At 46.7% G+C, this 230,686-nt stretch carries 214 protein-coding genes, 21 tRNA genes, 1 other RNA gene and 2 riboswitches (2 of these 238 only partly in view); of the genes, 91 read left to right on the forward strand and 145 right to left on the reverse strand.

The genetic code is table 11. From position 1 onward, the window contains the following. The 15 genes from LY387_RS11995 to lafA all read right to left on the reverse strand — a co-directional run. Nucleotides 1-767 carry the 5' portion of a carbohydrate ABC transporter permease gene (locus LY387_RS11995; RefSeq protein ID WP_234494292.1) on the reverse strand. It extends 91 nt beyond the left edge of the window, so the window shows 767 of its 858 coding nt (coding positions 1-767); its start codon is at nucleotides 765-767; its stop codon lies beyond the left edge, outside the window. Further along, the gene (locus LY387_RS12000; RefSeq protein WP_234494293.1) at nucleotides 764-1,693 is read right to left on the reverse strand and encodes a carbohydrate ABC transporter permease; all 930 of its coding nucleotides are present in this window, start codon (nucleotides 1,691-1,693) and stop codon (nucleotides 764-766) included. The genes LY387_RS11995 and LY387_RS12000 overlap by 4 nt, the downstream gene beginning before the upstream one ends. A gap of 118 nt (nucleotides 1,694-1,811) precedes the next feature. After that, nucleotides 1,812-3,065 carry an ABC transporter substrate-binding protein gene (locus LY387_RS12005; protein WP_234494294.1) on the reverse strand — a complete coding sequence of 418 codons (1,254 nt, stop codon included), beginning with the start codon at nucleotides 3,063-3,065 and terminating at the stop codon, nucleotides 1,812-1,814. Between the two features lie 139 nt (nucleotides 3,066-3,204). Further along, a complete protein-coding gene (locus tag LY387_RS12010) occupies nucleotides 3,205-4,659 on the reverse strand; it encodes an ATP-binding protein (RefSeq protein WP_234494295.1) in 1,455 nt (484 codons plus the stop codon). 3 nt (nucleotides 4,660-4,662) lie between these two features. After that, nucleotides 4,663-5,391, reverse strand: coding sequence for a response regulator (locus tag LY387_RS12015; protein ID WP_234494296.1), 729 nt, complete (start codon nucleotides 5,389-5,391; stop codon nucleotides 4,663-4,665). A 148-nt stretch (nucleotides 5,392-5,539) separates the two neighbouring features. Continuing rightward, nucleotides 5,540-7,012 (reverse strand): protein adenylyltransferase SelO, encoded by a 1,473-nt coding sequence (locus LY387_RS12020; protein WP_234494297.1) that lies wholly within the window; start codon nucleotides 7,010-7,012, stop codon nucleotides 5,540-5,542. Nucleotides 7,013-7,708: 696 nt separating this feature from the next. Further along, nucleotides 7,709-8,677 (reverse strand): OmpA family protein, encoded by a 969-nt coding sequence (locus LY387_RS12025; protein WP_234494298.1) that lies wholly within the window; start codon nucleotides 8,675-8,677, stop codon nucleotides 7,709-7,711. A 68-nt stretch (nucleotides 8,678-8,745) separates the two neighbouring features. Beyond that, nucleotides 8,746-9,612, reverse strand: a complete 867-nt coding sequence (gene motA / locus LY387_RS12030; RefSeq protein WP_234494299.1) for a flagellar motor stator protein MotA — start codon at nucleotides 9,610-9,612, stop codon at nucleotides 8,746-8,748. Further along, the gene (locus LY387_RS12035) at nucleotides 9,600-10,307 is read right to left on the reverse strand and encodes a sigma-70 family RNA polymerase sigma factor (protein ID WP_234494300.1); all 708 of its coding nucleotides are present in this window, start codon (nucleotides 10,305-10,307) and stop codon (nucleotides 9,600-9,602) included. Before LY387_RS12035 ends, motA begins: the two co-directional genes overlap by 13 nt. Nucleotides 10,308-10,315: 8 nt before the next feature. Continuing rightward, entirely contained in the window at nucleotides 10,316-10,750 is a 435-nt protein-coding gene (locus LY387_RS12040) for a flagellar basal body-associated FliL family protein (RefSeq protein WP_234494301.1), read from the reverse strand. Nucleotides 10,751-10,752: 2 nt separating this feature from the next. Continuing rightward, nucleotides 10,753-12,183 carry a flagellar hook-length control protein FliK gene (locus tag LY387_RS12045; RefSeq protein ID WP_234494302.1) on the reverse strand — a complete coding sequence of 477 codons (1,431 nt, stop codon included), beginning with the start codon at nucleotides 12,181-12,183 and terminating at the stop codon, nucleotides 10,753-10,755. Next, on the reverse strand, nucleotides 12,180-12,482 hold the full coding sequence (locus tag LY387_RS12050; protein WP_234494303.1) for a hypothetical protein: 303 nt from the start codon (nucleotides 12,480-12,482) through the stop codon (nucleotides 12,180-12,182). Before LY387_RS12050 ends, LY387_RS12045 begins: the two co-directional genes overlap by 4 nt. Next, nucleotides 12,466-12,870, reverse strand: a complete 405-nt coding sequence (locus LY387_RS12055; RefSeq protein WP_234494304.1) for a flagellar protein FliS — start codon at nucleotides 12,868-12,870, stop codon at nucleotides 12,466-12,468. The genes LY387_RS12050 and LY387_RS12055 overlap by 17 nt, the downstream gene beginning before the upstream one ends. 11 nt (nucleotides 12,871-12,881) lie before the next feature. Beyond that, entirely contained in the window at nucleotides 12,882-14,201 is a 1,320-nt protein-coding gene (gene fliD / locus LY387_RS12060; protein ID WP_234494305.1) for a flagellar filament capping protein FliD, read from the reverse strand. A gap of 61 nt (nucleotides 14,202-14,262) precedes the next feature. Continuing rightward, nucleotides 14,263-15,153: a lateral flagellin LafA gene (gene lafA, locus LY387_RS12065; RefSeq protein WP_234494306.1), complete on the reverse strand. Its 891-nt coding sequence runs from the start codon at nucleotides 15,151-15,153 to the stop codon at nucleotides 14,263-14,265. Between the two features lie 173 nt (nucleotides 15,154-15,326). On the opposite strand from lafA, the gene LY387_RS12070 reads away from it, so the two are divergent. Continuing rightward, nucleotides 15,327-17,408: a flagellar biosynthesis protein FlhA gene (locus tag LY387_RS12070; protein ID WP_234494307.1), complete on the forward strand. Its 2,082-nt coding sequence runs from the start codon at nucleotides 15,327-15,329 to the stop codon at nucleotides 17,406-17,408. A 19-nt stretch (nucleotides 17,409-17,427) separates the two neighbouring features. On the opposite strand, the gene flgA is transcribed toward LY387_RS12070, so the two are convergent. From flgA to flgB, 19 genes are all read right to left on the reverse strand, one after another. Further along, a complete protein-coding gene (gene flgA / locus LY387_RS12075; protein WP_234494308.1) occupies nucleotides 17,428-18,090 on the reverse strand; it encodes a flagellar basal body P-ring formation chaperone FlgA in 663 nt (220 codons plus the stop codon). A gap of 79 nt (nucleotides 18,091-18,169) precedes the next feature. Then, nucleotides 18,170-18,589, reverse strand: a complete 420-nt coding sequence (locus tag LY387_RS12080) for a hypothetical protein (protein ID WP_234494309.1) — start codon at nucleotides 18,587-18,589, stop codon at nucleotides 18,170-18,172. Next, on the reverse strand, nucleotides 18,579-18,866 hold the full coding sequence (flgM, locus tag LY387_RS12085) for a flagellar biosynthesis anti-sigma factor FlgM (protein ID WP_128649159.1): 288 nt from the start codon (nucleotides 18,864-18,866) through the stop codon (nucleotides 18,579-18,581). The genes LY387_RS12080 and flgM overlap by 11 nt, the downstream gene beginning before the upstream one ends. 60 nt (nucleotides 18,867-18,926) lie before the next feature. Beyond that, entirely contained in the window at nucleotides 18,927-19,934 is a 1,008-nt protein-coding gene (locus LY387_RS12090) for a hypothetical protein (RefSeq protein WP_234494310.1), read from the reverse strand. Nucleotides 19,935-19,982: 48 nt separating this feature from the next. Next, a complete protein-coding gene (locus LY387_RS12095) occupies nucleotides 19,983-20,987 on the reverse strand; it encodes a FliG C-terminal domain-containing protein (protein WP_234494311.1) in 1,005 nt (334 codons plus the stop codon). 22 nt (nucleotides 20,988-21,009) lie between these two features. After that, complete coding sequence (fliF, locus tag LY387_RS12100; RefSeq protein ID WP_234494312.1) at nucleotides 21,010-22,683, reverse strand: flagellar basal-body MS-ring/collar protein FliF; 1,674 nt, start codon at nucleotides 22,681-22,683, stop codon at nucleotides 21,010-21,012. Between the two features lie 14 nt (nucleotides 22,684-22,697). Continuing rightward, entirely contained in the window at nucleotides 22,698-23,075 is a 378-nt protein-coding gene (fliE, locus tag LY387_RS12105) for a flagellar hook-basal body complex protein FliE (RefSeq protein ID WP_234494313.1), read from the reverse strand. A gap of 26 nt (nucleotides 23,076-23,101) precedes the next feature. Then, complete coding sequence (locus LY387_RS12110; protein WP_234494314.1) at nucleotides 23,102-23,956, reverse strand: OmpA family protein; 855 nt, start codon at nucleotides 23,954-23,956, stop codon at nucleotides 23,102-23,104. An 8-nt stretch (nucleotides 23,957-23,964) separates the two neighbouring features. Beyond that, nucleotides 23,965-24,846, reverse strand: coding sequence for a flagellar hook-associated protein FlgL (gene flgL, locus LY387_RS12115; RefSeq protein ID WP_234494315.1), 882 nt, complete (start codon nucleotides 24,844-24,846; stop codon nucleotides 23,965-23,967). A 12-nt stretch (nucleotides 24,847-24,858) separates the two neighbouring features. Beyond that, the gene (gene flgK / locus LY387_RS12120; RefSeq protein WP_234494316.1) at nucleotides 24,859-26,250 is read right to left on the reverse strand and encodes a flagellar hook-associated protein FlgK; all 1,392 of its coding nucleotides are present in this window, start codon (nucleotides 26,248-26,250) and stop codon (nucleotides 24,859-24,861) included. Beyond that, a complete protein-coding gene (locus tag LY387_RS12125) occupies nucleotides 26,250-26,858 on the reverse strand; it encodes a rod-binding protein (RefSeq protein ID WP_234494317.1) in 609 nt (202 codons plus the stop codon). Before LY387_RS12125 ends, flgK begins: the two co-directional genes overlap by 1 nt. After that, nucleotides 26,855-28,003: a flagellar basal body P-ring protein FlgI gene (locus tag LY387_RS12130; protein WP_419153409.1), complete on the reverse strand. Its 1,149-nt coding sequence runs from the start codon at nucleotides 28,001-28,003 to the stop codon at nucleotides 26,855-26,857. Before LY387_RS12130 ends, LY387_RS12125 begins: the two co-directional genes overlap by 4 nt. After that, nucleotides 28,003-28,665: a flagellar basal body L-ring protein FlgH gene (gene flgH, locus LY387_RS12135; protein WP_234496110.1), complete on the reverse strand. Its 663-nt coding sequence runs from the start codon at nucleotides 28,663-28,665 to the stop codon at nucleotides 28,003-28,005. Before flgH ends, LY387_RS12130 begins: the two co-directional genes overlap by 1 nt. Before the next feature lie 115 nt (nucleotides 28,666-28,780). Then, on the reverse strand, nucleotides 28,781-29,566 hold the full coding sequence (gene flgG / locus LY387_RS12140; RefSeq protein WP_128649155.1) for a flagellar basal-body rod protein FlgG: 786 nt from the start codon (nucleotides 29,564-29,566) through the stop codon (nucleotides 28,781-28,783). Between the two features lie 11 nt (nucleotides 29,567-29,577). Then, a complete protein-coding gene (locus tag LY387_RS12145) occupies nucleotides 29,578-30,312 on the reverse strand; it encodes a flagellar hook-basal body complex protein (protein ID WP_234494318.1) in 735 nt (244 codons plus the stop codon). 4 nt (nucleotides 30,313-30,316) lie between these two features. After that, complete coding sequence (gene flgE / locus LY387_RS12150; RefSeq protein ID WP_234494319.1) at nucleotides 30,317-31,564, reverse strand: flagellar hook protein FlgE; 1,248 nt, start codon at nucleotides 31,562-31,564, stop codon at nucleotides 30,317-30,319. Nucleotides 31,565-31,729: 165 nt separating this feature from the next. After that, the gene (locus LY387_RS12155; protein ID WP_234494320.1) at nucleotides 31,730-32,395 is read right to left on the reverse strand and encodes a flagellar hook capping FlgD N-terminal domain-containing protein; all 666 of its coding nucleotides are present in this window, start codon (nucleotides 32,393-32,395) and stop codon (nucleotides 31,730-31,732) included. A 62-nt stretch (nucleotides 32,396-32,457) separates the two neighbouring features. After that, nucleotides 32,458-32,904: a flagellar basal body rod protein FlgC gene (gene flgC, locus LY387_RS12160; RefSeq protein WP_128649153.1), complete on the reverse strand. Its 447-nt coding sequence runs from the start codon at nucleotides 32,902-32,904 to the stop codon at nucleotides 32,458-32,460. 39 nt (nucleotides 32,905-32,943) lie between these two features. Beyond that, entirely contained in the window at nucleotides 32,944-33,291 is a 348-nt protein-coding gene (gene flgB / locus LY387_RS12165; protein ID WP_234494321.1) for a flagellar basal body rod protein FlgB, read from the reverse strand. Nucleotides 33,292-33,414: 123 nt separating this feature from the next. Here flgB and LY387_RS12170 point away from each other — a divergent pair, with 123 nt between their 5' ends. From LY387_RS12170 to flhB, 6 genes are read left to right on the forward strand one after another with little or no spacing between them, the layout of a single operon-like run. Then, complete coding sequence (locus LY387_RS12170; RefSeq protein WP_234494322.1) at nucleotides 33,415-34,182, forward strand: FliM/FliN family flagellar motor C-terminal domain-containing protein; 768 nt, start codon at nucleotides 33,415-33,417, stop codon at nucleotides 34,180-34,182. Then, nucleotides 34,175-34,567 (forward strand): FliM/FliN family flagellar motor switch protein, encoded by a 393-nt coding sequence (locus LY387_RS12175; RefSeq protein ID WP_128649150.1) that lies wholly within the window; start codon nucleotides 34,175-34,177, stop codon nucleotides 34,565-34,567. The genes LY387_RS12170 and LY387_RS12175 overlap by 8 nt, the downstream gene beginning before the upstream one ends. Before the next feature lie 8 nt (nucleotides 34,568-34,575). Continuing rightward, on the forward strand, nucleotides 34,576-35,331 hold the full coding sequence (gene fliP, locus LY387_RS12180; protein WP_234494323.1) for a flagellar type III secretion system pore protein FliP: 756 nt from the start codon (nucleotides 34,576-34,578) through the stop codon (nucleotides 35,329-35,331). Next, entirely contained in the window at nucleotides 35,328-35,597 is a 270-nt protein-coding gene (gene fliQ, locus LY387_RS12185; protein WP_234494324.1) for a flagellar biosynthesis protein FliQ, read from the forward strand. Before fliP ends, fliQ begins: the two co-directional genes overlap by 4 nt. Before the next feature lie 4 nt (nucleotides 35,598-35,601). Further along, the gene (gene fliR / locus LY387_RS12190) at nucleotides 35,602-36,384 is read left to right on the forward strand and encodes a flagellar biosynthetic protein FliR (protein ID WP_234494325.1); all 783 of its coding nucleotides are present in this window, start codon (nucleotides 35,602-35,604) and stop codon (nucleotides 36,382-36,384) included. Next, nucleotides 36,374-37,522, forward strand: a complete 1,149-nt coding sequence (gene flhB / locus LY387_RS12195) for a flagellar biosynthesis protein FlhB (RefSeq protein ID WP_234494326.1) — start codon at nucleotides 36,374-36,376, stop codon at nucleotides 37,520-37,522. The genes fliR and flhB overlap by 11 nt, the downstream gene beginning before the upstream one ends. Here flhB and fdhF read toward each other — a convergent pair. Next, nucleotides 37,503-41,618, reverse strand: coding sequence for a formate dehydrogenase subunit alpha (gene fdhF / locus LY387_RS12200; RefSeq protein WP_234494327.1), 4,116 nt, complete (start codon nucleotides 41,616-41,618; stop codon nucleotides 37,503-37,505). The two genes, flhB and fdhF, sit on opposite strands and share 20 nt — an antisense overlap. 461 nt (nucleotides 41,619-42,079) lie before the next feature. Between fdhF and LY387_RS12205 the strand changes: the two genes are divergently transcribed. Then, the gene (locus LY387_RS12205; protein WP_234494328.1) at nucleotides 42,080-42,493 is read left to right on the forward strand and encodes a hypothetical protein; all 414 of its coding nucleotides are present in this window, start codon (nucleotides 42,080-42,082) and stop codon (nucleotides 42,491-42,493) included. A 295-nt stretch (nucleotides 42,494-42,788) separates the two neighbouring features. Here the strand turns inward: LY387_RS12205 and LY387_RS12210 are convergent. After that, nucleotides 42,789-42,865: transfer RNA gene (locus tag LY387_RS12210), tRNA-Pro, on the reverse strand. A gap of 257 nt (nucleotides 42,866-43,122) precedes the next feature. Between LY387_RS12210 and LY387_RS12215 the strand changes: the two genes are divergently transcribed. The 3 genes from LY387_RS12215 to rluF all read left to right on the forward strand — a co-directional run bounded on the left by LY387_RS12215 (nucleotide 43,123) and on the right by rluF (nucleotide 45,155). Then, nucleotides 43,123-43,263, forward strand: coding sequence for a DUF3149 domain-containing protein (locus LY387_RS12215; protein ID WP_042473952.1), 141 nt, complete (start codon nucleotides 43,123-43,125; stop codon nucleotides 43,261-43,263). Between the two features lie 141 nt (nucleotides 43,264-43,404). Next, the gene (gene smrA / locus LY387_RS12220) at nucleotides 43,405-43,986 is read left to right on the forward strand and encodes a DNA endonuclease SmrA (protein WP_042473948.1); all 582 of its coding nucleotides are present in this window, start codon (nucleotides 43,405-43,407) and stop codon (nucleotides 43,984-43,986) included. A 71-nt stretch (nucleotides 43,987-44,057) separates the two neighbouring features. Then, nucleotides 44,058-45,155: a 23S rRNA pseudouridine(2604) synthase RluF gene (gene rluF, locus LY387_RS12225; RefSeq protein WP_326491995.1), complete on the forward strand. Its 1,098-nt coding sequence runs from the start codon at nucleotides 44,058-44,060 to the stop codon at nucleotides 45,153-45,155. An 18-nt stretch (nucleotides 45,156-45,173) separates the two neighbouring features. Here the strand turns inward: rluF and ybaK are convergent, their stop codons facing one another. From ybaK to hemA, 8 genes are all read right to left on the reverse strand, one after another. Beyond that, complete coding sequence (gene ybaK, locus LY387_RS12230; RefSeq protein ID WP_042473943.1) at nucleotides 45,174-45,650, reverse strand: Cys-tRNA(Pro) deacylase; 477 nt, start codon at nucleotides 45,648-45,650, stop codon at nucleotides 45,174-45,176. A gap of 106 nt (nucleotides 45,651-45,756) precedes the next feature. Further along, complete coding sequence (ushA, locus tag LY387_RS12235) at nucleotides 45,757-47,421, reverse strand: bifunctional UDP-sugar hydrolase/5'-nucleotidase UshA (RefSeq protein ID WP_128650559.1); 1,665 nt, start codon at nucleotides 47,419-47,421, stop codon at nucleotides 45,757-45,759. A 373-nt stretch (nucleotides 47,422-47,794) separates the two neighbouring features. Continuing rightward, nucleotides 47,795-48,646 (reverse strand): 3-deoxy-8-phosphooctulonate synthase, encoded by an 852-nt coding sequence (gene kdsA, locus LY387_RS12240; protein WP_234494329.1) that lies wholly within the window; start codon nucleotides 48,644-48,646, stop codon nucleotides 47,795-47,797. A gap of 17 nt (nucleotides 48,647-48,663) precedes the next feature. Continuing rightward, nucleotides 48,664-49,473, reverse strand: coding sequence for a SirB1 family protein (locus LY387_RS12245; RefSeq protein ID WP_234494330.1), 810 nt, complete (start codon nucleotides 49,471-49,473; stop codon nucleotides 48,664-48,666). Between the two features lie 3 nt (nucleotides 49,474-49,476). Beyond that, entirely contained in the window at nucleotides 49,477-49,860 is a 384-nt protein-coding gene (locus tag LY387_RS12250) for a SirB2 family protein (protein ID WP_234494331.1), read from the reverse strand. A 30-nt stretch (nucleotides 49,861-49,890) separates the two neighbouring features. Next, nucleotides 49,891-50,745, reverse strand: a complete 855-nt coding sequence (prmC, locus tag LY387_RS12255; protein ID WP_234494332.1) for a peptide chain release factor N(5)-glutamine methyltransferase — start codon at nucleotides 50,743-50,745, stop codon at nucleotides 49,891-49,893. Between the two features lie 3 nt (nucleotides 50,746-50,748). Then, nucleotides 50,749-51,837 (reverse strand): peptide chain release factor 1, encoded by a 1,089-nt coding sequence (gene prfA, locus LY387_RS12260; RefSeq protein ID WP_234494333.1) that lies wholly within the window; start codon nucleotides 51,835-51,837, stop codon nucleotides 50,749-50,751. Nucleotides 51,838-51,863: 26 nt separating this feature from the next. After that, complete coding sequence (gene hemA / locus LY387_RS12265; protein WP_234494334.1) at nucleotides 51,864-53,123, reverse strand: glutamyl-tRNA reductase; 1,260 nt, start codon at nucleotides 53,121-53,123, stop codon at nucleotides 51,864-51,866. 172 nt (nucleotides 53,124-53,295) lie between these two features. On the opposite strand from hemA, the gene lolB reads away from it, so the two are divergent. The 25 genes from lolB to LY387_RS12390 all read left to right on the forward strand — a co-directional run bounded on the left by lolB (nucleotide 53,296) and on the right by LY387_RS12390 (nucleotide 61,848). After that, nucleotides 53,296-53,916, forward strand: coding sequence for a lipoprotein insertase outer membrane protein LolB (lolB, locus tag LY387_RS12270; protein ID WP_042473935.1), 621 nt, complete (start codon nucleotides 53,296-53,298; stop codon nucleotides 53,914-53,916). Between the two features lie 11 nt (nucleotides 53,917-53,927). Continuing rightward, complete coding sequence (ispE, locus tag LY387_RS12275; RefSeq protein WP_234496111.1) at nucleotides 53,928-54,800, forward strand: 4-(cytidine 5'-diphospho)-2-C-methyl-D-erythritol kinase; 873 nt, start codon at nucleotides 53,928-53,930, stop codon at nucleotides 54,798-54,800. A 27-nt stretch (nucleotides 54,801-54,827) separates the two neighbouring features. After that, nucleotides 54,828-55,778, forward strand: a complete 951-nt coding sequence (locus tag LY387_RS12280) for a ribose-phosphate pyrophosphokinase (protein WP_042473932.1) — start codon at nucleotides 54,828-54,830, stop codon at nucleotides 55,776-55,778. Nucleotides 55,779-55,898: 120 nt separating this feature from the next. Beyond that, the gene (gene pth / locus LY387_RS12285; protein WP_234494335.1) at nucleotides 55,899-56,489 is read left to right on the forward strand and encodes an aminoacyl-tRNA hydrolase; all 591 of its coding nucleotides are present in this window, start codon (nucleotides 55,899-55,901) and stop codon (nucleotides 56,487-56,489) included. 11 nt (nucleotides 56,490-56,500) lie between these two features. Further along, on the forward strand, nucleotides 56,501-57,592 hold the full coding sequence (ychF, locus tag LY387_RS12290; RefSeq protein ID WP_042473930.1) for a redox-regulated ATPase YchF: 1,092 nt from the start codon (nucleotides 56,501-56,503) through the stop codon (nucleotides 57,590-57,592). A 293-nt stretch (nucleotides 57,593-57,885) separates the two neighbouring features. Then, nucleotides 57,886-57,962: transfer RNA gene (locus LY387_RS12295), tRNA-Met, on the forward strand. Nucleotides 57,963-58,000: 38 nt separating this feature from the next. Further along, a tRNA-Leu gene (locus LY387_RS12300) sits at nucleotides 58,001-58,085 on the forward strand. 33 nt (nucleotides 58,086-58,118) lie between these two features. Beyond that, nucleotides 58,119-58,193: transfer RNA gene (locus LY387_RS12305), tRNA-Gln, on the forward strand. 79 nt (nucleotides 58,194-58,272) lie between these two features. Beyond that, a tRNA-Met gene (locus LY387_RS12310) sits at nucleotides 58,273-58,349 on the forward strand. 83 nt (nucleotides 58,350-58,432) lie between these two features. After that, a tRNA-Leu gene (locus LY387_RS12315) sits at nucleotides 58,433-58,517 on the forward strand. A gap of 36 nt (nucleotides 58,518-58,553) precedes the next feature. After that, nucleotides 58,554-58,628 (forward strand) — tRNA-Gln (locus tag LY387_RS12320). Between the two features lie 83 nt (nucleotides 58,629-58,711). Then, nucleotides 58,712-58,796: transfer RNA gene (locus LY387_RS12325), tRNA-Leu, on the forward strand. Nucleotides 58,797-58,832: 36 nt separating this feature from the next. Beyond that, nucleotides 58,833-58,907 (forward strand) — tRNA-Gln (locus tag LY387_RS12330). Between the two features lie 83 nt (nucleotides 58,908-58,990). Then, nucleotides 58,991-59,075, forward strand: a tRNA-Leu gene (locus LY387_RS12335). Between the two features lie 36 nt (nucleotides 59,076-59,111). Next, a tRNA-Gln gene (locus tag LY387_RS12340) sits at nucleotides 59,112-59,186 on the forward strand. A gap of 163 nt (nucleotides 59,187-59,349) precedes the next feature. Beyond that, nucleotides 59,350-59,434, forward strand: a tRNA-Leu gene (locus tag LY387_RS12345). A gap of 38 nt (nucleotides 59,435-59,472) precedes the next feature. Next, nucleotides 59,473-59,549, forward strand: a tRNA-Met gene (locus LY387_RS12350). An 84-nt stretch (nucleotides 59,550-59,633) separates the two neighbouring features. Next, nucleotides 59,634-59,718, forward strand: a tRNA-Leu gene (locus tag LY387_RS12355). Nucleotides 59,719-59,754: 36 nt separating this feature from the next. Then, a tRNA-Gln gene (locus LY387_RS12360) sits at nucleotides 59,755-59,829 on the forward strand. A gap of 85 nt (nucleotides 59,830-59,914) precedes the next feature. Then, a tRNA-Leu gene (locus LY387_RS12365) sits at nucleotides 59,915-59,999 on the forward strand. A 36-nt stretch (nucleotides 60,000-60,035) separates the two neighbouring features. Next, nucleotides 60,036-60,110: transfer RNA gene (locus tag LY387_RS12370), tRNA-Gln, on the forward strand. A 162-nt stretch (nucleotides 60,111-60,272) separates the two neighbouring features. Beyond that, nucleotides 60,273-60,357 (forward strand) — tRNA-Leu (locus tag LY387_RS12375). 38 nt (nucleotides 60,358-60,395) lie between these two features. Next, nucleotides 60,396-60,472, forward strand: a tRNA-Met gene (locus tag LY387_RS12380). Between the two features lie 79 nt (nucleotides 60,473-60,551). Then, nucleotides 60,552-60,636 (forward strand) — tRNA-Leu (locus LY387_RS12385). Between the two features lie 189 nt (nucleotides 60,637-60,825). Then, a complete protein-coding gene (locus LY387_RS12390; RefSeq protein WP_234494336.1) occupies nucleotides 60,826-61,848 on the forward strand; it encodes a lactonase family protein in 1,023 nt (340 codons plus the stop codon). 6 nt (nucleotides 61,849-61,854) lie between these two features. Here the strand turns inward: LY387_RS12390 and LY387_RS12395 are convergent, their stop codons facing one another. Further along, nucleotides 61,855-63,009, reverse strand: coding sequence for a 2-octaprenyl-3-methyl-6-methoxy-1,4-benzoquinol hydroxylase (locus LY387_RS12395; protein WP_234494337.1), 1,155 nt, complete (start codon nucleotides 63,007-63,009; stop codon nucleotides 61,855-61,857). Between the two features lie 265 nt (nucleotides 63,010-63,274). On the opposite strand from LY387_RS12395, the gene miaB reads away from it, so the two are divergent. The 9 genes from miaB to crr all read left to right on the forward strand — a co-directional run bounded on the left by miaB (nucleotide 63,275) and on the right by crr (nucleotide 73,054). Then, the gene (gene miaB, locus LY387_RS12400; protein ID WP_128647824.1) at nucleotides 63,275-64,699 is read left to right on the forward strand and encodes a tRNA (N6-isopentenyl adenosine(37)-C2)-methylthiotransferase MiaB; all 1,425 of its coding nucleotides are present in this window, start codon (nucleotides 63,275-63,277) and stop codon (nucleotides 64,697-64,699) included. Nucleotides 64,700-64,815: 116 nt separating this feature from the next. Beyond that, entirely contained in the window at nucleotides 64,816-65,910 is a 1,095-nt protein-coding gene (locus LY387_RS12405; RefSeq protein ID WP_128647825.1) for a PhoH family protein, read from the forward strand. Then, nucleotides 65,910-66,374: an rRNA maturation RNase YbeY gene (ybeY, locus tag LY387_RS12410; protein ID WP_234494338.1), complete on the forward strand. Its 465-nt coding sequence runs from the start codon at nucleotides 65,910-65,912 to the stop codon at nucleotides 66,372-66,374. Before LY387_RS12405 ends, ybeY begins: the two co-directional genes overlap by 1 nt. 97 nt (nucleotides 66,375-66,471) lie before the next feature. Continuing rightward, entirely contained in the window at nucleotides 66,472-67,368 is an 897-nt protein-coding gene (gene corC, locus LY387_RS12415; protein ID WP_042476534.1) for a CNNM family magnesium/cobalt transport protein CorC, read from the forward strand. 47 nt (nucleotides 67,369-67,415) lie between these two features. Next, on the forward strand, nucleotides 67,416-68,921 hold the full coding sequence (gene lnt / locus LY387_RS12420; protein WP_234494339.1) for an apolipoprotein N-acyltransferase: 1,506 nt from the start codon (nucleotides 67,416-67,418) through the stop codon (nucleotides 68,919-68,921). Nucleotides 68,922-69,114: 193 nt separating this feature from the next. Then, nucleotides 69,115-70,083: a cysteine synthase A gene (gene cysK / locus LY387_RS12425; protein ID WP_042476530.1), complete on the forward strand. Its 969-nt coding sequence runs from the start codon at nucleotides 69,115-69,117 to the stop codon at nucleotides 70,081-70,083. Between the two features lie 298 nt (nucleotides 70,084-70,381). Beyond that, nucleotides 70,382-70,639, forward strand: a complete 258-nt coding sequence (locus tag LY387_RS12430) for an HPr family phosphocarrier protein (RefSeq protein WP_042476528.1) — start codon at nucleotides 70,382-70,384, stop codon at nucleotides 70,637-70,639. A 136-nt stretch (nucleotides 70,640-70,775) separates the two neighbouring features. Beyond that, complete coding sequence (ptsI, locus tag LY387_RS12435; RefSeq protein WP_042476525.1) at nucleotides 70,776-72,503, forward strand: phosphoenolpyruvate-protein phosphotransferase PtsI; 1,728 nt, start codon at nucleotides 70,776-70,778, stop codon at nucleotides 72,501-72,503. A gap of 41 nt (nucleotides 72,504-72,544) precedes the next feature. Continuing rightward, nucleotides 72,545-73,054 (forward strand): PTS glucose transporter subunit IIA, encoded by a 510-nt coding sequence (gene crr / locus LY387_RS12440; protein WP_042476521.1) that lies wholly within the window; start codon nucleotides 72,545-72,547, stop codon nucleotides 73,052-73,054. A 247-nt stretch (nucleotides 73,055-73,301) separates the two neighbouring features. Here crr and yfcE read toward each other — a convergent pair whose 3' ends face one another. The 5 genes from yfcE to LY387_RS12465 form a co-directional block, all read right to left on the reverse strand. Then, on the reverse strand, nucleotides 73,302-73,847 hold the full coding sequence (gene yfcE, locus LY387_RS12445; RefSeq protein WP_234494340.1) for a phosphodiesterase: 546 nt from the start codon (nucleotides 73,845-73,847) through the stop codon (nucleotides 73,302-73,304). 62 nt (nucleotides 73,848-73,909) lie between these two features. Beyond that, the gene (locus tag LY387_RS12450; protein WP_234494341.1) at nucleotides 73,910-74,314 is read right to left on the reverse strand and encodes a CBS domain-containing protein; all 405 of its coding nucleotides are present in this window, start codon (nucleotides 74,312-74,314) and stop codon (nucleotides 73,910-73,912) included. Then, nucleotides 74,311-74,661 carry a P-II family nitrogen regulator gene (locus LY387_RS12455; RefSeq protein ID WP_128647826.1) on the reverse strand — a complete coding sequence of 117 codons (351 nt, stop codon included), beginning with the start codon at nucleotides 74,659-74,661 and terminating at the stop codon, nucleotides 74,311-74,313. Before LY387_RS12455 ends, LY387_RS12450 begins: the two co-directional genes overlap by 4 nt. Continuing rightward, nucleotides 74,651-75,493, reverse strand: a complete 843-nt coding sequence (locus LY387_RS12460; RefSeq protein WP_234494342.1) for a DUF1538 domain-containing protein — start codon at nucleotides 75,491-75,493, stop codon at nucleotides 74,651-74,653. The genes LY387_RS12455 and LY387_RS12460 overlap by 11 nt, the downstream gene beginning before the upstream one ends. Next, the gene (locus LY387_RS12465) at nucleotides 75,490-76,224 is read right to left on the reverse strand and encodes a DUF1538 domain-containing protein (RefSeq protein ID WP_234494343.1); all 735 of its coding nucleotides are present in this window, start codon (nucleotides 76,222-76,224) and stop codon (nucleotides 75,490-75,492) included. Before LY387_RS12465 ends, LY387_RS12460 begins: the two co-directional genes overlap by 4 nt. Before the next feature lie 274 nt (nucleotides 76,225-76,498). On the opposite strand from LY387_RS12465, the gene LY387_RS12470 reads away from it, so the two are divergent. From LY387_RS12470 to LY387_RS12490, 5 genes are all read left to right on the forward strand, one after another. Further along, nucleotides 76,499-77,413 carry a TIGR01777 family oxidoreductase gene (locus LY387_RS12470; protein WP_042476510.1) on the forward strand — a complete coding sequence of 305 codons (915 nt, stop codon included), beginning with the start codon at nucleotides 76,499-76,501 and terminating at the stop codon, nucleotides 77,411-77,413. A 65-nt stretch (nucleotides 77,414-77,478) separates the two neighbouring features. Further along, the gene (locus LY387_RS12475) at nucleotides 77,479-78,306 is read left to right on the forward strand and encodes an SDR family oxidoreductase (protein ID WP_234494344.1); all 828 of its coding nucleotides are present in this window, start codon (nucleotides 77,479-77,481) and stop codon (nucleotides 78,304-78,306) included. 369 nt (nucleotides 78,307-78,675) lie between these two features. Next, nucleotides 78,676-79,530: a co-chaperone YbbN gene (locus tag LY387_RS12480; RefSeq protein ID WP_234494345.1), complete on the forward strand. Its 855-nt coding sequence runs from the start codon at nucleotides 78,676-78,678 to the stop codon at nucleotides 79,528-79,530. Nucleotides 79,531-79,734: 204 nt separating this feature from the next. Further along, the gene (locus LY387_RS12485; RefSeq protein WP_234494346.1) at nucleotides 79,735-80,670 is read left to right on the forward strand and encodes an SPFH domain-containing protein; all 936 of its coding nucleotides are present in this window, start codon (nucleotides 79,735-79,737) and stop codon (nucleotides 80,668-80,670) included. Continuing rightward, nucleotides 80,667-81,119 carry an NfeD family protein gene (locus LY387_RS12490; RefSeq protein WP_197058802.1) on the forward strand — a complete coding sequence of 151 codons (453 nt, stop codon included), beginning with the start codon at nucleotides 80,667-80,669 and terminating at the stop codon, nucleotides 81,117-81,119. The genes LY387_RS12485 and LY387_RS12490 overlap by 4 nt, the downstream gene beginning before the upstream one ends. Before the next feature lie 33 nt (nucleotides 81,120-81,152). Here the strand turns inward: LY387_RS12490 and LY387_RS12495 are convergent, their stop codons facing one another. The 5 genes from LY387_RS12495 to LY387_RS12515 all read right to left on the reverse strand — a co-directional run bounded on the left by LY387_RS12495 (nucleotide 81,153) and on the right by LY387_RS12515 (nucleotide 85,103). Further along, the gene (locus LY387_RS12495) at nucleotides 81,153-81,473 is read right to left on the reverse strand and encodes a hypothetical protein (RefSeq protein ID WP_234494347.1); all 321 of its coding nucleotides are present in this window, start codon (nucleotides 81,471-81,473) and stop codon (nucleotides 81,153-81,155) included. A 74-nt stretch (nucleotides 81,474-81,547) separates the two neighbouring features. After that, nucleotides 81,548-82,744: a DEAD/DEAH box helicase gene (locus tag LY387_RS12500; protein WP_234494348.1), complete on the reverse strand. Its 1,197-nt coding sequence runs from the start codon at nucleotides 82,742-82,744 to the stop codon at nucleotides 81,548-81,550. A 79-nt stretch (nucleotides 82,745-82,823) separates the two neighbouring features. Continuing rightward, nucleotides 82,824-83,705 carry a hypothetical protein gene (locus LY387_RS12505; protein WP_234494349.1) on the reverse strand — a complete coding sequence of 294 codons (882 nt, stop codon included), beginning with the start codon at nucleotides 83,703-83,705 and terminating at the stop codon, nucleotides 82,824-82,826. Next, a complete protein-coding gene (locus LY387_RS12510) occupies nucleotides 83,695-84,318 on the reverse strand; it encodes a DUF1007 family protein (RefSeq protein WP_234494350.1) in 624 nt (207 codons plus the stop codon). Before LY387_RS12510 ends, LY387_RS12505 begins: the two co-directional genes overlap by 11 nt. A 401-nt stretch (nucleotides 84,319-84,719) precedes the next feature. Continuing rightward, entirely contained in the window at nucleotides 84,720-85,103 is a 384-nt protein-coding gene (locus LY387_RS12515) for a hypothetical protein (RefSeq protein ID WP_234494351.1), read from the reverse strand. A 426-nt stretch (nucleotides 85,104-85,529) separates the two neighbouring features. Here LY387_RS12515 and LY387_RS12520 point away from each other — a divergent pair, with 426 nt between their 5' ends. Beyond that, nucleotides 85,530-85,883: a hypothetical protein gene (locus tag LY387_RS12520; RefSeq protein ID WP_234494352.1), complete on the forward strand. Its 354-nt coding sequence runs from the start codon at nucleotides 85,530-85,532 to the stop codon at nucleotides 85,881-85,883. A 730-nt stretch (nucleotides 85,884-86,613) separates the two neighbouring features. On the opposite strand, the gene LY387_RS12525 is transcribed toward LY387_RS12520, so the two are convergent. Continuing rightward, nucleotides 86,614-87,054 (reverse strand): hypothetical protein, encoded by a 441-nt coding sequence (locus tag LY387_RS12525; protein ID WP_234494353.1) that lies wholly within the window; start codon nucleotides 87,052-87,054, stop codon nucleotides 86,614-86,616. A 620-nt stretch (nucleotides 87,055-87,674) separates the two neighbouring features. Beyond that, a tRNA-Arg gene (locus LY387_RS12530) sits at nucleotides 87,675-87,751 on the reverse strand. 205 nt (nucleotides 87,752-87,956) lie between these two features. Between LY387_RS12530 and folD the strand changes: the two genes are divergently transcribed. Together folD and LY387_RS12540 are read left to right on the forward strand one after the other, a co-directional pair. Next, nucleotides 87,957-88,820 carry a bifunctional methylenetetrahydrofolate dehydrogenase/methenyltetrahydrofolate cyclohydrolase FolD gene (folD, locus tag LY387_RS12535; RefSeq protein ID WP_234494354.1) on the forward strand — a complete coding sequence of 288 codons (864 nt, stop codon included), beginning with the start codon at nucleotides 87,957-87,959 and terminating at the stop codon, nucleotides 88,818-88,820. A gap of 221 nt (nucleotides 88,821-89,041) precedes the next feature. Continuing rightward, nucleotides 89,042-89,293: an HPr family phosphocarrier protein gene (locus LY387_RS12540; protein ID WP_234494355.1), complete on the forward strand. Its 252-nt coding sequence runs from the start codon at nucleotides 89,042-89,044 to the stop codon at nucleotides 89,291-89,293. A gap of 80 nt (nucleotides 89,294-89,373) precedes the next feature. Here the strand turns inward: LY387_RS12540 and LY387_RS12545 are convergent, their stop codons facing one another. Then, nucleotides 89,374-90,351, reverse strand: a complete 978-nt coding sequence (locus LY387_RS12545) for a lytic murein transglycosylase (RefSeq protein ID WP_234494356.1) — start codon at nucleotides 90,349-90,351, stop codon at nucleotides 89,374-89,376. A 24-nt stretch (nucleotides 90,352-90,375) separates the two neighbouring features. Next, a complete protein-coding gene (locus LY387_RS12550; protein ID WP_042476452.1) occupies nucleotides 90,376-90,651 on the reverse strand; it encodes a YcgL domain-containing protein in 276 nt (91 codons plus the stop codon). 216 nt (nucleotides 90,652-90,867) lie between these two features. Here LY387_RS12550 and minC point away from each other — a divergent pair, with 216 nt between their 5' ends. Genes minC through minE form a run of 3 tightly spaced genes read left to right on the forward strand, consistent with a single transcriptional unit; the run spans nucleotide 90,868 to nucleotide 92,630 of the window. Continuing rightward, nucleotides 90,868-91,530 (forward strand): septum site-determining protein MinC, encoded by a 663-nt coding sequence (gene minC / locus LY387_RS12555; RefSeq protein ID WP_234494357.1) that lies wholly within the window; start codon nucleotides 90,868-90,870, stop codon nucleotides 91,528-91,530. Between the two features lie 20 nt (nucleotides 91,531-91,550). Then, the gene (gene minD, locus LY387_RS12560) at nucleotides 91,551-92,363 is read left to right on the forward strand and encodes a septum site-determining protein MinD (RefSeq protein ID WP_042476445.1); all 813 of its coding nucleotides are present in this window, start codon (nucleotides 91,551-91,553) and stop codon (nucleotides 92,361-92,363) included. 3 nt (nucleotides 92,364-92,366) lie between these two features. Continuing rightward, nucleotides 92,367-92,630, forward strand: a complete 264-nt coding sequence (minE, locus tag LY387_RS12565) for a cell division topological specificity factor MinE (RefSeq protein ID WP_042476441.1) — start codon at nucleotides 92,367-92,369, stop codon at nucleotides 92,628-92,630. 46 nt (nucleotides 92,631-92,676) lie between these two features. Here the strand turns inward: minE and rnd are convergent, their stop codons facing one another. The 7 genes from rnd to LY387_RS12600 form a co-directional block, all read right to left on the reverse strand. Continuing rightward, a complete protein-coding gene (gene rnd / locus LY387_RS12570) occupies nucleotides 92,677-93,798 on the reverse strand; it encodes a ribonuclease D (RefSeq protein ID WP_234494358.1) in 1,122 nt (373 codons plus the stop codon). A 72-nt stretch (nucleotides 93,799-93,870) separates the two neighbouring features. Then, complete coding sequence (fadD, locus tag LY387_RS12575) at nucleotides 93,871-95,571, reverse strand: long-chain-fatty-acid--CoA ligase FadD (RefSeq protein WP_234494359.1); 1,701 nt, start codon at nucleotides 95,569-95,571, stop codon at nucleotides 93,871-93,873. Nucleotides 95,572-95,737: 166 nt separating this feature from the next. Then, a complete protein-coding gene (locus LY387_RS12580) occupies nucleotides 95,738-96,604 on the reverse strand; it encodes an alpha/beta fold hydrolase (protein WP_234494360.1) in 867 nt (288 codons plus the stop codon). Between the two features lie 2 nt (nucleotides 96,605-96,606). Beyond that, a complete protein-coding gene (locus LY387_RS12585; protein ID WP_042476439.1) occupies nucleotides 96,607-97,161 on the reverse strand; it encodes a Slp family lipoprotein in 555 nt (184 codons plus the stop codon). 55 nt (nucleotides 97,162-97,216) lie between these two features. Next, nucleotides 97,217-97,534: a hypothetical protein gene (locus LY387_RS12590; RefSeq protein ID WP_042476436.1), complete on the reverse strand. Its 318-nt coding sequence runs from the start codon at nucleotides 97,532-97,534 to the stop codon at nucleotides 97,217-97,219. Nucleotides 97,535-97,575: 41 nt separating this feature from the next. Next, nucleotides 97,576-98,277, reverse strand: a complete 702-nt coding sequence (tsaB, locus tag LY387_RS12595; RefSeq protein WP_234494361.1) for a tRNA (adenosine(37)-N6)-threonylcarbamoyltransferase complex dimerization subunit type 1 TsaB — start codon at nucleotides 98,275-98,277, stop codon at nucleotides 97,576-97,578. Next, nucleotides 98,278-100,236, reverse strand: a complete 1,959-nt coding sequence (locus LY387_RS12600) for an ATP-dependent DNA helicase (RefSeq protein WP_234494362.1) — start codon at nucleotides 100,234-100,236, stop codon at nucleotides 98,278-98,280. Nucleotides 100,237-100,576: 340 nt separating this feature from the next. Between LY387_RS12600 and purU the strand changes: the two genes are divergently transcribed. Next, entirely contained in the window at nucleotides 100,577-101,410 is an 834-nt protein-coding gene (gene purU / locus LY387_RS12605; RefSeq protein ID WP_234494363.1) for a formyltetrahydrofolate deformylase, read from the forward strand. A gap of 80 nt (nucleotides 101,411-101,490) precedes the next feature. Here purU and LY387_RS12610 read toward each other — a convergent pair whose 3' ends face one another. Both LY387_RS12610 and LY387_RS12615 read right to left on the reverse strand, forming a co-directional pair. Further along, on the reverse strand, nucleotides 101,491-102,312 hold the full coding sequence (locus tag LY387_RS12610; protein ID WP_234494364.1) for a hypothetical protein: 822 nt from the start codon (nucleotides 102,310-102,312) through the stop codon (nucleotides 101,491-101,493). Between the two features lie 146 nt (nucleotides 102,313-102,458). Beyond that, a complete protein-coding gene (locus LY387_RS12615) occupies nucleotides 102,459-103,055 on the reverse strand; it encodes a VOC family protein (RefSeq protein WP_042476566.1) in 597 nt (198 codons plus the stop codon). 175 nt (nucleotides 103,056-103,230) lie between these two features. On the opposite strand from LY387_RS12615, the gene argS reads away from it, so the two are divergent. Beyond that, nucleotides 103,231-104,964 (forward strand): arginine--tRNA ligase, encoded by a 1,734-nt coding sequence (argS, locus tag LY387_RS12620; RefSeq protein WP_234494365.1) that lies wholly within the window; start codon nucleotides 103,231-103,233, stop codon nucleotides 104,962-104,964. An 87-nt stretch (nucleotides 104,965-105,051) separates the two neighbouring features. Further along, the gene (locus LY387_RS12625; RefSeq protein ID WP_234494366.1) at nucleotides 105,052-105,480 is read left to right on the forward strand and encodes an HIT domain-containing protein; all 429 of its coding nucleotides are present in this window, start codon (nucleotides 105,052-105,054) and stop codon (nucleotides 105,478-105,480) included. Nucleotides 105,481-105,542: 62 nt separating this feature from the next. On the opposite strand, the gene LY387_RS12630 is transcribed toward LY387_RS12625, so the two are convergent. The 3 genes from LY387_RS12630 to LY387_RS12640 are packed head-to-tail and all read right to left on the reverse strand — an operon-like array spanning nucleotide 105,543 to nucleotide 108,267. After that, a complete protein-coding gene (locus LY387_RS12630) occupies nucleotides 105,543-105,773 on the reverse strand; it encodes a FeoC-like transcriptional regulator (protein ID WP_234494367.1) in 231 nt (76 codons plus the stop codon). Then, a complete protein-coding gene (gene feoB / locus LY387_RS12635; protein WP_234494368.1) occupies nucleotides 105,770-108,040 on the reverse strand; it encodes a Fe(2+) transporter permease subunit FeoB in 2,271 nt (756 codons plus the stop codon). Before feoB ends, LY387_RS12630 begins: the two co-directional genes overlap by 4 nt. After that, nucleotides 108,040-108,267 (reverse strand): FeoA family protein, encoded by a 228-nt coding sequence (locus tag LY387_RS12640; RefSeq protein WP_128647839.1) that lies wholly within the window; start codon nucleotides 108,265-108,267, stop codon nucleotides 108,040-108,042. Before LY387_RS12640 ends, feoB begins: the two co-directional genes overlap by 1 nt. A 557-nt stretch (nucleotides 108,268-108,824) precedes the next feature. Between LY387_RS12640 and LY387_RS12645 the strand changes: the two genes are divergently transcribed. The 3 genes from LY387_RS12645 to LY387_RS12655 are packed head-to-tail and all read left to right on the forward strand — an operon-like array spanning nucleotide 108,825 to nucleotide 111,195. Beyond that, nucleotides 108,825-109,571 carry a 5-oxoprolinase subunit PxpA gene (locus tag LY387_RS12645; protein ID WP_419153448.1) on the forward strand — a complete coding sequence of 249 codons (747 nt, stop codon included), beginning with the start codon at nucleotides 108,825-108,827 and terminating at the stop codon, nucleotides 109,569-109,571. Then, on the forward strand, nucleotides 109,568-110,263 hold the full coding sequence (gene pxpB, locus LY387_RS12650; RefSeq protein ID WP_234494370.1) for a 5-oxoprolinase subunit PxpB: 696 nt from the start codon (nucleotides 109,568-109,570) through the stop codon (nucleotides 110,261-110,263). The genes LY387_RS12645 and pxpB overlap by 4 nt, the downstream gene beginning before the upstream one ends. Then, nucleotides 110,251-111,195, forward strand: a complete 945-nt coding sequence (locus LY387_RS12655; RefSeq protein ID WP_234494371.1) for a biotin-dependent carboxyltransferase family protein — start codon at nucleotides 110,251-110,253, stop codon at nucleotides 111,193-111,195. The genes pxpB and LY387_RS12655 overlap by 13 nt, the downstream gene beginning before the upstream one ends. A 16-nt stretch (nucleotides 111,196-111,211) precedes the next feature. Here the strand turns inward: LY387_RS12655 and LY387_RS12660 are convergent, their stop codons facing one another. Both LY387_RS12660 and znuA read right to left on the reverse strand, forming a co-directional pair. Continuing rightward, the gene (locus tag LY387_RS12660) at nucleotides 111,212-114,670 is read right to left on the reverse strand and encodes a helix-turn-helix domain-containing protein (protein ID WP_234494372.1); all 3,459 of its coding nucleotides are present in this window, start codon (nucleotides 114,668-114,670) and stop codon (nucleotides 111,212-111,214) included. Nucleotides 114,671-114,848: 178 nt separating this feature from the next. After that, entirely contained in the window at nucleotides 114,849-115,733 is an 885-nt protein-coding gene (gene znuA / locus LY387_RS12665) for a zinc ABC transporter substrate-binding protein ZnuA (RefSeq protein WP_234494373.1), read from the reverse strand. A gap of 80 nt (nucleotides 115,734-115,813) precedes the next feature. Between znuA and znuC the strand changes: the two genes are divergently transcribed. Together znuC and znuB are read left to right on the forward strand one after the other, a co-directional pair. Continuing rightward, a complete protein-coding gene (znuC, locus tag LY387_RS12670; RefSeq protein WP_234494374.1) occupies nucleotides 115,814-116,602 on the forward strand; it encodes a zinc ABC transporter ATP-binding protein ZnuC in 789 nt (262 codons plus the stop codon). Then, nucleotides 116,595-117,380 (forward strand): zinc ABC transporter permease subunit ZnuB, encoded by a 786-nt coding sequence (gene znuB / locus LY387_RS12675; RefSeq protein WP_234494375.1) that lies wholly within the window; start codon nucleotides 116,595-116,597, stop codon nucleotides 117,378-117,380. Before znuC ends, znuB begins: the two co-directional genes overlap by 8 nt. Before the next feature lie 96 nt (nucleotides 117,381-117,476). On the opposite strand, the gene sucD is transcribed toward znuB, so the two are convergent. The 8 genes from sucD to sdhC all read right to left on the reverse strand — a co-directional run bounded on the left by sucD (nucleotide 117,477) and on the right by sdhC (nucleotide 127,068). Further along, nucleotides 117,477-118,349 carry a succinate--CoA ligase subunit alpha gene (gene sucD / locus LY387_RS12680; RefSeq protein ID WP_234494376.1) on the reverse strand — a complete coding sequence of 291 codons (873 nt, stop codon included), beginning with the start codon at nucleotides 118,347-118,349 and terminating at the stop codon, nucleotides 117,477-117,479. Further along, on the reverse strand, nucleotides 118,349-119,515 hold the full coding sequence (sucC, locus tag LY387_RS12685) for an ADP-forming succinate--CoA ligase subunit beta (protein ID WP_042476405.1): 1,167 nt from the start codon (nucleotides 119,513-119,515) through the stop codon (nucleotides 118,349-118,351). The genes sucD and sucC overlap by 1 nt, the downstream gene beginning before the upstream one ends. A 185-nt stretch (nucleotides 119,516-119,700) precedes the next feature. Next, complete coding sequence (gene odhB / locus LY387_RS12690) at nucleotides 119,701-120,906, reverse strand: 2-oxoglutarate dehydrogenase complex dihydrolipoyllysine-residue succinyltransferase (protein WP_234494377.1); 1,206 nt, start codon at nucleotides 120,904-120,906, stop codon at nucleotides 119,701-119,703. Between the two features lie 28 nt (nucleotides 120,907-120,934). Beyond that, on the reverse strand, nucleotides 120,935-123,742 hold the full coding sequence (sucA, locus tag LY387_RS12695; RefSeq protein WP_234494378.1) for a 2-oxoglutarate dehydrogenase E1 component: 2,808 nt from the start codon (nucleotides 123,740-123,742) through the stop codon (nucleotides 120,935-120,937). Between the two features lie 99 nt (nucleotides 123,743-123,841). Next, nucleotides 123,842-124,552 (reverse strand): succinate dehydrogenase iron-sulfur subunit, encoded by a 711-nt coding sequence (locus LY387_RS12700; RefSeq protein WP_042476400.1) that lies wholly within the window; start codon nucleotides 124,550-124,552, stop codon nucleotides 123,842-123,844. Between the two features lie 15 nt (nucleotides 124,553-124,567). Then, on the reverse strand, nucleotides 124,568-126,334 hold the full coding sequence (sdhA, locus tag LY387_RS12705) for a succinate dehydrogenase flavoprotein subunit (RefSeq protein ID WP_234494379.1): 1,767 nt from the start codon (nucleotides 126,332-126,334) through the stop codon (nucleotides 124,568-124,570). Continuing rightward, nucleotides 126,335-126,682 carry a succinate dehydrogenase, hydrophobic membrane anchor protein gene (sdhD, locus tag LY387_RS12710; protein WP_042476398.1) on the reverse strand — a complete coding sequence of 116 codons (348 nt, stop codon included), beginning with the start codon at nucleotides 126,680-126,682 and terminating at the stop codon, nucleotides 126,335-126,337. It abuts the gene before it with no gap. Next, nucleotides 126,676-127,068 carry a succinate dehydrogenase cytochrome b556 subunit gene (gene sdhC, locus LY387_RS12715; RefSeq protein WP_042476396.1) on the reverse strand — a complete coding sequence of 131 codons (393 nt, stop codon included), beginning with the start codon at nucleotides 127,066-127,068 and terminating at the stop codon, nucleotides 126,676-126,678. The genes sdhD and sdhC overlap by 7 nt, the downstream gene beginning before the upstream one ends. A 394-nt stretch (nucleotides 127,069-127,462) precedes the next feature. On the opposite strand from sdhC, the gene LY387_RS12720 reads away from it, so the two are divergent. Beyond that, nucleotides 127,463-128,752 carry a citrate synthase gene (locus tag LY387_RS12720; RefSeq protein ID WP_042476393.1) on the forward strand — a complete coding sequence of 430 codons (1,290 nt, stop codon included), beginning with the start codon at nucleotides 127,463-127,465 and terminating at the stop codon, nucleotides 128,750-128,752. A 63-nt stretch (nucleotides 128,753-128,815) separates the two neighbouring features. Here LY387_RS12720 and LY387_RS12725 read toward each other — a convergent pair whose 3' ends face one another. Further along, nucleotides 128,816-129,574, reverse strand: a complete 759-nt coding sequence (locus LY387_RS12725; RefSeq protein WP_234494380.1) for a Nif3-like dinuclear metal center hexameric protein — start codon at nucleotides 129,572-129,574, stop codon at nucleotides 128,816-128,818. Between the two features lie 84 nt (nucleotides 129,575-129,658). Here LY387_RS12725 and LY387_RS12730 point away from each other — a divergent pair, with 84 nt between their 5' ends. Then, nucleotides 129,659-130,429 carry a DUF1853 family protein gene (locus LY387_RS12730; RefSeq protein WP_234494381.1) on the forward strand — a complete coding sequence of 257 codons (771 nt, stop codon included), beginning with the start codon at nucleotides 129,659-129,661 and terminating at the stop codon, nucleotides 130,427-130,429. 14 nt (nucleotides 130,430-130,443) lie between these two features. Here LY387_RS12730 and LY387_RS12735 read toward each other — a convergent pair whose 3' ends face one another. From LY387_RS12735 to rpsB, 21 genes are all read right to left on the reverse strand, one after another. After that, nucleotides 130,444-131,292: an endonuclease/exonuclease/phosphatase family protein gene (locus LY387_RS12735; protein ID WP_234494382.1), complete on the reverse strand. Its 849-nt coding sequence runs from the start codon at nucleotides 131,290-131,292 to the stop codon at nucleotides 130,444-130,446. A gap of 65 nt (nucleotides 131,293-131,357) precedes the next feature. Further along, on the reverse strand, nucleotides 131,358-131,696 hold the full coding sequence (glnB, locus tag LY387_RS12740; RefSeq protein WP_042476388.1) for a nitrogen regulatory protein P-II: 339 nt from the start codon (nucleotides 131,694-131,696) through the stop codon (nucleotides 131,358-131,360). Between the two features lie 168 nt (nucleotides 131,697-131,864). Continuing rightward, complete coding sequence (locus LY387_RS12745; protein WP_234494383.1) at nucleotides 131,865-132,176, reverse strand: c-type cytochrome; 312 nt, start codon at nucleotides 132,174-132,176, stop codon at nucleotides 131,865-131,867. Nucleotides 132,177-132,296: 120 nt separating this feature from the next. Then, nucleotides 132,297-133,616: a tRNA lysidine(34) synthetase TilS gene (gene tilS / locus LY387_RS12750; RefSeq protein WP_234494384.1), complete on the reverse strand. Its 1,320-nt coding sequence runs from the start codon at nucleotides 133,614-133,616 to the stop codon at nucleotides 132,297-132,299. Between the two features lie 82 nt (nucleotides 133,617-133,698). Then, nucleotides 133,699-134,658, reverse strand: coding sequence for an acetyl-CoA carboxylase carboxyl transferase subunit alpha (gene accA / locus LY387_RS12755; RefSeq protein ID WP_234494385.1), 960 nt, complete (start codon nucleotides 134,656-134,658; stop codon nucleotides 133,699-133,701). 49 nt (nucleotides 134,659-134,707) lie between these two features. After that, on the reverse strand, nucleotides 134,708-138,187 hold the full coding sequence (gene dnaE / locus LY387_RS12760; protein ID WP_234494386.1) for a DNA polymerase III subunit alpha: 3,480 nt from the start codon (nucleotides 138,185-138,187) through the stop codon (nucleotides 134,708-134,710). Nucleotides 138,188-138,267: 80 nt separating this feature from the next. Continuing rightward, nucleotides 138,268-138,894 (reverse strand): ribonuclease HII, encoded by a 627-nt coding sequence (gene rnhB / locus LY387_RS12765; protein ID WP_128647850.1) that lies wholly within the window; start codon nucleotides 138,892-138,894, stop codon nucleotides 138,268-138,270. Next, on the reverse strand, nucleotides 138,891-140,033 hold the full coding sequence (gene lpxB, locus LY387_RS12770; RefSeq protein WP_234494387.1) for a lipid-A-disaccharide synthase: 1,143 nt from the start codon (nucleotides 140,031-140,033) through the stop codon (nucleotides 138,891-138,893). The genes rnhB and lpxB overlap by 4 nt, the downstream gene beginning before the upstream one ends. Nucleotides 140,034-140,129: 96 nt before the next feature. After that, nucleotides 140,130-140,918, reverse strand: coding sequence for an acyl-ACP--UDP-N-acetylglucosamine O-acyltransferase (lpxA, locus tag LY387_RS12775; protein ID WP_128647851.1), 789 nt, complete (start codon nucleotides 140,916-140,918; stop codon nucleotides 140,130-140,132). Between the two features lies 1 nt (nucleotide 140,919). Then, nucleotides 140,920-141,351, reverse strand: a complete 432-nt coding sequence (gene fabZ / locus LY387_RS12780) for a 3-hydroxyacyl-ACP dehydratase FabZ (protein WP_394153572.1) — start codon at nucleotides 141,349-141,351, stop codon at nucleotides 140,920-140,922. 178 nt (nucleotides 141,352-141,529) lie between these two features. After that, nucleotides 141,530-142,561, reverse strand: coding sequence for a UDP-3-O-(3-hydroxymyristoyl)glucosamine N-acyltransferase (lpxD, locus tag LY387_RS12785; protein ID WP_234494388.1), 1,032 nt, complete (start codon nucleotides 142,559-142,561; stop codon nucleotides 141,530-141,532). 22 nt (nucleotides 142,562-142,583) lie between these two features. Beyond that, nucleotides 142,584-143,084 carry an OmpH family outer membrane protein gene (locus tag LY387_RS12790; protein ID WP_128647935.1) on the reverse strand — a complete coding sequence of 167 codons (501 nt, stop codon included), beginning with the start codon at nucleotides 143,082-143,084 and terminating at the stop codon, nucleotides 142,584-142,586. Nucleotides 143,085-143,155: 71 nt separating this feature from the next. Further along, nucleotides 143,156-145,594, reverse strand: a complete 2,439-nt coding sequence (bamA, locus tag LY387_RS12795) for an outer membrane protein assembly factor BamA (RefSeq protein ID WP_234494389.1) — start codon at nucleotides 145,592-145,594, stop codon at nucleotides 143,156-143,158. Nucleotides 145,595-145,641: 47 nt separating this feature from the next. After that, nucleotides 145,642-147,000: a sigma E protease regulator RseP gene (gene rseP / locus LY387_RS12800; protein ID WP_234494390.1), complete on the reverse strand. Its 1,359-nt coding sequence runs from the start codon at nucleotides 146,998-147,000 to the stop codon at nucleotides 145,642-145,644. A 39-nt stretch (nucleotides 147,001-147,039) separates the two neighbouring features. Then, complete coding sequence (gene ispC / locus LY387_RS12805; protein WP_234494391.1) at nucleotides 147,040-148,239, reverse strand: 1-deoxy-D-xylulose-5-phosphate reductoisomerase; 1,200 nt, start codon at nucleotides 148,237-148,239, stop codon at nucleotides 147,040-147,042. Nucleotides 148,240-148,298: 59 nt separating this feature from the next. Beyond that, complete coding sequence (locus LY387_RS12810) at nucleotides 148,299-149,141, reverse strand: phosphatidate cytidylyltransferase (protein WP_234494392.1); 843 nt, start codon at nucleotides 149,139-149,141, stop codon at nucleotides 148,299-148,301. A 12-nt stretch (nucleotides 149,142-149,153) separates the two neighbouring features. Further along, nucleotides 149,154-149,909: an isoprenyl transferase gene (locus tag LY387_RS12815; RefSeq protein ID WP_042476358.1), complete on the reverse strand. Its 756-nt coding sequence runs from the start codon at nucleotides 149,907-149,909 to the stop codon at nucleotides 149,154-149,156. Nucleotides 149,910-150,003: 94 nt separating this feature from the next. Next, nucleotides 150,004-150,561 carry a ribosome recycling factor gene (frr, locus tag LY387_RS12820; protein ID WP_042476355.1) on the reverse strand — a complete coding sequence of 186 codons (558 nt, stop codon included), beginning with the start codon at nucleotides 150,559-150,561 and terminating at the stop codon, nucleotides 150,004-150,006. Nucleotides 150,562-150,644: 83 nt separating this feature from the next. Further along, nucleotides 150,645-151,376 (reverse strand): UMP kinase, encoded by a 732-nt coding sequence (gene pyrH, locus LY387_RS12825; RefSeq protein ID WP_234494393.1) that lies wholly within the window; start codon nucleotides 151,374-151,376, stop codon nucleotides 150,645-150,647. Between the two features lie 153 nt (nucleotides 151,377-151,529). Then, nucleotides 151,530-152,372 carry a translation elongation factor Ts gene (gene tsf / locus LY387_RS12830; RefSeq protein WP_128647854.1) on the reverse strand — a complete coding sequence of 281 codons (843 nt, stop codon included), beginning with the start codon at nucleotides 152,370-152,372 and terminating at the stop codon, nucleotides 151,530-151,532. 128 nt (nucleotides 152,373-152,500) lie between these two features. Continuing rightward, nucleotides 152,501-153,232 (reverse strand): 30S ribosomal protein S2, encoded by a 732-nt coding sequence (rpsB, locus tag LY387_RS12835; RefSeq protein WP_006072474.1) that lies wholly within the window; start codon nucleotides 153,230-153,232, stop codon nucleotides 152,501-152,503. A gap of 385 nt (nucleotides 153,233-153,617) precedes the next feature. Between rpsB and map the strand changes: the two genes are divergently transcribed. The 3 genes from map to LY387_RS12850 all read left to right on the forward strand — a co-directional run bounded on the left by map (nucleotide 153,618) and on the right by LY387_RS12850 (nucleotide 157,800). Further along, nucleotides 153,618-154,496 carry a type I methionyl aminopeptidase gene (map, locus tag LY387_RS12840; protein WP_128647855.1) on the forward strand — a complete coding sequence of 293 codons (879 nt, stop codon included), beginning with the start codon at nucleotides 153,618-153,620 and terminating at the stop codon, nucleotides 154,494-154,496. A gap of 115 nt (nucleotides 154,497-154,611) precedes the next feature. Continuing rightward, nucleotides 154,612-157,236 (forward strand): bifunctional uridylyltransferase/uridylyl-removing protein GlnD, encoded by a 2,625-nt coding sequence (gene glnD, locus LY387_RS12845; protein WP_234494394.1) that lies wholly within the window; start codon nucleotides 154,612-154,614, stop codon nucleotides 157,234-157,236. Nucleotides 157,237-157,416: 180 nt separating this feature from the next. Next, nucleotides 157,417-157,800, forward strand: a complete 384-nt coding sequence (locus tag LY387_RS12850) for a DUF3461 family protein (protein WP_234494395.1) — start codon at nucleotides 157,417-157,419, stop codon at nucleotides 157,798-157,800. A gap of 87 nt (nucleotides 157,801-157,887) precedes the next feature. On the opposite strand, the gene LY387_RS12855 is transcribed toward LY387_RS12850, so the two are convergent. Continuing rightward, nucleotides 157,888-159,474 (reverse strand): AbgT family transporter, encoded by a 1,587-nt coding sequence (locus tag LY387_RS12855; protein ID WP_234494396.1) that lies wholly within the window; start codon nucleotides 159,472-159,474, stop codon nucleotides 157,888-157,890. 368 nt (nucleotides 159,475-159,842) lie between these two features. Here LY387_RS12855 and tsaA point away from each other — a divergent pair, with 368 nt between their 5' ends. The 4 genes from tsaA (at nucleotide 159,843) to LY387_RS12875 (ending at nucleotide 164,595) form a co-directional block, all read left to right on the forward strand. Then, complete coding sequence (gene tsaA / locus LY387_RS12860; RefSeq protein WP_234494397.1) at nucleotides 159,843-160,541, forward strand: tRNA (N6-threonylcarbamoyladenosine(37)-N6)-methyltransferase TrmO; 699 nt, start codon at nucleotides 159,843-159,845, stop codon at nucleotides 160,539-160,541. Between the two features lie 148 nt (nucleotides 160,542-160,689). Continuing rightward, nucleotides 160,690-162,405, forward strand: coding sequence for a proline--tRNA ligase (locus LY387_RS12865; RefSeq protein ID WP_234494398.1), 1,716 nt, complete (start codon nucleotides 160,690-160,692; stop codon nucleotides 162,403-162,405). 292 nt (nucleotides 162,406-162,697) lie between these two features. Beyond that, complete coding sequence (locus tag LY387_RS12870; protein WP_234494399.1) at nucleotides 162,698-163,753, forward strand: glycosyltransferase family 9 protein; 1,056 nt, start codon at nucleotides 162,698-162,700, stop codon at nucleotides 163,751-163,753. Between the two features lie 161 nt (nucleotides 163,754-163,914). Continuing rightward, a complete protein-coding gene (locus LY387_RS12875; protein WP_234494400.1) occupies nucleotides 163,915-164,595 on the forward strand; it encodes a tellurite resistance TerB family protein in 681 nt (226 codons plus the stop codon). Between the two features lie 61 nt (nucleotides 164,596-164,656). On the opposite strand, the gene LY387_RS12880 is transcribed toward LY387_RS12875, so the two are convergent. Together LY387_RS12880 and purL are read right to left on the reverse strand one after the other, a co-directional pair. Then, nucleotides 164,657-164,914, reverse strand: coding sequence for a DUF3622 domain-containing protein (locus tag LY387_RS12880; RefSeq protein WP_234494401.1), 258 nt, complete (start codon nucleotides 164,912-164,914; stop codon nucleotides 164,657-164,659). A gap of 194 nt (nucleotides 164,915-165,108) precedes the next feature. Beyond that, nucleotides 165,109-169,008, reverse strand: a complete 3,900-nt coding sequence (gene purL, locus LY387_RS12885; RefSeq protein WP_234494402.1) for a phosphoribosylformylglycinamidine synthase — start codon at nucleotides 169,006-169,008, stop codon at nucleotides 165,109-165,111. 296 nt (nucleotides 169,009-169,304) lie between these two features. On the opposite strand from purL, the gene mltF reads away from it, so the two are divergent. Then, nucleotides 169,305-170,879: a membrane-bound lytic murein transglycosylase MltF gene (gene mltF / locus LY387_RS12890; protein WP_234494403.1), complete on the forward strand. Its 1,575-nt coding sequence runs from the start codon at nucleotides 169,305-169,307 to the stop codon at nucleotides 170,877-170,879. 305 nt (nucleotides 170,880-171,184) lie between these two features. Continuing rightward, nucleotides 171,185-171,322: a hypothetical protein gene (locus tag LY387_RS12895; RefSeq protein WP_197058801.1), complete on the forward strand. Its 138-nt coding sequence runs from the start codon at nucleotides 171,185-171,187 to the stop codon at nucleotides 171,320-171,322. 164 nt (nucleotides 171,323-171,486) lie between these two features. Here LY387_RS12895 and tadA read toward each other — a convergent pair whose 3' ends face one another. Then, a complete protein-coding gene (gene tadA / locus LY387_RS12900) occupies nucleotides 171,487-172,029 on the reverse strand; it encodes a tRNA adenosine(34) deaminase TadA (RefSeq protein ID WP_234494404.1) in 543 nt (180 codons plus the stop codon). Then, the gene (locus LY387_RS12905) at nucleotides 172,019-172,906 is read right to left on the reverse strand and encodes a LysR family transcriptional regulator (RefSeq protein ID WP_234494405.1); all 888 of its coding nucleotides are present in this window, start codon (nucleotides 172,904-172,906) and stop codon (nucleotides 172,019-172,021) included. The genes tadA and LY387_RS12905 overlap by 11 nt, the downstream gene beginning before the upstream one ends. 182 nt (nucleotides 172,907-173,088) lie before the next feature. Here LY387_RS12905 and LY387_RS12910 point away from each other — a divergent pair, with 182 nt between their 5' ends. Together LY387_RS12910 and fghA are read left to right on the forward strand one after the other, a co-directional pair. Further along, nucleotides 173,089-174,213, forward strand: coding sequence for an S-(hydroxymethyl)glutathione dehydrogenase/class III alcohol dehydrogenase (locus LY387_RS12910; RefSeq protein WP_128647859.1), 1,125 nt, complete (start codon nucleotides 173,089-173,091; stop codon nucleotides 174,211-174,213). A 53-nt stretch (nucleotides 174,214-174,266) separates the two neighbouring features. Next, nucleotides 174,267-175,112 (forward strand): S-formylglutathione hydrolase, encoded by an 846-nt coding sequence (gene fghA / locus LY387_RS12915; RefSeq protein ID WP_234494406.1) that lies wholly within the window; start codon nucleotides 174,267-174,269, stop codon nucleotides 175,110-175,112. A gap of 94 nt (nucleotides 175,113-175,206) precedes the next feature. On the opposite strand, the gene LY387_RS12920 is transcribed toward fghA, so the two are convergent. The 5 genes from LY387_RS12920 to LY387_RS12940 form a co-directional block, all read right to left on the reverse strand. Further along, nucleotides 175,207-176,766 carry an AbgT family transporter gene (locus tag LY387_RS12920; protein WP_234494407.1) on the reverse strand — a complete coding sequence of 520 codons (1,560 nt, stop codon included), beginning with the start codon at nucleotides 176,764-176,766 and terminating at the stop codon, nucleotides 175,207-175,209. 412 nt (nucleotides 176,767-177,178) lie between these two features. Continuing rightward, nucleotides 177,179-177,589: a type IV pilus modification PilV family protein gene (locus LY387_RS12925; protein ID WP_234494408.1), complete on the reverse strand. Its 411-nt coding sequence runs from the start codon at nucleotides 177,587-177,589 to the stop codon at nucleotides 177,179-177,181. Then, nucleotides 177,579-178,826, reverse strand: a complete 1,248-nt coding sequence (locus LY387_RS12930) for a hypothetical protein (RefSeq protein ID WP_234494409.1) — start codon at nucleotides 178,824-178,826, stop codon at nucleotides 177,579-177,581. The genes LY387_RS12925 and LY387_RS12930 overlap by 11 nt, the downstream gene beginning before the upstream one ends. Continuing rightward, nucleotides 178,823-179,464, reverse strand: coding sequence for a PilW family protein (locus LY387_RS12935; RefSeq protein WP_234494410.1), 642 nt, complete (start codon nucleotides 179,462-179,464; stop codon nucleotides 178,823-178,825). Before LY387_RS12935 ends, LY387_RS12930 begins: the two co-directional genes overlap by 4 nt. Then, the gene (locus LY387_RS12940) at nucleotides 179,433-179,945 is read right to left on the reverse strand and encodes a GspH/FimT family pseudopilin (protein WP_234494411.1); all 513 of its coding nucleotides are present in this window, start codon (nucleotides 179,943-179,945) and stop codon (nucleotides 179,433-179,435) included. The genes LY387_RS12935 and LY387_RS12940 overlap by 32 nt, the downstream gene beginning before the upstream one ends. 114 nt (nucleotides 179,946-180,059) lie before the next feature. On the opposite strand from LY387_RS12940, the gene LY387_RS12945 reads away from it, so the two are divergent. Then, nucleotides 180,060-180,476 (forward strand): type IV pilin protein, encoded by a 417-nt coding sequence (locus tag LY387_RS12945; RefSeq protein WP_234494412.1) that lies wholly within the window; start codon nucleotides 180,060-180,062, stop codon nucleotides 180,474-180,476. 96 nt (nucleotides 180,477-180,572) lie between these two features. On the opposite strand, the gene dnaJ is transcribed toward LY387_RS12945, so the two are convergent. The 4 genes from dnaJ to grpE all read right to left on the reverse strand — a co-directional run bounded on the left by dnaJ (nucleotide 180,573) and on the right by grpE (nucleotide 186,381). After that, on the reverse strand, nucleotides 180,573-181,715 hold the full coding sequence (gene dnaJ, locus LY387_RS12950; protein WP_234494413.1) for a molecular chaperone DnaJ: 1,143 nt from the start codon (nucleotides 181,713-181,715) through the stop codon (nucleotides 180,573-180,575). A 305-nt stretch (nucleotides 181,716-182,020) separates the two neighbouring features. Continuing rightward, nucleotides 182,021-183,934 (reverse strand): molecular chaperone DnaK, encoded by a 1,914-nt coding sequence (gene dnaK / locus LY387_RS12955; protein ID WP_103881154.1) that lies wholly within the window; start codon nucleotides 183,932-183,934, stop codon nucleotides 182,021-182,023. Nucleotides 183,935-184,218: 284 nt separating this feature from the next. Next, entirely contained in the window at nucleotides 184,219-185,499 is a 1,281-nt protein-coding gene (locus LY387_RS12960) for a dicarboxylate/amino acid:cation symporter (RefSeq protein WP_234494414.1), read from the reverse strand. Between the two features lie 273 nt (nucleotides 185,500-185,772). Beyond that, entirely contained in the window at nucleotides 185,773-186,381 is a 609-nt protein-coding gene (gene grpE, locus LY387_RS12965) for a nucleotide exchange factor GrpE (RefSeq protein WP_042476307.1), read from the reverse strand. Nucleotides 186,382-186,536: 155 nt separating this feature from the next. Here grpE and nadK point away from each other — a divergent pair, with 155 nt between their 5' ends. The 3 genes from nadK to bamE all read left to right on the forward strand — a co-directional run bounded on the left by nadK (nucleotide 186,537) and on the right by bamE (nucleotide 189,804). Beyond that, nucleotides 186,537-187,421: an NAD(+) kinase gene (nadK, locus tag LY387_RS12970; RefSeq protein WP_042476304.1), complete on the forward strand. Its 885-nt coding sequence runs from the start codon at nucleotides 186,537-186,539 to the stop codon at nucleotides 187,419-187,421. Between the two features lie 188 nt (nucleotides 187,422-187,609). Beyond that, on the forward strand, nucleotides 187,610-189,274 hold the full coding sequence (gene recN, locus LY387_RS12975) for a DNA repair protein RecN (protein WP_234494415.1): 1,665 nt from the start codon (nucleotides 187,610-187,612) through the stop codon (nucleotides 189,272-189,274). A gap of 170 nt (nucleotides 189,275-189,444) precedes the next feature. Beyond that, entirely contained in the window at nucleotides 189,445-189,804 is a 360-nt protein-coding gene (bamE, locus tag LY387_RS12980) for an outer membrane protein assembly factor BamE (protein WP_234494416.1), read from the forward strand. Nucleotides 189,805-189,868: 64 nt separating this feature from the next. Here bamE and LY387_RS12985 read toward each other — a convergent pair whose 3' ends face one another. After that, the gene (locus LY387_RS12985; RefSeq protein WP_234494417.1) at nucleotides 189,869-190,234 is read right to left on the reverse strand and encodes an RnfH family protein; all 366 of its coding nucleotides are present in this window, start codon (nucleotides 190,232-190,234) and stop codon (nucleotides 189,869-189,871) included. After that, nucleotides 190,224-190,664: an SRPBCC family protein gene (locus LY387_RS12990; protein WP_042476294.1), complete on the reverse strand. Its 441-nt coding sequence runs from the start codon at nucleotides 190,662-190,664 to the stop codon at nucleotides 190,224-190,226. Before LY387_RS12990 ends, LY387_RS12985 begins: the two co-directional genes overlap by 11 nt. Before the next feature lie 175 nt (nucleotides 190,665-190,839). On the opposite strand from LY387_RS12990, the gene smpB reads away from it, so the two are divergent. Then, a complete protein-coding gene (gene smpB, locus LY387_RS12995) occupies nucleotides 190,840-191,325 on the forward strand; it encodes an SsrA-binding protein SmpB (protein WP_234494418.1) in 486 nt (161 codons plus the stop codon). A gap of 68 nt (nucleotides 191,326-191,393) precedes the next feature. Then, nucleotides 191,394-191,760: a transfer-messenger RNA gene (ssrA, locus tag LY387_RS13000) on the forward strand. 159 nt (nucleotides 191,761-191,919) lie between these two features. Here the strand turns inward: ssrA and LY387_RS13005 are convergent. From LY387_RS13005 to LY387_RS13035, 7 genes are all read right to left on the reverse strand, one after another. Beyond that, on the reverse strand, nucleotides 191,920-192,510 hold the full coding sequence (locus tag LY387_RS13005; protein WP_234494419.1) for a hypothetical protein: 591 nt from the start codon (nucleotides 192,508-192,510) through the stop codon (nucleotides 191,920-191,922). A 1-nt stretch (nucleotide 192,511) separates the two neighbouring features. Continuing rightward, entirely contained in the window at nucleotides 192,512-193,765 is a 1,254-nt protein-coding gene (locus LY387_RS13010; protein ID WP_234494420.1) for a molybdopterin-dependent oxidoreductase, read from the reverse strand. Nucleotides 193,766-193,798: 33 nt separating this feature from the next. Further along, entirely contained in the window at nucleotides 193,799-195,265 is a 1,467-nt protein-coding gene (locus LY387_RS13015) for a c-type cytochrome (protein WP_234494421.1), read from the reverse strand. Then, nucleotides 195,265-195,882 (reverse strand): cbb3-type cytochrome c oxidase subunit II, encoded by a 618-nt coding sequence (locus tag LY387_RS13020; protein ID WP_128647894.1) that lies wholly within the window; start codon nucleotides 195,880-195,882, stop codon nucleotides 195,265-195,267. The genes LY387_RS13015 and LY387_RS13020 overlap by 1 nt, the downstream gene beginning before the upstream one ends. A 4-nt stretch (nucleotides 195,883-195,886) precedes the next feature. Then, a complete protein-coding gene (locus LY387_RS13025; RefSeq protein WP_234494422.1) occupies nucleotides 195,887-197,284 on the reverse strand; it encodes a cbb3-type cytochrome c oxidase subunit I in 1,398 nt (465 codons plus the stop codon). A 751-nt stretch (nucleotides 197,285-198,035) separates the two neighbouring features. Continuing rightward, complete coding sequence (locus tag LY387_RS13030; protein ID WP_234494423.1) at nucleotides 198,036-199,109, reverse strand: threonine aldolase family protein; 1,074 nt, start codon at nucleotides 199,107-199,109, stop codon at nucleotides 198,036-198,038. Nucleotides 199,110-199,163: 54 nt separating this feature from the next. Continuing rightward, on the reverse strand, nucleotides 199,164-199,673 hold the full coding sequence (locus LY387_RS13035) for a GNAT family N-acetyltransferase (protein ID WP_042476282.1): 510 nt from the start codon (nucleotides 199,671-199,673) through the stop codon (nucleotides 199,164-199,166). 253 nt (nucleotides 199,674-199,926) lie between these two features. Then, nucleotides 199,927-200,071, forward strand: a riboswitch (FMN riboswitch). A 216-nt stretch (nucleotides 200,072-200,287) separates the two neighbouring features. Here LY387_RS13035 and ribB point away from each other — a divergent pair. Next, nucleotides 200,288-200,950 carry a 3,4-dihydroxy-2-butanone-4-phosphate synthase gene (ribB, locus tag LY387_RS13040; protein WP_234494424.1) on the forward strand — a complete coding sequence of 221 codons (663 nt, stop codon included), beginning with the start codon at nucleotides 200,288-200,290 and terminating at the stop codon, nucleotides 200,948-200,950. Between the two features lie 157 nt (nucleotides 200,951-201,107). On the opposite strand, the gene LY387_RS13045 is transcribed toward ribB, so the two are convergent. Then, on the reverse strand, nucleotides 201,108-203,630 hold the full coding sequence (locus tag LY387_RS13045) for a glycosyl hydrolase family 18 protein (RefSeq protein WP_234494425.1): 2,523 nt from the start codon (nucleotides 203,628-203,630) through the stop codon (nucleotides 201,108-201,110). Nucleotides 203,631-204,038: 408 nt separating this feature from the next. Continuing rightward, nucleotides 204,039-204,140, forward strand: a riboswitch (TPP riboswitch). 66 nt (nucleotides 204,141-204,206) lie between these two features. On the opposite strand from LY387_RS13045, the gene thiD reads away from it, so the two are divergent. From thiD to LY387_RS13075, 6 genes are all read left to right on the forward strand, one after another. Continuing rightward, the gene (gene thiD, locus LY387_RS13050) at nucleotides 204,207-205,034 is read left to right on the forward strand and encodes a bifunctional hydroxymethylpyrimidine kinase/phosphomethylpyrimidine kinase (RefSeq protein ID WP_234496113.1); all 828 of its coding nucleotides are present in this window, start codon (nucleotides 204,207-204,209) and stop codon (nucleotides 205,032-205,034) included. Nucleotides 205,035-205,039: 5 nt separating this feature from the next. Beyond that, the gene (locus tag LY387_RS13055; RefSeq protein WP_234494426.1) at nucleotides 205,040-205,834 is read left to right on the forward strand and encodes an ABC transporter ATP-binding protein; all 795 of its coding nucleotides are present in this window, start codon (nucleotides 205,040-205,042) and stop codon (nucleotides 205,832-205,834) included. Continuing rightward, entirely contained in the window at nucleotides 205,818-206,615 is a 798-nt protein-coding gene (locus tag LY387_RS13060) for an ABC transporter permease (RefSeq protein WP_234494427.1), read from the forward strand. Before LY387_RS13055 ends, LY387_RS13060 begins: the two co-directional genes overlap by 17 nt. Before the next feature lie 17 nt (nucleotides 206,616-206,632). Further along, entirely contained in the window at nucleotides 206,633-207,580 is a 948-nt protein-coding gene (locus tag LY387_RS13065; RefSeq protein ID WP_128647901.1) for an ABC transporter substrate-binding protein, read from the forward strand. Nucleotides 207,581-207,588: 8 nt separating this feature from the next. Further along, entirely contained in the window at nucleotides 207,589-208,251 is a 663-nt protein-coding gene (gene tenA / locus LY387_RS13070; protein ID WP_234494428.1) for a thiaminase II, read from the forward strand. Between the two features lie 330 nt (nucleotides 208,252-208,581). Continuing rightward, a complete protein-coding gene (locus LY387_RS13075) occupies nucleotides 208,582-210,129 on the forward strand; it encodes an alanine/glycine:cation symporter family protein (protein WP_234494429.1) in 1,548 nt (515 codons plus the stop codon). A gap of 137 nt (nucleotides 210,130-210,266) precedes the next feature. Here LY387_RS13075 and LY387_RS13080 read toward each other — a convergent pair whose 3' ends face one another. The 3 genes from LY387_RS13080 to guaB all read right to left on the reverse strand — a co-directional run bounded on the left by LY387_RS13080 (nucleotide 210,267) and on the right by guaB (nucleotide 214,240). After that, a complete protein-coding gene (locus tag LY387_RS13080; RefSeq protein WP_128647903.1) occupies nucleotides 210,267-210,860 on the reverse strand; it encodes an acetate uptake transporter in 594 nt (197 codons plus the stop codon). Nucleotides 210,861-211,069: 209 nt separating this feature from the next. Beyond that, nucleotides 211,070-212,623 (reverse strand): glutamine-hydrolyzing GMP synthase, encoded by a 1,554-nt coding sequence (guaA, locus tag LY387_RS13085; RefSeq protein ID WP_234494430.1) that lies wholly within the window; start codon nucleotides 212,621-212,623, stop codon nucleotides 211,070-211,072. A gap of 153 nt (nucleotides 212,624-212,776) precedes the next feature. Then, nucleotides 212,777-214,240 (reverse strand): IMP dehydrogenase, encoded by a 1,464-nt coding sequence (guaB, locus tag LY387_RS13090; protein WP_234496115.1) that lies wholly within the window; start codon nucleotides 214,238-214,240, stop codon nucleotides 212,777-212,779. A gap of 207 nt (nucleotides 214,241-214,447) precedes the next feature. Between guaB and xseA the strand changes: the two genes are divergently transcribed. After that, nucleotides 214,448-215,824 (forward strand): exodeoxyribonuclease VII large subunit, encoded by a 1,377-nt coding sequence (gene xseA / locus LY387_RS13095; protein WP_326491996.1) that lies wholly within the window; start codon nucleotides 214,448-214,450, stop codon nucleotides 215,822-215,824. Nucleotides 215,825-215,845: 21 nt separating this feature from the next. Here xseA and LY387_RS13100 read toward each other — a convergent pair whose 3' ends face one another. From LY387_RS13100 to hscA, 15 genes are all read right to left on the reverse strand, one after another. Then, on the reverse strand, nucleotides 215,846-216,076 hold the full coding sequence (locus LY387_RS13100; RefSeq protein WP_081936109.1) for a zinc ribbon domain-containing protein: 231 nt from the start codon (nucleotides 216,074-216,076) through the stop codon (nucleotides 215,846-215,848). A 35-nt stretch (nucleotides 216,077-216,111) separates the two neighbouring features. Next, nucleotides 216,112-217,176: a sensor domain-containing diguanylate cyclase gene (locus LY387_RS13105; protein WP_234494432.1), complete on the reverse strand. Its 1,065-nt coding sequence runs from the start codon at nucleotides 217,174-217,176 to the stop codon at nucleotides 216,112-216,114. Nucleotides 217,177-217,535: 359 nt separating this feature from the next. Beyond that, entirely contained in the window at nucleotides 217,536-218,399 is an 864-nt protein-coding gene (locus tag LY387_RS13110; protein ID WP_234494433.1) for an alanyl-tRNA editing protein, read from the reverse strand. A gap of 77 nt (nucleotides 218,400-218,476) precedes the next feature. After that, on the reverse strand, nucleotides 218,477-219,964 hold the full coding sequence (gene der, locus LY387_RS13115) for a ribosome biogenesis GTPase Der (RefSeq protein ID WP_234494434.1): 1,488 nt from the start codon (nucleotides 219,962-219,964) through the stop codon (nucleotides 218,477-218,479). Nucleotides 219,965-220,138: 174 nt separating this feature from the next. Next, a complete protein-coding gene (bamB, locus tag LY387_RS13120) occupies nucleotides 220,139-221,296 on the reverse strand; it encodes an outer membrane protein assembly factor BamB (RefSeq protein ID WP_234494435.1) in 1,158 nt (385 codons plus the stop codon). Between the two features lie 12 nt (nucleotides 221,297-221,308). Next, on the reverse strand, nucleotides 221,309-221,923 hold the full coding sequence (locus tag LY387_RS13125; RefSeq protein WP_234494436.1) for a YfgM family protein: 615 nt from the start codon (nucleotides 221,921-221,923) through the stop codon (nucleotides 221,309-221,311). Nucleotides 221,924-222,001: 78 nt separating this feature from the next. Next, nucleotides 222,002-223,270 (reverse strand): histidine--tRNA ligase, encoded by a 1,269-nt coding sequence (gene hisS / locus LY387_RS13130; protein ID WP_234494437.1) that lies wholly within the window; start codon nucleotides 223,268-223,270, stop codon nucleotides 222,002-222,004. 26 nt (nucleotides 223,271-223,296) lie between these two features. Then, complete coding sequence (ispG, locus tag LY387_RS13135; protein WP_234494438.1) at nucleotides 223,297-224,421, reverse strand: flavodoxin-dependent (E)-4-hydroxy-3-methylbut-2-enyl-diphosphate synthase; 1,125 nt, start codon at nucleotides 224,419-224,421, stop codon at nucleotides 223,297-223,299. 8 nt (nucleotides 224,422-224,429) lie between these two features. Continuing rightward, nucleotides 224,430-225,383: a cytoskeleton protein RodZ gene (rodZ, locus tag LY387_RS13140; RefSeq protein ID WP_234494439.1), complete on the reverse strand. Its 954-nt coding sequence runs from the start codon at nucleotides 225,381-225,383 to the stop codon at nucleotides 224,430-224,432. 540 nt (nucleotides 225,384-225,923) lie between these two features. Further along, entirely contained in the window at nucleotides 225,924-227,051 is a 1,128-nt protein-coding gene (locus tag LY387_RS13145) for a bifunctional tRNA (adenosine(37)-C2)-methyltransferase TrmG/ribosomal RNA large subunit methyltransferase RlmN (protein WP_234494440.1), read from the reverse strand. 189 nt (nucleotides 227,052-227,240) lie between these two features. After that, nucleotides 227,241-227,666 (reverse strand): nucleoside-diphosphate kinase, encoded by a 426-nt coding sequence (gene ndk / locus LY387_RS13150; RefSeq protein WP_042476257.1) that lies wholly within the window; start codon nucleotides 227,664-227,666, stop codon nucleotides 227,241-227,243. 52 nt (nucleotides 227,667-227,718) lie between these two features. After that, a complete protein-coding gene (gene pepB, locus LY387_RS13155; protein WP_234494441.1) occupies nucleotides 227,719-229,014 on the reverse strand; it encodes an aminopeptidase PepB in 1,296 nt (431 codons plus the stop codon). A 203-nt stretch (nucleotides 229,015-229,217) separates the two neighbouring features. Then, nucleotides 229,218-229,418 carry a Fe-S cluster assembly protein IscX gene (iscX, locus tag LY387_RS13160; RefSeq protein WP_042476251.1) on the reverse strand — a complete coding sequence of 67 codons (201 nt, stop codon included), beginning with the start codon at nucleotides 229,416-229,418 and terminating at the stop codon, nucleotides 229,218-229,220. A gap of 15 nt (nucleotides 229,419-229,433) precedes the next feature. Then, entirely contained in the window at nucleotides 229,434-229,772 is a 339-nt protein-coding gene (gene fdx, locus LY387_RS13165; RefSeq protein ID WP_006072576.1) for an ISC system 2Fe-2S type ferredoxin, read from the reverse strand. Nucleotides 229,773-229,790: 18 nt separating this feature from the next. Further along, on the reverse strand, nucleotides 229,791-230,686 hold the 3' end of the coding sequence (gene hscA, locus LY387_RS13170) for a Fe-S protein assembly chaperone HscA (protein ID WP_234494442.1). It continues 955 nt past the right edge of the window; 896 of the gene's 1,851 nt are visible here — the last part of the coding sequence; the start codon falls outside the window, past its right edge; the stop codon is at nucleotides 229,791-229,793.

The following is a 230,686-nucleotide window of genomic DNA, read 5'->3' on the forward strand; positions in this document are numbered from 1 at the left end:
GCCGCCGCCATGTCAACGTTGTACTCTTTAACACCAGTACTCGTGTTGACCAAGTTGTTGAGCGCTACCGTTATCGGCTGCGTCTCAGAGCCTGAATAGACGACCCCGAATAAGAAGTCATTCCAAATTGAGGTGAACTGCCAAATCACTGTCACCATGATGATAGGTGTTGAGAGAGGCAGCAGAATTTTAAAGAAGATGGTGAAAAAGCCTGCACCATCCAATTTGGCTGCTTTGACGAGTTCATCTGGCACCGCAATGTAGAAGTTACGGAAGAACAGAGTTGTAAACGCCATACCATAGATAACGTGTACCGCCACCAAACCTGCGGTCGTGTTTGCGAGACCAAGCTTGCCTAGTAGTGCCGCCATCGGTAGCAGGATTACTTGGAATGGAATAAAGCACCCGAACAACAGCAAGCTGAAAAACAAATCAGAGCCTCGAAACTTCCACTTGGTGATCACATAACCGTTGAAGGCACCCAACAAGGTTGAAATGGCCACCGCAGGGATAACCATCTGGAATGAGTTCCAAAAGTAACTCTTTACCCCTTCACATTTCACTCCAGTACACGCACTGCTCCAAGCTTTGCTCCATGCATCAAACACCCAATCAGTCGGTAGTGACATCAAGTTACCCGCTTTAATGTCAGGCAGTGTTTTGAATGAGGTGATGACCATGACAAACAGCGGCATTAGGTATACCAAGCAGAAGAAGGTCAGCGCCGAGTAGATAAAGAGTCTAGAGAGATTCATCGACGTATTCATGATTTCTTCTCCCTAAGCTCTGAATACAAGTACGGAACCAAAATTGCCAATATCCCTGCCAGCATCATCATCGCACTGGCCGCACCTAGCCCGATCTGCCCACGAGTAAATGAGTGAGCGTACATAAATAGAGCTGGTAAGTCCGAAGAGTACCCGGGGCCACCTGCTGTCATTGCTGTCACCAAATCAAAACTCTTGATGGCGATATGCGAAGTTATAATGACTGCACTAAAGAACACAGGGCGAAGACAAGGCAAAATGATTTTCCAATAGATGGTTGGCAAGCTTGCCCCATCAATTTGCGCCGCCTTAATGATCGACGAATCAATGCCGCGAAGACCTGCTAAGAACATCGCCATCACAAAGCCTGATGACTGCCACACTGCGGCTATCACGAGCGTATAGACCGCCATATCGGAGTTCACCAGCCAGTCAAACTTAAAGTTTTCGAATCCCCAGTCCTGCATCAGCTTTTCGATGCCCAGACCTGGGTTTAGGATCCATTTCCATGCCGTACCTGTCACGATGAAAGAGAGCGCCATAGGATAAAGATAAATCGTACGTATCGCGCCCTCTTGGCGGATATTCTGATCGAGCAATATTGCCAGCCCTACACCAAGGACAATCGCAATAAGCATAAACAGCACCCCGAAGATGCCGAGGTTAGTGATTGAGGTGATCCATCGGTCGTTGTCCATCAACTTCTCATATTGAGCAAAGCCGACAAAATTAAACGACGGAAGAAAACGCGAGTTGGTCATTGAGACCGCCGCGGTCCAAAAAATAAACCCGTAGATACACACTACAGTGACGAGCATGGTCGGTGCCATGACAATCTTAGGTAGCCAATGTTGAAGGCGATCTACTAAGCTGAGTTTTGGCGCGGACTGCTTATTTGAGTCTTGTGCATTCAAAGCCTGCTCCATAACCTTTCCTTACTAATAACTGCTTTCGGAATTGAGCAAGCGTTAAGGGTGCAAGGCACCGCTCTCTCCCTTTTACAGGGAGAGAGTCAGCTATAACGCTTGATTTAGGAGGAAGTGACTAGATAGCCGCTTTGACAGCTTTCGCCAGTTTCTGTGCCGCTTCTTTTGGATCCGCGTTTGGATCATTAAAGAAGTTAGTGACCACGTCATAGATAGCGCCTTGCGCATAACTAGTGGTCGACATGCCGTGCGCCATACTTGGCACTAGGTCGCCCGTTTTCGCTGTCGCTTTGAAGCTCGCCATTGAGTCCAGTGCACATTGGTCAAACGCGCTCATGTCCATATCGGTACGAACTGGGATTGAGCCCTTGTTGAGGTTGAATACTTCTTGGAACTTCTTATCCAAGATGGTTGCTGCCAGTGCTTTTTGCGCAGCGACGTTAGTTTCATCTTTGATTTCAAAGAAAGCGAAGCTATCTACGTTGTGTGTGAACTGTCCATCTGTACCAGGCGCTGGTGCACAGATATAGTCTTTACCCGGAACCTTACCTGCTGCGGTAAATTCACCTTTGGCCCAGTCACCCATGATTTGCATCGCCGCTTCACCATTGATAACCATAGAAGTGGCAACGTTCCAGTCACGACCTGGCGAGTTCGCATCAATGTAGTCATGGACTTTTTGGAACTTGGTGAACACTTCTACCATCTTATCACCAGATAGCGTGTCCATATCTAGGTCAACAAACGCTTTGCGATAGTCATCTGAACCAAGTACATCGAGAGCAATCGCTTCAAATACGGTTGCGTCTTGCCATGGCTGACCACCGTGAGCGAGAGGGATAAAACCTGCTGCTTTGATTTTTTCTGCTGCAGCGAAGAAATCATCCAAAGTCTTTGGCACTTCTACGCCCGCTTTTTTCAATACTTCTGGGTTCGCCCAAAGCCAGTTAACACGGTGTACGTTGACGGGTACCGCAACATACTCACCATTAAACTTCATGACGTCTGTGACCATGCTAGGGACACTAGCATCCCATCCACCTGACTGTGCAACGTCATCTAGGTTAGTCAAAAAGCCAAGTCCGCCCCATTCTTGAATGTCGTGACCTTTAATTTGAGCCGCTGAAGGTGGGTTACCTGATACAGCGCGCGTCTTAAGTACTGTCATCGCACTTTCACCGCCACCGCCTGCTACCGCAAAGTCTTTCCATGAGTGACCTTGCTCTTCTAGCATCGCTTTCAGTTCTTGTACGGATTTCGCCTCACCACCAGAGGTCCACCAGTGAAGGACTTCCACTTCACCTGCACTAGACAGTGAAGGTAGTGTGGCTGCAGCGAGGGATAGAGTCAGTAGGGTTTTATTCATTTTCATTGTTATCTTCCATGTATTGGATTAGACAAAAGGCCATTCTTGCCCCTGTTCGATACACAGTGTAGAAAAAACCAGCAACACTCACTGCAACAAACTGTTAACGCAAGGTAACGGGGGTGTTACATTGTGAAATCTATCACTAAGCCTCTAAATTAGGCGGAATATAGATCTTCACTTCCAAACCACCTTGCTCGGCATTTTGTAGCACAAGGTCTCCGCCCAGGCCGTGCAAGATACTGCGGCAGATCCCTAAGCCTAAACCATGGCCATCTTTATCATTTGCAAGGCGAGTATAAGGCTCAAAAACCGCTTCCAATTGAGATTCTGGAATGCCGTTACCTTTGTCTAGAATTGTGACAATGATCCATGTCGAGTTCTCTTCGATGGATACAAACGCATGCTTGCCATACTTGACGGCATTATCGATAAGGTTGGTCAGCACACGTTTAATGGCCAATGGTTTAAGCACCACAGGCTCCATCGGTAACGCCGTAAAGCTCACTTGCGTGTGCACTTGATTGTAAGTTTCAGAGAGGTTTCGAATCATCTCATTGAGGTCAACAAAGTCGTTGTTTTCATGCAAATCCGTATCTCGAACACACTGCAACGCACCTTTAACCATCATTTCTAGATCATCGAGATCTTGGTTGAACTTGTCACGTTTCGCATCATCGTCAAGCAGCTCAGCGCGTAGCCGTAATCGAGTAATAGGTGTTTTTAAGTCGTGAGAGATGGAAGAAAATAAATGCTCTCTATCAGACACATACTTTCGAATCCGGGTTTGCATGCGATTAAATGCTCGCGTCGCGGTGACGAGCTCTGTCGCCCCCTCCTCTTTGAGTGGAGACTGGTCAATGTCCATGCTCATCTCATTCGCGGCTTTAGCAAGCCGCCTTAAAGGCTTAACCTGAGCACGAACCAGCAAGAAAGTTAACACCAACAATAGCGAGGTAAAGATCACCAAAAAGACCAATTGGTCCTGAGAGAAAATACGGTCATCTAGCTGCATGTAAGGCGACGGTAATAGCGCCGCCACGTAAATCCATTCTCCCTCTTTGAGCTTGAGCTGGACCACGAGAATCGGTGGGTCAAGAGGCCCTAGGGTCAACGTATGGTGAGCCCATGATCTTGGCAAGTCATTGAGAAAGATATCGTTCTTAAGTAGTCTTAAGTTTTCAGCCTTCGAGAAATCGACCTTCACCGCTTCAATCGTTGGCAACTTCTCTTTTAAAACCCGAGTGACAGATTGCATCGACGCTAGCTTGAGCGGCGTGTCAGGAATCGGGTCGACAATCAGCTCTTCACTGTTGAAGGAGACGAAGAAGCGCGTTCCCCCCATATTGCGAATTTGGTCTAAAACGATATGTCGGTACTTAATCGGCAACCTTTGAAAAAAGGTCACCGTGGAGGCAAACATGGTTGCCATACTGGCTGAGGTATCACGAATACCAGAGAGTTCATCCTGCTTGGTTTTCTGATACCAAATTGCAGTAAGAACACCCTGAGAGCAAAAAACCGCCAGTAAAGTCAGTAGTAGCGTGCGGGCTACCAAGGAGTTCGGGCTCAAACGCTTGAACCAGCGCGTTCTAGACATGAATTATTGACCGTATTCGACCGGCACAGAAAGAATGTAGCCGTTACCACGCATGGTTTTAATGTAGTGAGGATACGTTTTACTGGTGCCCAGTCTGTTGCGAATTCGACTCAACTGAACATCGATTCCTCGCTCATAAGGCAGCGCTTCGCGACCTCGAGTGGCAAATGAAATCGTATCCCTATCAAGAATTTCATTCGGACGCGACAAAAACAGCATCAACAGCGCAAAGTCACTTCCAGACAAGTCATGACTGCGTCCATTAACCTTATTCGTCATACGGTGTGCAATCGTATCTAAATGCCAGTCGCCAAAATCGATGGTGCGAGGTGGCGTATCATCGTGTTTATCTTCATGGATATGCGCACGGCGCAATAGTGCCTTAATGCGAGCCATTAACTGTCTTGGGCTGAATGGCTTAGCGATATAGTCATCGGCCCCTATCTCTAGGCCAATGATTTGATCGGTTTCATCAGACACCGCAGTCAACATGATAATAGGTACTTGAGAATCTCGCCTAACACGCTGACAAAGGGTAAACCCATCGTCACCTGGCAACATCACATCAAGCAGAATAAGATCTGGGTATCCCCTAGCTTTGATGAATAGCTCCATCTCCACGCCATCTTCGGCACCCGACACTTCAAAGCCTGCCTTAGTTAAGTACTCTTCGAGCAATAGGCGGATTTCTTCGTCATCATCAACCACTAGAATGTGCGTCTTAGCCTGCATTATGTTCCCTTAAGTCTGCACTGCGATCCCTACAGTGTAAGGGTTTTGACGGGGAGTTATTATTGATTCGTTTATAAATTTTGCTACTTAGCTCTGCGTGAGGTCACAAAAATGACATGGAAATGACCAAATGAGCATTTGTCACCCACTAGGACGAGCAACTGATTGCCATCTTTTTGCCCCAGTCGGGTGGTAACTTGGCGAGATAGTCGTATTCTGGCTGTTCATCAAAAGGGGCTTTGAGCACATCAGAGAGCGTATGGACCAACGAAAAATCCCCTTGCTCTGCAAGTTCAATAGCTTGTTGCGCCAAATAATTTCTCAGTATGTACTTAGGGTTCACCTCGCGCATTTTTTCGCAGCGCTCAGACGTGGACAGTTTCTCTTTTTCGCAGCGCTGCAAATACTGGTTCAGCCACATCACCGCTTTATTTCGGTCAACGAGCTTTCGATCATCGAATAAGTCAACAAGCGAAGACGTGCCATCAGAATCGAGACAAGACAGTACTCTGAAGAAACGGGTATAGTCGACTTTGGCCGTTTCCATCAAATCGAAACTCTCACTAAAAAAAGCACCATCTTCAGGCTGTTTAGTGAACAAGCCAAACTTAGCGCGCATCTGAGCACTGTATTGGCTCTGAAGTCGCGGAGTAAATTTCTCAAGGCTTGAGTCCAAGTCGACACGTTCGATAAGGGGTGTTAACGCCTGCGCTAGCGCGGTCAAATTCCAAAGCGCAATCGAGGGCTGATTATTAAACGCATAACGCCCTTGGTAATCGGAATGATTGCAGATATACCCCGGCTCATAATCGTCCAAAAAGCCAAACGGTCCATAATCAAACGTCTGACCGAGAATCGACATGTTGTCGGTATTCATCACACCATGAGCAAACCCTTTAGTCTGCCAATGCGCAATCATGTCAGCGGTAAGCTGCACGATGTTTTCAAACATGGTTAGATAAGGTTTTTTGGAGTTTTCACAGTCAGGGAAATGCCACTCGATGACCCTATCTGCCAACTGTTTGAGCTGGTCATACTGCTCGGTATAAAAGAAATGCTCAAAATGCCCGAACCTAACGTGTGACTCTGCAAGGCGCAATAACAAGGCCCCCTGCTCAACTCTCTCTCGATACACAGGAGTATCGCTCACCATCATGCCCAGTGCACGTGTTGTCGGTACGCCCAGTCCTGCCATCGCTTCGCTGCAAAGGTACTCGCGGATCGTCGAACGCAGCACTGCACGCCCATCTCCCATGCGAGAGTATGGTGTTTGTCCTGCTCCCTTTAGGTGAAGATCGAACACAACACCTTCCAACGACACCAACTCACCCAGAAGTAGCCCCCGACCATCACCCAAATCCGGATTGTAGATACCAAACTGGTGCCCTGCGTATTTCATCGCTAACGGCTTAAACGCGTCATGAGAGACAGTGCCAGAGAGCGCATCAAGTAAATATACAGATTCAGGTGCGCCATGACTGAATCCAAACTGTTCAGCCAACGGTTGATTCCAGCTCACCCATCTCAGATTGTCTAGTGGTGTTGGCGCCACGAACTGATAAAAGCCAGCAGGTAACGTCGCATAGCGGTGAGTGATGGTGATTTGATCGAGCAGCGGCATATCAGTCTCATTACGTGAGCACAAAGACAGTTGATATGAGTATAGAGGTTAGGAAAATTTAAAAAAGAAACGAAAAGTGTGGGTATTGCGAAAGATTTTGAAATTTAGGACTTTGAGGTTTTGCCTAGAGGAACGCCCATTTGCGAAGATTGTTAATTGCAAAAAATGCATTGAATCGAAGCGTTTGGGCTGTCCCCTAAGAAGTACTGTTATTAGAGCATCGCTAGAACTGCGATCACTGTACCTAGAGAGAAAAGGCAAGTGCGACTAATAACGCCAAGGTTGGTAGGTTGAATCATTTCTTGATGCATAGGCAATATCTCCTTTTTATTACACTACGATTACAATGTAGGACGAAATGGGTGTTTTTACAACACATATCGCACTATTCTTTGAAATTGAGCCAAGTTTTTTCACCAAAAGACGGTCAAAACGACGATAACGGAACCTAAGAAGGTTGCAAAGCATATGGGTAGCACTAAGTGCTTGTCGCGAGAGAGGGTTAAGAAACCGGGCGGTTGATGAACGACAAAAGTGACCATAAGCAGATTGTAAACAGCTATGAGGATGCCAATCATAAAAACATCAAAATATACCAAACTCGTGACCAAATAGACGTAGAACCCTATTAATAGATAATCAACGACTATCAACCAAGCAAGGCATTTACGCATATTGGCAGCAGGGAAAGCGAGTTCAGTCATATCGTTTCATCACCTCGAACGGAGTTGTTGGCTGATTTCGAGCGGCCTCTTGTATCGCTTTTTGTTTGGATTTATCTACTAGACTCGTAAGCTCACGCTCATCTAAAGGCGGCTTAGCTTCATCCAAACTAAAGGCAGTCAGGTCCTTGTACACCTCGTTGAGCTGACGGAGTGTCTCTGCCGTCAGGATATACAACTCGATGCGCCTATTTATACCTGAATCAGGGTTCTCTAGATCAATCGGTGCGGTATCGCTCATACCTGAGACCTGAAAGATATGTCTCTCATGCAAGCCTCCTTTATCTAGGTAGTAACGTGCACTATTGGCTCGATTACTAGATAGTTCCCAGTTGGTCGTGCGTCCTCCTTTAAAACGACTGGCGTCGGTATGACCTGTGATGATCATCTTATTCTCAATATTGGCAAGCAGACGCGCCAAACTTAGCAATAGGTCTTGATAAAAGGGGGTCACTTTCGCGCCGCCACGATAGAACATAGGCCCCTTCTCAGAGTCTGCGATAACCAACTTAAGTCCTTGAGGGGTAATTAAAACGGCTACGCTGCCTAACGCATCTATGCCAGCAAGCTCTTGTTTCACGCGCTCTGCTAACACTTCGAGCTCTTGTTGACTGTTGAACTCGCCGGATAATACTGATGTGTCGTTGATTCGATGTAACTCGGCGTCGTAGTGCGAGGTGGCGACCGAAGGAAGAGGCAATGGATTGACAGAGTTACCCCCCGTTTGCGTGGTGCCGTGATGCTGAATCGGGTCATTGCCGTAAGCAAAGTAATTAAGCAGTTTTTCCTGATCTTCGACATCTACTACCTGCAAAATCCACAACACCAAAAACAGGCACATCAAAGATATCATTAGGTCCGCCATGGCAACTTTCCAACCACCATGCTGCAATGGATCGCGCTTCTTGCGGCCTTTTCTGGCAAAAACGACGGGTTGTTCCATAACGACTCCCCCTCTCTTGAATCGATAGGCGCGCTGCTAGATAAGTTAATTGAGACAGTATGTGCGCATTAGGACGGCTGCGAGCGTAGTACTTCTACTGCCTTCTCCAGTTCGACAAACGAAGGTTTATAGCGAGTCTCTATGTTCTTTCGTCCGGCGTTGGCACACATGTGTGCAGACTGCCCTTGAGAATACGCCGACAAGATAGATTTAACACAGTGCAAGGGAGCCACTTGGTTCTCTGACACATCTTTGATGCTACTCGACATAGGTCCCAACACGCAGTAACAACCAAATACTCCTGTAAATGTACCCACCAGTGCTGCTGCTATATTCTTACCAATCTCGGAGATCTCACCATCTAGCCCCTGCATTGTTAAGATGATCCCCATGACCGCTGCAAGAATGCCGAGCCCAGGCATTGCTTCTGCCGTGGCATGTAATTTCTCCGATGGTTTGGTGTACTCATCTTCCAAGTGTTCTATCTCTTCTTCTAAAAAAGCCTCGAGCAAGTGGTGAGACTGCTTACCGGTAATGACCTGCCTAAACGAGTCAATAATGAAGTTGGTAGTCAGACTATCTTGAGTGACTCGGCGGTACTTGGTAAAGATCTTACTCGAGTCAGGGTTCTCTACATGGACATCCAACGCCTTGATATTTTGTACTCGCGCCGTATTAATCAGCTCGAACATTAAAGAGAGCAGCTCTTGGTAATAATCTTTGTTATAAGGCGTCGCACGAAACGCCAGCCCTAGTTGCTGTGTCATTAGCTTTAAGGTACCTGATGTTGTTGACATCAATAGGCTTGCGAACGCGGCACCAAAGATAATGATGATTTCAGACCATTTGAAAATAAACTCGAACTTGCCACCAAGGAAAATAAAGCCACCAAAAATGACACTGAGCACCACTGCGACTCCAATCAGCTTTTGCATGCGTCACTCTCCTTCATTCTGCTCTTCAGAATGTCTAATCCCCGGTGCTTTAATCGGTGGATCTTGGTTTCATTCACGTCGAGCACCATGGCAACCTCTTTGGTGTTGAGGCTTTTCACATAGACTAAGTAGAGAATACGTTTCTCCATCTCAGGAAGCGTCTCGAGCACCTCTTTGACCTCTTCAAATAACAGCTGCCTATCGGTTTGCGGTACGGAAGTCACCACATTCTCTAGCTCGATATCGTCAAACACATCCACCAAGCTCATCGCTTTTTGAAAGTCGCTGTCTTCAATCCCCAAAAAGTGACAGATTTCTACCGTCGTCGGCTCTCTATTTAACTGCTGAACCAACTTCTGCTGAGCATACTTAATGCGATTCACCAATTGACGCTTATCTCTCTCCATATAGTCGCGGCGCCTTAACTCATCCACTAACTCACCACGAATCCGTACCGCGACGGCGCGACGAAAGTCATCGTTGGCTACGTGGTCAAACTTACGTAACTCAATCACCAAGGTCATCATCGCGGTCTGGCGCAGGTCCTCAAATGTCCCTTCATCGACAGCGTAGCGGTATTGGTACAGCAGCCCGTTAATCAGCTTGATGTTTTTTTGCAATACCAGCTTTTCAAGCTCTTGGATGCTAGCTTGCTCCTGGGTCTGGGTATGCTGATATTTCGGTTGCAATAACATAGCGCCCCCTACTGGAATACCGCTTTGGTGACAAGTACATCACCCACTTGCAGAGAAGCAATGTCAGATAGTTCGGCTTTGAGATCATCTTGAATCACATAGATGAACTCTTTGTTGTGAAAGTACGACTGCTCCTTAACACTGAACATTTTGATGATGCGGTTTTTAATTCGGCTTCTCTGCTCAGTCAGATAGTTTTTATTGCTACTTGGCGTATACAAAGAGACATCTAGCAGCAATAAACTCTGACGGTTACCGAGGTTAATAGGTACCAAGACGTTATCGACCTGAACCTCAACATGACTGACTGGATCTGGCTCTGCCTCACTCGGTGAGAACCAGCTGGTCAAGGTTTCGGGAGTGATTACCTCATTCTGATAAAGTAAAAAAGCACTTAAACACAGAGTGATAGTGATGAGAAACGTGGCGATGACTTTCATCATAATTACACCCTCACTATGTACGCTGTGTATTCAGGGATGGCAACTTCCGTCTGCTCTTCGTTCTCTTCGGCCTCTATAAGTTGAGTTGGATGAGAGTGTTGCTTTGAATATTGGGCGTGTTTTTGCTCAGATAAGGTGATATTCACTTCACTCAATGCACTGTTCTGGGCGACAAGTTCATGGCGTAGCCGCTCTGAGGTTGCGATTAACGCTTCGCGAGTCGTAAGTGAGGTCGCAGACATCTGTAATGACAACTTATCCCCCTCGATACGAAGCACCATTTCCACTCGACCAAGCTCAGGGGGATCAAAGCGTATTCTCGCCACTTTATTATTCATATCCAACTGTAGCTGCACTTTATCCTTTAGCACCTGGTGAATTTGACGCTGCGTATCCGGCGATAACAATAGCTCTGCCTTGGAGATGTAGAGAGACTGCGATGATACACCTGACATTTTAACGTCAGCGTGCGTGAGCGGCTCTATAGAAGGCAATGTTGAGCTCGAAGTTTGGATATAGCTCGCCATAGTCGTCCCAATTAACGGTTTGAAAGACTCGCTTAACTTAAGGATATTGGGAGTTGCACTGACCATAGAGCTGACATAAAAGAACTCTAACTTGTTTTCCGATGTAGATAAGTTCAACTCTTTATCGGATGAAAAACGCCTTAACAAGTCTGACGACACCGTCATTTGATTTGATAGCGAATCCAAAAAGTAGCTTTGGCTGCTCGCGTGGCGTTCTTGGTTTGATGCAGCGTATGACACATGGTTGTTCAAACCTGCCTCTAACACGGTTCGAATACCCTGAGCAAGCTGGCTTAGGCGCGCTTTTTCTTCTAATGGAGGAACTGAATTTAATGGACCATTGTTCTCACTAGAAATAGGAATTAGCACAGGTTGGTAAGCCGCGTAAAAACCTTTATCTACATTGCTTTTAGAGGCATCGACCATCGTATCGAGTTCACTCGCTACATCGACACTGCCTTTCGAAAGCTCAGGGCTTGATGTAACGCCAAGTAGCCTCTCATGACTCACTTCTTCCAGCTGTTCGCTAAATAACGGGGCTTGCGAAGAGAACGCCTCACCGGGTAGTGCACGCGCGGCAATTGTCATAGTCTGATGAACTTCTGCCTCCAGTTCACCAACAAGCGACTCTCGATTGACTTCCCCCCCAACGCTGTTCATTGACAGCGCACCAGACTCGCTCTTGTGTGAATAACCCACCTGCTCAAGGGCTTTGTAAAGTGTCTGAAATGACTCTGCTAATGGTGTCATTTGTGTTGCACCAATCTCTTTCGTTTGATGCCAAAAAGAAGAATTGGAGCCAACTAAACTAACATCTCGATGAGGGTTCGACACCGAGCTTTCCACAGCACCTAACAAGGCAAACGCCATATGGTGTTTTGCTGTATGGGGTTGCAGTTCCATCATGACTCCTTAGCTCGGACTTGTGTCTGAGCATACGCTTTGTCACGCATTTTCAAGCTGAGGTTGTGGTCTATTTGTTGCTTGAGCACACCCTGTTCTTGGCTTACCAATGACATGCATTTCAGGTGTGCTTTTTTCACCTGTAATACTGCCTCTCTGTATTGCTCACTTTGCTGGTCGATGGCGTTGAGTATGCGTTGCAGCATCCGATTCCATTTCGCAATGGATTCGAAGTCTTTTGATTGACACGCAAGCTCCAGCTTTTTAGCCAGATTGATTATCTGGCTAGCTTTGGGCTTCATGAAGCCACTCCATCGCGCCCTCCCACCCCTCTTTGAGATCGATCACCACCTTAATAAGTGGATCTATCAACTCGGGTTGCATCTCTTTCGACGCTTCAAACACGGTGGCAATGCCATGTTCATGCAGGGCATGAATGTTCTGAATCAGCTCCTCGCCACTGGAAAGATCCAAGGAGGTATCCAGACCAACCAATATGTCGATACACTTTTGCGAGGATTTTGCTTTGAGCTCCATATCCTTTTGTTCAATCGCGTATTTCACACTTTCTAGCTCTTGAATTAGCCTTTCATGCAACATACAAATTAACTCAAAGCTGGTTGAGACAGAGGCATTGGCACTTACCTGAACAGTGCTATAGTTGGCTTGTTGATGATTGTTTAACAACATAAAAAAGTTCCTTAAACAGTAAACAACGCAGATACCGCACTAAGCTCTGAATCAAGAGCATTCAGTTGCGTAAACTGTGACAAATAGCGGTTGTAATAGGTTTGATAGCGTGTTTCTAACGAATCTAAAGCGTCGTTGACCCGAGACTTTTCACTCTCGAGAGTCTCCAAGCGACGATTAAGTGTTCCACTGGAAGAATCTAGATAGATGTCCAAACGTGCCTCAATACTGGAGAAAAGGCCTTGTTCTCCGGCTAGTATTTGCTCGACATCAAAGGTTGAACTCACCTCTTCGAACGTCGAACGATCCAGTGTTAATTTGCCACTACGATCGATTTCAATCCCAAGCTCATACAAGCGTGCCCCTTCGTATTCTGCGCGGATTAAACTACCCAACTGCAAATCAATAGATCGAATTGTACTATCCGAAGCCAATATCCCTCTCGACTCTTCTTCATTCCCAGTTTGAGTTAACTTAGCAATGTCGGTGAGAGCTTCGTTGTATTCGGATATAAACGCTTGGATGGCGTCGATTGTAGCGCTAACATCTTCGTCAACAGTTACATTAGTGGCTTGGTCACTCTCTTGATTGACCTTTTTTAGCGTAATATCTACACCCTGAACGATATCCTCAAAGGTGTTGGTATTGTTCGTTAGCTCCAGGCCATCTTTTCCACCAATCGCTATAATTGCGTCCTGGCCAACCTGAAGCGGATTGTCACTGGCGTTTTGAAACTCAGACTCCAGACCAGAGTCAACGCTTGCAGTGAGGGTAAACTGATTGTCTGCACCGTCTTCTTTGGCACTAAACAGCACCTGCATCGCACCTTGAGATTTCACCAACACGGCTTGGATTGAGTCGTCGAACTGGTCATTGAAATAACTGACAAACTCACTGTAGGTAACATCACCACTCATATCTTGATCCGCGTCGGCTATGTTGATAGTGGTGTCACCACCAAGACCTACCGTTAGCGTGCCACCACTTGCCATCACATCACTGGGCGAACTCCCTGAAGCACTGATGGAGAGCTGATGGGCATCCGCAAGCTGCTTAACATAAATATCAAGATCAAATGAATCTGGGTTGTCATCCGTGGAAACCTGTACGTATTCATCACTTGAAGCTGTGGTCGAAAACTGCATAACTGAAGCACCCGGTTTGGTAAATTCGTAAGCAGCTTCCTCCAGATTTCTTAGTGCTGTTTTGACTTGATTGATAGCTGAGGTTTGTGACGTAATAGATGACAGCTTTTGCGTGTATCGAGTCTGGAATGGCTGGATATCATAGGTCGCAAAATTAGTAGCCAATTGGGCCGCATCGACATTCATAACATCATCCTCGCTATAGTTGCGAAGAGGTACAACTCAACCCTCCCCAATTTTGTTTAGGTTAACCCAGCAGACTCATCGCAAGCTGTGGTACCATTTTCGATGCACTAAGCATTGACGCCCCTGATTGCATTAGCATTTGTTGTTTGCTCATATTGCCCGACTCTGAAGCGAAATCAGTGTCCATAATTCGCCCTTTAGAAGCATCCACATTTTCAGTCATATTACCGAGGTTGGTAATGGTGTGTTCTAGTCGATTGATGGTGGCACCAAATGTAGAGCGAATTTCACCTAGGTTACCGACAAATCCATTGTCCGTTGCCGTAGCTGGATCGCCAGTCAATGCATCCATAGCAACGAGTGCGTTAGCTTGTGTTGTCAAATCACCAATACCTAGAGCTCCAGAAGTACCTACAAAAGTCTGAATGTCGGCCAGAGCAGTTGAAGAGCCGCCAACTGTTGTATCGAATGTCAATGTTTCTGCTGAAGTGCTACCTATCTGGAAATCGATAGTGGCATCAAAAGCCCCTGTACCACTCATCAAATTGTTACCACCGTAGTTAGTGTTCGCCAAAATATTGGCTAGCTCTTCACCTAACTGCTGATACTCTGAATCCAATGCCGCTAAATCTGCTGCAGTATTCGTACCGTTAGCCGCTTGAGTCGCTAGGTCGTTCATACGATAAGCGATATTAGTCATCTCATCGAAGGCACCCTCTGCCGTTTGCAGCATCGAAATAGCATCTTGTGAGTTACGCATTGCTACATTCATACCACGAGACTGCGCTTCCAAACGGTTAGCAATTTGCAAACCCGCCGCATCATCTGCCGCTGAATTGATACGAAAGCCTGTGGAGAGTCTTTCCATAGACTTAGTGAGCGCATTATTAGTCGATTGCAAAGTATTTTGCGTGACCAAGCTTGCGTAGTTAGTGTGTACTGATATAGCCATCTGATGATCCCCATCTGTGTTTGCTGTTCACTAACTGCTAACGACAGTGGTTGAATTCCATTTCACTTTTTTCTCAAAAAAATCTCATCAATTGAATAAAGCAAGTATCAAATATGAGAAAACAATGAAAATAGCCTAGTATCTTAATGTCCAATCTCCAATAAAAGGCGGCTATGGGTACTCTATTTAGTTCAATCGCATCAAGGCTGACAATTCCTGTCGTGCTACTGATGATTTTGGCTATGGTCATTTTGCCGCTGCCGCCGATCCTGCTGGATGCGTTTTTCACCTTTAATATCATGCTGGCTATTGTTGTACTTCTCGTCAGCAGCACCGTGTCACGAGTATTGGACTTTTCTATCTTCCCTTCGTTATTGCTTATCGCGACCCTATTAAGGCTGACACTTAACGTGGCATCGACTCGCATTGTGTTATTAGAAGGGCACAATGGCGGCGATGCCGCGGGTAAGGTAATACAGTCTTTTGGTGAGGTCGTTATCGGTGGTAGCTATGTGGTCGGTATGGTGGTATTTGTTATCCTAATGATCATCAACTTTGTGGTGATCACTAAAGGTGGCGAGCGAATCTCAGAGGTCTCCGCCCGATTCACACTTGATGCCCTGCCTGGCAAACAGATGGCTATTGATGCTGACCTGAATGCAGGTGCCATTGATCAAGCAGAAGCAAAACAGCGCCGCGAAAGTGTCGGCAATGAAGCGGAGTTCTACGGCTCGATGGATGGTGCGAGTAAGTTTGTCCGAGGCGATGCCATCGCCGGTTTACTTATCTTGTTCATCAACCTTATCGGTGGTGTCTTGATCGGTATTTTCGAACACGATTTAACGGCTGAGGACGCCTTTAAAACTTATGCCCTATTGACTATCGGAGATGGCCTAGTCGCACAAATCCCTTCGCTACTGCTGGCAACGTCCGCAGCCATTATCGTGACCCGAATCAGCGATGCTGATAACGATATGGCACAAACAGCGAAGAAGCAGTTACTCGCTTCACCGCAAAACCTCTACATGGCGAGTGGTGTGATGTTTGTGATTGGTAGCGTCCCCAACATGCCACATCTTGCCTTCTATACTTTTGCAGTCCTGCTTGCGTTTGTTGGCTGGAGTCAATCAAGATACCGAGCTACTCCTGAAGCAGTCAAAGACTCTGATATGGATGCTCTGCCTACCCCCAATAAAGAGCAAGTGATTGATTGGAGCATCATCCCAAATGTCGATGTTATCGCTCTCTCGTTAGGGTTTAAGTTGGTTCCTTTGGTGAATCAGAAGAAAGGGGGCAGCCTAATTAAAAGTATCCGTGGTAGTCGTAAAACACTCAGCGAACAGATAGGGTTCGTTATTCCAGAGGTTGTGATTAGCGACAACTTATCACTCAAGCCTTCAGAATATGCCATCAGTATCGATGGTGATGAGATTGAACGTGGCGAGGTCTATGTCGATAAGTCCATGGCCGTAGGGGCACATATTGATCATCCAGAGCTCGATGGTATTGTGGGCGTTGACCCCGCGTACCGCTTACCAGCACTTTGGATACACAATGACGATAAAACCAAGGCAATTAACTTAGGATTTCAAGTCATCGGCGTCCATGATGTGATAGCGACTCACGTAAGCAAAGTGTGCAGCGAGCACCTTGATGATATTTTTAATTATGATGATGTAAAAACCCTCAATCAACGCCTAGCTAGTCAGCACCCTGAACTGGCGGAGACCTTGGCGGGTGTCATCACCCCTAATCTGCAAATGCAAACCATCAGGCAGCTATTGGCCCAGCAAGTACCCATCATCAATGTACGCACCATTGCAAACACCATCATCGAAAGCATTGACACGGTCAAAGATCCGATACTGCTCTCTTCTAACATTCGAGTTGCGCTTAAACGAACCATCATCAACCTGATATCGCCCCACAACAAAACTCTGCAAGCGTTTATCATTCATCCCAGTCTTGAGGGTGAGCTCAAATCGGCAATCTCAGTTGCTCAACAAAACGATCCTACGATTCCCCTAGATTCCATTCCGCTAGAGGCCACGATTTTGCAGAAGTTTCAAAATCGTATGCCAACCATGGTGCAAACCATGCAAAGTCAAAACCTGCCACCTGTATTGGTCGTCCCTCCAACAACAAGACCCATGCTCGCCAAACTCGCGAAAGCCTTTGCCAAGGAACTGATAGTGTTGAGCTATAACGAAATTCCCAATGACTATGGATTAAATGTGCTCGGTGAGATTGAATAGAGGAGCGAGGTTGTTGGTACTAGAATACCCGCACTAGGTTTTTCTCTACAACTTGACCGCGTAACTGTCGACCCGAATGGGCGTTTTTTATTGCGATGGTATCGCCGACCTGACCATCCTCGAGGGCGACGCCTTGGGTCTCTAAGCTGAAGGTTTTTGAGTGGTAAATCAAGCTCACTGGGAGCCCTTTCTCGACGTCATAATCAAGATAGAATCGCTGAGCGTTCAGTGTATCTCCCGTCTTGAGTGAACGTTTCAATTTACTGCCAACAACCTCCTCAACTCGGTAATACAGCCTGGAGTCTTTGGTCAACGTTACCTCAGAAAGAACGATATCTTCAGCCTGAAGTCGATGCCCTTTCTTCAGTGTTTTTGACGCCGTTGCTGCTTGGACACTAAGCTTTGATGTTGCCATTGCCGATGCCTTCCAACCTAGAGTAGGACATCGAACGAACCATTTTTGCGTGCCTAGGGAAATGGCTCGCTTAGTCTCAATAACAGGTTCGATAGGGCAAACTTGAACATGACTGAGCGCCTTAGAAAAACGCAGTTTTATCTGGATGGACGCCGAATCAGGGTATCGGCGTTTGATGGCTTGCTCAATGGTCGAAGTCAGACGCGATGCAATACTTTGTGCAGCCGTTTCATTCTCCGCCACCGATTGAATCGCGAATGTTGGCACTGCAACGCTCAATGAAGCCGCTACTGAGGCAAATGAAAGCCTCAGTAAGCATCTTGATAGAGTCGACAATTCTATAAGGTTACACATTGATCTTAAGCTGCTGCGCTCCCATCGCTTCTTCCATAGCATCGTGTTGCATCACCATAAGGCGTCCCTGTCTTGCCAGTTTGTGTTTGCAGAGGTGAACAGAACGCTCAATCTTACTGTCGATCTCCGTGACTCTCTTTAACGCCTCGCCATTCAAGCGACGTTGCACTACCTTGGCATATTGACGTTCCGTACAACCTAAGTGTTTTGCTAGTGAGAAACGCTTAGTGTCCGCTTCCGCCATCTGGTAGCTGAGCGACAAGATGGCATCATTAAGCGTTTCTAAGGAGTGGTATTCCCCTTTTAAGATCGCTAGCCTGATTTCATCTAAGCGCTCTGACAGCAGTTGAGACAACCGAAAGATCACTTGGCCATAATGCAGATAGCCAACAATTACTTTTCTATTTTCCATGGTCTAGCCTCGCAATTACTCTTGCCAACTCATCCATATCAAATACCAGCTCTCCTGAGGCAATCTGAGCCTTAATTTGCTCCACCTTGGCGGCATCAATATCATCCATGCCATCAAACAAGGTCTTGCCACTTTCTAATAATGACACCTCATGCTGGGATAAATTGACCTGCTTAACCCGTGTTTTATGCTCAGGCTCCGTTTTCTTCTGTTGCAGGGCATCAACCTGAGTATTGGGAACAATATATTTAATATTGTCGACCTTGATGTTGCTCATAAGCCATACCTAGCTGTTTTGATCTCTATAAGGCTATAACGACAACAAATTGATCCCATTTCAGTTTTTTCTCAATAGCTTGATGACGTTGTCACGACTTGGCCCCTGAAAGCTGTTGTGAATGGATTGCAAAGACGTTTTAGGGCTGGCACTAACCTGCTCTTTAAAGCTCCCTACCTCTCTCAACTCTGGGTGAGAGCAGAACGCAATCAGTTGATTCGCTTTTTCTTTTTTAATCTTTAGCACCTTGGATAAGGCCAAATACATCTTGTTTACTCGCTCTAATACGCGCTCTATCTGGGCGACAGCGCCCTTCTCATTGACTGCTAGCTGAGTGATATGCTCCAGTACAGGTTGTATCGGCAGGGCATTCACGGCGATAGGCGCCCCCTCCGCATAACGTCCACCTTGTCCCGACACGTAAACTTGGCCATCCCATTGACGCCACTGAGCATCAGGAATACCAATCACCAACTCCTGCTGCTCGTTGAGCCTGAGCTGTAACTGAGCAAAGGCAAACATCATCTTAAACTGCTCAAGTAGCACCTCTCTGTCTTCCGTCCGCTCAAATGCTAGCGCAACCAGCCGGTTATTTATGTACAAAGAGACCACCTCATCCCTATAACGCTCTCGATTCATATCGAGCCCTGGAATGGTAAATTCCACCAGCACACTGTCAGTCTGAACAGGTGCAAAAGTCGAATCCAACACATAACGACCAAACAACTGTTTCTTACTCCAGAACATGACTGTCTTTTTGATAACATCAATCTGGTTCGCTTGGGATGGCGTGTACTGAGGCAGCTCAGCCAGTCTGCGCAATTTGAGCAGCTCACTGGCACAAGTACGCAGCACCTCACCAGCCAGAATCAGCTGGCTGTACCCCTTGTGAGATTCAGAAACTTCTGCAATGAGCTTTGGTCTTTCATGCAAATTCAGTTGCAGCATTTGTGGGTTAAGCGTTGTATGGGGGCTCGGCCTATGCTGCAGTTTTTCTGGTTTACGAATACGGCTTGCGGTTGCCGAGCTCACCCCGCTTTTACGCAGTCCTATGCTTGTTAACTTCATCGCCTCTCCTTGGCACTCGGGTGTGCTTCACCTTTCTGCGAATCCCACCTAGGTCAGTCTTGGTTCGTTAGCAAAGTTGAGCTTGATCTGCCCTTCGGCTTGCAGCTCTTTTACAATATCAATAATCTCTTTGCGAGCTTGCTCAACCTGACTCACTGGCACAGCACCAATGCGAACCAAGTTCTCTTTCAGTTCAGTCGATACACGCTGTGGCATGGAATTAATAATGTAGAGTCTGCACTCTTTGTTGGTACCTTTAAGCGCATACGCCCAGCACTCTAAACTCACTCGTTCGTTGATGACATTGATGGTCTCTAAGTCTTGATTAAATAGGGTAAAGAAATCGAACATGGCTTCTTCCACCATCTCCGCGGTTTGTTTATCCCTATCGTGCAAGTATTCGAATAGATGATTCTTGTTGCCGGAGTAGCGATTGATAAGATTGGCCACCACCTTCGAGCCCTGCAAGCTTGAAGAACCACCACTGTGATAATTGATTTTGCAACGGTCAATTAAGTCCTTTAAGGTTTCCATGAGACCCGAAGTCAGAACCTGGGTTTTAGAGATCTGTAAAATCAATTCATGGCACTCTTTCTCTTCGTATTCGTCCATGACTCGACCACTGTATTCCAACGGCAAATGGGCGATCAGCAAGGCTTGCAGATTGATATGCTCTTTTCTGAGGTCATTGACCAAGAGGTCTGGTGGGATCCATGCCAGTTTTTCCGCATGGGAGCGGATCTCGTCGCCATAAATTTCTGAGACAAGGTCACGTGCCAAATTACCATTGAGGGTCTTTTCGAGCACATTAGTAATGTACTTTCGCGTCCCCCCTAAGATGCCAGAGTGACGCCTAAAATCATCAAAGAAACCGCTTAAGGATATCATGGCATCGGCCGCTTTAATGTCTTGCATCTTACTCATCGCATGGGTGATTTGCTTGATTTCTTCATGCGTGAAGCCTTTTAGGACTTCCGCTCCTATATCTTCCCCCATGCTTAGTACCAACATGGCAACGCCATCGACGGATTGATAGGTTTGTTTGTCATCCATGATTACTCCCCCGCTATTTAGACTATGCCTGTATCCATGTTCTCAGGATTTCTGCCACTCGATTTGGGTCTTCTTTGGCAATGAGTTTTAAGTGCTGTATTTGCACTTCTAATGGACTGTCCGCCGAAGGCAGGTTGTCATCGAGTGCTTTTATCCCTGTCGCGTCAATGCCGAGCGCTTCGAGTTTCGACTCCATAGCGGCTTGAGCATCACGCTCCTCTTTAGTGATGAGGTTGTCGTAGTCCATGCTTTCCGCTTCGCTCTCTTCTCGCTCAGCTGATTTTGTGAGGTATTGGGCGAGTGGTTTAAGTACAACCATGATCATTAGGCCACTGAGCATAACGCCCAGTAGGTACTTGAGCGGCTGCATGATGTTCATGTTCTCGAACCAAGGAACCTGTACTTGTTCTGGAATCGCAGCGACGACAAACGGGAAGTGGGTGATATGGATATTGTCGCCACGCTGTGCTTCAAAACCAATAGCAGATCGCACAACATTCTCGATATTTTCAAGCTCTTCTGGTGTCCACGTTTGGTTCGGGTTGGCTAAGTCATTAACCACAACGGATACGGAAAGCTTGTTCAATACCCCTTGTTGGTGTTGCACATGTCTAATCTTCCCGCTGACCGCATAATCGCGGGAGGTTTCACTTCGATTCACTGTTGAGTTGGGGTCAGGTTGTTCTTCGGCATCAGTCACTGGCGGCGTGTTGCTCAAGGCACCAGGAATACCCAGCGCCATAGAAGATTCATTGACGTCGCTGAGTAAGGTTTCCTTGCGCACCACAGGGTCTGCGTAAATCTCTTCCGTTTCCTCTATTTTGGAGAAGTCTATATCGCTCGCAATCTGTACCCTGAAATTACTAACACCGAGAATGGGCGTAAGCATATCGGTCGCTTGAGCCACTAAGGTGCGCTCGACATTGCGTTTGTAGTCACTTTGCTTGCCTGAAGTCACCGTGATGTCTCCGACCGTGGCATCGTTCGACAATAGACGACCGTGCTGATCTACGACGCGCACATGTTCCGACTTCAATCCGATGACTGCGCCCGATACCAGGTTAATGACCGACTCGACTTGCGAGGGCTTTAAGTCCATGCCATTGATGATATGCACGATGACCGATGCCCTTGGCTGTTCAGCTTCTTCTCGCATGAACAAGCTTTCTTTGGGAATAGCCAAGTGCACCCTTGCCAGACTGACCGCACTCATGGTGGTAATACTTCGTGCAAGCTCGCCTTCTAGCGCATGCCTATACCTTGCGTTCTCCATAAACTGGCTCTCACCGAGCCCTTTGCTACTGTCTAGAGAATCAAAACCACTGGGCAGTTGCTCCTTTAAGCCCTTGGAAGCCAATATCATTCGTATCTTGGCAACGTCTCTCTCTGGTACCAGGATTTGTCCGTCATCTTGGCTTAGCTGATAACGTATCGTCTCTTCATCCAACATCTGCAAAATCTGACTGGAGTCGTAATTAGACGATTTGCTGTATAACGGACGATAACGCTCAGCTGATGTCCAAAGCATAATCACTATGATAGCGGCAGTGATGGTCGCAAAAATCGTGATGATGATGACGTTGCGCTGCGAGCTTTGCCAAAATCCGGCAAACCACCCTGATGCTTGACCCAGCTTCTCTTTCGCCGCCCCTAAGTTATCGGATAGCGCGGGTTTGTTCTCCACCTCAGTCGCCATATGCTTTCCCTAGCCTAAATTGGCATCTTGATGATGCTTTCAAAATTCGACACCATCTTGTTACGCACTTGCATCAGTGCATTGAACGACAAACTCGCCTTCTGAGACGCTATCGTGGCACCTAATAGATCATCGCTTTGCCCAAGCTCGACTGCGGTGATCTTCTCCGACGCATGAGCTTGGTAATCGTTGACGGTATCAATCACACCTTTTAGCGCCTTACCAAACTGCAAACTGTTCTCGGCAACCGAACTCTCCGCCACTTTACCGACCGACTGATAAGCATTCGTTTCAACGGATTTAACAGACAGCGGATTGCTCGCTATCGATTGTGCGGATGCCATTTTGTCCAACATCTCCTGCTGAAGCTGAATGACGCTGATCTTGTCCATTCTTTTGTCCTTGTTTTTATTGTTTTCTACTTCCTAACCAGTCGAATTTCGACACGCCGATTCTTGTTTCTTCCCTCAGGGGTAGTGTTGTCATACTTGGGATACCGGTCGCCATGACCGCGAATTTCTATCATGGATTTTGACACCCCATTTTCTACAAACCACTCAGCGACATCTGACCCCCTCTGTTTGGAGATCTGCAAATTGGCAACAGAGTCACCTGAGTTATCGGTATAACCATCTATCAGCACTCGGACTATCTTTTGGTCACGCTTAATTAACGTACTGATGTCATTAATGATTTGCTTTTGTGTTGAGGTAAGCTCAGTCGAGCCTCTGGCAAATAAAAGCTCGACTTGTCTGGCATGCTGAAAGTTCACAGGTGGGAGCTGATAGCGGCACTCATTAAACTCTGTGAACGCTTGATTGAAGTGCGTTGTCGGGAAATAGACATCAAAATCCATCGCGTTAATGTTAAACCACGCTCCTCCAGCCATGTCAGCAAGCAGCAAATCAGCGCCATCTTTAGTGACGAGCTTAGTGCCACTACGAGAAATATTCTCGATGGTTGTGGTGGAATAGGATTTAGAGATCCCCCAAACCGGCTCTGTGGTATTGAAGGACGTCGATTTTGGTAACGAACGAACGCCACGCTTTTCGACGCCTAACTCCAGCGGCTCGGACGCCACTAGCGAAAACTGAACCCGGAATCCTGTGTGCGGATCTTTAGCGGCTAAGATGCAGCGATCCACCTTAGCTTCAAACTGCCATTTCACCGCGTCAAAGGGAACAATGTATTTTTGACCAAGCGCCCCTATGGGTAGCAATGAAGCCATCATTACTATTTTTCGCAACACCTTGCCTGCAAACACAGTTCTCATCCGTTCACCTAAATCAAGTCAAAAAGCGAAATGCCAGCAACTCGAGCGAAGGTTTTCTGAGTCGCTTCTAAGGCAATCATGCTTTGATTGAGCTCTGTTGATGCTTCGGCATAATCGAGCTCTTCAAGACTGGTGGTGACCGTCTCAGCAAAGAACACCATATCGATACTGGTCTCTTTTTGCCTATCCAAAGAGTTGTACTGACTACCTATATCGGTCAGTGACTCTAGTATCGTTTGGTGGGCCTGTTGGTTACTCTCCAAGGCATTACCGAGAGCGGCTTCGAAGCCCACGGTAGGTGCTTCAAGCTCCGCGATCGCACTATCTAAGGAAGAAAAAATCACGCTACTACCAATGACATCGGTGATCGTCAGGTTGTTATTCACATACTGGTCATCGCCTACTTTGGTCTGGCGATAGTCATTGTTGCCCGTAAACGCATAAGTGGTTGCATCAATTGCGGCTGTAAAAATATCGGTGCCAGAAAACAAATAGCTTCCCTCGTTTTTTTGATTCAATGTGGTAAGCATTTCTTCTTTAAGGGATTTAAGCTCAAGTACAATACCTGCACGACTTTCTGTGTCGAGTGCGCCATTTTTGCCTTGCAGCAGCAGCTCGTTGATCTGCTGAGAAAGCTCTTCAAGCGTATTAATGTTGGTCTCGTAACGAGTGAGTTGAGACTGAACATTTTCAATGTTTCGCTGGTACTGCTGATTGTCAGAAATGTTCTTCTTGAGCCCTTCCAAACGAACCGCCGCAATAGGATCATCAGACAGATGATTGAGCTTCTTACCGGTCGACATTTGCTCAAACACGCGATTGAGTCGAATGTTGTTGTCCATCAACGCTCGCTGCATGATGGCATTAAACTGTGAGTCGGTGACACGCATCGTCTTCTCTCCTTAGAATGCTTGCAGTAAGGTCTGGAACATTTGATTGGCGGTGCTTATGACCTTCATGTTGGCCTCATAAGCATTGAGATAAAGCATCATATTCGCTGCTTCTTCGTCTGAATTCACCGCACTCACACTATCGCGAATGACTTGGGCATCCTCTAAGCTGATTTGAGCCGCCGTCGATTCACTTTCCGCTTGGCGTGTGAAGATACCGATATCGCCTAGCAATCCAGAGTAAGCGCTATAAAGTGTCTTCCCCGTTACTGAGCCACTCGTGAGTGCCTTTTGCGAGAGCATGGAGAGTTCGGTTAATTTACCTCCATCACCGACTTGCCCTGTGCTGGAAAACGCCAAACGCTCTGGCGTGAGTGTGCTGTTAATGGCGATAGATGAGGCTTCACTGCCCGGAGTTACCACAAATAGATCGCTATTAGGGCTTAATAATTGAGTGCCGTCTAACGCGTATCCACCACTTAGCACACTATTGACCTCTAAGCTCAAGGCGCCCGCCATGTCATTTAGAAGGGTCTTAATAGGTTCATACTGCTGAGTTTTGAGTGCTTCAATCGCACCAAGCTCACCACCCAGAGACGCATCTACTGGGGTTACCATGGTTTGAAATTGGATGTTTAAGTCCGTGCTGTAAGGATCGCTATTGGTAATGTTGCGCTCTAGCCTTGCTGAATAGCCATTGATTACCAAAGGTTGACCATTCGGTGTGGATACCTCCACACCACCAGAGTCTAAGTAGATAACTTGAATATCCACCGATTTGGCAAGCTCATTAAGGTGTTTATCCATGGAATCTTGTAGACCCGAGATGCTTTTGCCTAGCAGCGCATCCGCTTGAAGTTGAGTATTGAGCTTGGCGATGCTTTCAAGCTGACTATTAACGCTAGCAACAACAGCACCATAGCGCTCGCTTTGTGCAGCTTCTTGCTGGTTAAGCTGCCCATAAACCGAGTTGAATTGCTGAGCCAAAGCGTCAGCGTTGGTGAGCACTTGTTGGCGAAATGCCAAACTTTCTGGGGATACGCTCGCCTCATCGATAGCCGCAAAGAAATTATTGAGCCCTGAGGTCAAGCTAAGCCCCTCTGCCCCCAGCATATTCTCTAAGTTAGATAACCCCTCGAAATAGGTTTGCGAATATTGAGCAAGCTCCGTCGATTCGCGCAGTCGATTGACACTTGATTGCTCCGCAATACGAATCACACTACCAACTTCTACACCTGCGCCAAGATTCACGCCATTGATAAAATTACCCGAGGAAGTCGCGGTGAAATTGACCACCTGCCGGCTGTAACCTGGCGTGTTAACGTTAGCCGTATTTTGCGCCGTGGTATTTAAAGCGACTCGGTTGGCTAAGACACCCGATAATCCGATATTGACCATTCCCATTAGCGCTGTCCTCTAAGTTGTTTAGTGCTCTGCAAAGCCTCAATAGCGTCAATATTTGAATGACGAAGTGTTGGGGTCACGTTATGTGAGCCTGTCATCGGAACGCGAGATGCCAGCTGCTGATAGATCATTTCTGCCAGACCAAAGTGAGATTGCTGACTTAAGCTTTGTGCTAACTGAGCATCGAGCATGCCTTGAAACAAACTCGACGATTTTGTGGAGAGTGGATTGTTTTCGTCACTCAAGGCTTCCGTGGCTGCACGCATGCGCTTTAGCATAGATTGAATAAACAAGGCTTCGAACTGCTCAGCGGCAGCCAACAAACCTTGTTGACTGTTGTCATATTTGAGTTTTGAAAGTGAATTCTGGTCGAGATAGAAGTGGCTTGAGGGGCCCATATCTGCTTTGATATGGCTATCAATGTCAGAGCTCGCCGTATGCGATTGTCGCTCAACGCGATTGACCACGTCCGTGAACGCCGGCGGGGTCGAGCTATTCGACCTTTCCTCTACTGGTAGCAGCAATACTGATGCTTTTATCTCACCTGTGGTAAACCCGTCGAGTACGGAGTCTTTGGCAATAATTGCCAGAGCATTGGAGTCAATCATATCACCACCAGCTCCCCGTTAATCGCCCCTACTTCATCGAGGGCTTGTAGGATCTGCATTAAGGCCTCTGGTGTTGCGCCTATATTATTAATGGCATCGACTATCTCTTGTAAATTGGTGCCAGGCGGCCAAACCATGGTCGTGCCGTCATCTTCATCTACGCTGATCTGAGTGTTCTGCACGACCGCCGTTTCACCCGCCGTATTGAAAGCGCCACCCGGTTGAGATACCGACTGTGACTCAAGCACAGTCACCGTGATACCACCTTGGCTTACCGCCGCTTCAGTGACCGTTACTCGTTGGCTTATGACGACCGTACCTGTGCGAGAGTTAAACACCACTTTGGGCATTTTTCGCCCTTCTTCTATCTCGAGCTCCTGAATCATAGCGACAAACATTACGCGGTCTTCACTATCGATAGGTGCTGAAATCTCAACTTGTCCTTTATTAAGAGCCTTCGCTACCTGTCCACCAAAAGTGAGGTTAATGGCTTTGGAAATATTCAGCGCTGTCTCATAGTTAGGGTGTCTTAGCTGCAGTCGAATCGTTGGATCACGGTCCACGCCAGTCGAGATAGCACGCTCCAATGTGGCGCCGTTGGGTATTCGGCCTACGGTAGGCGTATTGCGTGTCACGCTAGTGCCATTCTCACCCGTGGCATTAAATCCCCCGACGACCAAACTGCCTTGCGCTACCGCGTAGACCTCACCATCAATACCTCTTAGTGGGGTTAGCAGCAAGGTACCGCCTCGTAAACTTTTGGCATCTCCTAGCGATGACACCGTCACGGTGACGTTTTGCCCTGGCCCCATGTGCGGCTCTATCGCCGCGGTCACACTGACCGCCGCGACATTCTTCAATTTAGGGTTGGTGGAGTCATCGAGCTGTACTCCGAACTGCTTAATCATGTTCACGACAGATTGCTGAGTAAATTTGACTTGGGACTTGTCGCCCGACCCATCTAAACCCACTACTAGTCCATAGCCAATGAGCTGGTTCTGCCTATCACCATATACGTCTGCGACCTCGGCAATCGGACGCGCAGCCAGGGTTTCAAACGTCATCAGTATCAGGACCAACGCCAACAAACCGCGCAATCCACGGCGCGCAATCACCAATAAATTTTGCTTTTCTTGTGTATTCATTAGAACGGCATCCATGGTGAGTTAAAGAATTGGGTTAACCAACCCGCCGTGTTGCTGTCTGCGAAAGTACCGCGGCCAGCGTAGGTAATGCGAGCATCGGCAATACGCTGCGAAGAGAGGGTATTGTCCGCTTGAATATCATCGACCCTCACATTACCTGTAAGCCGAATGTACTCATCCCCTTGATTGAGTTTGAGCCATTTCTCGCCGCGAACTCGCAGCACACCATTAGGTAACACATCGTAGACGGTCACCGTGATGGAACCCGTAAGTCGGTTACCTTGAGTTGATGCTGCTGCACCGTCGAAGTCACGCGATGCCTCAAGTGATGCCGCGCCCTCTGGGTAGGTGGTAGCCCCTAACGTTGGTGCCGCAACCGCTACGCTCGAATCTTTACCAAATTGTGTCGATGCACTTTTATCAGACTCAGTTTTTTCATCGAGGACGACGGTTAAGATATCTCCGACTCGATAGGCACGACGATCTTGAAACAGAGTCATCGCAGTTTTTCCGGTATAGAGGCTTCCTTTGCTCACTCTCGTCACTTGATAATCGAGTTCCGGTGGTGCGTACGCTTCATCATCCGGAGATGGCGGTATGAACTCTTCTTGCCTGCCTGCGCAGCCAGAGAGGTTGATGACCAATAACGCAACCACAGCCATAAAGTAGATCGCTCCAATGGCATGTCGTTTCTCTATTGCGCCCGTCTTTTTCGACGTTTGTGGTTCCGGCTTAGCCATACGTTCCTCGCATCAGGTCACCTAATCGCGTTTCTACTTAGGACTGCTGCGCAATGTATTGCAGCATTTCATCCGCCGCGCTGACCATTTTGGCACTCATTTCATAAGCACGTTGAGTGGCGATCATATCCACCATTTCTTCCACCACTTGAACATTAGACCCCTCAAGTGCGCCTTGCTTGAGCTGCCCTGAGCCTTCTGTTCCAGCCACTAACTCAACCGCCTCGCCTGACCCCTCCGTTTCTGCAAACAAGTTGCCGCCTTGAGCAGCAAGACCTGCTGGATTCATAAACTTCACTATGGTGATCTGCCCTAACGCCTCTGGGTTCACTTGCCCTGGAATGGTGGCCGTTGCAACCCCATCGGCGGTAATACTGACTAAGGTTGCTTCTGGCGGGATGACAATTTCGGGGATCAGCGGGTAGCCTTGAGTGTTAACCAGCTGTCCATCGGAGTTGGTATGAAACTGACCATTTCGGGTATAGAGCAGCTCACCATCAGAATTCTCTATCTGAAAAAAACCGTCGCCCAAGATAGCGATATCGAATTGCTGATTGGTGTTTTGAACATTGCCTTGCGTGAAGACTTTTTCTGTCCCGACAACCCTAACGCCATTCCCTAACTGAATACCTGTGGGGTGCTCATTGAGCTCGGTCGTTTCGGTACCCGCTTGTTTGTCGACACTGTAAAACAGGTCTTCAAAGACGACTCGGTCACGTTTAAAACCAACGGTGTTAATGTTGGCGAGATTGTTGGAAATGGCCGTCATCTTCGCATCTTGTGCAGCCATCCCTGTTTTCGATATCCATAATGCACTGTGCATTAGAGCCTTCCTTAAGCTTTAAGAAGCTTGTTCCCTATTTGTGCGATTTCATCGGCAGATGCCATCACTTCAATTTGCATCTCGTACTGACGAGTAAGCGACATAATGCTGACCAGTTCCTCAAGGCTGGACACATTACTGGCCTCCAAATAGCCCGACCGGACCTGAACGGTAAAATCCTCCCCAAGCTCATCACCAGCTTTTGGAACAAAGTGACCACTGGCATGCATCGTCATCTGCTCATAGTCTGGCTTCACAAGCTTTAGAGCCCCGACTTCAAGCGAAGCCTCGCCGCCAATTGGGGTCACGGACACTAAGCCATTGCTGCTTATAGAGACAAACTCAAAATCTGGGAGCACCATTGGACCTTCTGTCGACATCACGCGGCGCCCTCCTAAAAAGAGCTGACCATCACCGTCAAGACGAAAGTTACCTGCACGGCTATAGAGCTCTTCAGGTTCATTTTCCAAGCCTTCTAAGGTGAAAAAGCCGTCACCATTAATAGAGACATCAAGTGGTCTGTCGGTACGAATGTCTTCACCCTGACGAAAGTTATTCACTGCCGAGTTGGTGCGAGACGTGACCGACGTCAAAAAGCCAGAGCCTTCAAGGCGCATTGGAGAGGAGTGCTCCATCAAAGCCTTAAAACCTATGGTATCGGCATGGGATAGATTATTGGCACGTACGTGCTGAGCGAGCATGGTTCGCTCAGCACCTTTCGCGGCGCTGAATAATATGGGGTTCATTGTTCTACACCACGTTAAATAGCGCTTGAGTCAATTGATCTGAGGTTGAGATCGATTTGGTATTCGCCTGGTAATTTCGCTGCGCGGTCATTAACGCCACCAACTCGGAGGTTAAGTCAACGTTTGAACCTTCTAGCGCGCCCGAGGTCAAGTCACCAAATACGCCACTCCCAGCAGTACCCAGCACAGGCGTGCCGGAGCTGAAACTTTGCAGCCAAGCAGTATCACTGGTTTTAATCAAATTCTGAGGAGAGGCGAAGTTAGCAAGCACAACCTGACCCTGAAGCTGTGATTGGCCATTGGTATAGGTCGCGTAGATCTTGCCATCGTTTTCCATTCGAACGCTGGCATAGTCGCCGGAGGTATAGCCATTAGGGCTATTCTTTGACACAACAAAATCACTGCCGTATTGAGTAATGCTCGCTAGGTCCACATTAATGTCAAGATTGCTGGCAACTGGCGCTAGAGTCACTGGGATGTTGTAGTTGCCATCCACCGTTAGCGTATTGCTCGCTGCACCTAAATCAAGCGTACCATCATTGCCAAACACCACGGTTTCAACGTCCGATGCGTCCGCGGTGCCACTGCCATCCAAATCAGCTTGAACACCATCAACATAGACGTATAAGTTCCACTCATTGGTGTTAGCAGTCTTCACAAAATATTGGCTTACGGTGTGTGGATTACCTAGTGAATCAAAAACGGGCGTGGTATAGGAGTGGTTGTAGCTATTTGAATCCGTTGGGTCGAACGTCGCACTGGTAGGTACATTTTCTCGTGCATCTAAGTTAGCAACAAAGTCGATGCTGTCCGTTGCCTTGGCTTGTAATGACGCGGTACTGATTTGCACCGTACCCACAGAGCCTAACATCAGGTTGTTGTTCCCATCGACCGAATAACCTTTAAGGGCTGCGCCATTGTTAGCAATGATCTGCCCGTCCGCGTTCATATTAAAAATACCAGAACGGGTATAAAGGGTTTGGCCTTTGTTGTCTTCGAGCACAAAGAAGCCATTGCCACTCAATGCCATATCGAGCGATCGCCCTGTCCCCGTGACCGTGCCGCTTTTCTCAAAGTTCTGAGACACGCCAACAACCTCAACACCGCCCGCTTCGCTTCCGCTATAAACAGAAGCAAATTCGGTCCGTGACTCTTTAAAGCCCGATGTCGAAACATTGGCGATGTTGTTTGAAATGGTATTGAGCTCTGAGTTGGAGGCATTTAGCCCGCTCAATGCAATACTAAAACTCATAATGTCATCCTCTTCATTCCTAAAGAGGCTATCTCCTGGCTCTATGTCCTATTGGAGAACGACAGCCGTCATCTTACTTACCACGGCGCCAAACAAAAAAGAGCGCCAAAATTCAGTTCAAAATAGTAAAAGCGAAAATTAAACCTTTCTGATTAGCTCAAGCAGTTACTGCGAAAAAGCCGCCACGTCATAAAAAGCAACACGCCCAATCCCTTCAACCTCTAAATGGCTAGTCCCATCCATGGCAGGTGTCGTCACCTTCGCTACCGTACCGTGCTGAAAGATGGTCGGGGAATAGCTTTGTCCACTATCTAGGCTTACTCGCATTTGATAGTGACCGTTTAGTCCATGCTGCTGCGCATCAATAGTGAAATTCACTTGCCCAGCAGATTTAGGACCCAGCGGTATCTGTGTCACGTTGCCCGCGCTATCTAAGAGCTCAATCGTGACTGTATTTGAAGGAGCGAGCAGTTCGATATAGCCTTGATTAACACTAGATGGTGTCATCTGAAGCTGATCGCTTCGAACCGTCACACTTTTGTCTACCAAACCAGCGGTACTCAGTACCTGTAAGTTATCGAGCATCGCCGTATTTGACTGCATCAATTGCACCAGATTTTCGGTACTCTCTACCTGAGAAAACTGCGCGAGCTGAGAGACATACTCAGTGCCATCCGTTGGATTCAGTGGATCTTGATTCTCTATCTGAGCCACCATCAAAGTTATGAACTCGTTTTTTAACGCTTCACCACTATTTGGATTGGTCTGAGGCGCCGCAGTCGAGGCTGACTCAATGGTATTGACCTGCGCTGCACCTGATATCGTTGCCATCGTCTTGATTATCCTTTAAAGATGTCCAGTTTGACTCATCGAGCTACAGTAGCCTTACTTAGTTACGACTGATTGCGCCACAAACCAAGCAATGACTGCTGCATGGATTTGGCATTGCCAAGCACTTCCACACTGGCTTCAAAGCTTCGAGTCGCCGACATCATATCTGCCATCTCATTCACCACGTTTATCCCTGAGTAGTAGACGTAGCCTTCGTCATTTGAAAGCGGGTTATCAGGTTCGAATCGCTCTTCCGTCACAGAAGAAACCTCTACCACATCAGCAATACGGATCGGAACAATGCCTTGATGAGCCCCCAGATTTTGAGACAGCTTGGAGTCAAACTGATTGTAGATTGACGAGAAGATCGGCTTGAGTGGTTTGTAAACTTTGGCAGGATCGCCAGACACTGAATCCGCGTTCGCCAGATTGCTGGAGATGGTATTAAGCCTGACGGTTTGAGCAGTCATCGCTGACCCTGCCGTCTCGTAAATTCCGAAGAAAGACATAGTATCCCTACTTAGTTAGCCAACTTCCTAACGTTGTTTTTATTGCCCTTTAATGGCGGACTTTAAGCCGTTAATCTTTGACTGCAAAAAAGCGAGACTCTGGTGGTAGTCCATCACATTCTTAGCAAATCTCGCTTGCTCTGCTTCCAACTCCACCGTGTTGCCGTCGCGCGTTCTTTGTACAGGTATCCGATACAGCATTTGGCTATCGACTTGCCATGTTTTACTGGTACCGATACCCGTCAAAACGGCATTAAACGACACATCAACCGACTTGTAGTTTGGCGTATCCACATTAGCGATGTTTGAGCTTAGTACGCTCGCTCTGTCTAATCTGAACTGCACCATTTGTGGGTGCACGCCCAACGCTTGGTCTAAGTCAATCATGCCTCTTGCCCTCGCAGCGCAAAGTCATATTAATTTGAAATGGAAACCCTATAACCTATAGTTAATGTAAATTATCGTGTCAAATTTGAGAACACGCTCAAAAACAACAAAGGAATACTTGACATGGAGAAAATTCTATTAACTGAATTTGGTAATCCAAATGTCAAAATGCGGAAGTTTTTACTTAAGCACACCAGCCATTTTTCCAATGAAGTGATTGATTTATTCAAGTTTAATTTTGCTGGTAGACACACTAAGGTCACTTTTTCGCAAGCGAGCGATTATCCGGAGAATTCCGTCAAGTCTGTGCTGAACATCGAAGAGTTCGGTAATATTTTTTTCTACATTGAGCCACAAAATCTGGATGTGTTACTCCACCGGCACCTGAGCAGCGACACGCCAGAAGAACCAAAACATCTAGCGAGTTCTGCCTCAGAATTAACTCAGACTCATCTGCGCCTTTTTCAGAAATTTTCAATGGCACTGGCCAATACGATGACGGCAGATGCTAAGCACTATCTTATTGATAATACTGATCACGAACCCTCTAACGTTGGCGTTCGTATCACGTTCCAGTTTGATCACAAAGAGCTATCGATTGTTATCCTCATTGACGATCGTTATGTGAAAAAACTGCGTGAGATGCTGGGCAACAATGAGACATTTGATCGAGATGAGATTCTCAATACCCTGCGGTATCAACCCGTCGAGATGGGCTGCGTCTTGCTGCACGGTCAATGCACACTGCATGAACTTTCCAAACTGGTGCCCGGTGACGTACTCCCTCTGACATTGTGCAAAAACCTCACCGTCAAAGTGAACGGGCATCCTACTTTTTTTGGCAAACTGCAAACGATTGATTCAGAACTGGGAGTAAAGATCGATGGCTGATGATAAACCAACACGAGACATTGATGTCTCCATCGAAGATATGAACCTGCAAGATGAACTGCCTGATCTTGACGATCTCGACTTGGACCTCAACGATCTTGACGATGACGGGATCCACTCTGATCACGCCACCGCTCCGGCAAGCAGTGTCAACCTGCTTAAGAGCATTCCTGTCGACATCACCGTCGAGGTTGCTCGCAAAACGTTGATCTTAGACGAACTCCTTAATCTGAAATCCGGTAGCGTTGTGATGTTGGAAAAACATGAGGGGGACCCAGTGGATATCAAGATAAATGGGACCTCATTTGGTACCGGAGAAATCGTCTCTAAAAATGGGCAGTACGGGGTAAGACTGCTGAGTATCATCAAGAAACCCAACCAATAAGTGCTGCTATGTCACGGACGACACTCGGACAAACCCTGCTGCTTTTCGCCCTGCTTTGTATTTCACCGCAGGTCGCATTGGCTGAGGGATTGACGATCCTCACTGAAACTCAGGGGGAGCAAGGCACAGAGTACAGTGTCAAACTGCAGATCCTGATATTAATGACGCTGCTTAGCTTTGTTCCTGCGTTTGTCATCATGTGTACCAGTTTCACTCGTATTGTCATCGTGTTGGCGATCCTTCGCCAAGCATTGGGGCTACAACAAACGCCCCCCAATCAAGTATTGGTTGGCATTGCGCTTATTTTCACGCTGCTGATCATGCGTCCTGTTTGGAGCAAAATTTACGATGACGCCTACCTACCTTACAGCACAGGAGAGGCGACATTAGCACAGTCACTCAAAGCCGCTGAAGGTCCGCTACGCCGATACATGCTCGATCAAACACAGCGAAAAGCACTCGAGCAAGTTACAAAGATCGCAGGTGAAACTCAGATGGTGGATGAAGATGACATCCCGTTTCTTATCCTGCTTCCTGCCTACCTGCTGAGTGAGCTAAAGGTCGCATTTCAAATTGGCTTTATGCTGTTTTTACCCTTCTTGGTCATCGATTTAGTGGTCGCATCTGTATTGATGTCGATGGGGATGATGATGCTGTCACCGCTCATTGTCTCACTACCGTTTAAGCTGCTGGTTTTTGTCATCGTTGATGGGTGGGGGCTACTCATGGGAAGCCTTGCCAATAGCTTTTGGGTGAGCACATGAGCCCAGAACAAGCGGTGACACTCGTTGGTCACGCCATTAGCGTCATCTTATTGATGGTGTCTGTCCTTATCCTGCCAAGCCTAGTCGTAGGTTTGGTAGTCGCTATTTTCCAAGCCGTCACCCAGGTAAACGAACAAACACTGAGTTTCTTGCCACGCTTGCTGGTCACTCTGCTCACTATTATTCTGGCTGGGCATTGGTTGCTACAAGAAATCACAGATTTGTTTCTGTTCGTATTCAGTGCCATTCCCGCCGAAGTAGGTTGATATCATGACCATCACCTTTACGGAACTTACTCAGTGGCTGGGGTTGATTTGGTGGCCATTCGTGCGGCTTACTGGGCTATTTTTAATCGCGCCATTTTTTGGCGATAAAGCGATACCCATGCGCGTTAAGATTTTATTTGCGTTCGTGTTTTCACTGTTACTTGCTCCCATGATCAATACGGTCCCTCCGTTTAATCCATTTTCTATCGATGCCATCATTTTCACTCTCTACCAACTGGTATTTGGCTTCCTCATCGGTTTCTCGGTGATGATTTTCTTCACGATTTTTTCTATTGCTGGTCAAGCTATTTCCATGCAGATGGGACTTGCGATGGCCATCATGAATGACCCAGCGAATGGCGTCAGCATCGCCATTATCGGTCGCATCATGTTTATAACCGCTATGCTGCTGTTCCTGTCTATTGATGGTCACTTAATTGTCTTACTGCAACTTAAACAGAGTTTCACCCATTGGCCTTTGGATTCACTGTTTCCGTTTAGCAGTATCGACTATGTGTTGAAGATGGTCTCGTGGATGTTTGCTACTGGTCTGCTTGTCGCCATGCCCGCCATTGTGGTGATGTTACTAAGCAATATTACCTTTGGTTTAATGAACAAGGCCGCACCCGCTTTGAATGTGTTTGCGCTGGGTTTCCCAATGACCATGCTGCTCGGGCTGTTTGCCATGATGGCATCTTTGACCGGGATTGGTGATCACTACTTCGAGCTCGCGTTGGAGTTGAATCGCCATCTCAATTATATATTGAGGCTTCCAAATGGCGGATAACCAGGACAGTGGCGATAAGAGTGAACTGCCCAGTCAACACAAACTGACCAAAGCAAAACGAGAAGGACAGATCCCTAGAGCCAAGGATTTTGTGTCAGCCGTTACGCTAACTGCGGTGGTGAGTTACTACGTGCTAAGCATCGACTCCCTTGCCGAGACCTTTATTGAGTTGTTCTTGATTTGCTATGAGTTTGACGCATCAGTGGTGGGTAAATTTGATGTCATCGTCGAGTTGGTAGGCAAAGCCTTATTTGCCATGATCATGCTGTTTTTTCCGCTGTTCATCTATCAAGTCATCGCCGCTATCATAAGCTCTACTATGCTCGGTGGTTGGGTGTACAGCCCGACCCTACTAGCGCCAAAGCTGGAAAAAATCAGTCCGATTAAAGGGTTTAAACGGATTTTCTCTACCCAGTCTTTGGTGGAACTTGCCAAGAATACCGTTAAAGTCACCCTGTTTTTTGCCGTTCTTTATTGGGTAATTGATCGATACATAGCGGTAATTACTGGTCTGGTTAGCTCACCCTTCGATACGGTAATTACGACCATCACCACAATCACGGTGGAGTATCTAGGTTATCTTCTGCTACTGATTCTGGTCTTTGGCCTTGTTGACTTCCCTTATCAGCGCTACGAGTTTACCAAGCAGATGAAGATGACTAAGCAAGAGGTCAAAGATGAACACAAGGAACAAGAAGGTCGCCCTGAGGTAAAAGCTCGTGTTCGGCAAATCCAAACTCAGAACGCGAAACGAGGGGCAAATGAAAGAGTACCCAAAGCAAGCGTGGTACTGACCAACCCAACTCATTACTCTGTCGCACTCGTCTATGACCTGACCCAAGCTGAAGCCCCGTTTGTGGTTGCTAAAGGCAAAGATGACGTGGCCACTTACATCAGGGAGCTTGCCGCAAAGCATCAGGTCGAAGTGGTTCAAAGCCCAGAGCTGACCCGTGCTATCTATCACACGACACAAATAGACCAAATGGTGCCCAATCAGCTTTTTGTCGCGGTGGCGCACATCCTCACCTATGTCAATCAGCTAAAAGAGTGGCGCAAAGGAAAAAGAGGCAAGCCAAATAGCTTGCCTCCGTTCGATATCCCTAAAGCGTGGACCGAATTTAAAGAACCGCCTGAGTGACCTTCTCAAGCCGCACTGCAGATACTTTAAACTCTGGGATCTTCGCGTGCGGGTCAGTTGCAGTATTGGTCAGCTTATTCGCTGCCGATTCAGCAAAGTGGAACGGCACAAACACAACGCCCTGCTGCATCCGTTTGGTAACAAAGGCAGGCGCGGAAATCTCACCACGTCGCGACACCAACTTCACATCCTGACCATTGGTCACTCCGAGCGCTTCAGCATCCTCGACGCTGATCATAATGCGTGGTCCAGCAAGGTTATCCAGCCCTTTGGTTTTGCGCGTCATAGTTCCTGTATGGAACTGCTCGAGTAATCGACCCGTGGTAAGAATCATTGGGAACTCGTCATCGGGAAGCTCAGCCGCATATTCAAATGGAATTGGAGCCATCGCCCCTTTACCGCGGATAAACTGGTCCTTATGCATAATGCGAGTACCGAAAGGCTTCACATCGTTACATGGCCACTGCAAACCGTTTTTACCAATCGACTGCCAGCGAATACCGCTGTATTGCGGCGTAACATCGGCGATTTCCTCAGTGATTTCTTGCACCGTTTGGTACTGCCAGTCGCCACCCATTGCATTGGCAATAGACTGAATAATACGCCAGTCCTCTTTTGCTTCACCCGGCGCTTGCACCGCTGGAACCAAGCGTTGTACGCGCCTTTCAGTATTGGTGAAATGCCCTGCTTTTTCCGCAAACGAGTAGGACGGCAATACCACGTCCGCAAGCTCAGCCGTTTCGGTTAAGAAGATGTCCTGAACCAAGAGGAAGTCTAGGGATTTCAATCCATGAACGGCGTGCGCCTGATCTGGGTCACTGAGTACTGGGTTCTCACCCATCACGTAAAGCGCTTTGATATCACCGTCGCAAGCGCCATCGATGATTTCAGTCAGTGTCTTACCACGCTCTTTAGGCAGAGTGTCTGAATTCCAAGCTTTGGCAAACTTTGCCTGCACGTCTGGATTGGTCACCTTTTGATAGCCAGGGTAATCGGTCGGCAAGGCACCCATATCGCAAGAGCCCTGAACATTGGATTGACCGCGAAGCGGATTAATACCGCCGCCTTCAACGCCCACGTTACCACACAGCATTTGCAGGTTGGCAATCGAGCGCACATTATCATGCCCAGTAGTGTGCTGAGTGATCCCCATTGAGTAATAGACTGATGTCACCTTCGAGGTGCCAATCAACTCGGCGAGGCGCTCAATATCAAACTCAGCAACGCCAGTGACAAGTGCTGCATTGCGTGGGCTGTAGGCATCTTTACGTATCTCTTTAACGAACTCATCGTAGCCTTCGGTGCGCTCGTTAATGTACTGTCTATCGTGCCAGCCATTTTTATCAATCACATGCATGATGGCATTGAGTAGCATGACATCTGTACCAGGGCGATGGCGCACATAGAGCTCGGCATGATCAGCCATATCAATACGTTTTGGATCGGCAACAATCAGGCGCGCGCCCTTCGTCACCGCCTGCTTAATATGTGAAGCGATAATTGGGTGCGCAGCGCTGGTGTCTGAGCCGATAATAAAGATAACGTCAGAATGCGCGATGCTCGGAATATCATTGGTCATTGCGCCGCTACCAAAGGAGGCTTCTAGACCAGTCACCGTTGATGAGTGACAAAGCCTCGCACAATGGTCGATATTGTTGGTACCAATCTCTCTTCTAAATAGCTTTTGGAATGCGTAGTTATCTTCATTCGTCGTTTTCGCTGAAGAGAAGCCAGCAAGACTGTCACTTCCATACATAGACTTAATTTTGTTTAGCTTATCGGCGACATAGCTAACAGTTTCATCCCATGAGGCAGGCACTAACTCACCCGACTTACGGATAAGAGGCGTGGTCAGCCTCTCTTCGCTGTGTATAAAGTCAAAACCGAAGCGTCCTTTCACGCAAAGCATACCTTGGTTGACGGGTGAGGTTTTATCTCCCTTCACGTAGCGGATTTTGTTGTTGGCAGCATCAACATAGAGCTCAACTCGACAACCTACTCCGCAGTAAGTACAGATAGTTTTCACCGGCGTCAGCATTTCTACGCGACTATGTGACTTATCGCGCTTATCGGCAAGCGCCCCAGTTGGGCACACCTGAACACACGCGCCACACTGCACACAGTTACTGTCCCCCATAGTCGCTCCATCTGGGAACGATGGGCGGTGCGAAGATTCAGAGAAGTTGAGAATGCCATGCACCGACTCGGTTTGACAGGCATGAACACACGAGCCACAGCTAATACAGCGGTTAGCGTCGAAGACAATGAACTCACTGGATTTATCGACTGGGAACATCTTGCGTTCTTCAGTATTAATCTCTCGGTAATCGACCTGATATTCAGTAGCATAATCTCGAAGATCGCACTGAGTGTTGGCTTGGCAACCACACTCTAGACAGCGCGCAGCTTCGGCAATAGCATCCGAATCTGTCATCCCAAGCTCAACTTCTTTGTAGCTGGTCTGACAAAGCTCTACATCAAGATGATCCGCTTTTGCTCGTGATTTCGCACGCTCTTGTAAGTATTCAGTTTGACGAACCTCAGTAAGACGCTCTGCCTTGCGGCTATTGAACGGCGCTGGCTCAGGTTTAAAGTGCCCTTCGAGAATATAGCGCTCAATAGCATCCGCCGCTTTCTTGCCGTCGGCAATCGCTTCAATGGCCGTAGCAGGACCACGTCTAAAATCACCAATACTGTAGACGTTGTAGCCATGGTGCATGGAGTCGTTGTCAGCAGACGCTGTACCCCAATCAGTCAGTGGCAGCGATTGTCTTGCAGATTTTAGAAACTCAGTATCAGGCTTTTGTGATAGCGCTGAGATTACCGTATCAAACTCAATGGTCTCGGTTTCGCCGGTTGATACCGGACGACGACGGCCTGAGCTATCAGGCTCACCTAGAGCCATGATCTCCAACTCAATAGAGTGAACACGACCTGTCGTATCTGCATGGTTAACTTTAGGGTTAGTTAGGAATTTAAACTTGACGCCTTCTAGCTCAGCAGCTTCAATCTCATGCAGTTCGGCTGGCATCTCGTTGCGAGTACGACGATAGATGATAGTCGTGTCGGCCCCTTCACGAACCGCAGTTCGCGCGCAGTCGATCGCCGTATTGCCGCCGCCAATGATGGCGACTTTTTTACCAATGCTAAAGTGCCTCTCGGTCATATGATCTTTGAGAAAATCAACACCCAGAATACACCCTTCCAGATCGGAGCCGGGATATGGCATGTTCACCGCTTTGGTCGCGCCCACAGCCAAACATACCGCTTCATAATTCTCAGTCAATTCATCGAGAGAAACGTCTTGGCCAAGAAGCGTATTGGTATGAATACGCATCCCGCCGCGACACATAAGTTCAATTTCTTTATCGAGAATGTCTTTTGGTAAGCGGTACTCAGGAATGCCATAGCGCAACCAACCACCAGCTTGTGGCATTGATTCAAAGACATCGACGGCAAAGCCTTGGTAACTCAGATAGTAACCGCAAGCCAGACCACCGGGACCCGCACCGACAATCGCTACGCGGTGCCCGTTGTACGGCAGTTTTGGTGGTTCAAACTGCTCAGCCAGTGACAAATCAATATCTGCTGCATGACGTTTAAGCTGGCGAATCGCTAGAGGCTCATCCACTAAGCTGCGTCGACACTCATGCTCACAAAACGCAGGACAAACACGACCAATAGAGATTGGCATCGGCAGCGTATCTTTAATCACTTTGACGGCTTGATGATGATCAGCCTGAGCGATGTGGTGTAAGTAGGTTTGAATATCAACGTTAGCAGGGCAAGCCACTTTACATGGCGCTTCACAGTCAGCATTGTGGTCAGCAAAGATCTTATTGAGGGCTTCTCGCCGCAGATTATTAAGTTGAGCAGACTCGGTCACTATCGTCATCCCATCTTGGATCTGAGTCTCACAGGCTTTGACCACGCCTTCACCAACGACTTCAACGACGCACATGTCGCAAGACTGCTTCTCAGCATGCTTACTGATTGAGCAGAGCGATGGGACCTCAACTTTAATATCTTTGGCCACATCAAGGATGCTTTTGCGTTCTCTTAGAAGATACGTTTGACCATTGATAATTACATTCATAGAGCTATCTCTTTTTAGACAGATGACACATAACCCACTGATCTTACGCGTTGATTTGACATGGCATTTGACCATGTATGAATGGGCACCTATTAATCATACAAATAACAATTAATCATACAAATAGACCAAAGTCTATGACTTTAAATAGGAACCTATACGGCAAGTACGACGAGCCATCAGCAAGTAGCTGCATGTGTGACTCGTGTCACAGTGGTAGAACAAATCTAAATTGAGAAATTTTGGCGCTCTCAGGGGGTCCCCCGATTGGGAGATTTACAAATAGGAGCAAAACTGACCTCAGTATAACCACACTCATACAAAGGTCAAATAAACCCACTAAATGTGTGACAATAGAACATCAGAGTGTCTTTATCGATGGCGTAAAATGGTAAATGGTGCCGCTCCACAATTGATACCTTAGCCCTGTCAGCAAGAACAACTCCAAGAGGAATCAATTTATGAAAATGCTTAAAGATATCGCTATCAGCTCTGTTATCACGACTATCGTAATGTTGCTACTCAACGCTTCTTGGGATTGGGTTTTCATCGCGAGTTTGGAAGTGGCGGTACTCGCCTCGGTTGTCCTTGCGAGTATGCTAAAAGGGGCTATCTCACTAGAGAAAGTGATGGCATCGCACTTTCTAACCCATAAAACATTACCAAAACTGAAACGAGGTGTTTCGTCATACATTATTTTGGTGGGCTCTAAGTTTGTCGCAATGGCTGTTATTGCCCTTCTGTTTGGTCAGCATGTTGCATTTACTGGTGCGTTTGGTGGTGTGGTTGCCTTCTTCGCAATTATCTTTGCGGTGCTGGGTGTGGAAGGTGTTATTGGTAAGGTAATGGCACGCCGTGAGGTTGTTGTAGCTTAAGCTTTTAGCGTCACATCGCCTATTTTTAGTTATCGCCGTGCAGTGGGCTTTTATACAAACCGGACATCTGTACAAACCGGGCACATCGTTTACAAGATTACTTTTCGCCAAAACGCAAAAAGCCTCGCTGAATAGCGAGGCTTTTCTAAAAGTGGTCGGTGAAGAGGGATTTGATTGGTTCGACACTCGACGACTGGGCTTCCAGCCCCCGACCCGCATGCGCATTCTTAATATCTCATTTTTTCAGATAGTTAAATGCAAAAAACCTCGCTGATTAGCGAGGTTTTTTTGAAAGTGGTCGGTGAAGAGGGATTCGAACCCCCGACCCTCTGGTCCCAAACCAGATGCGCTACCAAGCTGCGCTATTCACCGAGATTGCTGAGTGGCTTATTGCCCGTCAACGGATGCGTATATTACTGATAATTCTCAGGCGCGCAAGGCTTTTGTGGCATCTTTTTTCCAAAACAGCTCTGTTTGCTCATCAACTAGCCAGAAGCACGAAAAATGTGACCGTATACACACACTCACATACAGGTTATTAACACTCCGAGTACAATTGATCCAGATCAGTGTTCACTTTTAAACCAACCGTTAACGTAACCCTGTCATCACTACTTTTTGGAGGAAACATGGATTTTTGGCTTGATCTCCTATTTGGTAATGCAGTAGGCCTCTCTTCAATGATCGTTATCTTTGGAGCGTTTGGTTTAATGCTGTTTTACGGTGCTTTCTTCATTTATAAGGTAATGAATGACAAATCTCCTCACTAGAATCGCTTAGCTTCTATTTTTTGAATAGAAAACTGCTATGCACCGGAGTGGATCGCCTGTTCACTCCGGTTTTTTATTGCTCTCACTTTTTGCTCGACTTCGTATATACTCCAAATAAATTGGCTTATTCGAGATGCAGTTATGTCTCAAGACGATGATCTAGACCTATTTCAACAAATGATGGGCGATGTAAAGCCTATTCAAAACGACACCGTCGAATTAAAAAAGTCCCACCAAGTATCTGACTCGCAACTGGCAAAACGTCAGGCTGCGCTGTGGCTCTCTGAACAAGACCCTGAATACCTCTCTATCGATTTCGCCCCTATGGTGAAACCCGATGACATCATAGAGTTCAAACGTGACGGCGTTCAGGAAGGGGTTTACCGGAAACTTCGACTTGGTAAATATCCTCTACAGGCAAAACTCGACTTACACCGCCGCACTCTCAAAGAAGCGCGTGATGAGGTCATTAAATTCTTGCAACAATGCATGCGAATGGACATTCGAACTGTCATCATAGTCCATGGCCGTGGTGAACGTTCTAATCCGCCTGCCTTGATGAAAAGTTACTTGGCTAACTGGCTGACTCAGATTAAGGATGTACAGTGTGTTCACAGTGCTCAACGCTTCCATGGCGGTAGTGGCGCTGTCTATGTCATGCTTAGAAAGAGCCAAGAGAAGAAGCTTGAAAACCGCGAACGTCATCAAAAACGCATGAGTTAAGTGACTTAACGCCAAGTTGGGTATAAAATACGCGACCTTTAAATCAGACCAACATAGAGTGATTACTTCGCATGTCGAACTCTGCTGACGGAAAACGTCTCAACAAATACATCAGTGAAACGGGCTTTTGCTCGCGTCGTGAAGCGGATAGGCTCATTGAGCAACAACGCGTGACGATTAACGGCAAGGTGCCAGAAATGGGCACTAAGGTTATGCCGAGTGATAATGTTGAGATTGATGGCAAGCCAGTTCGCAGTAAAGAGAAACCAATCTATATCGCTCTGAATAAGCCGACAGGCATCACGTGTACGACAGAACGTGACGTCCCTGGAAACATCGTTGACTTCGTCGGCCACCACAAGCGTATCTTTCCTATCGGTCGCCTGGACAAGCCATCTGATGGTCTTATTTTCTTGACCAATGACGGCGATATCGTCAATAAGATCCTGCGCGCTGGTAATAACCACGAGAAAGAGTACGTGGTTCGTGTCGACAAGCCAATCACCAAGGACTTCATCAAGAAAATGGGCGCGGGTGTCGCTATCTTAGATACGGTTACTCTACCGTGTAAGGTCGAGCAAGAGACCAAGTTCTCATTTCGTATTACGCTAACGCAGGGGCTTAACCGTCAGATCCGTCGTATGTGTGAAGCTTTGGGTTATGACGTCCTTAAGCTGCGCCGTGTGCGTATCATGAATATCTCAATCGATGGGATCCCGAACGGAAAATGGCGCTACCTCTCTGATGAAGAAGTTGCCGAGATCCTGCGTATGTGTGAAGGCTCCGTCAGCACTGAAGAAGCCTCTCGTAAAGATGCAAAAGGTCGCCACATCACTAAGGCAACTGATGCAAAACTGCATGATGCGCGCCGCGAGGCCAAACGTGACAAAGAGCGTGAAGGTAAGCGCGACAAGATGAAGACCTATTCTGGTCATGGCGCGGATGAGTACCGTCGTGGTCCGAGCAAACGTCGCCACTCAGACTCTGAGAATGGCCGTAACGAAAGCAGTCGTGGTGGCAAGCCTAGTCAGCGTAAGCCAAACCAATCAGGTAATAAGTCTCGCCCTTCAAAGCCAAACAACAAGCGACCAGTGAACCCTAAAGCGGGACAGTCTGATTCGGGGCAACGTAAGCCGCGTGTCGGTGGAACCCTATCTCTGAAAAAGTAAGCGGCATAATAACCGCTGTTAGGCCTCACAGAGATTAACAAACTTAGCTCGAGTTAGCGCTGCCAAATCGGATGGTGCTAACTCAATCTCCAATCCCCTTTTGCCCGCACTCACACACATGGTATCGCGGTCTTGTGCCGTGCTATGAATAAACGTTGGCAGTGCTTTTTTCTGCCCTAGTGGACTAATGCCTCCAAGCACGTACCCTGTCGTCTTCTGAGCAATGTCTTTGTCTGCCATGTCTGCTTTTTTGCCACCAGCCGCCTTGGCTGCAAGTTTCAGATTCAGTTTTTCTTCAACAGGTATGACGGCAACCGCTAGATTTTTGGGCTCACCGTTAATGGCGAACAGCAGCGTTTTGAAGACACTTTCTGGATCTTGCCCTAACGCCTCGACCGCTTCCAGTCCATAGCTTTCATGGCGTGGGTCATGATCATATTGATGCACGGTGTGGGTGATTTTCTTCTTCTTTGCCAGATTGATTGCTGGTGTCATTGCCTACTCCAAAATGCACGACGTGGCGAGTCTATGCTTACTCGCAAAACAAAAAAACGGTGCCAATTGGCACCGCTCTATTTATTGAATAAAAACCCGTTAATGTCTAGTTCTTATAGACAATTTCGCCTTTAGGCTGGTACTTATTCACATCGATCGGGCTATTTGCTTCTAGGTAGTCTTTCAATACTTCAGCATCGACGAAGCCCGTGTTTACGTGGCCAGGGTGACCTGTTAGTTTCGGATAGCCGTCACCACCCGCTGCGTTAAAGCTCGGTACCGTGAAGCGGTAAGTGGCTTTGGGGTCAAGAGCTTTGCCGTTGATAACCACGTCAGATACTTGGTCCTTATCGACAGTCATTGAAATACCGGCGAACTGCGCATAGGCACCAGAATCAACAGGTTTGGTTGCGACAACATTGAGATAATCAAGAACTTCTGCACCTGTCATGTCAGTGTAAGTAATGATGTTGCCAAATGGCTGAACAATCAGCACATCTTTGTACGTCACATCGCCTTCTGCGATTGAGTCACGTACACCGCCTGAGTTCATCACCGCAAAATCGGCTTTAGCACGCTCCATGTGAGCAGTACCAATTAGACGACCTAGATTGGTTTGGCTAAAGCGAACCACATTACGGTCGCCTTCCAGCTTGCCATTGGTTTCACCAATCTTAGCACCGAGTTGCTCCTGACCTTTCTCTTGGAACGGAGTCAAGAAGGCCAGCAGTTCTGCATCTTGCTTGATCTCATCTTCAACAAGAACACGCTGTTTCTTACCGTCAACTTTTACTTTCTTCTTCAGGTTCACTGGAATAAGGTCATAGCTCACCATATTCAGCTCGCCATTTTTGAACTCATAGTCGGCACGACCGACATATTTGCCCCACTCGTACGCTTGAACAATCCAAGTACCATTTTGGATATCTGGTTTACACTCGTCGCTTGGCTTGAAGTTCTTCTTCACGACGTTTGGACCTTCCATACATACAGGCTCTTGAGAGTGACCACCAACGATCATATCGAGGTCGCCTTCGTTCAAGTAGCGAGCAAGCGCAACGTCACCCGGTGCGTTCACACCACGCTGACCGTTCTCGTAGTGACCCATGTGAGTTACCGCGAAAATAAGATCGGGTTTTTCTGTTTCTTTAAGCTCGGCAATCAGTTTTTTAGCTTCTACTTTCGGGTCGCGGAACTCAATACCACCGATGTACTCAGGGTTGCCGATTTTTGCCGTGTCTTCAGTCGTTAGACCGATAACCGCAATCTTAATGCCTTGCTTATCAAACATGTGGTAAGCATCGAACAAACGCTCACCGGTTTTCTTGTCATAGATATTGGCAGACAGCATTGGGAAGTTTGCCCACTCTTTCTGCTTAAACAGGACTTCCAGCGGGTTATCGAACTCATGGTTACCCAATGCCATTGCATCGTAACCAATCATGCTCATGCCTTTAAAGTCCGGTTCTGCATCCTGAAGGTCAGACTCAGGAACACCCGTATTGATATCACCACCTGACAGCAGTAATACACTGCCACCTTCCGCTTCTACATCAGCACGAATCTGGTCAATCAGCGTTTTACGCGCTGCCATACCATACTCGCCGTATTTGTTTTGCCAGAAGCGACCGTGATGGTCATTGGTATGAAGAATCGTTAGCTTATAAGTCTCATCAGCATTCCATTCTTGCTCTGGTTGAGTTGCGCATCCTGCTAATGACGCGATGATAGCCGCGCTTAGCACGGACTTAAACATAAGGCTTTTTTTCATTGTCATACCTTTAATTTTTTGGGAACCACTGCCTTGAGCATATTGGGTTTGCTCATATTTTGCCGATCTGTTGTGTTGTAAGACTAAGAAAAACATCGACAAAATTTGCGTTAGTTTAAAGTAAGCGTTTAAACATAACATTACGATTTCACTTTTATGTAATCTATATCACAAGTTGATATACATCAGCTGGCATTATTATCAGTAATGTAATTAAGCGCTATGAAACTGTAATAGATAGCAGAGGAATAGTGGTAGGTATTCAGTGGCTGGAGGGTGTTTTTTCTGCGAAGAAACGATTGCTCAACACAAATAGTGAACATAAAAAAGCCAGCTAAATTCAAGCTGGCTTTTGACTAGGTAACGTTAGAACCTATTTAATATCGATGTGCTCAAAGCCTTTAATCAGGTCATCGAGTGCCTTCATCTGCGCTAGGAATGGTTCTAGTTTATCCAATGGTAATGCAGAAGGGCCGTCACATAGTGCTTTATCTGGATTTGGGTGAGCCTCAATAAACAGACCTGCAATGCCAGTCGCCAAACCCGCTTTAGCAAGTTCTACAGTCTGCTCACGGCGACCGCCAGAAGCCGCACCAGAAGGATCACGCATCTGAAGCGAGTGAGTCACATCAAAGATGATTGGGCTGCCATTTGATGCTTTTTTCATTACACCGAAACCAAGCATATCAACGACTAGGTTATCGTAGCCATGGCATGAGCCACGCTCACAAAGAATAATGTTGTCGTTACCACATTCTGCAAACTTATCAACGATGTTGCCAACTTGACCTGGGCTCATGAACTGAGGCTTCTTAACGTTAATAACCGCACCCGTTTTTGCCATCGCTTCAACAAGATCAGTCTGACGAGCTAGGAACGCTGGTAGCTGAATAACATCAACTACATCCGCCACTGGCTGTGCTTGCGCTTCGGTATGAACATCAGTAATGATTTTCACGCCAAACGTATCTTTTAGCTCTTGGAAGATTTTCATACCTTCTTCCAAGCCTGGGCCTCGGTAAGAATGAACTGAGCTACGGTTCGCCTTATCGAAAGACGCTTTGAAAACGTAAGGAATGCCAAGTTTCTCAGTAACCTTCACATAGTGCTCACAGATCTGCATCGCAAGATCGCGTGATTCCAATACGTTCATACCCGCGAACAGCGTAAAAGGCTTGTCGTTCGCGACTGGGATATCACCCACGTGTACAGTTTTCATTTCCATGTTGTTATTCTCTGAGTTTAGTGAAGAGTCACAGGGGTGCGGCTGATAGCTGACACCTGCGTTTTCAATAATTCGATAGCTGGGTCATCGGGACATTGATCGATGAAGTACTGAAAATCGCTCGCCGCTATTTGATGGCAATCCAGCTGTTGGTAAATATAGCCACGATCGCGGATTTCATAAGGATCGTCTGGAACAAAGGTTAATGCAAGATCAGTACAACGCAGCGCGAGCGTATACTTTTCTTCACGCAATAGCGCGCTCTTAAGCAGCGCCAACCAGCGACCAATTACCGTTGGGTTATCGACCGTTTCTAGGTGTTTAGCCTCTAGCTTTGCCAAAGGACCTTCATGGCCAATTAGCCAAGCTTGCAGGCGCTTTTTACTGACGTATTCACCATCATAAGGATTGATGTATACCGGCGCTTCATTTGGCCAACAAACCTTGACTAAAAATTGCGTTGGGAACGTCACCGCTTCCAGCGGCAAGCCAAGCTTGTGACCAAGGTAGAGCAAGATAGAACCTAGGCTAACAGGTACACCCTTTCGACGCTCAAGCACCTTATCAATGAAGGCGTTATCCGACGAGAAGTACTCGTCGTGGTCACCTTTAAATTGCCATTCGGTGTAAAACAATCTTAGTAGCGAGTCGAGTCGCTGCTTATCATTTCTTTCATGGAACAGCTGTTGCTCAGCTTCTTCTGCAAGCCTAGCCAATTCTAGTTCGGCCCAATGCTGATCCGTTTCTGGATCCACTGCTTTGTTTAAGATCAGTGCACCTTCTGCTAACTCAATCGCATCAAAATCTTCATCAAACAGTTCAATCATGGTTTACCCCATAAGGAATGGCGTTTTCAGCATGGCAATCTTCGCAGCCATCATCAGCCATCCCAGCGCGCCAAAGAAGGCACACGTTCTTAATAATTTGTTCTTTGCTAGCTTTATAGTGAAAAAGGCCAAGGCAAAGTAAGCCAGTATGCAGGTCACCTTTTCCGTCATCCACGGTGCTGCATCCGTGAAAGGAACAAACCCTGTGTATGCAATCAAGCCAAAGCCTGACAACAACAAAAGAGAGTCATTAATGTGTGGGAAACGCTTTAGAAATGGCAGGTTCACTTTTGGTGAATTTGCCATGAGCAACCCGTATCGCACAGTTAACAAGGCGACAGAAATCGCTATCGTCAAAAGGTGAAAATGCTTTAATCCTTCATACATGTTGGCGTCTCTCTTACTTTCTTTTCGTTATTATTGGTGCCACTTTCCAAGTGTCACTCTATCATTGCTTGCGTAGTCTTTCTCTGTGATGACCTCAGTAAAGCCGTTCGTTTCTAGTATGTTTCTAACCGCCTCACCTTGTTCAAACCCGTGTTCGAACAACAACCAGCCACCATCAAGCAAGTAACTGGGTGCTTGTGCACTTATGGTTTCTATATCGGCCAAGCCGTTATTTTCTGCAACCAAAGCTGACGATGGTTCAAAACGAACATCCCCTTGAGAAAGATGGGGGTCATTTTCGTCAATATAAGGGGGGTTAGAGACAATAATGGCGAACTTGTGAGCTGCATCAATCGGCTCAAACCAGCTTCCTTGGGAAAAACTTGCATTGGAAATATCAAGCTTCTTAGCATTACCTGTCGCCAACTCCACCGCATGCTCTTGGTAATCAACACCTTTTACGCGGCGTTTTGGCAGTTCGGAAGCTAACGCCAACGCGATTGCACCGGTTCCCGTCCCTAAATCCAATAAGTCTCCGTCAATCTGCATCGCTTTATCCAATGCCAATTCAACAAGGCGTTCGGTATCAGGTCTTGGAATCAATGTGCTTGGAGCAACGTTAAGTGATAGGGACCAGAACTCTCGCTCCCCTAGGATATAGGCAATGGGCTCGCCTTTGGTTCTTCGAGACAACAGCTCTTCGAACGCAATTTGCTCTGACTCGGTCAGCGGTTTCTCTGGCCACGTCATGAGATAGCTGCGAGGCTTACCCAACGCGTGGCAAAGCAGCACTGCGGCATCAAGGCTTGGTGATTCGCTACTGGTCTCAGAAAGAACAAGCGATGCTCGTTTGAGCACCGCTTCTATCGACATATCTAACGACATGAATTAGTTGTTCTCTGCAAGCGCTGCGAGCTGATCAGCTTGGTGCTCTTGAAGTACTGGGTCGATAAGGCTTGCCAAATCACCTTCCATCACTTCGTTCAAGCGGTAGAGCGTTAAGTTGATACGGTGGTCCGATACGCGGCCTTGCGGGTAGTTGTAAGTACGAATACGGTCACTACGGTCACCAGAACCTAGTAGGTTACGACGAGCATCCGAAACTTCAGCTGCGCGGCGTGCTTCTTCTGCTTGCACAATACGTGCTGCTAGCACAGCCATCGCTTTCGCTTTGTTCTTATGCTGTGAACGCTCATCCTGACACTCAACCACAGTACCTGTTGGCAAGTGAGTAATACGAATTGCAGAATCCGTGGTGTTAACGTGCTGACCACCCGCGCCAGATGCACGGAAGGTATCGATCTTAAGATCTGCGGCTTTGATTTCTGGTAGGTCGGCTTCTGGGATCTCAGGCATGACAGCAACAGTACATGCTGACGTATGTACACGGCCTTGAGACTCAGTTTCTGGGACACGCTGTACGCGGTGACCACCGGATTCGAACTTCATTGTACCGTAGACAGAATCACCCGATACTTTTGCGATCATCTCTTTGTAACCGCCTTGCTCAGACTCGTTGCAGCTCATTACCTCAACGCGCCAGCCTTTCTTCTCAGCAAATTTAGAGTACATACGGAAAAGGTTGCCCGCGAAGATACCCGCTTCGTCGCCACCCGCGCCAGCACGGATTTCTAGGAAACAGTTGCGCTCATCGTTTGGATCTTTTGGTAGCAGAAGAATTTGTAGCTCATCCGCCAGGTTTTCGATCGACGCTTTCGCTTCTTTGATCTCTTCTTGAGCCATTTCGCGCATCTCAGCATCGTCTTCTTTTGCCATCTCTTCCGCAGCTTCAAGATCGTCTTGCGCTTGCTGGTAGGCTTGGAAACACTTCGTCACTTCTTCAAGCTGAGAGTACTCTTTAGAAAGAGCGCGGAACTTGTCTTGGTCACCGATGACACCAGGGTCACCAAGTAGATGTTGAACTTCTTCGTAGCGTTCAACCAGAGTTTCCAATTTTACTAAAATGGAGGCTTTCATAATTGCGTCTTTTCTCGGGGTGAGGCTTATTTCGTTTGGTCTAAACCCAAACTCTGTCTGATAACCGTGAGTTTCGCAGGATCACCCTGCTCTGCGGCATCTTGCAGCGCTTTGGTCGGCGCATGAATAAGCTTGTTTGTTAATTTATTACTGAGCTCTAGCAGCACTTTCTCTGGGTCTCCCCCTGCGGCTAGCGCTTGTAAGCTTTTAGATAGTATATCTTGTCTGGTGTCATTCGCCTGTTTGCGATACTGCCGAATGCTATCAACGGCCTGCAGAGAACGCATCCAAGACATAAACTGCGCGCTCTCTTCACTTACGATGGCTTCCGCTTGAATCGCTTCTACTTTTCTCTGTTCAATATTGCTATCAACAATAGACTGTAAATCATCAACAGTATAAAGGTAGGCATCGTTGAGTTCGCCAACTTGCGATTCAATATCGCGCGGCACGGCAATGTCGATAAGAAGCATAGGTTGATAGCGACGCTTCTTAATCGCAGTTTCAACCATACCCTTACCAATAATCGGTAATGGACTCGCCGTAGAGCTGATCACAATGTCGGCTTTTGGCAACACTTCCGGAATATCATTAAGTGCAATCACCTCAGCACCAAACTGAGAAGCCAACACTTCAGCTCGCTCTTTGGTACGGTTGGCAACGATCATCTTCTTGCACCCTTGCCCTTCTAAGTGCTTAGCTACCAGTTCAATTGTCTCGCCTGCGCCCACAAGCAGAACCGTGGACTCAGCTAACGACTCAAAAATCTGTCTCGCAAGTGTGGTAGCGGCATAGGCAACAGAAACCGCACTGCCACCAATTTCCGTTTCGGTACGTACTCGCTTAGCTACAGAGAACGTCTTTTGAAACAGCTTCTCTATGCCACCTTCTACCGACTGGTGATCACGAGCATCACTGTACGCCTGCTTTACCTGCCCTAAGATTTGCGGCTCGCCCAATACTAGCGAGTCAAGACCACAGGAGACGCGCATCAAGTGCTTGATAGCGGCCTGCTCTTCATAGACATAGAGTGATGGTTTGAGCTCTTCAGCAGGTACGTCATGAAAACGAACTAACCAATCGATCAGTTGCGACTTATTGGTATCACCAGTGTCACAATAGATTTCGGTACGGTTACAGGTCGAGAGAATCACTGAACCATTGACTTTGGTATTGTCTCTCAGCTCATTCAGTGCTCGGTCAAGTTTTTCAGGTGGAAACGCCACCTTCTCTCTCAGATCCACTGACGCTGTATTGTGGTTAATACCAATAGCAAGCAATGACATGTAACGCGAATTCTCTGATACGGATTTGACAAATAGGGCAGAATTTTACTTGATGGCAACGTTTATTGAAAGTCTCTGGCCAATATGTTTTCCTGAGTTTGTGGGATTAATGCTATAGTCTTTCAATATTTTATTGAATTTGCACCATAATCCATCACGTAAGTAGTTTTCTATGACCAGACTTTATCGTCGCTTCTTTTATACGTTCACAGCACTATTTTTGATTGGTTGTAGCACTTTGCCACCTGAGCCTCAAAGTGTGGAATGGCAAGCTCACCGCCAGCAACTTGAATCACTGACTCAATATACCGCCAATGGCAAGCTCGGTTATATTTCTCCTGAACAGCGCCAAACGCTCAATTTCCATTGGACGTATTCCGCCAATTTAACCCAAGTGCGCTTAACCACTTTTTTAGGTCAGACGGTGTTTAACCTAACCTCAACACCCAACGGTGCGTTTATCGAAACCTATGATGACCAGAAACTCTCCGGTCAAGACGCCAATCTACTGATCTATCAGCTGACTGGGCTCAATATCCCTATCGAGCAACTCGCAGGTTGGCTCATCGGCCTTCCGACAAATGCGGACACTTATCAGCTAAATGACCTTAATACAGTGGCAAGCCTCTCCAAAGAACTCAACCAGAAGACTTGGGCGCTTAATTACACTGAATATCGAGCATTCAATGTCGAAGACACCGAGCGCACACTGCCAATGCCAACTCGAATGCAATTGGTGCAAGACGACACTAAGCTAAACCTCGTTGTATCTAAATGGACCATCAAACAGTGACCGAACGCAACATGATCACCGAAACCACCACGTGGCCAAGCCCAGCCAAGCTTAACCTATTTCTATACATAACAGGCAGACAGCCTAATGGTTACCACGAACTGCAAACCTTGTTTCAGTTTATTGACCTATGTGACTCATTAGAGATCACGGCTAACAAAAGCGGTGAGATCACCTTGTCTCCCGACATTGAAGGTGTCGCAACGCAAGATAACTTAATCTGGAAGGCCGCTACCGCCCTTCAAGCCAAGGCAGAGTGCTCTTTTGGTGCGCACATTAAGCTGGATAAAATACTGCCAATGGGAGGAGGTATCGGCGGTGGATCCTCTAATGCCGCTACGGTGCTTGTCGCGCTCAACTTTTTATGGCAAACCGGCTTAAATAGCGACGACCTCGCTGAAATAGGTCTTGCGCTTGGCGCGGATGTGCCTGTGTTTGTGCGTGGATTCGCCGCATTTGCAGAAGGTGTTGGTGAGAAGCTATCTCATGCCGATCCAGTTGAGAATTGGTATCTGGTCGTGAAACCAAAAGTCAGCATCGCAACTGTCGATATCTTTACTCACCCCGATCTTACAAGAAATACGCCAAAGCGAGAGCTAGCAACGCTTTTAGAGAGCCCTCACGTAAACGATTGCGAAAAAATTGTACGAATGCTCTATCCAGAGGTTGATAACCAACTTTCTTGGCTGCTACAATACGCGCCGTCAAGATTGACGGGGACAGGATCTTGCGTGTTTTCCGAGTTTAATAGCAAAGAAAATGCCGAGAAAGTCCTTGAAATGCTTCCTGACACCGTCTCCGCTTTTGTGGCGAAAGGGTGCAACCGCTCTCCTTTGTTAGAGACCCTGGCTAACTATGAATTAGCCCATTTACAATCTGTTTAAACTGGACGCAACCCTGAGGTTTCCACCGTGCCTGATATGAAGCTATTTGCTGGTAACGCAACACCTGAACTAGCCCAACGTATTGCTGACCGTCTATACATCTCTCTAGGAGATGCTACTGTTGACCGTTTCTCTGACGGCGAAGTCGCTGTTCAAATCAACGAAAACGTTCGTGGTAGTGATGTATTCATCATTCAGTCAACTTGTGCGCCAACTAACGACAACCTAATGGAGTTAGTGGTAATGATTGATGCAATGCGCCGCGCTTCAGCAGGCCGTATTACTGCTGTTATTCCTTACTTTGGTTATGCTCGTCAAGACCGTCGCGTACGTTCTGCACGTGTGCCAATCACTGCAAAAGTTGTTGCAGACTTCCTTTCAAACGTTGGCGTTGACCGCGTTCTTACTATCGACCTACACGCAGAGCAGATTCAAGGCTTCTTCGATGTACCTGTAGATAACATCTTCGGTACTCCAGTGCTTCTTGAAGACATGGCTGAGCGTGGTCTTGAAGATCCAGTTGTTGTTTCTCCTGACCTTGGTGGTGTTGTTCGTGCTCGTGCTACTGCTAAAGCACTAGGCGATATCGATATCGCAATCGTCGACAAGCGTCGTCCACGTGCTAACGTATCTGAAGTGATGAACCTAATCGGTGATGTTGAAGGTCGCGACTGTGTGATCGTTGATGACATGATCGATACTGGTGGCACACTATGTAAAGCTGCAGAAGCGCTTAAAGAGCGCGGTGCTAAGCGTGTATTCGCTTACGCAACTCACGCAGTATTCTCTGGTAACGCAGCGAAGAACATCAAGAACTCTGTTCTCGACCAAGTTATCGTGACTGACTCTATCACGCTATCTAAAGAGATGGCTGCGACTGGTAAAGTTACTCAGCTAACTCTATCTAGCATGCTTGCTGAAGCTATTCGTCGCATCAGCAACGAAGAGTCTATCTCTGCGATGTTTACTTCAAAGTAATCCTCGTCTAGAAATGAAAAAACCACTTCCTATCGAAGTGGTTTTTTTGTATTCACATTTTTTGTGCCAATTTAGTGTGCTATCATACCGCGCTTTTGAGATTCAAGAGAGATCTTAACGTTGACTCAGCAGATAAAATTGCTTGTAGGCCTTGCCAACCCTGGACCTGAATACGCTCGCACGCGTCACAATGCCGGTGCTTGGGTGGTAGAGGAACTCGCTCGTATCCACAATGTCACTTTGAAAAACGAACCAAAGTTCTTCGGTCTCACAGGACGAATTCTGGTGAATGGCAGTGACTTAAGACTGTTAATCCCGACCACATTTATGAACCTATCTGGCAAGGCTATCGCTGCATTAGCGAAGTTTTATCAGATCAAACCTGAAGAGATCATGGTCGCTCACGATGAGCTAGACTTACCTCCAGGCGTTGCCAAGTTCAAAAAAGCGGGCGGTCACGGCGGTCATAATGGTTTAAAAGACACCATTAGCAAGCTGGGCAACAATAAAGAATTTTATCGTCTAAGGATTGGCATTGGCCACCCTGGACACAAAGACAAAGTAGCAGGTTATGTACTCGGTAAAGCACCAGCAAAAGAGCAAGAATGCCTTGATGCTGTTGTCGATGAATCCGTACGCAGTCTCGACATCTTACTCAAAGATGGCCTGACAAAAGCACAAAATCGCTTACACACCTTCAAAGCTGAATAAGGTTTACAATCATGGGTTTTAAATGTGGCATCGTTGGTCTACCAAACGTAGGTAAGTCAACTCTGTTTAACGCACTGACTAAAGCTGGTATCGAAGCAGCAAACTTCCCGTTCTGTACTATCGAACCAAACACAGGCGTAGTACCTGTGCCAGATCTACGCCTAGACGCGCTGGCGAAAATTGTTAATCCACAAAAGATCCTTCCAACAACTATGGAATTTGTGGACATCGCTGGTCTTGTTGCTGGTGCTTCTAAAGGTGAAGGTCTAGGTAACAAGTTCCTAGCTAACATCCGTGAAACTGACGCTATCGGTCACGTAGTTCGCTGTTTTGAGAACGAAAACATCGTTCACGTTGCGGGTAAAGTATCGCCAATCGAAGATATCGAAGTGATCAACCTAGAGCTAGCGCTTGCTGACCTAGATTCTTGTGAGCGCGCAATTCAGCGCAACGCTAAGAAAGCAAAAGGCGGCGACAAAGACGCTAAGTTCGAGCTAACAGTACTTGAAAAACTACTGCCGGTTCTTACTGAAGGTGGCATGGCACGTACTGTTGATCTTGCGAAAGAAGAGCTAGCAGCTGTTGGTTACCTAAACTTCCTGACTCTTAAACCAACCATGTACATCGCAAACGTGAATGAAGATGGTTTTGAAAACAACCCTTACCTTGATGCAGTACGTGAGTACGCAGAGAAAGAAAACAACGTGGTTGTTGCGGTTTGTGCATCTATCGAATCTGAGCTTTCTGAGCTAGACGACGAAGATCGCGAAGAGTTCCTAGCAGACATGGGCATTGAAGAGCCAGGCCTTAACCGAGTGATCCGCTCTGGTTATGAGCTTCTAACGCTACAAACCTACTTCACTGCTGGCGTTAAAGAAGTGCGTGCATGGACTATCCCTGTTGGTGCAACTGCGCCGCAAGCGGCAGGTAAGATCCACACTGACTTCGAAAAAGGCTTCATCCGCGCAGAAGTCGTTGGTTATGACGACTTCATCCAGTACAACGGCGAGTCTGGTGCAAAAGATGCAGGTAAATGGCGTCTAGAAGGGAAAGAATACATCGTTAAAGATGGTGATGTAGTTCACTTCCGCTTCAACGTATAATTACGACGCACTCGTTATTGTTTAAAAAGCCAGCAACTGCTGGCTTTTGTTGTTTTACAAGGTCTATCAACTCACAACAGGCCCCTAATGCAAAGCAAATAGACCCTCGGGAAATCGGCAATTATCTAGCAGATTTAGATCATAAACAGAGCGGTTTGATTAAAAAAAGCTCGAACGGCACTTTTTCGCTAATTTCTTCGCAAAATAAGTTGACGCATCAGATTCAACTCCGCATAATGCGCCCCGTTCTCAGCGATAAGGCAACTTTCAAAGAGAATCAACAATATGGAAATGGCTACGTAGCTCAGCTGGTTAGAGCACATCACTCATAATGATGGGGTCACAGGTTCGAATCCCGTCGTAGCCACCATTTCCTAAATGCTCTTTTTAGAGTCTTTAGGAAATAATGCGGAAGTGGCGGAATTGGTAGACGCACCAGATTTAGGTTCTGGCGCCGCAAGGTGTGAGAGTTCAAGTCTCTCCTTCCGCACCATTATTGTTGAACAACGTTTTCGTTGTTATCTGCAGGGCTATCGCCAAGCGGTAAGGCAGCGGCTTTTGATGCCGCCATTCCCTGGTTCGAATCCAGGTAGCCCTGCCACTTTTAAAGTGGCAAGTTTTTTGAAAAAAACCTTGGCACATGAGACGAGTTTGTATTATATTCTCTCGCTCTCAAGAGTGGCTACGTAGCTCAGCTGGTTAGAGCACATCACTCATAATGATGGGGTCACAGGTTCGAATCCCGTCGTAGCCACCATTTATTACAACTTGCAGGCTCGCCTTCAAGTACAACGTTAAGATTGAGTTTTACCAATTACTCTCTTAACTATAAGTTTTGTTGCGGAAGTGGCGGAATTGGTAGACGCACCAGATTTAGGTTCTGGCGCCGCAAGGTGTGAGAGTTCAAGTCTCTCCTTCCGCACCATCTTTTAGATAATAACGTTTACTCGTTGTTTTCTGCAGGGCTATCGCCAAGCGGTAAGGCAGCGGCTTTTGATGCCGCCATTCCCTGGTTCGAATCCAGGTAGCCCTGCCACTATTTAAGTGGCTCTGACATTGTTCAGGTTACAACGTTAAGATCGAGTTTTACCAATTACTCTCTTAACCATAAGTTTTGTTGCGGAAGTGGCGGAATTGGTAGACGCACCAGATTTAGGTTCTGGCGCCGCAAGGTGTGAGAGTTCAAGTCTCTCCTTCCGCACCATCTTTTAGATAATAACGTTTACTCGTTGTTTTCTGCAGGGCTATCGCCAAGCGGTAAGGCAGCGGCTTTTGATGCCGCCATTCCCTGGTTCGAATCCAGGTAGCCCTGCCACTATTTAAGTGGCTCTGACTTTGTTCAGGTTACAACGTTAAGATTGAGTTTTACCAATTACTCTCTTAACTACAAGTTTTGTTGCGGAAGTGGCGGAATTGGTAGACGCACCAGATTTAGGTTCTGGCGCCGCAAGGTGTGAGAGTTCAAGTCTCTCCTTCCGCACCATCTTTTAGATAATAACGTTTACTCGTTGTTTTCTGCAGGGCTATCGCCAAGCGGTAAGGCAGCGGCTTTTGATGCCGCCATTCCCTGGTTCGAATCCAGGTAGCCCTGCCACTATTTAAAGTGGCGCGATAGAGAAGCGGCTTTTGATGCCCCATCTATTGTCCCTGGTTCGGCTCTAGTTAGCCCACCACTATTCAAGTGGCTCTGATTCAAAATCAGGTTACAACGTTAAGATTGAGTTTTACCAATTACTCTCTTAACTACAAGTTTTGTTGCGGAAGTGGCGGAATTGGTAGACGCACCAGATTTAGGTTCTGGCGCCGCAAGGTGTGAGAGTTCAAGTCTCTCCTTCCGCACCATCTTTCTTTTGAAAGAATAAATGGCGAAAGCCTCGAGTGGCTACGTAGCTCAGCTGGTTAGAGCACATCACTCATAATGATGGGGTCACAGGTTCGAATCCCGTCGTAGCCACCATTTACTACAACTTGTGGGCACGCCTTCAAGTACAACGTTAAGATTGAGTTTTACCAATTACTCTCTTAACTACAAAGTTTTGTTGCGGAAGTGGCGGAATTGGTAGACGCACCAGATTTAGGTTCTGGCGCCGCAAGGTGTGAGAGTTCAAGTCTCTCCTTCCGCACCATTATTTAGATAATAACGTTTACTCGTTGTTTTCTGCAGGGCTATCGCCAAGCGGTAAGGCAGCGGCTTTTGATGCCGCCATTCCCTGGTTCGAATCCAGGTAGCCCTGCCACTATTCAAGTGGCTCTGATTCAAAATCAGGTTACAACGTTAAGATTGAGTTTTACCAACTACTCTCTTAACTACAAAGTTTTGTTGCGGAAGTGGCGGAATTGGTAGACGCACCAGATTTAGGTTCTGGCGCCGCAAGGTGTGAGAGTTCAAGTCTCTCCTTCCGCACCATTATTTAGATAATAACGTTTACTCGTTGTTTTCTGCAGGGCTATCGCCAAGCGGTAAGGCAGCGGCTTTTGATGCCGCCATTCCCTGGTTCGAATCCAGGTAGCCCTGCCACTATTTAAAGTGGCGCGATAGAGAAGCGGCTTTTGATGCCCCATCTATTGTCCCTGGTTCGGTTCTAGTTAGCCCACCACTATTTAAGTGGCTCTGACATTGCTCAGGTTACAACGTTAAGATTGAGTTTTACCAATTACTCTCTTAACTATAAGTTTTGTTGCGGAAGTGGCGGAATTGGTAGACGCACCAGATTTAGGTTCTGGCGCCGCAAGGTGTGAGAGTTCAAGTCTCTCCTTCCGCACCATCTTTCTTTTGAAAGAATAAATGGCGAAAGCCTCGAGTGGCTACGTAGCTCAGCTGGTTAGAGCACATCACTCATAATGATGGGGTCACAGGTTCGAATCCCGTCGTAGCCACCATTTATTTTGTAAGTTATACTTACGACACAACGTTGAGATTGAGTTTTACCAATTACTCTCTTAACTATAAAGATTTGTTGCGGAAGTGGCGGAATTGGTAGACGCACCAGATTTAGGTTCTGGCGCCGCAAGGTGTGAGAGTTCAAGTCTCTCCTTCCGCACCATTACAAGAAAGGCTCGTCATTTGACGAGCCTTTTTTCTTGCCAATTGTTCACTCTTTTTCTATCGCGAGCCGTCTAGTCCCTGTATAGTCATATGTTTCGCAACACTCCTCACAGATTTCTCTCCTGATACTACCTTTATTGCACAACCCCAGAGATGCTTAGCAAACCTGTTACTCTTGGGAATCAAAGTGAAATCTTTACCTTTCAATATCCTCGTTGGTCAATACTCAGATCCTCACCATTTGGGCTTTTGTGCCTTAACACTGACGTCAGATGGTCAACTGGCCCAGCAGACTAAGCTTACGAATATTTGTGATGCCTCTTATCTCGTAAAAACCGATTCTGGTATTTATGTTGTCTCTGAACAATATCAGCAAGATGGTGCCGCGCTTTACTTCGTTAGCCACCAGGGAGCTATTCTTCAACGGATCGCGCTCGAGGGAGATGCTCCCTGTCACATTGCAATATCAAAAGACCTAAACTTGATTGCCGTTGCCCATTACGGTACAGGTAATTTCGAACTGTTCCGACTCACATCAAACGGCATGATTGAGGACAGAATCTCCATTATCACCAATAAAGGCCACGGTCCGCACCCTGATAGACAGTTAGCTCCTCACGGGCACCAAGTCGCGTTTATACCAAACTGCTCTGTGTTCATGACGGTGGACCTTGGTATCGACATGCTCACGTTTTATGAGCAGCACAATGAGGAACTTGAGGAGCTGCAACGACTAGAGTTGCCACCAGGTTCGGGACCAAGGCATACCGCCTTTAGCTGCGATGGTAGAATTGGATTTGTCCTATGTGAACTCGATGAATCATTAGTAGTGATTCGACGAAATAGGGATAAGCGATGGGAGGTAATTGCAAACCAAGCAGGCTTTCCAGAGCACAAATGTCATGAGGCAGCCGCAGCGATAAAACTCTCTGCCGATCAGCGCTACCTTTACCTTACAAGTCGAGGAGCGTCGATAATTTCTTGGTTTGACGTCACCGAACCAACGAACCCTTCCTACCAAGGTCACGTTAGCTCTGGTGGCGATTTCCCGCGAGATCTCTCACTTTCTTCCGATGGTAAGTGGCTGATTACTGCTAATCAGCACTCTCATAGTGTGGGACTGTTTAGTTTGAATCACGAAACAGGCCAGCCAACACTTGTATCAAGAATAGATAATATCGCTGCGCCTGCATGTATTGTGGTGGACTGATTCTCGCTACTTAAGACCAATCGCGTACTTCAGCACCTGTTGTTTTATCGGGCCAGAGTGCTCTGCAATCTTGAGCAGAGCATTTCGAACAAACGCAACGGGGGGGAGAGTGTTGCTAAAGCCTTTGTAAAAAACATCCATCCCTGTTTGCATCAACAAGTTATCAGGGCGACGCAATCGCTCGTAACGAACCAGCGCTTCATCATTGACGCCCTTTGACTCAAAACACTCAAGCAGTGTCTCGACATCTTTAAAGCCAAGATTCACTCCCTGCCCAGCAAGCGGGTTAATCGTATGTGCCGCATCACCGACAATCACACAACCCTGTTTGTGGTAATGCTGTGCATGGCGACGAGTCAGTGGGAATGAGCCATGCTGTAGCACCTTTATAGACCCTAGCTCTTTAGGGAAATGCGTGATTATTTCTTGCTCTAATTGAGCTGGGGTCATGGCTTTTAGCTGCCTAATGCGCTTGGGAGAATCATACCAAACTAACGACCCCTGATTGCCACACAACGGCAGAAACGATCGAGGTCCTGAAGTGGTAAACCATTGCCAGGTGATATCTTGCTGCGGCAGCTCCGTCTCGACATTAATCAACATGCACTCTTGACGGTAATCCCACGCAGTAATTCCGATTCCCGCCGCACTACGAACTCGTGAATTCGCACCGTCAGCACCCACCACTAAGCCTGCATTAAGAACGCGTCCGGACTCCAACGTAATGGTGGAATTGTTTGGGCTAAGTTCTAAACTCTCAACGCCATCGCCTTCAATGACTTTGAGGTTATCGAAGCGCTCGAATTGTGCCCAAAGCCCTAGCTGTATGAGACGATTCTCTACAATGTAGCCAAGCTGAGGCAGAGCAAGCTCCTTGGCATTGAATCGAATACGACAGGTATCCGCTTCCCACGTTTCTAGCCGCGCATACGGACATACGCGCATCGCATGTATCGCCTGCCAGGCATCTAAGGACTCTAATAAGTCGACTGAGCGGTGAGAAATAGCTGAGACACGCAAATCCATTGGTTGACTGGAATCAAACGTCTTGGGTGTAAACTTCTCTATCATAGCGACGGAGCGCCCCTGCTTAGCAAGACCAAGAGCCAACGCTGCGCCGACCATGCCACCGCCTACTACTGCTATTTCAAACTGTTCCATCGTCTTATTACTGTCTTAAAATCAATATGTTCTCATTGTACGTAGCCATATACGAAAGCGCGAGTATTTTCCCGACCAAATCCCTGCTTTTGTGAGGGCTAATATCGCCTCGCAACAATTGAAATATAAGCTCTCAAAGAGTTTTTCCCCTACCCCTAGTCAGGCGGTTTTTAAAGCAGTACAATACGCCGCTTACCGCCGAGATGGTGGCTATAATTTGAACAATAGTTCAGCATAAGATTTACATAACTGACGAGCGATAGTGATGAGTAAGAAACTGCTAATTAAAACCTGGGGCTGCCAGATGAACGAATACGATTCATCAAAAATGGCCGATCTGCTTAATGCTGCAAATGGCTATGAGCTAACTGAAGAGCCAGAGGAAGCAGACGTACTACTATTGAACACTTGTTCGATCCGTGAAAAAGCGCAAGAAAAAGTGTTCCACCAACTTGGTCGTTGGAAAACGCTTAAAGACAAAAAAGAAGGCGTTGTGATCGGTGTTGGTGGCTGCGTAGCGACTCAAGAAGGTGACCATATCCGCGAACGTGCACCGTTCGTTGACGTTATTTTTGGTCCACAGACTTTGCACCGTCTGCCTGAGATGATCAAGCAATCTCAAAGCGACGAAGCACCAGTAATGGATATTTCGTTCCCAGAGATCGAGAAATTCGACCGCCTGCCTGAGCCTCGTGCTGAAGGTGCGACTGCTTTCGTTTCTATTATGGAAGGCTGCTCAAAATACTGTACTTACTGCGTAGTACCATATACTCGCGGTGAAGAAGTTAGCCGTCCAATGGATGACGTTCTATTCGAAATTGCCCAGCTTGCCGAGCAAGGCGTTCGTGAAGTAAACCTGCTAGGTCAAAACGTAAACGCATACCGTGGTCCAATGCACGATGGCGACATCTGCTCATTCGCAGAGCTGCTTCGTCTCGTTGCTTCTATCGATGGTATCGATCGTATTCGATTCACAACGAGCCACCCGCTAGAATTTACTGACGACATCATTGCGGTATACGAAGACACGCCAGAGCTTGTTAGCTTCCTGCATCTTCCTGTACAGAGTGGTTCAGACCGCATCCTAACGATGATGAAACGTCCACACACAGCAATCGAATACAAATCAATTATTCGCAAGCTGCGTAAAGCACGTCCTGATATTCAAATCAGCTCGGACTTTATCGTTGGCTTCCCTGGTGAGACAGACAAAGACTTCCAAGACACTATGAAGCTTATCAAAGATGTCGATTTCGATATGAGCTTCAGCTTCATCTTCTCACCACGTCCAGGTACGCCAGCGGCAGATTACCCATGTGATCTTCCAGAGCAAACCAAAAAAGACCGCTTGTACGAGCTACAGCAAACTGTTAACACACAAGCGATGCGCTACTCTCGTCTAATGCTAGACACTGAGCAACGCGTTCTTGTTGAGGGACCATCTAAGAAGAACCTAATGGAGCTTCGTGCGCGTACTGAAAACAACCGCGTAGTAAACTTCGAAGGTGGCGCTGAGCTGATCGGCCAGTTTGTTGACGTGAAAATTACCGATGTATTTGCGAACTCTCTACGTGGTGAGATCGTAAGAACAGAAAAAGACATGGATCTTCGCACCGTGATTTCTCCGACTCAAATGATGGCGAAAACCAAACGCGAAGATGAGTTAGGTGTGGCCACCTTTACGCCTTAACGCCTATACCCACCCCGCGCCAATGTGCTATTTTGGAGTGAAGTGGGAACAAATGTGGAGTCCGGTCCCAATCGGGCTCCAATCATCGCCCTTTAAGGGCAAAATGCGAGGCAACATTGAGTAATCAAATCGTAACTCTAGAAATCAATCTAGAACCTTCAGACAACCGCCGTCTGTCCAGCTTGTGCGGTCCTTTCGATGACAACATCAAACACTTAGAGCGCCGTTTAGGTGTCGAAATCAACCACAGAAGTAACTACTTCACGATTGTGGGTAAGCCACATACCAGTGCCGCTGCACTCGACATCATTAAGTCTCTGTACGTAGATACTGCGCCGGTTCGTGGTCAGATCCCAGATATCGAGCCTGAACAAATTCATCTAGCCGTAAAAGAATCTGGCGTCCTTGAGCAAAATACCGACTCTGAAATTGCTCACGGTAAAGAAGTCTTCGTGAAAACGAAAAAAGGCATCATCAAGCCACGTACGCCCAACCAAGCCCAATACCTAGTCAACATGGTGACTCATGATATTAGCTTCGGTATCGGTCCTGCGGGTACAGGTAAGACTTATCTAGCGGTAGCAGCTGCAGTTGACGCACTAGAGCGTCAAGAGATCCGTCGAATCCTGCTGACTCGCCCAGCAGTAGAAGCTGGTGAGAAACTGGGGTTCCTGCCGGGCGACTTAAGCCAAAAAGTCGACCCATATCTGCGCCCTCTTTATGATGCGCTGTTTGAAATGCTTGGTTTTGAGCGCGTTGAGAAGCTGATTGAGCGCAACGTGATTGAAGTCGCGCCACTGGCTTACATGCGCGGTCGTACTCTTAACGACGCGTTTATTATTCTTGATGAGAGCCAAAACACCACGGTTGAACAGATGAAGATGTTCTTGACCCGTATTGGTTTTAACTCTCGCGCAGTAATTACTGGTGACGTGACCCAGATTGACTTGCCGCGTGGCGCAAAATCTGGCCTTCGCCATGCGATCGAAGTGCTTAACGAAGTGGATGAAATCAGCTTCAATTTCTTCCAGTCTGACGATGTAGTACGCCACCCTGTGGTTGCGCGTATCGTTAACGCGTATGAGAAGTGGGAAGCCGCTGATGCCAAAGCGCGTAAAGAGATTGAACGCAAGCGTCGTGAAGAGCGTGAAGCTGCGCAAGCTCTACTAGACAAAGCGGCTAGCACAACGTCACCTGCGGAAAGTAAATAATGAGCATCGAACTTGATCTCCAACTCGCTGTCGAATCGGAACAAGGCCTGCCAAGTGCTGAAGACTTTCAGCGCTGGCTAGACAAAACCATTATTCCGTTTCAGAAGGAAGCAGAGCTCACCATTCGCATTGTTGACGAGCAGGAAAGTCACCAACTCAATCATGAGTACCGTGGTAAAGATAAGCCTACAAATGTACTGTCTTTTCCATTCGAGGCCCCTCCGGGCATCGAGATGAGTCTGCTTGGCGACATGATTATTTGCCGCCAAGTGGTCGAAAAAGAGGCGATTGAGCAATCTAAGCCTCTGACAGCACACTGGGCACATATGGTTGTACATGGCAGTCTTCATCTGCTAGGTTATGATCATATTGAGGATGAAGAAGCCGAAGAAATGGAAGCTTTGGAAACCGAAATTATGCAAGAAATGGGCTTTGAAGACCCGTATCTCGCTGAAAAGGAGTAGCGGTAAAGCGTTTCTATCGGTACTTGCGATAAAACGTTAATCTACCTCTACGCATGTGCGCTATCACACATCTGATAGCATTCTGAATTGAGAAGTCATGAACGAAGAGTCTTCTCCCTCTCAGCCAGAGGGAAAAAGTAAAAAATCTGAAGGTCCGAGTAGGAAGTCCTTCTTAGAGCGCCTAGGTCAAATTTTTCAAGGTGAGCCAAAAGATCGCCAAGAGCTTGTGGATGTTATCCGCGACTCTGAAGAAAACGACCTAATTGACCACGACACCCGAGACATGCTCGAAGGCGTCATGGAAATTTCTGAAATGCGTGTACGTGACATTATGTTGCCACGTTCGCAAATGGTCACTATCGAGCGTTCCGACGACCTCGATAAGCTGATTGCTTTGATGACAGATGCTCAGCATTCACGTTATCCAGTTATCAGTGAAGACAAAGACCATGTAGAAGGCATCCTCTTAGCTAAGGACCTCCTCCGTTACTTGGGCTCTGACAGCGCCCCATTTGATATTGAAGAAGTGATCCGCCCTGCCGTTGTGGTTCCAGAAAGTAAGCGTGTAGACCGCCTACTGAAAGAGTTCCGGGAAGAGCGCTATCACATGGCCATCGTCGTTGACGAATTCGGCGGAGTATCCGGTCTTGTGACCATCGAAGATATTCTTGAAGAAATCGTTGGTGAAATCGAAGATGAATTCGATGACGACGATGAGCTAGATATCAGAAAACTGAGTAAGCACACGTTCGCTGTGAAAGCGCTCACCACTATCGAAGAGTTCAATGATACCTTTGGCTCTAACTTTAGTGATGAGGAAGTGGATACCGTTGGTGGCTTAGTCATGACTGCATTTGGTCACTTGCCGACTCGTGGTGAAGTGGTCGAAATCGAAAACTATAACTTTAAGGTGACTGCGGCGGATAATCGTCGTGTGGTTCAGGTCCAAGTAACTATCCCTGACCAAGAAACAGCCTCAAGTGTTGAAGAGTAATCTCGAATACCAAGCTTGAGCTCACCGAATAAGTGAGAAAAACATAAATGAAGAAAAGTCTTCGACTACTGCGGCCCATTGGGGCCGCTTTTGTTGGCGCAAGCACTACCCTCGCCTTCGCACCATATCAACTATGGCCCCTCGCCATTTTAAGTCCATTCCTGCTTATGATGCTCATCCGTGGAAGAAGCGCAAAAAGCGCTCTCTGGACCGGCTATGCATGGGGATTGGGACAATTTGCAACAGGCATCAGTTGGGTTCATGTCAGTATCGACACCTTCGGTGGCATGCCAAAAATAGCTAGCCTATTTCTAATGGCGCTACTCGTTGGTTACCTGTCTATCTACTCGGCTCTTTTCGCATGGTCTCTTAATCGCTTCTTCCCAAGTGACAGTAAGACACGCTATTTCATTGCCGCGCCGGCACTATGGTTGATTTTCGATTGGGCGCGCGGCTGGGTAATGACTGGCTTCCCTTGGTTATGGCTTGGCTACAGCCAAATCGACTCCCCGCTCGCAAGCTTCGCACCGATCGGTGGTGTCGAGCTAATCACCGCCTTATTGATCGTCATGGCAGGAAGCCTAACGTTTCTCACGGTCACCAAGCAATGGCAGCTCATTATCATTCCTATGGTGGTGTTTGCGACCGGATTCGGTCTCAGAAACTATGAATGGGTCGTACCTGATGAATCTAGAACCAAAACAGTGGCTCTGATTCAAGGGAATGTCGACCAAGCACTAAAATGGTTACCAAGTCATCGCTGGCCGACCATTATGAAGTACACCGATCTCAGCAGAGAAAACTGGGATGCCGACATTATCATTTGGCCTGAAGCGGCAATCCCTGCGATGGAGTTCGAGTTGCCATCATTTTTGAGCAACCTAGACTCCGCCGCGAAGATGAACGACTCTGCGATCATCACTGGGGTTATCAATAAAACGGAAACTGACCAGTACTACAACAGTATTCTTGTCGTTGGTCAGACGCCATATGGTGATTATGAAATGGATCTGGATGAGCGCTACCACAAGCATCATCTGCTACCGTTTGGTGAGTTTGTGCCTTTTGGCGACATTCTTCGACCAATCGCACCTTTCTTTAACCTGCCTATGTCATCCTTTAGCCGTGGCGCTTATGTACAGCCTAATATTGTCGCCAATGGAATGCATATGGTGGCGGCTTTATGCTATGAGATCATCTTTGGTGAACAAGTTAGACAGAACGTGACTTCTGAAACCGACTATCTGTTAACACTGTCAAACGACGCATGGTTTGGTCGCTCGATAGGACCGCTACAGCATATGGAGATTGCTCGAATGCGTGCTCTTGAGCTTGGCCTGCCTCTGATTCGTTCAACAAACAATGGCGTCACTGCAGTAACGGACCACAAAGGTACGATCACCGCAGAGATCCCTCAATTCGAAACGGCAGTACTTCGTACAGACGTTACACCTACTGACGGCACTACCTGGTATCGCGAAGTAGGCACTTGGCCTCTGTATATCTGGGTAACCTTCTGTTTAGCTTTTGGTTTCATAAGACGCAAAGCGTAAGTTAATACCCGACCACCAGTCACTCAAGCGACTGGTGGTCGGGTCGTTTTCATCCCTTCCCATGTAACGTCTGCTCACTGCTGATGAACTTTCTTCCATAATATATAACTATTTGGTTCTTTTCCCTTGCCAAACAAAATCATATTCTTAACGGGTAATCAATAACCACGATGGTTGAATGAAGGAACATAAAATGAGCAAGATTTACGAAGATAATTCACTGACAATTGGTAACACCCCTCTAGTTCGTCTTAACAAAGTAAGTAACGGCAACGTGCTTGCAAAAGTTGAAGCACGTAACCCAAGCTTCAGTGTTAAGTGCCGTATCGGTGCAAACATGATCTGGGAAGCAGAGAAAGACGGTCGTCTAAAGCCAGGAGTCGAGCTAGTTGAGCCAACCAGTGGTAACACAGGTATTGCTCTTGCTTTCGTTGCAGCTGCTCGTGGTTACAAGCTAACGCTAACCATGCCAGAGTCTATGAGTCTTGAGCGTCGTAAACTTCTAAAAGCGCTAGGTGCAAACCTTGAGCTAACAGAAGCAGCGAAAGGTATGAAAGGGGCTATCGCTAAGGCAGAAGAGATTGTTGCTTCTAACCCTGAAAAGTTCCTACTGCTTCAACAATTCAACAACCCTGCTAACCCTGCTATCCACGAAAAAACAACAGGTCCAGAGATCTGGGATGCTACTGATGGTGAAGTAGACGTATTCGTAGCCGGTGTTGGTACAGGTGGTACTATCACAGGTACTAGTCGCTACATTAAAGGCGAGAAAGGTAAAGCTATCGTTTCTGTTGCTGTTGAGCCTGCAGAATCGCCAGTTATCACACAAGCACTTGCTGGTGAAGAAATCCAACCGGCACCGCACAAAATCCAGGGTATCGGCGCAGGCTTTATCCCAGAAAACTTGGATCTTGAGCTTCTAGATCGTGTTGAACAGGTGACTTCAGAAGAAGCGATCGAAATGGCACGTCGCCTAATGGAAGAAGAAGGTATCCTTGCTGGGATCTCATCTGGCGCAGCGGTTGTAGCAGCCAATAGACTAGCAGAACTACCTGAATTTAAAGGAAAAACAATCGTAACTGTACTACCAAGTTCAGGTGAGCGTTACCTAAGTTCAGCATTGTTCGCAGGCATATTTACTGACAAAGAGATTCAGCAGTAATATGTAGCTAAATCAATTTTTACACGAAAAAAGCCCCTTTAAGGGGCTTTTTTGTTGAATCTCTGTCAGCCTTTGGTAATATCAGGACAGTTTTATTTTAAGCCAAAAAATAAATAGGCTAAATACTGAATGACGTAGTACATGCATACAGCGAAGACTGCAATCATGTCCTACAATTCTAGTCCGACACAATTCTTAACGGTTACGACCTTCGCACTATAGCGGGGCATAACATTTAGCGATAAGGTTTGTTTGGTCTAGGAACTAAACAGAAAATAAATCAATTGGGGTATAAAAAATGTACGAGAAGCAAGTAGAAATCACAGCAGAAAACGGCCTTCACACTCGTCCGGCTGCACAGTTCGTTAAAGAAGCTAAAGCATTTGACGCTGACATCACTGTGACTACTAACGGCAAAAGCGCTAGCGCGAAAAGCCTGTTCAAACTACAAACTCTAGGTCTAGTTAAAGGCACTACTATCACAATCGCTGCTGAAGGCCCACAAGCTCAACAAGCAGTTGACCACCTAGTAGCTCTAATCCCTGAGCTTCACTAATAGTCCAGTTCTCCTTAAAGCCATTTTGTGAAAACAGAATGGCTTTATTGGAAATAGCTCAGGCTATCAGCTACACATTATAAGTAGCTAAAAACTATCCAATCTTTAATACACTAGACCATATAAAGGTAAAGCTATGATTTCAGGCATCCTAGCATCTCCTGGTATTGCTATTGGTAAAGCACTACTACTTCAAGAAGACGAGATTGTTCTAAACACGTCGACCATTTCAGACGACCAAGTTGAAGCGGAAGTTGCGCGTTTCTTCGACGCACGCAACAAGTCTGCACAACAGCTAGAAGTTGTTAAGCAAAAAGCGCTTGAGACTTTTGGTGAAGAGAAAGAGGCTATCTTCGAAGGCCACATCATGCTTCTTGAAGATGAAGAGCTAGAAGAAGAAATCCTAGCACTCATCAAGAAAGACAAACTATCTGCAGACAACGCGATTCACACAGTAATTGAAGAGCAAGCGACTGCACTAGAATCTCTAGATGATGAATACCTTAAAGAGCGTGCAACTGATATCCGTGATATCGGTACTCGTTTCGTTAAGAACGCACTAGGCATCAACATCGTTTCACTAGGTGACATCGATGAAGAGGTTATCCTAGTTGCTTACGACCTAACGCCATCTGAAACTGCGCAAATCAACCTTGATTACGTACTAGGTTTCGCATGTGATATCGGCGGTCGTACTTCGCACACTTCTATCATGGCGCGTTCACTAGAACTTCCTGCTATTGTTGGTACTAACGACATCACTAAGAAAGTGAACAACGGCGACATGTTGGTTCTTGATGCAATGAACAACAAGATCATTGTTAACCCAACTCAAGCTGAGATTGATGAAGCTAAAGCGGTACGTGAAGCGTTCCTTGCTGAAAAAGCAGAACTAGCAAAACTTAAAGACCTACCAGCAGAAACTCTAGACGGCCACCGTGTAGAAGTTTGCGGTAACATCGGTACAGTGAAAGACTGTGATGGCATCAACCGTAACGGCGGTGAAGGTGTTGGTCTGTATCGTACAGAATTCCTATTCATGGACCGCACTGCTCTTCCTACTGAAGAAGAACAGTACCAAGCTTACAAAGAAGTTGCGGAAGCAATGAATGGTCACGCGGTAATTATCCGTACTATGGATATCGGTGGTGATAAAGACCTACCATACCTAGACCTACCTCAAGAAATGAACCCGTTCCTAGGCTGGCGTGCAGTACGTATCAGCTTGGACCGTCGTGAAATTCTTCGTGACCAGCTACGTGGTATCCTACGTGCATCAGCACACGGTAAGCTACGTATCATGTTCCCAATGATCATCTCTGTTGAAGAGATTCGTGAGCTGAAAGCTGCAATCGAAGAGTACAAAGCAGAACTTCGTGCTGAAGGTCTAGCATTTGACGAAAATATCGAAATCGGTGTAATGGTTGAAACGCCTGCTGCGGCAGCGATTGCCCATCACCTAGCTAAAGAAGTTTCGTTCTTTAGTATTGGTACTAACGACTTAACTCAGTATACTCTAGCTGTAGACCGTGGTAATGAGCTGATTTCTCACCTATACAACCCACTATCACCTGCTGTTCTTACAGTAATCAAGCAAGTGATTGATGCTTCTCACAAAGAAGGCAAGTGGACTGGTATGTGTGGTGAGCTTGCTGGTGACGAACGTGCGACTCTACTTCTACTAGGTATGGGCCTAGACGAGTTTAGTATGAGCGGTATTTCGATTCCTAAGGTTAAGAAAGTTATCCGTAACGCTAACTTCGCAGAAGTAAAAGCAATGGCTGATGAAGCGCTAGAAATGGCGACTGCTGCAGAAATTGAGGCACACGTCGAAAAATTTATCGCAGAAAAGACAAACAGCTAATATAATTGACTGGATTAAAATCAAACCTTTAGGAGCACGACATGGGTCTGTTTGACAAACTGAAGAAGCTAGTATCTGACGACAGCGCTGACACTGGTGCAATTGAAATCATCGCACCTCTTTCTGGTGAAATTGTAAACATCGAAGATGTGCCAGATGTAGTATTCGCTGAGAAAATCGTTGGTGACGGTATTGCAATCAAGCCAGCTGGCGACAAGATGGTAGCTCCTGTAAACGGTACTATCGGTAAGATCTTCGAAACGAACCACGCGTTCTCAATCGAATCTGACGACGGCATCGAGCTATTTGTTCACTTCGGTATCGACACAGTTGAACTGAAAGGCGAAGGCTTCAAGCGTATCGCTGAAGAAGGTCAAACTGTTAAAGCTGGCGACACTATCATTGAATTCGATCTAGCTCTTCTAGAAGAGAAAGCGAAATCAACGCTAACGCCTGTAGTTATCTCTAACATGGACGAAATCAAAGAGCTTAACAAGCTTGCTGGTGCCGTGACTGTTGGCGAAACACCTGTACTACGCGTAACTAAGTAATTAGTTAACTCGAAGTAGAAAAAACGCAGCTTATCCGCTGCGTTTTTTTATGCCTGTCATTTGGCTTTCAATCGTCAAAAAATAAGTCCGTCGTCATCTTCACGCACGTGAAGATCTTTTACAGCGCGTAGCTAGCAATCCAATAGAGACTATGTCGCGTAAATGTAATTCACCATGCGCTATGTGAGATCCCCTTTTTCAAGGGGATGACTCGTTACTTGGAAATGGTTTGAGACAAAGAAGAGAGTTACAACTCGATAGACGCTAGCACTTCACCATCAAAGGTTTGAACACTGAGTCTATTATCCTCTAATAGACCAAAGCTCGCGGCGAACTCATTACGAGGGAAGGTAATAGAGCCTGGATTGAAAATGATCTGCTCTCCTTGCCATTCAGCAACTGGAATATGCGTATGACCGTGGGCAATCACATCTCCTTTTTTTAACGCAGGTCGTTTATCACTGTTGTACAAGTGGCCGTGGGTTAGGAACAAACGTTGACCCGTTGGCAACATGACCCAGGCGTAGTCGCTCATCATCGGAAACTCAAGCAGCATTTGATCCACTTCACTGTCGCAGTTGCCACGTACTGCAATGATATCTTGCTTGTATGCATTGAGAAGCTCGGCCACTTTAGGCGGGTTGTAGCTACTCGGCACAGGATTTCTTGGTCCGTGGTTTAGTACATCACCCAAAATTACAAGATGATCAGCACCTGAGCGACGGTATTGCTCCAGCACTTGCTCGGTGGCTTCTTGGCTGCCATGTAAGTCCGATGCAAAGAACAGTTTCATTGATATATCTCCAACACTTTCTATGTGGCTATTGTATCGAACTTAGTGGCCAAGGTGCAGGGCTAATCTAAACCAAGCATACCGTTCACTACGATGTTATTGTAACTAACCATACCAATGACCCGTCCATCTTCTATGACGGGGGCCCGACTTATTCCAAAGCGTTCAAATAGCCTTGCGCAGTACTTAACATTCATATCGGGGTCCACACACAATGCTGGTTTGGTCATAATTTCATAGATATTAGTACGCTGAGGAGAGCGGTTACGAGCCAACACTTTTTTGGCGATGTCATTCATCAAGACAATGCCAAACTCATCATCGTCATTGCGCTTTTCAACCACCAGCGCCTTAACTCTATGTTCTTTCGCAAGCACGATACCATCGTGTACGGTCTTTACTCCGTCCACCATGACGTACGTATTAGCCATTACATCGCGTACGCTAACTTTTTGTTGCTGACTCATAGTTCGTCCTCCACGACTTTGGTCAATGTCTCTACTTGATGAGCGACACCCACTGCATCCTCTATGTCTATCTGCACCGCTATCCCCTGCCCTGAGGTTTGATCAAATTCCCCAACTTGGCTAATAGTCTCCAAGATATGGCGAGATAGATGCTCTTCAACAACAAACAGCACCACATCCTTTTGCACCTCTAAAGTGAGCCCGAAAAAGGTTTGCTTCTTGTTAAGGCCTTCACCTCTCGCATTGTTGATCACTGTTGCACCGGTTGCACCGGCCTCTCGGGCGGCGTCCAATACCTTTTCCGTCTTGCTATCTTCTACAAACGCAAGGATCAGTTTAAAGCGCATTTTTCTTCTCCTTAGAGGGGATTGAGTGTTTGGCTGTTTGTTCCTCGTTGGAGTTCTGACTTACAGAGGAACGCGCCGTTAAATACTGAGTGAGCTGGGCATAGGCCATCACTGAAATGATTGGAAACAAGCTGGCAAATGCAATAAGCCCAAAACCGTCTATCATGGGATTTCTACCCGGTACAGTCGAGGCAAGACCAAGGCCCAAAGCAGTCACCAAGGGCACAGTCACGGTTGAGGTCGTCACGCCGCCCGAGTCGTAAGCGAGCGGTACAATAAACTTGGGAGCATAATAGGTTTGAATCACGACCAGTATGTAGCCTGCAATGATGTAGTAATGGATTGGATCACCGACTACGATACGATAGCTGCCAAGTGAGATACCGACAGCGACACCTAACGCAACCGCGATTCTAAGACCATTTACCGAGATTGCTCCCGCAGACACCTGGTTGGCTTTTATCGCTACTGCCAGCAGCGATGGCTCGGCGATGGTGGTACTAAAACCAATACAAAACGCAAAGAGATATACCCAGTAGTAATCGATCCACTCAAGCGAGTCCCCTACCGTCACTCTCACTTGGTTCAAAAAATCAGGAGCGGTAAGCTGCATCGCCATCGTCTCCCCGAGCGGAAACAGTGCTAGCTCTAATCCGACGAGAAATAAACTCAAGCCCACAATCACATAGCCAAACCCAATCATCACCTTGAGCGGATTAGCGATAGGCTTTTTATGGATGGCAAACTGAAATCCAAAGATAATCACCATAATTGGCGTGACGTCTCTTATGGTCATCAACAATGTATAAAAAAACTCCCACACAAAGCTCATACCATCACCATCCCATAGATCATCACGAACATCATAGGAAGCAAGGAAGCGAAGGCGATTAAGCCAAATCCATCGAGCATGGGGTTTCGACCTTTAATGGTGCTCGCAAGCCCGACACCAAGCGCCGTGACCAAAGGAACGGTAATGGTTGATGTTGTCACCCCACCAGAGTCATACGCCACGCCGATAATGTACTCCGGTGCAAACCCTGTCAGGATAACCACCCCAATATAGCCACCTATGATGAGCCTATGAATAGGCCACCCTTTTAGAATGCGCAGAACACCAAGAACGATGGCCAAGCCAACGGACACTGCGACCGATAAGCGCAAACCATCAGCATAGCTTTGCATTGATTCTTCGGTCATCGCGATGATCCCGCCCTCTGCAGCCACTTCAGCTGCCTCTGCAGAGACAGCGGTCAAAGCCGGCTCTGCGATAGTGGTGCCGAAGCCTAAACAGAAGGAAAACACCATCAACCAAAACACACTGCCCTTACGAGCAAAAGATTGCGCCATGGTTTCGCCGATAGGAAATAGCCCCATTTCCAGACCGAACACGAAAAACGTTAATCCGAGCACGACTAGGAGCAAACCAAACAAGATAGAGAGGACGTTAGGGAGAGGCTCTTGAAGCACGACAAGCTGGAAAAACAAAACGACTAGGACGATGGGCATAAGGTCCTTAAAACTATTTATCATAGCGCCAAGGAGTGATTTCAGACCTTGCATGGTGCACCTCCTTTATCCAGCTTTCACTAATATAATCATGGCAAAGATAAGTGTAAGAAAATGTGACACAAGTGACACTGTCGATGCTCACCTTTACCAAGTCACGTTTTTGTGAACCAAACCCGCTGTGCTACATATATAACTGGGCCAAATAGGCCAAAATACGCAGGATAGATCAGTTAGTTAATTCCCTGATTCGTTGCTATATTTAAACCCAAATGCCCGAGATGAGGCGTGCCGTGTGTAGCCGTTCGCTACCGGAAGAGGAGAGACAATGAAGCTGTTATTAACCGGCGGGACCGGCTTTATCGGAAGAGAGTTACTCAAGCATCTCACCACCCATAGTGTGACTCTGCTTACCCGCGACATTGCCTCAGCCAAACGTACGCTAAACCACACTGACCTTGGCAACATTGACTACATAGAATCTCTCGACATCTATAACGACCTCAACGAGTTTGATGCTGTTATCAACTTGGCAGGTGAGCCTATCGCCGATAAACGCTGGAGTGCAGAGCAAAAGAAGCGAATTTGCGATAGCCGTTGGAAGGTTACTGAGAAGATCGTTGAGTTAATCCACGCTAGCACGAAACCCCCATCCACCTTCATCAGTGGGTCTGCGGTTGGGTACTATGGTGACCAACAAGACCACCCATTTGATGAAAGCTTAAAAGTACATCAAGACAACTTTGCTCATACCGTTTGTGACCGATGGGAAGAAATAGCGATGCGCGCGCAGTCTGATCAAACTCGCGTCTGTATCTTAAGAACCGGAGTGGTACTGGGGGATGGCGGCGGAGCGCTGGCAAAAATGATGTTGCCATATAAGCTAGGCGTTGGCGGCCCCATTGGCGATGGTTCTCAGTATATGCCCTGGATCCACCTTCTCGATATGGTACGGGGTATAGTGTTCTTGTTAGAAACTGATCATGCCGTAGGTCCTTATAATCTCTGTGCTCCACATGCGGTGTCTAACGCCACATTCAGTAAAACCCTTGCTAGTACACTCGGCAGACCCCATTTTCTCATGACCCCAAAATGGGCATTGAAACTGGCCATGGGTGAATCTTCTTGCTTGTTATTTGATAGCGTACGAGCCAAACCCAAAAAGTTAACGGAGATGGGCTTTAACTTCTCCTTTCCTCACATTGATACTGCATTAAAAAACATCGTCAGTAACGCACGGTAATGCTTGCTACTCCCTATGAACTGTCGGTAAGGTAGATAGAAATAAATCATAGGGTTAGCTTAGTAATGGCAAAGTCAGTTCTTATCACAGGGTGCTCAAGTGGCATCGGTTATGTCGCCGCGCACGCGCTGAAAAAGCAAGGATATCAAGTCATCGCCTCTTGTCGAAAAGATGCCGATGTCGCACGCCTTCAGAAAGAAGGTTTAACCTGTATCCAGCTTGATCTTGCCGATCCTAAAAGTATTAAACTTGCTGTACAGAAAACCCTCGCACTCACAGAAGGAAAGCTTTACGGTCTTTTCAACAATGGTGCATATGGACAGCCAGGCGCACTAGAAGACCTACCTACCGAGGCACTTCGAGCTCAATTTGAAGCCAATGTGTTCGGATGGCATGAACTCACCAAGCAAATACTACCTATTATGCGAGCTCAGGGTGAAGGGCGTATCATCCAGAATAGTTCGGTATTAGGCTTTGCCGCCATGAAATATCGAGGCGCATACAACGCTTCAAAGTTTGCTCTCGAAGGCTGGACCGATACGCTTCGACTCGAGTTGTATCAAACTGGGATCCATATCTCTTTGATTGAACCCGGCCCTATCGAGACACAATTTAGAGCCAATGCAAAGCGCGCCTTTCTTGAATGGATTAATGTCGAAACAAGCGCTCATCGGGCACAGTACGAGCAGCAACTCAGCCGTTTATCGGCAGATGCATCTGGCAATCAATTCGTGCTGCCGCCAGAGTCTTGTATTCCACCATTGCTGCATGCACTTGAGTCAAACACACCAAAGCTTCGTTATCGTGTGACCACGCCAACAAAAGTATTTGCCGTACTAAAACGGATCCTTCCAAGCAAGTGGTTAGATCCTATTCTGCGAAAAGCCGCATAAAAAATGATCATTTGTAATTTTAGTGTCACAAACAAACATTATATTGTTCACCGTGGTTAAACCACATAGCGCATCAAAGCCCTACTTTACTTGATGCCCGCAATAAATGACTCACAGCATTCACGTGGATTACAACGAAAATGACGCTAAATCAGCTTAACTGGTTAGCTGTGGGGGTTACACTAGCTTACTTCGTAATGTTCTAGACACCTTTGCTTGCTACCGTTCTGGAATCCATTAACGCCGCGTTCTCGGACGCGGCGTTTTGGCATCTAAAATCCCCGTTTCTCACCGCATAACCTTGAATTTTCTGTCATTGATACCAATCTTGAAAGGATAACGATAGAAATCACCAACAAGGAACACGCAATGCAACCTGCGACCATTGTGGACTTAAACGAACAGAACTTTCGCCAAGTATTAGAAGGCTCAATGACCGCTCCCGTGCTCATCCATTTCTGGGCACCAATGAGTGAAGAAAGCGCTCAGCTTATCCCATCGCTTAAAGCGCTCACCGAGCAATACGCAGGCGCTTTTACCCTAGCACTACTTAACTGTGAAGAGCAGCAAGCCATTGCCGGTCAGTTTGGTGTACAAGCGCTACCAACGATCGCTCTGTTTGTGAACGGCCAACCTGTTGATGGCCTTGGTGGTCCTCAGCCAATTGAGGCCGTAAAGGCAATGCTCGCTAAACACCTTCCGAGTGAGGATGAGTTAAATGCACGAAAAGCACTGGAGTTATCTCAGCAAGGTGAATACGAAGCTGCGATTAACCTTCTTGGCAGCTTATCTGATGAATACAAGCAAAAAGGTGAAATCAAATTAGCCCTTGCTCAGTGTTTACTGGAAACCAATCAATTTGATCTAGCGGAAGCGGTACTGAACACCATTCCAATGGAGTACAAAGATAATTTCTATAAGAGTTTGATAGCCAAACTTGAACTCCATAAACAAGCAGCAGACAGCCCAGAGATCCAATCTCTTGAAGCGGCTCTAAAAGCCACCCCTGAAGACCTTAAGATCGTTGCTGAGCTCGCCTTACAGTATCACCAAGTGAACCGTGACGAAGAAGCGCTTGAGCTTATGTGGACACCACTGAGCCGCGACCTAAACGCCCTTGACGGCGATCTTAAAAAGTCATTTATGGATATCTTATCGGCTTTAGGTCAGGGCAACCCAATTGCTGCAAAATACCGCCGTCAGTTGTATTCACTACTCTACTAGCCGCTCACTATTTCATCATTAATAGAAGGGACCTTTGGGTCCCTTTTATCATATTGGCATGACCAACAATGGTTAGCCTTGCGTATAAACTGCTGATACATTTGATAATTATCAATCGCAAAAATACACTTCATTACACATAAATGTCTCAACTAAACTGTATACTATTGAGAAGAAGTACATTTTTAATACAGGGAAATTGTCATGGCTATTGATGCAATGATCACCATTGGCGGGTTTATACTCGTTGCCGTTGTCTTTATCGTCGCAGGTGTAAAAACCGTTCCGCAAGGTAACAACTGGACCGTAGAACGATTTGGGCGCTACACCCATACCCTCAAACCAGGCTTAAACCTCATCATCCCCTTCATCGACAGTGTGGGTAACAAAGTCAACATGATGGAGCGAGTACTGGACATTCCACCGCAAGAAGTCATCTCACGGGACAATGCGAATGTCGTGATTGACGCCGTCTGTTTCGTCCAAGTTGTCGATGCTGCAAAAGCGGCTTATGAAGTCAACGACCTAGAGCATGCGATCCGCAATCTAACCCTAACCAACATGCGTACCGTGCTTGGCTCTATGGAGCTCGATGAAATGCTCAGCCAACGCGATTCAATCAATACAAAACTGCTATCCATCGTCGATGAAGCAACTAACCCTTGGGGTGTGAAGGTAACCCGCATTGAAATCCGCGACGTTCAGCCACCAGCAGACCTAACAGCAGCGATGAATGCGCAGATGAAAGCCGAGCGTAACAAACGTGCTGAGATCCTTGAAGCTGAAGGGGTTCGTCAAGCAGAGATCCTTCGCGCTGAAGGTCAGAAACAAGCGGAGATCCTCAAGGCAGAAGGTGACAAGCAGGCTGCTATACTTCAAGCAGAGGCTCGCGAACGTGCCGCCGAGGCCGAGGCAAGGGCAACGGAAATGGTATCGAATGCGATTGCACAGGGTGACATGCAGGCGGTCAACTACTTCGTCGCTCAAGGCTATACCGATGCTCTGAAATCTATCGGGCAAGCTGAAAATGGCAAGATCATTATGCTACCACTAGAGGCGACGGGGCTAATGGGATCCATTGCTGGCGTTGCCGAAATGTTTAATCAGTCCAAGGCAAGCAACAAAGAGGATAAAGCGTGATTGAATTACTCAGCCAAGTTAACTACTGGCACTGGTTAGCACTAGGATTACTTCTGCTTTGCGGTGAACTGCTTGGCACGGCTGGGTATATGTTGTGGCTTGGTATCTCCGCGATGCTGGTCGGTATCGTGTTGGCGTTTGTTCCTATCAGCTGGCAGCTACAATGGGTGAGCTTTGGTGTATTCTCTCTCGCACTCACCTGGCTCTGGTGGCGTAAGCAGCACAAGGTCGATAAACGCTCCGATCAACAGCGAGACCTTAACCAAAAAGACAAACAGCTTCTCGGTCAAACGACCATTTTAGAAGAAGATATCAACCGCGGAAAATGCCGTATCAAACTTGGCGACACCTCGTGGTCAGCATACAGTGACCAGCCTTTGCCCTCGGGCACTATGGTCAAAGTGATAGATGTTGATGGCATCACGCTACTCATTGAGAAAGTCGACTAACCGCTTTTTAGAGCTCCTAGTATCTGGGAGCTCTTACTCTATAAGCGTGTAGGAATACGTTTTACCTTTGGCTTTGAGACTACTCAAAGTTTGTCCCACACAACTATTTTTCGTGCTTTTGCTCGCTGCAGACACCAACCCTTTTCTATCCAGTTTAACAAACTGCTTCCCATCGCTACTTCGATAATAGACACTTTTATTCTCATTCTGATATTCGACAGAAAGGGTTAAAGCACCCGGGCGATATGGCTGACCGACCTCGCAAACTATGATGTCAGGAAAGCCTTCAAACACGTCAGCAAAACTGAATTGTGATGCGCTACAAAGAGCGAATATGGTGAGAAATCGTCGCACATATCCTCCGCTGTTTACTTGGAATAACAATAACCTAGTAAACAGCGGTGAAAAGTCTTCTCTTTTGGAAGGAATTAATCTTGTTTTGGCTCGCGCTTGTGCTTCGGCACATAGTTCAGAATAGAGATAGGTACCGGTTTTCTCGGGATGAAACCCTCAATCTCAACGCGCTCCAGAAGGTGTCCTAGTCGACTTTCAATCATACATAGATTCTTGAAGTTATCTTTAGACACCAGAGACACCGCTTCACCTGCAGCATCAGCGCGACCGGTACGGCCGATTCGATGCACATACTCATCGGCAGGGTACGGGAGATCATAGTTGATAACGACAGGCAGGTTCTCAATATCAATACCGCGAGCGGCAACACCCGTTGCGACTAGATATTGGATCTCACCTGCTTTAAACGACTCAATCAGTTGCTGACGGACCTTTTGATTACGCCCACTGTGGAAAGCTTCCGCTGCAATGCCGCGTTTCTCTAGTTGGCTAACAAGTTTGGCCGCACCGTGTTTGGTCTCGATAAAAATCAACGCCTGCTTCCAATCGTTAGTTTGCAACATGTGGCTAAGTAACGATGACTTCATATCTTTATCGACGGTCACGATCCACTGCTTGATGTTGCTTTTCGAGGCACTATGTTTGGTAATCGAGATCTCTTCCGGATCGCGAATCGCCGATCTCGCTAACTCCCTAACTGGATTCGAAAGCGTGGCAGAGAACAAAAGGTTCTGTGCATCTTCTGGTACACGAGCGATGATTTTGTTGATGGCATCGATAAAGCCCATATCAAGCATCTTATCGGCTTCATCCAGCACTAAAACTTGCAGCTCATCAAAATGAATAGCGCGCTGACCATAAAGGTCAATCAAACGACCCGGCGTGGCCACAACAATATCCACACCATCAATCAGAGCTTGCTTCTGCGGCGCGTAATCAACACCACCAAACATGGCCATCGACTTAAGTGATAAATGTTGTGCGTAAGCCTCAATGCTTTGATTAACCTGCAGTGCGAGTTCACGGGTTGGAGTGAGGATAATCGCACGCGCGCGTTTTTTACGCTGCGTTTCACCTTGGCTCAGCATTTCAAGAATCGGCAAAACAAAGCTTGCGGTTTTACCCGTGCCAGTTTGCGCCGCCGCAATCAGGTTTTCACCTTTTAGGACAATCGGGATCGCTTTCGTTTGAATCGTGGTTGGCTTTTGGTAGCCAAGCGATGCTACTGCATCAAGAATAGGTTGGCTTAAGCCGAGTTTAGAAAAAGACATCACGAGTTCTCTTTATCAAGATGAAGACCCGCGCATTCTATAGAGCTTGAGATTGATGCACAATGTTATTGACGTTTAATCACAATATCGGCGAGACCTGAAGGTGACCCGTGGTCCAAAATACCCACCCTACCAGTAAATAAAACGTCGCCAGCAAAACTCGTTTGCTTGCATCGCGCCAGAAACAGCGCTGTGGCGCTTGTGTCGATGCAGAAAAGCGCTCAGAGGAGTAATCCAGCACTTTGCGACTGGTAAAGACCACGACGACTAAAGCGAGAAAGCTTCCCAAAAAACTGCAAACAACAAGAGCTGCGGCCAAGCTCCAGTTAAACCAAAGCAACGTAAATAGCGCGATAAGCGACGTGCTCGTGCATGGTCTAAGTCCATACAAGAAGAGCCCTACTAGTGACGACTGTTCGCTAGGCGTACTGGTGGTCTCCTTCGCATTAGAGCGAAGCCACTGCTTTATCAATGCCACGATGAGCAATACGAGTAAGTACCCACCAAATAACTTCATGGCAACGCCAACCCATTGATTGATTGAAGATACGTAGCCGAGTGACTGCCGATAGCCTAACGATAATACTTGGTTCGCGGCAATTACGACGCCTGCAGTGACCACACCTTGCATCACATTAAGTAGCAAGCAAGTACCGACAATCTTTGGCTTGCTGATCGACTCTGCTGATACAAGAAAAACTACTGCGCTTTTACCATGTCCTGGACCAAGGGAATGAACAAAACCGTACACAAAAGTAAACAAACACGTCAGTACTAGAGCCGTTCTGTCGCCTGTATCAATAAGATCGAAATAGTCAGATAAGCCTGAAAGCAACGTTCTTTGCGTAGTGACTAAGTACTGCCTGATAACATTCAGCTCGTTCACGACGCTGACCACCACAATCAATAACAGTGCGGCACCAACAAAAAAAAACCAGCGTTGCTTTGCGCTATGATCCACAGGATAGACTCACTCTTTGGCTAAAGTGACTGCCGAGATCATCATCACCAACATCATCGACACCAAGCGACATCGCATAATCAATGATGTCTTGAGAAGGGGTTGGCGTGATTAACTCGTACTGACAGTGTGGATTGAGGGTTTCCCCTAAAGAAATAGTCGATCTATTTTGCCAAGAAATATCGATGTAATAAGTGTTATCAAACACTTGGATATCCAACTCTTCCTTGGTCAAATCTACGTTTCTCGATAACGGCAGGGTAAAGTTCAGCACCATTCGCCGCCCTTGCCTGCTCAGTGAATACACTTCGGGAAGTCTAAATTTCAGTGGTGCGTTATTCGTATACAGGTAGGTAAAGTAGTGAGTGTTCAATAGATTCCGCATCAATCTTAACGCTTCCTTATGAGCACTCTCCTCATTATCAAAAACCGAGAAATCCCCATCAAGCGCATACGCACTTGAGAATGGGTCAAAGGTCCATGTCATCGTCAAACTCTCTACTTCAGTGCCGTCACCGTTTACCTTCAATTCATTGCCGATCCATGAATGAGGGTGTGCGTGAGAGAAGGCAGAGAAAAGCACAAGGAGCAGTAAAGAAAAATAACGCCGCATAGAATGAATCTCTTGAAATTAGAGCAGTGCTGTCTTGTAAGCACTAGGATAATAACAATAATCGTTATGTTATATCATTTCAAAAGTAACAGTAAAACATTGATATTGTCAGAAGATGCTAATCAGTTCTTAAGGCAATTGGATGCAGACAAAATACGAAGACTAAACGACAAATACGCGATAGTGACTTTGTTTTAAACTAGTGATGAGGTCGACTTGAGAAAGCCTGATAGAAAAAAGAGGGAGAAAATGGCACACCCGATTCGAACCTACGCCCCCCCTTAGAAGCGAGTATCGATAGGAACCATACAGTTCATGCGTTTAATAGCTTGTCACTTCACGAGTGAGACGTGATTGTAAGACAGTACTACTGTAGCTGTGAAGAGTGTCCCACTCGAAAGCTAACTAAAGTTTGCCTTACAGCGTTTATAGTTCTCTTGACCTGTACCGATCCACATAACCTCACCATTCTCTTTGTATTTTAAGAACTTATATTGAAATGTTTTGTATCTAGGGTCATATGACCAAAAGTACATATCACCGTTGTCAGCAATGTTGTATTCCATTGTTATAACGCCGTTCTCGTCTTCCGTCATTGGCTTGATGACTTCTAGCTCAAAGGTACTGCCATAACTTACCATTTTATCATCCGTATAAATGAAACTATGAATCTCCGTTGGGTCCCAATACTCATCAAGCTGACAACTAATCTGAGCTGTAGTGTAAGTTTTCGCTAACGTCACGCTTGGTAGTAATAGGCAGAAGATAGTTAAGTGTTTTTTCATAAGAGTTACCTAAAATTATTAATGTCTGATTGAACTTATATGTACTTTGAATCGCTTTAGCAATGCTAGTCGATAAGGTCTACTTTACACATAAGTACGACTGCCCAAGCCCCAGATGCTTTGTGTTATTATATACTCAGTATGTACCAGAAAACTGAAACCCACATGATAAAACCTACCTTGTTAGCACTGCTCTCATTATCAGTAGCTGCATGTGCAAACACTTCTCATGTCATCGACCAAGAACCAACGAGTTACATAGTTGGAAGGAAAATAATCTCGATTTATAACCCTATTCCAGATGGAAAATACGCACAGTTTTACGACTGGGGAAGAGAGTATGCACGGATGTATTCTCAGCTTGGACGGTGCTCAAATAAAAATGTTCTTCAAGGGAAGTTTATTGAACGTATCAAGATTTCATCTATGGCTGTAGGTAAGGACCAATACAATCAAATAATGTGGGCAATGCGTGACCAAGCAAATCAATTGGCACAACATGCAAATCAGCTCAATTCCGAACTGCTGCATGAATATTACAGCGAACTAAGTACGCAAGAATGTAGTTTGTTGGAGAACACAGCCGACTACATGGTGTTCGATTCTCTGGACTACGCTCTCAAATGGAGACAGAGCATCGGAGACGATGTAACTCTTGAAAAGTGGAAGGTTTACCCCGTATTCGCCAATCAACTAGGCAATGTCTCATTTGATGACAGAGGATACGTAGTTCGAGACACTTTCGGTAACATCCGATTTACTAACAATCTGTCAGACTAAGTCACTACAACATCGCCTCAAAACAGTATAAAAAAATATCGGCATCCTCTTTTGATGCCGATAACCAAAATTAAACAAGCTCCCCTGAGAGCTTCCGCTGCACAGCCTTTTCTCATATTCCAAACACTCTCGCCAAACTAAAAGACTGCCAATGGCACACTGTTTGGGTTGGCTCATGTATCTACTAATTCGTCGCAGAACTCCAGTTAACAAGACTCGAAGGCCACAGAAGCAGTTAAATCTATGCTACCTATAAGGATGAAAAGTGAAATATATAAAAGTGTTGTGTGAAATCTTGCTGATGGTGAGTCTATTGCTACTATGCTAAAAAAACATCGCTACAATCCACAATAGAGGCGCTAAGGCAAGCTCCTCCGTTTAAAAGCTAGCATGTTAGTTTCAATCATTCTGATATATAAGGCAAGATAGTATCTCGACACCTCTCCTTCAGGCATTCAAGCTCATTTTGTAATCTTCGTTTATACTCCCTCCGCATCAACAACTTGTAATTGAAGTACACAGATTCTGTTGAGTAACTCGAGTTTACTCATGAAACCTCACAGGTTGAATCGAACGTAATCATAAATTTTTTTCTGTGTTTGAAGTATTTCTAAGTCATATCCACCAGTTCGACCACTAATAGAATTCAGTTGGTCTATCATCTTGAACTGAGTTCCGAGATGGGCGAATAGCAAAACAGCAATTAGTGCCAATAGTTTGTTCGTCATGATTACAATGTCTTCATACAGCTAAGGTCACTCATCATGTACTTTGCAGCATCCTCTTTGTTGAGGTTATACACCTCCATATATGCAGGGAGCCAATTGGCAGCAGTGTCCGCAGAGTTCTCAATATAATTCTCTGGCACACCATTTATGGTCTGGTTGATAGACACTGCAATTAAATGTCCTTTCTTGTAAAACTCATCTCCTTGAATACCATGAAGAACCATACACATCATTGATACGCCATTAGTGAAGTTAACCTTGTCTTGGTCTAACTCCTCGCCCCTGCGCTTCTGCTCAGCAAATAAATCTATATATTCTCCGTACTGCTTGACCTGTTCTACTACATCAGCAGCCGTCATTTCTTTGCCGTTTTGTACACCATCTTGAGCCATGACTGGCAGGTTCACAGCCATAACTAATAAGCCAATATTAAAAATTTTCATGTTTAATCTCTCTGAATACTCCTCACTGTTTATGAGAAAGACATTGATTGATAGAGTCCTGGCAGATTTCAGTCTCCGATGAAAACAAACCATACAATAAAAGCAACATAATCGATTATCGCTTTTGTAGGCCGCGATCCATCCAAACAATGAAGAAGCCTAGGGAGCGTTCTGGAGTAACATCCAATGATGGGTATAGAGAGGAAAGATTAAGACAATGTACAAGCACTTACTCATAGTAACTTCACGCCAAAGTTGATAAAAATCATGTGGTTACTATTAACTCTTCATGCTAACGCAGTTCCTCCAACTGAACCTGATTTATCTTTCTTCTGTCGCTTGTGGAAATATTTGAGTTCATGTTGTGGAGGAATTATTTGCTTACTCACACAAAATCATTTCAACTATGTGCTTTGGGCAATATTTAAGTATACAGAGTTAACTTGTGAATTATAGAGCTTCTGGAATGGAGTATTTTCTATCAGTTTAGGGATAGGGAGTAGTACGACGTGGGTATCAAAATTCAAATACCTGTCCACTCAAGGGGGTGAAAAGGGACAGTGACGCTAAAAAGCAAAAGTCCCGATAACTCATTGAATTATCGGGACTTTCTAAATAAATGGCACGCCCTGTAGGATTCGAACCTACGACCACATCCTTAGAAGGGACGTGCTCTATCCAGCTGAGCTAAGGGCGCGCTATAGGGAAAGGATTATACGAGTTAGGAGAGGTAAATCAATGGCTTTATTGCCTAGAGCGGTTTAAACGCCCAAAAAAAAGTCAACATATCAGCAAAAGACGAAAAACCCACCGATGCAAACGTTTGCGTTGTAGCTTTTGAAATAGTTTTCTGGGACAATGCACACAAAAATAACAGTCAATTAACTTTCTCAAGGAAAATTATGTCTGCTCAAAACATTGATGGGAAACTCATTTCTCAAACTGTACGCTCAGAAGTTGCCGCTCGTGTTAAAGCGAGAACGGATGCAGGACTTCGAGCGCCGGGGTTAGCGGTTGTATTAGTGGGTGAAGACCCAGCCTCGCAAGTTTATGTGGGTAGCAAACGCCGTGCGTGTGAAGAAGTTGGTTTTGTGTCTAAGTCGTACGACTTGCCTGCTAGCGCAACAGAAGAACAGCTTCTGAGCCTTGTTGACGAACTGAATAATGACCCTGAAGTCGATGGCATCTTGGTACAGCTACCATTGCCTGCAGGTATCGACACGACGCATGTACTAGAGCGCATCATTCCAGAAAAAGATGTCGATGGCTTCCACCCCTATAATGTGGGTCGATTAGCACAGCGCATTCCTAAGTTACGCTCGTGCACGCCAAAAGGCATTATCACTCTCCTTGATCGTTACAACATTCAACTTCGTGGTAAACACGCTGTGATTGTGGGTGCATCGAACATTGTGGGTCGCCCTATGACACTAGAACTATTGCTAGCAGGCTGCACTACGACGACATGCCACCGATTCACTAAAGACCTCGAAAGCCATGTACGCCAAGCTGACGTGGTCGTGGTTGCAGTTGGTAAGCCAAACTTTGTTCCTGGCCACTGGATCAAGAAAGGCGCTGTTGTGGTCGATGTAGGTATCAACCGTTTGGAAAATGGCACCTTGGTTGGCGACGTTGAGTACGATGTAGCAAAAGAAAACGCGAGCTTCATTACTCCAGTTCCTGGCGGTGTTGGCCCAATGACGGTAGCGAGTCTGATTGAGAATACTATGATTGCTTGTGAGCAATTTCATACCGCTAAAAAGTAATCTTAATGAGTGAGGGAGTTCGCTCCCTTACTATCCCTCCGCCCCTTGTCGCACACTCTTTCCTCTTTACAATCATACAGATAACGTTAACCCCCTCTCATTTTGTACTGATACTTTCTTACCTATTAGCAACTTTACTTCTTCGTCACAGATTTCAAACCGCATGTTCGGTACAAACAACCTCAGAAGAGAATCAATCGAATAACGAGGAGATGTACCCCATGTATAAGAAAAACGCATTGATCACAGCAGAGAGCGGCTTACACACAAGGCCGGCAGCGCAGTTCGTTAAAGAAGCAAAAAAATACTCAGAAGATATCGAGATCGTGTCTAAGGGTAAGACGGCTACGGCTAAGAATTTGTTCAAGTTGCAGACATTGCAGCTAGTGAAAGGCACTGAAGTGACGGTTCAGTCATCCAACAGGCAAGCCGTTGATGAACTGGCAAGCTTCTTAGAGAAAGTGACCGGCTAGCAGATAGTAAAACTAAGCGCCCATGCACGCGGCCTGAGTGCATGGGCGCTTTTTCATTTTATGTACAATGAGAGAGAGCGTTAATCCATCGCGATTCGGTCAGCAAGGTGGCTGACAGCCAAAGCGAAGTAATACGAACGATTCCACTTCATCAACACGTTATAGTTGTTATACACCAAATAAACTCGACCATTCTCGTCATCAGGCATAATAAGCCAAGCTTTAATGTCTTCATCAAGCTGAGGCAAGGGGCGACCGTCGTATCGTGTCACACCGAGCTTGCTCCACTCTTGCAAGAACTTGCCTTTTTCAGGGTCGCGCCCCTGAAGCTCAGGAGAAAACCCTTTAGGAACTTTGACTTGTCGTCCCCAAGTGTATTGATCATCCCAGCCAGATTTCGCTAAGTAGTTAGCGGTTGACGCGAAGACATCGGCTTCACTGTCCCAGATGTCTTTCTTGCCATCGCCATTACCATCAGCAGCAAAGTTCAGGAACGAACTCGGCATGAACTGGCTTTGCCCCATTGCGCCAGCCCAAGACCCTTTCATGTCTTTAGGTGCAATATGACCTTGTTCTAGAATGGTCAGCGCAGCTAGAGCCTCACTGCGGAAGAAGGCTTCTCTTCGTCCTTCATACGCCATGGTTGATAACGCATCAATGACTCGATAGTTACCAGTAAAGCGACCAAAGTTACTTTCAACGCCCCACAATGCGACGATAAAGCGCGGCTGGACGCCATATTCGTCACCAATGCGTTTCAGCTCAGCGTAATGTTTGTTGTGAAGCTCTTTCGCTTGCTTCACTTTCCAATCCGGCACCGCTCTTGGTATGTACTCATCCAAAGTCAGTCTTTTCTCAGGCTGGTTACGGTCGGCTTTCACCGCTCTGGGCTTATATTCCACACCAGCAAAGGCCTCTGTTAAGATTTGCTCAGAGATTCCTTGCTCTCGAGCCTCTTGCTTGAGACCCGCGACATATTCCTCGAAGGATTCCTTTTGTTGCGCGACTGCGCTTGTGGCTAGGCTTGCCCCTAGCATCAGTGACAATATCTTTTTCACCGTGCCCTCCCCTGAGCAGTCGGATTATTTCTGTTGAGCTTTCTGCTCTTTGTATTTATCCAGTAAGTTTTCTGGCGGTGGTGGTAATTGTAAGAAAAAGCCCTCTTCGTTAATCGACGTTTTGACCTTCTCAACATCGACCAACGCCAGCGTACGGCCAGCAAGGTTAACCACCATGACAAACTGAGGTCTGCCAAACATGTCCATCAACGCTTCTGGTACTGGAGTAAAGTCGTCTTTCTTTGCGATGTACAGGTATGCCCCGTCTTTTTTAGTGCTTTTATAGATTGAACAAAGCATGGTTGTATCTCTTATCGTTACGTATCTTCTCAAGTAGAAGAAATAATTCGGTTAGTTTATGGAAAATTGAGAGTTAATTATCCATTTGAGAGCAAGATAGCTTGCTGTATCTAATGTTGAAATATAACATGATTATTCCCAAGTAACCTCTAGATACGTTTACATTGGCATAACCTAATCAATAGCAATGTCATTGGCACAAGGATTTGATCATCAATGTCTCAATCCCCAGATCTGAAAGGCAGTAGCTTCACCTTATCGGTGTTGCATCTTTCTGACAACGATGTTTCCAAAGCAGTTCAATTTTTACAACAAAAAGTCTCTCAAGCCCCGACATTTTTCGCCTCGGCACCCGTGGTGATCAATGTTAGTCAGGTAGATGGCGATATTAACTTTATCGACCTAAAACTGGGCGTAGAAGAGATAGGTATGATTCCTGTTGGCGTTACCGGCTGCCAAGATAAGCGCCTGCAAAACCTCGCGTCAGAAGCAGGGTTTGCGGTCATGACGGCAAGTAAAGCACCTTCTCAAGCCCCCGCTAAAATGGAACCAACCAAAATTGTCCGCAACCCAGTTCGATCTGGGCAACAAATCTATGCTAAAAACAGTGACCTTGTCATATTAAGCCATGTGAGTGCGGGCGCCGAAGTTATCGCCGATGGCACCATTCATATCCATGGCACATTACGAGGCAGAGCAATCGCAGGAGCAAGTGGCTCACGCGATGCAAAAATTCTCTGCAGCGACTTACAAGCTGAACTAGTCTCCATAGCAGGAAACTACTGGCTCAGCGATCAGATTGAACGTGAATACTGGGGTAAAAAGGTGCTATTCGGTATGACCGATGACCAACTCGATTTCGAGATCCTCACGATTTAGAATTTAAAGGAAAACAATTAATGGCACGCATTATTGTGGTAACGTCGGGTAAAGGCGGCGTAGGTAAGACGACCTCGAGCGCGGCAATCGCGTCAGGACTGGCACTAAAAGGCAAGAAAACGGCCGTTATCGACTTCGATATCGGTCTTCGTAACCTAGACCTTATCATGGGTTGTGAACGTCGCGTGGTTTACGATTTTGTCAATGTTATCAATGGCGAAGCAACGCTAAATCAAGCACTTATCAAAGATAAGCGTACTGATAATCTGTTCATCCTACCTGCCTCACAAACTCGTGATAAAGATGCGCTGACCAAAGACGGTGTACGTCGTGTATTGGACGATCTCGATGAAATGGGTTTTGACTTCGTAATCTGTGATTCACCTGCAGGTATTGAGCAAGGTGCATTGATGGCGCTGTACTTCGCGGACGAAGCGATTGTAACCACCAACCCAGAAGTCTCCTCGGTTCGCGACTCAGACCGCATTCTTGGCATCCTAGACTCGAAGTCTCGCCGCGCTGAAGAAGGCAAAGAGCCGGTTAAACAGCACCTATTGTTAACTCGTTACAACCCTGCACGAGTAACACAAGGCGAAATGCTGTCTGTCGAAGACGTGGAAGAGATCCTACACATTTCACTGCTTGGTGTTATTCCAGAAAGCCAAGCGGTACTCAATGCCTCTAACAAAGGTGTGCCAGTCATTTTTGATGATGAGTCTGATGCAGGTATGGCGTACTCAGACACCGTTGATCGTCTACTCGGTGAGCAAGTCGACTTCCGCTTCTTAACAGAGCAGAAGAAAGGTATCTTCAAACGTCTATTCGGGGGGTAAGCTATGTCTCTACTTGAGTTTTTCCGCCCACAGAAGAAGACCTCAGCAAACCTAGCAAAAGAACGTTTGCAAATCATCGTTGCAGAGAGACGCAGTGAAGGCTCGCCTTCTCCGTCTTACTTACCGCAGTTAAAGGAAGATATCCTTAAGGTGATCGCGAAATATGTCGATGTTGATCCGTCTATGGTGGATTTGTCATTCGAACATAAAGACGATGACATTTCGGTTCTTGAGCTCAACGTGCAGCTTCCAGAAGACGAAAAGTAATGCAAAAAAGGCTCGCAATCGCGAGCCTTTCTTCTTTTAGCTGAGTCTATACATCCATAACCTGGTCTAGCTGACGACCAAACAGCTCAAGACGCCACCCTTGCATCACATCTGGAAGCTTGGCTGGATCGCGCTGATGCTTCCAAACCCAAGAAAGGTATTGGTTAAGCTGCTTTTTGGACGCTAAAAACTCTGTCGCTAATCCGCTGTGCTGAGCCGCCTTCTTCACTTCGTCTTTCAGCTTTTTAAACACTTGCTTGTAGCTTGGGAAATCCATCAAGCGTTCAATTTTCTCTGGATAATCTTCTTCTGGCGTTTGCTGCGCACGCTTGACGATAGCGGCAATACGTTCACCATGACGACGAATAGCTCTAGGGTCGATGCCCTCTTGCTCCATCTGTTTTGGCTTTTTCAGGCCATGACGTGCTACCGTCCATAGCTCTTGTTCTTTGATAATGAAGTTCAAAGCTAAGTCACGTTTAAGTGCTTCATTGAAGCGCCATGTCGCCAGCGGTTTCAGTACAGCGAGCTGCTTTCGCTTGAGCTGCCACGCGCCTTTGATATCTAGATAGGCTTTCTCAGGGTTCGGAGTTTTGCCGCGCTTTTGCATCAGCAAATCAGACTCTTGCTGAGCCGCTTCCCACCACTCTTTGGCTTCCACTTTAGCAAATAGCTTAAAGTACAGTGGCCACAGGTAGTACACGTCCGCCGCAGCGTAATCGAGCTGCTTGTCAGTCAGTGGACGGGCTACCCAATCGGCACGCGATTCACTCTTATCAAGCTCAACATCAAGATACTCTTGAACAAGAGTAGCAAAGCCCGTTGATAAACCGTGACCAAGAAATGCGGCCATGATCTGCGTATCCACCATTGGGTAAGGCATGCAATCAAAGCTGTTCGCGAACACCTCAAGGTCTTCGCCGCAAGCGTGCAGAACCTTTAATACTGACGTGTCCTTCAAGAGCTCGATGAAAGGGGTGAAATCACTGATAGTAAGTGGGTCAATAAGTGACAACTGTTCGCCGTCATAAAGCTGAATCAATCCAAGCTTTGGGTAGTAAGTACGAATGCGCACAAACTCAGTGTCCAACATCACGACATCGGATTCTCGAGCCTTGCTGCATACCGACTCTAGCTCGGCAAACTCTGTTACTATTTGGAATTCCACTCAATCTCTCTTTATAAAAAATGCCAGCTTTGCGGGCTGGCATTTTAGCACTGATTGTAATCAAACGTTAACTTAAACTGTCTTCTCTGAGGTTTTCATCAGTTTTGCATCGTTTTCTTCGCGCAACACGCGACGTAGAATCTTACCAACGTTGGTTTTTGGCAGATCTTCTCTAAATTCAACGCGTTTCGGGATCTTATAGCCCGTCAAGTGTTGACGACAATGCTCGATGACCTCTTCTTTCGTCAGAGAGTTGTCTTTCTTAACGATGAAAATCTTAACGATCTCACCCGAGGCTTCGTTCGCCTCACCAATCGCTGCGACCTCGAGTACCTTGTCATTCAAGGCAACAACGTCTTCAATTTCATTTGGATAAACGTTGAAGCCCGACACCAAAATCATATCTTTCTTGCGGTCGACGATATGCAAAAATCCTTCGTCGTCGAACTCAACAATATCACCTGTTGATAGCCAACCCTCTTGATTGATCACCTCTTTGGTCGCTTCCGCACGCTGCCAATAGCCTTGCATCACCTGAGGGCCACGAACCTGGAGTTCGCCTTTACCATCGCCCTCAACTGGATTGCCTTCTTCATCAACAATACGTACTTCTGTAGAAGGAACAGGAAGACCAATTGACCCGTTATATTCAACTAAATCATGTGGATAAGCGGCAACGAGAGGCGAGCACTCCGTTAGACCATAACCTTCTAAAAGCAAACAGCCAGTGGTTTTCTTCCACTGCTCAGCAACGGCACGTTGAACCGCCATACCACCGCCCACTGCCAGCCTTAGTCCACGGAAATCCAACTCATGGAAATCTTCATTGTTAAGCAAAGCATTAAACAGGGTGTTTACCCCGGTTATCGCAGTGAATGGGTATTTTTGTAGCTCTTTCACAAAGCCTGGAATGTCACGTGGGTTGGTAATCAGTAGGTTTTGACCACCCATTTCAATGAACAGCAGACAGTTCACTGTAAGTGCAAATACGTGATAGAGCGGCAGTGCCGTTACTACAAACTCACGTCCTTCATACAATACTGGCGCATACATGCCCTTCGCCTGCATCACGTTGGCAATCATATTGCGATGAGTCAGGATCGCGCCTTTAGCGACACCTGTCGTACCACCGGTATATTGCAAAAACGCAATATCATCACCCGTCATAAAGGGCTTGACGTATTGTAGGCGGCGACCTTTATGGAGTGCCTTCTTAAAAGAAATCGCGCCTGGTAAGTCGTACTTAGGCACCATGCCCTTTACGTACTTCACAACGAAATCAACAATCGTCCCTTTCGCTGTTGGCAGCATTTGTCCTAGGCTGGTCAGCACCACGTGCTTGATCGGCGTCTTATCTACAACCTGCTCTAGAGTGTTAGCAAAGTTAGACACGATAACGATAGCTTTCGCATCGGCATCATTCAGCTGATGCTCTAGTTCACGAGGGGTATAAAGTGGGTTTACGTTGACCGCAATAAGGCCGGCTCTAAGCACACCAAATAGCGCAATTGGGTATTGCAGCAAGTTTGGCATCATGATCGCAACGCGATCGCCTTTTTGCAACTTGAGTTCATTTTGCAGGTACGCCGCAAACGCTCGGCTACGCTCTTCCAACTTACGGAACGTCATGACTGAGCCCATGTTCACAAACGCAGGTTGGTCTGCAAATTTATGAACCGACTGTTCGAACATCTCAACTAGAGAAGGGTACTGATCCGGATTGATGTGCTCAGGCACGTCACTTGGGTATCGAGAAAGCCAAGGTTTATCCACAATTCTACTCCTTGCGTGTAAGGTCACTCTTCCGTTTCATAGCCGTAGGCAGATTTCAGTGTTGTTTTAAAATATTGTTAACACTTTATGGGACTATGAATGTTTTATTATTCCTGCTATTACAACACAGCAGACCAGTTAGCGCACGAAAGACTCAAACACTTGTTTAATTTTTGTTAACTAGTCCAAGTATTAGTTCAAATACACTTTCTGGCGACTCAAGATGACAATGATGGTCACCCGCTACCCACTCAATTTGTGCTTTGGGCAACATCGCTAAACGCTCTTTATGTTGAAGATAGGCATAACCGCGCTCGCCCAAAATCACCAAGTGAGGTGTTTGAATAGCATCGACGATCGCCAGGGCATTCTGCTCCGCCATTCGATAGACAGACTCGCATTTGAGCTTGCTGTCATGACGCCAATACCATTTACCCTGCTCACAACGAAGATCGCGCTCTACGATCGGCAACACGGCAGACTCAGAAAGTTTTGTTGCTCTGATCCGCATGTTAATCGCGTCTTGTTTCGAAGGAATAGCTTTAGCGGTTTTACCACGCCAGCGCTCGCGGCTTTCAATGCCTTTTCTTAAGCGTTCAGCACTTAGCTGAGGTGATTCAGATAAAGGGATATGCGCTTCGATTTGAACTAAACCTGAGACTTTTTCAGGAAAGGCAGCACTATAGCAACTTGCGATCAATGCACCAAGTGAATGCCCCACTAGAAACACATCGACTGCGTGAAGTTTAATCAATATGCGGTGAAGATCATCAATATAGTCGTGAAAGTTATAGAAATGATGCGGACTCTTGTGGGAAGAGTGTCCATGCCCAGGTAAGTCTATGGCGACAACACGCCAATCGGGCGATTGTTTCTCAATCAGCGCAAGTAAAGCATGAAAACTGGCCGCATTGTCCATCCAACCATGAATAAAAACGACCGTCTTGGCGGTCGTTTTTCTGGCTTCGCGTTCAAGGTAGGCTATCGTCCTGTCGTCTATCTTGAGCGATTTTTCTTTAAAGGTGGAATCCAATCCTATTTAACCTCTTTGATCACTCGACCAGTGCTTGGTCCGCTGTGATAATAGAAACCATCGCAATAGTAGCCCCAGCATGACCCATAGCTGCCAAAGTCGCGATTAATGATTAAGCGTTCTTCAACTCGCCACAGGTAATTACCATAGGCATTAATAACCGGGAAGTCACCTTCATATTCGCCAATGCGCCCGCGCTCCATACCATCTTTGTAACCGCCAAAGGTGACTAAACGCCCTTGCGCGTAGGTGATAGGGTCAACAAACCCGTCTACATAGGCAATGAAGCGTCCATTTGGCTCTTCACTAATATCTGGCTTGCCATACTTGTCAATAGGTAGGTTAACAACTTCGATGCGAGTTCTATCGGCGAGATTTTTTACCGTGTCTATCACTCCACCCAAACGCACCTCGGTCTTGTCATTGGTATCAAGGACACCTTGATAAGTAGCAACCACATTCTCGTTGTTGGTCGCTAAGGTGTCAGGAAGGCTGCCACAGGCACTCAAAATGGCACTTAACGCCACAATACTACTGAGTTTCAGGAGTGTTTTCATAAATGGGGATACCTTAATTAAAGCAAGTTACAGTTAAAGCAAATAACTCTTATTATCATATATAGATATCGACACCAAGCAACTGTTCGAGTTCCTCTCTTTTGGCTCGATTCATAACATTCATATACTCTTCCAGAGCCTTTTTCGATCGACCCTCCGGGAGATCATACTGAACCTGAGCCTTTGCCATGTCAGCATCGGATAAATGCTTTACTGAATGCGCGACCGCTTGCGCCACTTTCGTGACCTGCGTCGATTGGCTGGTTGACTGCGAAGATTGAGATGTAGACGCTTTTGACACTGCCTTTTTTGCATTGGCTTTCTGTGTCTTGCGCTGATTGGGTATGGAAGGTAAGCCGTTAATCGAGACCATAATCAAGTTGGGCTAGTGCTGTGGACTAGCCCTCTCCTTCGTTACTCTCTGCCTGGCAGCTTTTTCCATGCAACAGTATCACGCAAATAAACTGGGCTAGCTTCTTCAGCTGGGACTGTGTTGCCCTTTGCTAACTCGAACTGAGCGAGATAAGCAATATCCTGTGCCTCTGGGTAGAGAACCTCTGAAGCTTGAGTGGTGATCGCCAGTGTTGATAGTGGTTCTGAGTATGCATCCCAACCTGTACCAGCGGTTGTCCATGTATGCTCGTCTGCCACGATATTTTCGACAAGAACACTCGGCGGAATGACTTGCTCTTGATCGACCTCTTGCCAATCTCCTGACTCTAGACGCTCAAAACGACCCCAATACACTTCGTTCATACGTGCATCGATAGCACTCGCTACGTTAGTTGCTTGGGCGATACGATAGGCCCCTTGCGCCATCGCTTTTAATGTCGAAATGCCGATCATCGGCAGATCTGCACCAAAACCCAAACCTTGCGCGATACCAATACAAATACGCACACCAGTAAAGCTACCTGGACCACGTGCAAACGCAAGCGCATCAAGATCAGTCAAGGTTAGATCTGCCTCTTTCAGCAGTTCATCTACCATTGGCAGTACTTTCTTAGTGTGGTCGCGCGGCGCGAGTTCACTGCGTGAGTATGTCTTGTCGCCAACTAGAAGCGCTACTGAGCAGTTTTCTGTTGCGGTATCGATAGCTAAGATTTTGTAAGTCATTTATTTCTCAATTTGTTCTTCTGCTGCACTCGGTGCTTCGCCTTGTGCTAAAAACGTTTTAATCACACCCAAGTCTCGAGTACGGGGAATCGGCGGGAGACTGGATAAGAAGGTCGCTCCATAGTCTCTGGTCACTAATCGGTTATCGCAAATAATCAGTGCGCCACGATCTTTTTGATCGCGTATCAAACGTCCAACGCCCTGCTTGAGCGTAATCACCGCATCGGGGATCTGAACCTGCTGAAATGGGTCTCCCCCTTGCAGTTTACAATCCTCGATCCGTGCTTTAAGTAACGGATCATCCGGTGCGGTAAACGGTAATTTGTCGATGATAACACAGCTCAAGGTGTCACCTCTAACATCTATTCCTTCCCAGAACGCCCCTGTTGCCACCAGCAAGGCGTTCCCAAGCTCCATAAACTCAGCCAGGGTTTTCTGCTTACTGGTTTCCCCCTGCAATAATACTGGCAGTGATAGTGTCTCTCGGAACTTCTCCCCAAGCTCCCGCATCATGCTGTGCGACGTGCACAAAAAGAAACAGCGCCCTTGGTTTTGCTCAATAACAGGGGTAAGCATTCTCACCAGCTTATCAGCCAGACCATTACTGTTTGGCTCTGGCAAGTAACGAGGCACACAGAGCCTTGCTTGGCTTGGATAATCAAACGGACTTGGTAATGAAAACTGCTGTTTGGGCACCAAGCCCAATCGAGAGGTGAAGTGACCAAAATCATCCGATACAGCGAGTGTGGCGGAGGTAAATATCCAAGCGCCCCCTTTCATCTCAACCTGCTCATGAAACTTATCGGCCACCGTTAAAGGGGTGATATGCAAACTGAAATGGCGCGGTGATGTGTCATACCAGTAGGAGTAGCCGGTAATCGTCACATCACAGACTCGCTCGATTCTGCCCTTTACGAGGTTCGCGCGCTCAAATGCAGTATCGAGAAGTTGACTACGGCCAAGGGCAAGCTTGAGTACATCAATCACGAAGTCCAAAGCATCTGTGAGTCTTTCCATCTCACGCTTAATACTTGGCGAAGCGATTGCATCTCGCCAGTTACCGCGAAAACCGGTATCACCAAGCACAATTCTCATATCCATCGCTGCTTGAGAGAGACGTTCCCCTGCTTTTTGCAGTTGACGCATATCTCTCGCTTCAGTGCGATAGCCTATCTCAATGTCCTTACACAGATCTTGGATCTGTCGGCTAGAAACTGATTGTCCAAAGTACTGACTAGCAATATCAGGGATCTGGTGAGCTTCATCGAAGATAAACACGTCAGCTTCTGGTATCAGTTCACCAAAGCCAGTCTCTTTGATCGCCAAGTCCGCCATAAACAAGTGATGGTTCACGACCACAACATCAGAATCAAGCGCTCGCCTTCTTGCCTTGAGTACAAAGCAATCCTCGTAACTCGGACACTCTTTGCCTAGGCAATTGTCATTGGTTGAGGTAATGGTCGGAATGATTGGGCTGTCTTCAGCAATGGCATCGCACTCACCTAAATCGCCTGACTTGGTCTCCGAAGACCAGGTTCGCACTTTAACCAGTTGGGAAAGCAGATCAGTTTGCGTTTCAGTAGTGTGGCTTTCGACCATTTGTCGACTCAGCCTATCCAAACACAAATAGTTAGAACGACCTTTCAGCAGTGACACTTTTCCATGAAAGCCCAAAGCTTCAACCATCAAAGGCAGATCTCGGTGGAACAGCTGCTCCTGCAGGTTTTTCGAGCCGGTACTGATGATCGTCTTTTTTCCACTCAGTAACGCAGGAACGAGATAAGCAAATGTCTTACCCGTACCTGTGCCCGCCTCGACAACCAGCTGCGTTTGATGCTCAATAGCTTCATCAACGGCATTCGCCATATCCAGCTGCGGTTGGCGTGGTTGAAACCCCGGTATGACCTGCCCTAGCGCACCATCAGAGGCAAACGCTTTGGTGATTGTTCGTGAACCCATTTGGTACCACTGCTAATAAAGAATGGGGGTAGTATACCCAAACCAACAGCAGTTAAAAAACCGATTTGATAGGGGTTAGGGCTGCTAGATTACATCGAAATCTGGCTTGCTAGAGCCTTTGTCACTAGCGCGGCAGACTTCTTTTGTTGAAACCTTGCTCAGAATAGATTAATAATGTCGGTTATATTGCGTACAACCTTAATAACACGCAGCAAAGATTAAATCCTCGAGTGAGCAAACCTCCAATGCCTTTCATTGAGTTGCATAATCACTGACACACCAAATAAATAGTTTGAGTGACCACGAGGTATGAATGACATTTTCACGGAAGCAGTAAATCATGGAAAAGAAGACCTTATTGACGCATTGCAACGATGCGCCAGGTTTGATCTCAAAGATCACTAACATCTGTTACAAACACCAGCTAAACATTATTCACAACAACGAATTTGTGGATAACACCAGCGGTCATTTCTTTATGCGTACCGAGCTTGAAGGTTACTTCAATGACGAGACCTTCTTAGCAGACCTAGACCACGCCCTTCCTGAAGGCACTAAACGCAGACTGGTAGATTCATCTCGTAAACGCATCGTGATCTTAGTGACCAAAGAAGCACATTGTCTTGGTGATATCCTGATGAAAAACTTCGATGGCAGCCTAGACGTCGAGATCGCGGCAGTTATCGGCAACTACGACATCCTCCAGGGATTAACAGAGAAGTTTGATATTCCGTATCACTGTGTGTCTCACGAAGGTCTTAGCCGCGAAGAGCACGAAGCAAAAATGTTGGAAGCCATTGACCAATACGAAGCAGACTACCTAGTGTTAGCTAAGTACATGCGCGTACTGACGCCGACTTTCGTTGAGAAGTACCATCACAAGATCATTAACATCCACCACAGTTTCTTGCCTGCCTTTATCGGCGCGAAACCTTATCAGCAAGCGTATGATCGCGGCGTTAAGATCATTGGTGCGACCGCTCACTTTGTTACCAACGACTTGGATGAAGGTCCGATCATTAAGCAAGACGTTATTCCTGTCGACCACAACTTCAGCGCTGCTGATATGGCACAAGCAGGTCGTGACGTAGAGAAGAATGTCCTATCTAAGGCGCTCAATAAAGTGGTTAACGATCACGTATTCGTCTACGGAAACAAAACAGTAATCTTGTAAATACCTATCTGATTTCATTAGATTAAAAAGCCCTTCTCATCTTGGCATGAAGGGCTTTTTCTCTTTCATAGCGTCGACATTTACTGGTAGGTATCACCTTTCGAGTAATCGACCTGATAGCCTAAGTCATCGAGCATCCCCAATGTCACCGGACCTATCAGGTTGCCATTTGCCATCAACTCTGCACTCATGTCTGGCACTGGGCGACCATTCTTATCGTAGCGTTTTTTGTCTTCACTCCACTTAGAGTCGTAAAGATGCCCACCGTCATCACTGATTGGCAGCTCACGATAGTCCACTTTGTATTGCTCATTAAAACGTTTTACCGCTTGACTATCGCGCACCATGAACACCTTACCGAGCTGCCCATCATGACGTGTGTAATCCATCGAATACGCACCGATGCCAAACACATGCCCCATTTCATGCAGAATATTGGCATTGAACTCCACCTGATCAAAGCCAGGTTCGTAGGTGTGACTGCCAATAAATACCGAGCCTTCGGTTGGGATTAAACGCCAATTAACGTCAATTTCAGCCTCTGGCCCCGCCATACCGTTGGCGTTATCCATAGGCACCACGTAGAAGTCAATATCAAGGCTGTGCTGATCGACCCCATCCACAGCAAGAATGACCTCTAGCCAGCGTTTTGATGCGGACAAATAGGGCTGAATGCGTGAATCGGTCCATTTGGCTTGCTGGCCGTCGTGAAGTGTTAGTTGATTACAGAAGTTGAGGTTAAGAGTGAGATGATCGTTGGTAACACTGCGAGATGCTTTGACATCACATTGAGGGTTATCGAAGTCAAATTCTTTGGCATGAAGAGCCACTGGCAAGCAAGACAACATCGCCGCAATACCAATAAGCCTTGTACTATCACCAACCACCTTGTTTAGATTCACGCGTCGTTTCCTTACAATCTGAATACATTCTTCAATTGTAGCTTGCCGACGCGCGTTCATTGGTATGAAGGTGTCTTTACCCTGTTTAACTGTTAACCACGCAAGTAACCTTTTTCACTAGGATGTCAGATTAAGAGCGGAGTCACTTATTCGTGTTCTGAAGCGACGATGTTTTTCAAACTGTGAGGGTGGAGCTTGATGCAGATGTTATTGAATTTAAACGCGACCGTTGGGTTAGCCAGACGCTCACCTTCTCCTTTCGGGCTCGATAACTTCACCTTCACCCCTTGTTGTTTCGCTTGCTCAAGCTGACGCTCAAGGTTCGGAAACAGCTTATAGAGATCTTGCAAAAAAGCCTCAGCGGTCAGCGCATTTGATGGCACCACAAATTCAACATGTTCCCAATCCTCTACTGGGTGTGTTTTACCAATCGCAGGGTAAGGCAATTCTAGACATTCAATCGACCATCCATGACTTTGAACAGCGTTATCGAACTCAAGCACGATAATTGGACGACCGTTGATCTGCGCCTCGGAGATCACTTTCCCATATTCTAACCATGCTTGATGCGCCGCTTTTGCTAGCTCAGCATCGTTAATACGCAAAGCAATATGATCCGCCTGATAAGCAGATAAATCGATAGCTAACAGGCTGCATAAAGCCTGAATATTATCCAGAAAATCATCGATTTTATTCAACATTGCAGAAGGCACTAGGCCTTTTTCTATCAGGGTTTGTTGCATTTATTCGTGCTCACTTTGATCATCAAACGCCAAATAGTAGCAGGATTGAGCTAGAATCAGAAAAAATACAAACTTTCCCCCTAGGTCAGCGGCGTTAAAGTTGCTATTATGTGCGCCAATTTACTAGATTAAATCCAATTCCAAGAATTGAAGCCAAGTTTTGAAGGAAATGCGTGTGAATATCCAAGCACTGATCAACGACAAAGTATCTCAGGCTCTAGAAGCCGCTGGCGCACCTGCAGGCAGTCCTGCGGCTGTTCGCCAATCTGCAAAGCCACAGTTTGGTGACTACCAAGCAAACGGTGTAATGGGCGTTGCTAAGAAGTTGGGTACTAATCCACGAGAATTCGCGCAAAAAGTTCTGGATGTTTTGGACCTAGATGGAATTGCAAGCAAAACAGAAATTGCTGGTCCTGGCTTTATCAACATCTTCCTAAGTGAAGAGTTCCTAGCGCAGCAAGCAGACGAGGCTCTGGCTGACTCTCGCCTAGGTGTGGCTTCTCAAGAGCAGCAAACGATCGTTGCTGACTACTCAGCACCAAACGTTGCTAAAGAAATGCACGTTGGTCACCTGCGCTCAACCATCATCGGTGATGCGGTTGTTCGCACGCTAGAGTTTTTGGGTCACAAAGTGATTCGTGCAAACCATATCGGCGACTGGGGTACTCAGTTCGGTATGCTTATCGCAAACCTAGAGCGCGTACAACAAGAGTCTGGCGAAGTCTCTATGGAACTTTCTGACCTTGAAGCGTTTTACCGTGAGTCTAAAAAACTGTATGACGAAGATGCAGAATTTGCCGAGCGCGCACGTGGCTATGTTGTAAAACTTCAAGGTGGCGATGAGTTCTGTGGCGAGATGTGGAAGAAACTGGTTGACGTCACTATGATTCAAAACCAGCGTAACTACGACCGTCTAAACGTATCACTGACTCGCGATGACGTAATGGGCGAAAGCATGTACAACGACATGCTGCCAGGCATTGTTCAAGATCTAAAAGAAAAAGGTCTAGCAGTAGAAGATGACGGCGCGCAAGTTGTATTCCTTGATGAGTACAAGAACAAAGATGGTGAGCCAATGGGCGTTATCATCCAGAAGCGTGACGGCGGCTTCCTTTACACCACTACTGATATCGCTTGTGCTAAGTACCGCTACGAGCAGCTAGGCGCAGATCGCGTACTTTACTTCATCGACTCACGTCAGCATCAGCACCTACAGCAAGCGTGGACAATTGTTCGTAAAGCTGGCTACGTACCAGAGTCAACAACGCTTGAGCACCACGCATTCGGTATGATGCTAGGTAAAGATGGCCGTCCATTTAAGACACGTGCTGGCGGCACGGTACGTCTCGCAGACCTTCTAGATGAAGCGGTTGAGCGTGCAAACACGCTTATCGAGTCTAAGAACCCTGAACTTGCAAGCGAAGAGAAAGCAAACATCGCGAACACAGTTGCAATGGCAGCGGTTAAGTACGCAGACCTTTCTAAGCACCGTACTACTGACTACGTGTTTGACTGGGACAACATGCTTGCATTTGAAGGCAACACAGCACCATACATGCAGTATGCGTATACACGTGTAGCGTCTGTATTTGCTAAAGCTGGTGTGTCGATGGATGAGCTTACTGGCGACATCAAGATCACTGACGAAAAAGAGAAAGCACTGGTTGCTAAGCTTCTACAATTTGAAGAAGCGGTTGAGTCAGTGGCTCGTGAAGGTCAGCCTCACATCATGTGTAGCTACCTATTCGAACTAGCAGGTCAATTCTCTAGCTTCTACGAAGCGTGCCCAATCCTAGTTGCCGAAGACGAAGCGGTGAAGCAAAGCCGTCTACGTCTTGCAGCCCTAACTGCTAAGACTATCAAACAAGGTCTTGAGCTACTGGGTATCGAGACACTAGAAAGAATGTAATTTATTGAATTACCATTCATAATAGAAGGCGAGATGCGAAAGCACCTCGCCTTTTTTGTCCCTTTTACTTCGACATGAGCGCCTACCATGAGCTTTGAACTGCACCCACAACTTACAAAAGACACTAGCCTACTTGGTGAATTTCCATTGAGTATGGCGCTACTACACAGAGACGACTCGGTTCCTTGGGTTATCTTGGTGCCTAAGAAAGTAGACTTAACTGAGCTGCATCACCTGCCAATGTCGGAACAGCAGCAGTTTCTAATCGAGTCTGAGGTTGTAAACCGTGCTCTAGAGGCCCTATTTACCCCGGATAAGCTCAATTTTGGCGCACTGGGTAATATGGTGCCGCAGCTTCACGTTCATCATATTGCGCGCTTTAAGAATGATATCGCTTGGCCTGGACCACTGTGGGGAAGCACCAAGGGTGAGTATCGCAGTGATGAAGACCAACAAAGCTTGGTTCAACGTATTCAGTCGCAGCTCGCGGAAAGTGAGCTTTTTATAAGCGCGTGATTGACTAATAGCTGGCTGTTCAAGAAAAGAAAAGCTCCGACAAAATCGGAGCTTTTTAGTGACTACATTTTAACACTCAGTGATAAAGCATTGGCTTGATTCACATGATATCGCACGCGCATCACCTGGCCTTTCTTATCACAATCTTCCGTCCTTGAAAGCTTTCCTTTTCGAATCCAGACCGCAAGCATGGCATCAACTCCGTCTTCGCTGAGCGAGAACTGCTTTGCTAGCTCTTGTCGGTTTACGGCTGGGTTCGCTTCAATATACGCTTTCAAATCAGATAGAATCATGCCGTTTGCATCTCCATTTGTGCCTGCTTTTTGCCTTGGTTCTTAAGCAGTTTCCACACCAATGCGCCCGCTGCCAAGATTGCAACGATCCACACAGCACTCGTCATCGGGTGAAGAGCGAAGTGAGTGACTTGGTAGTACAGCGTTGCACCACCGTAGGCAAGTCCCATGGTCCATACTGCAATAAAGCGCGCGTACTTCTGTCCAAACTCTTTCACGTAAGCGCCCATAGCCGCAACACATGGAGTGTAGAGCAAGATGAAGATCAAGTAAGCAAACGCTGCGTTACTGGTCACGAAGTAGCCTTTAAGGTTACCAAAGATCGAGCTATCTACCTCTTGGTCTTCTGCTACTGCCGAAGAATCAGACAGATCACCGACATCGACACCCAGTGGGTCTGAGTAGCTGAGATCCGCCAGGTTCGCAGGAATCGACTCAACAGCCTCTTGAAGGCTACCCAGTAGATCATATTCGCCCTCTTCACCCTCACTAGAGGTGTAAAGGCTGTTTAGCGTACCGACGACTGCTTCTTTGGCAAAGATACCCGTGATAATACCCACTGTCGCCGGCCAGTTGTCTTGTTGAACACCCATAGGAGCAAAAACAGGAGTGACGACTTGTGCTGCTTTTGACAGTACTGAGTTCTCGCTATCTTGGTTACCAAAACTGCCATCTGTACCCACTGAGTTTAGGAAGCTAAGAATGGTCACAACCACAACGATGGTTTTACCGGCACCGAGTACAAAGCGCTTTAGCTTCTGCCAGGTCTTAATCATCACATTCTGGAAAGTTGGTAGCTCATAGTCAGGCATTTCCATCACTAGGCTATCGCTCGAGCCCGGGTAAATCGTGTGCTTTAACACCAAACCAGTAAAGACGGCTGCAACAATACCTAAAAGGTAAAGAGCAAATACTACGTTCTGACCACTTTCTGGGAAGAATGCAGCTGCAAACAGAGCGTATACAGGCAGTCTCGCGCCACATGACATAAATGGAGCCATAGAAGCGGCGAGTTTACGCTCACGCTCTTGATCCAATGTGCGTGTCGCCATAATCGAAGGCACGTTACAACCAAAGCCAAGCACAAGAGGCACAAACGCTTTGCCTGGCAGACCAATTTTCTGCATGACTTTATCAAGTACAAACGCCGCTCGTGACATATAACCAGAGCTCTCTAGCACCGCCAAGAACAGATAAAGCGCGGCAATCACTGGAATAAAGGTCGCCACGGTTTGGATACCACCGCCGACACCATCAGCAATCAGAGTAACAAGCCAAACTGGAAGGTGGTCATCAAGAAGGTAGTGTCCGCCATCAACAAGAAGTGCGCCAACACCGATATCAAAGAAGTCGATGAAAGCACTGCCAATGTTAATGGAGAACATAAACATGAGATACATGACCACGAAGAAGAAAGGCACACCAACCCATTTATTTAGGATGAAGCCATCTACTTTTTCGGTAAAGCTTCGGCTCAGTTTACCCTCGCTGCGGCGAAGCTTTTTGCACTGCTCATGCAAGAAGGTGTACTTGGTATCTGCCACTTGAAGGTCAATGTCGATCTCTGCTTGGTTTGATGCCAGCTCGATCTCATCTCTCTGCTCTGAGGTGAGTGAGTTCAGCACCATAACATCATTTTCTAGCGCTCGAATCGCCAAAGCGCGAGAGCTCACTGACTCACCAGCAAAGGTCGGCTCAACTTTTGCGATCGCCTGTTCCATGTCAGAGCCGTAGTTAATCGCAAGTGCATCGAGAGTAAGACCTTGCACAACCGTTTTATGCAAACGCTCTTTCAGGGCTCTTACCTGATCTTTGTCAGTCGCAGAAAGCGTGAGCACTGGGCAGCCAAGTGCTTTTTCTAAGCCAGCGACATCCAGCTTGATACGTTCGCGCTTTAACGCATCCATTTTGTTAAGCACAACGACCATCGGACGACCCAGCTCACGAAGCTGCAGCGTCATGTAGAGACTGCGCTCAAGGCTTGTCGCGTCGACAACATTGATAATAAGGTCTGCTGGATGAGTCAGTACCGCGCGAGAAGCAATAGACTCATCAATACTGTTGCCATCATTTCCGCTATCCAGTGCATAGATACCAGGTAGGTCCGTTAATTGAAATTGGTCACCGGCATGGCTGTACTGACCCGTTTTCTTCTCCACTGTTACGCCAGCCCAGTTACCGACTTGCTGCTTAGCACCTGTTAGGCCATTGAATAGCGTTGTTTTACCACTATTAGGATTACCAACAGTAAGGATGGTGTAGTTCATCACAATGACTCCACTTCTATTGATTGAGCAATATTGTTGCGAACTGCTAGTGACACACCACGCACTTCGATCTGCAATGGGTCGCCCATAGGAGCACGACGAATCACTTTTACTTCTGTGTTTGGTAACAACCCCATTACCATCAATTTTTTACGGACGTCACTCGATAGCCCAGTTAGCGCAGTAATCTTGCCACTGCTTCCGATGTTCAAATCAGCAAGTTTCATTCAATTCACCCAAACTATGATTGGTAATGAGAAATATTAACATTAACAGTCATTTTATAGTTGCAAGCTTATTTTGCGCATTGCGCTACGTCAATTTAGGCCGGATTGCAAACGTATTATTTGTCAAAATATGTCCGTCAATTACGTCAAAATGTCATCTAAAAAACTTTTATCGTGACAAAACAATGACACCCACAAAAACTAAATTTAAATAAAAGTTCATATTTTCAACATCTTAACTGGACCCAATAAAACTGTCGCAATCTTCATGGTAACTTGCCGTTATTTTTATAAGGAAATTAAGTCGAGTTATTTATAGTTAATACCAACAGAGCAACCTGCTCCTGTTAATCGAAATTCCAGAGGTGATGTGGGCGACCACATCACTCCGGCAGCAAGCGAAGGTGTCATTGACACCCGCGGTATGGTCCCCCGGCTATGCCGCGATTTTTTTTGTCTGCTATCTAATACCTCACAAACCTACCGTCCACGAATTGTAAAAACACAAACACCACTTCATAATTTAACTATCTCTGATAAAAGGAAATTATCCTATGATGAAGTTAAATGGGGACGTTGGTGAAAGCTTTGGTCAATGGAATATGGGATGTGACAGCGAACTGATCCCACTTCTCGATATGGCAAACATCGCTTGTGGCTTTCATGCATCCGACCCCGACCACATGTCGCAAACCGTTCAACTTTGCAAAGCACATGACGTCACCATAGGAGCACATCCGGGTTATCCAGATTTACAAGGATTTGGCAGGCGCAGTCTTGCCATGGCTGGTGAGTCCATTACTCACTCTATCCTGTATCAGGTAGGTGCGTTACAAGCAGTTACAAAGCATCATCAAACCTGCGTCGAGTACATAAAACCTCATGGCGCGCTTTACAACGATATGATGGCATCTGCTTCTGTATTTGATGCTGTGTTGCAGGCCGCTCATACGCTAGAGTTGCCTTTGATGATATTGGACACCGCAGAAGCTAACACTTATCGCTCTCTTGCTGATGAGCAAGGGGTTGCTTTGATTATGGAGGCATTTGCCGATCGTCGGTATCTGAGCTCTGGTCGCCTTGCGCCTCGTCAGCTCGACAACGCCGTCCTTCACCAGCCTGACGAAATATTGTCACAAGCTGATGCTTTTCTGTCACAGCGCCCAATCACCACCATAGAAGGTGAGTCATTACTTCTAGCGCCAGATACACTTTGCGTCCACGGTGATAACCAAGCGTCTATAAAAGTAGCAAGTCAGTTAAAACAGCGTATCGCTCAGACTGAAGCTAAGGCTAGATCATGAAGACGCCGTCTATAGAGCAAGTGAGTGAATCGGCACTGCTGTTAACCTTTGCTAGCCGTATAGATACGTCCCTTCCTACGAAAATTGCCAGTATCGCCAATCAGCTAGAGCAAGCGTTTTCAGGCTCAATTACCAACTGCACCCCCTCCTACACAACGCTACTTATTGAGTTTCATCCGATTCGCTGCTCTGCCAACCAGATCATTCAGTTCGTAGAGGGTATTTCTGCCAAAGATGAGATTGATGAGGACACGTTAGGTGGGCCTATTATGTTGCCCACCTATTATGGTGAAGAAGTTGCTCCAGACTTGCTCGCACTAGAAGCCTGGCTGTCGTTGTCTCGAGAAGACATAGTCATGTACCACACCAGTACGATTTACTCAGTGTGTGCGATTGGTTTTGCCCCTGGCTTTGCATTTCTAGCAGAGCTACCCGAGCAAATACGTGCACCTAGACACGTCACACCTCGCTCGTTTGTGCCAAAAGGCAGTGTCGGTATCGCAAACAACCAAACCGCCGTCTACCCCAACGACACTCCGGGAGGATGGCAAATTATTGGCAATTGTCCTTTACCCCTGTTTAATCAAGCTTCACCAGATCAATCACTTCTAAAAGTCGGTGACCGAGTGCAATTCCATGCTATTAGTAAACAGAAGTTTTTGTCACTAGGAGGGCGCTTATGGGACGCCTAATTGTCATCAATGATAATCATCATATAACGACTCAAGACTTAGGCCGATTTGGAGCCAGTAAATACGGACTCACTCAAGGTGGCGCCGCAGACCTTCATGCTCACTGTTGGGGACAAAAACTACTGGGTAACACCATGTCTAGCACCAGCCTCGAAATACTATTGGGGCGTGCCAAATTCCGAGCCGAGGGCGATATGACCCTTGTTCTCACTGGCGCAGATTGCAACGCCGAGATACTGACAGGGAGCACAGATAGTAGAAGAGTGGTCAATTGGCATCCATTTGGCCTCAGAGATGGACAAGAGTTGCATTTATCGATCCCGAGAACAGGTTGCCGAACCTATATCTCTGCGAGCGGCGGATTCGATGTCGCAACCTTCATGGGAAGCACATCGACCGTCGAGCGCGATGGGGTCGGTGGTATCAAAGCAGGTTTGCCATTAGCTAATGGAGATTCGCTAAAGTCAGTCGACAGCGATTCATCCATTCCTTCCGATAACATGCCCAGAACGGCAATGCCCAATTACGAAGGCGTACGCACACTTCGTATTATCCCTAGCTTTCAATATCACCAATTGGATAGGTATCTTCTACAAAGAGTTCTGCAGCAACCTTACAGTGTCAGTCCGAACAGCAACAGAATGGGCGTTAGACTACAAGCAAGACTTGAGTCTGAGCCAGTAAATACTGACTCACTCATTTCCGAAGGTATTGTCTGTGGTGCTGTACAAATCCCGCCCGACGGCAATCCTATTGTCATGTTAAGCGACCATCAAACGCTTGGCGGGTATCCAAAACTTGGTGTGGTCGCATTTCGCGACCTTTCCGTTGCGGCTCAATTAAGACCCGGAGATGCTGTACGTTTACGCCTTACTAACCTCCCATTGGAGAGGCTGAAGCAGCGCGCATTTTATCGCTACTTTAATTTGTAACAAGGTCACTCAATACCTAGCTCTCGGTCACGTCCATCATGGCAAACTTAGATGGTGGAAGACCAAAGTAGACCTTAAAGCGCTGCGAGAAATACGACGGGTCGTTGAAGCCACACGCGAACGCAACGTCAGACACCTTCTCTCCCTGCAAGAGCATCTCACAGGCTTTTTCCATACGAACATCCGTTAAATAATCGGTAAAGGTACTGTTAAACTGCGATTTAAAGCGGCGCTGGAAGCTCCTTTCTGACAAGAATAAAGCTTTAGATACAGACGCCGTGCTAAAGTCCGGGTCATTAAACTGCTCCGATACTAGCCGAGTAACTTGGCGCTTCCACTGCTCATGCTTGTCGACTTTTATTTCAACAGGCGGCTTCGAAGCCTCCACTCCGAGTATCGGTTTTCCAACAGTGCGCTCTGCGATATCGCCAGAACCACTGTCTTGCTTGTCTTCTGGAGAGAGCATCCAGCGAAGTGTTAAACGATTCGTGCTTCCTCTTTCGACCGGCTTTAACTCCCCACCTGAGCGATGAATATGAGCAGGGAGGCTCGAAGGGCTAAAATCGAGCTGACTCTCTTTTCCGTCAAACGATTGAGTGGAGGCCTGTTCGTTGTAGTTAGGCAAAGGTAAACCATTGTCTTCGAAAATAACATTGAGTTTGGTTAGTTCATCATCAACCGTCACCTTAAGCACCTGACCTCGAACCATTCTTCGAAGTGCATTAGCGATGACAGAGTTGAAAATGATGTCGAGATTACACGTATCGAGAACTACACGCTCACAGCTCGCTTTGACCACGAGTTCGACTTTTATGCCATAACTATCCAGCTCTTTTTTCCACGCATCGACGGTAAACTTGAGGATACTGACCACAGAGCAAACAACAGGGGATGTACTCTCCTCATCAAAAATAGCCTTGATGTTGTCGAGCCCATCATAATCTGGCGTTCTACTCTTTGACCAATTAGGGATCTGCTCAAGCTTAAACTGAGCGCTATGTTGGGCCGCTTGCTCCACCAACTCTTGCAGCAATAGTTGTCGGATTTTAAAAGCCTTACGCAACTGCTGATTATTACCAACCAACACTCGACTCTGGTGCTGAAGCTGCTCAGTTTTTAAGGCGACTTGTGTCTTCAACGAACGGTTCATAAACCGGATCCGTCTTGAGCGCCAATAGATAATGCCAGCAATAAGCAGTATGGATGCTAGCCCTAGGACTGAATAGAACATGCCCGTCATATACCAAGGAGTACGTACTAAATAACTGAAGCGTATAGGAAGACTCTGCTCTTGCGCACCTAGTACGGCCACTTCAAGGGAGTGGATACCTGGCGTTGGCTTATCAATGTTTAGTTGGAAGCCTTGCATCGTTTGCCAATCGGTATCAGGTGTTCGGTATACCAAACTTTGGCCTTGATTAGACGGCCACAAGCTCAATTGCAATGCAATGCTATCGCCATAATCAACGTCGTGGACCGCCTCTTGAATGTCACCCAAGCTGATGGGTTCGTTATTCACCGATACTTGCGAGACTAAAACCTTAGGGGTTGGCGCAGGGTTATCTAGCAGTTTGTTGGGAGAAAACTCTACGATGCCATATCGTGAACCTAAAACGACGCGATCACTGTATGAGCTATAAGCACAGCTACCGTTAATAAATTCATTACTTATCACACCATAAGGCGCACTTAGGTGTCTGACTATCTGCCCATTATCATTGTATGCGGTGAGTCCCGCAGAGCTAATAAGCCAAAACGCATTATCACTTCGAGTAATACAAACAGGTCTAGTGCTATCCTGAAAAAGCTCCAGTCGAGAAAATAACTGATGCTCAGTATCATAGCGAAACGCACCATAGCTGCTAGCAGCCCAGATACTATTGTCATGCGCAACCATTTCGGTGACGCTTCCAAATGGCTCACTTTCACCAATATAACGACTTCGACCTTGCTCAATGATATAGAGCCCGTGATCCGTGCCAATGAGGGCCCTATCCTTCCCAAGTGCATTTATCTCGGTCACCTTTGCGGGTAAGTGACCACTCACAACCCATTCTTGCCCATAGTCTTTTGCAGAGCGGGTTTCGATGTCGATACTGAAAAGATGAAGACCGTCACTGACCCACAATACGTGACCACTCCCTAAAGCAACATGTTCGACCTGAGCCGGGAGGTTTTCTACGGTTTGATTCATTGCTGTAATTTGGTAAGCCCCAAGCTCTACATGCATGAGCCCTCGGTCTGTGGCTAACCAAAGCTCTTGCTCGCGCTGTGCAAGTGAGGTCACTGCGCCCCAAAATACCATCGCTGACTCACCCTGCTCATCAACGGAGTAGAGCGCACTTCCGGTAATGACCCAATATCCTCCAAGCGGATTATCCATCACCTCCAGCTTTGGCTCTAAGCGATTCAGGTTTTCATCAATCGTTACCGAGCTACGTTTAAAAAGCGAACCATATTCAGAAAAATAACGGACACCGTTATTCGTCGCGATCCACATACCGAGTTCACCGTCCGCGACAAGGGCATAGATCTTCTCACCAGCAAGACCAAATTCATCGTGAGGGTTAAATTTGACCCGTTTAATTTCCTGAGACGCTTTGTCAAGAAGGTACAGTCCCTGCTCCGTCCCTACCCAGAAATGTGTCGCGGAGCTCTCAAGTGCAAGTACATGTTGACCTAATGGAAAGAACTGTCGTTCGCCAGTGTTATCTAAAGGCAAAGTCTCAACACCGGAGTGGTAGCCTATGACAAGCGTATTCGACTGGGGCTCGACAAGTAACCGAGAGACTTGTCCACGATGTGTTTTACCCACATAGCTCAAACTATCGTTTTGCCAACGATAGAGCCCAACATTGGTGCCTATGTACCAACCATCTGAAGTGTCTATCGCTGCGGTCACCGAAACGCCAACACCACCATAAAAGCGCTCAAACGCCTTGATCTCAATGGATTCAAATCGAGAGCTTGAATTAATACCAAGATAGAGGTGTTGGTCGGTCGCAAACCAAATGTGCTCACCACCATTTCCAAGCGATTGAATATGCTCAGTCAGCTTAGTGGTATACACCTTCTCGACGTTACCAAACGGCTTTTTAGAAAAAAGCTTGTTTGCCTTTGCATACCAAAACTGCCCCTCAAAAAAAGTGACGTCATTGTATTCGAACGCGAGATTCTCTAACTCAATAAACCGAGTACCATCATAGAAGCGCACACGATTATGGACATCAATGGACCAAAGCCCTCCCTCTAAACCAGAAAACAACTGTTTAGCAGCTAGGAACTGCCCATTGGTTTGTAATGACAAAGGATAAAAAACAGGAGGAAGCTCTTTCGCTTTTAGGCTTAATGGACATAGCAAAAGCAAAGCGGTGAACAAACAAGTAAATATCGAGCGAGCAGACACCGTTTGACTACCCGCTCTTTTATGCGAGGTAGTAGGCGAGCTAAGTGTTTGCAGCAAGGATAGAGTCAAAGCCAAACCAGTTAATTTGCGACGATAATTATCGTAAATCTACTGGATTTGGCTTTGTTAGGAAAGGAAAAGCGTGACTTCAGTCGCCTAAATGGCTAAATGATCACAGGTAAAACTTAATTAAACGCCCATTTTGTGGAACGGCACTCACATTATGTGCAATGTCATTTGTCGGCTTTTACTGACTTAGACACCCTGCATAGCTATCTGCAACTGCCTTTAAGAAGGTGAAGTAGCTGCCTTTTTTAACCTCAATATCAGTACCTAACGGGTCGAGCTGACCAATATGCGTGCCCGTTCCGCGTGTCACTGACTCAACAACCGCAGGGGTAAATTGAGGCTCAGAGAACACACATTTTACATTCTGCTCGCGCAGCGTTGTCTTAATTGAGATCAGTGTCTTAGCTCCCGGCTTACGCTCGGGGCTAACGGTAAAGTGTCCGAGGTTGTTGAGCTTAAAGAATTCCTCGTAGTATCCGTACGCATCATGGAAAACGTAGTAGCCTTCACTACGAACCGGCTCAAGTTGTGCCTTCACTTCATCAATCGTTTTATCTAGACTAGCTTCAAACTCCGCCAACTTTTGTTGGTAAGCTTCGGTATTATCAGCGTCAAGCTCTTGAAGCTTGGTCGAGATTGCACGCGCAACCTGTCGGCTCTGCTCAGGGCCTAACCATACATGAGGATCATAGCTACCGTGATGATGACCTTCATGCCCATGGTCATGCTCATCTTCGCCAAATTCACGCAGCGATAGCCCGTCAATCGCTTCAATTTTTACCGTATTAGGCTGCCCTTCCAGAGACTTTGATAAGAAGCTCTCAAGATCGTTACCAAACCAAACCACAAGTTCACTGCTACGTAATTTCTTCACGTCAGAAGGTTTGAGTGCATAATCATGAGGAGAGGCGTTGGCATTCAATATTGAAGATGTAGATTGTCCATCGAGGATAAGCTCCTGAGAAATCATCTCAAATGGTTTAATACTGTTTAGCACTTCAAAAGCTTGCGATTTAAGCGGAAGCAGTGTAGTAAGTGCCACAATTGGAATGTAACGATGCATAGGGCTTCAAAATCCTTCTAGCTAGTAATGGCTCGAAATGTTACATTATAACACGTATCAATTGCAAATGAGTTCTATTTATGTCCGAACTGATTAAACTGGACCGCGTTAGTGTTGAGTTCAGCAAGAGAAAGGTTCTAGATAATATTAGCCTAACGATAAATCGTGGTGAAATTCTCACTCTAATAGGTCCTAATGGTGCCGGAAAGTCTACGCTGGTAAAGGTCATACTGGGTCTTCAAAATCGCTACAAGGGCCATATTACGCGCGATAAAAAACTCAAGATTGGTTATGTTCCTCAGAAGCTCAAACTCAATGATTCACTTCCGCTTAATGTGGAGCGCTTTCTGGCATTAGCCGGTAAGTACAGCGTTCAAGAAAGGCTCGACGCGCTAAAACTTGTCGGAGCCGAGCACCTAATTAAGAACAACATGCATCAGCTCTCTGGTGGTGAGAACCAGCGCGTATTGCTCGCACGTGCGCTCTTGCAACGACCTGACATATTGGTTCTTGATGAGCCTGCGCAAGGTGTTGATGTACAGGGTCAGATCGACCTCTACGAACTCATCGATTCGATACGTCATCGATTTAATTGTGCTGTGTTTATGGTGTCGCACGACCTACATCTGGTGATGGCAAAGTCCGATAACGTTATCTGCCTGCACCACCATATTTGTTGCCAAGGCGCGCCACAAACGGTTAGGCAGCACCCTTCTTACATTGCATTGTTTGGTAGCGCTACGCAAGAAACACTGGCCTTCTATCAACATCAGCACCTACATCACCACCACGACCTTTCAGGTGAACCAGTGCAAGGTGACGCCACACAATGTTCACACCATGATCACGGACACGCCCATCATGATTGAGTTTTTACTTCCTTCGATTATTGCCGGTATTGGCATTGCTTTGATTGCTGGTCCACTTGGATCCTTTGTGGTTTGGCGCAGAATGGCTTACTTTGGTGATACGCTTGCCCACGCCTCGCTAATGGGCTTAGCGCTCGGCTTTCTGTTCAACATTAACCTCTACCTCGCGCTCGTCATTTGCTGCATGGCGCTCGCTATCGTTTTGGTGACGCTGCAAAAGCAAAAACTGGTTGCGACAGATACTCTGCTTGGGATACTCGCACATAGTGCGCTCTCGCTCGGTTTGGTTGCCGTAAGCTTTTTGGATAATGTTCGCGTCGATTTGATGAGCTACCTGTTTGGTGACCTGCTTGCTGTCTCGCCGACCGATCTTTTCTACATTTATGCTGGAGTCGCGGTGATTGGCTTGTTGCTGTTCATTTTTTGGCGGCCACTTCTGTCAACGACTGTGAATGAAGATCTCGCTGCCGTTGAAGGCGTCAACGTCGATTTAATGCGCTTAATCATTATGTTAATGGTGGGTCTGGTTATCGCTATCGGAATGAAGTTTGTTGGCGCACTGATTATGACATCACTACTCATCATTCCCGCAGCCACCGCTCGCAAGTTTACTGTGACACCAGAGCAGATGGCCGTTACCGCATCTGTTATTGGTATCATCTCTGTTTTTTGTGGCCTTAGCCTCTCTTGGTTCTACGATACGCCTGCAGGACCATCAGTGGTGATCAGTGCAGCAGGTTTTTTCTTACTGGCTCAGCTCGCGCCCTCAAGAGCCTAACGTTCGACGGATTCTTAGGTTTACACGTAGTTTAGATACCAGAAACAAAAAAGCTCTAGCGAATCGCTAGAGCTTTGTATTTTCAACAAGTAGGCATTACCAACCGGTGATCTCGCGAAGACCTTTACCGATGTCAGCAAGGCTCTTAACCGTCTTAACACCCGCAGCTTCTAGTGCTGCAAACTTGTCTTCTGCGGTACCTTTACCACCAGAGATAATCGCACCAGCGTGACCCATACGCTTACCTGGAGGCGCTGTAACACCTGCAATGTAAGACACAACAGGCTTAGTGACGTTCTCTTTGATAAATGCTGCCGCTTCTTCTTCCGCTGTACCGCCGATCTCACCAATCATAACGATCGCTTCAGTTTCAGGATCTTGTTCGAACAGCTTCAGGATATCGATGAAGTTTGAACCTGGGATTGGGTCACCACCGATACCAACACATGTAGACTGACCAAAGCCTTCATCAGTTGTCTGCTTAACCGCTTCGTACGTAAGAGTGCCTGAACGAGATACGATACCCACTTTACCTTTCTTGTGGATATGACCTGGCATGATACCGATTTTACACTCATCAGGAGTGATAACGCCTGGGCAGTTTGGACCAATCATCACAACGCCCGCTTCATCTAGACGTACTTTAACGTCAAGTAGATCCAGCGTTGGAATGCCTTCAGTGATGGTTACGATCAGCTTAATACCAGCGTCAATCGCTTCAAGAATCGCATCTTTACAGAACGGTGCTGGTACGTAGATAACTGATGCCGTCGCACCTGTCTCTTCAACCGCTTCGCGCACTGTGTTAAATACAGGAAGACCTAGATGAGTTTGACCACCTTTGCCTGGAGAAACACCGCCTACCATTTGTGTGCCGTAAGCAATAGCTTGCTCTGAGTGGAACGTACCTTGACCACCAGTGAAGCCTTGGCAGATAACTTTTGTATCTTTATTAATTAGTACAGACATTATTTGCCCTCCGCTGCAGCAACTACTTTTTCCGCTGCTTCTGTTAGCGAGCTTGCAGCAATGATATTCAGACCACTTTCCGCGAGTTTTTGTGAGCCTAGAGGCGCATTGTTACCCTCTAGACGAACCACTACTGGTACTTCAACACCAACCTCTTCAACTGCACCAATGATGCCATCCGCGATAAGGTCACAACGTACGATACCACCGAAGATGTTAACCAGAACTGCTTTCACGTTGCTGTCAGATAGGATGATCTTAAACGCTTCTGTTACACGTTCTTTTGTCGCGCCACCACCTACATCAAGGAAGTTAGCTGGCTGACCGCCGTGCAGGTTTACGATGTCCATGGTACCCATTGCAAGACCCGCACCGTTAACCATACAGCCGATGTTGCCATCAAGTGCTACGTAGTTAAGCTCCCATTGAGCCGCGTGTGCTTCACGCTCATCTTCTTGCGAAGGATCGTGCATTTCACGAAGCTTAGGCTGACGGTAAAGTGCATTTGAATCGATGTTGATCTTGCCATCAAGACATAGAAGGTTGCCTTCGCCAGTGATAACCAGTGGGTTGATTTCTAGCAATGCAAGGTCGTATTGAGCAAACATGTTGCCCAGACCCATGAAGATTTTTACGAACTGCTTGATTTGGTCGCCTTCAAGACCAAGCTTGAACGCAAGCTCACGACCTTGGTAAGCCTGTGGACCCACTAATGGATCAATCGCAGCTTTATGAATAAGCTCTGGCGTTTCTTCCGCCACTTTTTCAATCTCAACGCCACCTTCAGTTGATGCCATAAACACGATACGACGTGTAGCACGGTCAACAACGGCACCAAGATAAAGCTCATTGGCGATGTTAGACGCTTCTTCAACTAGGATCTTAGTCACTGGTTGACCATTTGCGTCTGTTTGATAAGTCACTAGGTTCTTACCAAGCCACTTCTGAGCGAATTCTTTAACACCATCTTTGGTGTCATGAAGTTCCACGCCGCCCGCTTTACCGCGGCCACCAGCGTGAACCTGACATTTAACTACTTTCTTTTCAGTACTGATACGACCAGCAGCTTCGAATGCTTCTTGTGGGGTGTCACATGCGTAGCCTTCTGGTACAGGCAATCCGAATTCTGCAAACAGCTGTTTGGCTTGATATTCATGCAAATTCATTGTGCGATTCCATTTGTTATATCCCTGAGGGATTTTATATTTCCATATACCGATTATCGGTAATACGTCTGTAGGAGTACTCGTTAGAGCCGCCTCTTCGGGGCTTACTAAGGAGCTAGACGTTGAGCTAGTCTAGCTCCATTTATTTTGGACGTCTATACATCCAAAATAAAAACAACACTTAACTATACATCCAGTAGCAAGCGTGCTGGATCTTCCAGTAGTTCCTTGATAGTCACCAAGAAGCCTACTGACTCACGGCCATCGATTAAACGGTGGTCATAAGAAAGCGCTAAATACATCATCGGCAGGATCTCTACCTTGCCATCAACAGCCATCGGACGGTCTTGAATCTTGTGCATACCCAAGATTGCCGCTTGTGGTGGGTTGATGATAGGCGTAGACATTAGTGAGCCAAACACACCGCCGTTAGTGATGGTGAAGTTACCACCCGTCAACTCTTCAACCGTTAGTTTGCCGTCACGACCTTTGATCGCTAGCTCTTTAATACCTTTTTCGATATCAGCAAAGCCTAGTGAATCACAGTCTTTTAGTACTGGTGTCACAAGACCACGTGGCGTTGAAACTGCCATGCTGATGTCAAAGTAGTTGTGATAAACAATGTCATCACCGTCGATAGATGCGTTCACTTCTGGGTAGCGTTTTAGCGCTTCCGTTACGGCCTTCACGTAGAAAGACATGAAGCCTAGACGAGTGCCGTGGCGCTCTTCAAACTGGTCTTTGTACTGCTTACGAAGATCCATAATTGGCTTCATGTTCACTTCGTTAAACGTAGTCAGCATCGCAGTGCTGTTCTTCGCTTCAAGCAGACGCTCCGCTACACGTTTACGTAGGCGAGTCATAGGTACACGTTTTTGGCTACGAGCCAATACAGGTGCTACCGCTGCCTCAGTTTCAGCTTTTGGTGCGTTCTTCGCTGCAGCCAAGTGTGCCTCGATGTCTTCACGCGTAATACGACCGCCAACACCAGTGCCTTTTACATCCTCAGCTCTGAGGTCGTTCTCAGCAAGAAGACGACGAACGGCTGGGCTAAGAGCGTCATTAGACTCTTCCGTCAGCGCCGCTTTGTGACGCTTGTCTGGAGAAGCTTCTGTTGATTCAGTGGTATCTGTGGTTGGTTCACCAGCGACTGCACCAGGCTTAAGCTTGGCAATCAGCTGCTTAGATAGAACCGTTGCACCTTCTTCTTCAATAATCTCTTCAAGAACACCTTCTTCAGGTGCAGGGACTTCAAGAACCACTTTATCGGTTTCGATATCAACGATAACTTCATCACGCGCTACCGCTTCGCCTGGTTTCTTGTGCCAAGTCGCGACTGTCGCGTCTGCAACTGATTCAGGTAAGTCTGGAACCAGAATTTCAATTGTCATATCTGTTTCTTCCTTTTTCTTCTAGTTCTTAATCTAGGGTCAACGCGTCAGAAATTAACGCTTTCTGTTGTTTCAAGTGTACCGACATATAACCAACCGCCGGAGATGCTGATGCTGGACGACCAGCGTATTTCAAGTCAGCGCCTGCAGGGATAGCTGCACGGAAATTGTGTTGACTTGAATACCAAGCACCTTGGTTTTGAGGCTCTTCCTGACACCAAACGAAATCTTGAGCATTGGTGTATTCAGCAATCTTGGCTTTTACATCATCCAGTGGGAATGGATATAGCTGTTCAATACGAACAATCGCCACATCTTCTTGCTCGTTGCTACGACGTTGCTCTAGCAAGTCGAAATAGACTTTACCGGAGCAGAATACAACGCGCTTGACGTTTTCTGGCTTAAGCTCATCGACTTCACCGATCGCAGGTTCAAACGTACCCTCTGCCAAATCTTCAATGCTAGACGTACACAATGGGTGTCTTAGCAGTGACTTAGGTGACATGACGATAAGCGGACGACGCATTGGACGAACGACCTGACGGCGAATCATGTGGTAAACCTGAGCTGGCGTTGATGGAATCACCACCTGCATGTTTTGTTCAGCACATAATTGAAGGTAACGTTCCAGACGAGCCGAAGAGTGCTCAGGGCCTTGACCTTCATAACCGTGCGGCAACAGCATCGTCAGACCGCACAGACGACCCCATTTTTGCTCACCAGACGAAATAAATTGGTCGATTACAACTTGAGCACCGTTGGCGAAATCACCAAACTGTGCTTCCCAAATCGTGAGACCACTTGGCTCTGCTGTTGCATAGCCATACTCAAATGCCAGTACCGCTTCTTCCGATAGAACCGAGTCAAATACCTGGAATGGACCCTGTTTATCGTGAAGGTTAGCAAGTGGAATGTAGGTACTTGCATCTTCTTGGTTGTGCAGCACTGAGTGGCGGTGGAAGAACGTACCACGACCAGAGTCCTGACCTGAAATACGGATGCGCTTACCATCATCGAGCAGCGTTGCATACGCCAACGTCTCTGCCATACCCCAGTCGATCATCTTCTCGCCACTCATCATGGCAGCACGATCGTTGTAGAGTTTGTTGACTCGACTTTGGAGCTTATGACTATCTGGATATTGACCAAGCTTCTGACCAAGCGCAACTAGGCGCTCAGTACCGACCTGACCACCCCACTCTTCGTCCCAATCTCGACCAAGATACGGAGACCAGTCAACAGAGTGAAGAGCCATTGGGCGCCACTCTTTACAAACCACTTCACCACGATCCAGCGCGTCACGGTATTCATTGATCATCTGCGTTGCAGTTTCAATGTCACTCTCTTCACGCTCGATCAGGACATCCGCATACAGCTTACGCGGTGTTGGGTGCTTTTTGATCTTCTGGTACATCAGTGGCTGAGTAGCGTTCGGCTCATCAGCTTCGTTGTGACCATGACGACGGTAACAAACCAGGTCAATAACCACGTCTTTCGCGAACTCGTTGCGGAAATCTAAGGCAATCTGAGTAACAAATGCCACCGCTTCTGGATCATCTGCGTTAACGTGGAAAATCGGCGCCTGAACCATTTTCGCGATATCGGTACAGTACATCGTTGAACGAGTATCGCGCGGATTAGAGGTCGTAAAGCCAACTTGGTTATTCACTACGATGCGAATAGTACCGCCAACTTTAAAGCCACGTGCTTGCGACATGTTAAAGGTTTCTTGTACGACACCTTGACCCGCAATCGCAGAGTCGCCGTGAATCGTAATAGGCAGAACCATACCGCCATCTTTATCGCCTAAGCGATCTTGACGAGCACGAACTGAACCAATAACAACCGGGTTAACGATTTCAAGGTGAGATGGGTTGAATGCTAATGCTAAATGCACATCTCCACCTGGCGTCGCGAAGTCAGCAGAGAAACCTTGGTGGTACTTAACATCACCTGTACCCCATGTTTCGTCGTGCTTACCAGCGAACTCATCGAAAAGGTCTTGAGGTTTTTTACCCAAGACGTTAACCAACATGTTCAAACGACCACGGTGCGCCATACCAATGACCACTTCACGCATGCCTTGGCTACCAGCATGTCGAATCAGTTCTTTTGTCATTGGGATTAGAGCATCACCACCCTCTAGCGAGAAACGTTTAGCACCTGGGAATTTAGCACCAAGATAGCGCTCTAGACCTTCAGCGGCGGTAAGTTCTGCTAAGAAAGTGTGTTTATGTTCGGAATCAAAGGAGGGCTGACCAACGACCGACTCTAGACGTTGCTGAATCCAACGTTTTTGAGCAGTGTTCGTCATGTGCATATATTCTGCACCGATAGAGCCACAGTAGGTTTTTTGCAGCGCCTTGTGAAGATCACGTAACGTCATGCTTTCTTGCCCGATAGCAAAAGAGCCTACATTGAACGTTTCGTCTAAGTCATCTTCGGTGAGTGAATGGAACGCAGGCTCCAATTCATCAACGGTTGGGCGTTTCCATAAACCAAGTGGGTCCAGATTAGCAGCTTGATGCCCGCGGAAGCGGTAAGCATTGATAAGCTGTAGAACCTTTACTTGTTTTGCATCGACCTCGGGGTCACTTACTTGAGCACTTGAATGCTTTGTTTCTTGAGCGAGTCGTCGGAAGTAATCACGGACACGTGAGTGCGGTTGTTCAACCACATCAGGCTGCACAGGCAACCCATCAAATACACGTTTCCACTCCTCACTTACCTGTTCGGGATCACTTAGATACAGTTCGTAGAGGTCTTCTACGTACGTTGCATTGGCGCCTGCCAAGTGTGAAGACTCGAGCCATGCCTTCATCACACTATTGTGCATATTTTCCCTTAACCAGTAGTTTTCACGTATGCATCGGTCTACGCCGAGCTATAAGAAGCCGACTCTCCAGGGCGTCGAGTCGGCAATTTTTATTTTTTATTACACCGAACGATTAACAAGCATTGACTTGATATGACCAATCGCTTTCGTCGGGTTAAGTCCCTTAGGACATACACTGACACAGTTCATAATGCCGTGACAACGGAAAACGCTAAATGCATCATCAAGATTTGATAAGCGTTCATCTGTTGCCGTATCACGACTGTCAATCAGCCAGCGATACGCCGCGAGAAGACCTGCAGGTCCAATAAACTTGTCTGGATTCCACCAGAACGATGGGCAAGAAGTCGTACAACACGCACACATGATGCACTCATAGAGACCATCAAGGTGTGCTCGTTCTTCTGGCATTTGCAGGTTTTCACGCGATGGTGGCACATTCCCATCTGAAATGAGAAATGGCTTAACTTTCGCGTAGTTATCATAAAACTGAGTCATGTCTACAATCAAGTCTCGAACGACCGGAAGTCCCGGTAACGGACGAATGACTATCTTGCCACCCTCAAGCGCTGATAATGGTGTGATACAAGCAAGGCCGTTTTTACCATTCATGTTCAGACCGTCGGAGCCACAAACCCCCTCACGGCATGAACGACGAAAAGCGATCGTTGGGTCTTGCTCTTTCAGCAAAATCAGAGCATCAAGTACCATCATGTCCGACCCTTCATCCACCTCTAGGGTGTAGTCTTTCATGTATGGCTTGTTATCTACATCCGGATTGTAACGGTAAAGAGAGAAATTAAGTTTCATAGTCGTGTCCTCCCTTTAGTACGTACGTGCTTTCGGCGGGAAAGCTTCACGGTGAACAGGCGTCATGTTGACATCACGCTTCGACATCTGCTCAGTTTCAGGGTTATAGATAGAGTGACATAGCCACTGCTCATCATCACGCTCTGGGAAGTCAAAGCGAGCATGAGCGCCGCGACTCTCGGTACGATAGTTTGCTGCTACCGCCGTAGAGAAAGCTGTCTCCATCAGGTTATCAAGCTCTAGACACTCAACACGCTGGGTGTTGAATTCTTTCGACTTGTCAGCAAGGTGTGCTTCTTTCAGACGCTCGCGAATCACTTTCAGCTCTTCTAGACCCGTTGCCATCGCATCGCCTTCGCGGAATACCGAGAAGCTGTTTTGCATACAAGTTTGTAGGTCCTTACGGATTTGAGCTGGGTCTTCGCCTGATGCACTGTTTTCCCAACGCATAGTACGAGCAAGCGATGCTTCGATGTCCGACTCTGTTGCAGGGCGTGCCTCTGTTTGTGCTGCCAATGTCTCACCAAGGTGTAGACCTGTTGCGCGACCAAATACCACAAGGTCAAGTAGCGAGTTACCACCCAAGCGGTTAGCGCCGTGAACCGATACTGATGCAATTTCGCCGCAAGCGAATAGACCTTGAACCTCAAGATCGTTCCCTGATGCGTCTTGCTTAATCGCTTGACCAGAAACTTGAGTCGGTACGCCACCCATCATGTAGTGACAAGTTGGAATAACTGGAATTGGTTCTTTCACCGGATCGACGTGTGCGAATGTACGAGATAGCTCACAGATACCTGGCAAACGAGACTCAAGTACATCTTTACCTAGGTGGTCCATCTTCAGTTTAATGTGCGGACCCCAAGGACCATCACAGCCGCGACCTTCACGAATTTCGATCATCATTGAACGAGCTACAACGTCTCGACCAGCCAGGTCTTTCGCGTTCGGTGCATAACGCTCCATGAAGCGCTCACCATCTTTATTTAGAAGGTAACCACCCTCACCACGACAGCCTTCTGTTACCAGTACGCCTGCGCCAGCGATACCCGTTGGGTGGAACTGCCACATTTCCATGTCTTGCATTGGAACGCCTGCACGCAGTGCCATACCAACACCATCACCTGTATTGATGTGTGCGTTGGTTGTTGAAGCATAGATACGACCTGCACCACCCGTTGCAAGGATGGTCGCTTTCGATTTGAAGTAACAAATCTCGCCGGTTTCCATACACAGAGCAGTACAACCTAACACCGCACCATCTTGGTTCTTAACAAGATCCAGTGCATACCATTCTGAGAAGATAGTGGTCTTGTGTTTGATGTTTTGCTGATAAAGCGTATGAAGCAGAGCGTGACCAGTACGGTCAGCGGCAGCTGCGGTACGCGCCGCTTGCTCACCACCAAACTCTTTTGATTGACCACCAAATGGACGCTGGTAAATCGAACCATTATCAAAACGAGAGAAAGGAAGACCCATTTTCTCTAGTTCGATAACCGACTTAGGACCATTTTTACACATGTACTCGATAGCGTTTTGGTCACCGATATAATCCGAACCTTTAACAGTGTCATACATATGCCACTGCCAATCGTCTTTATGAGAGTTACCAAGCGCTACTGTGATACCGCCTTGGGCAGATACAGTGTGCGAACGAGTAGGAAAAACCTTAGATAGCAAAGCACAAGAAAGACCTTGCTCTGAAATTTGTAGTGCAGCGCGCATGCCTGCACCACCAGCGCCGATTACTACGGCATCAAACTCACGAACTGGAATAGACACTTACGCACCCCACAGAATAAAGAAACCAGAGAAGAAATAACCAAGCAGTACCGCAACAAACGTCAGTTGCAGTGCGCCACGCAGAAGCGTGTGCTTGATATAGTCTGTAAGAACTTGCCATAGACCGATCCAGGCATGAATTAGCACTGAGGCTAACGCAAGCATGGTGAACACCTTAGTGAAAGTGCCACCGAAGAAGTTGGTCCAAGATACGTAGGAAATATCCCCTGCAAACGCGCAGAAGCTCACGAGATAAATTGTGTACAAGGTCATAATGATGGCGGTGGCACGAATTAATAGAAAATCGTGTACGCCGTTACGACCAAAAGTTGAAACGTTGCTTACCATACCAATACTCCAGCCAGCAGTGACAGAACACCTGTCACGATGAAGGCAACCTTGGCACTCTTCGCGCCCGATTCGAGCTCTTCAAAGTAACCTAGGTCCATAATCAAGTGGCGAACACCACCCACGATGTGATACGCAAGTGCTGTCAAAATGCCCCAAAGGATAAATTTGACGAAGAAACCGTCGACAATGTCGGCTGCCTCCGCAAACCCAATCGGGGATGAGAGTGACTTGGCTAGTAACCAAAGGAGAATACCGATCGACACAAACGTAATCACACCTGACACACGGTGCAGGATGGAAGCGATTGCGGTGATCGGAAAGCGGATTGTCTGTAAATCTAAATTAACAGGTCTGGACTTTCTTTCTTTCACGGGCTTGCTCACTCAGCTCCATTGAGCATTTATTGTTATGAATAATTTTTGGTCTCTAAGCCTCAAAAGTTAACATAAAGTTAACAATAATTTCGTGTTACAAGGGAGATAATTGTAACGATAATGTTAACAGACGAGAATTCAAATCGACCTCACTTCGGTTTGCATCCTCGAGTTTACAAGGTTTTGACCAACAATTTCACCGAAACTATACGGTTGGCAACATTCTAATACAATTGGTGTAACAAAATATGCTACACAGAACAGATTTTTAACCATTTTTCTATAAAAAATCATAACAAGTGCACACAAAACCGTATAAAAATTGACTTTGCCCCAGAAGCGAAGTAAAAAATTGGCACACAAACATCCTGGACGGATTAAATAATAAACAAAGGAGATTGTTATGGCAGATAAGAAAGCGACCCTTCATATTGAAGGTCAAGCGCCAATCGAGCTGCCGATTATGGAAGGTTCTATCGGACCAGAAGTAGTCGATGTTCGTAAACTTGGAGCCAATGGTTACTTTACATTTGACCCGGGTTTTCTTGCCACTGCATCCTGTGAATCTCAAATCACTTATATCGACGGCGGTAAAGGTGTCCTGTTACACCGTGGTTTCCCTATCGATCAGTTAGCTAATAATGCAGACTACCTAGAGGTTTGCTACATTCTTCTCGTTGGTGAAGCCCCTACACGCGAAGAATACGAAAGCTTTAAACAAATCGTGACCCGTCACACCATGGTTCATGAGCAAATTGCGAGTTTCTTCCACGGTTTCCGTCGCGACGCTCACCCAATGGCAGTAATGTGTGGTGTGGTTGGTGCTCTTGCCGCCTTCTACCACGATTCTCTCGATATCAACAACGACTCACACCGTGAAATCGCAGCTTACCGCTTGATTTCTAAGATGCCTACGCTTGCAGCAATGTGTTACAAGTATTCTATCGGTCAACCATTCATCTACCCACGTAACGACCTAACGTACGCGGAAAACTTCCTACACATGATGTTCGCTAACCCATGTGAAGAGTATGAAGTTAACCCAATCGTTGCACGTGCAATGGATAAAATCTTTACGCTGCACGCAGACCACGAGCAAAATGCGTCTACGTCGACTGTACGTCTTGCTGGTTCGTCAGGTGCGAACCCATTCGCATGTATTGCGGCTGGTATTGCATCTCTATGGGGTCCTGCTCACGGCGGCGCTAACGAAGCGTGTCTTCGTATGCTTGAGGAGATTGGCTCTGTAGATAAGATCCCTGAGTACATCGAGCGCGCGAAAGACAAAGATGACCCATTCCGACTAATGGGCTTCGGTCACCGTGTTTACAAAAACTACGACCCACGTGCGACGGTTATGCGTGAAGCATGTCACGACGTACTTAAAGAGCTTAACATTCAAGATCCTCTATTGGATGTTGCAATGGAGCTTGAGCGTATTGCTCTGTCTGACGAGTACTTCGTTGAGAAGAAACTGTATCCAAACGTAGATTTCTACTCAGGTATCATTCTTAAAGCGATTGGTATCCCAGTATCTATGTTCACAGTAATCTTTGCGATGTCTCGCACGGTAGGTTGGATTGCTCACTGGAATGAAATGCACAGCGATCCAGGCAACCGTATCGGTCGTCCACGTCAGCTTTACACAGGTGAAGCTATGCGTGACTTTAAACCGCTACACGAACGCGAATAACGATAAACACAACATCAAAAGCAAAAGAGCAGCCTAGGCTGCTCTTTTTTTGTTTGCTCGTCGTTAAACCGGATTATCGATATCCTTAAATTCAACGTCGAGTCCATGCTCTTTAGCCAACCATTCACCCAACGCCTGAATGCCATAGCGCTCAGTTGCATGATGTCCTGCAGCGAAATAGTGAATACTGAGTTCGCGTGCTATGTAGGTCGTGCGCTCAGAGACCTCTCCCGAAATAAACGCATCCAAGCCTTTTGACGCAGCGAGCTCAATGTAATCTTGACCACCACCTGTACACCAACCAACGGTTTCAATCAGCTTATCCGCCATATCTGGAGCGATATGCAAAGGTTCACGATTCAACGTCTTTGCAATCTTTGCGGCAAAGTCAGTCCCCGTCATTGGCGTCGCCAGTTTGCCGAACATAGCCACAGATTGTGGGTGCCCTTCAAGACCATCAATGACTTCAATATCAAGCAGCTCGGCTAATCTTGCGTTATTACCAAGCTCTGGGTGGATATCAAGCGGGAGGTGGTAACCAAACAAGTTCACGTCGTTCTTGATCAGAGTGCGAATTCGCTTACCTTTCATCCCACGAATCGGCTCAGGTTCACCTTTCCAGAAATAACCATGATGTACTAACACAGCATCCGCTTCTACGCTCACGGCATAATCGATAAGCGCTTGAGAGGCCGTTACACCAGTGATCACTTTTTTGATTTCACTCGCACCTTCAACTTGAAGTCCGTTAGGGCTGTAATCTTTAATTAATTGCGGCGATAGTTTTTCATTGAGGATAGCTTCAAGCTTTAAGTTATTCATGGCACTTCCTGAGCAAATTCTTGATTTCCGTGGTTATAGCAATTTACTCTAGCAATGTCGAAAGGAAAACGTAAAGAATACGCCATGCAATCAATTAGGGACTTCATCACTTGGATAAGCGAGAGCCAAAGCCTCATCACAGGGCACGAAAACGTGGCAGAGCGTTTCCCAAAGTCATCGAATATTTCACGCACTCAGGACGACTCTGAGTACCAAGGTAACCCTAGGCTCGGTTTTCTTTATCAGGAACTGTGCCGACGCTTGTTCGAGCAGAGCAAGCAACACAGTGTGTTTGCGGAAGAGATACAACTGCAGCAAGATGGGCGAACCTTAGGCGCTATCGACTTCCTTATTGAGAAAAGAGGTGAGCCAAGGCTTGAACACTGGGAAGTCGCAATTAAGTTCTATTTGCTCAAAGACGGCCTTTGGTATGGACCTAACGCCAAAGATAGGCTGGATAAAAAGCTAAGCCGCATGCTCGACCACCAACTTAAGATGTCGGATACCCCAGCGTTCAAATCGCAGTACCCTGACCTAATGATTCCATCTCAACATCTACTGATGCAAGGTCGACTCTATATCAACCCATTTGAGCAAGAGGACGTGCCAACAGAGTGCGTGGGACTGCGCATCAATCCAAAGCGGATCACTGGTTACTGGTGTTACCAATCTCAGTTTCACCGCATTAATGAACCTGTGTACAGATTGGAGAAACCACTTTGGGCGACTGGAAAACGTCAACGCGGTGACAGCGATCCTGTATCGGCTCTCCCAAAGCACTTTATTCACTGCCAAGCCGAGAGTGGTCAATTCTGGTTTATCATCCCTGATGATTGGCCGCAAAGCAGTATGTAAAAAGTTGATATCGTCTACTGAGACAAAACAAACTCAGCCAGCATTGGATTATGATCCGACGCGTCACTTTCAGGTGTACTCGTTGCCTCTAAGGTCATGCCTCGATAGAAGATGTGATCGAGTGGCAGTCCGGTAACAAAGCGTTTTCGATGATCAGGGGTAAACTTGACCTCATTGATTTGATAATTACGAAGGACATTTTTTAGTACTTCCATTCGTGATTCGCTCCAACTGTTGAAGTCACCTGCGATGAGTAAGGGGCCGGAGTGAGATTCGAGCACTTGCTTAAACGAGTCCAGTTGTTGCTTATACTCTTGCGTCCCTAAGGTAAAGTTCACCGAATGCAGGTTAAGCGCTATCAAAGTCTGTCCATTAGAGAGCTTATATTCTGCATAGAGGCCAGATTTGGGGAGTTGCAGCCAAGGCTCAACTTGAAGGTTTGCACAGGCGACTTTTGGCATGGCACGGCTCAAGTTCAAAACCCCGCTTGAAACATCAAATGCCTTAAATGCGCTGACCTGATTACTTCCCCACTCTGAGCGCTGTAGCCAATCGAGGAACTGATCATCAAGACTTGCCTCTTGAAGTAACACCAACTGCCTGTCTTGAGAGCGCTCTGTAAGCTCTGAGAGAAGGTTATCTCTGTTTTGCTTATAGACATTCCACACCAGCACATTAAGTCGCCCTGCGTCATCAAGCGCCTCTGGCGTAGGATTGTGATAACACTTTAATTCGGTATCAACCTGCGTGCCGCGAACGGTGGTGATTTCTGGCGTATCTGAAACGGTAAACACCGCTTGAAACCCACCAACCGCCATACCAAGCGCAGCCAATGCACCGACTAAAAGCCACTTTAACTTCATTGCTCACCCTAAAAGTAAAAAAGGAGTAGTTGCCTACTCCTTTTAATGTTAGTGCTAAACGCGTTTTAGATCGCGTCTTCGTCTTCTTCGCCCGTGCGGATACGAACAACACGCTCGATATCAGTGATGAAGATTTTGCCATCTCCAATCTTGCCTGTTTGAGCCGTTTCAATGATGGTCTCAACACACTGGTCAGCCACATCACCCGCAACAACAATCTCGAGTTTCACTTTTGGTAAGAAATCGACCATGTACTCAGCGCCTCGATAAAGCTCAGTGTGGCCTTTCTGGCGACCAAAACCTTTCACTTCAGAAACGGTCATACCTGTAATGCCCACTTCAGCCAGTGCTTCGCGCACATCATCAAGTTTGAATGGTTTGATAATCGCTTCGATCTTTTTCATGTTCTTCCCTTACATCAATTTTGTTAGCGACATTATCTGGTAGGTCGCATCAACAATCAACGAAAACAAAAAGCCCGAAGCGTAGCTTCGAGCTTTGTGTCAAACATTCTTGCAACCGACTGAGTCGTTGCGTTATTTCTAGCTTACGTTCGGAACGATAAGTGGTCGTTACTTCAAGCTAGCGTAGTATGCGGCTAGGTTAGCAATGTCCTCATCACTAAGCATAGATGCTTGAGCTTGCATGACTGCTGCCAAACCACCATTGCGCTCTTTGTTTTTATACGCCTTGATGGACGTCACTAGGTACTGCTCATTTTGTCCTTTAAGGTTTGGGTAACCAGGGATAACCGCAATCCCATCAGCACCATGACACGCTGCGCAAACCGCTGCTTTCGCTTTACCCGCGGCAATGTCACCTGCCATTGCTGGTCCACTCAGTAACCCCACTACTGCGATTGCTCCAATCATCAATTTTTTCATTGCTTTACCTTGTACTTTTTATCAATGTTAGTCAGAAAGCAGTGCATCCATCACACAAATTGAACAGTTCTAACCGCTTCCTGCGTTTTATTATCTTTACGATTGTGACATGAAAAAGGGTCATTTGTCCCAGACAAGTTCACAATCTGAGCCGTAAAAATCCTTATCTACAAACAGGTTACCGACGGCAACCACAATGCCGTTCATCATCAGGATTGGCGTGCGGCGACGTTGCCAACTTGGCACCTGATATTCTTGAAACAGCTTCTTTAACTTGCGAGAGCCAGAGCGTCCATGGGGATGGGCGCTCAGTCCTTCAGGGTTGAACGTAACGCTCAAAGCCCCAGTGAGTTTAGCGTATTCTAGCGTCATAGTGTTGTCGCCTGAACGACCTCTTTTTAAACTTAAGATCCCTAAATAATCTGGTAAAGCTAACGGCTCCTCCAATGTCAGGGCATGTGTCCAACTCGTCACATCAGCTTGCTTCGCGATCCAATAAAGGTAGCCACGAAATCGGCGGACTACTCCGCCGGACAGTTCTATCTGAGGGTTTGCATCTACCCTAGCTAACGCGACTTCCTGCCAAAGTTTTTGTAATTGAACTTCACTAGGCAAAACTGTCACTTGAGATTCTAACCACATACGCAATAGCTGGTCGCGTTTTAGCTCTGAAAAGTGATTTAACGCCTCTACCTTGATACCCATAAACCTATCAAGGCTGGCCTCTAGCTCCGGCTTTAGCAGTTCAACTAGTAAGCGCTCTTGCTTAGCGCATAGCCTTGCACTGCGATTCACCGCTTTGGAAAAGCTAGGCCAACGAGTACTGAGCAAGGGCATGACCTCATGTCGCAAAAAATTTCGATCGAAGCGGGTATCTTGATTACTTTCATCCTCAAGCCATTGCAGTGCTTGATCATTGGCAAATTGTTCAATGTCTTGACGTTGCGCATTGAGGAGAGGACGAACAAGACTACCCTTACCGAAAGGCATACAGACCGCCATTGATGATAGTCCCTTAGGTCCGCTGCCACGCTTAACGGCAAGCAGGAAAGTTTCGGCTTGATCATCCAAATGCTGACCGGTGATCAGAACGTCATCATGCGTCATATGTTGATTGATAGCCTGATAGCGGGCATGACGCGCCTGCTGCTCGATGCTATCACCACTATTAAGGTTCAGCTGTACATGCTCTGCAACAAATTCAACCTTTTCTTCATCCGCCCATTGCTTGCATAACGCTAGCCAATGGTCAGCTTTGTCGCTCAGGCCATGATGAACGTGAACTGCGACAATCGAAGTGGATGGGTTGCATGTGCGATACTCAACGGCCAGTCTCAGCAGTACTCGGGAGTCAACGCCGCCACTAAATCCGACAACAATGCGCCCTCTATCGGGAAGATAGCGGAGCATGGATTCGGTGAACTGTTGACGTAGCGACATTGGTATTTCCTAAATAGCGTAGAGACTCAAAATATAAAAAAGGCGAGCATAATGCTCGCCTTATTATATAAATCAATTTCGTTTAGCAGTAGCCATAACTCATCAAACGTTGATAACGACGCTCAAGAAGGTTCTCTTCTTCTAGCTGATCAAGCTCTTCTAGCTGACGAAGCAGGGTTGCTTTCATGTTTTCAGCCATTTGGATCGCGTCTCGGTGTGCGCCACCAAGCGGCTCTTCGATGATCTCGTCAATAAGCTCAAGCTCTTTAAGACGCGGGGCAATCAGACCCATAGCCTCTGCTGCTTGTGGTGCTTTATCCGAATCACGCCACAAGATAGACGCACAGCCTTCGGGAGAAATTACTGAGTACGTTGAGTACTGAAGCATGTTCACGTAGTCGCCCACACCGATAGCCAGTGCACCACCAGAACCGCCTTCACCGACAACGTTACAGATAACTGGCACCTTCAACCCTGCCATCACCTTAAGGTTCATCGCGATAGCTTCAGATTGACCACGCTCCTCAGCGCCAACACCTGGATATGCACCCGCCGTGTCAATAAAAGTAATGATTGGCATGTTGAAACGTTCCGCCATGCGCATCAGACGAAGCGCTTTGCGGTAGCCTTCTGGCTTAGGCATGCCGAAGTTACGTTTTACTTTTTCTTTGGTTTCACGGCCCTTTTGGTGACCAATGATCATCACTGGACGTCCTTCTAGGCGAGCCATACCACCCACGATCGCTTTGTCGTCTGCAAAAGCGCGATCACCAGCAAGCTCATCGAATTCCGTAAATACGTGCTCAATGTAGTCCAACGTATATGGACGTTGTGGGTGACGAGCGAGCTGTGCTACTTGCCACGCACCAAGATCACTAAAGATTTTTTTCTTAAGCTCTAAGCTTTTCTTCTCTAGTTGTTCAATTTCTTTATCTAAGTCAATTGCGCTGTCACCACCGTGACGAGATACATCACGTAGTGCTTCAATTTTTGCTTCTAGTTCGGCAATTGGCTTTTCAAATTCAAGAAAGTTCAAGCTCATCTATGAATCCTTTTCGATTCTGCATCGGGACTAAAGTCCCAATGCTATATTAGTTAAATTCGAGTTCTACCTGGTCTTTACCAAGTAACTGCTGTAATTCTTCTAGCAGCGTATCATTTGGTGTAACACGCCATTCTGTACCCAGCGTTAGTTTTGCTCGTGCATCCGAACGCTGATAGTAAATATTAACCGGTACAGTCCCCGCTTTATGAGGGGTAAGTATTTCCATAAAGCGCTGATAAAAGCGCTCATCAATTTGTTGCTCTAACAAAGAGATGGATAATCCTCGCGTAAATTTCTCGCGAGCGCTACCAAGATCTAAAACTTCGCGGGCAGACATTTTAAGTCCACCATTGAAGTCATCAAAGCTGACCTGTCCAGAAACGACCACTATTTTATCTTTTTCTAACAATTCAGCATATTTATCTAGTGCATCTGAGAACAACATCACTTCCATACGACCACTTCGGTCGTCCAAAGTCATAATTCCGATGCGTGTACCACGTTTCGTCGTCATCACACGAGCAGCGATCACCAGACCTGCAACCGTCAGCGATTGATCACGACGTGTTGGCGTGGCGTCTTTTAATCGACAACTTGTATACTTGGTTAGTTCCTTGAGGTAGGCGTTAATTGGGTGCCCGGTCAAATAAAGACCCAACGTCTCCCTTTCGCCCTCCAGCCAAACCTTTTCTGGCCAAGCAGGAACCTGAGTATATTTGTTCTCGACTTCTTCTGGAGCATCGGTCAAGACGCCAAACATATCGCCCTGTCCAAAAGCTTCAGCTTGGTGATGTTGACTCGCCGCCTTCACGGCATCATTTAGTGATGCCATTAATGCGGCTCGGTGTGGCCCCAGTTTATCAAGCGCCCCCGCCATAATGAGTTTTTCAATCACTCGCTTGTTCACTTTTTTAAGGTCAATGCGAGCGCAGAAATCAAATAAGTCACGGAAATAGCCATCTTTGTTTCTGGCTTCGATAATGGCATCAATTGGGCCTTCACCAACCCCTTTGATCGCTCCGATTCCGTAAACTATCGCCCCTTCATCATTGACATTAAATCGAAACAAGCCAGCGTTGATGTCTGGTGGCAATACCTTGAGCTTCATGCGGAAGCACTCATCAACAAGACCAACGACTTTTTCGGTGTTATCCATATCCGCGGTCATTACCGCTGCCATAAACTCAGCTGGATAGTGTTTCTTCAGCCATAGCGTTTGATAAGAAACCAAAGCATAAGCTGCCGAGTGCGATTTGTTAAAGCCGTAACCTGCAAACTTCTCTACCAAGTCAAAGATCTTCATCGCCAGTTCGCCGTCGACGCCATTTTTAATGGCCCCTTCTTCGAACACGGCACGCTGCTTGGCCATCTCTTCAGGCTTTTTCTTACCCATCGCACGACGCAGCATGTCTGCACCGCCTAGCGTATAACCAGCTAGGATCTGCGCGATCTGCATTACCTGCTCTTGATAAAGGATGATGCCATAGGTTGGCTCAAGCGTCTCTTTTAGCGACTCATGCTGCCAGGTTTCATCCGGATAGGAGACCGCCTCTCGTCCGTGTTTACGGTCGATAAAGTTATCTACCATGCCCGATTGAAGCGGGCCCGGACGGAACAGAGCTACCAGTGCGATAATATCTTCAAAACAGTCCGGCTGAAGGCGTTTGATAAGCTCCTTCATACCTCGAGATTCCAGCTGGAATACCGCGGTGGTTTCTGAATTTTGTAGCAATTGGAAAGACGGCTGGTCGTCGAGTGGAATGGACTCGATACGAACCGGCTCTTTACCTTCTCTCTCTAAACGTGGGTTGATAAGCCCCAGCGCCCAATCGATGATGGTTAACGTTCTCAGGCCCAGAAAGTCAAACTTAACCAGACCTGCGGTTTCCACATCGTTTTTATCAAACTGTGTAACTGGGAAATGGCCCTCGGAATCTGCGTAGATCGGCGCAAAATCCGTGATTGTGGTTGGTGAGATTACAACACCACCCGCGTGCTTACCGGCGTTACGTGTACAACCCTCTAGGATTCGACACATGTCGATAAGGTCGCGAACTTCTTCATCGTTGTCATACAACTGCGGTAGAGCGGGCTCAACATCAAACGCCTTTTGCAGCGTCATACCAGGATCACCCGGGATAAGCTTCGAGATACGATCGACAAAGCCAAACGGGTGACCAAGTACGCGCCCTACATCTCGAATAACCGCCTTAGCAGCCATGGTACCGAATGTGATGATCTGAGATACCGCATCACGACCATACATTTCTGCCACGTGATCAATAACTTGATCACGTTTATCCATACAGAAGTCGACATCGAAATCGGGCATGGAAACACGCTCAGGGTTCAAGAAGCGCTCGAATAGCAGATCGTATTCTAGAGGATCAAGGTCGGTGATTTTCAGCGCATACGCAACCAAAGAGCCGGCACCCGAACCACGACCAGGACCTACAGGGATCGCATTATCTTTCGACCACTGGATGAACTCCATTACGATCAAGAAATAGCCAGGAAAGCCCATTTGGTTAATTACGTCGAGCTCTACTTGTAAGCGCTCATCATATTCCGGTCGGCGCTCAAGACGGACCTGCTCATCAGGGAATAGGAACTCTAAACGCTCTTCTAGACCTTCTCGAGACTTCATCACCAAGAAGTCTGTCTCTTCCATACCCTCTGTTGGGAAAGCAGGTAGGAAGTACTCTCCAAGCCTTACCGTGACATTACATCGCTTGGCTATCTCGACAGAGTTTTGCAGTGCTTCTGGAATATCGGCGAATAACTCGCACATCTCTTCTTCGCTACGTAAATACTGTTGGTCACTGTAGCGTTTAGGACGACGTGGATCATCGAGGGTATATCCATCGTGAATCGCGACTCGGATCTCGTGAGCGTCGAACAGTTCTTTATCGACAAACACAACCTCGTTAGTTGCCACAACAGGTAGCTCTAGCTCTTCGGCTAACTCAATCGCAAAATGCAGGTAACTTTCTTCGTCTGAACGTCCCGTACGGATTAACTCGAGGTAGTAGCGATCTGGAAAGTGGGTCTGATAGAAAGCCGCACACTGCTTGGCAAGCGCTTGGTTGCCTTTGAGTAGGGCTTTACCAACCTCACCTTCTTTGGCACCCGACAAAACAATCAATCCCTCTGAAAGCTCTGCAAGCCACGCCTTGTCAATCACAGGTTGATGCTGTACGTGTCCTCGAAGATAGGCTTTTGAGATCAGCAGCGTTAGGTTGTTGTAGCCCTTGTTATCCGCAGCAAGCACAGTAATACGAGTCAGCTCTTCGCCAAACTCGTCTGACTGCATGGAAAAGTCGGCCCCAATCAGTGGCTTAATACCCGCGGAATGAGCATTGCCATAAAACTTTACGAGACCACAAAGGTTAGTGAAGTCGGTCAATGCCATAGCTGGCATACCCATCTCCGCGACCTTCTTCACTAATGGTGGTACTTTGGAAAGCCCATCCACCATAGAGAAGTCACTGTGAACACGTAAGTGTATAAACTTGGGGTCTGACATAATGAATCCTAAATCGTCACGACATTCTAATGGCTATATCTAAAGCCACTAGCCTTTCAATAGCGTTAATCTTAATACTGTTAGTCTTCTAAACCTAAGGCGCGTTTTACTGGCTTAAAGCTTTTTCGATGCTGAGCAATAACGCCATGCTGCTCAATCGCTTCAAAGTGCGCCTTGGTCGGGTATCCTTTGTGCTTAGCAAATCCAAATTCCGGATGCTCTTTATCGAGCTCTTCCATTTCTTGGTCACGCACCACCTTGGCGATGATAGAGGCAGCACTGATTTCCGCGACGCGAAGATCGCCTTTCACCACAGCCTGTGCGTCCATCGGAAGCGCCGGCGTTCGGTTGCCATCGATAAGCACGAGATCTGGTGTAGCACTCAGCCCAGCGACCGCTCGCTGCATCGCAACCATGGTAGCTTGAAGGATATTAAGCTGATCAATTTCTTCCGGTGAACAGCGACCCACAGACCAAGCTAACGCTTTCTCTTTTATCTCTGGATAGAGCGCGAGACGTTTTTTCTCTGACAGCTTCTTAGAGTCGTTGAGACCTTCTATCGGATTGTTAGGGTCAAGTATAACGGCAGCAGTGACTACGTCACCCACCAAGGGACCACGTCCTACTTCATCCACACCAGCTACTGCAAGGTAACCTTGAGGATATTCAAAAGGAGGTAACTCTACTGGTGTTTTCTTTTTGGTCATAATCTATCAATCAATTTAAGTACGGCGTCGGCGGCCTGTTTATCCGCATCTTTGCGGATCCAATGATGCATTTCGGTGAACTTCTCAATCATATCGCGATTGTCGCCACTCAGCAGTCGCGTCAGCTCAGCGTGCAGGTTCTCAGGTGTGCAGGCTTCGAGTAGGAACTCTTTGACTATCTCGTCGTCCGCCAAAATATTAGGTAAAGAGACATACTTAGTCTTAACCAGACGCTTTGCCAAAAATGCGGTGATGGCATTCATCTTGTAACCAACAACCATAGGTCTCTTGAGTAACATGCACTCTAATGCCACCGTACCAGAAGCCAGCAACACTGCATCGGATGCCGTAATCACATTACGGGCCGTGTCTTGAACAATATGAAAATCTAGCTCTGGGGCATATTGCTGCCAGGCATCAATGAACTGCTGCTTACGTTTATCGTTTACGGCTGCAACGACAAAACCGAGTGTCGGATCATCCTTGCTGAGCTTTAGGCAGGTCTCGATAAATGGTTGCGAGAGCATTTTGAGCTCATTACCACGACTACCCGGTAGCACAGCGAGCCATTTTCTATCTTTATCAAGTCCCAGCAGCTCTTGAGCTGCCCCTTTATCAGACTCTAAAGGAATCGCATCGGCAAGGGTGTGACCAACAAACTCACACGGTACGTTGAACTTGTCATAAAACGCTTTTTCAAACGGCAAAAATGCTAACACTAAGTTCGTCGCTTCAGCGATGCCATGGATGCGTTTTTGCCGCCAAGCCCACACAGAAGGGCTGACGTAATGTACTGTTTTAGTGCCTGCTTTTTTCAGGTCCAACTCAAGTCTTAAGTTGAAATCTGGGGCATCAATCCCGACAAATACATCGACCGGATTTTCAGTAAAGTACTTCACCAATTCAGCTTTAACATGCAGAAGCCTTCTTAGCCTACCTAAAACTTCCACAAGCCCCATCACGGCAAGCTCTTCCATATCGAATAGAGACTCGCAGCCCTGGGCAATCATCTTTGGTCCGCCAATACCGACAAACTCAGCATCTGGGTAGCGCACTTTGAGAGCCTTGATAAAGCCCTCGCCAAGCGTATCACCAGAAAGTTCGCCTGCGACGATGCCGATGCGTAATGGTCGTTCCATTGATAGTCCCTATTTGCGATAAGTTTATGGTTTTCTTAAAACAGAAAAAGACCGCCAGTCCGACTGGCGATCTTTTAAGCTTGCTGAGATGCTGAGCTAGCGAATAATGCCACGCTCTGACGTTTCCAAGATCTCTATGAAGCGTCCAACAGAGGCCCATTCTTGTGCCATCTCTTCCAGTACCGGCTTCACTTCGGCTAGGGTCTTACCCGAGCGATAAATCTCTTTGTAAGCTTTCTGCAATGCACGAAGCTCTGGCTTCTCAAAGCCATTACGCTTTAGGCCAACAAGGTTTAGGCCAAACGGCGTAGCGTGGTTACCTTGTGCTAAAACATAAGGTGGCACATCTTGGACGACAGCAGAACAACCGCCGACATAGGCGTATGCACCTACCGTGCAGAATGGGTGAATCGCTGATAGAGCCATCACGCCAGCGTAGTCGCCAACGGTAACATGCCCACCAAGGATTGCATTATTGCCAATATGAGTGTGATTACCAACGATCACATCATGAGCGATGTGCGCGTTGACACACAGTAGGTTGTCGTTACCAACAACAGTCTGTGTTTTGTCCTGTGTAGTGCCACGATGGATCTGTACACTCTCACGGATCACGTTGCGGTCACCCACAATCACACGTGTATCTTCACCGCCATACTTCTTATCTTGGTTTTCTTCACCGATAATCGCTTGCGGGAACACTCGGTTGTCATTGCCAATCGTCGTGTTACCTTTAATCACGACATGCGACATAATTTCATTGTTTTCACCGATGGTGACGTCACCCGCAATGTAGGTAAATGGTCCTACCGTGGTGTTCGCACCAATAGTGACGTTACCTTCGATAACGGCACTTGGGTGTATCTTTGCAGACTCATGAATCATATTAAAACTCTCTACGAGCACATTTCAGTTCAGCAGAACAAACAATCTCACCATCAACTTTCGCCACACCGTTAAAGGCAGCAATACCGCGGCGCTCTTTCACGAACTCCACTTCGATAATGAGTTGATCACCAGGCACTACTGGCTTACGGAATTTCGCTTTGTCGACACTTGCAAAGTAGTAAAGCTCATTGTCTTTTGGTGCACCAAAAGATTTAAACGCTAAAAGGCCGGTTGCTTGCGCCATCGCTTCTAGGATTAATACACCAGGGAAGACCGGCAGCTGTGGAAAGTGACCTGTGAATTGTGGTTCGTTCACCGAAACATTCTTGATAGCGGTCAGATACTTTTCTTCTTGATAATCGGTCACACGATCGATAAGCAGAAACGGATAGCGATGTGGCAGAAGTTCCTGAATCTCAGTGATGTTCATTGTTTTAGTATCGGTGCTCAAAGTAAAAATCCTATATCAATTCTTTTCTAGTCTAGGGGCATTATATACCCAAATACCCCACAGTGTCAGTTAGGGAGCCAAGCTCGACCTGAACCAAGTTCACGCACATAAAAAGACTCGCCTAAAGCGAGCCTTTTTTTGTTTAAGCGACTGAGGGTTAGTCCTCTTGTTGCTCGAGCAGTTTCTCGACTGCTTTTAGGCGCTTATTCATCTCATCAATGCGATGAACACGAGTTGCGGTCTTACGCCACTCTTTATTGGTTTGAAGCGGTATACCTGACGAGTAGATACCTTTCTCTGGTAAGCTGCGCATAACCATGCCCATTCCCGTCACGATAACACCATCGGCGATTTCAATGTGGCCGTTAAGAACACTTGCTCCACCGATTTGGCAGTATTTACCAATCTTCGTACTACCAGCAACGATAGTACCACCAGCCATCGCTGTGCCATATCCGATGTGCACGTTGTGTGCAATCTGCATCTGGTTATCGATGATGACATTGTCTTCGATAATCGTATCGTCGAGTGCACCACGGTCGATAGTTGTACAGGCACCAATTTCTACTCGATTGCCAATTCTTACTGTACCAAGCTGAGGGATCTTAACCCACTCACCTTTTTCATTGGCATAACCGAAGCCGTCAGAGCCAATCACTGTGCTTGATTGAACAAGGCAGTCAGTACCCATCACAACATCATGGTAGATGGCAACGTTCGCCCAAAGCTTAGTGTTCGCACCAAGCTTTGCGCCTTTACCGATAAAGCAGCCTGCACCAATAACAACGTTGTCGCCTAGCTCAGCGCCGGCTTCAATAACAGCGTTAGCACCGATAGAGACATTACTACCTAATTTTGCTTCCGGTGATACTACAGCGCTCGCTGCAATGCCTGCTGAAGCCGGACTAGGCGTACTATCTAATGCCTGAGCAACTTTCGCGTAAGCCACATAAGGGTCCGCAACCACTAAAGCATTCGTTTTACAGTGCTCTAATTCCGTTGCCTTCACCATTACTGCTGAAGCTTTACACTCTCCAAGGTGCTTTGCGTACTTAACGTTGGTTAAGAACGTAATTTCACCTTCACCTGCGCGATCCATTGGGGCAACAGTGTGAATCGAGACATTCCCATCACCGTGTAGTTCACCACTAGTGATCTCAGCAAGCTGTGCTAACGTCAATGCTGTCATGTTATTCCTACTAGCTAACTAATTACTTAAGAGTGTCGATAACTTTGCTTGAGATGTTGAACTCTTCTTTCGCATAACCCACCGCTTGAATGTCGATGATCATGTCGTAGCCTTCTTTCTCAGCCACTTTCTCAACAGCTTGTTGGATAGTTTGGAAAAGCTTTTGCTTCTCTTCTGCTTCACGACGCTGGCTCTCTTTCTCTAGAGCTTGACCCTTGATCTTGTATTTGCTGTCTAGCTGACCAATTTCAATACGTAGTTTCTCTACTTCTTCAGTGCCTAGTAGCTCGCCATCGCGCTGAAGTTTTTCCATTTTCTTAGTCGCTTCTGCTTGGATAGCTTGAAGCTCTGCCGCTTTGTCTTTGAACTCGTTTTGCAGTTTCTGAAGCGTAGCTTCACGTTGTGGAAGCGCTTGGAAAACTTGTAGCGTGTTCACGTAGCCAATTTTCTGAGCCGCTTCTGCTGCTGTTGCAAACATTGAAGAGGTAAGGATAACTAGGCCAAGACCAGCCGCTTTCATCATATTTTTCAAGGTCGATTCCTCTGTTTAAAAATCTTGTATTTACTTAAGCTGTGGGGCAATGCCCCACAGAATTAGAATGTGTTACCAATCGTGAAGGTAAAGGCTTCTGTTTTATCGCCTTCAAACTTCTTAACCGGCGTCGCTAATGAGAAGACCAATGGCCCCATTGGCGACATCCATTGGACTGCCACACCTACCGATGCACGGTAGTTAGATGGGTCCGAATAGTCGTAGTAATATTGTTTACCCGGCATGTTTGGATCTGGGGATACATAAGTAAACTCGGTATCCCATAGGCTTGCCGCATCAAAGAACACACTGGTTCGAATTTGATTTCGGAACTCATCCGATGCAAATGGTGTTGGAACAATTAGCTCCACACTCGCTAGTGCTACCGCGTTACCACCCACCGATTGTTCTGTCGCTGAGTAACACGGGTTGTTACCGCCGACGTTACCACAGCCACCGCCGTTTGGATCGTTATAAACCGCTTTCGGACCTACCGAGTTCTGACGGAAGCCTCGAAGTGTTGAGAAACCACCGACATAGAAGTTCTCGTAGAACGGCAACAGGTTGTCATTACCATTGGTTTGACCATAACCGTTACCGTAGCCTAAACGACCCTTCAACAATAACGTAAAGTTGTGGCTTTGTGTAATCGGAAAGTACTGCCTAATGTCGTATTGTGTCTTAAAGTATTGAACATCCGAACCAGGTACTGTCACTTTTCCGTAAAGTTTTTGATGGTTGCCCGCTGTAGGGAAACGACCACGGTTTAGATTATTACGAGTCCATGCTGCTGTCAGGTGGAAATCATCGGTAATCAAGTTACCTTCTGCATCTCGGTTCTTCTCCTGAGCTTGCAGGAATTTTTCAATCTGAACGTATTCTTTGATGTTACCTAGACGGCTGTGGGTATAGCCACCACCGAACTCAAGATAGTTAAGTTCGTCGACCGGGAAACCCCACGTCAACGTACCGCCGTAGCTTTGATCGGTATAGTCGATGATGCCCGCTTTAGACGCTTCGAACTCGTTGTAGAAGATCTGCCCACCCAAACTGACACCGTCTAGGTTCCAGTAAGGGTCACGATAATCTAGGGTAATGTTCTTTTGGTATTTGTTGGTCATAGCACTGATACCAACGCGGTCACCGGAACCTGCGAAGTTATCTTGCTGAAGACCGACCTGGAAGCTGATACCCGATTCGGTACCATAGCCGACACCAAAGTTAACACTGCCCGAGTTGGCTTCTTTTACGTCATAGACCAAATCCACTTGGTCATCAGAACCAGGAACGCGAACGGTTTGTACATCTACGGTCTCAAAGAAACCCAGTCGGTTCAGACGGTTTTTACCCGTTTCGATAGACTTAGAGTTCAGCCAGCTCGATTCCATCTGACGCATTTCTCGACGTAGAACTTCATCTTTTGTCGAGTTGTTACCTGTAAAGCGGATATCACGCACATAAATACGATTTCCCGCTTCCACATTAATAACTAGCGATACTTCATTGGTTTCGTCGTTGAACTCTGGGATCGTTCTTACCTGAGGATACGCATAGCCGGACTCACCCAGCACTCGTTTAATGTTCTCTTCCAGCGCGGTTACGCTAGAGCCATTATAGGTATCGCCGGCAGCAAACGGCACCATGCCTTCAAACTCGGCTTGCTTACCAATCAACTGACCTCGGAAATTCACGTCTTTGACTGTGTAAGCTTCACCCTCGTCGATACCTAGGGTGATGTACACACCTTTTTTATCTGGAGAAATAGAAACCTGTGTCGTGTCGACCTTAAATTTCAGATAACCACGGTCTAGGTAGAATGACTTCAAGGCTTCAATATCACCGGCCAGGACCTGTTTCTGGTACTTGTCATCGGCCAAGAAGTTCCACCAAGCGACATCCACATTGAGGTTGAAGCGAGACAGTAGTTCTTCGTCAGCAAAGACGGTGTTGCCAATAAAGTTAATCTGCTTAATTTTCGCAGACACGCCTTCTGTAAAGACAAACTTTAAGTCAGCACGGTTACGTGGAAGTGGTGTAACAACGGCCTGTACTTTTGCGTTGTATTTACCCACACTGTAGTAAAAATCCTCTAGACCTTTTTCAATGTTACTCAAGGTCGTTCTATCAAGTGCTTCACCTACCACGACGCCTGACGCATCAAGGTTTTGTTGCAGTTGTTCTTCCTTGATAGCCTTGTTGCCCGAGAATGAAATGCTTGCAATGGTTGGGCGCTCTTTCACTCGAACGACTAACGCATCGTTATCTCGAAGGACTTTAATGTCTTCAAAGTTGCCAGACTGGTACAGAGCGTTGATGATTTCGGAAATATCTTTACCGTCAACGGTATCACCAATACGTACAGGCATCTTCAATAGCGCCGCACCCAGTGCAACCCTTTGCAATCCCTCTATACGAATGTCCTGTACAACAAAATCCTCAGCCCCATTCGCCGACACACTTGTCGCCAGTAGAGATGCGAATAAAATATGCTTAATCGCCATACCTGCTCTAATTATTCCTTGCTAATACTGCTGCCTGAATTCTGATATCAAAGGCGTGTAAAATCATTAAAAATTGCTATCAGCATTAATGAGAAGATGATGGCACCTCCCACTCGATAGCCCATTTCTTGTACTTTTTCTGGGACTGGTCGTCTAATCACTGCCTCTACAGCGAAGAACATCAAATGACCGCCATCTAACATTGGTAACGGTACTAAGTTGATTATCCCTAGGTTGACACTAATCAGCGCCAAGAAACCTAAGAAGTAGACCAAACCATAATCTGCCGTCGTTCCCGCACCTTTCGCGATCGAGATCGGTCCACTCAGATTATTCAGCCCCACATCGCCAACAATCAGCTTTTTAAGCATTGTCATTGTCAGCTCAATAATTTGTCCTGTTTTTACGATGGCCTTACCCACCGCTTCTACCGGTCCATATTGAAGATCAAATCGATAATCCGCTGGCCATTCGCCTAGTTCTGGAGCAATGCCTGCAAACCCTATATTGCTTCCATCAGCCAACTCGCGAGAGCCAGGGACTAGGGTGATTGAAACACTCTCCCCCGCTCGATTAACCGTCATTGGTAGTGGGGTATTTGCACTGCCTTGAATCGCTTCGACAACCTGGTTCCAACTTTCAACAGCGACACCGTCAATCTGAGTGATGGTATCGCCTACGAGAAGACCAGCCTGTGCACCTGCACCATCCGCACTGACGTTAACCAGCGTCATCTTTATCTCAGGAGAGAAAGGAACAAAACCAAGCGTCCCCATAGCAGACTCTGTTTCTGGATTAAAGTTCCACGTTTGAAGATCAAGTGTTAACTTTTTGTCCATTCCTATTTGGCTTTCTGATGACACTGTGATCGTCATCTGACTATCACCAATATGAGAAACCAAACCGAGGTTTACCGACTCCCAGTCTAGAGTTTGTTTGCCATCAACAGAGAGAATCTGCATACCTGGCTCTAAACCCGCTTGAGCGGCTATTGAGCTTGGAGTCACCTCTCCCACCACAGGCTTAACCGCAGGTACACCGATAAGAAATACCAACCAGTATGCGAATACGGCAAAAAAGAAGTTGAATGCTGGACCCGCTCCTACAATAGCGGTTCTTTTCCATAGAGGCTTTTTATCGAAAGCATACTTGTGATCTACCTCAGAGACTTCATCGACTCGACTGTCGAGCATCTTGACATAGCCGCCTAGGGGGATCATTGAAATACTGTATTCGGTGCCGTCTTTACCGACTTTAGACCAGATTGACTTACCAAAACCAATCGAGAACTTTTCAACGTAGACGCCACAACGTCGAGCAACCCAAAAGTGCCCAAATTCATGAACGGCGACAAGAATGCCTAATGCGACAATAAAGGACGCCAGATTCCACAAAATATCAGTCATAGCTATATCTCAAAAAGAGGTCTGTTAAAAAGTCTTGTATTAATACGAACGCACTATTTCTTGCGCATAACTTCGAGCCATTCTATCTACCTCAAGAATAGTTTCCAAGTTATCCAATTGCTTAAATTCGTTTGATGCGCATACTTTCGACATAACACGCTCATTTACTGAGCTTATCTCGGTAAATCGAATTTTTTCCGATAAGAACGCTTCTACCGCAATCTCATTGGCCGCATTAATCGCCGTGGTGGCATGTTGCCCTTCAAAACACGCTTCCATCGCCAATGCTAGACAAGGATAACGAGAGTAGTCTGGTTCAAGGAACGTCAGCTCACCCACTTTAGTGAAATCAAGTGGTGCAACGCCTGCCGGAATACGGTCTGGATAGGACATGGAATACGCAATCGGTGTCGCCATATCAGGCTGCCCCATCTGCGCCAGCACTGAGCCGTCGTTGTACTGCACCATTGAGTGAATGACCGATTGCGGATGGATGATCACCTTTAGTTGGTCTTTCGAGGTGTTAAAAAGCCAACGAGCTTCGATAAACTCTAGCCCTTTGTTCATCATGGTCGCAGAATCTACTGAGATCTTTGGCCCCATCGACCAGTTAGGGTGTGCAATCGCCTGAGCTGGCGTTTTACTCGCTAATTCTGCAATATCGGTATATCGGAAAGGACCGCCAGAACCCGTCAGTAAGATATGATTAATACCAGAGTCAGCTAAGTGGCAATGCCCAAGGTTAGTTTGAATATCGGTAGGCAAACACTGAAAGATAGCATTGTGTTCGCTATCGACGGGTAGCAAAGAAGCATTGTGTTCACGCACGGCATCAATGAACAATTGGCCTGACATCACCAAGGCTTCTTTGTTCGCCAACAGAACTCGTTTACCTGCCTTAACAGCTGCCAAGGTAGGAAGCAATCCAGCCGCACCCACGATAGCAGCCATGACCATATCAACGTCATTGGCGCTTGATACGTCACACATAGCTTGTGGACCTGAAAGCACTTGAGTTTTCGAACCCGATACAAGCAGCGCTTTGAGTCTCTTGGCGTCAGCCTCGTCATTCAGAACTGCAAACTGTGGTTGCCACGCCGCGCATAGCTCAGCCATTTTAGTGACATTTTTGCCACCAACGAGCGCGTAAATATTGAAAGCAGAAGGGTTTTCCGAAACGACTTTTAAAGTGCTAGCCCCGATAGAGCCAGTTGCACCTAAAATGGTGAGATTTTGCATGCTAAAACAACCACTTTTAAACCAAAGAGAGAGTGACAACTCACTCTCTCTTTAGCAGATTAAAACACGAGATATAGGAGGGCAAATACAGGGAAAGCTGCTGTTAAGCTATCAACGCGATCAAGCACCCCTCCATGACCGGGTATGATGTTGCTGCTGTCTTTAATCTTTGAGACACGCTTAAACATACTTTCTACCAAATCGCCTAAAACAGAAATTACTACTGTTGCTAACGTAATGATAGCCATCGCAGCGAAACTGGTAAACTGAATGTCAAAGATAACGGATGCACCCCAAGCCACGATAAGCGCAGCGGCTATGCCACCCAATAACCCTTCAATCGTTTTATTAGGGCTGACATTAGGCGCCATTTTGCGTTTACCAAAGCTTTTACCTGCGAAGTAAGCGCCGCTATCTGCAGCCCAAACAATCAAACAGACGAACAAAACGAGTTTAGAGCCGTAGTAAGCATCAATGTGGTAGTGCTGCCCGCGGAGAATCACGATGCTCCATAAAAACGGTACCAATGTCAGAATGCCAAAGGCATGTCTCAACAAATTGGAGCCATCCCAGAGAGATGAAGATCTAGGATAAGTCATGGCTAGAGCACTAGCTATAATCCACCAACCAAACCCAACCCCCAATATAGCGATATGTAAGGGTGCGACTGTGTTTAAAGAGATAACATCAAAAGGGACGACAAGAAGTGACAGTGCTACAGCAGCACCAGTTGGTACCATTCCCAAGATACGCGATTGATTTTGAGTGAACTGCGCCCACTCCCATACACCAACCATAGTAATCGCTGAGACGAGACCTATGAACCACAACAGTGGTAAAGAAAAGATCCCCCAAACCACCAGCGGCGCTAGGATTAGGGCGGTAATAATTCGTTGTTTCAAATTAAATCGTCCTTAATTGGCTTCCATTAACGCTTTGACTTGTTCTCCGGTACATCCGAAGCGTCGCTCTCGGTTAATAAACCAGGTAATCGCTTTAACGAGAGTATCTTCGTTAAATTCCGGCCAGTACTCATCCATAAAGTACATTTCCGCGTAAGCCATTTGCCAAAGCATAAAGTTACTAATTCGGCACTCACCACTGGTACGGATCAAGAGATCAACGTCAGGTAGGTCCGACATAGTGACATGTTGGCTGATCATGTCTTCTGTAATATCAGAAGCATTGAGCTCACCCGTCTCAACTAGCTTAGCCAGTTGTTTGGTGGCCTGTAGGATATCCCACTTTCCGCCATAGTTTGCTGCTACGTTGACCACAGTACCGGTATTGTTAGCCGTTAATGCTTCCGCTTCGGCAATTTTGCGCTGCAATCGCTCATTAAAGCGAGTTTTGTCGCCAATGATACGTAGTCTTAAATTATTCTTGTGGAGTTTTTTAATTTCACTTGATAAAACCGTAATAAACAGCTCCATCAATAAGCCAACTTCGTCTTCAGGACGGCGCCAGTTCTCGCTGCTGAATGCAAACAAGGTGACCGCTTTTATATTAAGCTTTGCCGCTGCTGAAATCGTCTTACGAACCGCTGAAACCCCTTTTTTGTGCCCGAATACGCGCGGCTTGCCTTTGGACTTTGCCCAACGGCCATTACCATCCATGATGATCGCGATATGTTTTGGAAGGGCGTCGTTGAAGGTGTCTGAGTTCTGCATAAAAGAATGTAGTTATAATTGGGACGGACAGAGTAGCATAAAAAAACGCTGTGCTGTCAGCACAGCGTCTTAACAAGAGTCAATCGATGAAAAATTAGACTTCCATCAACTCTTTTTCTTTCGCTGCTAGTAGCTCATCTACGTTCTTAACAGCAGCGTCAGTGATTTTCTGAATTTCGTCTTGTGCTTTACGATCTTCGTCTTCAGAAATCTCTTTGTCTTTTAGTAGCGCTTTAAGCTCACCGTTTGCGTCACGACGGATGTTACGGATAGCAACACGACCACCTTCCGCTTCACCACGAACGATCTTAACTAGGTCTTTACGACGCTCTTCTGTTAGTGGTGGAAGTGGTACACGGATAACCGTACCTGCAGACATAGGGTTTAGACCTAGGTCAGACATCATGATCGCTTTTTCAACTTTAGGAGCAAGCTCTTTGTCGAATACAGTGATCGCTAGTGTACGTGCATCTTCAGCGATAACGTTAGCAACCTGGTTAAGAGGCGTTGGCGCACCGTAGTACTCAACAGAAAGACCTTGAAGAAGGCTTGGATGTGCACGACCGGTACGGATCTTAGTTAGGTTGTTTTTTAGTGCTTCAACACTTTTTGCCATGCGCTCTTGAGCGTCTTGTTGGATTTCGTTAATCACAATATCACCTTAAATAATAGTAACCTGAAAGCCAGTCTGCTTTCAGGCTATGTCCTTCGATAATTCTGGTTAAGAGTGTACTCTTATTCTGCGTCGCTGATAAGCGTGCCTTCTGCTTCACCCATCACAACTCGGCGAAGTGCACCTGGCTTGTTCATGTTGAATACACGAATTGGCATCTTGTGATCACGTGCCAATGTGAATGCAGCCAAGTCCATTACTTTCAGTTCTTTTTCCAAAACTGAGTTGTACGTGAGCTTATCACATAATACTGCGTCTGGGTTAGCTACTGGATCGGCAGTAAATACGCCATCTACCTTGGTGGCTTTAAGAACTACATCAGCTTCGATTTCGATACCACGAAGACACGCAGCAGAGTCTGTCGTGAAGAATGGGTTACCAGTACCTGCAGAGAAGATAACTACGCGACCTTGACGAAGTTCGCGAATCGCATCAGCCCAGTTGTAATCGTCACATACACCTTTCAGTGGGATAGCTGACATGACACGAGCATTTACATAAGCGCGGTGCAGAGCATCACGCATTGCTAGACCATTCATTACAGTCGCAAGCATACCCATGTGGTCACCAACAACACGGTTCATGCCAGCTTCAGCAAGGCCCGCACCACGGAATAGGTTACCACCACCAATTACAACACCAACTTGAACACCCAGTTCTACTAGCTCTTTTACTTCTTGAGCCATACGATCCAAGATTTTAGGGTCGATACCAAAGCCTTCTTCGCCTTGTAGAGCCTCGCCACTAAGTTTTAACAGAATACGTTGATAAGCAGGTTTTGGGTTCGTTGTCATGGAGTATACCTTCCAAAGAGTTATCGATTAACGGTCATGGGTTGAGACTAGCATAGGAATCCCAACTCATGACGATTAAAAAATAACGGCTAGCCTAGTCGTAAAAAGACCGCAGCCTAGGCCACGGTCTCTTCATTAACAAATCGTCAAGGATTAACCTTTCTGAGCTGCTGCTACTTCATCAGCGAAGCTCATTTCTTCGCCTTTGTCGATGCCTTCACCAACTTCTAGACGAACGAATGTCGCTACAGATGCGCCACGCTCTTTCAGGATTTCACCAACAGATTTCTTAGGTTCCATTACGAATGGTTGACCTGTTAGAGAGATTTCGCCAGTGAATTTCTTCATGCGGCCAATAACCATCTTCTCTGCGATTTCAGCTGGTTTGCCTTCGTTCATAGCGATTTCAACTTGAACAGCTTTCTCTTTCTCAACTACGTCTGCAGGTACGTCTTCTGGGTTAACGAACTCTGGACGAGAAGCAGCAACGTGCATAGCAACGTGCTTAAGAGTTTCTGCGTCGCCTTCACCAGCAACAACAACACCGATCTTCTCACCGTGACGGTAAGCAGCGATTGCAGCACCTTCAACGTACTGTACGCGACGGATGTTGATGTTCTCACCGATTTTAGCAACAAGAGCAACACGCTCTTCTTCGAACTTAGCAACTAGCTCTTCAGCAGTTGCTTTAGTTGCTAGTGCGTCAACAGCAACTTTCTCTGCGAATGCAGTGAAGTTAGCATCTTTAGCAACGAAGTCAGTTTGGCAGTTAACTTCAAGAAGAGCAGCAACGCCGTTTTCTTCTTTGATGATGATCGCGCCTTCAGCAGCGATGTTACCAGCTTTCTTAGCAGCTTTAGCAGCGCCAGACTTACGCATGTTTTCGATAGCAACTTCGATGTCGCCGTTAGTTTCAACAAGCGCTTTCTTACATTCCATCATGCCTGCGCCAGTACGGTCGCGCAGTTCTTTAACTAGAGCAGCAGTAACAGCCATTCTCTATTCCTCGATTGATTCTAATTAGGGTAAAAATCAGGGGCACGTATGCGGCCCCTGATCTAACTATAACTCAGTTTATATGAAGACTCTGTGTCTACCAAAACTAAGTGTGGCTAAAGCCGCAATTATTCAGCTTCTTCTACGAAACCGTCTTTGTCAGCTACAGCAGCAACATCTTTGTTACGACCTTCTTTAACCGCGTCTGCAGCAGCGTTTAGGTAAAGCTGTACTGCACGGATTGCGTCGTCGTTACCTGGGATAACGTAGTCAACGCCGTCTGGGTTAGAGTTAGTATCAACAACAGCAAATACTGGGATACCTAGGTTGTTTGCTTCTTTAACAGCGATGTGCTCGTGATCAGCGTCGATTACGAATAGAGCGTCTGGTAGGCCGCCCATGTTCTTGATACCACCAAGAGACTTCTCTAGCTTCTCCATTTCGCGAGTGCGCATTAGAGCTTCTTTCTTAGTTAGTTTCTCGAAAGTACCGTCTTGAGCTTGTGCTTCGAAATCTTTTAGACGCTTGATAGACTGACGAACAGTTTTGTAGTTCGTTAGCATACCGCCCAACCAACGGTTGTTCACGTAGAACTGGTCAGCGTTGATTGCAGCTTCTTTAACAGCTTCAGATGCAGCGCGCTTAGTACCAACGAAAAGAACTTTACCTTTCTTCTCACCGATTTTAGCTAGCTCAGCTAGTGCATCGTTGAACATTGGTACAGTTTTTTCTAGGTTGATGATGTGTACGCGGTTACGAGCACCAAAGATGAATGGCTTCATTTTTGGGTTCCAGTAACGAGTCTGGTGACCGAAGTGAACACCAGCTTTAAGCATATCGCGCATTGATACAGTTGCCATTTTAAATTCCTCTATGGGGTTAGGCCTCCACATTTCCCATGGTTCCGACTTGGTATGAATGATTACTCAAGCACCCCGGAACATGTGACGAAATGTGTGTGGATTTAAATTAAAGTATGTTGATGCACAACCTAACTCGCCGCCCTTTCTAAAAAGAGTGAAGAGACTAAGTCCTGTCATCGGCGCGCTTTATACCATATTTAAGGGGTCGATTTCCAGAAAAATCGCAAGAAATGTACAAAGTGACAGCGATTCAATAGGTGAACTCTTAGCAAACCCAAACTACACTGAGTAACGTATCAACAGGGAAGTGAGAGTTATTCTTGTTGCGCTTAATCTCGCCACTGATAGAATAACGCGTCAATTTAAAATACAGAGAACACAGATGTCTATCAAAATCAAAACTGAAGCTGAAATCGAAAGAATGCGAATCGCAGGTAAGCTTGCAGCAGAGCTTTTAGAAATGATCGAACCTCATGTAAAAGAAGGGGTCACGACTGAGGAGCTAGATAGAATTTGTGCTGAGTATACTCGTGAGAAAGGTGCGTACTCTGCGCCGCTTGATTACCACGGTTACCCTAAATCAATCTGTACTTCTATCAACCATATCGTTTGTCACGGCATCCCAGCTGAAAAAGACGAAATGGGCACAACGGGCAAACTTAAGCCTGCAGTACTCAAAAATGGCGACATCGTGAACGTGGACGTGACAGTTATCATTCCTAATGATGAAAATGCGTCTTTAGATACTCGCCCAGAAGGCTACCACGGTGACACATCTAAAATGTTCCTGGTTGGTGACGTGTCTCCTGCAGACAAGCGATTGGTTATGGTGGCTCAAGAAGCGCTGTACCTTGGTATGAAGACTGTTAAGCCAGGCTCAACCGTTGGCGCTATCGGTACTGAAATCGAGAAGTTCATCAAAGCCAACAACAAAAAGAACCCACGTAACAAGTTCTCTATTGTTAAAGATTTCTGTGGTCACGGCATTGGCTCTGAGTTTCATGAAGAGCCGCAAGTGGTTCACTACAAAAACAACGACCGCCGCGTTCTAAAAGAAGGCATGGTGTTCACTATCGAACCTATGATCAACGCGGGTAAGTTCGGCTGCAGCATCGATGCGGAGGATGACTGGACGGTTTATACAGGCGATGGCAAAAATTCCGCTCAGTGGGAGCACACCATTGTCGTTACTAAGACAGGTTGTGAGGTACTCACACTGCGCAGCGACGAGACCATTCCTCGTCATATGAACAACCTATAATCCCCTCTCTGAACGTTTCTAAAAATATCCCCAACTCCTGGGGATATTTTTTTATCCGTCCTATTTTGGTATAACCCTTGTTAGTGACTTTTTTTTGCTTGCACGGATTGCACACATGACTTTTCAAAGCCCAACAACGCTTAATGATGATCAGTTGACCATTCAAGAGTTGAAAACACAGCTCGAGGCGTTCTCGAACCATCAAAAGCACGAATTTTTAAATCACCACCCCATCACCGATTTGGTTCTTGGTCGTTCTGATTACATCGATCAGCTACTTCGTCGACTCTGGTCTGCATCAGAGCTCTCTAATCAAACCTATCTATCGTTGGTAGCGGTGGGTGGATATGGCCGTGGCGAGCTTCACCCTCTGTCTGATATCGACATCTTAGTGGTATCGCGTAAAAAAATACCCGCCGCACTCGAGAGCACCATTAGTGAGTTTATTACCTTGTTATGGGATCTTAGATTGGAAGTCGGTCATGCCGTTCGAACCGTCGATGAATGTATTGAGATCGGCAAATCAGATTTAACCGTCGCTACCAACTTGCAAGAAGCGCGACTTCTTTGCGGTAGCGAAGATACCTTCTCACAGCTAAAAGCCCAAATTGACTCAGATAGCTTTTGGCCTTCAGAGACGTTTTACAGTGCGAAGATTGAAGAGCAGCGCGCACGTCACGCCAAGTATCATGACACCACTTACAACCTTGAGCCAGACATCAAGTCGACGCCAGGCGGATTGCGTGACATTCACACGCTGAGCTGGGTAGCACGCAGTCACTTTGGTGCAACTTCCTTGTATGAAATGAGTCGTTTCGGTTTCCTTACCGATGCCGAATATCGTGAGCTGGTCGAATGTCAGAATTTTCTATGGCGAGTCCGTTTCGCACTGCACATCGAACTAAGACGATACGACAATCGACTCATGTTCGCTCATCAAGCACAAGTTGCTGAAAACTTGGGTTTTGTTGGTGAAGGAAATGTCGCTGTCGAGACCATGATGAAAGAGTTTTATCGCACCTTACGACGTGTCGCTGAGCTCAACAAGATGCTGTTAAAACTATTCGACCAGGCCATCATCAATAAAGGTCAGATCCAACAAGCAGAAATCATCAATGAGGACTTTCAACGTCGCGGCAAACTTATCGAGGCAAGAAAGCCAGCCCTGTTTCAGGCTCGTCCAGAAACCATTCTCGATATGTTTATTCATATTGCTAACGACTCAAGCATTGAAGGTGTCAGCCCTGCGACGCTGAGGCAGCTACGCACAGCAAGGCGCAGATTGAATAAGTTCTTGCACACCATCCCAGAAGCTAGAGAAAAGTTCATGGATTTGGTCCGTCATCCAAATGCCCTTCATAGAGCATTTCGTTTGATGCACAAACTCGGCGTACTCGCCGCCTACTTGCCACAGTGGAGCCAAATCGTTGGTCAGATGCAATTCGACCTATTCCATGTTTATACGGTTGATGAGCACAGCGTGCGCCTTCTCAACCATATTCACACCTATAGCCTAGAGGAAAGCTACAGCAAGCACCCTATTTGCTGTGAGGTGTACCCTCGAATGCAGAAGAAGGAGCTGCTGATCTTAGCCGCTATCTTCCATGATATCGGTAAAGGGCGTGGTGGCGACCACTCGGAAATCGGAGCGACTGAAGCTTACGATTTCTGTATGGAACATGGCTTATCAAAACCAGAAGCGAAACTGGTCTCATGGTTAGTGCAAAACCACCTGCTCATGTCGGTGACAGCTCAGCGCCGCGATATCTATGACCCAGATGTCATTATTGAGTTTGCTAAAAAGGTTCGTGATGAAGAGTACCTCGAGTACCTTGTCTGTCTCACCGTCGCCGATATCTGTGCAACCAACCCTGAGCTTTGGAACAGTTGGAAACGTACGCTACTAGCGGAACTATTCTATTCAACTCAGCGAGTCCTGCGACGAGGTCTCGAGAACCCTGTTGACGTGCGTGACCGTATTCGTCACAACCAACAGCTTGCCTCAGCCCTGCTTCGTAAACAGGGGTTTGTTGCGCGTGAAATCGAAGTACTGTGGCAGCGCTTTAAAGCCGATTATTTCCTGCGCCACACCCACAAGCAGATAGCATGGCATAGTGAACATATCCTCAATCTTGACGATCCTACCAAGCCACTGGTACTCATGAGTAAAAATGCCACTCGTGGTGGCACAGAAGTGTTCGTCTATAGCAAGGACCAACCCGCCCTCTTTGCAACTGTGGTCGCTGAGCTGGATAGACGAAACTTTAACGTTCATGATGCACAGATCATGACCAGCAAAGATGGTTATGTGCTGGATACCTTTATGGTGCTGGATCAGCATGGTGATGCGATAGATGCAAGTCGTCACCCTGCCGTTATCAAGCACTTAGTCCACGTCCTACAAGACGGAAGACCAACCAAGATTAAGACAAGGCGAGCGCCACGTAACCTCAAGCACTTTAACGTCAAGACTCAAGTTGATTTCTTGCCAACCAAGAGCAAAAAACGCACCCTCATGGAACTCGTCGCCCTTGACGCGCCTGGTCTACTAGCGAAAGTGGGTGCAACGTTCGCTCAACTGAACCTTAGTATTCATGCTGCTAAAATCACCACGATTGGTGAACGAGCGGAAGATTTGTTTATCTTAACGGGTGAAAACGGTGGCCGTTTAACGGAAGACGAACAAGCAGTGTTGAAGCAAAAACTGCAGGAGAGTATTTCAGAGCAAATCACTAGCTAGCCATCAATATACAGTGGATAAATTCAGGTTATTTACCACCTCTAGCTAGTTACCATAAAGGAGATCGCCATTTAGGCGATCTCCTCCACAATTATCCCTAAACTGTCCTCAAATCAGCTATCTACCCCTTTCATTGCCTGCTACAGTTGTAAAAGAAACACACAACCAAAGAGGTCATCTATGTACCCAAACCTCACAGGGTTAGGCATCCAAGATCCTAAACAAATCGAGCGTTATTCCCTACGCCAAGAAGCGCATAAGGATGTGTTGAAAATCTACTTTCGTAAGCAAAAAGGTGAGCTGTTTGCGAAAAGTGTCAAGTTCAAATATCCAAGGCAAGTTAAAAGCGTTCGCACCAATAGCAGTAGCCAAAACTACAAAGAAGTCACTGAGATTAACCGTAACCTTACCCTAGTCATAGATGAACTAAACCGTCTGACCAAACCTATCGAAGCGACGGAAGTCGACGTCAAACAGAAGATTCTTTCCGATCTACGTCATCTAGAGAAAGTCGTGTCGAGTAAGATTGCTGAAATTGAAGCAGACTTAGAAAAACTCAAATAGCATCCATTCCAAACTCAAACAAAAATGCTCCCATTTGGGAGCATTTTTCATATCGATAATTGAGATAAAATCTTAAGCGTACTGGCGTTATGGAACGTAGTACGTCGCAGCACCTGGGCCTACTGGAAGACCAAACAGGAATACCCATACGTAGAACAGAATACTCCAACCTACGATGAAGCAAATTGAGTAAGGCAGCATGGTCGCGATCAGCGTACCAATGCCTAGGTTCTTCATGTAACGAGTCGCTACCGCAAGAATAAGGCCGAAGTAGCTCATCATTGGTGTGATGATGTTCGTGGTTGAGTCACCGATACGGTAAGCCGCCTGAATGGTCTCAGGAGCGTAACCCACTAGCATCAGCATAGGTACGAAGATAGGTGCGGTTACCGCCCACTGTGCCGATGCCGAGCCAATCATCAGGTTGATGAAGCCACACATTAGGATAAATGCGAAGAACAGTGCAGGGCCTGTTAGACCGATAGTCTGTAGGAAGTCTGCTCCTGCGACTGCGAATACTTGACCGAAGTTAGTCCACTTAAAGAAGGCAACAAATTGAGCTGCGAAGAACACCAGCACAATGTACATGCCCATCGAAGACATAGACTTCGACATGGCATCAATCACATCGCGGTCATTCTTCATTGAGCCTGTTACTTTACCGTAAACAAAGCCAGGGATTGCGAAGAATACAAAGATGAAGGCTACGATACTCTTAAGGAATGGAGAGCCCGCAACTTGACCATCAGCGGTACGCAGAACGCCGTTCTCTGGAACAACTGTTGATGCGATAATTGCGCTCACTAGTAGAACCGCAATGCCCGCCATTTTCAGGCCTTTCTTCTCAACCGCAGTCAGAGAGCCCATGCTGTCGTTAGACAGGTCTTCAGCCGCTTCTTCGTCATTGTATTTGCCAAGTTTTGGCTCAACGATTTTCTCGGTAACGAATGCACCGGTGATCGCAATGAAGAACGTAGAGATGAACATGAAGTACCAGTTTGACTCTGGGCCTACTGTGTACGTTGGGTCGATCATTTGCGCCGCTGTTTCAGTGATACCTGAAAGCAGTGGGTCAACCGTACCGATAAGTAGGTTTGCAGAGTAACCACCAGATACACCAGCAAACGCAGCAGCAAGACCTGCTAGAGGGTGACGTCCTAAAGAGTGGAACAGCATCGCTGCCAACGGAATAAGTACGACGTAACCAAGCTCTGAAGCTGTGTTAGAAATGATACCAGCGAATACGACTGTCACTGTTACCATGCGCTTAGACGCGCCCATAACCAGACCACGCATCGCCGCTGAAAGCATACCTGAGTGCTCAGCGATCGCGACACCAAGCATGGCAACCAATACCGTGCCAAGCGGTGCAAAACCAGTAAAGTTTGTCACTAGGTTGGTAACAATTAACTGCAAGCCTTCAGCATTAAGAAGACTCACTACTTCGATCATACCGTTCGCGGCACGGCCGGCTGCACCTTCAGGGCGAGGATCAGCAACAGCAACATCGAAGTATCCAGCGATGCCAGACATGACAAGAATAGCTAGACAGAAAATCGCAAATAATGTGATTGGGTGGGGTAATAGGTTCCCCAAGTACTCAACACCGTCAAGAAAACGGGTAAATAGAGGCTTTTTTGGCTTGTTGTGTTTCAATGTGGCAGATGAACTCATCTGTCCCCTCCTTTTTTATATTGTCCTAGCTGTTAACAAAGTCTTGTAATGCAGATGACACTCATCGGTCTTAGTTCTGACAACTTTGTAAAAAGCAGGCGCAGGGTACGTGAGCCAGCTCAATAATAAAAGCCCAAAATGTTGCCAATTGTAAATATTGCACAATTTTCACCCATTATGTTAGCAACTATACAATGACTTATATTGATCTAAATATAAAATAACCTATAACATTCTTGTGACATATTCATCTTTTTTACCAGTTCACAACCAATTAGGGCTAAAAAAACCTCAATCGATCATCAATTGAAAAAAATCATCGCTTCTGAAATGATGAATATTGAATAATGTGAACTAGGACTCAGTAAATGAGCTACTCTCTGCACCCGATTGGCACCATTCACTCTCCCTACAAAGAGAAGTTTGCCGTACCAAGACAGCCCAGATTAGTGCCAAGTGCCACCGCTTCCATCGCCTTACAGGGCGATATAAATTGCTTAGAGGCGATTAGGGGCCTTGAACAGTTTTCGCATCTATGGCTTTTATTTTTGTTTGACCAAAATCTCGAGGCAGGCTGGAAACCAACGGTCAGACCGCCGCGTCTCGGCGGCAACGAACGCATCGGTGTACTAGCAAGTCGCGCGACCTTTCGCCCTAATGGAATCGGAATGTCTGCAGTTGAGTTTCGAGGGGTAAGACAGAAAGGTCAGCAGGTGTTTATTGATGTCGGCAGTGTCGATTTGGTCGATGGCACCCCTATTATTGATATCAAACCTTACATCCCCTACTCCGATTCCGTCACCGATGCAAAAGGGGGATACGCGGAATCTGAGCCAGAAGCGACTGAGGTGATATTCTCAGACTTTGCGCTCGAGGCTTTATCACAAACGTCAGAGGGTCAACACAAGCAGCAAATCATCCGTGAGGTGCTGGCGCAAGACCCAAGGCCGGCCTATAAAAAAGACAAGCTTGATGACAAAGAGTATGGCGTGAGATTGTTTGACTGGAACGTAAAGTTCAAAGCACTGAGCGATCATATTGTCGTCACCGCGATTGAAGCCCTCTGAACACTGAATCCTGAGTGTTTATCGATGAAAATCATTTGGTAGAAAGTCATTTGGTAGAAAGCCATTTGGCTGATATCATAAGCGGCTTAACTCAATTTGGGCATCTCTGCCCGAATTTACTATCAACATGATGAACGGATACCCATAAATGCGTACCAGTAACTATCTTCTTTCTACTCTGAAGGAGACACCAAACGACGCAGAAGTTGTAAGTCACCAGCTCATGCTGCGTGCAGGTATGATTCGTAAGCTAGCTTCAGGTCTATACACTTGGCTACCTACGGGTCTACGTGTTCTGCGTAAAGTCGAAAACATCGTTCGCCAAGAGATCGATAATGCAGGTGCAGTTGAGACTTTGATGCCCGTAGTGCAGCCGTTTGAACTATGGGAAGAGACCGGCCGATCTGAAAAGATGGGTGATGAGCTTCTTCGCTTCACTGACCGTCATGAGCGTCCGTTTGTACTTAGCCCAACAGCAGAAGAAGTGATCACTAGCCTTGTTCGTAACGAAGTTAACTCGTACAAACAGCTACCACTGAACCTGTACCAAATCCAAACTAAATTCCGTGATGAGCGCCGCCCACGCTTTGGTGTTATGCGTGCACGTGAATTCTCTATGATGGATGCGTACAGCTTCGACATCGACAAAGAAGGCTTAGAGAAGTCTTACGAAGCGATGCACGATGCCTACTGCAAAGCGTTTGATCGCATGGGTCTAGATTACCGTCCAGTGCTCGCTGATACTGGCGCTATCGGTGGTAACGGCTCACACGAGTTCCACGTATTGGCAGAAAGCGGTGAAGACCTTATCGCCTTCTCTTCTAAGTCTGACTACGCTGCAAACATCGAAAAAGCAGAAGCATTAGCACCTACTGCAGAGCTTGCCGCTCCAACTCAAGAGATGACAATGGTTGATACGCCAAATGCGAAAACCATTGCGGAGCTTGTTGAGCAGTTCGATCTACCAATCGAGAAAACAGTTAAGACGCTATTTGTTAAGGCATCTGATGAAATCGAAGCGCCACTTGTTGGCCTTATCATCCGTGGTGACCACGAGCTTAACGAAATCAAAGCCGAGAAAATTGCTGAAGTTGCCTCTCCTCTCGAGATGGCAACAGAAGAAGAAATTCGCGCAGCGATTGGTGCAGGCCCTGGTTCACTAGGCCCTGTTGGTCTTGAGCTACCGTTTATTGTTGACCGCTCGGTTGCAGTAATGAGCGATTTTGGCGCTGGCGCTAACATTGATGACAAGCACTACTTTGGCATCAACTGGGGTCGTGACGTTGAACTGGGTAAAGTAGAAGACCTACGCAACGTTGTTGAAGGCGATCCAAGTCCATGTGGCCAAGGTACTATCCTGCTTAAGCGTGGTATCGAAGTGGGTCACATCTTCCAACTTGGTAAGAACTACTCAGAGAAGATGAACTGTGGCGTGCTTGGTCCTGACGGTAAGAACGTTATCCTAGAGATGGGTTGTTACGGTATCGGTGTCTCTCGTGTGGTAGCAGCCGCTATCGAACAGAACAACGACAAATACGGCATCATCTGGCCAGACGCTATCGCTCCATTCCAAGTTGCGATCGTACCTATGAACATGCACAAGTCTGAGCGCGTTAAAGAAGCAGCAGAGAAGCTATACGCAGAACTGACTGCAGCGGGTATCGAAGTGCTATTTGACGATCGTAAAGAGCGTCCAGGTGTGATGTTCTCTGATATGGAACTTGTTGGTGTTCCTCATACTGTGGTTATTGGTGACCGCAGCATGGACGAAGGTAACTTCGAATACAAGAACCGTCGTACTGGTGATAAAACGCCAGTGGCTATCGATGACATCGTCGCGCATGTTAAGGCTCAATTGGCTTAGTGCTAACACCTTTTAGTTCGCTAGTTTAAGAGGCCGCTTTGCGGCCTCTTTCTTTTCCTACAGTAACTCTATGTACCGTTTCCCCTTCCTCATCCATCTCACTTATAACCGTTAAATTCACTCGTGCATTTACGCAAAATCCATCCGCGCTCTCAAAAACCTAAAAATACACTTAATTACACCTATATACATAAGCCATACAACAGCATGAAAAATGCTGACAAAACCACTCATAAGCGATATTCTTTCTGCAATTTTATTGTCAATTTTCTCATATCAGACCTATTTCAGAATGAAAGCTTTAAAAACTCGCTTAAGACAGTTCGATCATTGGCGTCGTGGCTGGATGTCAAACCTCGAGCCAACGCTTTATCGATTGATCAACAATAACCGCCTAAGCCAAAACGCCTTAGTCGAAAAGCCGGATGTGAAATCGATTCTGATTGTTCGCAACAATAAGCGCATCGGTAACATGTACTTCCTGATACCATTTGTGCGTCAAATACGTGCCCAGTATCCAGATGCAAAGCTCACTCTGATGCTGAATCAACCTTGGCAAGGCGAGGTTTTTGCCAATATGGGCGTTGATGAGATTGTCTATTCTCACTTCTCATTCAAAGAAATCGTCAGCTGTTTAAAGTCGGTATTCACATTGAGAAAAAACGACTACGACCTAATTGTTGCGCCTTATCGCTCAACGGGTGATGCAGTTCTTGTTTCTGTGTTGGCAAGTAAAAACAAAGTCGCCGAGCACCACCTTGGAAGTGATGTTGCCTTTACTCATACCTTCCAAAAAGACGATGACCTTCACCATACCGCGCTGACAAGCTTGTACCTCATCAAGGCTCTTGGTAATACGCTTATCTTGCCAGTTTCTCATCAGATTGAGCTTAGCCAAGAAGAAATTACAGCAGGGCAAGACGCAATGGCGGGGCTGTATTCCGGTGAAGATCGAGTTTGTGCGTTTTTCCGTGGCGCCCGCGGAGCCAAGCAGCTCTCTAATGCCGAATGGACAGACATTCTAATTAAGTTTGAGCAAGAATCGGAACGCCCAATTAAATGGGTAGAGATCCTTAGTCCAGATATCACATCGCCTCTGAAACCAGACTATGCCACTTACTCAAATAAAAACATGCGTATCTTGGCTAGTTTTCTGAAAAATACTGATGGCTTTATTTGCTGTGATACCGGTCCTTTGCACTTAGCCGACGCAGCAGATGTGAAATGCTACGGTCTGTATAATAAGACCGATCCTCGCACATTCGGTGTCATTGGTGCTCAGAGTGTCAACATCACTGATTTCAACACGCCAAGCAAAGGACATAATGAATTGGTTGAGGCTCTATAAGGGACTCGCATGAGTATCTTTTAAGACTCTCTTGGTCAATCCAATCTGAATAGCACCTAATAAAGGTGCTATTCGCCCCACGCTTCTTCATATTCTGTTCATCTTCACTCTCTTACTATGACTCTATACCCGAGTAGCCCTATAGGTCCGAGGAGAAAGAAATGAACTTAAAATCCTTACTGAATCAAGCCCTTAGTTCCGATATAGTCAGTCAAGCCACGCAGAAAGCGAGCCAATCATCGTCAAGTATCGGTCAGACATTAGGTGACAAGAAAACACTTGGTGCTTTCGGTGCTGGCGCCGTGGGTGGTGGATTGCTTGGTATGCTGATGGGCTCTAAGAAAACCAAAAAGATGGGTAAAACTGCCCTTGGCGTCGGTGGTGCTGCCGCCCTTGGCGCACTCGCATACAAGCTGTATAACGACTACAACAAAGATAGCAACCAACCCTCAGGCTCCGATCCAGCGTTATCGTCGCCAGCAAACTTTTCTCAATCTAGTCAACATGATGAATCCGTGCTCAAAGCCATGATTGCAGCGGCTAAAGCCGATGGTCATATTGATGAACAAGAAATGGCCAAGATTGAACAAGCATTAACACAAATTGATGCCGATAGTTCTGTTCAGCAATTGATTCAAGCTGAGATAGCTAAGCCACTTGAACCGGCAGAAATTGCTCGACTTGCGGTATCACCAGAGCACGCAACGGAAATCTATTTAGCAAGCCTGTTAGTCGCCGATGAGCAGAATTTTATGGAAAAGGCGTACTTGAAAGAGTTGGCCACCCAGCTTGGGTTAGAGGATGGGTTGGTCGAGCAACTAAACGCTCAGGTAGGTCGGTAGTATTGAATCGATAATGCGTTCCTAGGGTTTGCCCTAGGAACCACCATCAGAGCGAACGAGATTACTCTTCGTTTTCTGCTGCCGCCGCTGCTGCTTTCGCTGCGCGTGCTTCCGCTTTACGCTCATTGCGCTTTGCTTGGTTTTCGATAAAACCAGCGAGCTCTTTCTCCGCCCACGCTTGAGCCAATTCTTGGCTCTCAAAGCCCATCTCACGCTTAGACACAACCGTGCGACGAGAAGTCACTTGACGAATGATCTCTGCAGACCAACCGTTACGCTTTTCCGTTAGACGGATAGTAAATTTTTTATTTTCAGACATTTATGTATTTCCTAAAGACTTTGTTAAGGGATATTCCAGCAATGTAATACTGACCATCCCTAAGCCAGCGCGGTATTAGAACACAAATCGAGCGCTGACGCTCAGAGTTTTTATAAGAAAAAGTCCCCAGTGTTTCCACTGAGGACTTCATTAACTATTGGGTTGTAACCTTTGAGGCAGTTGCCTTAGCTTGATTACTTACCAACGTTCACGCGAGCGTTGCGGAACATGCGCATCCAAGCACTGTCTTCACCCCAAGACTCTGGCGCCCAAGAATTAGCAACCGTACGGAATACACGCTCTGGGTGCGGCATCATGATAGTCACACGACCGTCACGAGTCGTTAGACCTGTGATTGCGTTTGGTGAACCGTTCGGGTTGTTTGGATATTGCTGCGTTGGGTTACCGTGGTTATCAACGTAACGCACTGCTACCGTACCTGAAGCTTCAATCGCATTTAGGTGGTCAGTGTCGCGAACCTCTACGCGGCCTTCGCCGTGAGAAACTGCGATTGGCATACGTGAACCTTCCATGCCATCGAAGAAGATAGAGTCAGACTTCTGAACTTCTACTAGGCTAAAGCGAGCTTCAAAACGCTCAGATTCGTTACGAACGAAGCGTGGCCACAGGTCTGCACCTGGGATCAGCTCTTTTAGGTTCGATAGCATCTGACATCCGTTACACACACCTAGTGAGAAGGTGTCTTCACGGTGGAAGAAGTTCTGGAACTGGTCACGTGCTTGGTCGTTGAACAGGATAGACTTCGCCCAACCTTCACCCGCACCTAGAACGTCACCGTAAGAGAAGCCACCACAAGCCACAAGACCTTGGTACTCTTCTAGAACCGCTTGCCCCGTCAGGATGTCGCTCATGTGGATGTCTGTTGCTTCAAAGCCAGCACGGTCAAACGCCGCTGCCATTTCAACGTGAGAGTTAACACCCTGCTCACGAAGAATTGCCATCTTAGGCTTAGCGCCCGTCGCGATGTATGGCGCTGCAACGTCTTCTTTAACGTCGAAGCTCAGTTTCACGTTTAGACCAGGGTCAGAGTTGTCTTTCTTCGCTTCGTGCTCTTGGTCTGCACACGCAGAGTTGTCACGTAGAGACTGCATCTTGTGTGTAGTTTCAGCCCAGATAGTACGTAGCTCTGTACGAGAGCGCTCAATCACAACCGCATCACCAGAAGTGATAACGAAGTCATCAGACGCTTCAACGCTGCCGATTACGTGAGAGCATGCTTCTAGGCCGTTCGCCGCTAGAACCGCTTTCACTGCTTCTAGGTCGTCATTCTTAACCTGAACAACCGCACCTAGTTCTTCGTTAAATAGTGCCGCTAATGCATCTTCGCCTAGGCTGGCAATATCTGCTTTCACACCACAGTGACCCGCGAATGCCATCTCAGCAAGCGTAACGAATAGACCACCATCACCTTTATCGTGGTAAGCCACTAGCTTGTCATCACGAACAAGGGTTTGCATCGCATCGAAGAAACCTTTTAGCTGCTCTGCGTTATCGACGTCTGCTGGCTTATCACCAAGCTGCTTGTAAACCTGTGCCAATGCCGTTGCGCCTAGACGGTTTTTACCGTTACCAAGATCAACAAGAACAAGAGACGATTCACCTTTGTCAGTGCGAAGCTGCGGCGTGACCGTCTTACGAACATCTTCCACACGACCAAACGCAGTGATAACCAGTGAAAGTGGCGACGTGACTTCTTTGTCTTCACCGTTCTCGTTCCACTTGGTCTTCATCGACATTGAGTCTTTACCTACTGGAATCGTTAGGCCCAGTGCTGGACATAGCTCTTCACCTACCGCTTTCACCGCTTCGTAAAGACCTGCGTCTTCACCTGGGTGACCCGCTGGAGACATCCAGTTAGCTGACAGCTTGATACGCTTGATATCGCCGATGTCTGTCGCTGCAATGTTAGTTAGAGACTCACCTACCGCTAGACGAGCAGACGCGCCAAAGTCTAGTAGAGCAACTGGTGTGCGCTCACCCATAGACATCGCTTCACCGTGGTAAGTATCGTAGCTCGCTGCTGTTACTGCGCAGTTTGCTACCGGCACCTGCCAAGGACCCACCATCTGGTCACGAGCAACAAGGCCTGTCACCGTGCGGTCACCGATGGTGATTAGGAAAGTTTTCTCTGCAACTGTTGGTAGACGAAGAACGCGGTCAACCGCATCGTTCATTTCAATGCCTTCACGAGAGATCGCAGGGCTGTCTACTTTCAGTGTTTTCGCATCACGGTGCATCTTCGGCGTTTTGCCAAGAAGGATGTCCATCGGCATGTCGATTGGCGTGTTGTCGAAGTGTGAATCTTCAAGTTTCAGTTCACGCTCTTCTGTTGCCACACCCACTACTGCGTAAGGTGCGCGCTCACGCTTACAGATAGCATCGAATGCTTCCATGTTCTCTGGCGCTACCGCCATTACATAGCGTTCTTGAGATTCGTTACACCAGATCTCAAGTGGGCTCATGCCTGGCTCATCGTTTGGTACGTCACGAAGCTGGAAGATACCACCGCGCTCACCATCATCAACAAGCTCAGGAAGTGCGTTTGAGATACCGCCCGCGCCCACATCGTGGATAAATGCGATTGGGTTGTCTTCACCTAGCTGCCAGCAGCGGTCGATCACTTCTTGACAGCGACGTTCCATCTCTGGGTTTTCACGCTGTACTGACGCAAAGTCTAGGTCTTCAGCAGACTGACCAGATGCCATAGAAGACGCTGCACCGCCACCAAGACCGATGTTCATTGCAGGACCACCAAGTACAATTAGGCTTGCACCTACAGGGATCTCTTTCTTCTGAACGTGCTCATCACGGATGTTACCCATACCACCAGCAATCATGATCGGCTTGTGGTAACCACGCACTTCTTCACCTGCGTGTGATGTAACTTTCTCTTCGTAAGTACGGAAGTAACCCAGTAGGTTTGGACGACCAAATTCGTTGTTAAATGCCGCGCCACCTAGTGGACCTTCTAGCATGATATCTAGGGCGTTAACGATACGGCCTGGCTTACCAAAGTCGGTTTCCCAAGGCTGTTCGAAGCCAGGAATGCGAAGGTTAGACGTTGTGAAACCAACAAGACCTGCTTTTGGCTTACCGCCAATACCTGTTGCGCCTTCGTCACGGATTTCACCGCCACTACCTGTCGATGCACCCGGCCATGGAGAAATCGCTGTTGGGTGGTTGTGTGTTTCCACCTTCATTAGGATGTGCGCTTTCTCGTGGTTGTAGCCGTATTGACGTGTTTTTGGATCTGGGAAGAAACGACCCACTTCAGAGCCTTCCATAACCGCTGCATTATCTTTGTATGCAGACAGGACGTGGTCTGGTGTCGTTTCAAATGTGTTTTTGATCATCTTGAATAGCGACTTGTCTTGCTTAACGCCGTCGATAGTCCAATCTGCGTTGAAGATCTTGTGACGACAGTGCTCAGAGTTCGCCTGTGCAAACATCATCAATTCGATGTCTGTTGGGTTGCGCTCTAGCTTAGTCACAAAGCTTTCAACTAGGTAATCAATTTCATCTTCTGCAAGTGCAAGACCAAGCGTCACGTTCGCTTCTTCTAGTGCTTTGCGACCGCCTGTTAGTAGATCAACATCGGCAACTGGTGCTGGCTCTGCGACTTGGAACAGCGCTGCCGCTGATTCGAAGTCAGAGAAAACCACTTCCATCATGCGATCGTGGATCACTGCTTTAAGCTCAACAAGTTGAAGCTCAGTCAGTTCGCTTGATGTCTCTACATAGTAAGCAGTACCGCGCTCTAGACGAGTCACTTTGTCTAGGCCACAGTTGTTCGCAATATCCGTAGATTTAGAGGACCATGGCGAGATGGTGCCAGGGCGAGGTGTCACTAGTAGCAGTGTGCCTGTTGGCTCGTGCTCTTCGATAGTTGGACCGTAAGTCAGCAACTTCTCTAATTTTTCAACTTCAGACTCATCCAGGTCTGCCGTTAGGTCGGCAAAGTGGGCAAACTCAGCGTAAATACCTGTTACTGGTAGGTTTAGTTCACGACAAAGCTCTAGTAGCTTGTTAACACGAAACTCAGAAAGAGCTGGGGAACCACGCAAAATTCTCATGTGCTTAGGTCTCTTATGCAGTTGATTTAGGTGAAATTCTTATAAATTCAATCAGTTAATAGTAAAAACTGAACTTATAACGATTTCTCCTACCTTGATGCGGCGGTATTATAGAGGATTTTTTTTTGTGACGTAAGCGTTGGCGCAAACGTTTTCGTCATTTTTTTTTGTTTTGCCGAAATACGCTAGAGATCGATGATAAAGTGACCACTCTCGGGTGTTTCTGCTATCTCGCTTTGCCAAGGACCTCAGCTTTGGTATAAAGACAGCACTAACGTTGTGAGATCTATGAATTAATGCAAAGTCTTTCTGCTGCTCGCTGGCCTAATCGTCGCTGGTTAAAATTGCTATCTGTGTGCCTTTTCTCAATCGGGTTGGCTGGCTGCCAAATCGATTCTGATCCTAAAAGTGAACTCGAAAACATCAAAGAACGCGGTGTACTTCGCGTAGGTACACTCAATAATCAGCTCTCTTACTATATTGGTCCTGATGGCCCTACTGGCCTCGATTATGAATTAGCCAGACAGTTTGCAGACGCATTGGGCGTTCGTTTAGAGATGAAACCTGCTTATCGTCAAGCAAGCCTATTCCCTGCTCTGCAAAAGGGTGAGATCGATATTATTGCGGCTGGACTTAGTCAGTCTCCAGAGCGTATTCAAGGCTTTCGCGCTGGGCCCGCTTACTACTATGTCAGTCAACAGGTCGTCTATAAGAAAGGTCAGTGGCGTCCGCGTAACCTTGAGCAACTCCTCAACAACCAGCAAGAGTTAATCGATCAAGCTGATGGCGAAGAAGTGTTTGCGATTGTCAAAGACTCACACTTTGAAAAGACCATGGCAACGGTGACCGAAGAACATCCAGAGATCCGCTATTACATCGACGCGAATGCTGACGTCAACGACCTGCTGAAACAAGTCTCCGAGGGCAAACTGAAATTCACCATGGCGGACTCTGTTGAGCTTTCTCTGTCACAGCGCATCTATCCCGACCTGGCCCTCGCCTTTGAGATGACTGAAGATCAGCCAATCTCTTGGTACATGCGTAAATCAGAAGATGAAAGCCTGTATGCCTTGCTTATTGAGTTCTTTGGGCAACTTAAACAGACAGGGGATCTAGCAAACCTAGAAGAAAAGTATCTAGGTCATATCGGCGTATTTGATTATGTGGATACCCGCGCCTTTATCCGAGCGCTCGATAGTAAGCTACCTAAATGGTCACCACTATTTAAAAAGTACTCCAAAGAGTTTGACTGGCGTTTGATTGCCGCTTTGGCGTACCAAGAGTCACATTGGAATCCAGTGGCAAAATCACCAACCGGTGTACGCGGGATGATGATGCTGACATTACCGACTGCCAAAAGCGTTAACGTGACCAATCGACTCGACCCTGAACAGTCTGTGCGTGGTGGTGTGGAATACCTACGCCGAATTGTTGATCGCGTGCCTGACTCAATCAGTGAGCACGAAAAAATCTGGTTTGCCCTCGCTTCCTACAATGTTGGTTTCGGCCACATGATGGATGCAAGACGCCTGACAAAACGCCAAGGTGGCGACCCAGATGCGTGGGCGGATGTGAAAGATCGTTTACCGCTGCTGCGCCAAAAGAAGTTTTACAGTCAGACTCGCTATGGCTACGCGCGAGGCGATGAAGCCCGCAACTACGTGGAAAACATTCGTCGTTACTATCAAAGCATCATTGGTCATGTCGATAAACAGCTCGCTGCGCAAGCTGAGGAAGAGCTCAGTACCGAAGACTTGATCGTGATTCCACCGCTACCACCTGTGTCAGGCGCGGTTTCTAGCGCAGAGGCAACCATCAGTGCCGCGCAATCTACAGAAATACCCGCCGTTGGTGGCAATACAGGTCGCTAACTATCACTCTCTTTCAAGTGTGCGAAATCTAGTTCACTTCGCACACTTGAAATCCGACCACTAAGCCCTTACATTACTGTTTGAGACTAGAGGAGACGATCGTCCTGATCCCTCGACTTTTCTCATCTGGCAGGTACGTCCGTACCATCCACAAACTGTGCATACTTTTTCAGCGGCTCTAGTCAAGAGTAGAAAAAGTGTGTGTTGGACTCCGACATCGATCCATTGATAAGGACATCTAGTACGTCATTAAGCGTATAGAGTTAGATCGGAGAGGTTTACCAGTAGTGAAAGGAGGTAGTTTTATGCTTGCAAGGAAACGAAAGCAATCTAAACACCTTAATAAGACGGTGGCAGCAAACCGCCGCAAACGTAAGATGGCTAACAATAAGAAGAAAGTTATTTGGCGTCATCGAGCGTTTATGCAGCTTCTATCTTCATAGATAGCGAGCAGCAACAGCAAAGACAGCAAGCATCTGCGATGCAGATGTTTGCTAAATATCCAACCTGGTCACACCAACCTTCAAAATTCTATCTATTTCAATTCTGGATGCTATTCCAACTCTGGGCGCTGTTTTTAATCTAGGTGCTGTTTTTAATCTAAGTGCTACTCTGATTCTGAACGCCTGGCTTGTTTCGCTGCTTTAATCTCTTTGCGGCGGCGTTTAAAGAATGCTTGCAACTGATGACGGCACTCTTGCTCCATCAGTCCTGATTCTACATCAGCATAATGATAAGATGCTTGGCTCTCAAATAGGTTGAGTACTGTGCCAGCTGCTCCTGCTTTTAAATCTGGCGCACCAAAAACCACCCGCTTTACTCGGCTGTGCAGCAAGGCTCCTGCGCACATAGGGCAAGGCTCTAGGGTGACATACAGGGTGGTATCAAGCAGTCGATAGTTTTCTAACACTTGTCCAGCTTTGCGTATCACCTGCATTTCGGCGTGCGCGCTGGCATCGTGAGCACCAATAGACTGATTCCATCCTTCAGCGACCACTTCACCATCTTTGACAAGCACCGCTCCGACGGGGACTTCTCCCTCTTCTTCTGCGTGAGAGGCAAGCTCCATTGCACGTTGCATGAAGGCATAGTCTTGTTCGCTGAAAACGTGTTCTGTCGTAGTCGCTGGCGATGTTGGTTTATCGGTCATGAGGCTCTCGGTTTAATGCTTCAGATAAATAGTCGATCAAGGTTCTTATTTTAGACGTTAGCATGCGGTTTTGAGGATAGAGTGCCCAGATACCCTCTTGATCCCCACGGTATGGTGTTAATACTTCCACCAGCTCACCCGTCTCCAAATAAGGCTGCACATAATAGTCGGGAAGCTGCACAATTCCCAATCCTTTTAGTGCGGCATCAACCAGAGCGTAGCCGCTATTGCATTGCACCCTGCCATCAACATGAATCAGTCTTTCTGCCCCTTTGTCTTCAAACCGCCAGTATTTGGTTGACCCGCGAAGGCACTGATGGCGTTTTAATTCCGAAAGTGTATGAGGCTCACCGTGCTTGGCCAGATAGTCTGGACTTGCACAAACGAACATATGACGATCCAACAGTTTGCGCGCCATCATACTAGAGTCATCAAGCTTCCCTAGCCTTACCGCAAGATCATAACCCTCTTGAACCAGATCCATCTTTTGGTTAGATAACACCAAGTCCAACTCAATCTGAGGGTACTGCAGTAGAAACTCATGCATCAGCGGAGCCAATACCTGCTCTCCAAAGGTGACTGGCGCGGTCATCTTAATCCGCCCAGTAGGACTGGCTTGCAGCTGTGTGATAGCGAGCTCCGCTAACATGAGCCCTTCTACAAGTGGCTTACAGTGCTGATAGTAGGTTGCCCCAACCTCTGTGACCGAGACCTTTCTGGTTGTACGAACGAACAACTTCACTGCTAACTTATCTTCTAACGCCGTGACTCTGCGGCTGATATTGGCAACAGAGGTCGACAGTCGCTCTGCAGCAGCCGTAAAACTCTGCGTCTCTACGACCGCAACAAACTCATTAATACCTTCCCAGTTCGCCATAGACCAATCTCACTATTACAAATAAGTAATAGTGTATTTCAAATTCTCGTGATTATCATTTTTTAAGAAACAAATATACTCCTTGTCATTCGATGCAAACGGAGTGAAGTGAACTAACCTTATTGAGTTAGCCGTTTGTGTTCTTAAGTAAAGATTCGTGACCTTGAAGGAAAGGAAAAACCATGACTGAACAATTTATCAAATCACGCGCAGCTGTCGCTTGGGGTCCAAACCAACCACTAAAAATGGAAGAAGTCGACGTCATGCTGCCAAAGGCAGGTGAAGTACTGGTGAAAATCGTGGCGACTGGTGTTTGCCACACTGATGCATTTACCCTCTCCGGTGACGATCCAGAAGGTATCTTCCCAAGTATTCTTGGTCACGAGGGTGGCGGTATTGTTGAGATGGTTGGTGAAGGCGTAACGAGTGTTGAGGTGGGTGACCATGTTATCCCACTGTACACAGCTGAGTGCGGCGAATGTAAATTCTGTAAGTCGGGTAAAACTAACCTGTGTCAAGCGGTTCGTGAAACTCAAGGTAAAGGTCTAATGCCAGATGGTACGACTCGCTTCTACAAAGACGGTCAGCCAATTTACCACTACATGGGCTGCTCTACGTTCTCTGAATACACCGTACTGCCTGAGATTTCGCTGGCTAAAGTGAACAAAGAAGCCCCACTTGAAGAAGTGTGTCTCCTTGGCTGCGGCGTAACGACAGGTATGGGCGCAGTACTGAACACAGCCAAAGTTGAGAAAGGCGATACCGTCGCGATCTTCGGTCTTGGTGGCATTGGCCTGTCTGCAATTATCGGTGCACGTATGGCTGGTGCGAGCAAGATCATCGGTATCGATATCAACGAAAGCAAATTCGAGCTCGCTCAACAACTAGGCGCAACAGACGTGATTAACCCACAGAAGTTTGATAAGCCAATTCAAGAAGTTATCATCGAGATGACTGATGGTGGTGTTGATTACTCGTTCGAGTGTATCGGTAACGTCAACGTGATGCGCCAAGCACTTGAGTGCTGCCACAAAGGTTGGGGTGAGTCGGTTATCATTGGTGTTGCAGGTGCTGGTCAAGAGATCTCTACTCGTCCATTCCAGCTTGTTACTGGCCGCGTATGGCGTGGTAGTGCATTTGGTGGCGTTAAAGGTCGCAGTGAGCTTCCAGAGATCGTTGAACGCTACATGGCAGGTGAGTTTGGGCTACAAGAGTTTATCACTCACACTATGCCTCTTGATGAGATCAACGAAGCGTTCGAGCTTATGCACAAAGGCGAAAGTATCCGCAGCGTAATTCACTACTAAGATCCAGCTTAGGGCTCTGCATACAGAGCCCTTCTTTCATTTAGGTTGATAGAATGACAATAGAAAACCTCAGCCAAGCAAAAGTATTTGGCGGCTGGCATAAGCAATACCAACATACCTCAAGCGCTCTAAATTGCTCGATGCGCTTTGCAATTTACTTACCGCCAGAGGCGAGTGCCGACAACCCAGTTCCAGTGCTTTATTGGCTATCAGGCTTAACCTGTACCGATGAGAATTTCATGCAAAAAGCAGGCGCGTTTCGCGCTGCTGCTAAGCTTGGTATTGCCATCGTTGCACCGGATACCAGCCCTCGTGGAGAAGGCGTGCCGGATGACCCAGACGGTGCCTACGATTTTGGTCTCGGTGCTGGCTTCTATGTGAATGCCACTCAAGCTCCTTGGGATGAACACTATCAGATGTACAGCTACATCGTAGAGGAGTTGCCGAAGCTAGTCGAAGAGCACTTCCCTGTAACAAGCGTGCGCTCTATCTCTGGACATAGCATGGGCGGACACGGCGCACTGACTATTGGTCTTAAGAACAGTGACCGCTACCGTTCGATATCTGCATTTAGTCCGATCAGTAATCCTATGAACTGTCCTTGGGGACAAAAAGCGCTGAGCCATTACCTTGGCAACAATACCGAACAATGGAAGCAATACGATAGTGTCGAGCTTCTGAAAAGTGCCCAAGCTACCCTGCCGATTTTAGTCGAGCAAGGTGAAGACGACGGATTTTTGCAAGAGCAACTCAAGCCTGAACTGCTACTAGCGGCGGCGGAAAGCTCAGGCAGTGATGTAAAACTTCGCATGCAGCCAGGCTACGATCACAGCTACTTCTTTATCCAAAGCTTCATCGATGATCACTTACGCTTTCACGCCGGATTCTTAAAAGACTAGTTTTCAGCTTGAGAAACTAAAACCGAGAGCGACAAAACAAAAAGCCCGCCAAGGCAATCATACCTGGCGGGCTTTTTTAGTCTCTTACTACAACTTACATAGTGTAAGTGTATGGCGCTTGGATACCTAGTGGGATACCTAGAGCCCAGTAAGCTAGCAAGAAGATAGTCCAACCAATCAGCATTGCGATTGAGAATGGCATCATTAGAGAAGCTAGCGTACCGATACCAGTAGACTTCACGTAGCGTTGGCAGTAAACCACAACCAGTGGGAAGAATACCATTAGAGGTGAGATGATGTTCGATACAGAGTCACCAACACGGTAAGCTGCTTGAGATAGCTCAGGAGAGATACCAACAGCCATTAGCATTGGAACTAGGATTGGACCAATCAGTGCCCACTTCGCTGATGCAGAGCCAACCAGTAGGTTAACAAATGCAGTTAGCAGAATCATACCAACGATCGTTGCCTGACCTGGCAGGTTCATCGCTTTCAGACCTTCTGCACCGTAAAGTGCCAGCATAGTACCGATGTTTGACTGACCAAACGCCGCAAGGAACTGTGCACAGAAGAACGACATTACAATGTATGCGCCCATGGTTGACATGGTCGTACCCATCGCTTTAATGACATCGTCGCTGTTCTTAAATGTGCCAGATACACGACCGTATACGTAGCCAGGGATGATAAACAGGATGAAGATAAGTGGAACGATAGACTGCATTAGTGGTGCAGAGAACGCTGTGATCTCACCTTCTGGAGAGCGAAGTGCTGATGATTCTGGAATGATTGCAGCGATAAGCAGTGCAATACCCGCCATCATAGCCCAACCTGCCGCGCGGAACGCTTTAGATTCTGTCTCTGTGAACGTACCTAGATCTGGTGCTTCTTCTGCATCTTCATCAATTGGTGTGTTCGCTAGGCGTGGCTCAATGATTTTCTCAGTAACATACCAACCGATAGCAACGATGATCACAGAAGAAAGACCTGTGAAGAAGATGTTTGCTAGTGGGTTAACAATGTATTCTGGGTCTAGAACCTGCGCAGATGTTTGCGTGAAACCAGCAAGTAGTGGGTCAATACCAGATGGGATGAAGTTTGCAGAGAAGCCGCCTGATACACCAGCAAACGCTGCTGCAATACCCGCAAGTGGGTGACGACCTGCCGCGTGGAAAATGATACCACCTAGAGGAATAACTAGAACATAGCCTGCATCCGCTGCTGTGTGAGAAACGATAGCAACAAGAATCAACATAGGTGTTAGAAGTTTCGCTGGCGTGAAGTTCAGCATCTTCTTAAGACCAGTAGTGATGAAGCCTGAAGAATCAGCAACACCAACACCCAGCATCGCAACCAATACGATACCTAGAGGCGCAAAACCAGTGAAGGTTGTGACCATGTTAGCAAGGAAACTAGCCAGAGCTTGACCCGTTAGAAGGTTAGTTACTTCTAATGGCGCGTCTGTACGTGGGTTAATCAGGTCGAAACTGACATTTGATAAAAGTGCTGATGCAACCCAAACAATAACGAGAGCCCAGAAAAATAAGATAGCAGGATCTGGGATCTTGTTACCCGCTTTCTCAATAAAGTTTAAAAAGCGATCCATTCCAGTCGGCTTTGGAGCTGGCGCTTGATTAATCGATTGGTTACTCATGGTAACTCCGTGTGTGTGATGTTGTTATTTGTGAATCTCAAGGCAAGTTTCACTGTGACATAAAATCTGCGTGACCATTCTATTTAAAAAACATGAAAAGAGTAGATAATTTGGAACTTTTTCCATATTTGTAGACTTATTTTGCAAAAATTACCGATTATCATAACATTTAACCAACAACAATTAGCACAATAGCAAAACAATTATCTAACTAGCACGCAAAATGCCCGATGATATAAAGATAGCTTATAATTTAACCGCATTCTAAAAACTGAGGCTGTGCATCACTTGGCAAGCGCTATTGGTAAGAGGGTAATGTGCAATGAAAACAGATAGTTGATATTAGAAATCGCACAGAGAGAACGATTTCAATAGTTTGAAGATATAGCAACCCGTTGTGATGCTCTGAATGTTAATCAAATTCACTAAAACGAGAGATCTGCGTTGTTAACGATAGGTTTTGTGATTGCCCTAGCCTATCGCTCCAAGACACATTCACGACAACGGTTTTGACATTCCCATCCATGGTGACTGTGGGTACTGTCCAGGTCAGAAAATAGGGATCGCGTAACTCTGAGCCATCAATAATATCGGCGTCAAAGTCTGCGACGTCCATAGAGGAGTCTACGCTGTTTGCGCCTCGAGTACGAAACCACTCCAACTTTGCTTCTGCCAAACCAAGGGCCTGAATACTGCTGTAGGCATAATCGGAGCGCTGTTCGATGAAGGTTTGCATTTTGACCAGTCCTAGCGCTCCGACGCCAACGAGACACATGGCAATCATCACCTCGATTAAACTAAAACCACGCTGATTAGAAGTCACGCCATGCGCCCTTTTTCCAAGTAAACAGAGAGGTGTTGGCTTGTGCTTGGCGAATGACATCTCGATTGTAGTGAAAGGAAAGTGAATCTCTAAATAGAGAAACATGGCTTGAGTCGGGGTAATCAAAAAAGACACCACCAGTGATGCTAAAACTTCCGCCCTGGTAATACACGGCTAAACCATAGTCATCAGGAAAATGAGCCACCGCGCTATCCGCTAGATCGAGCGTTTTCCAGGCTTCTTCAGATGGTGAAAAGTCATAATTAAAATGAAAAACCACGCCATCGAGCGTCGCTGCGCCTTGAAGCGCAAAAAGCCCATCATGTACGACTAGAGTGATTGCTTTTTTCTCGAGTCCTGTAGGGTTGAGTGCCGACTTTATTGCGGCAAGCTCTGTAGAAGAGATAACGCATGAACCTTCAACCCAGAGTTTTCGTGCATCCGCCTCGAGCTGCTCAATGATCGCTGCTCCGCAGTTTTTTGCCCCTAGCTGTTCTCCAGCTAAATCAATAATATGGAAATCGCCACTGTCTCTCACAGAGTCATGATACTGAGGCTCGACGCCGAAAAAATCCTTGAAGATGTTAAGCTTCGAATCTTTCTTGAAATCACTTAACAGGCATTGAGGTTGGGAGTCAGACGAACAACTGCCATTCACTATTGTTTTCTCAACACAGTCTTTCTCATTGTGCTCAAAGCCCTGATAAGGCAAATTGCCATGAACGACACCACTATTGGTAATCGATGCGTTAGCGGTAAATCGTCCACCAAACCTCACAGCCGTACAATCCCACTTTCCATCTTCAAGTTTTGAGCCAGGGTCCGGTGTGGTGATATTCACAGCACTCTTTGCAACAAAGCTTCCACTACTTTGCAGCGCACCAGACTGCAGGTTGGAGCTTGAAGGGATAAAACGCCGACTCACCACATGAGACCCCGCTTTAGCAGAAAGGATGATCTCTTGCGTCGATTCGTCCAAAGTAAAACTAGGGACAATCTCTATACCAGCATCACATGCGGTTACGCTCTTTGGCATCATTAATGTTGGGACAAACTGTGCTACCCCACATTCAACTCCCCCTTCAGCCTGCCAGTAGGCTTTTCTCGACTCGACTTCATTTTGCGCACGTTTTATCTCGTAGAGTGCAGCTCTATAAGCGCCCATTGTGATAATAAGTCCAACGACCAGTAACAGCCCTGTAGTCATTAGGGTGACGACTCCCGACTGCTTCATCATTGCCCATTCCTCACTAAAAACTGTCGAGTGAGCGTGCTGGAAATGTCCTCGTTTTGTCGTAGCTGCGCTTCGAAGGTCATATCAATAAACTGATGAGAGGCGTTATCACTCGCGACTAGATGGCTCTGTAAGGAAAACGAAGCAACATGAATGAGGTTTGGCTCAAATATGGACGTGCAACCAGAAGCTTGTGAGAATGAAGTCGCCTTCGCGCCACTCGCAACACTGGTTTTCTCTCGACATATCGCAAGCCTCCCCCTTTGCGAGTCGTGCTGCCAAACCACGTTTTCCACCGGTGCCTGACCTCTATCATCTCGATACGCATATTGAGCAACTGAGCCACTCTGGGAGATAAAAATGGTTCCAGATGCCCCCAAAGCCACTAAGCTCTCATCTTTGACGCCATCGTAGCCTGCTCGAATCATGTCGTTTTGAATCCGCCTCGCGGTGGTTGCCAACGCTTGATTCAAAAGCAGCAGTTGAGATCGCTGTGAAGCGTGACTTTGAACGGAAACATAGAGGGAACCGACAAGGGATATCAGCAGAATGCCTGCCGCTGATGCAACCAGCATCTCAATAAGAGCAATGCCTTTTTGCCTTCTCACCTTAGCAAGCCCCCAGACCAAACTCAGCGCCATGTTGACAGGCACGTACCCGACCAGAGTTCGCATCTGTCACGATTTTGGCGAAGCCCACACTCTGGGGATAGGGTTTTATGGTGATATTGCCCGCCGCTCGAGCCGCCCCTGTAATGTGGTCAACCTTAACTTGCTTTCCATTGTAGTTGACCTCTAGCGTAATGCCGTCAAAGGGCGCGCCATAGAGCGTAAACAACCTATCCGTATCTGCACTGTTTAAGCTCTCACTGTTGGCCACAACTGCGCTCCAATCACCATTTGAAGCGCCCTCAGGTAACCCTTCAAAATGCAGCCAAAGCGGCTGATTGCGCAGTATGGATTCTGCTTGTGTCTGCACAATGATGCCGTAAAGTTCTAAAACAGCTCGCTCTACCTTGTTGGACTTAGCTGTATTGGTAAACGCAGGCACCATTGCCATTAAAATAATGCCAGAGATGACGATGGTGATGATCAATTCCAAAAAGGTAAAGCCGCGAACCATTTCCCAAATACCTATGAAACAAATAACAAACAATCCAATCTACTTGCCTTAATCCTAGCAGCAGGCAAAACTGGAAAAGTCTTTTAAAATAGGCAGTTGGATTGACTTAATAGAATGCGATGCAAACAAGGTAATCACAGGCAGCTAGGTTTGACACTGATCGAGTTATTGATCGCCCTAGCCATTCTAGGGATCTTAACCTCAATCGCTTATCCCAATTACCACCAACACATTAGAGAAAGCTATAGAATGGTAGCCCTAGGTGACCTGCTGGAGATGCAGCTCGAGTTAGAACGAACTTACAATGCAGGCTATCAGTTTGAAGCTGTGATTTCTGGAGGGGTTTGTTCGGTGTGCGAGTCCTCACTCGATCGTTACCAGTTTGAGGTTGTCAGTACTGCCGCAGCAACTTACACCATCAAAGCCATCGCACAAACAACGACGCGACAATCCGACGATACCTGCCTTGGTGCTGATAAGGCAATGACCATCGACTCCAAAGGCAATGTATCACCTATCGATTGCTGGTAGAGCACACCACTACGTTATTCGTGCCCGAAATGTAAACAGCCCGCGATAACTTGAGTTATCGCGGGCTGTTGATTAAATCATAAACGAGTTAAGGGCTTAGCTCGTTAGATCATCAAAAAACTTCTTCACACCATTGAAGAACCCTTCTGACTTAGGCTTGTGCGTGTTCGCAGCTTCACCGCCACATGACTCTTCAAACTCATGCAGAAGCTCTTTCTGGCGCGCGCTTAGCTTAACAGGCGTTTCTACCACCAGCTTAACGATGAGGTCACCCACACCGCCGCCACGAACGCCTTTCACGCCTTTGCCACGCATGCGGAACATACGACCTGTCTGGGTCTCTTCTGGCACTTTCAGGCTGACACGACCGTCTAGTGTTGGAACTTCCACTTCGCCGCCCAGCGCTGCTTGAGCAAAGCTCACTGGCACTTCACAGTACAGGTTGTTGCCTTCACGCTCAAAGATGTGGTGCTCTTTTACGTGTACTTGTACATACAAGTCACCTGCTGGTGCACCATGCTCTCCCGCTTCGCCTTCGCCAGATAGACGAATACGATCACCAGTATCGACGCCAGCTGGGATCTTAACGTTAAGTGTCTTCGTCTTCTGTACGCGGCCTTGACCATGACAGCTGTTACATGGGTCTTTAATAATCTTACCGGTACCGCTACAAGTCGGACAGGTTTGCTGAACCGCAAAGAAGCCTTGGCGCATTTGAACTTGGCCGTGACCATGACAGGTGCCACAGGTTTGTGGTGAAGAGCCTTTCTTCGAGCCAGAGCCGTCACACGTCTCACACTCCACCAGCGTTGGGACTTCAATCTCTTTTGAAATACCGCGAACCGCTTCTTCTAGCGTTAGTTCCATGTTGTAGCGCAAGTCTGCACCGCGCTGTGCACGATGGCCACCGCCGCCACGACGACCGCCACCAAAGATATCACCAAATACGTCACCGAAGATGTCACCGAAATCAGCACCGCCGCCGCCGAAGCCGCCGCCACCCATGCCACCTTGTTCAAACGCTGCGTGACCGTATTGGTCATACGCCGCTTTCTTCTGAGGCTCAGTTAGGACCTCGTACGCTTCTTTTACTTCTTTAAACTTCTCAGCCGCCGTCTCATCACCTTGGTTTCTATCTGGGTGATACTTCATCGCAAGACGCTTATACGCCTTCTTGATGTCGCGCTCTGATGCGTCACGATCAACGCCTAATACTTCGTAAAAATCACGTTTTGACATATTGCTTGTTACCAATTACTTCGACAAACAGCCCGACGCTGTTTGGGGATTGTATCGTTCTAGATAAAGATTGGTGTCCTTATCTAGAGCGACATGACTCTCGTAAACTCACTGTTTACAAATTTGCGGGCGTAAAGGTTACCCCAAACGCCCGCATAAATCACTTTTCGAGAACCCAGTTCACTGAATTCTCTAAGCTATAAAGTTCAAGCTCAAGGAGGAAACGCGCAGTTTGCTTAGTTTTCATAGAGAAAGTGCAAATGAGCATTTCCGACGCCGAGATTGGGCTTTATAGCGACGAGGAATTATTTTTTCTCGTCTTTTACTTCTTCGAACTCAGCATCAACAACATCGTCGTCTTGCTTAGGTTGTTCGCCAGCTTCAGCGCCAGCACCTTGTGCTTGAGCTTGCTGCTGTGCGATTTCCATTAGCTTCTGAGCCGCTGCCATTAGCGCTTGAACTTTCGCGTCGATCGCTTCTTTGTCTTCACCTTTGCGAGCTTCTTCTAGCTCAGTGATTGCAGCTTCGATCTTCTCTTTCTCTTCTGCAGGTAGCGCTTCACCAGCTTCTTCTACTTGCTTACGAGTACCGTGAATCATTTGGTCTGCTTGGTTACGTGCAGTTGCTAGCTCTTCGAACTTCTTGTCCGCTTCTTTGTTAGCTTCTGCTTCTTGAACCATTTTCTCGATGTCTTCATCGCTCAGACCGCCAGACGCTTGGATAGTGATCTTCTGCTCTTTACCTGTCGACTTGTCTTTCGCAGATACGTGTAGGATACCGTCCGCATCTAGGTCGAAAGTCACTTCGATTTGAGGCATACCACGAGGTGCAGCTTGAATGCCTTCTAGGTTGAATTGACCTAGAGACTTGTTGTACATCGCTTGCTTACGCTCACCTTGAAGAACGTGGATAGTTACCGCGTTCTGGTTGTCTTCTGCTGTAGAGAAAACTTGGTTCGCTTTCGTTGGGATAGTGGTGTTCTTCTCAACTAGCTTAGTCATTACGCCGCCCATAGTCTCGATACCTAGAGACAGAGGAGTAACGTCTAGTAGAAGTACGTCTTTCACATCACCCGCTAGTACACCACCTTGAACTGCAGCACCCATTGCAACTGCTTCGTCTGGGTTCACGTCACGGCGAGCTTCTTTACCGAAGAACTCAGCCACTTTCGCTTGAACCATAGGCATACGAGTTTGACCACCAACTAGGATTACGTCGTTGATGTCGCTTACTGATAGGTCTGCATCTGCTAGAGCAACTTTTAGTGGCTCAAGAGAACGTTGTACTAGGTCTTCAACTAGAGATTCTAGTTTCGCACGAGTCACTTTTACGTTCATGTGCTTAGGACCAGTTGCATCTGCAGTCACGTAAGGTAGGTTTACGTCAGTTTGAGAAGTAGAAGAAAGCTCGATCTTCGCTTTTTCTGCTGCTTCTTTAACACGCTGCATTGCTAGTGGATCGTTCTTAAGATCGATGCCTTGCTCTTTCTTGAACTCTTCAACTAGGTAGTTGATCATGCGGTTATCGAAGTCTTCACCACCAAGGTGCGTGTCACCGTTAGTTGCTAGAACTTCAAAAGTTTTCTCGCCTTCAACTTCGTCAATCTCGATGATAGAGATATCGAATGTACCACCACCAAGGTCGTAAACTGCGATAGTGCGGTCGCCGCCTTTCTTGTCTAGACCGTAAGCAAGTGCTGCTGCTGTTGGTTCGTTGATGATACGTTTAACTTCTAGACCTGCGATACGACCAGCATCTTTAGTTGCTTGACGCTGCGCATCGTTAAAGTAAGCAGGAACTGTGATAACTGCACCAGTTACTTCCTCTCCTAGGAAGTCTTCAGCAGTTTTCTTCATCTTCTTAAGTACTTCAGCAGATACTTGAGGAGCAGCCATTTGTTGGCCTTTCGCTTCTACCCATGCATCACCGTTGTCAGCCTTAACGATTTTGTAAGGCATGATTTCGATATCGCGCTGAACTTCTTCGTCTTCAAAACGACGACCGATAAGACGCTTAATAGCAAATAGCGTGTTCTCTGGGTTTGTAACTGCTTGACGTTTCGCAGGTTGACCTACTAGCGTTTCGCCGTCTGTGTATGCGATAACCGATGCGGTTGTACGCTCACCTTCAGCATTTTCGATTACGCGTGGTTTGTCGCCGTCTAGAACAGCAACACAAGAGTTAGTAGTACCTAAGTCAATACCAATGATTTTACCCATCAGGCTATCTCCGAATAATTCTATTGTTTCGTTTGCTGCCTCAGTGTGAGGCTGAGAGCCGACAATTTGCCCGCTCGCAATAGGTTTGTTTTCTGTATGACCCTTAGATAAGGGCGTCAAAATGCTTTTCAAGGGAAAAAGTGAAAAAATTTTAAGTTTTTTCTTCTCCGATGAGGCATCACCGCCTACCTTGGACGTTATTCAACCTACGCCAAGTGTTTGAGAAATAAAAAAGCGGAGCCAAATGGGCTCCGCTTTTCTTCTCTAATGATTTTTTTTGGCGATTAAGCACGACTCTCAGCGAGTGTCGCTTCGCTCTCTTGAGCTTCTGGCGCACCAAGCTCGCCTTCGCTACCCGCTACAATCGTGTTCACGGCGGTATCACCTACTACGTTAGAGCTTGTACAGAACATATCGTTAATACGGTCAACGGCAGCAACAATCGCCAAACCCTCTGGTGGCAAACCTAGTTGGTGAAGGATAACACCAATCATCACAACACCGCCGCCTGGGACGCCACCAGCACCGATAGAAAGAAGCAATACTGTAAAGCCTAGAGTAAACAGATCGCCCATTTGGATTGGCTGACCAAAGGCATTGGCAATGAAAATCGTCGCGATAGCGATGTAGATAGAAGCACCTGCCATGTTCATGGTCGCGCCCAGTGGAACACCAAAACCTGCTACAGATTTAGAGACACCAATCTTGTCTGTCAGAGTGCGCATAGTTACAGGAATCGTCGCGTTAGAGCTTGCTGTTGATAGTGAGAACAGCACCTGCTCACGAGTCGCGCGAATAAACTGCGCTGGCGTCATCTTAGTTGTTGCGCCGACCATGATTGGGTACACAACGAAGATCCATAGCACAAGGATACCAACCACCAAGGCAACGTAGCCAGCTACGGATGCCAATGTATTAGCATTTAGCGTTGCGCCAAGCTGAATCATAAGTGCAAATACACCGTACGGAGCTAGGCTCATGACAAGACCGATTAGCTTCATCATCACGTCGTTAGCGACTTTGAATGCATTGATTGCCGGACCACCTTTCTTATCCAGGGCTTGGATCGCCAGACCTGTTAGGATCGCCATAAAGATAATTTGTAGCATGTCGCCATTTGCAAACGCTTGAATTGGGTTGCTTGGGACAATGTTCGTGATCATCGAGAAGATGTCTGGCGTCGTTGTAGAGGTGATCTCCACCGCTTCGGCAACTGTGCCGCCTAAGTTAGCACCGGCACCTGGCTGTACAATCATACCAATCGCAAGAGCAAAGGTGATCGCAATAACGGTGTTAAGAATATAAAGCGCAAAAGTTTTGCCGCCAAGGCGACCGAAAGAGTTGATGTCTTTAAGTTCTACAATACCGCACACGATAGATACGTAGACCAGCGGTACAACTAAAAGCTTGATAAGTGAGACGAACATGCCGCCAACGCCTTCTGCCAAACCTAATAGGTATTGGTCAAAAATGCTAACACCCGCGAACAAGTATTGAATCGCCGTACCAATTAAAAGGCCAGCAAATAGACCTATAAAGATCTTTTGGGATAGTGATTTATTCATTCATAAACTCCAGAATGTTGTGTTTAGTCCCTGCATTTTTATAGTTATTTGCTTTCTTATTTATAGAAAGCTCAGGGGATATTACAGATCTAAAGCCAGAATGAAAGCATAAATTTTACATTTCGTTATCCAAATTTTAAAGTTTATAACTCTGTTTTTATCTGCAAAACCAGATTATTAAACCAAAAAAAATGAAGCCCATAAGGCTTCATTTTATAGATTTGGGAAAATTGCTGGGATAAACCTCTAGTGTCAACCCCCAGAAACTTTCTGTTATTTTGACACCATAACCATTGCTGGTCGGATGACGCGTCCGTTGAGTTCATAACCCTTTTGCATAACAAACATGACAGTGTTTGGCTCGTGGTCAGCACTTTCCTGAATAGACATCGCTTGGTGTTGTTCAGGGTTAAACGCTTCACCTTCTGGGTTGATCTCTTTAAGACCGAACTTAGCGACAACATCAACGAAAGTCTTGTGCGTCATTTCAACGCCCTCAACGATCGGTTTAACCACTTCGTTTTCTGCATCAGCCGCTGCGATAGCGCGCTCAAGGTTATCAATCACTGGCAGCAGCTCTTCAGCAAACTTGTTAAGCGCGTACTTACGAGCTTTATCAATTTCTTGCTCTGTGCGACGACGCATGTTCTCTACGTCAGCTTTCGCGCGAAGAACAGAATCTTGCTGCTCTTTTACTTTCGCTTCACTAGATAGCAGGGCTGCTTCTAGCTGAGCAATTTTAGCTTCTTGAATGTCTTGCTCGGATTCTTCGTTCCATTCCACGTCAGCGTCAGAACCAACCACTTCTGCATCTTCCTGTTTTGCTTCCGCTTCTTGGGTGTTTAGCTCTTCTTGATTTACCTTGTTTTCTTCGTTGCTCATGGTCTCTCCGGAATACTCGATTCAAGGCAATGCATAATACGACTCACCCACAATTCTTAGGAACAAAATCGCACCAAACACTGCATATATACATACTTTGGGTATATTATGGGGATGAAGATTTGTGATTCAAGCACTAATAGTTTGGAAGTGATATGAAAAAACCTTTTGAGGTGATCGCCATCATAGGCAAACCTCGAGCCCAACAAGCCATTCAAACCCATAAAGAGTTGTTTCAATGGCTAACCTCTAAAGGCTATAAGGTCTTGGTGGATGACAGATTAATCGACATTCTGGTCGATATTCCAAGACAACATTTTTTCAGCCTAGTGCGAATTGGTCGCGAAGCAGATCTCGCTATTGTTGTTGGTGGCGATGGAAACATGCTTGGTGCTGCCAGAGTATTATCGCGTTTTGACGTTGCCGTTATAGGCGTTAACCGCGGCAACCTCGGCTTCCTAACGGATCTTAACCCTGAAGGATTTGAGACGGCGTTAGAAGCGGTACTTCAGGGTGAATACTTGGAGGAGAAACGCTTCTTGCTCGAAGCAGAGATCCACAGGCACGGTCAAATCAAAAGTCACAACGCCGCCTTAAATGAGGCAGTTCTCCACCCCGGACAAGTGGCGCACATGATTGAGTTTGAGGTCTATATCGACGACTCCTTTGCTTTCAGCTTGCGCTCTGATGGCCTGATCGTATCAACACCAACAGGGTCTACCGCGTATTCCCTCTCAGGTGGTGGTCCAATCCTATCTTCTCAGCTCAATGCCATCTCTTTGGTGCCTATGTTCCCACATACGCTATCGAGCCGCCCGCTTGTAGTTGATGGAAATTGTCGCATAAAGCTCGTTGTCTCTCCTGACAACCGAGGAACGCAAGAGGTGAGCTGTGATGGACAAATCTCGCTGCCCGTCTCTCCTGGTGACGAAATTCACATCTATCAGAGCCCAAACATACTCAAGCTCATCCATCCTAAGGACTATAGCTACTACCATGTTCTCAGGAACAAGCTCGGTTGGTCTAGTAAACTTTTTTAGAACAATTATATAGATAGCCTCAACATCACCGTTGGGGCTTTTTTCTTCTTCTCGACGTCCTTTTTGCTCAAAAAACTTACAACAGTGCGTCGTGTCACATAAAAATTTACCTGTACAACTTTACTGTATAAAGAAACAGTATATACTGAATTTACATACAGTAATGTTCATTTAAACAGGTAATTAAAATGCTGTCTCATCTAAGTGTTAATAATTTTGCTATCGTAAAATCGCTGCAGTTAGAACTTTGTACAGGTATGACAACCATCACTGGCGAAACTGGCGCAGGTAAATCCATTGCGATAGATGCTCTCGGTCTTTGTCTTGGTGGCAGAGCGGATGCGGGTGCGGTCCGCGCCGGTGAAGACAAAACCGAGGTTACCGCTGCATTTGCGATTGAGAATAACCAGCAAGCAACGCGCTGGCTCGAAGACAATGACCTGTTTGATGGCACTGAATGTATTTTGCGCCGCACGATTACCAAAGAAGGACGCTCACGCGCCTTTATCAATGGCAGCCCGGTCCCCTTGTCGCAGCTTAAAGCATTGGGACAACTGCTCATCAATATTCATGGTCAACATGCTCACCATCAGCTGATGAAAAGTGACTACCAGTTGAGTCTGCTCGATCAATACGCTGGACATACGGCACTGCTCAAGCAAGTCCGCTCCAAATACCAAACTTGGAGAAGCGCCGACATTGCTCTTAATCAGTTAAAAGAAAACAGCGCCAATAACTTAGCTCAGCTTCAGCTTCTTGAATATCAAATCAAGGAACTCAATGAACTCGCTATCGGTGAAGAAGAGTTTCCTGAGCTTGAGCAAGAACATAAGCGCCTATCAAACAGCGGTGAGCTTGCCGTTACCTGCCAGCAAGCTATCGATATTATTTATGAAGGCGATGAAGTCAACGCACTGGCTATGCTTCAAACGGCGAGTAGTAAACTTTTGCAACTTGCTGAGCTAGATTCAAGTCTAACGCCGCTACCTAACATGATTGAAGAAGCGATCATTCAAATTGAAGAAGCCAATACTGAGCTTCGAAGCTATTTAGACAAAATTGATGTCGATCCTGAGCGCATGGCTTATGTGGAGGAGCGTTTTTCCAAAATCATGTCCCTCGCTCGTAAGCATCATGTCATGCCCGAGGAGCTCTATCAGCATCATCAAGATCTGCTGGCACAAATAGACGCTCTTGATTGCTCTGATGAGAAGCTTGCAGAGATGGAACAAGAAGTTACCGCGCACTTTGAAGCCTATGTCAGAGCCAGTGAAAAGCTCAATAAGTCACGCGGTCGCTATGCAAAAGAGCTTAATAAGCTTATTTCTCAAAGTATGCATGAGCTCAGTATGGAGAAGGCGAAGTTCGCTATTGATGTCTCCTTCCAGTCTGAGCACCCTTCTCCAACCGGTATGGATAACGTCGTGTTCTTAGTATCGACCAACCCAGGTCAACCGATGCAGCCGATTGCCAAAGTGGCGTCAGGTGGTGAGCTTTCACGAATATCTCTTGCAATTCAGGTTATTACCGCACAAAAAGTCGATACGCCGAGTCTTATTTTTGATGAAGTGGATGTGGGTATCAGCGGCCCTACCGCAGCGGTCGTGGGTAAAATGCTACGCAAGCTTGGTGAGTCGACTCAAGTACTGTGTGTTACCCACCTACCACAAGTTGCGGGTCACGGTCATCAGCAATTGTTTGTTACTAAAACTACAAAAGCCAACAAGACAGAGACTAGCATGCTTAACTTGAATGAGCAGGAACGCATCAGTGAATTGGCTCGTTTGCTTGGTGGCAGCCAAATCACCGACTCAACATTGGCCAATGCTAAGGAGCTACTGATCGCAGCATGATTACGTTAGGTGGAGATAGTTCCCTAAACCGGGAAAATTAACCAAGGATTGCTGCTCAACTCATAAAACGAGCGCCAATAGCCCTATCTAGAGCAGACAAGTTTTTACTTCTGGCTCATCCTTGTTTATTATCTTTGCAGTTTCAAAAATCGACGTTGTAAATTAGAGCTATGCAATTAAAGAAGTGGTTACTTGCATTACCACTAGCACTTAGTGTGCTGACAGGATGTTCAGTAATAGAAAAAATCGTTTATCGCATCGACATCAACCAAGGCAACTTCGTTGAGCAAAATGCGGTAGACCAACTGCGCTATGGCATGACCAAAGAACAAGTTCGCTTTGTTCTAGGCTCACCAATGCTGGTTGAAAATGGTTATCCAAATACGTGGTACTACATTTATCACGCAACCAAAGGTCACGATGACCCGGTTCAACAAAACCTTATCGTCAACTTTGATGGCAGTGGCACACTCGCAGCGATTTCAGGAGACTATGAGGCAAGCGACAACTTTTTCGACGCGCTCAACTAACCTTATCGGATTCAAAAAAGCTCGCCTAGGCGAGCTTTTTTAATGTTCAGAAAGTAGTAGTTTCTTAGCTTGTCTCAGAATCTTTCTTCCGAAGCGGAGATGGCTTTCCGCCCGTGACTGGATCGGCTTTGCCTGAGTTCTTCGCCTGTTCTGCACGTTTACGTCTGATCTCTTTAGGGTCGGCAAGCAATGGACGATAAATCTCGATTCGGTCCTTATCTCTGACCGTCGCATCAAGTTTAACATTTCGACTAAACACACCGACTTTGTTTTCAGACAGGTCTATCTCTGGGTAAACCGCGAGAACCCCCGACTTTTGAATGATCTCTTCTACCGTCGATTCGTGGTTTACCACCAACTGAAAAACACGCTGCTCTTGAGGCAATGCATAAACCACCTCAACGTGGATTAGCTGCGAATCAGCACTCATAGGTGTAAACCTCTTTGGCACGCTTGGTAAACGCGTTAACCATATTGCTCGTTACATCGTGGAAGATCTTTCCAAAAGCGAGTTCAATCATTTTGCTCGAAAACTCAAACTCAAGCTTAAGCTCAACTTTGCAGGCTTGATCATCAAGTGGAATGAAAGACCAAACGCCCTTAAGCATCTTAAAAGGACCGTCAACCAGCTCCATCAAGATTTCGCTTCCATGCACTAAAGTATTCGCGGTAGTAAATGTTTTACTGATCCCTGCCTTAGAGACATCAACCGATGCAACCATCGCTGAGTTGGTCGCCTCTAATACTCGAGAACCTGAACAGCCCGGCAAAAAATCAGGATAACTGGCGACATCATTGACCAAGTTAAACATTTGATCAGCACTGAACATCACGAGCGCTGAGCGAGTCACTTGTTGCATAAAAACTCCCCAAACTAAAAGGTTGCCTCCGATTCTACTGTTAAGCAGCAGTTAGCTCAAGTCGCACGCTCACACCCTACTAGAATAGGGAGGTAACGCAAGCTCACACAAAACAAAACCTTGGCGAATAAAACCCTTTCCTTAACACAAAAACAAGCCGTATAATGACGCCACTATGGTAAAGAAGAATTCAAAGAATAAAGCGGGTAGCAATACCATCGCTCAGAACAAGAAAGCTCGCCACGAATTTCACATTCAGGACGAGATCGAAGCTGGTATCGAGCTGCAAGGCTGGGAAGTTAAATCCCTACGCTCAGGCAAAGCCAATATCGCTGAGAGCTACGTTTTCCTACGTGATGGCCAAGCTTACATCAGCGGCATGTCTATCATTCCGCTCAACCAAGCATCAACTCACATTGTTGCCGAGCCAACGCGCGTGCGTAAACTGCTCATGCACCGCCGCGAACTAGACAAGCTTATCGGTCTAGTTAACCGTGACGGTATGGCGCTGGTTGCTACGACTATGTATTGGTCGCGCTCTTGGGCTAAGATCAAAGTAGGCGTCGCGAAAGGTAAAAAGCTTCACGACAAACGTGCTGATTTGAAAGAAAAAGATTGGGCACGTGATAAAGCGCGAATCATGAAGAGTAATTTGCGCTAAAACTGACCAGTTAAACTCCGCAGTGCTAGACAGGCTAAGCTTTTCTGGTAACATGCGAAGAACACTTTGGGGCTGATTTAGGATTCGACAGGAATTTTGCAGTCTGAGGTGCATGCCGTGGGGCGGTTGGCCACGTAAAAAGCCGCAAAAAAATAGTCGCAAACGACGAAAACTACGCACTAGCAGCTTAATAACCTGCTCAGAGCTCTCTCGCCCTAGCTTCCGCACGTAAGACGGGGAATAACGAGAGATCAAACCCAAACGCGCTAGCCCGGATTTTCCCACCTGAGAGATGAACGGCGAATTATAATTCAGGTTAGCCATTAACTAGCGTGTCGGTTCGCAGGTTGGTGGTGAATTTAAAGATCGACTAAGCATGTAGTACCAATGATGAATGGTTTTTGGACGCGGGTTCAACTCCCGCCAGCTCCACCAAACGTTTGGAAAGGGCGATAACTCTATGAGTTATCGCCCTTTTTGTATTGGTCATCTTTTCGAAAAGGCGTAGAGAAATCAAACACTCTCTACGCACATCGTCATTATATTCAGTAAGAACTACCGCTACATAAAGACAACTTTCGATATTAAACCTTGTTATTTAAGGTTAAGAATATAATCGGCAATGGCCTCTGACTCATTTCGATTCAATGATGGCGCATGACCATTAACCTTGCCAGTCTTAATTGCGTGACCAAGCCTATCAAGGGCGTTCGGTTGTCCCTCGTATTCATGTTTAATGTCCAGTAACGTTTGGTCGTCAACATTACAAGCAATGCACACTTTCGTGTCCATAAGCTCTTGCACATCTAAGTTTTGATACTTATAAACTTCTTTACGATCGTATGACTTCGTCAACGCAGCGATTTCAGGATCATCCTCTTTTGCCGTGCCATAAGATACAGCAAGATATGCAGCGATGTACTTGGCTTCCTCTGCGCTAATCGGAGCTCCGTAAGCATTTCTCATCTTCATCATCTCTTTGGTCCATTCTTCAAAATCCTTACGCGGAGGTTGATAAAAGACATAATCCATCGAGTGACAAAGGTGACATTTAGATCTCGCTAACTCATACCCTGGTAATTCCGATGGCAGCAGTTTCGTCGTATCCGAAGGAAGCGTGACCGAGTTAAATTCAGCATGAGCGAATGCGCTAATCAATAAACAAAGGCAAATCAGGATTTTCATACTAAACCACCTCAATATCCGTCCGTTCAATGACATTCCGATTGTAGCCACCATGGTTCCATGTCGCTTTTGTCGGCTGCTTTTCACCACTATTCGCTACCGCTCTCACCATAAGTAAGGTTCTTCCTTTCTCATTGAAAGTGTGTTTCATTGACCATCCTCTGTAAGAAAAGCGACCTAAGTCCTGCCCAAGCGTCGTACTGTTCCACTTTCGACCACCGTCAAAGGAAACCTCTACTGTCTTAATGCCACTTCCGCTGTCGAATGCGATCCCCTTTAAGGTAATCTCTTTTCCAGCTTCGACTGAGTCTCCATTCAATACACTCGTTATGAAACTTCGAATAGGGAACGTGGTTACCGGCTTGGTTTTAGTCGCTCGATTTTCAGGCGTTTCACTCTTGCTGTCGTTGTCGGGCAGTCGGTAACCTTCTGACATAAAGAACGAATCGAACGTATCAAATTCCCCCTCAATCAATTCCAAATGATTGACATGCTTAACCCAGTATGTCGCGAACCAGCCCGGCACAATCAACTTCACTGGAAACCCATTCAGAAATGGCAGAGGCTCGCCATTCATCTCCCAGACCAGCATGGGTTCACCAGTATCTACATGTGTCAACGGGAGCGATTTTAAAAAGTCTGGTGTTGTTGAACGAACTGGCTTATCAATGCCATCAATAACAACACTCGTCGCTTCTGCTTTGATACCTGCTTTTGCTAGAACATTTTTCAAAGGAACGCCTTTGAACTTCGCGTTGCCCATTGCACCATTGCCCAACTGAGCACCGAATACTCTTGGCGATGAGTAACCTCGGCTATTACCGGTACACTGCTGGACTGCGACGATCTCTTGCTGACCCTCGATAGATTTGAGTTCAGCTAAACTCATGTTTATTTCTTTCTCAACCAAACCTGAGATTTTGATTGTGTAAGTATCCGTATCAATAAATGTTGGAAAGTCCGCTAAGTGGTATCGAACGAAGAACCTATCATTCGGTGTCAGTAAACCATCATTAAACACTTCAAATGGGGTTTCTAAGTGTGGGGGTCTTGTATGAACAATCACCATGTCTTTCTTTTGCGGAAAAGAGCTTAATATCGGTTTCGGCCCAGCAGCAAAAGTAACACCCTCACCATCAGAATACTGAACGCCGTTTTCCATAAATGTTTTGGCTATCGATGCAAATGGAGTCGCAGCTAGTGGTAGCAACCCACAGGCTTTTACAACCTCTCTTCGCAGTTTATTCATTTTCATGCTAATTCATCTCCTACGCTTAATTCACGGTTGCTATTTCAGCTCTGATAGATACTTTGATAGGTCTTCAATTTCTTGAGAGGACAGTTTTTTGGCGACGTTATACATCATCTCACCTTGATCGCCCTTTCTCGCTCCGGAGCGCCAGTTGTTGAACTGCTCAACCAAATACACTGATGACTGACCTGCTAATCTAGGGAATGAAGCGCTACCTTCTAACCTTTCACCGTGACAAGTCGTACAAGCTGGAATGGCTCTTTTCCAATCACCTTGATAGACCATACGCTCAGTTGGATCAGTTATGACACCATTCTCTGGCACTTCAGGGCGGTGGTTATCGGGTTCTGGAGGGGTTAGCGAGGCATAGTACTTAGCAACTAACACTCTGTCTTGATCACTAAGATGAGTAACCATACCCTTCATTGTGGCGTTATCTCTGTTGCCGTTGTCGAACAGATGGATCTGATTATAAATGTACTCAAATTTCAGACCGGCTAGATTAGGAGCACCAGGGATAACACTGTTACCATCTTTGCCATGACAGCTTGTACATACTGATACGCTCGAAGGCAGAGGCAGCTCGTTTCTCGAAAGTAGATAACTATCGTCATCGTTACTTGCGATCAGCGTTTCAGTATCCGGCTGAAGTGACATGATGTAGGTAGTCAAAGACATAATCTGATTGCGAGTCAATCTCTCACCAAAGCCAGGCATTTGGTTGTTAACACCTTGAGTAATGCTCTTTCTGATGTCTTCTTTGCTTCCACCATGTAGCCAAACGTCATCAGTAAGATTTGGAGCGCCGACGCCCTGATTTCCCTTCGCGTCTTCACCATGACAAGTACTACAGTTGTTATTGAAGCTCTCGTTGAAAACAAAATTATCGCTGTTTAAGTTAGACACGTAATCGGTAAGCGAATCGATTTCATCCTCCGTAAGCACATCACGCCATGCTGGCATGCGTCCTTCGCGGCCATTATGAATCGTTGTATAGACATCCATCGGAGAACCACCATACAACCAGTCATCATCAGAAAGCACTGGGAAGTTATGTTGACCATCTCCCGAACGGCCATGACACGCCCCACAGTTCTCTCCGAACAGCGCTTTACCGTTATTCACGATATCTTCATAATCAATCAATGCTTCGAATACTTGTTTGTCTGTTTTGCCCACGACCAAATCGTCTATTTTCGCATCCAGATTGACAGGAGAACCGACATACGCGTCGTCTTTGGGTTGCCAGTTTAAAAAACCGCCCCAAGTCGCGAAGCCTGGAAATAACAACACATAGACAATGGCACCAGCAAAGCCAAGAAAGTAGCCTATGAACAGAATCCTTGGTATTGGGGCATCTTTCTCAATGATTCCATCAAACTCTTCTAGCGTTTTGTTTTTATCTGCACTTTTACGTTTGCGAAATTGCGCGTAAATAACCGCTATCATGATAAAGAAGAAGATAATCGACAGAACTGTTGATAACGTTTGACTCCATTCCACTACTGTAGCCCTCCAACATCATTGTGCGTATCCACCCCTAAGCTCATCAGATATGACACTAACGCCTCTCCTTCCGTTTTGTCTTTCACTTCGTCTGCGGCCTTAGCAATTTGATTATCGGTATAAGGCACACCCAGTTTTTTCATTGCTTCCATCGCCGCTTCAACATGATCTGGATTTAATGGCTTTTCAAACAACCAAGGGTATTGCGGCATAATCGAATTCGGTACGACGGATTGCGGGTTGATCAAATGCTGCGTATGCCAGTCAGGCGTATACTTCAGCCCGATATTGGTTAAGTCAGGCCCGGTACGCTGAGAGCTCCATAGGAACGTGAACTCATAGACATCGTCTTCCATTTTATTTGGTCTGCCGTAACGCTTTCTTTCAGCTTCAATGTTTCGAACCATTTGCGTATGACAAGACACACACCCTTGAGACATGTATACATCACGCCCCGCGAGCTCCAATGCTGTGTAAGGTTGCGCTGTTGTCTTTTTAGCTAAATCATTGGAATAGAAGAAGCTTGGAAAAACCCACACAAAAAAGGAAAACATAACGACGATCGTTGTAATCGTAATGAACGCGAATGAAGATTTAGATATTGAATTTTCCATATCACTACGCCTTTTGTTCTGCCAATTCAATTCGTGATCTTGATGTCATGTATAGGTTGTACACCATTACCAACATCCCCAGCACATACAGTCCTCCACCGATTGTGCGACCCAGCATGTAAGGTTTAATGAAATCCAACACTTGAGAGAAGGTGTAAGCCAGAGAACCATAATCCGTTAATGCTAACCACATGCTTCCCTGTCCAATCCCGCCAATCCACAAAGAAACGATGTAGAACAACACGCCAAGGTGAGCTAATACAAAATGAACCTTTACAAGACGATAAGAAAACAGCTCTTTGTTCAGTAGCTTTGGAATCATGTAGTACAAGGTGGCAATCACAGTCATGCCAACCCAACCTAAAGCACCAGAGTGAACGTGTCCTATTACCCAGCTCGTGTTGTGTGCTACTTGGTTAAACCAACGAATTGCCATAAGGGGGCCTTCGAACGTCGCCAGAGCGTAATAAAGAATGGAAGACATAAAGAACCACACTATTGGGTTCGTTTTCCGCGCTTCTTTATTCGATATTGCAGTCATCCAAGCATTAAAAGCGCCTGCCCATGATGGCAGCCAAAGTAGTAATGACATCACAACACCAATATTTTGAATCCATGATGGGACTGATGTGTAGACTAGATGGTGAGTGCCTGCCCAAGTATAAAAGCCAATCAAACCCCAGAAAGTAATTAACGATAGTCGGTAAGAATAAATTGGTCTGTTTACTAACTTAGGAATGAAATAGTAATTGGTACCCACAAACACAGCGGTTAGAAGAAAACCTACCGCGTTATGGCCCCACCACCATTGAACAAGAGAGTCACTGGCACCAGAGAAAATCGAATAGGACTTAAATGCATACAAAGGCATTGCAAGATTATTTACCACAAATATCAGTGCAATGACGATAATAACCGCACCACTAAACCAGTTTGATACAAATATATGCTTGGTTTTTCTTTTACCTAAAGTCGTAAAGAAAACAAGCGCAAAGGTCAGCCAGAGAACGACAATTCCTATGTCTAACGGCCATTCCATTTCGGCATATTCTTTAGTGGAAGTATAGCCCATTGATAATGTAACTATGCCAACAAGTAAAATTAGCTGCCATCCCCAGAATAAAACCCAAGCGAGTCCTTTATAGGCTAAATTAACAGATGAGGATTTGCAGAGAATGTAGAGAGATAACCCCATTAAGAAGTTACATACCATACCAAATATGACCACATTGGTATGAATAGGACGAATTTTACCAAAGTTTAAGTACTCATTCGCAAAGTTGAGCTCAGGTGCATACAGTTGAACCGCTGCGACAAGACCAACGAGCATACCTATGATCGCCCACCCCAAAGCAGCAAAAACAAAGAACCGAGTTATTTTTTCTTCTTCTTTGAAATTCATGATTTTTTCCAGAAAATAATTGCATTCGACATAATTTACAGATTGTTTTTAATGTAACACTCCGATAGCTCTCGCAATCCGCACCTATTTTTAATTCAGCGAAGTGGCTTCTACGTTTCTAGCCATAATCTTGTTCCACATTCGAGGGAGCGTAAAAAAGATCAATAACTTAACGCCACCCCCTAAAATCGGGACGTGACTTCTCCATAATATTATCAAGCAGATGATTACTAGATATATCAACTAATACTTAACAACCGTTCAGCACTACAAAACAAGACTCTCTCGTAACTATTTCTAATTAATTCCTTCATTTTGAGTATTGTTTTTGACACAGACTGAGTAGATTCTTTCACTTGGACTATGAATCCCGTTCCACAAAGAATTTATTTCAAACAATAAGGTCATAAGAAAAATGACGCATGTCCTCGAAGCTTTGCTATAGAAATCAAATAAGCTGTATCAGAATGTCACGATGAAAGAAGGGGTAATGATTTATCGTTTTGAATTGACGAAATGGTGATAACTGAGTGGAAACGACCTAGATAGGACTGTCATGCTCGAGTGGCTGGCTGCCAAAACCACCATGCTTCGAACAAAGAGAAGGAAAAGAAGTATGGCTACCATAAACGTTCATCGGCGAAGAGCGTTATGTATAGTGTAAAACAACGACTAAGCACTTCACTCGCTCTTCGCGACTACAAGGCATAAGTAGCGATAACTTACGCAGCCTTTTGGGTTTTATATTGAATTATGAATGTCCGTTGCATCCGTCGTTGATGAGTGTGAGGTACTTTGCTAGATCCTCATCTGGCATTTCCAACAACCTGTCTCCTACATACCATTCTATGTAACTTTGATCCGCTAGCATGCCTTGTTGCGGGTTACCTATCCAAAGGCTGTGTTCTTTTGCCAATCGATCTCGGAGCGATATTGCTTGATCTTGGCTAATGGGGAGATGGATGTGCAGCATGTTCGCTTGGGGCTGCTTAGGGTTTGGAGTGATGTTTGGAAACGCATCGAGCAATGCGTAAACCTGCTTTGTGCGCTCAAACAGTTGAGGCATCACGGCAATTCTCTCATCAAACTGCATCGCCGCCGCAACGACATAAGGCGTTCTGTGATAGACGCTGCCACCTTGTCTGTGCATCCATACGGCGGCTTTTTCAATAAAGGATTGCTCACCGAGCAGCAATGCTCCGCCTAGCCCGCCAATGCCTTTATAGAGAGAGACGTAGGCAGAGCTAAAGCCTTTGGCAATATCAGAATAGTCTTTTCGATAATAGGCGGCTGATTCCCAAAGCCTTGCACCGTCCATATGAAGATGAATGTCATTCTGTTGGCAGTAATGCTTGATTGATTCAAGCTCTGCAAAGCTAGGTAGCTGTCCACCGATTTCTCTCATCGGCAGCTCATACAATACCGCACCTAGCTTATCCTGGACCTTTTCTAAATCCGATAAGCTCCACGGCGTATACGGCTTACCAACGGGAAGCAAACAAAAGCGATTCTGTAGCTGGTAACCTTGGTTTTCATGAATATGGATATGGCTCGATGGGTGCATGGCGACGTTGCGGCACTGCTTTGTTTCGCAAGCTATCTGCAACGCTGTCGGCTGAGTCATGGTGCCTGTCACCACAAAAAGCCCCGCCTCGAAACCCAACATGGTAGCCACTTTTTTCTCGAACGACTGAATTAAGTCCCCTTCACCATATCGGTCATGTTCGATGTTGTGCTGCTGACACCAGTCTGCCATTCGGGCGAACATGTCTGCAGGTGAATACTCTTTGTTACCCGGCAGTGAAATCCGACATTGTTGCTGCATTACTCTTCCCTATCATTCGTTTTACTATGAATTAGAGTACCACCAGCAGTGCGATTAATAACAGCGCTCTAAACGAATCACACTCATATCGTCAGAAGGCTCATGGTTAAGGTCAACTTGATTCAAGCCAAGTCGTTTACATACCGCTACTGCCGCCGTATTGCCCGCACGGGTTTCAGCAAATATACAGCGCGTTCCAAACTGTTCGATACCGTAACTAATGAGCTCAGACATCGCCTCGACAGCCAAACCTCGCCCTTGCCTGTCGACTGCAAGACCGAAACCGATAGACGCCTGATTGTCTGACTCTAGACGAAACGCCACGGTGCCAATAACTTGGTGACTCTCTTTGCCTTCGATAACGAGCTGAAATTTGGTGCGTGGCACCTGATGCGCTTGTTCAACAAACATCTCGAGTAAATGAGCATTAAACTCTGGTGAACATTCTTCTTTAGGGTAAAAGGTTTGGTACTTAGGGTGAGAGGTCATTTGAAGCCAGGCTTCGATGTCTCCGAGGTCAAAATCTCTTAAGATAAGCCTTTCCGTTTCTAGATTGAGCGCCATTTTTTTCTCTTTGTTCGTTCGACGTACTTCGTCATTCCAGTGAGTGTTCAGAATAGTAGCTCACACTTGGTTATGCGAATGTAAATTATCAAATCACACTGTGACGCAAACCTAAAAATCCTCTGCAACGCTAATAGTTGTTGAGAATTCACTCACAACATCCCCTCAGCTGTGCTCAACACGTCTTAATCCGCATTTTTTGGTTTCCAAGTGATTAGATTATCGTTACCATTTAAATTTCGTAACGACACAAATCTATTCTCAGGGCGGGGCGAAATTCCCCACCGGCGGTAAGTCATCATGATAAGCCCGCGAGCGCCTGATACTGAGTATCAGGGTCAGCAGATCTGGTGTGAATCCAGAGCCGACGGTTATAGTCCGGATGGGAGAGGATAAGTATTATCGAGACACTTGGACACCTTATGGAAAAGTGTCGGTGCTTTGTGCGCCATTTTCGATAGAGCAACACGATGATGTTCGGCACTCATTGAGTGGCGACAGCTTTCGTGTGGCTTGGCTATACCTTTTGGAATCAATAGTTTTATCAAATAGATAGACTAGTGCTTCCCCATATCTATGCCCTGATTCTGGTACTAATATTTAGGAGTATTACCATGAATCAGAACCAAACCTCACTACTGGCCGAATTTGGCACACCTCTAGAGCGAGTTGAAATTGCTCTACAAGCACTGCGCGAAGGTCGCGGCGTACTGCTTCTCGATGATGAAGATCGTGAAAACGAAGGCGATATCATCTATTCCGTTGATCATCTTACAAATCAGCAAATGGCACTGATGATCCGCGAGTGCAGCGGTATTGTTTGTCTATGTATCACTGATGAACAAGCTCAGCAGTTGGATTTACCACCAATGGTAGAGAACAACAACAGTGCAAACCAAACCGCGTTCACTGTCTCTATTGAAGCGAAAGTTGGCGTCACAACAGGCGTATCGGCAGCCGATCGCGTGACAACAATCAAGACAGCTTGTCAGCCAGGTGCACGCCCAGAAGACTTAGCGCGCCCGGGTCATGTATTCCCACTACGAGCAAGAAAAGGCGGTGTACTTACTCGCCGCGGACATACAGAAGGCACCATCGATTTAATGCAGATGGCTGGCCTCTCTCCGTTTGGCGTGCTTTGTGAGGTAACAAACCCTGACGGTACTATGGCCAAAGCACCTGAGATTGTTGAATTCGGTAAGCAGCACAACATGCCTGTTTTAACGATTGAAGACATGGTGCAATATCGACTTGCCGGCGCAGAGCAATCTGCGTAAGCGAATAGATAGTGTACGAAGCCGCTCCATAAGAGCGGCTTTTTTGTTGGCGCCACCATAGCTCGCTTCGTGTCTCTCTAGAGAGGTGTCGATCTGCTACGAATACACTCTACAAGTATGATGGCTAATCTAAATGCTCAGTTCGAACCTTAATACTCTATTGGCACGCACCAAGGTCCTTCCAGACTCCCCATTGGCCAGATTTAGTGGGTTCATCTCCTTGGGTCCACCACTTAGCCGAGTAGCGATGACCTTGGTAGATAACTTCCGCACCACCGTTGTATACCGCTGACGCATCCCATGTATCTGCGCAAACGACGCTGCCACCATCCGCTTTCACTGTGACGACATGAGATTTGCTAGTGCTTAGAGCGCCATCACTCACCGTTACCGAAATCGTGAAGTCCGTGTCTACCGATAGGCTCGGCGCAACGAAGCTAAGCGTGCTGCCTTGAGCTACTACAGACAACTCTGTCGGCGCTTGCCACGTGAACGTGAGCGGATCGCTTTCTGCATCTGTCGATCCGGACGCGTCCAACTCGACTGAGTCATTTGCGCTTGCCACTGCTGGACCATTCACTACGGCAACCGGTGCGGTATTGGTAGGCGTTGTGCTCGTTGGGTTAACCGTTACTGTTGCCGTCGATGTCCCTGTCGCACCTTCATTATCGGTGACCGTTAATGTAAAGCTGTATTGCTCGCTAACTGTGACCTCACCAACCGTGACACTAAGTTGCGCCGTGTTATCACCCGTTACCGCCACAGGTTGCCCCGCGGTCTGTGACCAAGCGTAACTGACTATTGAGCCATCACTATCACGGGATGCACTGCCATCAAGCATGAGGGTTGCAGGACCCACGACTGTTTGATTGCCACCTGCATTGGCTGTTGGAGCTCGGTTCACTGGTGTGCCACCAGCTAAACCTTCATGCATCGCATTAAGGATGTCACCGTTATCAGCGTCAATCTCCCATGAGAACAATCCCGCAAAGCCTTGTGCTCGAACATATTGACCTTTCGCGATGACAGAGCGAGCATCATCAAACGTCACGAGCTCACCGGTTGAACGATTCCACACGTACGGAGCCTCTGCCAGCTCATCATAGCCATACTCAAATCCATTGATGCCAGTATTGTTTGGACCAATCATAAATGACTTCAAGCCTTTATAATCAATCACACCATCTTCCCACACACCTTGCGCTGTTGAGCCTTTAAGCTTGCCTGTTGCCACGCCCGTCATAGGGTCAGTAGGATCGGACAGAGTATTTGGCATCACACCTTCCCAACCACGACCGTACATAGCGGCGCCAACCACTAACTTGTTCGCAGGAACACCTTTCGCGAGAAGAAGCTGAATACCGTTATCTGTGGTGTATGCAGGTCCTTTGTACGGCACACCCTCGGCGTCCACACCGGTTCCATCACATTGACCAGCGCTCATGAAGTTGCCGCAATAAAGCGCAGCTTGATGACCGGGTACATTGTTCCAGCCACCATAGAAGTCGTAGGTCATCGCGAAGATGTAATCCATATGAGGCACAGCATCGGCATAGTTCACATCTTCAATCTTGTCATAACCGACACCAACCGCAGATGTCAGTTCATAGGTACGGCCAGTCTCGACGGTTAGCTCATCTAGCATGATTCGAAGTTCTTGCATTAATGCTGCATAAGCATCACCGTCTTTCAAAGGATCACCAAGGTCGGGAGCGGCTCCTTGCCCACCTGGGTATTCCCAATCAATATCCACACCATCGTAGAACTTCCACGTCTGTAGGAAGCGCTTAACGGACGCAACAAATACGTCTCGATTTGCTTTATCAGTAAAGCTGTAGAAGGGATCTGAAAGGGTCCAGCCACCGATTGAAGGAAGGATTTTTAGATCGGGATTGCGCTGTTTGAGTGCCATGAGCATTGCGTAGTTACCTTTGATCGGTGAACTGTACTCATGCCCCGCTTGTGGGAAACTCTTTTGATAGGCCGCCCACGGATCGTGGATGACCACTTCATAGTCGGGCATTCCCTGACACGCTGTTTGAAGCGCATTAAAGCTGTTACCACCAACGGATTTAACTGACTCGTTTGGACCACAAATAGGAATAAAACCATAGATAATATGGGTTAGGTTATCGACGGGAATATTGTCCACGGTAAAGTCGCGACCGTAGATACCCCACTCGACAAAGTATGTCCCGACGACGGTATTTGGATCTGTATTGAAGGTCTTATTGTTAGGGTCAACGTTCATGGTGAGCGGCGCAAGGTGTGCACCATCAGTATCGGCAACAACCAGTTCAGCTGGCGCGCTACGGCTACACCCAGTAGCATCACACGCTTCCACCTCAACCTGGTAGCGACCTCCTTTCGCATACGTAAAGTTTGCTAAGGTTTGACTGCCCGAGATAGGACCGGTTGCAACCTTAACTCCATCAAAATAGATGTTGTAGGTGTCACCGGTTGTGCCACTCCATTGGTTAAATTGAATACCGATATCAGCGGCATCTTTATACTGCACCATCTGGTTGTAACCAGAGGTAGTTTCCATTGCGAGCTGAATCTTTGAAAATTGTAGATTGTTTGAGCCGTAGACATCGATAGACGGCGCAGCAGGAGCAGCCATGACGCTTTGACTCACTGCCAATGCGACCCCTGATAAGCCTAATAATAGTTTTTTCATTGCCATTCTCTTTCCTTGAAAGACGAAAAATTTCCTGCTCACAACTGTTTACAAGCTAAAACGGATCAAAAGTTCAATAACTTAAAATGTATTAAAAAGTTGTGAACATCGGTATTTATTAATAGGCAGATGTGTTTATTTTTTGTGCAAAAATAAAACTCACTTCGAGTCACCACTCAAAATTAGATCCTTTGTCTCAGGCATTTTCATTAACTCTTCAACCCTGTGCCCAGAATTTTTCACTCATTTAAAAGATCACAAAAGTCATAAATGCCAAACCCATCCACCAAGCAGATAGCCACCCTACCCACACATAAGAGAGGTGAATAACAATACATAAACCACATAAATAGCCGAAGCTGATCCGTTATTACTGGAAAAGTCACCACGCTTGTATGACAATGAGCCTCACATTAGTCGGGGGGCATTTATGCTGAGATCACCATAGTGGTGAGACCCGTTGAACCTGATTCAGTTAGCACTGGCGTAGGGAACTGATAGACAATGCAAAAAGACTCACTACCCAAGGTGTCTTTGGCAGGGCTATGGCTGTTCCTTCGCAGAAAAGGAGCATTTATGGTCACAGCATCGCAACACACCCCAATCGTATTAACCATTGCCGGCTCAGATTCTGGCGGTGGTGCTGGTATTCAAGCGGATATTAAAGCGATTTCAGCCACAGGTTCTTACGCCTGCTCAGTCATTACAGCGCTTACCGCTCAAAACACTCAAGGCGTAACAGGCATACTTGGCATTGACCCAGACTTCGTCAAAGCACAGCTTGATGCAGTTTTTAGCGACTTGAACGTTGTCGCTGTCAAAATCGGCATGCTGGCAGATGCCAATATCATTGGCGCTGTCGCCGAAAAACTTCGAGAATACCAACCACAATACATCGTTCTTGATCCGGTCATGGTTGCCACCAGCGGAGACCTTCTTCTTGAAAGTAGCGCCATTGATGCACTCAAAACACAACTGCTACCATTAGCGACCGTGATTACTCCTAACCTGCCAGAGGGCGCAGCACTATTAGGTTGTGATGTCCCACAATCTCAACAGGATATGGAAGCTCTGATCGACGCACTACGTGCTTTGGACACCCCTGCTATTTTGCTAAAAGGTGGGCACTTAGAGTCTGAGCAAAACAGTAATGATCTGTTGATTACTAATAGCGATGTTCAGTTCTTTAATACCACTCGGATCGCGACAAATAATACCCATGGAACGGGCTGTACCTTAAGCTCAGCGATAGCGTCCTTCCTAGCAAAGGGCAACGAACTGAGTGACGCAGTAAAACTGGGTAAAGATTATATTACCCAAGCGATAGCGCATGCTGATGAACTTAAGATCGGTAAAGGTCACGGCCCCGTCCACCACTTCTACGCCCTTAATAAAGGCGCCTAAGGCCAATGACGCCAATTCGTATTCAAGGAGCGACCCTAAGGTATTTGGGCGATAGCAGCGCAATATTCTCAGGGTTAGAAGTGACATTTGAACCGGCTACATGGACGGCTATTCTTGGTCCAAGTGGCTGTGGAAAATCGACGTTGCTACGCTACATAGCCGGGTTGCTCACTGATAAGGTCGAATTTTCAGCAACGGAGTTTTCCCCACCACTTGATGTGCTAGCCGGCCAGGTGGCCTACATGGCGCAGCAAGATCTGCTGATGCCATGGCTATCCGTGCTCGATAATGTGTGCCTAGCCTCTCGCTTAAATGGCAAGAAAGTGGACGCGCGGACTCTTCAAAAAGCACTGTCACTGCTGGAGAAAGTGGGGCTAGCGGATAAAGCCGCTTCAAACCCCAATGATCTATCTGGTGGTCAAAGGCAACGTGTCGCATTAGCTCGCACCTTAATGCAAGATAAGTCCGTCGTGTTGATGGATGAGCCTTTTTCAGCGCTCGATGCCGTCACGCGCTACAAGCTACAAGCGCTCGCAGCTAACCTGCTCAAAGACAAAACTGTGCTGCTGATTACCCATGATCCGCAAGAGGCGCTTCGTTTGGGTGAGCAGATCCTAGTCATGAATGGTAAGCCCGCGCGACTGCACAGCATTACTCCACCAAAGCAAGGAATACCTCGTGATATAGACGGCGAGTTCGCGGCTATTCAACAATCCATACTCGAGCACTTAGCTGGGAGTCACACAGAAAAACTCGATGTCGCTGAACGTCAAGGAGGCTCCCATGACGCCACTCGCTGAGGTTGCGAATCGAAGCCAAAAACAAGCGTCAAAGCAAGGTTTAAGCGCCATGATGCGCGTGATCATTAGCTTGCTGATTATCTTGGCTATCTGGAAGAGCATTGTGGTTATTTTTGATATGCCAAGCTTTATCCTCCCTGCGCCAGAGGCGGTATTTATAAAGCTTTTCGAACGCCATGATGTGTTGCTCAAGCATACCTGGGTGACTAGCCAAGAGATATTACTGGGTCTGTTACTTGGACTGTCTATGGGGCTTTTCTTTGCTCTACAGATGCTGCTGTTTCAGCCAGTAAAACGCTGGCTACTGCCGATTCTTATTACTAGCCAAGCGATCCCTGTATTCGCGCTGGCACCCATTCTGATGCTTTGGTTAGGGTATGGCATTGCCTCCAAAGTTGTCATGGCTGCACTGATTATCTTTTTTCCGGTAACCACCTGCTGTTATGACGGATTGCGAAATACGCCGACGGGCTATTTAGATCTCTCACAAACAATGGGCGCAAATCGCTGGCGTCAGCTTTGGCATATCCGCTTGCCTGCATCCTTGCCTGTACTAGCATCGGGCATTCGTGTTGCTGTGGTGGTCGCACCGATTGGCGCCGTTGCCGGCGAATGGGTGGGGTCAAGTGAAGGGCTTGGCTACCTCATGCTGCAAACCAATGCTCGAATGCTCATCGATGAGATGTTTGCAGCCCTGTTTATTTTGGCGGCTGTATCTGTCTCTCTCTACTTCATTACAGATTGGGCGCTAAGACGCCTTATCCCATGGGAAAATAACTAAATTCAAAAGGAAAAAGTATGAAATCCACGACAACTAAAGTCATCGCAGCGCTGCTCACTGCTATGACGACATTCGCAGCAAGCGCCGCAGATAAGTCGATAACGCTGATGCTTGACTGGTTCGTGAACCCTAATCACGGCCCCATCGTCATTGCTCATGAGCGTGGCTACTTTGAAGAACAAGGGCTAGAAGTCAACATCCAAGAGCCTGCCGATCCGAGTACACCAGCTAAGCTGGTTGCAGCAGGCAAGGTGGACATGGCGGTTTCGTATCAAACCAGCCTAACGATTGATGTTGCGGCAGGTTTGCCTCTTATTCGCAGTGCAACGCTCATTGCTACCCCTTTGAACACCATGATGGTATTGGATAATGGCAAGATCAATTCCCTCGCGGATCTCAAAGGCAAAAAGATCGGTATCGCAATCGCAGGCAATGAAGAAGCGACCATAGGCACTATGCTTCAAACCGAAGGCGTCGCGTACAAAGATGTGCAAATCATCAACGTTGGCTGGGCACTGTCATCATCATTAGCGTCAGGTAAGGTTGATGCCATTTGGGGCGGTCTGCGTAACTTCGAAACAAACCAACTAGAGCTCGAGGGCTTCAAACCAAAGGCCTTCTTCCCTGAAGAGCATGGCGTTCCGACCTATGAAGAACTGGTTTTTGTTGCTAATGCAAAGAGTCATGACAAAGACGCTATCGCTAAATTCAACCGTGCTATCGAGAAAGCGACGACCTACATCGTCAATCACCCTCAAGAATCTTGGACTCAGTTTGTTGCTTACGCACCAGACACGCTAAACAACGAGCTTAACAAACGTGCATGGCGCGACACGCTAACACGATTTGCGCTGCGTCCATCTGCCATCGATGCTGCTAAGTATGATGCCTTCACAGACTTCATGTACCAGCACAAGATCATCTCGAGTAAACCAGCAGCAGAGACCATGGTACCTGTACTGTAGGAGCAATTATGAACCATCAAGACCTGATAAATGCTTGCCAAAGCGAATGGCAAGGCTATACCGAACATGAATTTGTGCAGCAACTTGCTAAAGGTGAGCTTGAGCAAAAAGCGTATTTGCATTATCTAAAGCAGGACTTTCTGTTTCTAAAGCAATATGCCCGCGCTTACGCCTTGGCGATCTATAAAGCCAAAACACTGACTCAAATGCGTGAGGCAGTACCTAGTGTGGCTGCCCTACTTGAGTCTGAGATCGGTCATCATGTCTCTTATTGCAGCCAGTGGGGCATTACTGAAGCTGATATGGAAGCGGAAACTGAAGACTTTGGTACCGTGGCGTATACCCGCTATGTACTCGATGCAGGCATGACTGGCGAGCTTGTTGACCTGTATGCGGCTTTGGCACCTTGCGCTATCGGCTATGCCGTGATCGGTAAAGCACTCATCGAGTCACCCACTACGGTATTAGAAGGCAACCCATATCGCAGCTGGATAGAGCTTTATGCCGGTGAGGATTTTCAATCAGGCGTTCAGGTGAGCATTGAGCGTTTGGACACCTTACTCAAAGACATTGAGCTCGACAGCCCGAGAGGCCAAGAACTCATACACGTGTTTAAAACAGCAACAAGAATGGAAATTGCCTTTTGGCAGCAAGGTCTTGATACAAAATAACGCGACGATGCCGACCTCTTGGTCGGCATTTTTTTCTCTCGTAACCGCTCATTTAACAAACAAAAATCACATCCTCAACCCGCATTTCGGATTTTGTGCCCAAAGTCACGCGTTAACACAATATTTACAACTGAGTTTAACATTAGCAACAAAGTTAGGTAGGATGTCGACTCGTGTTTGGTATGTTCAAACACCTCGCGCTCTCTTTCATCATGCTTTTCGTGCAAGCAAGGACGATTGATAAAGGATGAGCATCAACAAGTGATGTCGAACAATCAGACCATGAGTCGCTGAGCTTCGACCTCATCCCCAGCTTTACAGGGAAGAACTATGCAGTCTTTAGTTGATTTTTTAAACGGGATTATCTGGAGTCCCGCTCTTATTTATTTATGTCTTGGTGCAGGCCTTTTCTATTCCATTCTTACTCGATTTGTACAAGTCCGTCATTTCTTCGAAATGTGGCGTCTACTACTGTCGGGCAAGAGCTCTGAAAAAGGTATTTCATCGTTCCAGGCGCTTGCCGTTTCACTATCTGGCCGTGTTGGTACAGGTAACATTGCAGGTGTGGCTGCGGCTATCGGTTTCGGTGGTCCTGGCGCTGTTTTCTGGATGTGGATGGTTGCCTTCTTTGGTGCAGCGACGGCCTACATCGAATCGACACTCGCGCAAATCTATAAAGAAGAAGATCGTGGCGAGTTCCGTGGTGGTCCAGCTTACTACATTGAAAAAGCTATGGGTCAAAAGTGGTACGCGTGGATTTTTGCTATCGCGACTATCTTTGCGTGTGGTGTCCTACTTCCGGGTGTTCAATCGAACAGTATCGGTAACGCAGTAGAGACCGCATTTGGCTCTGGTGCGATGATTGACACAGCGATTGGTACTATCAGTTTTGCGAAAATTTTCACTGGCGCTGTTATCTCTATCATCCTAGCCTTCATCATCTTCGGTGGTGTTAAGCGTATTGCGCATTTCACACAGATCGTTGTTCCTTTCATGGCGCTTGCGTACATCATCATCGCATTTGTAATCATTCTTCTGAACATCGGTGAAGTGCCACGTATCGTAGGTATGATTCTCGGCGATGCTTTCACACCTATGGCAGGCTTTGGTGCCGCAATTGGTTGGGGTGTTAAGCGTGGTGTTTACTCAAACGAAGCAGGTCAAGGTACCGGCCCTCACGCAGCGGCAGCAGCGAATGTTGATCACCCTGCGCAGCAAGGTCTGGTTCAATCTTTCTCTATCTACATTGATACCCTGCTGGTTTGTTCTGCAACGGCGTTTATGATTCTTATCACTGGTGCGTACAACGTGCACGGTCCTGAGAGTACATTCCTAGTTCAAAACCTCGCTGAAACCGTTGGCGCTAATGGCCCTGCGTTCACACAGTTAGCAATTGAAAGTACTATGCCGGGTGTGGGTAAGTTGTTCATTGCATTTGCACTGTTCTTCTTCGCCTTTACCACTATTCTTGCTTACTACTACATTGCAGAAACCAATATTGCTTACATTCGTCGTACCTTTAAGGTAAATGGCCTAATGTTCCTACTGAAGCTGATTCTGATTACCTCGGTATTCTACGGTACGGTGAAAGCCGCAAACCTAGCTTGGGCAATGGGTGATGTTGGCGTAGGTCTCATGGCGTGGCTAAACATTGTTGGTATCTTGATTATCTTCTTCATTGCTAAACCAGCTATCGTGGCACTTAAAGACTACGAGAAGCAGCAAAAAGAAGGCGTTGAAGAGTATACGTTTAACCCTGTCGCACTTGGTATCAAGAATGCGGATTACTGGGAAGGTCGATACGAGCGCAAGACAGGTAAAAAGCCTGAAGCGGCTCAAGAGGCGGATTCTGGGTCGACTCAGACGCAGACGTCGTAATGAGCTGGCGATCGCTTTGGATGGTTCCCTGCCTGCGCAAGGATGACTGAAGTGACCAATAATTGTTTAAAAAAGAAAAAGGGGTAGCTTAGCTACCCCTTTTGTCATTCACTGTTCCCGAATGAATGAAACTTGAATTATGCCGCCACTTCTTGCGCAGAAGTTACTGGCGCTTTTTTCTCACCGATAGGCAAAATTGTGCGGCCGTACTCGTTATTCAGTACTTGAGCCATTGCGAAGTAAATCGCGCTAGCGCCACAGAAAATACCTTCGAAGCCAGCGATGGTACCGATCAGTTCACTGCCGAAGAAATCACGCGCAGCAAGCAAGAAGAACAGAATGGTCAATGAACCAAACACAACTTGCTTAGCCACTGGGTAGCAAAGTGAACCGATAAACATGAAACCAGTAAATACGCCCCAAAGCAGTAAGTACCAGCCCATAAACTTCGCCGGACTTGCTGGAAGACCCATGTAAGGCATAACAATAATGCCTACAAGCGTCAGCCAGAATAGACCGTACGAAGTGAAAGCCGTGGTGCCGAATGTGTCACCACGTTTAAAGCACATCATGCCAACAAACACTTGGCTTAGACCGCCATAGAAAATACCCATCGCTAGGATCATCGAATCAATCGGGAAGAAACCTGCGTTGTGGATGTTAAGTAGAATGGTCGTCATACCAAAACCCATAAGGCCAAGCGGCGCTGGGTTAGCGAGTTTGTTAGACATTGTCAAAGAGCCCTAAATTCAAAATTAGTTACAAAAATTGTAGGAAAATTTTAATTCAAAATGTAAATGTTGAGCAGACCCATTATTTGCAATCTAAGTTTTACCGATTGCATATTCGTATTCAGTCTTTTCCGACACGCGTAAAAAAAGCCGACATAACGTCGGCTTTTTACAATCTAACTTATCTTAAAGAGACTACGTATCGAGGGTTATTCCCACTCGATCGTCGCTGGTGGCTTACCAGAGATATCGTAAACAACGCGAGAGATACCGTCTACTTCGTTGATGATACGGTTAGAAACCTTACCTAGGAAGTCGTATGGTAGGTGCGCCCAGTGAGCGGTCATAAAGTCGATAGTCTCAACCGCACGCAGAGAAACAACCCAGTCGTACTTACGGCCATCGCCCATTACACCTACAGAGCGAACTGGTAGGAATACCGTGAACGCCTGAGATACTTTGTGATAAAGGTCTGCATTGTGCAGCTCTTCAATGAAGATAGCATCGGCACGACGCAGTAGATCACAGTACTCTTTCTTGATCTCGCCAAGAACACGAACACCTAGACCTGGACCTGGGAATGGGTGACGATAAAGCATATTGTATGGAAGACCTAGCTCTAGACCGATCTTACGTACTTCGTCTTTGAATAGCTCGCGAAGCGGCTCAACAAGACCCATTTCCATATCATCAGGAAGACCGCCCACGTTGTGGTGCGATTTGATGACGTGTGCTTTACCTGTTTTCGATGCTGCAGATTCAATAACGTCTGGGTAGATAGTACCCTGAGCTAGCCACTTCGCGTTTTCTAGCTTCTTCGACTCTTCGTCGAATACGTCTACGAATACGTGACCGATAGTCTTACGCTTCTCTTCTGGATCAGACTTGCCTTCAAGTGCTGCAAGGAAACGCTCTTCTGCATCTACCTTGATGATGTTTAGGCCGAACTTGTCGCCAAACATCTCCATCACTTGCTGGCCTTCGTTTAGACGAAGAAGACCGTTGTCTACGAATACACAGGTCAGCTTGTCGCCGATAGCGCGGTGAACAAGCATCGCTACCACTGATGAGTCAACACCGCCAGACAGACCAAGAATCACTTCATCGTCACCCACTTGCTCTTTAATGCGAGCAACCGCGTCTTCGATGATAGAACCTGGCGTCCATAGACGCTCACAGCCACAAGCACCAAGAACGAAGTTCTCTAGCATTTGCAGGCCTTGCTTGGTGTGCGTTACTTCTGGGTGGAACTGAACACCGTAGTATTTCTTCTCTTCGTTTGCCATTGCTGCGTACGGACAGGTATCCGTCTCACCAACTTTTACGAAGTCTGCTGGGATTTCAACAACTTTGTCGCCGTGGCTCATCCAAACATCTTGAGTTTCTTCAAGATCTTTAAAGATTGCAGAGTCACCAGATACTTTAACTTGTGCGTAGCCAAATTCACGCTCGTTAGAGCCCGCTACTTTACCGCCAAGCTGTTCAGCCATGGTCTGCATGCCGTAGCACACACCAAGAACTGGAACACCTGAATCAAATACGTACTGAGGAGCACGTGGAGAGTTGTCTTCCGTAACGCTTTCTGGACCACCAGATAGGATGATACCGTCTGGGTTGAATTCACGAATATCCGCTTCTTCTACGTCCCAGCTCCATAGTTCACAGTAAACACCGATTTCACGAACACGACGTGCTACTAGCTGTGTGTATTGAGAACCGAAGTCTAGAATCAGAATTCGTTGGTCATGAATATTTTTCGTCATTTTGGGCAATCTTATCAGCTAAGTGTTGAAAACGGAGGCGAGTTTACCCGCCTCTCATCTTTGCTTCAAGGAAAAAAAGCAAACGTTTACGTAGGATTTATTTCACTACGTTGTCGTTATTAACCTAAGTGGCTAATTAACCTGAGCGATTAATTAACCCAAACGGTAGTTAGGTGCTTCCTTGGTGATTTGAACGTCGTGTACGTGAGATTCGTTTAGACCCGCACCAGAGATGCGAACGAATTCTGCTTTAGTACGCATGTCTTCGATAGTTGCAGAGCCAGTTAGACCCATGCTTGAACGAAGACCACCCATTTGCTGGTGAACGATCTCTTTTAGGCGACCTTTGTAAGCGATACGACCTTCGATACCCTCTGGAACTAGCTTGTCAGCCGCGTTGTCAGATTGGAAGTAACGGTCAGAAGAGCCTTGAGACATTGCGCCAAGAGAACCCATGCCACGGTAAGCTTTGTATGAACGACCTTGGTAAAGGATAACTTCACCTGGTGCTTCTTCAGTACCAGCGAACATTGAGCCAACCATGACACAAGATGCGCCAGCTACGATCGCTTTACAGATATCACCTGAGAAACGGATACCGCCGTCAGCGATAACTGGGATGCCATACTCTTCAGCTGCCGCTGCCGCGTCTGAAATCGCTGTGATTTGAGGTACACCAACACCCGTTACGATACGAGTTGTACAGATTGAACCAGGGCCGATACCTACTTTAACTGCGCTTACGCCAGCTTCAATCAGTGCTTTAGCACCTGCAGCTGTCGCTACGTTGCCGCCAATGATATCGAGATCTGGGTATGCAGCGCGAGTTTCGCGGATACGGTTTAGAACACCTTCAGAGTGACCGTGTGAAGAGTCGATAAGTAGAACGTCAACACCAGCTTCAACAAGCGCTTTAACACGTTCTTCGTTGCCAGCGCCAGCACCAACCGCAGCACCAACGCGTAGACGACCTTGCGCATCTTTACATGCGTTAGGCTTACGTTCTGCTTTGTGGAAATCTTTTGCTGTGATCATACCGGTAAGTTGGAACTCGTCGTTTACAACCAGTACCTTCTCAACACGTGCGCGGTGCATCTCTTCTTGTACTTCTTCACGAGAAGCACCTTCTTTAACAGAGGCTAGGCGCTCTTTTGGCGTCATTACTGCTTCTACTTTCTTAGAAAGGTCAGTAACAAAGCGAACATCACGACCAGTGATGATGCCTACAAGCTCGTTGTTTTCAGCAACAACAGGGAAACCAGCGAAGCCGTGCTTATCAGTCAGCGCTACCACGTCAGCGATAGATGCATCTGGGCTAACTGTTACTGGGTTAGTCACCACACCTGCTTCAAAGATTTTAACTAGACGAACCTGCTCAGCTTGTTGCTCGATAGACATGTTCTTGTGGATAAAGCCAATGCCACCTTCTTGGGCTAGCGCGATCGCAAGACGCGCTTCTGTCACTGTGTCCATAGACGCAGAGATCATTGGAATATTCAGAGTGATATTCTTGGTCAGCCGAGTGCGAAGATCAGCTGTGTTTGGGAGAACGGTGGAGTGAGCTGGAACGAGTAGTACATCATCGAACGTCAGCGCTTCTTTGGCAATTCTTAGCATTTGCAATATCTCACAATAGAGGAGTTTAAGGGATAATCCGCCCTTATCGTTTCGCATAATAAGGTCATTTGGATTAGATATTGCGGTGGGATTATACGCCCGACGAAATCGCTTGGCTACACATTTTTCTATTTTTTATTTGCATTTACCCCCTTGATATGTATTATATTGCCGCTAATTTCCATACTCACGCCTTTGAGATTAGCTGTGTCCCTATCCCCGCGATCTACTTCTCATTCATCTTCTTCCAATCAGAACATTTACACGGTCTCTCGTCTGAATTCCGAAGTACGTTTGTTGCTAGAAAATGAAATGGGGATTGTCTGGTTAGTCGGTGAAATCTCTAACTTTTCCGCACCTGTATCCGGCCATTGGTACCTCACGCTAAAAGACTCTCGCGCTCAAGTTAAGTGCGCTATGTTTCGTGGTAATAATCGCCGAGTCACCTTTAAGCCAGCTAATGGCAATCAGGTATTGGTAAAGGCGCGTCTCTCGTTGTACGAGCCGCGTGGTGATTATCAGCTGATCATTGAATCAATGCAGCCCGAGGGCGATGGAAGACTGCAACAAGAGTTTGAGAAGCTTAAGATGTCACTTGCGGCTGAGGGCTTGTTCTCACAGTCTCTAAAGAAACCTCTCCCTTCTCACCCTAAACGCGTAGGTATCATCACCTCCAAAACTGGTGCCGCGCTTTTCGATATTCTCGATATCCTGAAAAGACGTGACCCATCACTGCCTGTCGTTATCTACCCGACAACGGTGCAAGGTGATGCGGCGGCGATTGAGATTGCGCAGGCAATTGGACGCGCCAACAGCCGTAACGAGTGTGATGTATTGATAGTGGGTCGAGGTGGCGGCTCGCTGGAAGATCTTTGGTGTTTTAACCATGAGATCGTGGCAAGAACCATCGCGGCAAGCCAGATTCCAATCATTAGTGCGGTCGGGCATGAAATCGACGTCACCATAGCGGACTACGTTGCCGACGTGCGAGCGCCAACACCGAGCGCTGCGGCTGAGCTTGTCAGTAATGACACCTCACATAAGCATGAATCGCTTAAAGGGCGTGAGCAAAGACTGCGTAATGTTATGCAGATCTATCTAGCGCAGCAAAAGCAGCACTTGTCAGTGCTAACACAAGCACTCAACAGCCATCATCCAAAGCACCAGTTGCAGAGGCAGAGCCAGCTTCTTGATGAGTTTGAGTTCCGTTTGAGCTCAGCAATTAAGCAGCGCCTATCTCAAGAGACACTGCGCCTTAGCAATAAACAACACAGGTTAATGGCACTCTCACCAGCTCGCCAGCTCGACCGACAAACCAATCGATTAGATCAGCTACAAGCCAGGCTTAATCAAGCCATGCAGAAACAGCTCGATAGCGCTAAGCATCAATTCGCCGTTACCGTAGGTAAGTTAGATACAGTCAGCCCACTGGCGACTTTGCAGCGCGGTTACTCTATTACTCAAGATGCGCGCGGACAGGTCATCACCGACGCTCAGAGTGTCGAAGTCGGCAGTGCGATCACCACCAAACTCGACAATGGCATTATCGAATCTCAGGTCACTAGCATAAAAGATCACAGCTAGACGACAGCTGCCATCTAGCTTCTATGCAAGGCTCTCAAAGACAAACTTAACGCGTGACTTAGACTTCAGTTCATTACAGCTATTACAAAAATAGCTCGCTGAGCCACACGCTTGAAGTTTCTCCAGCTCTGCTTCACAGTCAGGGCAAAAACCAATCTTTTTGAAATGGACTTGGCATTGCCCGCAGTGATACTGCCCATCCCATTCAAGCTCTGAGTGGCACTTAGGGCACTGGTTTTGTTGAGTCGTCATGACTTACCTATATTAGAAAGTGATAATATTAACTATCATACGACTTTCTTTTCTGGGTTCGCATTGATATCAATCAAGCTCGGAGAAGCACTACGTAGAGGTACTGCACGCTTATTTCGACGCTTAACCTTGTACATTTCGCTGTCTGCTTGGCGGATTAACTTATCCATTGGCAGATCTGAACAGCACTGTTTGGTCGCAAATCCGACGCTGACAGAGATATTGGTATCATTCAGTGTTACGGGTTTGTTCAGCTCATCGCTCAATGTTTGATAAAAAGCGACGGCGCCGTCTTCATCAGGGAAGCAGCAAAACGCCAAAAACTCATCACCGCCATAACGTCCAAGCACGGCTTGTTCAGGCAAAAGATGTTTAAGCTGCTCAGAAACAGCTACAAGTACTTTGTCACCAAAGCAGTGACCATATTCATCATTCACCTGCTTGAACTTGTCGATATCAACAAAAAAGCAGCCGAGAATATTTCCATCAAAGCAGTGACTCTGCTCAACTCTTTCCAATAAAGCACGTCTATTCAAGCAGTGAGTGAGCGGATCCATCTGGGCTTGAAAGGTAAGCTTATCCTCAAGAGCGTACTTCTCAAGCGCAACCGAATACACGGCAGACATGGATTCGAGTATCTCAATCTCAATCGCGAGCGGGGTAGAACACCTCTCGTCGTAGAGAGCGAATGTCCCTAAGCACTGCTCTTGAGTCGAGATGACAGGTACCGACCAGCAAGCTTTCACATTCGCAGAGGCGGCAAGCTCAAGAAATGGTGTCCAGTTGGCGTGTTTAGTTACATCGTCAACAATCACAGAGCGTTTCAAGTAGGCAGCAGCCCCACAAGATCCCACTCGCTCACCAATTTCTATCCCGTCAATAGCTTGGTTATACATAATAGGTAGCTTAGGGGCAGCTACCGTGAACAGGCAGTTTGTCGATTCATCCAACGATAAAATAGAAACTCGTTTTCTAGGAAATAGTCGCTCTGTAAGATCAACTATCCTTTCCACTAATTGGGTTTGGGGTAACCCTAGCGCGAGCTCTTTTAATAAATTATTCATGCCCTTATGGGCATCTATTAGCAAGTCTTTATTCATAGTTCGCGTCTTTTAATTTGCTACCATACGGCTCTAACTCTAAAGCTGTTGGCATTCTGTTTATTATGCGCTCGCGGCACATACTAACACAGGGCGCAAATAGATGAACTATTGACCAAAGGAATATTTGTACGTAATTTGAACCAGTACACCCTGGAACGACAAAAAACACGATCTTTTCTAGATCATCCCCAAAAGCTAGCTTGATCAGCGATCTGCTTAAAAAAGAACATTTATATAACCACATACCGAAAGCATAAGTTACATGTGCTGTTTTTCGATTTTTAGCAGATTTAAATACCACAAACGCCAAAATAAACCAGTCTAATTGAAATTTAATAAAAAGATCGTTTTTCTAATTATCGACTTACATGGGTGTGCATTTCGATATAATTGGCATCGATAGCTCGCAGTTCAACGTTTAATCGCTTCAGACTGCTTGTTGTTGTAACGTGCGTGCCACCACAAGGCATGACAACATCCATCCCGTCCAATCTACAATGCCAGTAACGAGAGCTGGTGAGGTAAGGACCTTCAAGCTGCATCTCTACTTTTGAACCCTCGCTAAGCCATAGATTAAGCTGTTGGTTGACCCTAGACTCTATCTCTTTAAGCTCTTCAAGTACCTGCGCAGTGTTAAGACCACGCTTTTTAAGCGTCTTACCTAAGCGATAGTTATCAAAGCAAGCATCCGGCGATACAAAGCTCTGCTCCTGTGCGTAGCTATTAAAATCATAGTGCCCTAGTCCATCTTTGCGATCGGCGTCTTTTCTCCAATACGCTTCAGCAAGAACCTTGTTGAGCGCCAAAGACGCTATATGACCAGCGCTGTGGCCACGGCTTAAGCTATCTTGATACTCCTTGTCTACCGACAGGTAGACGGTCTCACCTTCTGATAGTACGGCTTGTTTAGAAATGCGATGCACCACGACAAATACCCAGCCATCGGTATCTCGTTTTACTGGGATGGATTGCGCGACAAAGAGCTTTCCGGTTTCGAGCTCAACAGCACCAACTAAACAGTCTGTAACTGGATACGATTCAGTGTTTGTTGATAACGTTCCCCTGTCTGCTGGGTGATCAGGCCAGATATGGCTAACAGGATGGAATGGCGTGTCTTTCACCACCACATCACAATGTTCTTCATGATGGTTGACGAGTTGGATTTGGCTATCTAGTTGCCAAGTTTGATTGCAGAAGTGCACTTTACTAGCGGTGATCATCTGTTTTCCTTACATCATGTGTGCTTTACACCATAAAAAAGCGCCCTCTCATTGAGAGGGCGCTTTTTGGCTTATTCTTATTTCTTCGGACGACCTTTCATCATACTCATCAAGCGCTTACGCTTTCGCTCTTGAGAAAGTGTCATCTTGCTCGTTTTACCCTCGAACGGGTTATCGCTGCTCTGGAAGTTGATACGGATTGGTGTACCCATAATTTCCAATGAACGACGATAGTAGTTCATTAGGTAACGCTTGTATGAATCTGGCAGCTCGTTCACCAGGTTACCGTGAACAACAACGATTGGTGGGTTATAACCACCTGCGTGCGCATACTTGAGCTTCACGCGGCGACCACGAACCATCGGTGGCTGGTGATCTTCTGTTGCCATCTTCATGATACGAGTCAGTACTGAGGTACCCACACGTGTCGTCGCTGACTTATACGCTTCTTGAACAGACTCGAACAAGTGACCCACACCAGTACCGTGTAGCGCCGAGATAAAGTGAATACGAGCAAAGTCTACAAAGCCTAGACGACGGTCTAACTCTTTCTTAACCTGCTCTTTCACGTCTGTATCCAAACCATCCCACTTATTCACAGCAAGTACAATTGAGCGGCCTGCGTTAAGGGCAAAACCAAGAAGGCTGAGGTCTTGGTCTGAGATATTCTCGCGAGCATCAATTACAACCAATACCACGTTGGCATCTTCAATGGCTTTAAGCGTTTGAACCACCGAAAACTTTTCTACCGTCTCGTTGATACGCTTACGACGACGTACACCCGCAGTATCAATCAGAACATATTCACGACCATCACGCTCCATTGGGATGTAGATAGAATCACGTGTCGTACCTGGCATGTCATACACCACCACGCGCTCCTCGCCGAGGATCCGGTTAGTTAGAGTCGATTTACCAACGTTTGGACGACCGATGATAGCCAGTTTAATTGGCTGATCTTGAAGACGCTTGTACTCTTCTTCTGCTTCTTCTTCGGTGTAGTCGAGTTTCTCTTCTTCCGCGTCCTCAAACATGGTCAAGTCTTCGATTTCACCTTCAGCTTCTGATAGGTGTTCAAAGAAAGGATCCAAGGCGCGGTCTAGAAGAGCAGTAACACCACGACCGTGAGCCGCAGCGATGTGATACATGTTTTCAACACCTAGCTGCCAAAACTCAGCGCTTGCAGCATCGGCATCAATGCCATCTACCTTGTTGACCACAAGGAAAGCTGGCTTTTCAATTTTACGTAGGTGGTTAGCGATCGCTTCATCCGCAACCGTCAAACCCGCACGACCATCCACAAGGAATAGCACTACGTCAGCTTCTTCAATCGCAGCTAACGATTGTTCCGCCATTTTGGTTTCTACACCTTCTTCAGTGCCATCAATACCGCCGGTATCGATAACAATGAACTCATTCTCACCCAGTTGAGCTTGACCATATTTACGGTCACGCGTTAGTCCCGGAAAGTCCGCGACCAAAGCATCACGCGTACGCGTCAGTCTATTAAACAGTGTCGACTTACCCACATTCGGGCGTCCAACTAGGGCAACAACAGGTAACATATTAACCTCTACAATTATTTCTTATTGTAGTTATAGGTAAAAATGCTCTCGTTTTCCTATAACCACAACGTATTCTATCTATCCGAGCTCGAAAAGATCCTTTTGCTTCGCAGCAATAAAACGGCTCCTAACTGAAAATCAGCCAGGAGCCGTTTGTGAATTATATCACGCTTTCTAGTTAATGGTGAGTTTCTTTATTTCACCATCACGAGTAACGATCACATAGCCACCAGGGACTAAAGTCGGTCCAACCGACATACCGCTGTCATTCATGAGTTGCTGTGCCACAAACTCACCGGTTGCACGGTCAATCCAGTGAAGATAACCAAGGCTATCCCCTACTACAACGTATCCGTCAACAATAACAGGCGCCGTAAGTTGGCGGTTTTCTAGTAGATTGTTTTCCCAAAGCTCAGTACCACTTCGAGCATCGACAGCAATTACATGATCCGTTTCTGAAATCAGGAACAAGCTACGATTGTCTGTCGCCATATCCGTCGCTGATGAGTAATTACGCTTCCAGATTGGGTTACCCGAGCGAAGGTCGATGGAAATCAGCTGACCGTTAAAGCCCACTGTGTAAAGCGTACCACCTAGAATAATTGGCGAGGCATCAACATCCACCAAACGGTCGATCTCTGTTGCACCCTTAGGCGTGCCCACTGGTTGTTGCCAGATCAACTGACCACGCTCGACAATCGCTGCCGCTAGACGACCATTCGCCGTACCCCAGAAAACACCACCGGAAACCGTCGCAGGCGCACTATCACCACGCAAGGTTAGGTTTGGTACATCAGTACTGATCGCCCAACGCTCTTCACCACTGGTTTGCTCAAGCGCAGCAAGCACACCTTGACTGGTATGAACCATAATCAGGCTAGCGTCAGCAACCGGCTTCGCCAGTACCTCACCATTTACCTCTGCGCGCCAAAGCTCTTCACCTGTTTCTACGTCAAGAGCAATCACTTCACCGTTTTCACTGCCGATATACAGCTTTTGATAAGCGGCTGCAATACCACCAGATAGGCGAGCCGTTACTTCACCTTTGATTTCGGTTTGCCAGATGGTTTTACCATTTTCTGGATCCATGGCTTTCACAACGCCATCGCGGCTCGCAACAAAGAGTTTGTCGTAAGCGTAGACTGGTGAAAGCTTAGAAAAATACTGACCTACGCCATTACCTATGCTTGAAGACCACTCTGTACTTGGAGTGAACTCACTTTGCACAACGGGTAGTGGCGCCATCACTATGGTGTCTTCTTCACTCGAACACCCTGCAAGTACACCTAATACCGAGATAGAAAGTAATACCTTTTTAACGAGTCTATTCATCGGCTATAGCCCTTACTTGGCAAGATCATCCAGCTTGATTTGTAGCGCTTGGCTCGCATCTTGTGCTTGCTGAGCTTGTGTATAAGCCGTGTAGGCAGCATCACGATCGCCTTCACGGATAGCAATATCGCCACGAAGCTCTGCGACACGACCAGCCCATGCTGCATCCGTAATTTTATCGAGTTCCGCACGTGCGCCATCGTTATTACCCGATTCTGCCATTAGGCGTGCAACGCGATAAGTCACTAGCGGTGCAATCGCTGGATCTTTGGTGTTGCTCTGTGCCCACTGAAGCTGCGTTAGTGCATCTTCAAGGTTACCTGCTTCTACCTGCGCTTTAGCTAATTGCATTGCAGCTAGAACCGCATATTCACTCTCTTTGCTCGAATCGATGAAGGCTTGAACATCAGCACTCGCGTCAACACCGCTTACTGCCATCGACTCAACAGCTTTGCTGTATTGCTCTGATGCAGCTTCTTGAGCCTGGACCACGGAATCTTGATAATAACGCCAGCCAAATAAACCACCTAGACCAACAACAACGCCAAGAACCACGGCTTTCCCGTTTTCCTTCCACCAGTCTTTGATCGCTTCAACTTGTTGTTCTTCAGAATCGTAGAGTTCCACTTCCTGTCCTCTTAAAAGAAATCATTACCTAAATTAATAGGCAGCCCAACTTTGCTGCCTATCAACTTGGATTTAAACTTAAATAATATTTGCTAATTTAGCGGCTAACTCAGTTTGAGCAATAGTTTCTTGCTCTCCGCCCTGCAAATCTTTGACCACGACCGTATTCTCAGCAACTTCGTTCTCACCAAGCACAAGAGCATATACCGCCCCTACTTTGTCTGCGCGCTTGAATTGTTTCTTGAAGTTACCGCCACCAAAGTGGTTCATCACACGAATACCAGGGATCGCTTCACGCAGGTTCTCAGCAAGCTTCATACCTGCCATCATGGTGCCTTCGCCCGCTGTCACGACATAAGCGTCTACGCTGCGACGAACGTCTGTTAGCTCTAATGTTTCCATCATGAGTACAAGACGTTCTAGGCCCATAGCAAAACCCACCGCTGGTGTTGGTTTACCACCAAGCTGCTCAACAAGACCATCGTAACGACCGCCGCCACATACAGTGCCTTGAGCACCTAGGCTTTCAGTGATCCATTCAAAAACAGTGCGGTTGTAGTAATCAAGACCACGAACCAAACGTTGGTTAACCGTATATTCGATACCCGCAGCATCAAGAAGTTCACAAAGACCTGCAAAATGCGCTTTTGATTCTTCGTCTAGATAATCAGATAGCTCTGGCGCATCCACCAAGATCGCTTGTACGTCTGGGTTTTTACTGTCCAAGACACGTAGCGGGTTAGTATGCATACGACGCTTGCTATCTTCATCCAGCACATCAACGTGTTGCTCTAGGTGAGCAATCAGGGCTGTGCGGTAGTTAGCGCGCGCTTCTAGTGAACCAATAGAGTTCAGTTCTAGACGAACGTGCTTGTCGATACCCAGCTCACGCCATAGACGTGCTGTCATCATGATAAGTTCAGCGTCAACGTCAGGGCCGTTTAGACCGAATACTTCCACGCCACATTGGTGGAACTGACGGTAGCGACCTTTTTGCGGACGCTCGTGACGGAACATTGGACCCATGTACCACAGGCGCTGCTCTTGGTTGTAAAGCAGACCATTTTCAATACCAGCACGTACACAGCCGGCCGTGCCCTCAGGGCGCAGTGTTAGGCTATCGCCGTTGCGGTCTTCAAAGGTGTACATTTCTTTTTCAACTACGTCGGTCACTTCACCGATAGCGCGGCTGAATAGATGTGTCATCTCAACGATTGGCATACGTACTTCGTTGTAGCCATATGCGCTGACCACATGCTTCACTGTATTCTCAACTTTTTGCCAAAGTGGAGATTGTGTTGGGAGGCAGTCGTTCATGCCTCGGATTGCTTGAATAGTTTTTGCCACAGTTTAATACCGTATTGTCGTTGAGATTACTTGTCTTCTACTTCATTTACTTCGATGCGATTTGCTGTATCTAGCATCGATGCTTTCGCTCGAATTTTTGCTTCAAGCTGATTAACGAGATCATCGTTATCAAAGCGCTCTTTCTGACGTTTGCCGTCTTCATAGAAAGCGCTCTTCTTATTGCTGCCCGCTAGACCTAGATGAGACACTTCCGCCTCGCCTGGGCCGTTGACCACACAACCAATGATAGACACATCCATTGGTGTAATGACATCTTCTAAACGCTCTTCAAGTGCGTTTACTGTGCCGATCACATCGAATTCTTGACGAGAGCAGCTTGGGCAAGCGATAAAGTTGATACCACGAGAACGAATGCGCAACGATTTCAAAATATCGAAACCCACTTTGATCTCTTCAACTGGATTGGCAGCCAAAGATATACGCAGCGTATCGCCGATACCTTCTGCTAAAAGCATACCTAGGCCAACCGATGATTTAACAGAGCCAGCTCGAGCGCCGCCCGCCTCAGTAATACCAAGGTGAAGAGGTTGGTCGATTTTCTTCGCAAGTAGACGGTAGGAGTCAACAGCCAGGAATACATCGGATGCCTTCACGCTGACTTTAAACTGATCAAAGTTCAAACGATCTAGAATATCCACATGGCGCATTGCCGATTCAACTAACGCCTCTGGCGTTGGTTCGCCGTATTTCATCTGGATATCTTTTTCCAGAGAGCCGCCATTTACACCAATTCGAATTGGGATATTTTTATCACGTGCACAATCGACGACCGAACGGATACGAGCTTCGTTACCTATGTTGCCTGGGTTGATGCGCAAACAGTCTACGCCGTACTCCGCAACTTTTAGTGCAATACGGTAATCGAAATGAATATCCGCTACGAGAGGAATCGAAACCTGTTTCTTGATCTCACGGAATGCTTCAGCCGCATCCATGGTAGGAACCGAAACGCGAACAATGTCTGCGCCTACGTTTTCCAAAGCTTTGATTTGAGCAACGGTCGCGGCGACATCGGTCGTACGCGTGTTGGTCATTGACTGAACGGCGATAGGTGCGCCATCGCCGATAGGTACATCGCCCACATAAATACGCGTAGAGGGACGACGTTTAATTGGTGATTCGTGATGCATAGTGTTTTCTAAGGTAAGGTGAATCGAGCTACTTTGCCTGAAGTATACCCAGAAAGGTCGACAGGTTCACTCGCAAATGTCATAGAAACCTTCTCTGGTGCACCTAAAATGATTTTAAACGGTGCTTTTCCGTTAAGATCTACGCTATCGCCCGCTTTCTTAATGCCTGTTGATACCGTTTTACCGTCTGCATCTTTTACTTGGATCCAGCAATCACCAGAAAACGACAGAGTCAGGTTTGTCAGTCCTGCTGGAACCTCTGGAGCCACAGGTGCTTCTTCAACTACTGCTGGCTCAGACTCTTCGACGACGACCGCAGCTTCGGCTTCTGCTGGAGCGGCATCCTCGACGACGTCCTGCGCTTCAACTTCTGGCTGTGCCGGTGTTTCAACAATGGCTGATACATCAAGCGTTTTGACTTCTGGCTCAGGCACTAGCTCAGTTTCCAATGCGGCTACTTTCTCACTTGCCGTTTCTTCAACAGCGAATGCAGGGTCATTGGATGAGGTGTCTGCGATTTCAGAAAGCGTATCTTTCTGCTGGTTTTGCAGCCACCACACAGATGAGATACCAATGATGACAATAAAGATGCCCCATGTGAGCTTCATGATACGACTATCATGTTTCTCTTTATTGGTCTTTTTGGAAAAGCTTTGCATTGGCTGTTCGTGGTGTTGAGCGGCGCTGTGGTTCTCAATGGTTCCCAACACCTCTTGCTCATCAATTCCGACAGCCTTCGCGTAGGATCGCAAATAGCCACGCGTAAAGGTGGCGACCTGCTCTCCGTCAAAATCGTTTGACTCAATTTTTTGAATGATCGCAACACGTAAGCGCAATCTATCCGCAATCTGCTTTTGCGTCAGCCCTAAGGCTTCACGCTTTTGTTTTAAAATGGTTCCCGCAAGCTCAACGTCTTGTGCTTGATGTACTTGTTCTGTGGCGTTATTTTGCTCAGTACTCATTGATATTGTACTTCTTATTGGTTGTTACTTTGACCTAACACGCTTAGTTCGTTTTTTTATCGGTGGTCATGGTCATTAGTTTGGTAAATCGCTCGCACTAGCTGTTTGATACAGCATAGTCCCAAATTGCCAACTACGGCACTTATAATCTATGTAAAGCGCTCGATTTTATTATGATTTCATACCAACTTATCGGATTAAGCCGGTTTCATCTCGATTGGAACTGCCCATCATAGTCGATTCTCCGCACGAGTTAAAACGCCCCAAGGGAAATCCGCGTAAATAGTGACAATTTTGATTAAAAATTAACACTACTCATATCATTTTGGCGGCATTTCGTAGTATTTGATTAACGATAACTATATTTGTTCCGTTATTCTTCAATTATTTATCGAGGAAATGTGGGAAAGATCAGAGTTTTGATGCACGAATACATTCATTCAACGCCAAACTCGGAAGTACCCGCTGATTTTCACTACAAAATGTGCAAAAACGACAAAGCCAAGTCGAAACTTGGCCTTGTATTCATCAAGATACGAATTATACCGCTTTGACTGGAATCGCCTGCTGACCCTTTTGAGCCGCAATCTGCTGAGTACGTTTGGTTCTATCAATAACGTCACCAACCAACTGTCCACACGCTGCATCGATATCATCACCGCGAGTCTTACGAACTGTCACGGTATAGTCGTACTTCATTAGCGTTTTCATGAAGCGGTCAATACGCGAGTTGCTCGGTTTTTTGTACGGAGAACCTGGATACGGGTTAAACGGGATCAGGTTAATCTTCGCTGGTGTATCTTTAAGAAGCTCTGCCAGTTCACGAGCGTGGTCCATATCGTCGTTAACATGGTCTAGCAATACATATTCAACCGTTACCTTACCACGGTTCGCGTTAGAAGATGCGATGTAACGACGAACAGATGCTAGGAAGTCTTGGATATCCCAGCGATCGTTAATTGGCATGATTTCGCTACGAAGCTTATCGTTTGGCGCGTGTAGAGAAATCGCTAGCGCAACGTCAATTTGGCCTGTCATCTGGTCAAGGCCAGAAACCACACCCGACGTTGATACCGTTACGCGACGCTTAGACAAACCAAAGCCCAAATCATCAAGCATCAGCTCAAGGGCTGGCATCAGGTTTTTCATATTAAGCAGTGGCTCACCCATGCCCATCATTACGACGTTAGTAATTGGGCGGCGACCAGTTTCTTTCTCAAGACCGATCTCACGAGCTGCGCGCCACACCTGACCAATGATTTCAGACACTTTAAGGTTACGGTTAAAGCCTTGTTGTGCGGTTGAGCAGAACTTACATTCCAGTGCACACCCCACCTGCGAAGAAACACACAGCGTCGCGCGATCATCATCAGGAATATAAACCGTTTCTACGTCTTGATCACCAACACGCATTGCCCATTTGATGGTGCCATCAGAAGAGTGCTGAGCTTCAGAGACGGTTGGCGCTTTGATTTCTGCCAAACGAATCAGCTTTTCACGCAGCTTCTTGTTGATGTTGGTCATCTTCTCGAAGTCGTCGACACCAAAGTGATAGATCCACTTCATTATCTGATCAGCACGGAAGGCTTTTTCGCCCAGTTCCTCTTGGAAAAACTGACGCATACCCTTGCGATCAAAATCGAGTAGATTGACTTTTTGTGTGGTCATGGTGCCTCTTCGATGACGGTAATTGGTGTTAAGGGCGCGAATTGTACAGGCTTTAGCCCCCTACAACAAGCGTTACAAAACCCTAAAATATTAAGGTATTCATTTCTAAGTGAACATTTTTTGTACAACAAAAGTGACGAGTAATAAAAAAGGAGGCTACGCCTCCTTTTTACTCATAACTGCACTCAATTAACGAGGACAAATTTCTGACTGTGGAAAGAAAAACTCAATCTCACGTGCTGCTGACTCAGGGCTATCTGAACCGTGTACAGAGTTGTGGCGCATGCTTAGCGCATAATCCGCGCGGATAGTGCCACACGCTGCTTCTTCTGGGTTAGTTTTGCCCATTAGCTCGCGGTAACGACAAATCGCATCTTCACCTTCAAGTACTTGAACCATAATTGGGCCAGACGTCATGAATGCACGAAGATCATCGAAAAACGGTTTACCTTCATGCTCAGCGTAAAAGCCTTTTGCTTGCTCATCGGTAAGATGAACCATCTTAGCTGCGATGATAGACAAACCTGCTTTTTCGATACGGTGATAGATTTCACCAATCAAATTACGCTTAACTGCATCCGGTTTAACGATAGAGAATGTTCTTTCTAGGGCCATTAGTGTTCCTTTTCTTTCGTGTTGTTCTTTTATTAGTAATAATTCTCTTGAATTACTTGTCAGCCTGCTCCGTTAGCAAACGAGCGAGTGTGCGCACACCCATACCCGTCGCGCCTGCAGACCATTTGTCGGTTCCTGACTTACGGTAAGTACCCGCACAGTCGAAGTGCAACCAACCTTTCTTATAGTCTTCCACAAAGTAAGACAAGAATGCCGCCGCTGTACTTGCGCCCGGAGAGTAGTCACCACTGCTGATGTTCGACAAATCAGCGAAGTTCGATGGCAACATGCCGCGATGGAAGTCCGCCAATGGCAGAGGCCATAGACCTTCTTTCTCTTGATTTGCATTAGTCAGTGCTTGATGCGTTAGCTCATCATCAAATGACATGATGGCGTGGTAATCGTTGCCAAGCGCGTTTTTAGCTGCGCCAGTAAGCGTCGCGCAGTCGATGATAAGCTCTGGATTTTGCTCACTTGCGTAGATAAGACCGTCAGCAAGAACCAAACGACCTTCCGCGTCAGTATTCATGATCTCAACCGTCTTACCATTTTTATAGGTAATCACATCACCTAGCTTAAGCGCGCGACCGGATACCATGTTTTCAGCACAGCAAAGGATAAGTTTTACGCGCTTGTTTAGGCCACGCATGATAGCAAGACCTAGACCACCTGTAATGGTGCCCGCGCCGCCCATATCTGCTTTCATCGCTGTCATAAAGTTCGACGGCTTTAGGCTGTAACCGCCGGAATCAAAGGTAATACCCTTACCCACTAAACAAGCAAATACCGGCGCGTTTTCATCTCCCGTTGGGTTGTAGTCCAGTTGCAGCATCGCAGAGGTGCGCTCAGAGCCACGACCCACAGCGAAAATGCCTTCCCAACCTTCGGTAAGTAGATCTTTGTCTTTAACGATGCGGTAAGTCACGTGCTCTGGAGCCGTTGACTTAATGAATTCTGCCGCCATAGTAGCAAGCTGGCGCGGCGCAACTTCTTCAGCACTTTTATTGATGATGTCACGCGTCCAATCAGACGCTTTGATGCGCGCGTCTAACTCTTTCTTGTCTTGCTCGTTTAGCTCAGCTAGCTCGACTTGAGTGCTTTTCTTAGAATTACGGTAACCTTGATAAAACGCCCAAGAAGACTCTAAATCCCAACCCTCGCCTGCAAGTGTGGCGTTTGAAATGCCTTGTGAATCTAACTTGCGGGCCGCGCGTTGAATCGCTCCAAGATCGTGACCTTCACCGATGTGGATCGTCGCACCTTGCTCTGAGAAAGAAATGATAGCCTTTTCGCCCCATTGTGGCGCTGCCGCTTCTTGGCTAATAAATACCGACATTGTGCTAGACATGGTCTCTCCTTGTCTTAAATCTAATTATTGCAGCTCGTCTGTTGCAGTTCGGCTGCTGTGTCGCATTCTATATATCAAATGATGTTATCACTATGTAGAGACAATACCAATGACTGCACCATGGGAATTAATAACAATGTAACATGGTGCGACAAAAAAACGGGCCAAAGGCCCGTTTTTGTATAACTAACTAGTAAGTCTGTTTAATCGTACTCATCCATCCAGCATAAAATCACAGCTTCGAGGATTTTTTCATTTGAGCGATTTGGATCATCGTCAAAATCTTCCAAGTCTGTAATCCATTTATGCAAGTCTGTGAAACGAACCGTTTTCGGGTCAGTTTCTGGAAATTGATCGCACAGCTCGATAGCGATATCACGAGAATCAGTCCATTTTAAGCTCATGAATCCTCCAGTTAATTAGTGATCTTCAGATGCGTGGTTGAGTGTGTATTTTGGAATTTCTACCACAAGATCTTCATCTGCAACAACCGCTTGGCAACCTAGACGCGACTCAGGCTCTAGACCCCATGCTTTATCCAACATATCGTCTTCAAGCTCTTCACTCTCTTCTAGTGAATCAAAGCCTTCACGGATGATGACGTGACAAGTGGTACATGCACACGACTTTTCACAAGCGTGCTCAATTCCAATACCGTTCTTTAGCGCTACGTCTAATACAGTTTCGCCTTCATTAGCCTCTAATACTGCGCCTTCTGGGCAGAGATCTTCATGGGGCAGAACAACAATTTTTGGCATGACTACTTAGTCCTCGATCTAAATGTTATCAACTGATTGACCCGCCAATGCTTCACGGATGGATTTGTCCATTCGACGTGATGCAAACTCTTGGCTCGCCTTATCAGTGTCTTTAATACCTTGTTCAATAGCATCGGCATCATCGCCATTGCGAAGTTCAATCAGAGCTTCAATCGCTTTAACCAATGCCTGTTTTTCTTCTTCGTTTAGAAGTGCATCGCCGTCCGCTTGCATCGCGGCGATCAGACCTTCGATAACACGGTCGGCCTCTACGCGTTGCTCGGCCAGAGCACGCGCTAGCATGTCATCTTTGGCGTATGTCATCGAGTCTTTGAGCATGTTGGTGACTTCGTCATCGCTAAGACCATAAGATGGTTTCACCTGGATTTCTGACTGAACACCCGTGCTCTTTTCCATCGCGGTAACAGACAGTAGACCGTCAGCATCGACTTGATACGTCACACGGATATGAGCTGCACCCGCCGCCATTGGAGGAATGCCTTTTAGTGAGAAACGAGCCAATGAACGGCAGTCGTCCACCATCTCACGCTCACCTTGCACTACGTGCACGGACATCGCCGTTTGGCCGTCTTTGAACGTAGTGAATTCTTGAGCGCGTGCCACTGGAATCGTGGTGTTGCGTGGAACGATCTTCTCGACCAAACCGCCCATAGTTTCAATACCCAATGACAGTGGAAGAACATCCAACAGCAGCATCTCAGAATCAGGTTTGTTACCTGCAAGAATATCCGCTTGAATCGCTGCACCAATCGCTACTACTTCATCTGGGTTGATACTTGTCAGTGGTGTTTTACCGAAGAAGTCACCAACCATTTCACGAACCAATGGTGTGCGAGTCGAACCGCCAACCATGACAACTTCTAGGACGTCTTCTGCATCGACTTCCGCATCTT

The organism is Vibrio maritimus (genome assembly GCF_021441885.1).
Lineage (GTDB): Bacteria > Pseudomonadota > Gammaproteobacteria > Enterobacterales > Vibrionaceae > Vibrio > Vibrio maritimus_B.

Excerpts from the sequence above, each read along its gene's own strand:
- LY387_RS12245 (WP_234494330.1), bottom strand. The coding sequence starts at position 49,473 with ATGATTGAACTGTTTGATGAAGATTTTGATGCGATTGAGTTAGCAGAA.
- crr (WP_042476521.1), top strand. The coding sequence starts at position 72,545 with ATGGGTCTGTTTGACAAACTGAAGAAGCTAGTATCTGACGACAGCGCT.
- LY387_RS13075 (WP_234494429.1), top strand. The coding sequence starts at position 208,582 with ATGCAGTCTTTAGTTGATTTTTTAAACGGGATTATCTGGAGTCCCGCT.
- purL (WP_234494402.1), bottom strand. The coding sequence starts at position 169,008 with ATGAGAATTTTGCGTGGTTCCCCAGCTCTTTCTGAGTTTCGTGTTAAC.
- flgK (WP_234494316.1), bottom strand. The coding sequence starts at position 26,250 with ATGGGAATGGTCAATATCGGATTATCGGGTGTCTTAGCCAACCGAGTC.
- thiD (WP_234496113.1), top strand. The coding sequence starts at position 204,207 with ATGGTCACAGCATCGCAACACACCCCAATCGTATTAACCATTGCCGGC.
- map (WP_128647855.1), top strand. The coding sequence starts at position 153,618 with ATGTCTATCAAAATCAAAACTGAAGCTGAAATCGAAAGAATGCGAATC.
- LY387_RS12590 (WP_042476436.1), bottom strand. The coding sequence starts at position 97,534 with ATGGTCTCGATTAACGGCTTACCTTCCATACCCAATCAGCGCAAGACA.
- guaA (WP_234494430.1), bottom strand. The coding sequence starts at position 212,623 with ATGACGAAAAATATTCATGACCAACGAATTCTGATTCTAGACTTCGGT.
- LY387_RS12090 (WP_234494310.1), bottom strand. The coding sequence starts at position 19,934 with ATGAAGTTAACAAGCATAGGACTGCGTAAAAGCGGGGTGAGCTCGGCA.
- LY387_RS12475 (WP_234494344.1), top strand. The coding sequence starts at position 77,479 with ATGGCAAAGTCAGTTCTTATCACAGGGTGCTCAAGTGGCATCGGTTAT.
- LY387_RS12010 (WP_234494295.1), bottom strand. The coding sequence starts at position 4,659 with ATGTCTAGAACGCGCTGGTTCAAGCGTTTGAGCCCGAACTCCTTGGTA.
- LY387_RS12865 (WP_234494398.1), top strand. The coding sequence starts at position 160,690 with ATGCGTACCAGTAACTATCTTCTTTCTACTCTGAAGGAGACACCAAAC.
- ispC (WP_234494391.1), bottom strand. The coding sequence starts at position 148,239 with ATGCAAAATCTCACCATTTTAGGTGCAACTGGCTCTATCGGGGCTAGC.
- ptsI (WP_042476525.1), top strand. The coding sequence starts at position 70,776 with ATGATTTCAGGCATCCTAGCATCTCCTGGTATTGCTATTGGTAAAGCA.
- tadA (WP_234494404.1), bottom strand. The coding sequence starts at position 172,029 with ATGACCGATAAACCAACATCGCCAGCGACTACGACAGAACACGTTTTC.
- LY387_RS12500 (WP_234494348.1), bottom strand. The coding sequence starts at position 82,744 with ATGTCTTTTTCTAAACTCGGCTTAAGCCAACCTATTCTTGATGCAGTA.
- rseP (WP_234494390.1), bottom strand. The coding sequence starts at position 147,000 with ATGACTGATATTTTGTGGAATCTGGCGTCCTTTATTGTCGCATTAGGC.
- flgB (WP_234494321.1), bottom strand. The coding sequence starts at position 33,291 with ATGATTGACTTAGACCAAGCGTTGGGCGTGCACCCACAAATGGTGCAG.
- LY387_RS12790 (WP_128647935.1), bottom strand. The coding sequence starts at position 143,084 with ATGATGAAAGCGGCTGGTCTTGGCCTAGTTATCCTTACCTCTTCAATG.
- LY387_RS12450 (WP_234494341.1), bottom strand. The coding sequence starts at position 74,314 with ATGAGTCAGCAACAAAAAGTTAGCGTACGCGATGTAATGGCTAATACG.
- der (WP_234494434.1), bottom strand. The coding sequence starts at position 219,964 with ATGTTACCTGTTGTTGCCCTAGTTGGACGCCCGAATGTGGGTAAGTCG.
- miaB (WP_128647824.1), top strand. The coding sequence starts at position 63,275 with ATGAGTAAGAAACTGCTAATTAAAACCTGGGGCTGCCAGATGAACGAA.
- LY387_RS12735 (WP_234494382.1), bottom strand. The coding sequence starts at position 131,292 with ATGAAGTTAAAGTGGCTTTTAGTCGGTGCATTGGCTGCGCTTGGTATG.
- LY387_RS12250 (WP_234494331.1), bottom strand. The coding sequence starts at position 49,860 with ATGTATGAAGGATTAAAGCATTTTCACCTTTTGACGATAGCGATTTCT.
- LY387_RS12645 (WP_419153448.1), top strand. The coding sequence starts at position 108,825 with ATGAAGTTAAATGGGGACGTTGGTGAAAGCTTTGGTCAATGGAATATG.
- lpxA (WP_128647851.1), bottom strand. The coding sequence starts at position 140,918 with ATGATTCATGAGTCTGCAAAGATACACCCAAGTGCCGTTATCGAAGGT.
- prmC (WP_234494332.1), bottom strand. The coding sequence starts at position 50,745 with ATGTCGTTAGATATGTCGATAGAAGCGGTGCTCAAACGAGCATCGCTT.
- LY387_RS12395 (WP_234494337.1), bottom strand. The coding sequence starts at position 63,009 with ATGGAACAGTTTGAAATAGCAGTAGTAGGCGGTGGCATGGTCGGCGCA.
- LY387_RS12630 (WP_234494367.1), bottom strand. The coding sequence starts at position 105,773 with ATGATTCTATCTGATTTGAAAGCGTATATTGAAGCGAACCCAGCCGTA.
- LY387_RS12720 (WP_042476393.1), top strand. The coding sequence starts at position 127,463 with ATGGCAGATAAGAAAGCGACCCTTCATATTGAAGGTCAAGCGCCAATC.
- LY387_RS12935 (WP_234494410.1), bottom strand. The coding sequence starts at position 179,464 with ATGGCGCTGAGTTTGGTCTGGGGGCTTGCTAAGGTGAGAAGGCAAAAA.
- LY387_RS12655 (WP_234494371.1), top strand. The coding sequence starts at position 110,251 with ATGGGACGCCTAATTGTCATCAATGATAATCATCATATAACGACTCAA.
- LY387_RS13110 (WP_234494433.1), bottom strand. The coding sequence starts at position 218,399 with ATGATCACCGCTAGTAAAGTGCACTTCTGCAATCAAACTTGGCAACTA.
- glnB (WP_042476388.1), bottom strand. The coding sequence starts at position 131,696 with ATGAAAAAGATCGAAGCGATTATCAAACCATTCAAACTTGATGATGTG.
- tsf (WP_128647854.1), bottom strand. The coding sequence starts at position 152,372 with ATGGCTGTTACTGCTGCTCTAGTTAAAGAACTGCGCGACCGTACTGGC.
- LY387_RS12930 (WP_234494409.1), bottom strand. The coding sequence starts at position 178,826 with ATGATGAAGCAGTCGGGAGTCGTCACCCTAATGACTACAGGGCTGTTA.
- ybeY (WP_234494338.1), top strand. The coding sequence starts at position 65,910 with ATGAGCATCGAACTTGATCTCCAACTCGCTGTCGAATCGGAACAAGGC.
- yfcE (WP_234494340.1), bottom strand. The coding sequence starts at position 73,847 with ATGAAACTGTTCTTTGCATCGGACTTACATGGCAGCCAAGAAGCCACC.
- ybaK (WP_042473943.1), bottom strand. The coding sequence starts at position 45,650 with ATGACACCAGCAATCAATCTGGCAAAGAAGAAGAAAATCACCCACACC.
- LY387_RS12070 (WP_234494307.1), top strand. The coding sequence starts at position 15,327 with ATGGGTACTCTATTTAGTTCAATCGCATCAAGGCTGACAATTCCTGTC.
- lnt (WP_234494339.1), top strand. The coding sequence starts at position 67,416 with ATGAAGAAAAGTCTTCGACTACTGCGGCCCATTGGGGCCGCTTTTGTT.
- LY387_RS12455 (WP_128647826.1), bottom strand. The coding sequence starts at position 74,661 with ATGCGCTTTAAACTGATCCTTGCGTTTGTAGAAGATAGCAAGACGGAA.
- znuC (WP_234494374.1), top strand. The coding sequence starts at position 115,814 with ATGTCCGAACTGATTAAACTGGACCGCGTTAGTGTTGAGTTCAGCAAG.
- fliQ (WP_234494324.1), top strand. The coding sequence starts at position 35,328 with ATGAGCCCAGAACAAGCGGTGACACTCGTTGGTCACGCCATTAGCGTC.
- LY387_RS12700 (WP_042476400.1), bottom strand. The coding sequence starts at position 124,552 with ATGAAACTTAATTTCTCTCTTTACCGTTACAATCCGGATGTAGATAAC.
- LY387_RS12430 (WP_042476528.1), top strand. The coding sequence starts at position 70,382 with ATGTACGAGAAGCAAGTAGAAATCACAGCAGAAAACGGCCTTCACACT.
- LY387_RS12175 (WP_128649150.1), top strand. The coding sequence starts at position 34,175 with ATGGCTGATGATAAACCAACACGAGACATTGATGTCTCCATCGAAGAT.
- LY387_RS12540 (WP_234494355.1), top strand. The coding sequence starts at position 89,042 with ATGTATAAGAAAAACGCATTGATCACAGCAGAGAGCGGCTTACACACA.
- LY387_RS12730 (WP_234494381.1), top strand. The coding sequence starts at position 129,659 with ATGCAATCAATTAGGGACTTCATCACTTGGATAAGCGAGAGCCAAAGC.
- ribB (WP_234494424.1), top strand. The coding sequence starts at position 200,288 with ATGAATCAGAACCAAACCTCACTACTGGCCGAATTTGGCACACCTCTA.
- guaB (WP_234496115.1), bottom strand. The coding sequence starts at position 214,240 with ATGCTAAGAATTGCCAAAGAAGCGCTGACGTTCGATGATGTACTACTC.
- flgM (WP_128649159.1), bottom strand. The coding sequence starts at position 18,866 with ATGAGCAACATCAAGGTCGACAATATTAAATATATTGTTCCCAATACT.
- znuA (WP_234494373.1), bottom strand. The coding sequence starts at position 115,733 with ATGCATCGTTACATTCCAATTGTGGCACTTACTACACTGCTTCCGCTT.
- LY387_RS12040 (WP_234494301.1), bottom strand. The coding sequence starts at position 10,750 with ATGATGAAAGTCATCGCCACGTTTCTCATCACTATCACTCTGTGTTTA.
- LY387_RS12170 (WP_234494322.1), top strand. The coding sequence starts at position 33,415 with ATGGAGAAAATTCTATTAACTGAATTTGGTAATCCAAATGTCAAAATG.
- lpxB (WP_234494387.1), bottom strand. The coding sequence starts at position 140,033 with ATGGAACGACCATTACGCATCGGCATCGTCGCAGGCGAACTTTCTGGT.
- sucD (WP_234494376.1), bottom strand. The coding sequence starts at position 118,349 with ATGTCTGTACTAATTAATAAAGATACAAAAGTTATCTGCCAAGGCTTC.
- pyrH (WP_234494393.1), bottom strand. The coding sequence starts at position 151,376 with ATGACAACGAACCCAAAACCTGCTTATCAACGTATTCTGTTAAAACTT.
- LY387_RS13020 (WP_128647894.1), bottom strand. The coding sequence starts at position 195,882 with ATGGAAAATTCAATATCTAAATCTTCATTCGCGTTCATTACGATTACA.
- folD (WP_234494354.1), top strand. The coding sequence starts at position 87,957 with ATGTCTGCTCAAAACATTGATGGGAAACTCATTTCTCAAACTGTACGC.
- sucA (WP_234494378.1), bottom strand. The coding sequence starts at position 123,742 with ATGCACAATAGTGTGATGAAGGCATGGCTCGAGTCTTCACACTTGGCA.
- LY387_RS12125 (WP_234494317.1), bottom strand. The coding sequence starts at position 26,858 with ATGATTGACTCCAATGCTCTGGCAATTATTGCCAAAGACTCCGTACTC.
- LY387_RS12815 (WP_042476358.1), bottom strand. The coding sequence starts at position 149,909 with ATGCAGAACTCAGACACCTTCAACGACGCCCTTCCAAAACATATCGCG.
- LY387_RS12515 (WP_234494351.1), bottom strand. The coding sequence starts at position 85,103 with ATGAAAAAACACTTAACTATCTTCTGCCTATTACTACCAAGCGTGACG.
- LY387_RS12855 (WP_234494396.1), bottom strand. The coding sequence starts at position 159,474 with ATGAGTTCATCTGCCACATTGAAACACAACAAGCCAAAAAAGCCTCTA.
- LY387_RS12510 (WP_234494350.1), bottom strand. The coding sequence starts at position 84,318 with ATGCGGCGTTATTTTTCTTTACTGCTCCTTGTGCTTTTCTCTGCCTTC.
- bamB (WP_234494435.1), bottom strand. The coding sequence starts at position 221,296 with ATGAATAGACTCGTTAAAAAGGTATTACTTTCTATCTCGGTATTAGGT.
- LY387_RS13100 (WP_081936109.1), bottom strand. The coding sequence starts at position 216,076 with ATGACGACTCAACAAAACCAGTGCCCTAAGTGCCACTCAGAGCTTGAA.
- LY387_RS12725 (WP_234494380.1), bottom strand. The coding sequence starts at position 129,574 with ATGAATAACTTAAAGCTTGAAGCTATCCTCAATGAAAAACTATCGCCG.
- LY387_RS12045 (WP_234494302.1), bottom strand. The coding sequence starts at position 12,183 with ATGATGGAACTGCAACCCCATACAGCAAAACACCATATGGCGTTTGCC.
- ychF (WP_042473930.1), top strand. The coding sequence starts at position 56,501 with ATGGGTTTTAAATGTGGCATCGTTGGTCTACCAAACGTAGGTAAGTCA.
- ndk (WP_042476257.1), bottom strand. The coding sequence starts at position 227,666 with ATGGCCCTAGAAAGAACATTCTCTATCGTTAAACCGGATGCAGTTAAG.
- tenA (WP_234494428.1), top strand. The coding sequence starts at position 207,589 with ATGAACCATCAAGACCTGATAAATGCTTGCCAAAGCGAATGGCAAGGC.
- LY387_RS12470 (WP_042476510.1), top strand. The coding sequence starts at position 76,499 with ATGAAGCTGTTATTAACCGGCGGGACCGGCTTTATCGGAAGAGAGTTA.
- fdhF (WP_234494327.1), bottom strand. The coding sequence starts at position 41,618 with ATGAATGTAATTATCAATGGTCAAACGTATCTTCTAAGAGAACGCAAA.
- LY387_RS13025 (WP_234494422.1), bottom strand. The coding sequence starts at position 197,284 with ATGAATTTCAAAGAAGAAGAAAAAATAACTCGGTTCTTTGTTTTTGCT.
- LY387_RS12550 (WP_042476452.1), bottom strand. The coding sequence starts at position 90,651 with ATGCTTTGTTCAATCTATAAAAGCACTAAAAAAGACGGGGCATACCTG.
- LY387_RS12000 (WP_234494293.1), bottom strand. The coding sequence starts at position 1,693 with ATGGAGCAGGCTTTGAATGCACAAGACTCAAATAAGCAGTCCGCGCCA.
- LY387_RS13035 (WP_042476282.1), bottom strand. The coding sequence starts at position 199,673 with ATGGCGCTCAATCTAGAAACGGAAAGGCTTATCTTAAGAGATTTTGAC.
- LY387_RS13045 (WP_234494425.1), bottom strand. The coding sequence starts at position 203,630 with ATGAAAAAACTATTATTAGGCTTATCAGGGGTCGCATTGGCAGTGAGT.
- fliE (WP_234494313.1), bottom strand. The coding sequence starts at position 23,075 with ATGGACAAGATCAGCGTCATTCAGCTTCAGCAGGAGATGTTGGACAAA.
- glnD (WP_234494394.1), top strand. The coding sequence starts at position 154,612 with ATGACTTTTCAAAGCCCAACAACGCTTAATGATGATCAGTTGACCATT.
- LY387_RS12130 (WP_419153409.1), bottom strand. The coding sequence starts at position 28,003 with ATGAATACACAAGAAAAGCAAAATTTATTGGTGATTGCGCGCCGTGGA.
- flgH (WP_234496110.1), bottom strand. The coding sequence starts at position 28,665 with ATGGCTGTGGTTGCGTTATTGGTCATCAACCTCTCTGGCTGCGCAGGC.
- LY387_RS12640 (WP_128647839.1), bottom strand. The coding sequence starts at position 108,267 with ATGAAACTTGCTGATTTGAACATCGGAAGCAGTGGCAAGATTACTGCG.
- LY387_RS13005 (WP_234494419.1), bottom strand. The coding sequence starts at position 192,510 with ATGAAAATCCTGATTTGCCTTTGTTTATTGATTAGCGCATTCGCTCAT.
- nadK (WP_042476304.1), top strand. The coding sequence starts at position 186,537 with ATGAAAAAACCTTTTGAGGTGATCGCCATCATAGGCAAACCTCGAGCC.
- flgG (WP_128649155.1), bottom strand. The coding sequence starts at position 29,566 with ATGCACAGTGCATTATGGATATCGAAAACAGGGATGGCTGCACAAGAT.
- LY387_RS12095 (WP_234494311.1), bottom strand. The coding sequence starts at position 20,987 with ATGGATGACAAACAAACCTATCAATCCGTCGATGGCGTTGCCATGTTG.
- LY387_RS12745 (WP_234494383.1), bottom strand. The coding sequence starts at position 132,176 with ATGAAAAAATTGATGATTGGAGCAATCGCAGTAGTGGGGTTACTGAGT.
- LY387_RS12850 (WP_234494395.1), top strand. The coding sequence starts at position 157,417 with ATGTACCCAAACCTCACAGGGTTAGGCATCCAAGATCCTAAACAAATC.
- fdx (WP_006072576.1), bottom strand. The coding sequence starts at position 229,772 with ATGCCAAAAATTGTTGTTCTGCCCCATGAAGATCTCTGCCCAGAAGGC.
- LY387_RS12525 (WP_234494353.1), bottom strand. The coding sequence starts at position 87,054 with ATGAAAATTTTTAATATTGGCTTATTAGTTATGGCTGTGAACCTGCCA.
- LY387_RS12080 (WP_234494309.1), bottom strand. The coding sequence starts at position 18,589 with ATGGAAAATAGAAAAGTAATTGTTGGCTATCTGCATTATGGCCAAGTG.
- LY387_RS13065 (WP_128647901.1), top strand. The coding sequence starts at position 206,633 with ATGAAATCCACGACAACTAAAGTCATCGCAGCGCTGCTCACTGCTATG.
- LY387_RS12110 (WP_234494314.1), bottom strand. The coding sequence starts at position 23,956 with ATGAGAACTGTGTTTGCAGGCAAGGTGTTGCGAAAAATAGTAATGATG.
- LY387_RS12990 (WP_042476294.1), bottom strand. The coding sequence starts at position 190,664 with ATGCAACAAGTGACTCGCTCAGCGCTCGTGATGTTCAGTGCTGATCAA.
- tilS (WP_234494384.1), bottom strand. The coding sequence starts at position 133,616 with ATGTCGCTACGTCAACAGTTCACCGAATCCATGCTCCGCTATCTTCCC.
- minC (WP_234494357.1), top strand. The coding sequence starts at position 90,868 with ATGTCTCAATCCCCAGATCTGAAAGGCAGTAGCTTCACCTTATCGGTG.
- minE (WP_042476441.1), top strand. The coding sequence starts at position 92,367 with ATGTCTCTACTTGAGTTTTTCCGCCCACAGAAGAAGACCTCAGCAAAC.
- smrA (WP_042473948.1), top strand. The coding sequence starts at position 43,405 with ATGTCTCAAGACGATGATCTAGACCTATTTCAACAAATGATGGGCGAT.
- LY387_RS12485 (WP_234494346.1), top strand. The coding sequence starts at position 79,735 with ATGGCTATTGATGCAATGATCACCATTGGCGGGTTTATACTCGTTGCC.
- LY387_RS12880 (WP_234494401.1), bottom strand. The coding sequence starts at position 164,914 with ATGTCTGAAAATAAAAAATTTACTATCCGTCTAACGGAAAAGCGTAAC.
- LY387_RS12895 (WP_197058801.1), top strand. The coding sequence starts at position 171,185 with ATGCTTGCAAGGAAACGAAAGCAATCTAAACACCTTAATAAGACGGTG.
- LY387_RS12520 (WP_234494352.1), top strand. The coding sequence starts at position 85,530 with ATGGCTGTAGGTAAGGACCAATACAATCAAATAATGTGGGCAATGCGT.
- hemA (WP_234494334.1), bottom strand. The coding sequence starts at position 53,123 with ATGTCATTGCTTGCTATTGGTATTAACCACAATACAGCGTCAGTGGAT.
- rnhB (WP_128647850.1), bottom strand. The coding sequence starts at position 138,894 with ATGACCAAAAAGAAAACACCAGTAGAGTTACCTCCTTTTGAATATCCT.
- dnaK (WP_103881154.1), bottom strand. The coding sequence starts at position 183,934 with ATGGGTAAAATCATTGGTATTGACTTAGGTACTACTAACTCTTGTGTT.
- corC (WP_042476534.1), top strand. The coding sequence starts at position 66,472 with ATGAACGAAGAGTCTTCTCCCTCTCAGCCAGAGGGAAAAAGTAAAAAA.
- LY387_RS12910 (WP_128647859.1), top strand. The coding sequence starts at position 173,089 with ATGACTGAACAATTTATCAAATCACGCGCAGCTGTCGCTTGGGGTCCA.
- LY387_RS13055 (WP_234494426.1), top strand. The coding sequence starts at position 205,040 with ATGACGCCAATTCGTATTCAAGGAGCGACCCTAAGGTATTTGGGCGAT.
- ispE (WP_234496111.1), top strand. The coding sequence starts at position 53,928 with ATGATCACCGAAACCACCACGTGGCCAAGCCCAGCCAAGCTTAACCTA.
- LY387_RS12920 (WP_234494407.1), bottom strand. The coding sequence starts at position 176,766 with ATGAGTAACCAATCGATTAATCAAGCGCCAGCTCCAAAGCCGACTGGA.
- fliR (WP_234494325.1), top strand. The coding sequence starts at position 35,602 with ATGACCATCACCTTTACGGAACTTACTCAGTGGCTGGGGTTGATTTGG.
- LY387_RS12050 (WP_234494303.1), bottom strand. The coding sequence starts at position 12,482 with ATGAAGCCCAAAGCTAGCCAGATAATCAATCTGGCTAAAAAGCTGGAG.
- prfA (WP_234494333.1), bottom strand. The coding sequence starts at position 51,837 with ATGAAAGCCTCCATTTTAGTAAAATTGGAAACTCTGGTTGAACGCTAC.
- tsaA (WP_234494397.1), top strand. The coding sequence starts at position 159,843 with ATGAGCTACTCTCTGCACCCGATTGGCACCATTCACTCTCCCTACAAA.
- cysK (WP_042476530.1), top strand. The coding sequence starts at position 69,115 with ATGAGCAAGATTTACGAAGATAATTCACTGACAATTGGTAACACCCCT.
- accA (WP_234494385.1), bottom strand. The coding sequence starts at position 134,658 with ATGAGCTTGAACTTTCTTGAATTTGAAAAGCCAATTGCCGAACTAGAA.
- lafA (WP_234494306.1), bottom strand. The coding sequence starts at position 15,153 with ATGGCTATATCAGTACACACTAACTACGCAAGCTTGGTCACGCAAAAT.
- tsaB (WP_234494361.1), bottom strand. The coding sequence starts at position 98,277 with ATGACTTACAAAATCTTAGCTATCGATACCGCAACAGAAAACTGCTCA.
- LY387_RS12875 (WP_234494400.1), top strand. The coding sequence starts at position 163,915 with ATGAACTTAAAATCCTTACTGAATCAAGCCCTTAGTTCCGATATAGTC.
- fliF (WP_234494312.1), bottom strand. The coding sequence starts at position 22,683 with ATGGCGACTGAGGTGGAGAACAAACCCGCGCTATCCGATAACTTAGGG.
- fliP (WP_234494323.1), top strand. The coding sequence starts at position 34,576 with ATGTCACGGACGACACTCGGACAAACCCTGCTGCTTTTCGCCCTGCTT.
- fliD (WP_234494305.1), bottom strand. The coding sequence starts at position 14,201 with ATGAATGTCGATGCGGCCCAATTGGCTACTAATTTTGCGACCTATGAT.
- znuB (WP_234494375.1), top strand. The coding sequence starts at position 116,595 with ATGATTGAGTTTTTACTTCCTTCGATTATTGCCGGTATTGGCATTGCT.
- LY387_RS12145 (WP_234494318.1), bottom strand. The coding sequence starts at position 30,312 with ATGAACCCCATATTATTCAGCGCCGCGAAAGGTGCTGAGCGAACCATG.
- LY387_RS12215 (WP_042473952.1), top strand. The coding sequence starts at position 43,123 with ATGGATTTTTGGCTTGATCTCCTATTTGGTAATGCAGTAGGCCTCTCT.
- LY387_RS13080 (WP_128647903.1), bottom strand. The coding sequence starts at position 210,860 with ATGTCTAACAAACTCGCTAACCCAGCGCCGCTTGGCCTTATGGGTTTT.
- LY387_RS12615 (WP_042476566.1), bottom strand. The coding sequence starts at position 103,055 with ATGCAACAAACCCTGATAGAAAAAGGCCTAGTGCCTTCTGCAATGTTG.
- LY387_RS13010 (WP_234494420.1), bottom strand. The coding sequence starts at position 193,765 with ATGAAAATGAATAAACTGCGAAGAGAGGTTGTAAAAGCCTGTGGGTTG.
- pepB (WP_234494441.1), bottom strand. The coding sequence starts at position 229,014 with ATGTCTAGCACAATGTCGGTATTTATTAGCCAAGAAGCGGCAGCGCCA.
- flgL (WP_234494315.1), bottom strand. The coding sequence starts at position 24,846 with ATGCGTGTCACCGACTCACAGTTTAATGCCATCATGCAGCGAGCGTTG.
- LY387_RS12945 (WP_234494412.1), top strand. The coding sequence starts at position 180,060 with ATGCGATGCAAACAAGGTAATCACAGGCAGCTAGGTTTGACACTGATC.
- LY387_RS12155 (WP_234494320.1), bottom strand. The coding sequence starts at position 32,395 with ATGGCAACGATATCAGGTGCAGCGCAGGTCAATACCATTGAGTCAGCC.
- sdhD (WP_042476398.1), bottom strand. The coding sequence starts at position 126,682 with ATGGTAAGCAACGTTTCAACTTTTGGTCGTAACGGCGTACACGATTTT.
- LY387_RS12905 (WP_234494405.1), bottom strand. The coding sequence starts at position 172,906 with ATGGCGAACTGGGAAGGTATTAATGAGTTTGTTGCGGTCGTAGAGACG.
- rodZ (WP_234494439.1), bottom strand. The coding sequence starts at position 225,383 with ATGAGTACTGAGCAAAATAACGCCACAGAACAAGTACATCAAGCACAA.
- LY387_RS12055 (WP_234494304.1), bottom strand. The coding sequence starts at position 12,870 with ATGTTGTTAAACAATCATCAACAAGCCAACTATAGCACTGTTCAGGTA.
- fghA (WP_234494406.1), top strand. The coding sequence starts at position 174,267 with ATGACAATAGAAAACCTCAGCCAAGCAAAAGTATTTGGCGGCTGGCAT.
- recN (WP_234494415.1), top strand. The coding sequence starts at position 187,610 with ATGCTGTCTCATCTAAGTGTTAATAATTTTGCTATCGTAAAATCGCTG.
- rpsB (WP_006072474.1), bottom strand. The coding sequence starts at position 153,232 with ATGGCAACTGTATCAATGCGCGATATGCTTAAAGCTGGTGTTCACTTC.
- LY387_RS12020 (WP_234494297.1), bottom strand. The coding sequence starts at position 7,012 with ATGCCGCTGCTCGATCAAATCACCATCACTCACCGCTATGCGACGTTA.
- LY387_RS13030 (WP_234494423.1), bottom strand. The coding sequence starts at position 199,109 with ATGCAGCAACAATGTCGGATTTCACTGCCGGGTAACAAAGAGTATTCA.
- dnaE (WP_234494386.1), bottom strand. The coding sequence starts at position 138,187 with ATGTCAGACCCCAAGTTTATACACTTACGTGTTCACAGTGACTTCTCT.
- LY387_RS12600 (WP_234494362.1), bottom strand. The coding sequence starts at position 100,236 with ATGGGTTCACGAACAATCACCAAAGCGTTTGCCTCTGATGGTGCGCTA.
- LY387_RS12205 (WP_234494328.1), top strand. The coding sequence starts at position 42,080 with ATGAAAATGCTTAAAGATATCGCTATCAGCTCTGTTATCACGACTATC.
- LY387_RS12005 (WP_234494294.1), bottom strand. The coding sequence starts at position 3,065 with ATGAAAATGAATAAAACCCTACTGACTCTATCCCTCGCTGCAGCCACA.
- LY387_RS12985 (WP_234494417.1), bottom strand. The coding sequence starts at position 190,234 with ATGAGTGCTGATTCGCAGCTAATCCACGTTGAGGTGGTTTATGCATTG.
- mltF (WP_234494403.1), top strand. The coding sequence starts at position 169,305 with ATGCAAAGTCTTTCTGCTGCTCGCTGGCCTAATCGTCGCTGGTTAAAA.
- sucC (WP_042476405.1), bottom strand. The coding sequence starts at position 119,515 with ATGAATTTGCATGAATATCAAGCCAAACAGCTGTTTGCAGAATTCGGA.
- feoB (WP_234494368.1), bottom strand. The coding sequence starts at position 108,040 with ATGAACTACACCATCCTTACTGTTGGTAATCCTAATAGTGGTAAAACA.
- flgC (WP_128649153.1), bottom strand. The coding sequence starts at position 32,904 with ATGTCTTTCTTCGGAATTTACGAGACGGCAGGGTCAGCGATGACTGCT.
- motA (WP_234494299.1), bottom strand. The coding sequence starts at position 9,612 with ATGCAAAAGCTGATTGGAGTCGCAGTGGTGCTCAGTGTCATTTTTGGT.
- LY387_RS12960 (WP_234494414.1), bottom strand. The coding sequence starts at position 185,499 with ATGAATAAATCACTATCCCAAAAGATCTTTATAGGTCTATTTGCTGGC.
- LY387_RS12940 (WP_234494411.1), bottom strand. The coding sequence starts at position 179,945 with ATGGTTCGCGGCTTTACCTTTTTGGAATTGATCATCACCATCGTCATC.
- purU (WP_234494363.1), top strand. The coding sequence starts at position 100,577 with ATGGAAAAGAAGACCTTATTGACGCATTGCAACGATGCGCCAGGTTTG.
- ispG (WP_234494438.1), bottom strand. The coding sequence starts at position 224,421 with ATGCATCACGAATCACCAATTAAACGTCGTCCCTCTACGCGTATTTAT.
- LY387_RS13060 (WP_234494427.1), top strand. The coding sequence starts at position 205,818 with ATGACGCCACTCGCTGAGGTTGCGAATCGAAGCCAAAAACAAGCGTCA.
- LY387_RS12480 (WP_234494345.1), top strand. The coding sequence starts at position 78,676 with ATGCAACCTGCGACCATTGTGGACTTAAACGAACAGAACTTTCGCCAA.
- odhB (WP_234494377.1), bottom strand. The coding sequence starts at position 120,906 with ATGACAATTGAAATTCTGGTTCCAGACTTACCTGAATCAGTTGCAGAC.
- dnaJ (WP_234494413.1), bottom strand. The coding sequence starts at position 181,715 with ATGTCAAAACGTGATTTTTACGAAGTATTAGGCGTTGATCGTGACGCA.
- grpE (WP_042476307.1), bottom strand. The coding sequence starts at position 186,381 with ATGAGCAACGAAGAAAACAAGGTAAATCAAGAAGAGCTAAACACCCAA.
- LY387_RS13145 (WP_234494440.1), bottom strand. The coding sequence starts at position 227,051 with ATGACCACACAAAAAGTCAATCTACTCGATTTTGATCGCAAGGGTATG.
- minD (WP_042476445.1), top strand. The coding sequence starts at position 91,551 with ATGGCACGCATTATTGTGGTAACGTCGGGTAAAGGCGGCGTAGGTAAG.
- lolB (WP_042473935.1), top strand. The coding sequence starts at position 53,296 with ATGACCAGACTTTATCGTCGCTTCTTTTATACGTTCACAGCACTATTT.
- kdsA (WP_234494329.1), bottom strand. The coding sequence starts at position 48,646 with ATGGAAATGAAAACTGTACACGTGGGTGATATCCCAGTCGCGAACGAC.
- LY387_RS12460 (WP_234494342.1), bottom strand. The coding sequence starts at position 75,493 with ATGAGCTTTGTGTGGGAGTTTTTTTATACATTGTTGATGACCATAAGA.
- LY387_RS12625 (WP_234494366.1), top strand. The coding sequence starts at position 105,052 with ATGAGCTTTGAACTGCACCCACAACTTACAAAAGACACTAGCCTACTT.
- iscX (WP_042476251.1), bottom strand. The coding sequence starts at position 229,418 with ATGAGCTTAAAATGGACTGATTCTCGTGATATCGCTATCGAGCTGTGC.
- LY387_RS13105 (WP_234494432.1), bottom strand. The coding sequence starts at position 217,176 with ATGAATAAAGACTTGCTAATAGATGCCCATAAGGGCATGAATAATTTA.
- LY387_RS12025 (WP_234494298.1), bottom strand. The coding sequence starts at position 8,677 with ATGGAACAACCCGTCGTTTTTGCCAGAAAAGGCCGCAAGAAGCGCGAT.
- fabZ (WP_394153572.1), bottom strand. The coding sequence starts at position 141,351 with ATGAACATCACTGAGATTCAGGAACTTCTGCCACATCGCTATCCGTTT.
- LY387_RS12465 (WP_234494343.1), bottom strand. The coding sequence starts at position 76,224 with ATGCAAGGTCTGAAATCACTCCTTGGCGCTATGATAAATAGTTTTAAG.
- bamA (WP_234494389.1), bottom strand. The coding sequence starts at position 145,594 with ATGGCGATTAAGCATATTTTATTCGCATCTCTACTGGCGACAAGTGTG.
- LY387_RS12015 (WP_234494296.1), bottom strand. The coding sequence starts at position 5,391 with ATGCAGGCTAAGACGCACATTCTAGTGGTTGATGATGACGAAGAAATC.
- smpB (WP_234494418.1), top strand. The coding sequence starts at position 190,840 with ATGGTAAAGAAGAATTCAAAGAATAAAGCGGGTAGCAATACCATCGCT.
- rluF (WP_326491995.1), top strand. The coding sequence starts at position 44,058 with ATGTCGAACTCTGCTGACGGAAAACGTCTCAACAAATACATCAGTGAA.
- LY387_RS12870 (WP_234494399.1), top strand. The coding sequence starts at position 162,698 with ATGAAAGCTTTAAAAACTCGCTTAAGACAGTTCGATCATTGGCGTCGT.
- lpxD (WP_234494388.1), bottom strand. The coding sequence starts at position 142,561 with ATGACAGCATTGACGTTAGCACAGCTTGCTGAGATCACTAGTGGTGAA.
- ushA (WP_128650559.1), bottom strand. The coding sequence starts at position 47,421 with ATGAAAAAAAGCCTTATGTTTAAGTCCGTGCTAAGCGCGGCTATCATC.
- pxpB (WP_234494370.1), top strand. The coding sequence starts at position 109,568 with ATGAAGACGCCGTCTATAGAGCAAGTGAGTGAATCGGCACTGCTGTTA.
- flhB (WP_234494326.1), top strand. The coding sequence starts at position 36,374 with ATGGCGGATAACCAGGACAGTGGCGATAAGAGTGAACTGCCCAGTCAA.
- bamE (WP_234494416.1), top strand. The coding sequence starts at position 189,445 with ATGCAATTAAAGAAGTGGTTACTTGCATTACCACTAGCACTTAGTGTG.
- LY387_RS12035 (WP_234494300.1), bottom strand. The coding sequence starts at position 10,307 with ATGTTATTGCAACCGAAATATCAGCATACCCAGACCCAGGAGCAAGCT.
- flgE (WP_234494319.1), bottom strand. The coding sequence starts at position 31,564 with ATGAGTTTTAGTATTGCATTGAGCGGGCTAAATGCCTCCAACTCAGAG.
- LY387_RS12585 (WP_042476439.1), bottom strand. The coding sequence starts at position 97,161 with ATGAAAACACTCCTGAAACTCAGTAGTATTGTGGCGTTAAGTGCCATT.